This window comes from Acidithrix sp. C25 (assembly GCF_904848545.2).
This window is the reverse complement of the sequence record NZ_CAJHCI020000001.1, coordinates 461372-652500: the sequence shown is the minus strand read 5'-3', so window position 1 is coordinate 652500 and position 191129 is coordinate 461372. Positions and strand designations below refer to the sequence as shown.

Annotated in this window: 162 protein-coding genes, 1 tRNA gene and 8 pseudogenes (1 of these 171 cut by a window edge); 78 read left to right on the top strand and 93 right to left on the bottom strand. The window is 47.2% G+C overall.

Annotated elements, in window-relative coordinates; genetic code table 11:
- Positions 1-1194: 1194 nt before the first annotated feature.
- From ACIDITHRIX25_RS89395 to ACIDITHRIX25_RS89375, 5 genes are all read right to left on the bottom strand, one after another.
- Positions 1195-2826, bottom strand: a complete 1632-nt coding sequence (locus ACIDITHRIX25_RS89395; RefSeq protein ID WP_201732495.1) for a class I adenylate-forming enzyme family protein — start codon at positions 2824-2826, stop codon at positions 1195-1197.
- A gap of 221 nt (positions 2827-3047) precedes the next feature.
- Complete coding sequence (locus ACIDITHRIX25_RS89390) at positions 3048-3650, bottom strand: NUDIX hydrolase (RefSeq protein WP_201732494.1); 603 nt, start codon at positions 3648-3650, stop codon at positions 3048-3050.
- 30 nt (positions 3651-3680) lie between these two features.
- Complete coding sequence (gene pyrG / locus ACIDITHRIX25_RS89385) at positions 3681-5282, bottom strand: CTP synthase (RefSeq protein ID WP_201732493.1); 1602 nt, start codon at positions 5280-5282, stop codon at positions 3681-3683.
- Positions 5283-5407: 125 nt separating this feature from the next.
- Positions 5408-6997 carry a DNA repair protein RecN gene (locus ACIDITHRIX25_RS89380; RefSeq protein WP_201732492.1) on the bottom strand — a complete coding sequence of 530 codons (1590 nt, stop codon included), beginning with the start codon at positions 6995-6997 and terminating at the stop codon, positions 5408-5410.
- A 93-nt stretch (positions 6998-7090) separates the two neighbouring features.
- The gene (locus tag ACIDITHRIX25_RS89375; protein ID WP_249685690.1) at positions 7091-7966 is read right to left on the bottom strand and encodes an NAD(+)/NADH kinase; all 876 of its coding nucleotides are present in this window, start codon (positions 7964-7966) and stop codon (positions 7091-7093) included.
- Positions 7967-8555: 589 nt separating this feature from the next.
- Between ACIDITHRIX25_RS89375 and ACIDITHRIX25_RS89370 the strand changes: the two genes are divergently transcribed.
- Together ACIDITHRIX25_RS89370 and ACIDITHRIX25_RS89365 are read left to right on the top strand one after the other, a co-directional pair.
- Entirely contained in the window at positions 8556-8858 is a 303-nt protein-coding gene (locus tag ACIDITHRIX25_RS89370) for a rhodanese-like domain-containing protein (protein WP_052605866.1), read from the top strand.
- A 1314-nt stretch (positions 8859-10172) separates the two neighbouring features.
- Positions 10173-11834, top strand: coding sequence for an FAD-dependent oxidoreductase (locus ACIDITHRIX25_RS89365; RefSeq protein ID WP_201732490.1), 1662 nt, complete (start codon positions 10173-10175; stop codon positions 11832-11834).
- Between the two features lie 418 nt (positions 11835-12252).
- Here ACIDITHRIX25_RS89365 and ACIDITHRIX25_RS89360 read toward each other — a convergent pair whose 3' ends face one another.
- The 3 genes from ACIDITHRIX25_RS89360 to ACIDITHRIX25_RS89350 form a co-directional block, all read right to left on the bottom strand.
- Positions 12253-13092, bottom strand: coding sequence for a TlyA family RNA methyltransferase (locus tag ACIDITHRIX25_RS89360; protein ID WP_201732489.1), 840 nt, complete (start codon positions 13090-13092; stop codon positions 12253-12255).
- A gap of 119 nt (positions 13093-13211) precedes the next feature.
- On the bottom strand, positions 13212-13778 hold the full coding sequence (locus ACIDITHRIX25_RS89355) for a hypothetical protein (RefSeq protein WP_201732488.1): 567 nt from the start codon (positions 13776-13778) through the stop codon (positions 13212-13214).
- Positions 13779-13897: 119 nt separating this feature from the next.
- Positions 13898-14674, bottom strand: coding sequence for an enoyl-CoA hydratase-related protein (locus tag ACIDITHRIX25_RS89350; protein ID WP_349632146.1), 777 nt, complete (start codon positions 14672-14674; stop codon positions 13898-13900).
- A 605-nt stretch (positions 14675-15279) separates the two neighbouring features.
- On the opposite strand from ACIDITHRIX25_RS89350, the gene ACIDITHRIX25_RS89345 reads away from it, so the two are divergent.
- Entirely contained in the window at positions 15280-16356 is a 1077-nt protein-coding gene (locus tag ACIDITHRIX25_RS89345; RefSeq protein WP_201732948.1) for an HD domain-containing protein, read from the top strand.
- Between the two features lie 343 nt (positions 16357-16699).
- On the opposite strand, the gene ACIDITHRIX25_RS89340 is transcribed toward ACIDITHRIX25_RS89345, so the two are convergent.
- The 3 genes from ACIDITHRIX25_RS89340 to ACIDITHRIX25_RS89330 all read right to left on the bottom strand — a co-directional run bounded on the left by ACIDITHRIX25_RS89340 (position 16700) and on the right by ACIDITHRIX25_RS89330 (position 18723).
- A complete protein-coding gene (locus ACIDITHRIX25_RS89340; protein WP_201732486.1) occupies positions 16700-17029 on the bottom strand; it encodes a thioredoxin domain-containing protein in 330 nt (109 codons plus the stop codon).
- 99 nt (positions 17030-17128) lie between these two features.
- Positions 17129-18130 (bottom strand): MDR family oxidoreductase, encoded by a 1002-nt coding sequence (locus ACIDITHRIX25_RS89335; protein ID WP_052605871.1) that lies wholly within the window; start codon positions 18128-18130, stop codon positions 17129-17131.
- A 329-nt stretch (positions 18131-18459) separates the two neighbouring features.
- Entirely contained in the window at positions 18460-18723 is a 264-nt protein-coding gene (locus tag ACIDITHRIX25_RS89330) for a hypothetical protein (RefSeq protein WP_052605872.1), read from the bottom strand.
- Positions 18724-18824: 101 nt separating this feature from the next.
- Here ACIDITHRIX25_RS89330 and ACIDITHRIX25_RS89325 point away from each other — a divergent pair, with 101 nt between their 5' ends.
- Complete coding sequence (locus ACIDITHRIX25_RS89325; RefSeq protein WP_201732178.1) at positions 18825-19850, top strand: IS630 family transposase; 1026 nt, start codon at positions 18825-18827, stop codon at positions 19848-19850.
- A 229-nt stretch (positions 19851-20079) separates the two neighbouring features.
- Positions 20080-20358 (top strand): ArsB/NhaD family transporter, encoded by a 279-nt coding sequence (locus tag ACIDITHRIX25_RS89320; protein ID WP_502756209.1) that lies wholly within the window; start codon positions 20080-20082, stop codon positions 20356-20358.
- A gap of 446 nt (positions 20359-20804) precedes the next feature.
- On the opposite strand, the gene ACIDITHRIX25_RS89315 is transcribed toward ACIDITHRIX25_RS89320, so the two are convergent.
- Positions 20805-20942 (bottom strand): hypothetical protein, encoded by a 138-nt coding sequence (locus ACIDITHRIX25_RS89315; protein ID WP_201732484.1) that lies wholly within the window; start codon positions 20940-20942, stop codon positions 20805-20807.
- Positions 20943-21101: 159 nt separating this feature from the next.
- Between ACIDITHRIX25_RS89315 and ACIDITHRIX25_RS89310 the strand changes: the two genes are divergently transcribed.
- Positions 21102-21872, top strand: coding sequence for an SDR family NAD(P)-dependent oxidoreductase (locus ACIDITHRIX25_RS89310; protein WP_201732483.1), 771 nt, complete (start codon positions 21102-21104; stop codon positions 21870-21872).
- Between the two features lie 422 nt (positions 21873-22294).
- On the opposite strand, the pseudogene ACIDITHRIX25_RS89305 reads toward ACIDITHRIX25_RS89310, so the two are convergent.
- The 3 genes and pseudogenes from ACIDITHRIX25_RS89305 to ACIDITHRIX25_RS89295 all read right to left on the bottom strand — a co-directional run.
- A pseudogene (locus tag ACIDITHRIX25_RS89305) lies at positions 22295-22414 on the bottom strand (hypothetical protein); the annotation flags it as partial.
- Between the two features lie 5 nt (positions 22415-22419).
- The gene (locus ACIDITHRIX25_RS89300; protein ID WP_283770394.1) at positions 22420-22920 is read right to left on the bottom strand and encodes a transposase; all 501 of its coding nucleotides are present in this window, start codon (positions 22918-22920) and stop codon (positions 22420-22422) included.
- Between the two features lie 127 nt (positions 22921-23047).
- Positions 23048-23296, bottom strand: a complete 249-nt coding sequence (locus ACIDITHRIX25_RS89295) for a helix-turn-helix domain-containing protein (protein WP_052607167.1) — start codon at positions 23294-23296, stop codon at positions 23048-23050.
- 652 nt (positions 23297-23948) lie between these two features.
- Between ACIDITHRIX25_RS89295 and thiC the strand changes: the two genes are divergently transcribed.
- Together thiC and ACIDITHRIX25_RS89285 are read left to right on the top strand one after the other, a co-directional pair.
- On the top strand, positions 23949-25607 hold the full coding sequence (gene thiC, locus ACIDITHRIX25_RS89290) for a phosphomethylpyrimidine synthase ThiC (protein WP_201732480.1): 1659 nt from the start codon (positions 23949-23951) through the stop codon (positions 25605-25607).
- A gap of 609 nt (positions 25608-26216) precedes the next feature.
- Positions 26217-26789, top strand: a complete 573-nt coding sequence (locus tag ACIDITHRIX25_RS89285) for a GrpB family protein (protein ID WP_201732479.1) — start codon at positions 26217-26219, stop codon at positions 26787-26789.
- A gap of 413 nt (positions 26790-27202) precedes the next feature.
- On the opposite strand, the gene ACIDITHRIX25_RS89280 is transcribed toward ACIDITHRIX25_RS89285, so the two are convergent.
- The 4 genes from ACIDITHRIX25_RS89280 to ACIDITHRIX25_RS89265 form a co-directional block, all read right to left on the bottom strand.
- Positions 27203-27277, bottom strand: a tRNA-Gly gene (locus tag ACIDITHRIX25_RS89280).
- A gap of 137 nt (positions 27278-27414) precedes the next feature.
- Positions 27415-28815: a wax ester/triacylglycerol synthase family O-acyltransferase gene (locus ACIDITHRIX25_RS89275; protein WP_201732478.1), complete on the bottom strand. Its 1401-nt coding sequence runs from the start codon at positions 28813-28815 to the stop codon at positions 27415-27417.
- A gap of 369 nt (positions 28816-29184) precedes the next feature.
- Entirely contained in the window at positions 29185-29622 is a 438-nt protein-coding gene (dut, locus tag ACIDITHRIX25_RS89270; protein WP_201732477.1) for a dUTP diphosphatase, read from the bottom strand.
- A gap of 83 nt (positions 29623-29705) precedes the next feature.
- Complete coding sequence (locus ACIDITHRIX25_RS89265; RefSeq protein ID WP_201732476.1) at positions 29706-30524, bottom strand: polyprenol monophosphomannose synthase; 819 nt, start codon at positions 30522-30524, stop codon at positions 29706-29708.
- A gap of 51 nt (positions 30525-30575) precedes the next feature.
- Between ACIDITHRIX25_RS89265 and orn the strand changes: the two genes are divergently transcribed.
- Positions 30576-31115 carry an oligoribonuclease gene (gene orn / locus ACIDITHRIX25_RS89260; protein WP_052605881.1) on the top strand — a complete coding sequence of 180 codons (540 nt, stop codon included), beginning with the start codon at positions 30576-30578 and terminating at the stop codon, positions 31113-31115.
- Here orn and ACIDITHRIX25_RS89255 read toward each other — a convergent pair.
- Together ACIDITHRIX25_RS89255 and ACIDITHRIX25_RS89250 are read right to left on the bottom strand one after the other, a co-directional pair.
- Positions 31112-31606, bottom strand: coding sequence for a glycosyl-4,4'-diaponeurosporenoate acyltransferase CrtO family protein (locus ACIDITHRIX25_RS89255; protein WP_201732475.1), 495 nt, complete (start codon positions 31604-31606; stop codon positions 31112-31114). The genes orn and ACIDITHRIX25_RS89255 overlap by 4 nt on opposite strands.
- 79 nt (positions 31607-31685) lie before the next feature.
- Complete coding sequence (locus ACIDITHRIX25_RS89250; RefSeq protein WP_201732474.1) at positions 31686-32810, bottom strand: zinc ribbon domain-containing protein; 1125 nt, start codon at positions 32808-32810, stop codon at positions 31686-31688.
- Between the two features lie 295 nt (positions 32811-33105).
- On the opposite strand from ACIDITHRIX25_RS89250, the gene tnpA (ACIDITHRIX25_RS89245) reads away from it, so the two are divergent.
- Complete coding sequence (gene tnpA / locus ACIDITHRIX25_RS89245; protein WP_201732473.1) at positions 33106-33486, top strand: IS200/IS605 family transposase; 381 nt, start codon at positions 33106-33108, stop codon at positions 33484-33486.
- 192 nt (positions 33487-33678) lie between these two features.
- Here the strand turns inward: tnpA (ACIDITHRIX25_RS89245) and ACIDITHRIX25_RS89240 are convergent, their stop codons facing one another.
- Positions 33679-34809, bottom strand: a complete 1131-nt coding sequence (locus ACIDITHRIX25_RS89240; protein WP_201732472.1) for a glycosyltransferase family 2 protein — start codon at positions 34807-34809, stop codon at positions 33679-33681.
- A 641-nt stretch (positions 34810-35450) separates the two neighbouring features.
- On the opposite strand from ACIDITHRIX25_RS89240, the gene ACIDITHRIX25_RS89235 reads away from it, so the two are divergent.
- The 7 genes from ACIDITHRIX25_RS89235 (at position 35451) to ACIDITHRIX25_RS89205 (ending at position 43398) form a co-directional block, all read left to right on the top strand.
- Positions 35451-36593: an ABC transporter ATP-binding protein gene (locus ACIDITHRIX25_RS89235; RefSeq protein ID WP_201732471.1), complete on the top strand. Its 1143-nt coding sequence runs from the start codon at positions 35451-35453 to the stop codon at positions 36591-36593.
- 69 nt (positions 36594-36662) lie between these two features.
- On the top strand, positions 36663-37661 hold the full coding sequence (locus tag ACIDITHRIX25_RS89230; protein WP_052604466.1) for a carbohydrate ABC transporter permease: 999 nt from the start codon (positions 36663-36665) through the stop codon (positions 37659-37661).
- Positions 37662-37672: 11 nt separating this feature from the next.
- A complete protein-coding gene (locus ACIDITHRIX25_RS89225) occupies positions 37673-38491 on the top strand; it encodes a carbohydrate ABC transporter permease (protein ID WP_201732470.1) in 819 nt (272 codons plus the stop codon).
- 173 nt (positions 38492-38664) lie between these two features.
- Positions 38665-40047: an extracellular solute-binding protein gene (locus tag ACIDITHRIX25_RS89220; protein ID WP_201732469.1), complete on the top strand. Its 1383-nt coding sequence runs from the start codon at positions 38665-38667 to the stop codon at positions 40045-40047.
- Positions 40048-40067: 20 nt separating this feature from the next.
- On the top strand, positions 40068-40823 hold the full coding sequence (locus tag ACIDITHRIX25_RS89215) for a response regulator transcription factor (RefSeq protein WP_160291715.1): 756 nt from the start codon (positions 40068-40070) through the stop codon (positions 40821-40823).
- Positions 40804-42195 (top strand): HAMP domain-containing sensor histidine kinase, encoded by a 1392-nt coding sequence (locus tag ACIDITHRIX25_RS89210; protein ID WP_052604470.1) that lies wholly within the window; start codon positions 40804-40806, stop codon positions 42193-42195. The genes ACIDITHRIX25_RS89215 and ACIDITHRIX25_RS89210 overlap by 20 nt, the downstream gene beginning before the upstream one ends.
- Before the next feature lie 900 nt (positions 42196-43095).
- Complete coding sequence (locus ACIDITHRIX25_RS89205) at positions 43096-43398, top strand: hypothetical protein (protein WP_052604471.1); 303 nt, start codon at positions 43096-43098, stop codon at positions 43396-43398.
- A 235-nt stretch (positions 43399-43633) separates the two neighbouring features.
- On the opposite strand, the gene ACIDITHRIX25_RS89200 is transcribed toward ACIDITHRIX25_RS89205, so the two are convergent.
- Positions 43634-45409 carry a class I adenylate-forming enzyme family protein gene (locus tag ACIDITHRIX25_RS89200; protein ID WP_201732468.1) on the bottom strand — a complete coding sequence of 592 codons (1776 nt, stop codon included), beginning with the start codon at positions 45407-45409 and terminating at the stop codon, positions 43634-43636.
- 196 nt (positions 45410-45605) lie between these two features.
- Between ACIDITHRIX25_RS89200 and ACIDITHRIX25_RS89195 the strand changes: the two genes are divergently transcribed.
- The 9 genes and pseudogenes from ACIDITHRIX25_RS89195 (at position 45606) to panD (ending at position 51779) form a co-directional block, all read left to right on the top strand.
- Positions 45606-45839, top strand: a complete 234-nt coding sequence (locus tag ACIDITHRIX25_RS89195; protein WP_160291716.1) for a hypothetical protein — start codon at positions 45606-45608, stop codon at positions 45837-45839.
- A 103-nt stretch (positions 45840-45942) separates the two neighbouring features.
- The gene (locus tag ACIDITHRIX25_RS89190; RefSeq protein ID WP_283770392.1) at positions 45943-46071 is read left to right on the top strand and encodes a hypothetical protein; all 129 of its coding nucleotides are present in this window, start codon (positions 45943-45945) and stop codon (positions 46069-46071) included.
- Positions 46037-46207 (top strand): hypothetical protein, encoded by a 171-nt coding sequence (locus tag ACIDITHRIX25_RS89185; RefSeq protein WP_201732467.1) that lies wholly within the window; start codon positions 46037-46039, stop codon positions 46205-46207. Before ACIDITHRIX25_RS89190 ends, ACIDITHRIX25_RS89185 begins: the two co-directional genes overlap by 35 nt.
- On the top strand, positions 46197-47135 hold the full coding sequence (locus ACIDITHRIX25_RS89180; protein ID WP_283770391.1) for an IS3 family transposase: 939 nt from the start codon (positions 46197-46199) through the stop codon (positions 47133-47135). Before ACIDITHRIX25_RS89185 ends, ACIDITHRIX25_RS89180 begins: the two co-directional genes overlap by 11 nt.
- 3 nt (positions 47136-47138) lie before the next feature.
- Positions 47139-48377 (top strand): annotated as a pseudogene (tnpC, locus tag ACIDITHRIX25_RS89175) (IS66 family transposase).
- Positions 48378-48448: 71 nt separating this feature from the next.
- Positions 48449-49108, top strand: coding sequence for a Druantia anti-phage system protein DruA (locus ACIDITHRIX25_RS89170; protein ID WP_201732465.1), 660 nt, complete (start codon positions 48449-48451; stop codon positions 49106-49108).
- Positions 49109-49140: 32 nt separating this feature from the next.
- Positions 49141-49542, top strand: a complete 402-nt coding sequence (locus tag ACIDITHRIX25_RS89165; RefSeq protein WP_201732464.1) for a Druantia anti-phage system protein DruA — start codon at positions 49141-49143, stop codon at positions 49540-49542.
- A gap of 916 nt (positions 49543-50458) precedes the next feature.
- Positions 50459-51166, top strand: coding sequence for a hypothetical protein (locus tag ACIDITHRIX25_RS89160; RefSeq protein WP_152626129.1), 708 nt, complete (start codon positions 50459-50461; stop codon positions 51164-51166).
- Between the two features lie 259 nt (positions 51167-51425).
- Positions 51426-51779, top strand: a complete 354-nt coding sequence (panD, locus tag ACIDITHRIX25_RS89155; RefSeq protein ID WP_052606728.1) for an aspartate 1-decarboxylase — start codon at positions 51426-51428, stop codon at positions 51777-51779.
- 5 nt (positions 51780-51784) lie between these two features.
- Here panD and ACIDITHRIX25_RS89150 read toward each other — a convergent pair whose 3' ends face one another.
- The gene (locus ACIDITHRIX25_RS89150; RefSeq protein ID WP_052606712.1) at positions 51785-52030 is read right to left on the bottom strand and encodes a transposase; all 246 of its coding nucleotides are present in this window, start codon (positions 52028-52030) and stop codon (positions 51785-51787) included.
- 119 nt (positions 52031-52149) lie between these two features.
- Positions 52150-52797: an IS1634 family transposase N-terminal domain-related protein gene (locus tag ACIDITHRIX25_RS89145; protein ID WP_201732463.1), complete on the bottom strand. Its 648-nt coding sequence runs from the start codon at positions 52795-52797 to the stop codon at positions 52150-52152.
- A gap of 137 nt (positions 52798-52934) precedes the next feature.
- On the opposite strand from ACIDITHRIX25_RS89145, the gene istA reads away from it, so the two are divergent.
- The 6 genes from istA (at position 52935) to ACIDITHRIX25_RS89115 (ending at position 57790) form a co-directional block, all read left to right on the top strand.
- Positions 52935-54173, top strand: coding sequence for an IS21 family transposase (gene istA, locus ACIDITHRIX25_RS89140; protein ID WP_201731987.1), 1239 nt, complete (start codon positions 52935-52937; stop codon positions 54171-54173).
- The gene (gene istB, locus ACIDITHRIX25_RS89135) at positions 54160-54948 is read left to right on the top strand and encodes an IS21-like element helper ATPase IstB (protein ID WP_201731988.1); all 789 of its coding nucleotides are present in this window, start codon (positions 54160-54162) and stop codon (positions 54946-54948) included. The genes istA and istB overlap by 14 nt, the downstream gene beginning before the upstream one ends.
- Positions 54945-55481, top strand: coding sequence for a hypothetical protein (locus tag ACIDITHRIX25_RS89130; protein WP_201731989.1), 537 nt, complete (start codon positions 54945-54947; stop codon positions 55479-55481). The genes istB and ACIDITHRIX25_RS89130 overlap by 4 nt, the downstream gene beginning before the upstream one ends.
- Before the next feature lie 311 nt (positions 55482-55792).
- On the top strand, positions 55793-56362 hold the full coding sequence (locus ACIDITHRIX25_RS89125; RefSeq protein ID WP_201732462.1) for a hypothetical protein: 570 nt from the start codon (positions 55793-55795) through the stop codon (positions 56360-56362).
- Between the two features lie 44 nt (positions 56363-56406).
- Complete coding sequence (locus ACIDITHRIX25_RS89120) at positions 56407-56562, top strand: hypothetical protein (protein WP_213333395.1); 156 nt, start codon at positions 56407-56409, stop codon at positions 56560-56562.
- A 589-nt stretch (positions 56563-57151) separates the two neighbouring features.
- Positions 57152-57790: a TetR/AcrR family transcriptional regulator gene (locus ACIDITHRIX25_RS89115; protein ID WP_052606715.1), complete on the top strand. Its 639-nt coding sequence runs from the start codon at positions 57152-57154 to the stop codon at positions 57788-57790.
- A 718-nt stretch (positions 57791-58508) separates the two neighbouring features.
- Here ACIDITHRIX25_RS89115 and ACIDITHRIX25_RS89110 read toward each other — a convergent pair.
- Positions 58509-59465 (bottom strand): cation diffusion facilitator family transporter, encoded by a 957-nt coding sequence (locus ACIDITHRIX25_RS89110; RefSeq protein ID WP_283770410.1) that lies wholly within the window; start codon positions 59463-59465, stop codon positions 58509-58511.
- A 507-nt stretch (positions 59466-59972) separates the two neighbouring features.
- Between ACIDITHRIX25_RS89110 and ACIDITHRIX25_RS89105 the strand changes: the two genes are divergently transcribed.
- From ACIDITHRIX25_RS89105 to ACIDITHRIX25_RS89085, 5 genes are all read left to right on the top strand, one after another.
- Positions 59973-60608, top strand: a complete 636-nt coding sequence (locus ACIDITHRIX25_RS89105) for a peroxiredoxin (protein ID WP_201732460.1) — start codon at positions 59973-59975, stop codon at positions 60606-60608.
- 1838 nt (positions 60609-62446) lie between these two features.
- The gene (locus ACIDITHRIX25_RS89100) at positions 62447-64321 is read left to right on the top strand and encodes an ABC transporter substrate-binding protein (RefSeq protein WP_201732459.1); all 1875 of its coding nucleotides are present in this window, start codon (positions 62447-62449) and stop codon (positions 64319-64321) included.
- A 309-nt stretch (positions 64322-64630) separates the two neighbouring features.
- Positions 64631-65578, top strand: coding sequence for an ABC transporter permease (locus ACIDITHRIX25_RS89095; protein WP_052606729.1), 948 nt, complete (start codon positions 64631-64633; stop codon positions 65576-65578).
- Positions 65579-65671: 93 nt separating this feature from the next.
- Positions 65672-66625: an ABC transporter permease gene (locus ACIDITHRIX25_RS89090; RefSeq protein ID WP_082058801.1), complete on the top strand. Its 954-nt coding sequence runs from the start codon at positions 65672-65674 to the stop codon at positions 66623-66625.
- A gap of 104 nt (positions 66626-66729) precedes the next feature.
- Positions 66730-68775: an ABC transporter ATP-binding protein gene (locus ACIDITHRIX25_RS89085; protein ID WP_201732458.1), complete on the top strand. Its 2046-nt coding sequence runs from the start codon at positions 66730-66732 to the stop codon at positions 68773-68775.
- 247 nt (positions 68776-69022) lie between these two features.
- On the opposite strand, the gene ACIDITHRIX25_RS89080 is transcribed toward ACIDITHRIX25_RS89085, so the two are convergent.
- The 6 genes and pseudogenes from ACIDITHRIX25_RS89080 to ACIDITHRIX25_RS89055 form a co-directional block, all read right to left on the bottom strand.
- A complete protein-coding gene (locus ACIDITHRIX25_RS89080) occupies positions 69023-69778 on the bottom strand; it encodes a class I SAM-dependent methyltransferase (protein WP_201732457.1) in 756 nt (251 codons plus the stop codon).
- Between the two features lie 81 nt (positions 69779-69859).
- Complete coding sequence (locus tag ACIDITHRIX25_RS89075) at positions 69860-70306, bottom strand: hypothetical protein (protein ID WP_152626130.1); 447 nt, start codon at positions 70304-70306, stop codon at positions 69860-69862.
- Between the two features lie 518 nt (positions 70307-70824).
- Positions 70825-73587, bottom strand: coding sequence for a diguanylate cyclase (locus ACIDITHRIX25_RS89070; RefSeq protein ID WP_201732456.1), 2763 nt, complete (start codon positions 73585-73587; stop codon positions 70825-70827).
- Between the two features lie 1608 nt (positions 73588-75195).
- Positions 75196-76187 (bottom strand): annotated as a pseudogene (locus ACIDITHRIX25_RS89065) (IS1595 family transposase); the annotation flags it as partial.
- A 248-nt stretch (positions 76188-76435) separates the two neighbouring features.
- Positions 76436-77179 (bottom strand): group II intron maturase-specific domain-containing protein, encoded by a 744-nt coding sequence (locus ACIDITHRIX25_RS89060; RefSeq protein WP_349632145.1) that lies wholly within the window; start codon positions 77177-77179, stop codon positions 76436-76438.
- Between the two features lie 613 nt (positions 77180-77792).
- Positions 77793-78494: pseudogene (locus ACIDITHRIX25_RS89055) on the bottom strand (reverse transcriptase domain-containing protein); the annotation flags it as partial.
- Positions 78495-78718: 224 nt separating this feature from the next.
- Between ACIDITHRIX25_RS89055 and ACIDITHRIX25_RS89050 the strand changes: the two are divergent.
- Positions 78719-78856 (top strand): hypothetical protein, encoded by a 138-nt coding sequence (locus ACIDITHRIX25_RS89050; RefSeq protein ID WP_160291929.1) that lies wholly within the window; start codon positions 78719-78721, stop codon positions 78854-78856.
- A gap of 156 nt (positions 78857-79012) precedes the next feature.
- On the opposite strand, the gene ACIDITHRIX25_RS89045 is transcribed toward ACIDITHRIX25_RS89050, so the two are convergent.
- The 7 genes from ACIDITHRIX25_RS89045 to ACIDITHRIX25_RS89015 form a co-directional block, all read right to left on the bottom strand.
- Entirely contained in the window at positions 79013-79309 is a 297-nt protein-coding gene (locus ACIDITHRIX25_RS89045) for a hypothetical protein (protein WP_201732453.1), read from the bottom strand.
- A 208-nt stretch (positions 79310-79517) separates the two neighbouring features.
- The gene (locus ACIDITHRIX25_RS89040) at positions 79518-80447 is read right to left on the bottom strand and encodes an IS3 family transposase (protein ID WP_283770408.1); all 930 of its coding nucleotides are present in this window, start codon (positions 80445-80447) and stop codon (positions 79518-79520) included.
- Between the two features lie 32 nt (positions 80448-80479).
- Positions 80480-81004, bottom strand: coding sequence for a hypothetical protein (locus ACIDITHRIX25_RS89035; RefSeq protein WP_201732452.1), 525 nt, complete (start codon positions 81002-81004; stop codon positions 80480-80482).
- A 182-nt stretch (positions 81005-81186) separates the two neighbouring features.
- Positions 81187-81738 (bottom strand): hypothetical protein, encoded by a 552-nt coding sequence (locus tag ACIDITHRIX25_RS89030; RefSeq protein WP_052606742.1) that lies wholly within the window; start codon positions 81736-81738, stop codon positions 81187-81189.
- A gap of 821 nt (positions 81739-82559) precedes the next feature.
- Positions 82560-83882 carry a glycoside hydrolase family 3 N-terminal domain-containing protein gene (locus tag ACIDITHRIX25_RS89025; protein ID WP_052606744.1) on the bottom strand — a complete coding sequence of 441 codons (1323 nt, stop codon included), beginning with the start codon at positions 83880-83882 and terminating at the stop codon, positions 82560-82562.
- Positions 83883-84200: 318 nt separating this feature from the next.
- Positions 84201-84779: a TetR/AcrR family transcriptional regulator gene (locus ACIDITHRIX25_RS89020; protein ID WP_052606745.1), complete on the bottom strand. Its 579-nt coding sequence runs from the start codon at positions 84777-84779 to the stop codon at positions 84201-84203.
- Between the two features lie 48 nt (positions 84780-84827).
- Positions 84828-85844, bottom strand: coding sequence for a hypothetical protein (locus ACIDITHRIX25_RS89015; protein ID WP_201732451.1), 1017 nt, complete (start codon positions 85842-85844; stop codon positions 84828-84830).
- A 752-nt stretch (positions 85845-86596) separates the two neighbouring features.
- On the opposite strand from ACIDITHRIX25_RS89015, the gene ACIDITHRIX25_RS89010 reads away from it, so the two are divergent.
- The 3 genes from ACIDITHRIX25_RS89010 to ACIDITHRIX25_RS89000 all read left to right on the top strand — a co-directional run bounded on the left by ACIDITHRIX25_RS89010 (position 86597) and on the right by ACIDITHRIX25_RS89000 (position 89509).
- A complete protein-coding gene (locus tag ACIDITHRIX25_RS89010; protein ID WP_201732450.1) occupies positions 86597-87709 on the top strand; it encodes a Re/Si-specific NAD(P)(+) transhydrogenase subunit alpha in 1113 nt (370 codons plus the stop codon).
- 61 nt (positions 87710-87770) lie between these two features.
- Positions 87771-88073, top strand: a complete 303-nt coding sequence (locus ACIDITHRIX25_RS89005) for an NAD(P) transhydrogenase subunit alpha part 2 (protein WP_052606749.1) — start codon at positions 87771-87773, stop codon at positions 88071-88073.
- Between the two features lie 5 nt (positions 88074-88078).
- Positions 88079-89509, top strand: a complete 1431-nt coding sequence (locus ACIDITHRIX25_RS89000; protein ID WP_201732945.1) for an NAD(P)(+) transhydrogenase (Re/Si-specific) subunit beta — start codon at positions 88079-88081, stop codon at positions 89507-89509.
- Between the two features lie 627 nt (positions 89510-90136).
- On the opposite strand, the gene ACIDITHRIX25_RS88995 is transcribed toward ACIDITHRIX25_RS89000, so the two are convergent.
- From ACIDITHRIX25_RS88995 to ACIDITHRIX25_RS88975, 5 genes are all read right to left on the bottom strand, one after another.
- A complete protein-coding gene (locus ACIDITHRIX25_RS88995) occupies positions 90137-91240 on the bottom strand; it encodes an ABC transporter ATP-binding protein (RefSeq protein WP_201732449.1) in 1104 nt (367 codons plus the stop codon).
- Between the two features lie 38 nt (positions 91241-91278).
- Complete coding sequence (locus tag ACIDITHRIX25_RS88990) at positions 91279-93090, bottom strand: ABC transporter permease (RefSeq protein ID WP_201732448.1); 1812 nt, start codon at positions 93088-93090, stop codon at positions 91279-91281.
- Entirely contained in the window at positions 93083-94171 is a 1089-nt protein-coding gene (locus ACIDITHRIX25_RS88985) for an ABC transporter substrate-binding protein (protein ID WP_201732447.1), read from the bottom strand. The genes ACIDITHRIX25_RS88990 and ACIDITHRIX25_RS88985 overlap by 8 nt, the downstream gene beginning before the upstream one ends.
- Before the next feature lie 690 nt (positions 94172-94861).
- Complete coding sequence (locus ACIDITHRIX25_RS88980; protein ID WP_052606754.1) at positions 94862-95965, bottom strand: Gfo/Idh/MocA family protein; 1104 nt, start codon at positions 95963-95965, stop codon at positions 94862-94864.
- Between the two features lie 692 nt (positions 95966-96657).
- Entirely contained in the window at positions 96658-96882 is a 225-nt protein-coding gene (locus tag ACIDITHRIX25_RS88975; protein WP_052606755.1) for a hypothetical protein, read from the bottom strand.
- Between the two features lie 294 nt (positions 96883-97176).
- On the opposite strand from ACIDITHRIX25_RS88975, the gene ACIDITHRIX25_RS88970 reads away from it, so the two are divergent.
- Positions 97177-98724 (top strand): AMP-binding protein, encoded by a 1548-nt coding sequence (locus ACIDITHRIX25_RS88970; protein ID WP_201732446.1) that lies wholly within the window; start codon positions 97177-97179, stop codon positions 98722-98724.
- Between the two features lie 621 nt (positions 98725-99345).
- Here the strand turns inward: ACIDITHRIX25_RS88970 and ACIDITHRIX25_RS88965 are convergent.
- From ACIDITHRIX25_RS88965 to ACIDITHRIX25_RS88955, 3 genes are all read right to left on the bottom strand, one after another.
- A complete protein-coding gene (locus tag ACIDITHRIX25_RS88965) occupies positions 99346-100527 on the bottom strand; it encodes an NAD-dependent epimerase/dehydratase family protein (RefSeq protein ID WP_201732445.1) in 1182 nt (393 codons plus the stop codon).
- A gap of 404 nt (positions 100528-100931) precedes the next feature.
- Entirely contained in the window at positions 100932-101594 is a 663-nt protein-coding gene (gene trhA, locus ACIDITHRIX25_RS88960) for a PAQR family membrane homeostasis protein TrhA (RefSeq protein WP_502756208.1), read from the bottom strand.
- Between the two features lie 580 nt (positions 101595-102174).
- The gene (locus ACIDITHRIX25_RS88955; protein ID WP_201732443.1) at positions 102175-102807 is read right to left on the bottom strand and encodes a zinc ribbon domain-containing protein; all 633 of its coding nucleotides are present in this window, start codon (positions 102805-102807) and stop codon (positions 102175-102177) included.
- Positions 102808-103282: 475 nt separating this feature from the next.
- On the opposite strand from ACIDITHRIX25_RS88955, the gene tnpA (ACIDITHRIX25_RS88950) reads away from it, so the two are divergent.
- On the top strand, positions 103283-103606 hold the full coding sequence (tnpA, locus tag ACIDITHRIX25_RS88950; RefSeq protein WP_283770407.1) for an IS200/IS605 family transposase: 324 nt from the start codon (positions 103283-103285) through the stop codon (positions 103604-103606).
- Between the two features lie 143 nt (positions 103607-103749).
- On the opposite strand, the gene ACIDITHRIX25_RS88945 is transcribed toward tnpA (ACIDITHRIX25_RS88950), so the two are convergent.
- Positions 103750-104703, bottom strand: a complete 954-nt coding sequence (locus ACIDITHRIX25_RS88945; protein WP_052606760.1) for a 1-phosphofructokinase family hexose kinase — start codon at positions 104701-104703, stop codon at positions 103750-103752.
- Positions 104704-105774: 1071 nt separating this feature from the next.
- Here ACIDITHRIX25_RS88945 and ACIDITHRIX25_RS88940 point away from each other — a divergent pair.
- Together ACIDITHRIX25_RS88940 and ACIDITHRIX25_RS88935 are read left to right on the top strand one after the other, a co-directional pair.
- On the top strand, positions 105775-105987 hold the full coding sequence (locus tag ACIDITHRIX25_RS88940; RefSeq protein WP_052606762.1) for an SHOCT domain-containing protein: 213 nt from the start codon (positions 105775-105777) through the stop codon (positions 105985-105987).
- Positions 105984-106556 carry a sulfocyanin-like copper-binding protein gene (locus ACIDITHRIX25_RS88935; RefSeq protein WP_201732441.1) on the top strand — a complete coding sequence of 191 codons (573 nt, stop codon included), beginning with the start codon at positions 105984-105986 and terminating at the stop codon, positions 106554-106556. Before ACIDITHRIX25_RS88940 ends, ACIDITHRIX25_RS88935 begins: the two co-directional genes overlap by 4 nt.
- Positions 106557-107901: 1345 nt before the next feature.
- Here ACIDITHRIX25_RS88935 and ftsY read toward each other — a convergent pair.
- From ftsY to ACIDITHRIX25_RS88900, 7 genes and pseudogenes are all read right to left on the bottom strand, one after another.
- Entirely contained in the window at positions 107902-109173 is a 1272-nt protein-coding gene (ftsY, locus tag ACIDITHRIX25_RS88930; protein WP_200891304.1) for a signal recognition particle-docking protein FtsY, read from the bottom strand.
- A 196-nt stretch (positions 109174-109369) separates the two neighbouring features.
- Positions 109370-109825, bottom strand: a complete 456-nt coding sequence (locus ACIDITHRIX25_RS88925; RefSeq protein ID WP_201732440.1) for a zinc ribbon domain-containing protein — start codon at positions 109823-109825, stop codon at positions 109370-109372.
- Positions 109826-110191: 366 nt separating this feature from the next.
- Positions 110192-110536: pseudogene (locus ACIDITHRIX25_RS88920) on the bottom strand (IS1634 family transposase); the annotation flags it as partial.
- 39 nt (positions 110537-110575) lie between these two features.
- Positions 110576-110668 carry a hypothetical protein gene (locus tag ACIDITHRIX25_RS88915; RefSeq protein WP_502756207.1) on the bottom strand — a complete coding sequence of 31 codons (93 nt, stop codon included), beginning with the start codon at positions 110666-110668 and terminating at the stop codon, positions 110576-110578.
- Positions 110625-110828, bottom strand: coding sequence for a hypothetical protein (locus tag ACIDITHRIX25_RS88910; RefSeq protein ID WP_249685628.1), 204 nt, complete (start codon positions 110826-110828; stop codon positions 110625-110627). The genes ACIDITHRIX25_RS88915 and ACIDITHRIX25_RS88910 overlap by 44 nt, the downstream gene beginning before the upstream one ends.
- A gap of 25 nt (positions 110829-110853) precedes the next feature.
- Positions 110854-111408: an IS3 family transposase gene (locus ACIDITHRIX25_RS88905; RefSeq protein WP_249685626.1), complete on the bottom strand. Its 555-nt coding sequence runs from the start codon at positions 111406-111408 to the stop codon at positions 110854-110856.
- A gap of 44 nt (positions 111409-111452) precedes the next feature.
- Complete coding sequence (locus ACIDITHRIX25_RS88900; RefSeq protein WP_052606767.1) at positions 111453-111767, bottom strand: transposase; 315 nt, start codon at positions 111765-111767, stop codon at positions 111453-111455.
- A gap of 509 nt (positions 111768-112276) precedes the next feature.
- Here ACIDITHRIX25_RS88900 and ACIDITHRIX25_RS88895 point away from each other — a divergent pair.
- From ACIDITHRIX25_RS88895 to ACIDITHRIX25_RS88835, 13 genes and pseudogenes are all read left to right on the top strand, one after another.
- Positions 112277-112498 (top strand): ribbon-helix-helix protein, CopG family, encoded by a 222-nt coding sequence (locus ACIDITHRIX25_RS88895; protein WP_052606768.1) that lies wholly within the window; start codon positions 112277-112279, stop codon positions 112496-112498.
- Positions 112495-112887 (top strand): type II toxin-antitoxin system death-on-curing family toxin, encoded by a 393-nt coding sequence (locus tag ACIDITHRIX25_RS88890; RefSeq protein WP_052606769.1) that lies wholly within the window; start codon positions 112495-112497, stop codon positions 112885-112887. The genes ACIDITHRIX25_RS88895 and ACIDITHRIX25_RS88890 overlap by 4 nt, the downstream gene beginning before the upstream one ends.
- Before the next feature lie 331 nt (positions 112888-113218).
- Positions 113219-113497 carry a transposase family protein gene (locus tag ACIDITHRIX25_RS88885; RefSeq protein WP_201732439.1) on the top strand — a complete coding sequence of 93 codons (279 nt, stop codon included), beginning with the start codon at positions 113219-113221 and terminating at the stop codon, positions 113495-113497.
- A 252-nt stretch (positions 113498-113749) separates the two neighbouring features.
- Positions 113750-114325, top strand: a pseudogene (locus tag ACIDITHRIX25_RS88880) (ISL3 family transposase).
- Entirely contained in the window at positions 114322-114549 is a 228-nt protein-coding gene (locus ACIDITHRIX25_RS88875; RefSeq protein ID WP_201732437.1) for a transposase, read from the top strand. The pseudogene ACIDITHRIX25_RS88880 and the gene ACIDITHRIX25_RS88875 overlap by 4 nt, the downstream one beginning before the upstream one ends.
- A gap of 201 nt (positions 114550-114750) precedes the next feature.
- On the top strand, positions 114751-115503 hold the full coding sequence (locus tag ACIDITHRIX25_RS88870; RefSeq protein ID WP_201732436.1) for an IS1634 family transposase N-terminal domain-related protein: 753 nt from the start codon (positions 114751-114753) through the stop codon (positions 115501-115503).
- A gap of 61 nt (positions 115504-115564) precedes the next feature.
- A complete protein-coding gene (locus ACIDITHRIX25_RS88865; RefSeq protein WP_201732435.1) occupies positions 115565-116086 on the top strand; it encodes a hypothetical protein in 522 nt (173 codons plus the stop codon).
- The gene (locus ACIDITHRIX25_RS88860; protein WP_201732301.1) at positions 116083-117111 is read left to right on the top strand and encodes an IS3 family transposase; all 1029 of its coding nucleotides are present in this window, start codon (positions 116083-116085) and stop codon (positions 117109-117111) included. Before ACIDITHRIX25_RS88865 ends, ACIDITHRIX25_RS88860 begins: the two co-directional genes overlap by 4 nt.
- Positions 117112-117209: 98 nt before the next feature.
- Positions 117210-117572: a hypothetical protein gene (locus ACIDITHRIX25_RS88855; RefSeq protein WP_152625796.1), complete on the top strand. Its 363-nt coding sequence runs from the start codon at positions 117210-117212 to the stop codon at positions 117570-117572.
- Between the two features lie 80 nt (positions 117573-117652).
- Complete coding sequence (locus tag ACIDITHRIX25_RS88850) at positions 117653-118807, top strand: IS1634 family transposase (protein ID WP_201732943.1); 1155 nt, start codon at positions 117653-117655, stop codon at positions 118805-118807.
- A gap of 38 nt (positions 118808-118845) precedes the next feature.
- On the top strand, positions 118846-119544 hold the full coding sequence (locus ACIDITHRIX25_RS88845) for a hypothetical protein (RefSeq protein WP_052606873.1): 699 nt from the start codon (positions 118846-118848) through the stop codon (positions 119542-119544).
- A 443-nt stretch (positions 119545-119987) separates the two neighbouring features.
- A pseudogene (locus ACIDITHRIX25_RS88840) lies at positions 119988-120281 on the top strand (transposase); the annotation flags it as partial.
- Positions 120242-120340, top strand: coding sequence for a transposase (locus ACIDITHRIX25_RS88835; RefSeq protein WP_160291899.1), 99 nt, complete (start codon positions 120242-120244; stop codon positions 120338-120340). The pseudogene ACIDITHRIX25_RS88840 and the gene ACIDITHRIX25_RS88835, both read left to right, overlap by 40 nt.
- Before the next feature lie 109 nt (positions 120341-120449).
- Here ACIDITHRIX25_RS88835 and smc read toward each other — a convergent pair whose 3' ends face one another.
- From smc to ACIDITHRIX25_RS88780, 11 genes are all read right to left on the bottom strand, one after another.
- Positions 120450-123962, bottom strand: coding sequence for a chromosome segregation protein SMC (gene smc / locus ACIDITHRIX25_RS88830; protein ID WP_201732434.1), 3513 nt, complete (start codon positions 123960-123962; stop codon positions 120450-120452).
- 64 nt (positions 123963-124026) lie between these two features.
- Positions 124027-124881: a DNA-formamidopyrimidine glycosylase gene (mutM, locus tag ACIDITHRIX25_RS88825; RefSeq protein ID WP_201732433.1), complete on the bottom strand. Its 855-nt coding sequence runs from the start codon at positions 124879-124881 to the stop codon at positions 124027-124029.
- Between the two features lie 8 nt (positions 124882-124889).
- Positions 124890-125723, bottom strand: coding sequence for a ribonuclease III (gene rnc / locus ACIDITHRIX25_RS88820; protein WP_052606869.1), 834 nt, complete (start codon positions 125721-125723; stop codon positions 124890-124892).
- A gap of 10 nt (positions 125724-125733) precedes the next feature.
- Positions 125734-126039 carry an acyl carrier protein gene (locus ACIDITHRIX25_RS88815; protein ID WP_235347860.1) on the bottom strand — a complete coding sequence of 102 codons (306 nt, stop codon included), beginning with the start codon at positions 126037-126039 and terminating at the stop codon, positions 125734-125736.
- A 30-nt stretch (positions 126040-126069) separates the two neighbouring features.
- Positions 126070-127047, bottom strand: coding sequence for a phosphate acyltransferase PlsX (gene plsX / locus ACIDITHRIX25_RS88810; protein ID WP_052606868.1), 978 nt, complete (start codon positions 127045-127047; stop codon positions 126070-126072).
- 2 nt (positions 127048-127049) lie between these two features.
- On the bottom strand, positions 127050-127229 hold the full coding sequence (gene rpmF / locus ACIDITHRIX25_RS88805) for a 50S ribosomal protein L32 (RefSeq protein ID WP_082058827.1): 180 nt from the start codon (positions 127227-127229) through the stop codon (positions 127050-127052).
- A 126-nt stretch (positions 127230-127355) separates the two neighbouring features.
- The gene (locus tag ACIDITHRIX25_RS88800; protein WP_201732432.1) at positions 127356-127862 is read right to left on the bottom strand and encodes a YceD family protein; all 507 of its coding nucleotides are present in this window, start codon (positions 127860-127862) and stop codon (positions 127356-127358) included.
- 6 nt (positions 127863-127868) lie between these two features.
- Positions 127869-128429 carry an ATP synthase subunit B family protein gene (locus ACIDITHRIX25_RS88795; protein WP_052606866.1) on the bottom strand — a complete coding sequence of 187 codons (561 nt, stop codon included), beginning with the start codon at positions 128427-128429 and terminating at the stop codon, positions 127869-127871.
- Between the two features lie 22 nt (positions 128430-128451).
- Positions 128452-128931 (bottom strand): pantetheine-phosphate adenylyltransferase, encoded by a 480-nt coding sequence (gene coaD, locus ACIDITHRIX25_RS88790; protein ID WP_082058826.1) that lies wholly within the window; start codon positions 128929-128931, stop codon positions 128452-128454.
- A gap of 523 nt (positions 128932-129454) precedes the next feature.
- Positions 129455-131698 carry an ATP-dependent DNA helicase RecG gene (locus tag ACIDITHRIX25_RS88785; RefSeq protein ID WP_201732431.1) on the bottom strand — a complete coding sequence of 748 codons (2244 nt, stop codon included), beginning with the start codon at positions 131696-131698 and terminating at the stop codon, positions 129455-129457.
- Between the two features lie 183 nt (positions 131699-131881).
- Positions 131882-133582, bottom strand: coding sequence for a DAK2 domain-containing protein (locus tag ACIDITHRIX25_RS88780; protein WP_201732430.1), 1701 nt, complete (start codon positions 133580-133582; stop codon positions 131882-131884).
- 125 nt (positions 133583-133707) lie between these two features.
- On the opposite strand from ACIDITHRIX25_RS88780, the gene rpmB reads away from it, so the two are divergent.
- The 3 genes from rpmB to ACIDITHRIX25_RS88765 all read left to right on the top strand — a co-directional run bounded on the left by rpmB (position 133708) and on the right by ACIDITHRIX25_RS88765 (position 135799).
- Positions 133708-133899, top strand: coding sequence for a 50S ribosomal protein L28 (gene rpmB / locus ACIDITHRIX25_RS88775; protein ID WP_082058824.1), 192 nt, complete (start codon positions 133708-133710; stop codon positions 133897-133899).
- 14 nt (positions 133900-133913) lie between these two features.
- Entirely contained in the window at positions 133914-134963 is a 1050-nt protein-coding gene (hemH, locus tag ACIDITHRIX25_RS88770) for a ferrochelatase (RefSeq protein WP_201732429.1), read from the top strand.
- Positions 134964-135478: 515 nt separating this feature from the next.
- Positions 135479-135799 (top strand): YbjQ family protein, encoded by a 321-nt coding sequence (locus tag ACIDITHRIX25_RS88765; protein WP_052605857.1) that lies wholly within the window; start codon positions 135479-135481, stop codon positions 135797-135799.
- Between the two features lie 387 nt (positions 135800-136186).
- Here the strand turns inward: ACIDITHRIX25_RS88765 and ACIDITHRIX25_RS88760 are convergent, their stop codons facing one another.
- The 3 genes from ACIDITHRIX25_RS88760 to ACIDITHRIX25_RS88750 all read right to left on the bottom strand — a co-directional run bounded on the left by ACIDITHRIX25_RS88760 (position 136187) and on the right by ACIDITHRIX25_RS88750 (position 138470).
- Positions 136187-136873 carry a haloacid dehalogenase type II gene (locus tag ACIDITHRIX25_RS88760; protein WP_201732428.1) on the bottom strand — a complete coding sequence of 229 codons (687 nt, stop codon included), beginning with the start codon at positions 136871-136873 and terminating at the stop codon, positions 136187-136189.
- Between the two features lie 39 nt (positions 136874-136912).
- On the bottom strand, positions 136913-137632 hold the full coding sequence (locus ACIDITHRIX25_RS88755) for a mycothiol-dependent nitroreductase Rv2466c family protein (protein WP_201732427.1): 720 nt from the start codon (positions 137630-137632) through the stop codon (positions 136913-136915).
- Between the two features lie 187 nt (positions 137633-137819).
- Positions 137820-138470, bottom strand: a complete 651-nt coding sequence (locus ACIDITHRIX25_RS88750; protein WP_200891259.1) for a peroxiredoxin-like family protein — start codon at positions 138468-138470, stop codon at positions 137820-137822.
- 105 nt (positions 138471-138575) lie between these two features.
- On the opposite strand from ACIDITHRIX25_RS88750, the gene ACIDITHRIX25_RS88745 reads away from it, so the two are divergent.
- The 3 genes from ACIDITHRIX25_RS88745 to ACIDITHRIX25_RS88735 all read left to right on the top strand — a co-directional run bounded on the left by ACIDITHRIX25_RS88745 (position 138576) and on the right by ACIDITHRIX25_RS88735 (position 140680).
- A complete protein-coding gene (locus ACIDITHRIX25_RS88745; RefSeq protein ID WP_052605854.1) occupies positions 138576-139160 on the top strand; it encodes a TetR/AcrR family transcriptional regulator in 585 nt (194 codons plus the stop codon).
- 526 nt (positions 139161-139686) lie between these two features.
- On the top strand, positions 139687-139857 hold the full coding sequence (locus ACIDITHRIX25_RS88740) for a hypothetical protein (RefSeq protein ID WP_160291830.1): 171 nt from the start codon (positions 139687-139689) through the stop codon (positions 139855-139857).
- A 649-nt stretch (positions 139858-140506) separates the two neighbouring features.
- The gene (locus ACIDITHRIX25_RS88735) at positions 140507-140680 is read left to right on the top strand and encodes a CsbD family protein (protein ID WP_082058676.1); all 174 of its coding nucleotides are present in this window, start codon (positions 140507-140509) and stop codon (positions 140678-140680) included.
- A gap of 1141 nt (positions 140681-141821) precedes the next feature.
- Here the strand turns inward: ACIDITHRIX25_RS88735 and ACIDITHRIX25_RS88730 are convergent.
- Positions 141822-143615, bottom strand: coding sequence for a phosphoenolpyruvate carboxykinase (GTP) (locus tag ACIDITHRIX25_RS88730; RefSeq protein ID WP_052605852.1), 1794 nt, complete (start codon positions 143613-143615; stop codon positions 141822-141824).
- Between the two features lie 110 nt (positions 143616-143725).
- Between ACIDITHRIX25_RS88730 and thiL the strand changes: the two genes are divergently transcribed.
- The gene (gene thiL / locus ACIDITHRIX25_RS88725) at positions 143726-144688 is read left to right on the top strand and encodes a thiamine-phosphate kinase (RefSeq protein ID WP_052605851.1); all 963 of its coding nucleotides are present in this window, start codon (positions 143726-143728) and stop codon (positions 144686-144688) included.
- 610 nt (positions 144689-145298) lie between these two features.
- Here the strand turns inward: thiL and ACIDITHRIX25_RS88720 are convergent.
- A complete protein-coding gene (locus tag ACIDITHRIX25_RS88720) occupies positions 145299-145793 on the bottom strand; it encodes a DUF5522 domain-containing protein (RefSeq protein WP_052605850.1) in 495 nt (164 codons plus the stop codon).
- Entirely contained in the window at positions 145777-146673 is an 897-nt protein-coding gene (locus ACIDITHRIX25_RS88715) for an HTD2 family dehydratase (protein WP_052605849.1), read from the bottom strand. The genes ACIDITHRIX25_RS88720 and ACIDITHRIX25_RS88715 overlap by 17 nt, the downstream gene beginning before the upstream one ends.
- Before the next feature lie 789 nt (positions 146674-147462).
- Between ACIDITHRIX25_RS88715 and ACIDITHRIX25_RS88710 the strand changes: the two genes are divergently transcribed.
- Together ACIDITHRIX25_RS88710 and ACIDITHRIX25_RS88705 are read left to right on the top strand one after the other, a co-directional pair.
- On the top strand, positions 147463-147741 hold the full coding sequence (locus ACIDITHRIX25_RS88710) for an Lrp/AsnC family transcriptional regulator (protein ID WP_052605848.1): 279 nt from the start codon (positions 147463-147465) through the stop codon (positions 147739-147741).
- 594 nt (positions 147742-148335) lie between these two features.
- Positions 148336-149607, top strand: a complete 1272-nt coding sequence (locus ACIDITHRIX25_RS88705) for an anaerobic sulfatase maturase (protein ID WP_201732426.1) — start codon at positions 148336-148338, stop codon at positions 149605-149607.
- Positions 149608-149997: 390 nt separating this feature from the next.
- Here ACIDITHRIX25_RS88705 and ACIDITHRIX25_RS88700 read toward each other — a convergent pair whose 3' ends face one another.
- From ACIDITHRIX25_RS88700 to ACIDITHRIX25_RS88670, 7 genes are all read right to left on the bottom strand, one after another.
- Positions 149998-150567, bottom strand: coding sequence for a carboxymuconolactone decarboxylase family protein (locus ACIDITHRIX25_RS88700; protein WP_052605846.1), 570 nt, complete (start codon positions 150565-150567; stop codon positions 149998-150000).
- 532 nt (positions 150568-151099) lie between these two features.
- On the bottom strand, positions 151100-151732 hold the full coding sequence (locus tag ACIDITHRIX25_RS88695) for a trimeric intracellular cation channel family protein (RefSeq protein ID WP_052605845.1): 633 nt from the start codon (positions 151730-151732) through the stop codon (positions 151100-151102).
- 717 nt (positions 151733-152449) lie between these two features.
- A complete protein-coding gene (locus tag ACIDITHRIX25_RS88690; RefSeq protein ID WP_052605844.1) occupies positions 152450-152830 on the bottom strand; it encodes a hypothetical protein in 381 nt (126 codons plus the stop codon).
- A 555-nt stretch (positions 152831-153385) separates the two neighbouring features.
- Positions 153386-154762 carry a type IV secretory system conjugative DNA transfer family protein gene (locus tag ACIDITHRIX25_RS88685; RefSeq protein ID WP_052605843.1) on the bottom strand — a complete coding sequence of 459 codons (1377 nt, stop codon included), beginning with the start codon at positions 154760-154762 and terminating at the stop codon, positions 153386-153388.
- A gap of 865 nt (positions 154763-155627) precedes the next feature.
- On the bottom strand, positions 155628-157085 hold the full coding sequence (locus ACIDITHRIX25_RS88680) for a purine-cytosine permease family protein (RefSeq protein WP_052605842.1): 1458 nt from the start codon (positions 157083-157085) through the stop codon (positions 155628-155630).
- Between the two features lie 93 nt (positions 157086-157178).
- Positions 157179-158207, bottom strand: a complete 1029-nt coding sequence (locus tag ACIDITHRIX25_RS88675) for a Rieske 2Fe-2S domain-containing protein (protein WP_201732425.1) — start codon at positions 158205-158207, stop codon at positions 157179-157181.
- Between the two features lie 183 nt (positions 158208-158390).
- Complete coding sequence (locus ACIDITHRIX25_RS88670; protein ID WP_201732424.1) at positions 158391-159608, bottom strand: CaiB/BaiF CoA transferase family protein; 1218 nt, start codon at positions 159606-159608, stop codon at positions 158391-158393.
- 532 nt (positions 159609-160140) lie between these two features.
- Between ACIDITHRIX25_RS88670 and ACIDITHRIX25_RS88665 the strand changes: the two genes are divergently transcribed.
- A complete protein-coding gene (locus ACIDITHRIX25_RS88665; protein ID WP_152626033.1) occupies positions 160141-160944 on the top strand; it encodes a class I SAM-dependent methyltransferase in 804 nt (267 codons plus the stop codon).
- Here ACIDITHRIX25_RS88665 and ACIDITHRIX25_RS88660 read toward each other — a convergent pair.
- A complete protein-coding gene (locus ACIDITHRIX25_RS88660) occupies positions 160925-161599 on the bottom strand; it encodes a PH domain-containing protein (protein WP_201732423.1) in 675 nt (224 codons plus the stop codon). The genes ACIDITHRIX25_RS88665 and ACIDITHRIX25_RS88660 overlap by 20 nt on opposite strands.
- 357 nt (positions 161600-161956) lie before the next feature.
- Here ACIDITHRIX25_RS88660 and ACIDITHRIX25_RS88655 point away from each other — a divergent pair, with 357 nt between their 5' ends.
- The gene (locus tag ACIDITHRIX25_RS88655; protein ID WP_052605837.1) at positions 161957-163075 is read left to right on the top strand and encodes a D-alanine--D-alanine ligase; all 1119 of its coding nucleotides are present in this window, start codon (positions 161957-161959) and stop codon (positions 163073-163075) included.
- A gap of 849 nt (positions 163076-163924) precedes the next feature.
- Here ACIDITHRIX25_RS88655 and ACIDITHRIX25_RS88650 read toward each other — a convergent pair.
- From ACIDITHRIX25_RS88650 to ACIDITHRIX25_RS88640, 3 genes are all read right to left on the bottom strand, one after another.
- Positions 163925-165517, bottom strand: a complete 1593-nt coding sequence (locus ACIDITHRIX25_RS88650) for a Mur ligase family protein (protein WP_201732422.1) — start codon at positions 165515-165517, stop codon at positions 163925-163927.
- Between the two features lie 22 nt (positions 165518-165539).
- Positions 165540-166328 (bottom strand): alpha/beta fold hydrolase, encoded by a 789-nt coding sequence (locus ACIDITHRIX25_RS88645; RefSeq protein ID WP_201732421.1) that lies wholly within the window; start codon positions 166326-166328, stop codon positions 165540-165542.
- A gap of 254 nt (positions 166329-166582) precedes the next feature.
- Positions 166583-166876: a hypothetical protein gene (locus ACIDITHRIX25_RS88640; RefSeq protein ID WP_201732420.1), complete on the bottom strand. Its 294-nt coding sequence runs from the start codon at positions 166874-166876 to the stop codon at positions 166583-166585.
- 239 nt (positions 166877-167115) lie between these two features.
- Between ACIDITHRIX25_RS88640 and ACIDITHRIX25_RS88635 the strand changes: the two genes are divergently transcribed.
- Positions 167116-167337 carry a hypothetical protein gene (locus ACIDITHRIX25_RS88635; RefSeq protein WP_052605833.1) on the top strand — a complete coding sequence of 74 codons (222 nt, stop codon included), beginning with the start codon at positions 167116-167118 and terminating at the stop codon, positions 167335-167337.
- 90 nt (positions 167338-167427) lie between these two features.
- Here the strand turns inward: ACIDITHRIX25_RS88635 and ACIDITHRIX25_RS88630 are convergent, their stop codons facing one another.
- Positions 167428-168591 (bottom strand): ribonuclease D, encoded by a 1164-nt coding sequence (locus tag ACIDITHRIX25_RS88630; protein WP_201732419.1) that lies wholly within the window; start codon positions 168589-168591, stop codon positions 167428-167430.
- 68 nt (positions 168592-168659) lie between these two features.
- A complete protein-coding gene (locus tag ACIDITHRIX25_RS88625; RefSeq protein WP_201732418.1) occupies positions 168660-169205 on the bottom strand; it encodes a flavin reductase family protein in 546 nt (181 codons plus the stop codon).
- A gap of 102 nt (positions 169206-169307) precedes the next feature.
- Here ACIDITHRIX25_RS88625 and ACIDITHRIX25_RS88620 point away from each other — a divergent pair, with 102 nt between their 5' ends.
- On the top strand, positions 169308-169715 hold the full coding sequence (locus tag ACIDITHRIX25_RS88620; protein ID WP_201732417.1) for an HIT family protein: 408 nt from the start codon (positions 169308-169310) through the stop codon (positions 169713-169715).
- Between the two features lie 18 nt (positions 169716-169733).
- Here the strand turns inward: ACIDITHRIX25_RS88620 and tyrS are convergent, their stop codons facing one another.
- Complete coding sequence (gene tyrS, locus ACIDITHRIX25_RS88615; RefSeq protein WP_201732416.1) at positions 169734-171023, bottom strand: tyrosine--tRNA ligase; 1290 nt, start codon at positions 171021-171023, stop codon at positions 169734-169736.
- Positions 171024-171468: 445 nt separating this feature from the next.
- A complete protein-coding gene (gene menD, locus ACIDITHRIX25_RS88610) occupies positions 171469-173232 on the bottom strand; it encodes a 2-succinyl-5-enolpyruvyl-6-hydroxy-3-cyclohexene-1-carboxylic-acid synthase (RefSeq protein WP_201732415.1) in 1764 nt (587 codons plus the stop codon).
- A gap of 189 nt (positions 173233-173421) precedes the next feature.
- Between menD and ACIDITHRIX25_RS88605 the strand changes: the two genes are divergently transcribed.
- From ACIDITHRIX25_RS88605 to ACIDITHRIX25_RS88595, 3 genes are all read left to right on the top strand, one after another.
- Complete coding sequence (locus tag ACIDITHRIX25_RS88605; protein WP_201732414.1) at positions 173422-174225, top strand: alpha/beta fold hydrolase; 804 nt, start codon at positions 173422-173424, stop codon at positions 174223-174225.
- Between the two features lie 1539 nt (positions 174226-175764).
- A complete protein-coding gene (locus tag ACIDITHRIX25_RS88600; protein ID WP_152626030.1) occupies positions 175765-176547 on the top strand; it encodes a response regulator transcription factor in 783 nt (260 codons plus the stop codon).
- A 7-nt stretch (positions 176548-176554) separates the two neighbouring features.
- The gene (locus tag ACIDITHRIX25_RS88595; RefSeq protein WP_160291826.1) at positions 176555-177919 is read left to right on the top strand and encodes a sensor histidine kinase; all 1365 of its coding nucleotides are present in this window, start codon (positions 176555-176557) and stop codon (positions 177917-177919) included.
- Between the two features lie 573 nt (positions 177920-178492).
- Here ACIDITHRIX25_RS88595 and ACIDITHRIX25_RS88590 read toward each other — a convergent pair.
- From ACIDITHRIX25_RS88590 to ACIDITHRIX25_RS88575, 4 genes are all read right to left on the bottom strand, one after another.
- The gene (locus ACIDITHRIX25_RS88590) at positions 178493-179074 is read right to left on the bottom strand and encodes a TMEM165/GDT1 family protein (protein ID WP_052605825.1); all 582 of its coding nucleotides are present in this window, start codon (positions 179072-179074) and stop codon (positions 178493-178495) included.
- A 212-nt stretch (positions 179075-179286) separates the two neighbouring features.
- Entirely contained in the window at positions 179287-181146 is a 1860-nt protein-coding gene (locus ACIDITHRIX25_RS88585; protein ID WP_201732413.1) for an FAD-binding protein, read from the bottom strand.
- 819 nt (positions 181147-181965) lie between these two features.
- On the bottom strand, positions 181966-183018 hold the full coding sequence (locus tag ACIDITHRIX25_RS88580) for a zinc-dependent alcohol dehydrogenase family protein (protein ID WP_201732412.1): 1053 nt from the start codon (positions 183016-183018) through the stop codon (positions 181966-181968).
- A 1977-nt stretch (positions 183019-184995) separates the two neighbouring features.
- Complete coding sequence (locus ACIDITHRIX25_RS88575; RefSeq protein WP_152626029.1) at positions 184996-185259, bottom strand: hypothetical protein; 264 nt, start codon at positions 185257-185259, stop codon at positions 184996-184998.
- A gap of 1202 nt (positions 185260-186461) precedes the next feature.
- Here ACIDITHRIX25_RS88575 and ACIDITHRIX25_RS88570 point away from each other — a divergent pair.
- The 3 genes and pseudogenes from ACIDITHRIX25_RS88570 to tnpA (ACIDITHRIX25_RS88560) form a co-directional block, all read left to right on the top strand.
- Positions 186462-186617 carry a hypothetical protein gene (locus ACIDITHRIX25_RS88570; RefSeq protein WP_201732411.1) on the top strand — a complete coding sequence of 52 codons (156 nt, stop codon included), beginning with the start codon at positions 186462-186464 and terminating at the stop codon, positions 186615-186617.
- Positions 186618-186859: 242 nt separating this feature from the next.
- Positions 186860-187885: an IS630 family transposase gene (locus tag ACIDITHRIX25_RS88565; RefSeq protein ID WP_201732410.1), complete on the top strand. Its 1026-nt coding sequence runs from the start codon at positions 186860-186862 to the stop codon at positions 187883-187885.
- A gap of 250 nt (positions 187886-188135) precedes the next feature.
- Positions 188136-188432: pseudogene (gene tnpA / locus ACIDITHRIX25_RS88560) on the top strand (IS200/IS605 family transposase); the annotation flags it as partial.
- A gap of 455 nt (positions 188433-188887) precedes the next feature.
- Here tnpA (ACIDITHRIX25_RS88560) and ACIDITHRIX25_RS88555 read toward each other — a convergent pair.
- Both ACIDITHRIX25_RS88555 and menB read right to left on the bottom strand, forming a co-directional pair.
- The gene (locus ACIDITHRIX25_RS88555; protein WP_052605818.1) at positions 188888-189751 is read right to left on the bottom strand and encodes a 1,4-dihydroxy-2-naphthoate polyprenyltransferase; all 864 of its coding nucleotides are present in this window, start codon (positions 189749-189751) and stop codon (positions 188888-188890) included.
- Between the two features lie 123 nt (positions 189752-189874).
- Positions 189875-190717: a 1,4-dihydroxy-2-naphthoyl-CoA synthase gene (gene menB, locus ACIDITHRIX25_RS88550; RefSeq protein ID WP_052605817.1), complete on the bottom strand. Its 843-nt coding sequence runs from the start codon at positions 190715-190717 to the stop codon at positions 189875-189877.
- Positions 190718-190956: 239 nt separating this feature from the next.
- Between menB and ACIDITHRIX25_RS88545 the strand changes: the two genes are divergently transcribed.
- Positions 190957-191129 carry the start of an AMP-binding enzyme gene (locus ACIDITHRIX25_RS88545; protein WP_201732409.1) on the top strand. It continues 964 nt past the right edge of the window, so 173 of the gene's 1137 nt are visible here — the first part of the coding sequence; its start codon is at positions 190957-190959; its stop codon lies beyond the right edge, outside the window.

Genomic DNA, 191129 nt, shown 5'->3' with positions numbered 1-191129 from the left:
CGTCCGCGTTTCCCGAAGTGAAATATATAACTTAGCAGACAATTTCACTGGATAAGCCCTTTCGGATAAGAATTTTTTTTAAACCACGAACAGTTATCGATAGGTTCAACCTCAAGAACTTTGTGTCATCAAGACTCACACGAGCCTCTTTCGAAATATCCGCCCTGTTCAATGACCTGTTGGCTGATTGGCCATAACCAAGGAAGCTCTGTGTCTTCTTCTGGTGAGGGGATTCAAAAAAGAGTTCGAACCCCTAAGCAACGTAGTAGGGAGAAATCCGCAATTTGCGAACTAGTCATCGCCTAATAGAAAAATCATCAATCAAGTTCCCAACTCTAGGACACCGCCAAGTAATTAGCCGACCTAATTTGGGACGATCGAGGTGATTGATTAGCTAGGAGTGAGCCAAATGCAAAATATTTATTGCTAACTTGCACCTCAATTTCAATAAGTCAGCTGTTGGGCTTGCTAGCTTTCTTCTCAAGGCGATCTGCTGGCGGTCTCTCTCGCAACTATTGATGGATGCAATGCAATTTTGGTCACCCTTGTCGCCACCCATGGTCTAGGGACACTTCGGAGGGTAAATTAAAAATCACTCCGCGCTTAATGAGACTAGGAACGGAATTCTCTTAGGTGCAATTTCTATGAATCTTCAAAATCTTGCATCCAACGAGAGGCTCAACGAGTCCAAGATCTAGATTACCTATTCATCAAGGTCATCTTTCAAGCATCGAAGTGTGGTGATCGAGTTCGTTGTGTAACGTTTGAAAATAGCATTTAATTGCACCTAATCCGAGCCGTAAAACAACCTTGACGATTAGCCCAACTCGGTTTCGCTTTAGATTAAAGCTCACGGTAAGTAGCAGATTTAGAGGGACCTAAAACCAAACGAGATAATTCGTTCGGTTATAGAAAGAAACGGCACCGCTAATTCGACAATTGGAGACAAAAAGGAGAGACCTTGTCTGGACCACTACTCCAGAGCGCTAAAAAACTTAATCGAAATAACCCTTATCAATCTCATTTCAGATAATGATAGGACGATAGCGCTTTGACAGATGAGAACGAGTAAGCCAACTAAAGACAACGGCCATTGCAAGGTTTCCAACCGCCTAATTTTTCCCTCGAGTAACTTCAACCTTTATTCAGCCCCAAAAGCTACTCCTTCAAACAGGAAAGCTGACACAGCCAGCGCTATTTGGTTCTAATTACAGGTGCGGTAATAACGTCTTTGAGAATTGACTTTTGGATCTTGCCCACCGGTGTAAAAGGCAAAGACTCGGCAATGACATACTCAACTGGAAGTTTATAATTTGCTAGCCGCTCTTTGGCGAATTGGGCCAACCCAAAGAGATCTATATTGGATCCATGTTTTGGAACGATGTAGTAGCGTCCAACCTCACCAAGAATAGAATCCGCAACCCCAATGCCCGCTACTAGTGCCACGTCGGGGTACTTCGCTAGGACATTCTCGACCTCGACCGGATAGACATTAAAACCACCCTGAATGAACATCTCCTTCTTTCGCCCTCGCAAAACTACGTGTCCGTCGAAGGTAATCTGCACAATGTCCCCGGTGCGCAACCAACCCTCTGAATCTTTCATCGAAGCAGTATTTAGCGAATCCCTCCAGTATCCCAAGACCACGCAGTCGCCTGAAACACATAACTCACCATCGCTATCAATTCCAACGTCAAGACCCGCATCGTCGACGACTTTGAGTCGGAAGTCTCCAATTGCACTGGCTAGCGTGGTCGAGACTAAAGCCAAGGAGTCACCGAGTGGGGAAATTATGCACGCACCCGAAGTCTCTGAAAGGCCATAAAGGTTGTGAATTGTGGCCTTAGGAAATGCGGCTGCTATCTCGCTTGCAAGGGTTGGATCGACATTTGATCCACCTACAACGACATAGCGGACGCATGAAGTATCTATCGAAGCAAAAGAGGGATCCGCCAAGATAAGATTGAACATCGTAGGAACGCCAGAAAACGAAGTAAGGCGTTCAGTGCTGATCATCTCTATCGCGCCCTTGGGCGAAAATGTCTCCATAAGATGTATTCTCGATGCACCAATCATTGAGGTAATCAAAGTACAAGTCAATCCCCCGACATGATTAAATGGCATATGACCTGCCATGGAGTCGCCCGAACCAATCCCAAAATGCTCTGCTTGAGCCCAGGCCGAAGCAATTATAGATCTATGGGTAATGGTCGCTCCCTTGGGTCGGCCAGTGGTTCCAGATGTAAACAAAATCACGGCAGGATCTAGAGGCTTAACCCCCTCAATCCATTCGTCGATCGACTCATTGACAAAGGAATCTCTGAGGAGTGAAAAGCTATGGCCAACATCGACCTCATCATCGAAGAAGATCACGTCGTCAAGGAGCGGTAGTTCTTGTAGTAGCTCCCCATATAGCTCAGCTAGATTAAAGCCTTGGTTGGTCGCCGGAGTAATTGCGATCCGCGCTTGAGATGTCTCAAGCATATAGGAAAGCTCCTCACGCCTATATCTAACGTTCAATGTTACCAAGACCATACCCACCTGGGTAACACCGAGAAAGACAGCCACCCAATCAATAGAATTGACGCCTGCAATCGCAATAGAGTCGCCAGCCCTGTAACCGCGATCAATCAATGCGCTAGAGATCTGATCTGCTCGGTGCTTCAACTGAGAAAATGTACAAACCTCTTTACCGTTTCGGGTTGGGTGTAATTGATCTAGACAGGTAGCATCGCGAAAGTTGATAGCCCGATCACGGAGTAACCCCCCAAGGGTCAACGAACCAAGTTGACCACGAATACTCTCAAAAGAAACTGACTCTTGCATAAAAGAAGATTATCAGGCAACTCTAGAGGATGGGAGTCGGATAAGATTTTCTCAAACAACCAGTGACTATAGGCAAAAAAGACTGAGCAATTACGCTAAAAAACAAAGTTAACCACTCGTTTACCGTGGTTAAATACAACTTACGGGCTGATTCTTACACTACATGAGATCCGTTATCAACTACGGACCAAAAAGGCGCGAACTCGACCGATTTTGGCCAACTAAAGTGGGCGAAATCGATCGAGTTCAAAGTCGTCAACATTAACTTGCTCATCGACCGTAGTCTTGAGATACGAGGCCAAGGAGTAGAGGCCGACTATCGTCTTAGCGTCACAAATCGTCCCCTTTGTGATGTGGTCCTCAAAGTCATTTAGCGATATAGATCGAAAGACCGCAGCGGTCTCTTCGGCACCTTGTGGAGATATCTCACCTTGTCGCAATCCTCTTGCCAAAAACAGATAGGTTAACTCATCACAAAATCCAGGCGTATTGTAGAAAGTGGATAGGAGCACCATCGACTGCGCATCAAGGCCCAACTCTTCCATCAACTCCCTACGTGCGCAATCGAGGGGGTCTTCTCCCAAAACATCGCGTTTACCCGCCGGCAATTCTATAACATCTCGTCCAAGAGCGACCCGAAACTGCTCTATAAGAAGCACCTCATCTCGACTAGCGTCGTAAGGAATGATAACTACCGCTCCGGGATGTCGTACTATATCACGAAATAGGGTGGATCCATCAGAGCTACGGTAAGCCACCGTCTCTAGCTTAAGAAATGAGCCTTCGTAGCGCACTTCACTTAGGTCAGGGTCGATCTCGAACAACCTATCAGTTCCCTTTCAACTCAAAATATACTAACGTATTTGAACTGCAGCGTTTACAAACTCACGAAAGAGGGGGTGAGGCCGATCTGGCCTGCTCTTAAATTCTGGGTGAGCTTGAGTACCAATCCAAAAAGGATGATTTGGAAGTTCTATAAACTCAACCAAAGACCCATCGGGCGACTCGCCGGAACAGACTAATCCGGCCTCTTCGAGCCGCTTCCGATACCGTGAATTGAATTCAAATCGATGGCGATGACGCTCAGAGACGATCGTCTCGCCGTAAGCGCTCGCAACCTTCGTGCCCGGAGTTAGTCGCGCAACATAAGCTCCAAGGCGCATCGTACCACCCAAATTTGTGATGCCACGTTGCTCTTCCATCAAGTCGATAACAGGATGAGGCGTATCGGACTTAAACTCTCTTGAATGTGCCCTATCCAATCCCGCTACGTTCCTGGCATAGTCAATAACCATAGTTTGAAGACCAAGACACAAGCCAAGACATGGAATGTTCGCTTCACGGGCAAAGCCGGCTGCAGCGATTTTACCCTCGACCCCACGTTCACCAAATCCACCTGGAATTACAATCCCAGAGAGATGGCCAAGCATGGACTCTGCGAGCATTGGAGTCACCTCTTCGGCATGTATCCACTCTAGATCAATTGCAACGCCGTGAAAGATTCCTCCGTGTCGCAATGCTTCAACGACCGATAGGTATGCATCGGTGAGATTTATATATTTACCTATGATGCCAATCTTAACGCTTGATGAAAGGTGCGACGACTTGGCGACTAGGTCCAGCCATGATCCTAGATTGACTTCAAAGCCAACATTTTCGATTCTAAGGAGGTTGATAATATAGTTATCGAGCCCCTCCTTGTGAAGAGAGATGGGCAGTTCATAGATGTTTGGGACGTCGGCAGCTGAAATGACCGCATCTTTTGGAACGTCACAAAGCATTGAAATCTTTGACTTGAGAGCATCCGAGAGGTCGTCTGTGGTTCGACATACGATAACATCTGGCTGAATACCTCGTGAGCGAAGTTCAGTGACTGAATGTTGGGTCGGCTTTGTCTTCTGCTCACCATTAGGTCCAATAGAAGGAACCAATGTTAGATGAACATAGCAGACATTATCACGGCCAACTTCCTTACGGAATTGACGAATAGCCTCCAAAAATGGAAGAATTTCGATGTCACCCACTGTTCCACCGACCTCTGTGATGACAATATCTACATCATCTGTAGCCAAAGTCAAAATGCGTGACTTAATCTCATCGGTTACGTGAGGAATTACCTGGACCGTCTTGCCAAGATAATCTCCACGTCGCTCTCGAGCAATTACGGAAGAATAGATAGATCCTGTAGTGATAGAGGAATTCTTCTTGAGGTTTACATCGATAAATCTTTCGTAATGGCCTAAATCGAGATCTGTCTCGGAACCGTCCTCGGTAACAAAGACTTCACCATGTTCGAAGGGATTCATCGTACCTGGATCTACATTGATGTAGGGATCCAATTTTTGCATAACTACCCGCAGTCCTCTTGCCTTTAGCAACCTTCCAAGCGAGGAAGCCGTAAGACCTTTACCTAAAGAGGACGCAACACCACCAGTTACGAAAATGTGTTTCGCCAAAAACCCTTCGCCAACCTTTCAAAACAAACTTTTCTCCAAAAACAGCCTACCCGCTGACAACCATAGATAATTCCAATTCAATCTGCCAAAATACGAATCTAAATTCGCGGATTTTATGTTCATAATCACTTCGAAGAATATCGCGAGATCAGTTCTCTAGCATGTTCTTTCGCCAATTGAGAGTCCGAAGAGCCAGATAACATGCGAGCGATCTCGATCTCTCTCGAAGCACCCTCCACCTTTTCAATTCGGGTTCGACTTTTGAAATCATTTGTGTCCTTTGTGATCACGAAATGGCTACCCGCAAAGGCTGCAACTTGAGGCAAGTGGGTCACTACAATGACCTGTCTCTTAGTCGAGAGCTCAACCAAGGAACTAGCAACTTCAATTGCCGATTTTCCTCCTACGCCCGCATCAACCTCATCGAATAGTTGAGTGTCGCACTCTGCTCCAGCCAGTAGGGTTATTGCCAGCATAAAGCGTGAGAGTTCGCCGCCCGATGCGAATTTTGCAATATCGATCTTGGCCTGTCCTGGGTTAGGCGTAAATAGAAAATGAATTGGTGATCCATCTATCGACTCTGAAAGGGCGACTTCACAAGTTGCACGACCAAGGGCTAGCTTAGGAAATAGCGCATTCAATCCGCTCTCAAGAAGTCGCGCTGATGCTGTTCTGGCATCTTTGATCGACTTACAGACGGCAAGGAACTCCGACTCTAGAGTCGCAATTTCAGACTCTAGCTCTTCTGGTGATGGGAGTTGTCCTTGTAGATGATCTCTACTTTGAATTAGGGATTCATACAAGCTAAAGACCTCAGGCAAGCTGGGGCCATACTTACGTTTTATATCACGCAAAACAACCAGACGACTACGGATCTCTCCCACTCGATCCGCATTGGCTTCGAGGCCATCCATGCGGCCTTTAATCTCTTCCGTGAGATCCCTTACCTCGAGCTCTAGCGCCTCAAGACGAGCAGAGATTGCTTCTAGCCCTCGCAGCTTACCTCCACGTCGAGCAAGTGACGAATATGAATTATGCCTTGCGGAATCACCTTCGGAAGGCTCCAAAAGTTCAATCATCGAACCAAATAGTTCTCTATATTCTTCAACTTGTTCCAGCGAATCAAGCTCTTCTTCAAGGAGCAAATCTTCGTCATCGGTCGCCAATTTGATCTTTTCGATCTCACGAATCTGAAACTCTACTATTGCTAATTCCCGATTACGTGAGACACTATTTGCCTCTAGTTCGGCCAAAGATCTCTTGGCAGTACCAAGTTGAACCTCGAGGGATCGCTTTAGAACGGTATCAATCCCGCCGAATCGATCCAAGATCTCCCCTTGAGCACCGAGTGAGACCAGCTTCATTGAGTCATGTTGTCCATGAATATCCAACAGTGATGATCCCAGGGTTGAAAGTTCGCCTATTGAGGCCATCTTTCCATTGATGTAAGAGCGAGACCTGCCAGATGCCAAGATTGTTCGCGAAAGGATAAATTCGCCCTCTGGAGTGCTAAAACGAGCAGAAACGCTCGCCTCTTGGGCTCCAACTCTTACCCAACGAGCATCAGCCTTGGCCCCAGTTGCAATCGAAATTGCACCCACAACCATTGTTTTGCCGGCGCCTGTCTCCCCTGAAATAACATTCATTCCGGGCTCAAGAAGAAGACGCCCCTCTTCAATCACCCCGAGATTCTCTACAATTACCTCTTCAAGCATCTTATTGCCAATCCCCTAACGGTGGTGGTGACTCGAGAAAAATCCAATTGCTCATTGAATACCTGCTTGATCAATACCCTTCCAAAATTACTTCTAATCTAAAATCGATCCCATCGACTTTTCAGTCAGTCCAAACTTTGATTTTAGGATCACACGAAAGTCACGCTTGCCCAGTTTGATGACCAGTGCATTCAAGAGAGAAGAACGAACCTTTACAGATTCGTTCGGAGCTAGTACATGCCTATTGATACCATCGACCATTATTGTCGCATGGGGCCCTTGCAAAACTCGAATTTCGACGGCTTCGTTGGAGTCTAAAACCAAAGCCCGATCAAATAACATATGAGGAGATATTGGTGTCATGATCATCGCTCGAAGGGTAGGCGAAACTACAGGTCCTCTAGCTGAAAATGAGTAAGCAGTCGAGCCCGTCGGAGTAGCTATTATCAGGCCATCGGCTTCGTAATCTAGAAAATGAGTATCGGCTATCGATACATTGAGTTTTACAACATTTCCCGAATGCGACTTTTCAACCACCAATTCGTTCAAGGCCACGAAACGCTCGACCTCGTGAACTGATTCCGAAGTCCCTCTGGGTTGTCTTGAAATTTCAATATCAAGGGTCATTCGTTCTTCGAGTTCGTACTCACCGGCGAAAAAGTTCTCTAGCGCCTTGCCAAGCTCTGGAGGCTCGATCTCGGTCAGATAACCAAGATGACCGAAGTTCACTCCCAAGACTGGTACCTGATAGACCAAGCAAAGATCAATTGCGCGAAGCATCGTTCCGTCTCCACCTAGCGACAAAACGAGTGAGAGACCCTGACACTGAGAGGCCTTAGTCACCCTCAAAACTTCATATCCGGCATTCTCGCACCAAGCCTCGACAAATTCGCTGGCCTCAATGGCACCCTTGCGTTCGGGGTGTACGACCATTCCAATACGCTTTTGAGGAACGTTTCTAACATTCATATTTGTCAAGATCAAACCTTACTTGTTATCAACGGAAATCAACGAGACGATCCGCTTAAACTAACTTCGCTCGCTTATGTATATTTAAATGCGATGATCCTAGTTAAACATAGGGTCCAGCCCCAAAAGAAGATGGCACTTACTCCTATTACACTAATTACCGTTACGAACTAGGGCGCATAACTAAGTTGAATATTGACAAAGCGCTTTTGCTCTTTGGCTAGACGCCAAGATATTCGCCTTGGTTGATTCAACCGATTCACAAAACGCATCTTCCAAAGTGCTCTAGCGCCACGACCTCACCACATGGCCATGCCAATAGAACACGAGACTACGGGCGATTCTGCAATAGCAACCTTGAGATACAAGCTGGAATTATCCTCCGATTGAGATTGACCGACTCAATACTCTTCAAAGTTACCGGTTTGATATGCCTGCTCTAAGCCGGAAGGTTAATTTTGCCAACTAAAAACCGAAAACGAGACGGTCACTTTGTCTGTGGGAATCGAGCAATTAGATCGCCTGCAGGAAATATTTTCAAAGGATATAGTATACCCCCTAGGGTATAATTTGAATTGAAGGAGCGCAAGTGCAACTAGCCCATATCTCCCATCTTCGACAGGGACTTTCCCAGGGTGACCTATTGATCGATGTACGCGAACCCTATGAGTTCGACTCCGGACACGTACGGGGAGCAATAAACATTCCATTGAGTCAACTAGCAAACAAGTTACCGACCATACCTTTATCAAAGCGCATTTTTGTGATCTGTGCAAGCGGAAGCCGGTCAATGGAGGCAGCCAAATTCCTTTCATTGCGCGGATACGAAGCATTATCGGTAGCAAATGGTACTTCAGGATGGGCTGCGGCCGGAATGCCGCTGACGGCCTAGTCGGTACTTTGGCTCACCTTTCTAGAGGTTGACCAAATTGACTCCGCGTCAACTGGGGGACTAGATCGTCCTAGTCCCCCAGTTATTCCGAACTTAATCTCAAGGCAATTTCCTCAGACCGTTAGCAATAACCTATACCTGCAAACTTGCAAACCAAGGTTGCCAATTCAAGCATTATTTCCTTTAGGACTCTATCAACGCGAACTCGCACATAACTACTATCCAGTGAGCAAATTCGACTCAGATTACAAAGAACTTGTTTGCCTCTGGCGGCTAGGTTTTAACTAACATTCGAAAGTAGAGAGACCTATGGGTCACCCCTGGGTCATCTTCAAATCGAAACCGCACAAATCCTCAAATTTGCTAACTTTAACTCAACTTAGCACCAGCACAAAATCACAAAAACGATCTTCCTAATAGTCTTTGGGCCATTTTAAAATGACACGATACTAAATCTCAACGTGAGCTATCGAAACATTTATCTACAAGCAACGCGATCCCCCAAACCACCGATTTTTTTTAACTGCCTATATCATGTAGTCACAGTCACCAATGGATACCTAAGGTTTAAGATTCATCTGGATCCGGACAACGTGCCAGCGCAAACAAACGAAAGCGTCAAAAAGTGTCGACTTCAAGACACCGCCGTTGTGGCCATAACAGCCTTGCTGTTGCTTAAGGTGCCTTGATCTAGTGCCTCATGACAGAAAAGAATCGTTTCAATCTTTGTCGCCATAGCATCTCTCCGCCTCTCCGTCGAATGCCAACTCTAGAGCGATTTATACCTCGGAGCATTGCCAGCAAAACAACCTCACCGCACCGCCATCGCTGGGTAAACAGTGACCTTTTGAGATCGCGGCGAATCCAAAGAGGAAAGAGCCAATGAGTTTCTAAAGGAATACCAGTGGTGTAATGGCATCTCCCTGAGATAAAACAAGGCTAATGGCCTATCTTATATACCCCTTGGGGTATAGTGATTATAAAAGAAAATAGGTAGTGCAACAATTGAAAACCAAAAAACCAACTTGCAAAGGGAGAAGGCAGAACCAGACGACCTAGATCAAGTCGCATGCATAGCAATGCACCAAATTTAAGAGTCATTATCTCTGCTTTGAGCTGTCTCTTCGAAAGTGATACTCAAGGTTTAGCCATGTTGCTCTTTCGTTACTAAAACGGAAGCCACGAATGTGACTTTTATCTATCGTCAATCAATCCGGATCCAACTCATCAAAAATTATCGACCAAATCTAACTAAACAGATAAGGAGTCGTTGCTAAAGTGCTCCAAACAGACAAGCTTTAGCAACAAAGAAAAATGAACAATACCGAAGCTCAAAAGACGACGGCTAGCCCAAAATCCTACGTAATTGTTGGGGGCGTAGCTGGAGGCATGTCTTGTGCCACTCGCCTAAGAAGACTGGATCCAAATGCGAGGATAACAGTCATCGAGCGCTCTAATTACGTATCATACGCAAACTGCGGTCTACCTTATTACGTAGGGGGTGTAATTCAAGACGAAGCGGATCTGCTGCTGCAGACCCCAGCATCCCTCAAGGCAAGATTTGACATAGACGTTTTGGTAGGGCACGAAGCCACAAATATCGACCGAGACGCACATAAAATCGAGGTACAAGGCACCGAAAAAGGCATTGGCACCTCTTTGGACTACGACTACCTAGTTCTAAGTCCAGGCGCAAAGGCCATAGCGCTGCCAATCCCTGGGATCGAGAGCGCCTTCCAGTTGCGCACTGTTGAAGATGTACAAGCTATAACCAAACGCCTGGGAGGCAAGACCAAAAGTGCACTAATCATTGGAGGTGGCTTCATTGGCTTAGAGGTGGCGGAAAATCTTTCCAATCGAGGGTTACAGGTAACTATTATCGAAGCTTCCAGCCAACTCCTTCCACCCTTAGATCCCGAGATGGCCGCACTTTTGACCGAGAAGATTCAAGGCCATGGAGTTCGCATTGCCACTTCAACGACGATCGAGAAAATCGAAGACAACGTAGCAACATTGTCAGACGGCTCAACCATCGCAAGTGACCTCTTTATCGCGGCAGCTGGCGTACGCCCCGACATTGCCATCGCACAAAGCTGTGGTCTTGAGATCGGAACCCGAGGTGGAATAGTTGTTGACGACGACCTTCGAACCAATGATCCCGCAATCTTCGCCGTCGGAGACGCCGTGGAAAAACGAGAGTTCTTTGACTCTGGTGCCAACCTCGTTCCCTTGGCAAATGTCGCAAATCGTCAAGGTCGACGGGCTGCAGATGCCATTATGGGAAGGCTAGGTGCAGACCCCTATACTCAGGGAACCGCAATCGTCACGATCTTCGGGCTCAACATTGCCCTCACTGGGGTAAACGAAAAGCGACTATCGCACTCTGACATTGAGATTGAGAGTATCCACAGCCACCCCAACTCTCATGCAACCTACTTTCCTGGCGCTGAGGAGATGCACATTAAGGTAATCGCATCCCGCTCGGATGGCCGAATCCTTGGTGCTCAAATTATTGGTGGCGCCGGTGTCGACAAACGGATCGACGTTATAGCAACTGCCATCAAAACCAAGATGAAGGTCTGGGAATTGGCCGACCTTGAACTAGCCTATGCTCCACAATTTGGATCCGCGAAGGACCCAATAAACATGATTGGATACATCGCGGAGAACCGACTCGAGGGAAACTTTAGAGCAACTCAATGGCATGAGATCGAAGAGGCAATCGAAACTGGCGTGGAACTGATAGACGTCCGAGAGGAAGCTGAATTTGCCCAAGGTACAATCCCCGGGGCTAAAAACATTCCATTGAATTCGCTAAGAGAGCGATATCGCGAGATTGCCACACCAAATCCGATCGTCTTTTGTCGAGTAGGTCAACGCGGACATAGCGCCCAAGCACTTTTGGTCAGATACGGAATCAACGCCAAAAACCTAGACGGAGGAATCATAACTTGGCAGGCCACCAAGGGAATCTAATCGAACCAGGCTCATTCATAGAAAAATAAGCATTATCCGCATTCGAGTCGATCGTGTCTTTAGAAAACCAAGGGAGATCCCTTCAATTCAAGACACATTAAATCCACTCGAATGCCGGGTGGCTCTTTGAGATGAGTTCGACCAAAAGGCAAGTTCTCAGTAAGCCAGAGGGAACATTTTGCCTCTATGAATCACACTGGCGCCAGCGACGCCATACTCCGGTAGCCATCTGGCACCTGACATCCAACTACCAGATGTAAAGATTAATTGTAACGCCTAATAAAGATCAAACTAGACCAAGGCGCTAAGGGTATATCAATTTAATGTTGACTTTTAGCCGACCATATCTGGTATTGATTCGATGAAATCTGTAATCAATTAGTCGTTAAAAAATCACGTTGGAGGTCAAAGCCAAAGACTACTCCTCACTGGGTACCTCTTCACTTTCACCCATTGTCTCTGCGATCAGAGAATCAACACATGAATTGGCCAGCATGGCCAATTGAGACTTCCCTAATTCATCATCACCGAAACTACCGTAGATGAAAAACTCTCGATTTCCTTGAGCACCGGAGATATGCGAAGCCACGACTGCTAAGATTCGAGCTTGTCGCTCCTCTAGCCCTTGGCCAACTTTAATTATGGCGGCCTTCCAAAGTTGAGGGTCTCTTATGACGCCTTTCCCTCTTGAAACAGACCTGCGATCTAACTCAAATTGAGGCTTTACCAAGAGCAGAAATCTTCCGTAATTCTCTAGAAAGACTGATTTTACCACGTCAGCGATCGTTAGCAGAGATATAAAACTCAGATCACCAACGACCATGTCAAAGTGGGGAAGATCGAAGTCGTCCCTGTTGACATTTCTAACGTTGACACCCTCCAAAAGGACCACTTTGGGATGTCTGGATACAATTTGATCCATTTGACCAACGCCAACATCGACAGCCACAACCGCGATTGCCCCACGCTCGATTGCCACCTGGGTAAATCCACCTGTCGAAGAACCGAGATCACTTAGAGTTAACCCATTCAGATCAATCGAAAGATCATCGAGTGCGCCCAGAAGTTTGTAGGCCCCTCGACCCACATATTTAGACTTGGGCCCTAAAATATGCACCGAGTCACTCGGCCGTATCTGCCGTGTAGCTTTTAGGGCTATCGATCCATTGACTCGGACGCGATTGGCTACTATCAATTCCATAGCTTGGTCTCGACTTCTAGCCAAACCTTCCACTACCATTGCTTTGTCAAGTCGCATTGATGCGCTACGTTTAGTCATCTAGGAACATGATAGGAGTGCATAAGGGTGGCGCGTGCCGTTGGTTCATCGCTGGCCCAACGGCACTTAACTAAAAGCCACAATCGTATACGAAAGCGCTACTGATCTAGATTCGATAGGTCTCCGCTTGACTCGCCTTCCGGTACGGCTTCAGTCGGGACGGCTTTAGATGCCCGACTTCTTCTCGGTGTCTTACTTGTTACTTTCGTGGCCTCGTCTGGGGTGATTGGAAGATCTTCAACCACAACAACATCACTAGCAGAATCAACGTGTGACTCCCTTTTTGTAAGAAGTTTGGCCACCGCTTCGCTAAGTGCTACAACATCACCACGCAACTCCTCACGAAGTGCAGAAAGCGACACTACGTCATCTTTTATCTGATTCATTGCCTCAGTTACTTCAACTAAATCTTCTTTAGTAGGAAGTTTCAGAGTATTAACCTGCTTTTCCACTTCGTGACGGATGGTGTCAGCGAAGAACTCAGTACTTCGTTTAGAGCGCTGAATCACATCTTCAATAAGCTCTAAGGCTTGATTCCGCTGAACCTCAGAGAGATGCATTAGATCACGCGCGATCTCTTCAACCCTATCGGTTGACATTCGAGAGACGGTCTTTCCTGCATCGAGTAACTTCTTATAACGGTCTTTTGGAGATTTTGATGCCATAGCGAAATCATAGCCACTTGTAATCCAAGGTTCAACTCCAAGATCACGATGACCAAAATCTTAACGTTCACACCAAAAAGACTAAACCCCTATTCAACGCTAAGAATCCGAACAAAAAGCTAGCAATTCGCCCAATTCGGCTTGCGCTTTTCGAGAAATGAAGCCATACCTTCTTTGGCATCGGCGCTTTGGGACATCGATGCCATCGTCTCCACCGCCAACGCATACGCATCTTTAAGACTCATTTCCATGGTCTTATGCAACGTAGCTTTTCCAACACCCTTGGAAAACGCAGATCCTCTGGTCGCGCGTCGCATCAATTCCACGGCAGCCTCGTCCAAACTCTCAGGTTCTACGACTTTATTTACCAAGCCCCACTCTGCTGCTGTTTTAGCATCTATGACATCCCCGCACAAAGACATCTCCATAGCGCGCTTTTGGCCAATCGATCTTGAAATTGCAACCATGGGAGTGTGACAAAACCAACCTCCACGACCGCCAGGAGCAGCAAAGCCGGCCTGGGTTGACGCAACAACCAAGTCACAACTGGCGACAAGTTGGGCTCCCGCCGCTGTAGCCAATGCATGGACTTTGGCCATCGTCACTTGAGGGATCTCACCGAGGCTTAACATAACCTTGGTGCAGGTCCACAATAGATGGCGCATCTCTGGAAGATTCGCATCTACCATATCGGAAAAGTCATGACCAGCGGAAAACACCGGGCCCGCACCGCTTATGATGACTCCGAGGGCATCGCTCTCACCAATAATATCTAGGGCCGTTTGAAGTTCCTTGAGGTGATCTAGGGAGAGAGCATTTCTCCTCTGCGGTCGATTCATGGTCAGGTAAAACAGATCGTCACCCCGCTCAAGCACGATATTGCGAAATTTACCCAGGATTTCCATTTTATCACCATTCTATTAAAAGTTACGTGATCCATTATTCCACGATTTTCTTCGGTGGAGGCGATATTAGCCCACCAGTCATCACCCTTTGTAAACCCCATTTAGATCATTAGGAAAGATGCCAGACAGCCACAAATTACCCCTCTTTGGTCTTATGAAGTCACTCCGAACCTCAATTGTCCAGAGAAAATTGACCAGCCAGTCCGAAATGATCTAAGGGGTTCAACTTTTTTACCAAAGCAACTCGAACACCATGACGTTCAGTCACTTCACATGAATCACCATTTGAATGTACCCAAGTAGTGCTATTAGCCCTAGCCAAGTCGTCTACCTGCATGTGCAAAGATGCAAAGACGATACGAAAGCGATAACTATCATATTAATTTAGGCCATCGGCGAAGCTCGATAAACCTTTGTGACCATGTCACAGTTGTATGAGAAAATCAAATATAAACGACGAATTCGATTCGAAAAATGCATAAGCACCAAGAAACATCACTTAGGTCGGCACTACTCGATACTCTATCTTCAACAGCCAGGGGGAGAAATTGCCTAAAGCGACAAATAGCGAGAGATCTCAAGTTTGGGAAAAGACCATGCAAGGCTGGAATGAAAACCCAGAGATCGTACATGCCCACGCTCACTCCAAGATAAAGATTCAGGTAGGCCATGAAGTTCGTAGCCAAGAATTTGAATGGACGCCAAACCCCGATGCAACAAGGGGATATTCGGGAGGAAACCGCCGTATCGTCGAACCCCAAGATCAATATCGAAGTTGTTTTGAAAAAGATCGCGACCGTATTCTACATTCGAGCTCCTTTCGGCGACTCGCTGGCAAGACTCAGGTATTTGTCTTTCCTGCTGACCACCAAAGAACAAGGCTGACCCATGCCCTCGAGGTTGCCCAGGTTTCCAGAGCAATCTCAAAGCGGTTGGGACTGAATGTCGACCTCTCAGAGGCTATTGCTCTGGGCCACGATTGTGGCCATGGTCCTGGGGGCCACGCTAGTGAAGATGCTCTCTCTTTGTTCCTACCCGACGGCTATGATCACGCAGTCTTTGGAGCAGACTCAACTCTAACGCATTTGAACCTTTGCGAGGAGACTCTAGATGGAATTAGAAATCATTCCTGGTCAAGGCCAGAGCCCGCCACACCCGAAGGACTAGTTGTCTCATGGGCTGACAGAATCGCCTATTGCGCTCATGATTTAGAAGATGCTATTAATGCTCATATCCTCGGACAGTGCGATGTCCCTCATAAAATTACTCGCGTGGTCGGAACAACTCGTTCTGAGCAACTTAACTACTTTATAAATTCCATCGTGTTCACTGCAGTCAAGACTGGATATATAGCCATGGATGAGGAAGGTGCAACTGCCCTAGGAGCAATGAGACAATTCAACTATGAGTCCATCTATCTGCGTCCCGAATCAATTCGCCAATCAGAACAGGTAATCGAGGTTTTGCGCGCCCTGGTCACAAAGCTCATCTCCGATAGGCAACTCTTTAGCAATCTGATCAAAGATAGAGGGGTAATCAGCTTCGATAGTCCTGACTACGATCACAAGGTGGTTGGTTACGTCGCAGGGATGACTGACCGATATGCATTTTCAATGGCGTCATCATTGACAGAGATTACAGCGGAACAGGTTCCGCGAGGTATCGACTTTTAACGTTGATGATTCAAATCTCGCGATCTACGCCTTGACTATTTTTACCCTGCATTGAGCTGCCAACCACATTTGATGTAGAGCATTGTCAACGTCTAATCTACATATATCAAGGCGGCTTTTAGCTGCAATTAGTGATCCCGTCGGTAAACATCAATTTCTTTACTAAAAGGAACTTTTAAGATCATCTTTCTTGTCCGTTTGATTAGGGTAACAATAGGTTGGCTAAACCCTACATTACTTTCTCGCTTGTGGCACTTCCCACCATAGTAGATCGATGAGAGCTAGTATTTTCGTCGCACAACTCAAATCTAAAGGTAGCCAATTAGGCGGGAAGCTGTCAAATCTATAGACGCAGTTGGGCTGCAAGAGATCTAATTGGCAGACTTCTCAACGAGACTGCCGCTACCTGTCCCTCCCTCATCCGAATAACCATTGGCACCGAATCAACAGAAAATCTTTTGCGTGCCCAATCGTTGTGATCAACATCAACAATCAAGATCACAATCTCATCGGGAGAGGTTCTTACAAGTTCTTCCAAAGTAGAAAGAACGACCTTAGACGAACTGCTCCACTGTGTAACAAGCCCAATCAAAAGCGTCTGCTTTAGGTAACCCTCAATCATCTCATTGAGGGTTACCTCATCATTGATTTGAATAGGGTCGTACAAAACCAATTATTAATCTCCAGCGCTAACTTACGAACCGCTCACACAACCCAAGTTGGATCCAGATCGATCCTAAAGACCAACCTGGACCGTCGACGATATATTTACTTAGTGCCCTTGCTCTTTTACGTCGACAACTACACGACCTCGAATTTTACCGCTAAGAATATCACTAGCAAGGCCAGATAGGTCGTCTAATGTCTGAATCGTTGTAAGTGACTCCAGCTGAGATCTTGGAATCAACTCCCCAAGTCGTCTCCAAGCAATCTCGCGCCTTGAATTTGCACAAGCGGTCGAATCTATACCGAGAATGTTCACTCCTCTGAGCAAAAATGGCATTACCGTTGATGAAAAGCCAGCACCTCCGGCTAAACCAACTGATGCTATCGATGATCCACTGACCATTTGACCAAGGATGCGCCCTATGGTCGATCCACCAACGTTATCAATTGCCCCGGCCCAACGCTCTGTCTCTAGAGGTCGCTTGGTCTCTTCGGCCAGTTCCTGTCTGGGGACTATCTCATCTGCCCCGAGGCCCTTTAGGTATTCGGTCTCACTCATGCGTCCGGTTGAGGCCGCTACTTTATATCCGAGTTGATGAAGAGCGATGATTGCTATCGAGCCCACGCCTCCTGCTGCACCTGTAACCAAGACTGGCTTATCACTTGAATCTGGAGAAAGGCCGAGACTCTCTAATGCCATGATTGCCAACATAGCCGAAAGGCCTGCCGTACCAAGGGCCATTGAATGGAAAGGAGAGAGGTTTGAAGGCAAAGGAATTGCAAAGTCTGGATTTATCTTGGCAAGGGTCGAGTATCCTCCCCAGTAGCTCTCTCCAATTCGCCACCCGGTTGCAATGACTTCATCACCAATATTAAACCGTGGGTCGCTGCTGGCTTTGACGCGTCCTACCAGATCAACGCCGGGAACATGGGGATAATTTCGAACGAGCCTACCAATACCATTGATCACCATGCCGTCTTTGTAATTAAGTGTGGAATACAAGACCTCGATCTCTAGTCCCTCATGTGGGAGCGCGTCTTCAGAGATCTCACGGACAGAACCCGTTACCTTAGAGTCAACTTCGTCAATTAAAAATGCTCTTATCATTCCTACACTTTATTCCAACAATGTCGAAAGCGGGGCGCAAGTAAAGCCAACAAATCATTGCCAAAGCGCGCGGATCTAGGCTGGTTATGGCCGATCATCATAATCGAGAGCATTGAGATTGCAAATCAAAGACACGGTCTCTGATCACTACAAAATAACTGCCACACCAAATCAAAGAAAGACAACTGGCCTTTCATTCGAAGGACCACAGCCAACAGCACCATTATCGCGCTCAAAAGAGGTCATCTAGAGTAGAGATCAATTGGGCGCATCCACGAGGAGGGTCCACAGACTCATCCCAAGTACCTCTTCATATAGCAAGGATATGGCTAGGCATCGAGACTGGTGATGTCTATGAAGACGCGATCGGCCATGAGAGCAAAGGCAAAGAACTCCCCGGAAGTCCGAGATGCTTTGTGGGGGAAGCACTTTTGGTCACCCTCATAGTCGGTAGTGTCTTGTGGTGGGGCCCCATTAGAGACGGTAAAGAAGTACGGTGAGAAAGCACATAGAAAACCAGAAACTCCCAAGAGGTAAATCAGGGAGACCAAGAAAGAATTGAGGTCGCTTGACCCCTCCCTTACGGAAAGCAATTACGCTCCCGTTGGTTCAAAATGCACTATTCGCATAACACTCTGAAATGCTCCAATGAGCCCTTTTAATTTCTTGTGGGGTGTGTTAATCTTCTCATGACATGCTTACACCCGAGGAACTCGCCACTATTGAAGCATTCATGGCGAAGACTGAAAACATCGACGAATATAAGCGGGCGCTGGCAGTTCTCACCCTTGAAGATGGGAGTCCCCTCAACAGGACAGGCCTCTCTGTCAAGCATGTACAGCGAATTCGACGGTCATTCCGCAGCGTTGGCACTGAGGCATTCAAGGACAAGCGCCATAACAACGCTCCGGTACTTCTCTCAAAGTCTCAAAGAGATGAAGTGGCAATCATGCTCACGACTACAACTCCCAATGACCACGGCTATAGCAGTTCCCCGTTTTGGTCAACACGGATCCTGGCTACAGTACTCAAGCGCAGATACGGTGTTCTCTATGCCTCTAGGACTAGCTATTACGTTCTGTTTCGGGAAAGTAAGTTCAGCTTCCATCTGCCGGGCAAACAGTACGAGAAGGCTGATCCACAAGCGGTAGCTGAATGGAAAGACGAGCAGCAAGAACGTCTGAAAGAGGCATTCTCTGATCCAGATACGGTGATTCTCTGTGAAGACGAGATGGTTCTCACTCAGGCGACAACTACTCAGAAAGTGTGGATACCGAAAGGAACCACACCAGCTGTAATTGAGACCAATGGAACCAGAATGAACCGGAGCATCTATGGGTTTTTGAACCTCAAGACAGGCAAGGAGCATGCATTTGCAACAGAGCGCCAGACTATGCATGAAACAGCGGCCATACTGCTGGCGATCCGCAAGATCTACCCAAGAGAGAAGATTCTGCTTATATGGGATGGGGCAGGATGGCACAGAGGGAGCGTCGCTCAAGAGGCAATTAGGGAGCATCACATCGAAGCAGTCCATTTCCCTCCGTATTCTCCGCAACTCAATCCCCAGGAACACGTTTGGAAGCAAGGGCGCTCTGCTGTAACCCACAATCGCTTCATTCCCAAGATTGAACCAGTCACAAAGGAATTAGTCGACTATCTCAACACGACGACATTCCCATACTCTTTGCTTGATTTCAAGGAGCAAGTCAGAGTGTGAGCTCTATAGATCAAACCTCAACAACGTTTCTATTATTATCGGGCTTACTTTAGATTGGCGTTGTCGCCGCGGCCGATGGTCCATTTGAGGCAATCGGCGGCTTCACAGTCAAAATAAGAGGAAGCGGATTCGTACTTCTCATAGCAATGATGGCCCTGGTGGTTGTCGTAACCGTTATTCTCAACCCTGATAACTCTGTGGTCTTTCTAACCCCTACCTTGATTCATTCATCAAGGACACAAAAGAGCCAAAGGAAGCTTTTGCTTGTGGATCGATCTTCATAGCCAATTCAGCCTCATTGCAGCTGCCAGGTTTCAATCTGACCAATGTCCTGGTGCTTTCTACAGATCACATCAGCGGAGCTAGTTTTGCCGCGCGTATCCTTTTGCCATGGGTGATCGCAATAGTGGCCACCATGATAGTCATCATGATCTGGCGCAGATTGGATCTAAGCCATGCACCCCAAAGTAATTTGGACCACTACCATTTCGGTTGGGACCGGGAATAGCTGGGGTTTCCTTAGCAACCATTGCAGTGCTAACCAAAGCCAGCCCAGTACCATTACTCGCTTTTATTGGATTAGATGCAGCTGCCATTGATCTGTCTTTGGGCGGTTCCCTTTCTAAAAATGCTACTTTAGATGAATCCCATTGCGATCTTCGGCCTCTTTATATTTTCGACATTGCTTGGGGCAATTGGTAGGCATTAGACGCTTCCATCAGATCTGATTTGCCATCTTGGACCATTTCTGACTGCGTGGGTAGCGCCAATCACCACTTTGGCTGCCAACAAATTGTCAGCAGCCACTCTGCTTTCATCGCATCTACCAAAGCATCTCATCAACCTTCTAATTGGATTGGATCTTGGGCCCAATCTCGGAGTATCAGAACCACTATCGGCGATACTGAGACTTAGAATCGCTAAATCAAATAAAGCAACACCATCGATTGCCGCCTATTCGAAGATTGAATGAACCACTGCCATGGTTTCAATCACTCCGGCAGTTCTCGCATTGTTGGCAATTAGCACCAATAAGCGCTGACCCCCATCGCCAATGTACTTCAGAGGAGATTGATGGGCGATTAGTCCCATGATGATTTACCTCTCACTCATGTACCTCTCACTGAACCAGGAAACGTGCTAGGTTAGCGATCTGTGCGCGCTAGCTCGGAGACACTGAGGATCAATCTTTGATCAGCCTCGGTTTCAAAATGCCATGGCTCAAAATAATCAGAATACTTGGGTAGGGAAATGTTTTCACTAAAAGGTGACGTAGCGATCATAACCGGTGCTGGCAGCGAAGGTGGGATCGGCTTTGCCTGTGCCAGCCAACTGGGTCATAGGGGCGCAAAAGTCGTAATCACATCGACTACCACACGGATCTTCATGCGAGTTAAAGAGCTTCAAGACCAAGGAATCCAAGCCCATGGCATCGTTGCAGACCTAACCTTAGAACAAAACGCCAAGCAGATAGTTCAAGCAGCCCTTGAGCTCTTTGGGGGCCTCTCGATCTTGGTAAACAATGCCGGCATGGGGACTATTACGGCGCCTGAAACTTTTATACCTCTTTTCGAACTTCCATTGGCGAAGTGGAAGGAATCAATTGATCGCAATCTTACAACTGCCTTTTTGATGACCAAACATGTATTGCCAACGATGGTTGATCGCCAATATGGACGAATCGTCAACATCGCTTCAACGACCGGGCCAATCGGTGCAGTGGTAAACGAAGGACCATATGCGAGTGCTAAAGCAGCGATGGTGGCACTCACAAAGGCTACAGCAGTCGAACACGCCAAGGCTTTGATTACCGCGAATGCAATTGCTCCGGGATGGATAGCAACACCAGCTCAGACCGAGACAGAGAGTCACCACGGTCTAGCATCTCCGATGGGACGCTCAGGACTACCGAAGGAGGTTGCCAGCGCCGTAACTTTTCTGGCTAGCCATGAAGCTAGCTACATCAACGGACACCTCTTGGTGGTAGATGGCGGAAACCACCTTATCGAAGGGCTCGGATAAGGAGGCCGAAATAGTCATGGCATCGCATTCGATAAAACTCAATTACAAAGAAATACACACAAACCTAAAATTTATAATTGCAGTAGATTACGCGTCAGATTGCAATTAAACATAACGCGTCTATTAAGATCTAAAGTATCTTCACCTTTAGCCCCACTCCTATGCTATTTGGACTTATCTTGGATCAAATCCATCTGTTAACGCACTTGATTAGGTGAAATAATGGCGCCATTTTCTATAGTTCTAACTGTCAATAGAGGCGCTCAATAGCCACTTACTATAAGACAAACCAGGATTCATAGGTTGAGCTATCGATTCATTAGAGCGAAATCGGTTTAAACCCATAGACGACTAAGAGCATGTCTTAGTCGTCTATGCATCATTTCTATAACCTTTTATGGCTCTCCTAACATAGATGTGGATCAAGCAACCCTTTCGTAGGGGAGCTTTAGATCAATCGGACCGCATGAAAGCATCACCAAGCCAAGTGTTGATTTTGCAGAGTGAAGACCATAGCATCTAGCAATGATGGATCTAATTTTATTATTTAGACCCTCAAGCCTTCCATTAGAGACACCCTTTTCAAGCTAGGGGGCTCAATAGCAGCCATAATTCCAGCTTTATGGATTCGAATTGTCTTTGACAATCTGACAAAGCTAGGTATCTGTGATCGTGAAGCACGAGCACACCAGGAATCCAAGAACTCAGCTACTTCGTCATTGGATAATCCACTACCGAATATCCCTCTTAGGGATTCTTTCATCTCTAAGGGCTTTAGGAGTATTGCAGCGGTTGACTTTATTTGACGTAGAGTCTCATTTTGGCGTTGAGTCAAATCACCAGGATTCTTTAGTAATGCCCATCTTGCACTCACAAACTTACGGGCGTAATCTGGAGTAGGAAGTTTTCTCAGTTGGCGCCATAGGTCGCATCTTACCTCCTCCAGGGCCTCAGTGCCCAATTTAACGACATGAAAAGGATCGAGTGCGATTTGAGTATCTGGTGCATGATAAGCGAAAGCTTTAGCAAAAGCTGGTCCCATGTCCATTGTTGCTACTTGTGTGAGAGCTTGGAACGTTGCGAACCAAGCTCACATAAGAACCCATCTAGACTCTTAGCGCTTTTTCCTTCTGCTCCATAGACGATCTTTCCAGTTTCATGATCTGTTACGGGCTCTAAATAACTTGGGTTATGTACTTATGGTGTTTACGATAGGCAATCTCATCTACCTCTATTATTGAGAGCTTCTCTAGTCGCTTTGGATCGATCTCTTTGGCTACTACTCTCTCACAGATCGTACCAACTGTTTTCTGAGCAATCCGGGTGAGCTTCGTAACTGTTGTTTTATCCATCTTTGCGGTTGAGCCGGCAACTAGATGTTCAAAGTCTCTCGTGAAGCGAGATTTACGATACCGGTCACCCAAATGGCACTGACTCAGTGATTACTTCATGATTGGGGCATTTCGGTCTCCGTAGGGCACAAGAGATCCAAGTACGACGTATTCCCATGTCAAGATGTCTCCAGCGAGAGTTGATAAGTTCTGATGTCGTAGCGGTATTTTGTTTTGAATTTACGGCTTATTCAACAACACTTTGGACATGCGAGCTTGGATCGTGCAAGTTTGACATCTACAACAATTTCATCTTTTGAGATAAAAATATCGTTGACAATGACACCTTTAACGTCAAGCAACTGCTTGACTAGAGAGTTAGCGTGCACGGTTAGATCTCCTAAATCTGTGTGTTAGTAACTTCAAATTTAGAGGTCACAAACCGTGCACGTTTCATTCATTGCTTTTAACGACCCAAAAGTTCTTATCGTACAGGCGTTACTTATCGGTTATGGGGTCTTGGTGACCCACATGAGGGTTAGGAGAGCCCCTTTTATCTACATTTTATCGATCCAAATCTCCAGCTAAAAAAGGCAAATACTAAATCTAGGCGTGGAAGTTCGCCACGGGCGACTAGCGTTTGATTCGAAAACACGGGAGCCATATTGCTGAGAGGGATCCGCTAATTGCGGTTAACCGACCGTCTGACCTGATCCGGATAACGCCGGCGGAGGGAGTACCTTACATGAGTGAACAACCATCTAAAGTCTACGTTAATGGTTCCTTATTTGACATAAAAGTACCATTTCGACGAGTGGTGCTCGACGAACTCGATGAAAACTCAAATAACGTAAAGCTAGATCTTTATGATACAACTGGCGAAGATTCCCCTGGGAATAGTGGAATTACGCCGCTGCGACAGAGGTGGATTTCCAACCGAGATGACACCCATGCTATAGATTCAGATAAAACCGATACTGGGGGTTCAGTGCCACCTAGGGTTGCCAACAAAGGCAAACGCCCTACCCAGTATGGCTATGCAAAGTCAGGAATAATCACCCCAGAAATGGAATTTGTCGCAATCCGAGAAGGGGTCGACGTTGGCATTATCCTAGAAGAACTGTCCAAGGGTCGCGCCATTATTCCACTAAACATCAACCACCCTGAAGCCGAGCCAATGATCATCGGTTCACGCTTTTTGGTAAAGGTAAATGCCAATATAGGCAACTCCTCAGTCTCTGCCAACATTGGCGACGAGGTAACCAAGCTCCATACCGCGATCCAATGGGGTGCCGATACGGTCATGGATCTTTCCACCGGAGCAGATATTGCTCTAACCCGAGATGCAATTCTTAGAAACTCCCCAGTCCCGATTGGCACAGTGCCAATCTACGAAACGCTCGCACGGGTTGGTGGAAACCCCGTAAATCTCAGTTTCGAAGCATTCAAAGAGACGATGATTGCACAAGCAATGGGCGGGGTCGACTATATGACAATTCATGCGGGTCTTCGCCTGAGCCACATTCCTCTGACGATTCCACGGGTTACCGGAATTGTCAGTCGTGGAGGTTCGATAATGGCAACTTGGGCACTTGCTCACCATGAAGAAAACTTCCTTTATTCGAATTTTGCTGAGATATGTGAAATTGCTTCAACCTTTGATGTCACCATCTCCCTTGGTGATGGACTGCGGCCGGGATCTATCGCAGACGCTAACGACCAAGCTCAATTTGCCGAATTGGCTACCCTTGGTGAATTAGTAAAGATCTGTCGAGCCCACGACGTTCAGGTAATGGTAGAAGGCCCTGGTCATGTACCAATAAATCGTATCGCTGAGAATGTGCAAAAAGAGGTCGAACTCTGTGACGAAGCGCCCTTTTACACGTTGGGACCACTAACTACAGATATCGCACCCGGATACGATCACATCACATCGGCGATTGGTGCTGCACTAATTGCAAGCCATGGAACCGCAATGTTATGTTATGTTACGCCCAAAGAGCACTTGGGACTCCCAAATGCAGACGACGTAAAAGAAGGTATGATTGCCTACAAGATCGCGGCACACGCTGGTGACTTATCTAAAGGCCACCTGGGGGCAGCACAAAGAGACCTAGCACTATCTCGAGCTCGATTTGACTTTAGGTGGGAGGACCAATTCAACCTTTCACTTGACCCACAAAAAGCTCGAGCCTTTCACGATGAAGAACTCCCCGCTCCCGCAGCCAAAAAAGCCCACTTTTGCTCAATGTGCGGACCCAAGTTCTGCTCAATGGCCCTTTCTCAACGACTCAAAACCTCCGATGGTGAACTTTTGAAACACTCCATGGCAGACAAATCGGCGCAATTCGTCGACGGAGGTGCCGAAATCTACCTATCCATGCCAAGCAAGGTTCGCCCTTGAACCTCCTAGCCACTCGATGATCCGCTAAAACAACAGTTGCTAATTCCAGATCATCGGCCATTTGGCATTCATGGGCAAAAGTCTCCGATGCCATAGCTCGCTTTTGAGCTATGGCACTCAAGAGCCCAACATGAAATCGTTGGCCATATCTATCTGAAACCCAAAAAGGCCCGTTTTTGGAAGCCTTGATCCGACCTCTAAACATTAGAGACTATTGAGACCTTGGCGGTGCTTGTGATCGAAAAGACGCCGAGAAAACCCTTTCAGGCCCGTGGTACCTATGATAACGATTGCATTGCAAACTCAATCCCAAATAGAATCCTCTTTCCTGCTACACCTTTGACGCTTCTCAGGGTAGCAACCGCCAATATAGGGTCATGGATATAACACTTACTTGGAATGTTCCGTCCCAAAGCGAATCTGTAGGCCAATATATAGGACTTTTGCGTTTCTAGCGGGTCCGTTTCTATGGGGGAGGGCCGACATTTCGATGCACTCAGAGTCTTGATCATTTTGCTACAAATCGTCCATAGAAGTTCACGAGATTTCGGGGAGCTCTAATCAGCTAGATAAACTATTCATGAATAATCACAACGATAGGCTGATCAAGTGTACTTAGTCAAACCGTTAGTAGTCAATTACCGCCCCTCATGGCCGGTCGAAGCCGAAGGATTGATTGCTGACCTTCTGAGTGAGCTTGGTAATCTTGCAGATCGAATTGATCATATTGGAAGCACTGCTATCGAGGCAATGGCGTCAAAGAATGTTCTAGACATCCAGTTGAGTGTTTACGATCTCGATGCCTTAAAACGTTTCCGAAGCGGTCTTTTTGAGTCACTCGGATTTGAGTTGTCACAGATTAAATTAGACCATATTCCCGCGGGCCGACTTGATAATTCCAATTTGTGGTCAAAGCGCCTTTGGTTGCGTCGCATAGACGGTGCAATTGATGTAAATCTACACGTAAGGCTTGCTGGATCGCCGAACGAGCGGTTAGCGCTTCTATTTCGTGATTGGTTTAGAGCACACCCTGAAGCGGTAGTAGCCTATGGTCAATTCAAGCTCGCCCTTAGTCAACTCTGTGACGACACCGCCACTTATTCAGATACCAAGGATCCGATAGTCGACGTTATAGCGGTCGCCGCCGAAGAATGGGCTGCTGCAATTGGGTGGAACCCCTGATTTAAAGAGCGTTCTCTCTCCTCAATTAATCTCTTTCGGGGGATATTTTCGTTGAAAGCTATCACCCACTTATTCAGAAGAGTTCATGTGAGTTTCATCCATCTTGATTTTGCCAATATTGGTTCCTTGACGATGGGTGTCTCCTGTATTCTTTTTATAAGAAGTTCGCAAAAACGACAGCATTTCGCAAAAACGATGTTTGACTAATGGCGGCCTCGTCATTGAAGTAAATGGTGCAGGCGCCACTCACTCAAACGTAATGGTTCGTTCAGTTTTTAGCGGTGTCCAGGTATATCTCTAACCCGTAACCTAACGAGTAAAGTAACGCACTTCATTTTGAAAAAAAGACGAAGACGGCGCTCTTAGCGTATGTCTTTGATTATGAACAAACTTTAGGGGATTACTATTCAATTTGGAGCGGACGACGGGATTCGAACCCGCGACCCTCACCTTGGCAAGGTGATGCTCTACCACTGAGCCACGTCCGCAACTGCTCTAACCAGTATAACCGCACGATCGTCAAGGTCATTCACTTAAAGAAAATCCGATTACAAAGTTGTAACTTATGGATCCAAGCCAAAAGCCTTGGCAACAATTCAACAAAACTGATCTTGCATTAATGCTTTCAAGCCGCTGAAAATATCGATTCAAGCAGCTCCACTGCATCGGAGATGGCATCCCCAAACTTCACTACATCGCCAGCCAATTTAGAGTCGCCTACCAGCCCTAGAACCATTTGCCCACTGTAGCTTACAGCGGTAACACTCAAACCAGTTGAATCCGCTAGAGGACCAAAGGGAATAACTTCCTCCAGTTTTGTTCCTGCGAAAAAGAGTGGTTGATCTGGACCCTTAACACTGGAGATAAGAATATTAAAAGCGGGGCCTATGTAATCAAATGCCTTTAGCTGATGTGCCACCCGAGAAAGTGCCCAGGTGAAAAGCGGTGGCACATAGTGCGTCAATCGAACTAGTTCAGCAAGATCGGCTTTGCGATGAAATCTTTTCGCAGCCGAGGTAGCTCTGGCTATCTCGATAACTCGATCCTTTGGATCTGTGATCGAATTTCCTAAAGATACAAAGAGAGCACTGATCTGATTTGAACCACCTTGATCATCCCGGCGATGATTGGCCATAGGCATCATTGAGACGAGATCAACTCCACCTTGCCAATCCTTACCTTTGAGGTAGTCATCTAGTGCGAAGGAAACTATTGACATCAATAGATCATTCACTGTGACATGTGCGGCTTTGGCTAAAAGTTTGAGCCTCGTTAGAGGAAACGTGATTGAATGAGCCACTCTTTCACTTGTAAGCGCTCCGTTAATAGGAGTCTTCGGTGCGGCAAATAGGGGTTTTAGAAGCCTAGAGTTGTCGGAATCTGAGGTAAAACTTAACCACTGAGAAAGGGCCGAAATCGTTTTACGGGCGTCCTCAGGGACCGATTGAAACTTATCGATTAACGAGTTCGCAAAGATACCGACCAGATTCGCCATTCCTACCTCCTCTGCTTCGACCGCGACTGCCTTGGGTCCCCAAAATTCCCTCGGATTAGCCTCAAAGTCAAAGAGGTTGGCTAATACCTCTATACCCATAATTCCGTCGATCATAGTGTGATGAAGTTTGGCAACCAAGGCAAAGCGCGACTTATCTAAGTGCGGGAGGACCATAATCTCCCACAGTGGCCTAGCCTTATCGAGTGGAATGGAGATAAACTCACCCGCAAGTTCAACCAGACGGTCCCTATCGATTGAATCTAGAACCCCAGCCTTGACGTGGTTGTCAATATTGAAGTTGGCATCATTCGTCCAATATGGCTCTCCGAGTCCAAAGGGAATCTCAGCGATCTTTTGACTAAAGTGGTCCATCGCGTGAATGCGATCGAGAATCTGTGCCTTAGTCGCAGCGAGGCGTTCCTCAATAGGAATCGAGGTACCGTCGAAGATCAACACAACGCCAATGTGCAAATGCATTCCGGGTGAATCCAGATAATAGAATCCCGTATCGAGTCCACTTAGCTTTTGCACACTACCCCACTACCTAAAACGCAATCTTCATGAGATCAGCCCATGAAAACCCCTAATAATTCCCGATAAAAATAGATTCTATTATCCCAAGCTACCTATTTCAAAAGAAACGGACCATAGACCAAGGAGGAGAGATTGATTTATCGTTCCATAACCCATTAGATTTGAACTCCTTATGATTTACCCATTGATCATCTTGTGATATTTTGATAAGTTCCAGCGCCCATCAGCCCATATGATCCCTTGATCGGAAGCCAATGTAAGGTGCCAAGAGGGGTTTATCAATTTCAAAAGCTAAAATCCCGCATGAATCCAAGAGAGATGTTCTCACCAAAGCTCTCGGCGGCTACCAATAGAACTGGCTCAAATTCAACCTAACCCGGAGGATCCAAAACCGCCTCGATCTCTGTCTGTACCTTCAAGTTCTTCAACTTCCTCAAAGATAAATTGTGAAACTTCAACGATAACCAGTTGAGCAATTCTCATTCCTTCTTCTATGGCGAAGGAGTTCTTGGGGTCTAAGTTAATTAGCGCAACCATAAGTTCCCCGCGATAACCCGAATCAATAAGTCCCGGAGAATTAGAGAGTGTTACGCCAAATTTGCTCGCCAAACCCGAACGAGGCAAAATCAAGCCCCCAAAACCCATTGGGATCTCTAGGACTATGCCGGTTCTGATAGTTGCCCTTTGAAGCGGTTCAAGAAGATAACTCTGAATCGAATAGAGATCGCTACCACCATCGCCGTCGTGGGCGTATCTTGGCACCTTGCCTCTAGGGTCAACCCGACGATACCTTATTACTGACATAGGCAACCACATGAGAATTCAGTGACTATCACGAAGAAAGGGCCTTTGCTTGGACTTCCAACTTAAAAACTACTTTTGAGTTATTATCCCTTAATTGAAGAGACAAGGGTTCGCACCACGCTCTTATTGCCCTTGTGATAAGGAACAAAATCGGTGTCATTGCCTCGTAATTGACGAAAACGTCTCTGGAGTCCCCATACGCTACAAAGGGAGATCGCCTCGATTACTATCATCCTTGACATCTTGGAGACGCCTTCGGTGCGTTGATTGAAGATAATCGGCCGTTCTGCGATCTTGGCACCAAGAAGAGTTGCCCTAAAGACCATTTCGATTTGAAATCCATATCCATCAGCGCTCACCGTATCAAGATCGATCGAATCCAAAAGCGACGGACGATAAGCTCGAAAACCTGAAGTCGCATCCTTGACTGGGATTCCTAACGCGATGCGAGCATATATGTTCCCACCCATGCTAAGTGCAAGACGGCTAGGCGATAGCCCAGGTGATTCGCCGCCGGGAATGTACCTAGAGCCAATGGCCATATCTGCGCCATCATCTAAAGCATTCAAAAGCTCAGGAAGCGCCTCGGGCTCGTGTGAGAGATCAGCATCCATCTCAATCACTGCAGTCGCACCCGATTCGCGTGCCAGTTTGAAGCCAAATCGATATGCAGAACCAAGACCAGACTTTGCAGGACGAACCCGAATATCGATGTACTCGTCATCAACCACAAGAGCCTTCACCAGATCCGCTGTACCATCAGGCGACGAATCGTCAACTACAATCACACGGGCATTTGGAACCGCCAGGCGAATTCTATTTAGGGCGCCTACGATATTTCCAGCCTCATTGTAGGTTGGAATCACAATAAAAGGTTTTTGACTAGGTCTGATATCGGTCACGATTCTCCTTTACCCTTACATCATACCCCCAAGATAGCTAGACTTCGTAGGGTGCTAGTTTGGATAGATCTTGAAATGACCGGCCTCGACCCTAAGAGGCATGTAATAGTTGAAATTGCGACAATCATAACCAACGATGAATTAGAAGTTATAGAAGTGGGCCCTGACCTGGTTATCAACGCTTCGGAGGAACAGCTTTTAGAGATGGATAGCTACGTTAAATCCATGCATTCCACTAGTGGCCTTTTGGAGGAGATTCGAAGTTCGACAGAAACCATCCAGAGCGCAGAGACAAAGACGCTTGACTTCATAAAGTCCCATATTAAAAGCCCAAGAAGTAGCCCTCTTTGTGGAAATACAATCGGTACCGATCGGCGATTTCTAGCTGAACATGCTAGCTCAATTGATGATTATCTTCACTATCGATCGATAGACGTCTCTTCGATCAAGGAACTTGCCCGGCGATGGGCTCCTAAAATTTCAGCTGAAACGCCCACTAAAAAACGAGGACATAGGGCGTTGGACGATATCATGGAGTCGATTGAAGAGCTTCGCTACTACCGCGAAAGCTTCTTCAAAAAGGACTCCTAAGAACCTTTCGACTCAATCTTACGCAATAAAAGTTCGAATCTGTAGGTCGAAAATTTAATCGATAACAAACATGGAACGTTAGCGAAAAAGACGTAAATACCCATAGTCACACCCATCCAATACGGATTGAAGAAAAATGGAAAAATCCAAAGGATGATCAGGATCTGATGGACGAATGATGCACGGACAAATTCCTTTTGCATAGCCTTCATCCCATCGAGGTCACGACTTCCGAGGTGAGACTTAGAAACCCCACCGCCAAAGAAACCACCGGCTTCGGGCAGGTACGACTTCCATCTATCGACCCTCGTTCTCATCCGCAAGAAAGAGATTCTATCCGACAGCGAGCGCCCACTTAGGCGCTCTAGTCGTGGAGATAGCCACCTAAGGGGTATTTTGGAGGCGATAAATCCAACCAAAAAACTCATCGATAGCCAATAGATACTATCGATGACCACTAAGGCCCATAAACCGTGAAAGGGTAGCTTCATTGAGAGGTGAACCTCCCCGCCCTTACGGACGGGGCTTCTGGCTCCGCCGTTTGGTTGGGGTTACCAAGCATCGCTCCCGTCACGCCACCACGACCAACTGGTCTGGTACCGATGAATCGGTACTGGTGGATGAGTTTGCTAGCTTCGGCTTGCTAATCTGAGTTGCCTCAGACAAGGCCCGGTTCTGGGCACTACTTCGGGCTCTGGCCTTGCGGCACTGCACCTTGGGGTGTGCTTCACGTTGATCAAGTGACCAACGTTCGACAGCCCGGAGATACGTGACTCGGACTTTTATGTCCGGTCCAATTGGAGTGTATTCCCCGCATAACGCCTTCTGGAGGATATTGATCGCTCCTACAGCGTCTCGATGACAAGTAAAACCACAAATAGGGTTCTTGCATCGGTAGGGCCGACCTGATGGTCGATTGCGTGTCAAGCACGCTGGACAGGTCTTGGTTGAACCTGATTCGTTCAGGAAATCTAGGTCTAATCCGGTCTTGTCTTTGAGGTAGCGTTCCTGTCGACCCCTTGACCACTGGGAGAATTGTTGACGACCGTGGCGGCCCATGCGCCGCTTGGACTTGGTCTCCTTCTCAATACCCCTCACGTCACCAACTATAACTCTGGCGGTGTTGTGGCTAATGACGTGATTGGCCGCCTTGTTGGAAACCTGATGATCAAAGTCACGAAGCGATAGCTTTGCTTTGGAGTTGATCTTCTTCTTCGCAGTTACCAGCCTTTTATGCTTCTTAGATCCATTCTTGCACTTGCTGATCTTGTGCTGTAGTTGACCGACGGCCTTGTTTCTTTGTCGTTTGATAGCTCGGGCTTCGCGTCCATTGATAATCGTTACGTCTATGGTCTTGTCATCTACCCAAGTAGCTAGCGCCATAGAGTTGATGATTCCTTCGTCGATAGCGGTGACGGCGTCTCCATGGGAACTTACGCGCACCGTCTCATAAGGGATATGCAGACTGAATCGTCTTTTATCTCTATCCCAGCACAGTTGAATCTCACCCCATAGCCCAGGGTCAACTTCTTCGCCAGTTGCAGAATCTAAAACGGTGGGAATAGAAAGATCTATACGTGGACGGCCCCTACCTAGTGACAGGTGGAGCTGACTTTTGGAGATACGCCAGCCAGAGTTCTTCGAGAACGATAGAGGCCGGTAGTTCTTCTTACGCCAAGGAGATCGGATCTTCATACCTTTCTTATTGTTTGTTCTAGCTGTGGTTATGGCCTCTGAGAGATCGTGAGCGATTGTCTAAAGTGGTATGGGCGTGTAATGGACGGTCTTGGCGAGGTATTGAGTTGAGGAAGGCTTGAATGTCGTACTTATTAGGAGAGCGCTTGGCTTTCCATTCGCCATGGACCCAATTGACCGCTTGGTTCCATAACAGTGCTGCTCTATGGCACGAGTCATGGGCTAGACGATAAGAGGCCCCTGTCAGAGTGACGGGCACGATAGCTGTTGTATACTCTGTGCTTCTACTAGCCATTTGATAACTAATATAGCATTATCTACTAAGGACTATATTTCACTACATGACGATGATTGGCGCAATGGAAGGCATGTGGTATATCAATTACATGCACACATCGTCTTGGTACCTAAATATCGACGTAATGTCATGACCGAGAGAGTTAGTGACGAGATCAGATCTGCCCTCATTGAGGTGTGTACTCGTTTCGATTCCACCCTTGATGCTTTTGAGACAGACGGCGATCATGCCCACCTACTGATCACCAACGCAGCTAAAGTTGCCCTGTCGAGACTGGTGATGTCTATGAAGACACTTATCGCCATGAGAGTAAGGGCAAAGAACTGGCCCGAAGTCCGAGATGTTTTGTGGGGGGAGCACTTTTGGTCGCCCTCCTAGTCGATAGTGTCTTGTGGTGGAGCCCCATTAGAGGAAGTGAAACAGTACATAGAAAACCAGAAACTCCCAAGAGGTAAATCAGGTAGACCGAGAAAGAATTAGGTCGCTTGACCCCTCCCTCACGGAAACCGATTGCGCTCTCGTTGGTTCAGACTTCTCCGTTAGGTCGGGCACAACTTCTAAATCGGTAGCCTATCTTTGAAGCGACCTCCCCTTCCATGAAACCTCTCCCCCAAAGATCACCTTGAAACCCGAGCGCACCAATACCCAGAGAAAGACGAAAAGAGCAATCGGATAAAGGAAAAAGAGCACCGATGAGTACCTACCTATTTCACGACTTGCAATCCAAACCGTTACGGCCCCAAAGAGGTATCCCCCGATTGCGATAAAAAAGCCCTGGCGACCAGAGGAGAAAAACAATTGTGGAATCGGATAGAGCCACATCGTAATAACCACAAAAGTTGCTAAAAATGATAGTCCGGCGACACTCGTTGCTCCTTTGGCGAAGTTCTTTGTGAACCCCGCCACCATAGAGCTAAAACCATCTGGATACATCCTAAACCAAGCCACTTTTCTAGAGGATGTAACCCCAATGGCCAAACCAGCCTCTTGATAAAGTTGCGCTAGGGCTACATCTTCAACTATTTGGTCATGGACCTCGGCATGTCCACCACTTTTGCTATAGCTCTCTCGAGTGGTAATAAGTACTGGACCAAAGATCGCCTTGGGCCGCTTTGATTTGAAAAATGAGATCGCCCCGGAGGATAAGAGGGCGACCAAATTGAAAAAGAGAGCAAAGGATTCACCCAAGGTGAAACAGAAATGAAACGGTTGGACCGAATAAAGGTCGACCTTCGCCTCAACAACATCGCTAATTAACCTAAGGACTCCCCTTTCAATCCTAACATCGGCATCTAAAAATACCATTATCGGATTGCTCGTCGCCTCAGAGCCGAGGTGGCAAGCGAAGTTTTTACCGATCCAACTCGGTGGAAGTTCTGTTGATGAAATTACCTTCGCCCCCTTTGCGCTTGCGATAGTCGCCGTACCATCCGACGAATCATCATCGACCACCAAGACCTCAAAGGATGAAAAATGTCTTGCAAGATCAGCGCTGCGAATCGCATCAAGACAGTCGCCAATACTTTTTTCTTCATTACGAGCAGGAATGATTATAGAGATACCCAACTCACCTAGGGCAAAAAGTGATCCGGAATCCAAATCATCACTCTGGCCCTTTCCAGCGAATAGAGACCTACCCCCTAAGAAAAAAAGCGCCAATAGGCCCAGAGGGTAAATTAGAGACAGGTGAAAGGCCACCATCAAAACCTTAGCTACTATTCAGTTCAAGTAGCCATCCGCAATTGAAAAGCACGGTTGAGAACACAATTGAAGAGATCCATCTAAAACTTCTACCGAAACCACGTCGAATGGCGAACCGCCAAAATGGAGACTTTAACCTCAAGGAGACAAGGCTTCGAAAGCAAAATACTTCCTGAGCAGATTGTAAGGAAGACGTGGCTCGAAAATTTAGATCGAGAGCTCAAAGTTAAAAAATTCAGAACTATCATATCTACACCTTCAAGGTGATCACATAAAACCTTAGGGAAATCTAAGAATCTAGCCCAGTAGGGTTGCAACCAAGGCCAAAGAAATCTCATCCAAGCCATAGATGTGAAAGCTACAAATCACCTACCGAATTCACTGACCCAAGGGATCGATCCTTTGATGGGCCAAAATCTTTCGAATGGCCCCCATCAAGGTCTTACTTACCATATGAAGCCAAAATGCCAAAGGTTAACAATTTAGCAAAGGACTAATTCACGAAATATTCAGCCCTGGGTACCTTTGGATATAACCCCAATTAATTCACACCAAATAGAAAATAGGTACAGAAGAGGAATCGGCAATTATGTCGTCTACCTAGAGAAGTAGTTTTACAGAAATCGAAAGGTGATCATACCTTGACATCCATAATGCTGGAATCACTGACTAAATCCTACGGAAAGGCCGGAACGGCTGTCGTAGATGGGATCAACCTTGAAATTGAAAACGGTGAATTCGTCGTCCTCCTAGGGCCATCTGGCTGTGGCAAAACCACAACTCTCCGAATGATCGCAGGTCTCGAGAAGGTAACCTCAGGGAGCATCAAATTTGGCGACAAAGTGATGAACGATATCCCTGGTGATCGACGCAACGTTGGCATGGTCTTTCAGAACTACGCCCTCTATCCACATATGTCGGTCTTTGAGAACCTCGCATTTGGCCTAAGATCTCGAGGAACCACAAAGGTCGAGGCTGCAATTCGCGTGGATGAAGTTCTTGAGATGCTCGAACTAAGCGCGATGAAACGACGCAAGCCCAGGGAGCTATCGGGTGGTCAACGCCAACGGGTCGCTCTTGGTAGGGCCCTGGTGGGTAGACCTTCGGTCTTTTTGATGGACGAACCTCTCTCTAATTTAGATGCGAATCTCAGAGAGCAGATGCGAATCGAGATAGGCAAACTCCATCACTCACTTGGCATCACAACAATATATGTAACCCATGATCAAGGCGAAGCCCTGACCCTGGCTGACCGCATCGTCGTCATGCACAATGGAACCATAAAGCAAGTTGCAAAACCAAGAGAGATCTACAACTCCCCGGCCGACTCGTTCGTGGCAAAATTTATTGGCTCCCCAGGAATGAACTTGACTGAGGTTGAACTGCGTACCGATGGCGATCGCATTAGGGGCGGAGAGGCTATATCGCTTCCCAGAGAGGCAGCCCGAGTAGTAGGCTCACACCTAAATAAAAAGGTCCTACTCGGGATACGACCAGAACTACTCTCTCTAGTCGGCGACGAAAACGACGCAAAAATCGTAGGCGAAATCCAATTGGTAGAACAAATGGGAAGCCAACTGCAAACCTATTTCAAAATAGAGGGTCCCAGCAGTAGCCAAAACTTTATTGCTAAGCTTCCCCCAGATTCCACCCCACGAATCGGTGAAAAGATAGCCCTCTTCGCGCGCCCTAGCGACCTACGCTTCTTCGACGCCCTTAGTGGAAACGCTTTAGATCGATTGCTTGATATAGATGAAGTCAAGGCAGAGTCACTAGTTGGATAGAACAATGACCACAAAAAGTGCAAATCCAATCGAGATGAAATCAATTCCAGAAAGCGTGTCTAAATCGAAATGGCTCTAAAGATCTCCAACAGACCAACTACCCTTCCAGGGGTAGACCTAAAGCTAGAAGCTACTAAACCTCGTAGATTCGAACGTCAGCGAGATATGGCACTGATGGTTAAGGAGAAGCTCGTTGGCTATGGCTTGATCCTTCCTGCTGGTGCAGTCTTTCTGGTCTTTTTCTATATACCTGCAGCCTATCTGTTGGTCATAAGCTTCTTCCACTGGGGCATACTTTCACCTACGGCAAATTTCGTCGGCCTCAAAAACTTTAGAATCCTATTTCACCAGCCGTTATTTTGGCGATCTCTTGTCAATTCTGCCTATTACACACTGGTAATGATTCCTGCCACGACCCTATTGTCACTAGCGGTCGCAATGTTGCTTAGAGATGGTATGCAATCCAAGCGAGGTGGCATCTGGCGAGCTGCCGTCTTTCTGCCTCACGTTACCCCTGTAGTAGCCACTTCGATCATATGGGTTTGGGTCTTTAATCCACACTTTGGCCTGGCAAACTACGTACTAAGCCTACTTCATCTTCCGGCACTCGGATGGCTCGAAAGTACCACTTGGGCACTACCAGCCGTCATGATAGATTCCCTGTGGCACTCTCTTGGACTATACGTAATCATCTTTCTGGCTGGGCTATCTAGGGTTCCCCGTGAACTTATAGAGGTCGCAACTCTAGACGGAGCGAAGAAATATAGGATCTTTCGGCGAGTCATATGGCCACTGATCTCACCTACTACCTTCTTTGTGGTCATTCTTTCAACTGTAAATACTTGGCAAGCATTCTCCCAGATCTACACGATGACCGGCGGTGCACACGGAGGAGCTGGTGGTCCAGCATTCTCAACTACGACTGATGCAGTATTGATCTTTCAAACGGCCTTTACCTATCTCCACTTCAGTCTGGCGGCGGCGATGAGCTTCATCTTGTTCTTCATAATCCTCACACTTACAATGGTCCAGAAGTGGATCTCAGATCGAATCGTCTTCTACCGATGAAAGCTACCGCTATGACCCCTGGACGCATTGTCAATCGAATCTTCGTGGTTCTTGTAAGTTGTATATTTGCATTTCCACTTTATTGGATGGTGGTAACAGCATTCAATACCCATGGGGGAGTATTTTCGATACCACCTCGGCTAACGCCAGCGATGCACACCGGCGCATTTAGCTACGTCGTCACCCATACGAATTGGCTTCACTACATTGCCAATACCGTCTTAATCGCCGGATCGACCGTCCTGTTAGTCCTGATCACCTCGGCAATGGCTGGTTACGCACTCTCTGAAATCAAATTTCGAGGATCATCGGTCTTTTTCATAATGATCGTAGGCGTAATGATGCTCCCAACCCAAGCCCTTTTGATTCCACAATATTCAATAGCGCTCCATCTACACCTCCTCAACACCTACATAATTCAGATCATACCATTTGCGGCATCCACCTTTGGAGTCTTTCTGTTTAGGCAATTTTTCAAGAGCCTTCCCAGGGAGTATTGGGAAGCAGCCCGATTGGAAGGCGTTGGACATCTAAGGTACATTATCAAGGTGGCAGTGCCCTTGGCCAAACCAGCGGTACTAACCGTGGCCCTTCTAACCTTCATCTCCTCATGGAACCAATTTCAATGGCCCCTAATTATGACCACTTCACATTCTGTTCAACCTATCGAAGTGGCATTGAGCCATTACATGCAAACGTTCGAGGCAAACTGGAGAAAATTGACCTCAGCGGCGATCTTGGCACTTACGCCGATCGTAATCCTCTTCTTCCTTCTGCAACGCCACATCGTGGCGGGGGTTGCTGGAAGAGATAGCGGGGTCAATATCTGACCCCTATTCGAATACACCTCTAGCTCCGACCATACCCCTTGTGTAATCAAGAGATCCAACGAGCTGGCGGCAGTGCGAATTTACCACCTAAAAAAAGATGGCCATCGACTCCGAACGTCGACGACCATCTACACAACAACTACTAACACATAGTCGAAAGGTTAATTCTAACAATGCAAGCTTCGCAAAGAGCCAAAAAATCTAAAGTTGATCCAAATTCCATCCAATCTTCCATGGCTAACTGGAATTTCGCGAAGTCCAAGACAAGGAGGAATCTACTCGGCTCTGCAGCTGCGGCAGCAATAATCCTTAGCGCATGTGGAAACTCAAGCGCATCCGCGTCAACAGCTACTACCAAGGCCGCAACCACGGCAGCACCCGTTTCATTTTCTCTCTGGGAATCACATAATGGCGGCCCAGTTGGCGCTGCAGTCACGGCTCTCGTCGACAAGTTCAATGCGAGCCATCCAAATATCACGGTCAAGGTAGTTGTGACGAAGGCGTCATCAAAACTTCCAGCTGCAATTGCCGCTGGAAATCCGCCAACGCTAGCTGAAATTAGCCACTACGATGGGACACTCGTAAAGGGAGGTGCCTTAGTTTCATGGAACTCCTACCTAAAGGGATCCAGTGAGCTAACCCAATCCAATGTCTTCCCATCGGTTTGGACTAATGGTTTAGTCCAAGGACAGCACTATCGAATCTTGGCTAGCGCGAAGGTCTCAGAGGTCTTCTACAATGAAACTCTCTTCCAAGCCGCCGGCATCACGACAGCGCCAACCACGTGGGCTCAACTTGCAACCGACGCTGCCAAACTAAAGAGTTCAACTGTTATTCCAATCGGTTGGAAGGACTCCTCGGCCCATATACTTCCAGCGATTCTAAGCAACGGTGGAAGTATGCTCGCCGGCGGAAACGCCGTTGGAACGTCGGTAAATTTCAATAACGCCGCCACAACCTCAACATTTACTTACTTCAAAAATCTATACTCCTCAGGGGATCTAGTCTTTGACCATGGTACAACGCTGCGACAAGATCTGGCATCGGGCCATATGGCAATGATCGATGGCACATCAGCTGGTGAGCAAAAGCTGCTAGATGCGGTCGGTGGAAAGTTCAAGGTAGGAGCATTCGTTGAACCCGCTGGCTCAACTGGTCATGCGGCCAATCTGGTCCAAGGGCTCGGCTTTGTACTCCCAAAGGGACACAGTCCAGCACAAGACCAAGCAGCATGGACCTTTGTATCGTGGTGGCTTCAACCAGCACAGCAAGTATATTGGGATGAAAATACTGGCTTTGCTCCCGAAACCCAAACCGGCGCTAGTGCCCTTCCGGCCTCGTTTCTCTCGACCCACTCTGGACTAGCTGCATCGGTTAAAGCGATGCAGTCGCCATATACCTATGGACGCCCAGTAAGCGACCGTTACGCACAGGTCCAGGCAGAACTTGACTCAGCGTTTCAACAAGCTGTAACTGGTGGTATGACTATAAGTACTGCGATTTCTCAACTTCAAAGTCAAGGCAACTCCTATATGAGTGGAGCAAGCGCAATTTAGCCATGGAGTCTTTGGATCATATGCAAAAGGCAGTTAGTTCACCAAAGGGCGACGAGTGGATTGGTAGAGTCCTCCTGGTTGAGGACGACCTTGAACTCGCCAGTGCGCTTGCGCGTCGAATGGAACAGGAATACTATCGCGTCACGATCTCAAATAGTGGCGAGTTAGCGATACAAGAACTAAGCAAAAATTACTTTGACATCTTGATCCTAGACATACTCCTACCAGGAATGTCAGGGCTGGAGGTCTGCAAGATTGCAGTTCAGGGCTGGCCCGAACTAGCGATCTTGATGATCACCTCCCTCGGCGGCGTCGAAGACGTAGTCAACGGGTTAGAACTCGGCGCCGATGATTATCTGGTAAAGCCATTTGGTTTCGCGGAACTCAAAGCAAGATTGCATGCGATCCTTCGAAGGGGCGATCGCGCTAACGAAAACAAATCGTTGGCGCGATCGTCTGGCGGAAACGAAGTCGACAAATTCGGCGACCTTGCTCTAAGTCCCATCGACCGAAGCGTTACTTATCGCGATAATACCATAATCCTACGACCACGAGAGTTCGAGATACTAGACCTATTTCTAAGGCGGCCTGGGGTCGTCCTTACACGTAGATCCGTGGAGCTGATACTACAAAACAAGGGAACTACGCTCTCCAACGCCACACTGGACTGGCACATTCACCAGCTTCGAAGAAAACTTCAGGCCGAAACCGGTAGGCCGTTCATAAAAACGATCTACTGTGTTGGCTGGTGTCTAGATGAAAATTGGAACGACTGAATTGTCGATGAGAATGCGGATAGTCTTATCCGTGGCCGCGCTCACCTTATTTATCACTGTCGTAGCGAGCATTGGATTTGACGCATATGTCGGCTCCGCTACTAGAGCTACCCTGGAGCGCTCTCTGAGGGGGCGGATGGATCGCCTTCAGATTGCCACACAACGCCACTTAATCCAACTAAACACCAGCGGCAAAAAGATAATTCTGGTTCCGGATCAATCGGTATCTCAGGTATTGTCAAAGAATCTAAGGATCTTATATACAACCAAGGTAGCAGGCGCTAAAGCACTGTTGACCTGGAGCCAAATGAATGGACACCTTGGCAAACCGTACTACATTACCCTCCCCCACCAAGGTTCATCGAGCCCCTATATTCTTCTAATTGAGAAGATCCCATCGACTCACGGTGAGCTAGCTATCGTTGGGAGCTCTACTGACAAAGTTGACGATTCGCTCAATATCGCTGAGGAACTCCTGGCTATCGGAGGCATCAGCGCAATAATATTTGCAAGCCTTGGTGCAGGATTACTCGCCTCGATCGTGCTAAAACCTGTAGAACGAATGCGAAAGCAGGCACAGGATCTCTCAAAGGGCCACTCGATGGATCGACTCAGCAACCCCGGAACCGGCGATGAGCTGGCTGCTTTGGCCGACACCCTAAATGAATTTTTAACTAAAATCCACGACTCCACCCAACTGCAGCGTCGATTTATCGCTTCCGCTAGCCACGAATTGCGAACGCCCTTAGCTGGGATGAAAGCGGAACTCGACTCCCGATGGTCTAGCTCGTTCGGGAGCGACCCGGCGATTTTGATGGATCGAATTGAAAAAAGAGTCGACAATCTCATCTATCTGACCGATGGCCTCCTCAAGGTGGCACAAGGCCAAAGCAAAACCATTCCCCTTAAATTGACCGATAGTGATTTGGAATCAGTCATCTCCGCAACTCTCACAAATCTCTCACCACAGGCAAGTGCCGCCCAGGTCCGACTCGTTCTAGATGTCACCCAAGATGTCCATGCCTACGTTGACCCAGTGAGAATCTGCGAAATATGGGAGAATCTGACGTTAAATGCGATTCGACATAGCAGACCTGGAGGTATCGTTGAGATAACTATCGATCAAAGTTCCACACAGGCCATAATTGCCATTCGTGATCATGGTGACGGCTTCGATCGGGAGATTCTCGACCACGTCTTCGAGCCTTTTGTCAGCACTAGTCCTGGCTCAAATAACTTTGGCCTAGGTTTAAGTTTGGTTAAACATCTGGTGGTGGCTCACGGAGGCGAAGTGGAGGCAAGAAACCACGATCAAGGCGGAGCCGTAGTAACTGTGCGACTTCCAAAAGCGAACCCCGTGGCGGGGTCGTAAAAATCCAAATCCAATCTCTGCTTGGACTTAGTTCAATACCGCTCAGTTGAACACCGGCACACAGATCTGAGGCGGATGCTCAAGTTTAGGCCAACTGTGGTGATAAAAGCGTTTGATCGCCCACTTCAGGACCTTGCGCTTGACTAATCGAGGGTTGGAACGCAATCGAAGCGGCGGGTTGAGACGCATTAAGAGGGTATCCATGGCAAAGACCAAGATAAGTTCTGCTTCGGTTGTTCCTACTGGGGAACCCGATACCCTCAACTTAAGGTTGAGACATTACACTCAGAGGTAGCATCACCAGTGTTAGGGATCCTCTTGGGATAGGTCGTTTAGTTGGGTCAGCGGGCCGGCTCGAATAACGAAGAGTCCGCTTGGCGTGGCGAGGATTTGACCCGCCATGACATTGCCTATTTTTGACCGAAGCGATAACTCTAAGTGTGGCGCCTATGCATTGGTCAATCGTTTGTGAGAGAAGGGGGGGGGAAGCGGCCGGGTCTCCAACCGGGCCGCGCACTGCATCAAGACCAGTGATAAATGAGATTAGTAGCGGGTCTTGCTTTGTCATCTCGCCAGCTGCGACGATTAGCTCACGGATCGCAGGTTAGGCGCACAATAGCGCCCAAAGTTCTTGTTGTGCTCCGTCTGGGGTCTTGGTGAGTATTCCAAAACTCTTTACCAATCATTCCAGTAACTCTTTACCAGTGCTTTTAACCTACCATAGGGGCCATTGTGAAATGACCGTTTTGGCGTATTCGACAGCAACGCATTTACTCAAAATGGTTGCTTAGAATTCAAGAGCTCCCCTTGAGCGTTTCTTTGGATCCAAAGAAATAAGCAGTCCCGTAATTGGATCTGAAAGTTGTGTTCTTAGCTCCATTGAATTCGAACTAAAGAGGTTTGATTCCAATACGTAGTATTGGAATCGGTTACCCTTCTTTTTATTATCTGTTTATCGGTAGTAGCGATGATGGGACGACTCATCATCGCAAGAGAGCGCATAAGACCAGTAGCAATACTGGCCATGCTCAAAGAGACGAGAACAACTCTCGGACAAGTGAGAATGAAGTTCGAGACGAGAACCTTGAAAAAGGTGAAATCGCAATGAGTGAGCTCACTACTTATCACTCAGTTTCAACGGTAGCCATCTTGGTGCTTTCAGCAATCCCTCGATTACCCGATCTCTTTTCGTTGTTTGATTAGGGGTTTCAACATTAAAATTTCAATTATCGTCTTTGATCCAAGCCTTTAATCTTCTTGGTTTATTAGCTCCTGTTGTCAAATTGTGGCCCCTTATGCAATTGACGTGATCTCTCGTCGTTAGAACTCCCGGGCCGAGAGCCCTAACTCCAAGTTGACCTTTAGCCGAACAGTTAATAGAAATGGAGAAAGGGGAGAACTGGGAGATAGTTGCATATCCCTCTTCCAAAGTGATGTTTTAGCCGAGTGAAGAAGGTTGATCTAGGATCGTTCGGCTAACTTCTTCCCGAAGTTGCCTCTTTAGGATCTTGCCAGTCGGGTTACGCGGGAGCAGCTGGTCGTAAAAGAAGATGTATTTGGGAACCTTAAAAGCGGCTAGATGTTGGGCTACGTAGGATCTTAAGTCCTGTTCGCTGATTGAGATCCCCGGATTGCAAGTTACGATGGCTGCGACCTCCTCCCCCATAACTAAGTCCGGTATTCCAATGATGGCTGCGTCGACCACTCCGGGAAAGTCATACAATACGGACTCAACTTCGATGGAATAGATGTTCTCGCCTCCTCTGATAACCATGTCCTTTGCTCGATCGACAATATAGACAAAGTCTTCTTCATCCACGTAGGCTAAGTCGCCGCTATAGAACCATCCATCCCTGAATGAGTCTTTTGTTGCTTGAGGTTTATTCCAATAGCCGTCAACGATATTGGGACCCTTGATAATGAGTTCACCTACTTGATTAGGGCCTAGCTGGTCGCCGCTATCGTTCACAACTGCTAACTCTACGACGGGCAATGGCAAACCAACAGAATCTGGTTTTTCTAAATAGTCATCGCCGGAGTTCATGGTTGCAACCGAGGAGGTTTCGGTCAGACCGTATCCATTCGAAGGACTACCCATGGGAAAGTTTTCTTTTATCTTTCGCACTAACTCAGGTGGGCAAGGCGATCCTCCATAGGTAATCAGTTTGACGCTTGAGGTATCTCTCATAGGAAAGTCGCGCGAATTTAGGACCTGCCAAACCATCGTCGGCACACCCCCAAATGCGGTGACTTTTTCTCGTTCGATCAATTCCAGTGCTCGCTCTGGGTTCCAGCGATACATCATGATTATCTTCGATCCAGCAAAGGTATTTGGTATCAATACACCGTGGCAGCCTGTGGCATGAAAGAGTGGAACCGATAAGAGGTATGCATTTTGTTGTTTGTCTCCATTTGAATCAAGGGCAGTCCTTTGGCTTGACGGATATGCCATTTGGTTTCGAGCCGATATGTAAAGAACGCTTATTAGGTTGGTGCAAATGTTGCGGTGAGTTCCAAGGGCTCCTTTCGGAGCGCCTGTGGTGCCAGATGTATAGAAGATCGTTACGGGGTCGTCGGGAAGGATTTCAACTTGAGGAAGGAGGTCGCAATAACCATCAATCACCTTGCCAAAGTCCAAGATTTTAAGGGAACTGTCTGAATCGCCAAGATCGGGAATCTCTAGATCGGCAAAGGTTGCCTCGTTGCACCTAACGACCAAAATAGTTATCTCTTGGAGTGTTTCAACAAGTCCTTTTATCGAGGGCACAATCCGGCTATAACGTTGGGCGTCGACAATTACCACTTTGGCCATTGAATCGGCGATGCCATATTCCAGCTCTTGCTGTGTCCACCAGGCGTTTAGCGGAACAGCGATGGCACCAATTGACGATATCGCCCAAAACGAAATGATCCATTCCGGGTAATTTCTCATAGAAATCACAACCCGATCGCCTTTTTTGACGCCGAGAGCTATCAGCCCGTGGGCGGTCTTAGCTACAAGAGCTAGATGTTCCTGGTAGGTTATTCGTTCGTCTTCATAGACCAGGTAGGTCGCGCTTGCGTGCTTTGTCGATCGTTCCAAAATATCTCTGAGAGAATTTGGGGTTTGACTCCAAGTCCGATAGGTCGTCCCTCGAATGTGCGTATCGGTAATTTCAAATCTTTGCCCTGGCGCCGTCAATATCTGGCGAATTTCGTCAAGTTTAGCTAACATATTAAAACCATAGCTAGATTAGCGTTTTCAGGCGACCCAAAATGATTTAATCGAATCAGATAGCTGGAGAAGGCTTTCCTAAACGCTACAACCAACGAAAAGAAAGGTAAACGTTCGGTGAACCCGTACCACCCCTGACGAAAACAGGGACTGAACACGAAGCGCTAGATAGTGTTAACTGGTAGTCATGGACAGTTTGAATACAACTGAGACAGCGTACTTGCGGGCAGAGATAGAACGTCTGGCTGATGACAACGCGCACTTGGCCCACGATAATGCCCGTCTTCAAGCGGAGAACGCCGAGCTTCGAGCACGGGTTAGTGAACTCGAAGGCCAGATTGGTGCACTCTCGGAGAAGGTGGTAACGCTTACCAAGCTCGTCTTTGTAAACTGCGACGTTTTTTTACCCACCATCAGCGATAAAAATTGACCCAGCCAATTGAGTTCAATAGTAGTTGTTGGTGTCTGAGGTTCCCCAGATTTAGTGGACACCTGTTAAGCCAACATAGATTGTTGGTAGAAAGGATGTCATCATGGGAGCAACAAGGCGTAAATTCACCCTTGAGTTCAAGACTGAAGCTGCTCATCGAGTTATAGATTCCGCCACGTTCGTTCCAGAGGTAGCTAGTGAGCTATCTATTTCGAAAAGAGGCTCTATATAGGTGGGTAAAAGATGAACGAATACGTCTAGAGGCAGCTTCTAGTGTCAATGAAGGACCACTGAGCGCTGATGAAAGAAGAGAACTCATAAAGCTTCGTCGTGAGATGGCAGAGCTCAAAAAAGATAATGAGTTCTGAGGGAAAGCCAATCGCGTACTTTTACAGCCAAGCAAGCAAACAAGAAAGATTTGCCCTGATGGAAGCGGAGTGCGCTAACTTTGAGATAGCACGAATGGCGCGACTACTTGAAGTGTCTCGATCTGGCTACTATGCCTGGCTACATCGGTTAGAGAACCCAGCCGATGCCAAGGTGGCTAGAAATGACCTTGAGGCAAAGATACTCTCCATTCACAGGGAATCTAATGGAACTTATGGCGCTCCAAGAATCACCGCTGAGCTTCACGATCGCGGGGAGGTAATCAGTAAAAACAGCGTTGCAACTCGGATGAGAGATCTTGGAATAGAGGGTATATCCCCCAGATCATTCAAAGTCAAAACCACTACCGCTGATCCAAAGGCTTGTTATCCCAGTGACCTCGTCGAACGTGACTTCGACAAGGGATATCTAAATGCCGTTCTTACCTCGGATATCACTTACTTGCGAGTTGGAGAGGGATTTGCCTACCTTTGTGCTATTCGTGATGAGCACTCCGGCAGGGTGCTTGGATATTCTGTCGATCGCCACATGAGGACAAGCCTTGTCATTGAAGCACTCCAGCAGGCAATCTCCCTCAGGGGAGACGATATCCAAGGCGCAATTTTCCATACCGATCGCGGGAGCCAATTCACCGATCGTCGCGTCGTGGAACTCTGTGAACAGAATGGCATTATCCGGTCAATGGGTAAAACTGGATCTTGCTACGACCATGCAACAGCTGAATCGTTCTGGTCGATCTTCAAACACGAGTACTTCTACCGGCACGTATTTGAAGGTATGTCCGAATTAAGGGCTGGGATTAGGAGTTACATGGACTTTTATAACCATAAAAGGCGGTACTCGAAGATCGGTAACGTCTCACCAGTTGGTTATGAACTAACATTATTGGAGTCCGCCAAGGCGGCGTAGTCAATGTGTCCATTATTTATGGGCAACCTCAACCTCTATCAGATCGACTGGCAAGTACACATCGTGCGACACCGACATCGCCGCCCTACTTACCGGCGCACCTGCAAGTGTCAGACTCGGGGCATGCTCGTCGCACCGGTCCCGGCCAAGCCAATCCCCAAGGGAATGTTCACTTCAGGGTTCCTGGGCCGCTTGGTAGTGGAGAAGTACGTGATCGGGCGTCCCTTGGAACGCATCGTCGCAGCTCTCTCAAATGACGGGTTCGAGGTTTCAAAAGGCACCTTGACAGGAGCGCTCAAGGCGCTTTCGGACCTACTTGAGCAACTTGACGCAGCGATTAGGGAGAGGAACGCAAAGTCGGCGCATCTGCACATCGACGAGACATCCTGGAAGGTGTTCGAGGCGGTAGCTGACAAAGCGGGCAACCGCTGGTGGCTGTGGACCTTCCTCGGTCCCGACACCGTGGTGTTCTTGATCGATCCCAAATGCTCGACGAGAGTGGTAGCCGAGCATTTGGGTATCGATATAGATGCGGGTTCGCTCGAACCTGGCCGACAGCTCCTGATAAGCTCAGACTTTTACAGTGTCTACCAGTCCCTTGGTGCACTTGAGGGAGTAGACCCGTTGTGGTGTTGAGCACACATCAGGTGCTACTTCATCCGCGCTAGCGATGCGCATCAAGAGCTGCGGAGTTGGACTACTTCATGGCTCGCTCGCATCGGGTCGCTTTATGTAGCACATCATGCACGCCAAGCACTTGAGACGGGAACTACCGGGCGCTTACGCGCTGAGGAGGACTTTACCAGGATCATCAGAGCAATGGATACTGCCAGAAAGGCTGAGGCTTGCGATCCGACGCTTCACCCTGGGGCCATAAAGGTGCTCGCAACACTGGATCGTGAATGGGAAGGCCTTTGCCGTCATGAAGAGTTCCCCGAGTTGCCACTCGATAACAACCCAGCAGAGGCTGTACTTCGCAACCCGGCAGTAATACGCAAGAACTGCTATGGATCCGGTTCAATATGGGCAGCCACCCTGGCCGCGCGGATCTGGACCATTACCGCCACCGCCCAGCGTGCTGGGTGCAACCCACTCGCCTATCTCATCGCCTACCTACAAGAATGTGCCGCCGCTGGGGGAAGGGCCCCGAATCCCGCCGCGCTGGAGCGGTTCTTCCCCTGGGTTGCGAGCGAGACTGATCTTGTTGAGTGGCGCATGTCGCCACCTGGTCCAATGCCATGAGTGAAACACTGCGCTACTGTGGGCGGGACTTCTCCCAAGCAGACCTTGAGGTCATCTCCGACCTGATCGCTGTGTACCCGACAAGACAGGCAATTGCTGACGCAGTCTGCGAGGCGCTTGGCTGGTATCGTCTCGACGGGCGCAAGAAGGACATGTCGGCGCGCGTTGCATTGTTGCGTATGGACAGAGACGGACTCATCACCTTGCCCAAGCCACTGCATGGCAACGGCAACGGACTCATCACCCGCTACGCAAAGCCAATCGCTGAGCTACCCTTAGCCTATCCTGAATCGCTCGACGATCTCTGTCCAATCAAGTTCGCCATAGCAGATACCAAAGCCCAAAAGCAGCGCTGGCGAAACCTCATTGCAAGCTACCACTACCTCGGCTACACCACCTTTGCCGGTGCTAAGGGGCGCTATCTCATCGAGAGCTCCTCTGGAACTATCGGTGCGATCGGCTTCGCTGCCTCGCCATGGAGCTGCGCACCACGCGATAACTATATCGGCTGGGACAAAGCGACCCGCGAGACACGGCTGCACCTTGTGGTTGGCAACGCGAGGTTTCTCATTCTTCCTCAGGTACGTGTTGTGAACCTCGCCTCATACATCCTCTCCCGTGTCGCTCGCCGCCTCCCCCTGGCGACTGGCTACTCGCCTACGGGTACCAACCAGGGCCATTGCAAAGTCCAGCTGAATGTCGCTTTACCTGGCCTGACACAACAGGATTGACGTTTTGTTTCAGTAGCTGTTAGAAATAGAGGATGCAAGAACCGCCAATCGATGTGGGCCGGATAAGCGTTCGTCCTATCCTTCTGAGCGAGCAGGCCCGTTTCGATGCTGGTCTCGATGAGCATCACTGGCTCGGTCACCGTCTCGTAGGTGAAACGATGCGCTATGTAGCGCTATCTCCAGACGGGGAATGGTTGGCGCTGGTTGGCTTCGGAGCTGCTGCGCTTGCATGTCGTCCACGAGATAGCTTTGTTGGCTGGAGTGATGGTGAGCGTTTGGGTGTTAAGGTAATCGTTATCGACGTTAGCGAGAACTCTACCGCCAAAGAAGATCTAGAAGATGATGTCATTGAGATCGTGACCGTATTCTCGGCCAGGCTATATGGATCACACAACCAAAAAACAAACGGGTTATCGAGGGGCTTCAAGATGTAGCCAAAGAGGCAAAGCCATTACTGCATGTCGCAGCCTCATCCTGTGGCTAGTGTTATGAAAGGCGCGATACGCCTAGTTATATTACCGCTCAACGAGGAAAAGTAGACGAGGTGTGCTCGGCAGTTGGGCACTATAGCGGCCCAAAGGAGTATTGGCAGCTTAGCTTGGCCAGGTTAGCCCATGGAGATTAATAGGTAGAAGCAGGAGCTTCCATGACTCCGTCACGGCACAAAGTTTATACCCCGCTTACACCTCGAGCGCATCAATGTCCATCTGATGGACCCAGCCGCTTTTGATGCCGCAGACACCTGCATTCGTCATTTCGATTCCCCTCTTGCCAGAGGTAATGTCAAGGCAAAGAGGCGTAGACTCTTCAGCGACGAGGATGATAGGCATTATACCTGGGCTTGTATAACACAATACGTCACAATTGGCCAGATCATGGCTGGAGGTTTGCCAGAGAATTTCACTGTGACTATCTCTACAAAAAGAGTGAAGGATAGCCTCGTACCCACACCGTGTCATTCGAGAATATACTTGACAATAGTTGGCCGAAAGTTATCGAGTCTCGCTCCATCTCTCTGGACTCCAGCTTGTGTTCAGAGCTTGTATTTAGTGGTCGAAAATGACACCCATAAAGGCAAAACCAGACGCTATTTCAAGGTTGTTGGCATTAACACTCGCAATAAAAACGAATCCCACTACTTCCGTCTGTCATCTCTTTAGCATCAGGCAACATCAAGGTTGTACTCGATGAAGACCACAAGCGAGCCTTCATACACGTAAGCTACGACGTTGCGCACCTAACCAAGACTCTACCGGGCCCGTACTAGGGCCTTGACTGGGAAACCAGGGAGGCCGCTACTAAAAGGTCGGAGTTCGTCATAGTAGCGAATATGCCCCAGTGCTAAGTCCTATGACAAAAGGCTCGAATGAGACCGGCAATGAAAAGAACAGACTTCATGCTCGATCAAAGAGAAATGCTGTTCCAGACATGGACGACGCATTGCCAGAAGTAACCTGGATGCGAGGAGACACCAAGGTCGCTTCAGGCGCGCAAAGGCATAACTATGGACCATCTCGGGCGCTACAATCAAAGAAGTGGTCCATGGAGCCGAAAACAGAACATGCGAGTCTCGCAGGGTTCCACAACTTCCAGGCTCGAGACCTCGATACGTCATTATCGAAGACATATCTCAAGCAAGCGCTAAGGCTAGGTCAAAACAAATATCTCGACTCTCTGATCCTCATGGGCTCCTGGTGGGCTCCTCATGGGCGAGGAAAGGGAATCCAGAACACATTGCGGTACACGGCCATGGTGGAGGTTCCGGCATCAATACGGTCAACCGTGAGCATTCCAAAATCTTTACCAGTACTTTTAACCCAGCACAGGGGCTATTGCGAAATGAGCATGTTGGCGTATTCGATAGCAACGCATTTACACGAAATGGTTGCTTCAAATTCAAGAACTCTCCTCGGACATTTCTTTGGATCCAAAGAAATAAAAAGTCCGGTAATTGGATCTAAGAGTTTTATTTTTAGCTTTATTAGATTCGAACTAAAGGGTTGTGATTCGCATACGCTGTTTTGGAATCAGCTGCCCTTTAGTCCTACCCCCGGCTGAGAGTTGTTCATAATCCTCAAAGAGACAACGATGACTTTCTAATCCAATAACGGGAGGTTTTTGTACAAATAAATCTCAAAAAACGAGGCATCTAGTACCGAAGTTCAGGTACATTAATGTTGGTCGCAAGTTGTGCCACAGCCACGAATCCAGAGGAAGATCATTTCGAAATTCCCGGGACTTTAGTAAGTGCCCAGCTCTAGACCATAGGGTGGTCGCAGAATTGACCCCAAATAACTACATCGAAAGGACTGGAGCGATGCGACGGAGAATGCTAAAGGCTAAAATCCACCGTGCCACGGTTACCGACGCTAACCTACACTATGTCGGTTCGGTCAGCATCGGTCCGGAGTTGCTCGCCGCAGCGGACATTCTCGAAAACGAACAGGTGATGGTGGTTGACATCGATAATGGCGCCCGGTTAGAGACCTATGCCTTAGTTGGAAAGCCAGGTGAGGTATGCTTAAACGGTGCCGCTGCTAGGCTAGTACACGTGGGAGATAAAGTCATCATACTCACCTACGCTGACTTTGAAGAAAGCGAAGTGAAAGGCCATTCTCCGGTGGTCATTCACGTAGACGCTACAAATAAAATTACCTATTCACCCAGATAAGTAACTTATACTCCTATGGGACTTTCTATGCCAAGCGGCACTCGGCGAAGACGCTCAATCGATGCACCTCCTATGAATTCGAACCCCCGAGAATGGCCCTCCATGAGGTTGGCGATATCTTGTGACCTCTGGGCCTCGACATAGACGTATCCCGAATAACCAAGAGTCATAACAAATATTGACGCTTCGAAACTTACCTCGCCACTTGTGCAATCATAAATTGGTATTTTCTGCCCGGCGTAGTCAACCATTGCAACGTCACCTTAGAGCGTGATGAAGGACCATCGATATCTCTTTGGATTCATCAAAACGGGCAAGTTTCTCACAGAAACTTGAGTATCCATAGGCATGATCTTCGCCTACCTCGTATTCATATTCGCACCAAAGCAGGTATCTGGTAAGGTTTTGTCGCTTGCCAGCCTCCAATTCCTTTAGCACTATCGCGAAGTCGGGTTCCACCTTGTTGGCTACCCTCAGTAAGATGACGTCGAGATAGTTGGGTCTCAATAGCCCCTTGACGCTGTAATATCCAATCCATTGCTCCATATAGATCATCAGTAGAAGCGTCACCAACACCAAAGTCACAAGCGATAGTAGTGTCTTGCCACCACCGGGTGGTGGCAAGCTTAGAAGAAGGACTTGTCACTCTTGCTATTACAAGTGCGAGGATAATGTCTCGCTCTTTGGATTCTGGACCCAATAGAGATGCAAGCTTCAACTTATTGGCCATTGCAGCTATTGCTGCTACATGGCCATGAAATAGAGATCTCTCTATCTCAAATTCCCCTCCTGCTACTACATGGCTTTTACCAGCTAATGATTCACGAATAACTTCAATTGTTACAGAAGGAAGATGAGAGAGATTGGCTAAGGTCTCATTCTTGACCTTACCGTCTTCGCGATAAGACCTTCGAAGGAGATGGCTCTCATAGACCTTGTCCTTGTAGTTACGACGAGTGGTATGTACATGAACCCCACTACCGCGACGAGCTATACCAGATAGCCTAGCAGATGCCACTAGATCTGTCCAGTAATTTAGTGCCTACATTGTCTGTAAACAGCGGAATTAAATTGACCCACCATCAGCGATAAAAATTGACCCACCCAACAGACAATACTCTTGAGTGAATATCCACTTTCACGAAGGAGTTTTACATGCTGAAGGGTAGGCCACTTATGAACATATTTGATTTGAAGCAACAAGGTCTCAGTTACCGAGAAATTGCCCGAGAAACTGGACATTCAAGAAACACCGTACGTAAATATCTAAGAGACGGAGCAAGTTCTAAACCAATCGAGACAAAGCCACAACGAAACTCAAAACTCGATCCCTATAAGTCTGAGATCGATCGACTTGTATCTGAAGGACTTCTGAGCGTTCCGGCAATCATGTCAAGAATTGTTCCACTGGGTTATACCGGTAAAGAAAGTATCTTGAGAACATATGTCAGTAGTATCAGACCACCGGCAAAGCCAAAACAGGTAGCTATCAGGCGATATGAAACCCAACCAGGTAAACAGTGTCAGTTCGATTGGGGAATATTTAGCTATGTCGATTCGAGAGGAACAAAAAGACATATTCCCGGACTATATGTAACACTTGGACGAAGTCGCAGGAGTTATCTGGAATTTGCACTGAGTGGCGATATATACGGTCTTATAACTTGTCTGATCAATGCCTTTTTCTACTTTGGTGGACTAACCGATGTGTTTCTCACTGATCATATGAAGACCGTGGTAATCGGTGGAAACGGAAAAGACGGATATCAGTTCAACTCGCAAATGGCAGATCTGGCTAATTTCTTGGGAATATCAATCAAACTATGCAGAGTGAGACGGCCAGAAACCAAAGGCAAGGTAGAACGAGGGATTAGATATGCCAAGGAGAACTTCTGGCCTGCTAGAACCTTTAGCGATCTAGCTGATCTAAATCAACAAGCCCTTATCTGGTGTAGCGAAGCAGATAACCGGATTCATCAAAGTCTCGGTATTACCCCAAATGAAGCCTTCATAGTAGAACAGCCACACTTAGGACCACTTCCAACCCGGGAGACATTGTACGGTTTTGAAAAGAGAATCAGAAAGGTAACAGCTGATTCGTTTGTCTCATTTGCTGGAGTCAAATACGGAGTACCTTGGAAATACTCACTTTCACAGGTAGAGGTACTTCCAAAAGAGCGAACCGTTGAGATTTATTCAAACGGAGAGTTGATAGCTTCTCATCAACTTACCTACCAAAAGCGCTCGTTGGTTTACCTTCCTCATCAATACAGCGGGATCACTGCTGAAGCTGGCAGACTGGCTCCTCCGGTACTTGTAAGACAAATCATTGACACTTCAGTTGAGATCCGTTCGCTTGATGAATATGTGGAGGCTGCAAATGTTAGATCTTGAATTAGCTCAAAACCAGCTAGTAGAACTGGGTCTTGGCCATATGGCTGAACTATTAGATGCCAAGGTATCTTCTGCAACTGAAAAAGACCTTTCCTATTTGGCATTTCTATCTGAACTATTGGGAGTTGAAATTGAATCAAAAAGAAAAAGGACCTATGAGATAAGACTGCAGACCGCGGGACTGCCGTTTAGGAAGTCATTTTCAGATTTCGACTTCAACTTCTGTCCAAGTATTGATAAGGCATTTATCTCTGAACTACGTTCTCTGGCCTTTATCTCTAGTGCCACCAACCTGGTCCTTTTGGGTCCGCCCGGGATCGGCAAGACTCATATTTCTGTAGCACTTGGTCTTGAGGCAATCGCTGGTGGATTCTCTTGTTATTTTACTACATTGTCAAAAATTGCAAACGACCTTTCCAGTTCCTACAGTCCAACCAAGATGCGAAAGTACACCTCTCCTAAGGTACTGATAATCGATGAAATGGGATATAGGCCACTTGATCGAATGGCAGCGAATTATTTCTTTGACATTATCTCCGCCAGATACGAAACCGGAACCGTAATCCTTAGTTCCAATAAGGGCTTTTCCGAGTGGGGCGATCTCTTCTCAGATCAAGTACTAAGTACTGCAATTTTAGACAGACTGTTACACCACTGCCATGTAATCAACATCAAGGGCAACAGCTACCGGCTCAAGGATCGAATCAAACAAGGAATCTATACCAACCCACAAACTGGTGACAACGCCAAGAAAGGTGAAGAGGTGGAAAAATGAAAACTTCCTATCATCACTTCCGCTACCTAAGCGAACCTAATCCGGTCTCAAATGATTTCCAATCAGTGGAAGAGATACAAGTACCGAAGAGCCAATACCTATTTCATAACGTTACGGAACTATCTCAGCTGGGATCACTAGAGCGAACCCGAGAACCATTTCATAACGTTACGGAACTATCTCAGCTGGGATCACTAGAGCGAACCCGAGAACCATTTCATAACGTTACGGAACTACCTATCTCAAAGATCTGCGAGAGACAGGGGTGTGATCAAATACTTCCGGAACATTGCATAGGAAGACCACAAAGGTATTGCTCAGCAGCTTGTCGTATGGCAGCTCATAGACAGAGGAAAAGAGGCCCGATTAGAGCAGAGGTACATTTTGGTTCTGCAACTACTCGGAGTAGACCAGAGGAGCGATCCTGGATGGTCAAGTTACTTCGAGATAATGAAGAAGTGATAGTCACCTTCGGTCAAACTAGAGATAATGCAGAACGTCTTACTGCTCGGCTAAACGAATTTCTCTACTGAGATTTTCAGATACACGGTGACTTAGAAATGAGACACTTTTACTGACACCAACAACTACTATTGAACTCAATTGGGTGGGTCAATTTTAAACCGCTGATGTGGGTCAAAAAAACGTCGCTGTTTACATTGTCAGCCCAAAAACAAGAACTTGCCCAGGTAGAGGTGAGAATTTAGGCCAAAATCAGTCGTAAGTTCGGCCTAGGTCAAGAACTAGCCCCCGCAAAATTAATAAAAGTTCCCCAAACGAAAGCTAACCCCACTGACCATGAAACCTAAATTGCTAAACTACTTTTCGACTTGAAAGGCGAAAGTTGAGCGAAACTAGAACTAATGTAACGATAGGAACAAGCTTTTCTGCAAAGTTATCGGCATATAAGAACGCCAAAAGGTTCGGCCTCCTTTGCGCGAGCCTTTGGCTGTATTCGCTTCTCCTCTTAGCAGTCTCGTTGACCTTCACCCTGGGCGCTGCCGCTGCGATCGCTATCTCAGTTGTTATTGGCGTACTCTTATTCCTCTATGGATTCATCAATTGGAGAAATGAAAAGATGAGATGGGCATCTCCCAGTGAGTGTGACTCCTCTGGCGGATGTGGAAAACCTGAATGCGACAGTCCCGGCGCCAGCTGCTCAACAAAATTTAGCAATGAGATCGATCGAAGAATCTTTGAGATGGAGATCTCTAAGCTAAGCTCGCTCTTGCGATCGCGAATTGGCTTTGATTCGATCTTCTTCGCCCTTTGGTGCCTAATTGGAATCGCAATTGCGATACAAGACCACAGCAATTCAACGCTATTTGGCGGCGCATTGGTGTCGGTCACGTCTCTAATGGTAATTCTCGGAAGATTCGAACTGTCCAGGATAGCTTTTTCTGATAAAAAATAACGAAAGTTATCGACCCCATCTTCAAAAGTAAGCGAGCTCGTCTCGTGGCTCAATTTGAAATTATCCATAACTGCGACTCAGGCACAATGACCAATACGCCACAGGGCGTGCCTGGTCAGAATGATCACATCTCCAAATCATATGGAAAAGACACTATCTCCAAGTACGACCTACCATTGGCAATAGCGCAACGGCAATAGCGCAACATTAAGTGCCGCCTCCAAAAGCTTCTCAAGCCAGGGAATTCCAAACCAGAATCAGAAATATCTCACGCGTAAAGACTCGAATCGCCCAAAAGACGAGTTGGATCTTCCGAAGGCTCCATATCGATTCTTGATATCGATCTCTGGTAATGAAGAGCTAATAAACGTAGGACAAAGGAAATAGCCAAGGGAACTCTGATCTTCACCTGGGTCATCGATAGAATATATGCGATACTGAGTCAACATTAGATGACTAATTCCCCAGTAAGGTCATATCTCAAAAAACCCCGCCACTAAACCATCCGCCATGCCGGCCTCTAATTCAGGCAAGCGATCTGGGATTAATTCAAAAGTTCACCGCCTTATCCCGCCCAGGCCCCGGACCCAAAAGTGTGAGAATAGGATCGCCGTTCTCGAGTTCCGGTCCCATGTGAACGATTAAGTTTCGGTAAAGAAATCGATAGATTCATACCTAAATGCTACTTTTCAAGTATCCTAGTAAACAGATAAGAAAGTGCCGAAAATAAATATGACCAAGCCAATTGATTTAAAGCACAAGAAAAACAATAACGATAGCGATATTTAAATGATAGACAATCTTGAAGCAAATCTAGAAAAAGCAGCTCAATTAGCAGGCGGAGGACGCAAGCGAGGCCGACCACGAAGCAAAGAGGCGCACGAAAGAATCATCAACGCGACATTGGAGCTCCTTAGTGAAAAAGGTTTCTCAAGCGTCACGATTGAAGCGGTAGCCAGAAACGCCAAGGTCGGCAAGTCCACCATCTATCGCCATTGGAAGACAAAGGCAGAACTGGTAGAAGAAGCTCTCGGTCAAGAATTCGACAAGATTGCCATCGTCGGATTCAGCGGTAACTTTGAGAACGACCTAAAGGGTGTCGTGATAAAAATTGTCCAACTCTTTGAGGGACGCAATGGAACCGCTATTTCACGCTTGATTGGAGAAGCACAAACAATTGAAAGTCTCTCGCTATTGGTCGATCGACGCTGGCGAGCCTTCAAGGACAGGCTTTTGACAAAGTCAATCACCCATGGCATCGAACAAGGATATCTCCAGCACGGCCTTGACCCTGAAATCGTAACCGAGATGGCCTTTGGGATGGTCTTAGCGCGAAAGATGCTCTCAAAGCAGTCTCTTTCGCCAGCAGACGTCGACCAGGTCGTGACTACTCTGCTTCGAGGAATAATAGTTACTTCGCTCGGATAGTCCTGCGCATATATATTTGACAGGCGTAGTCCTTGGGGTCCGATTCTCCAAGAACTACGCCTAGTCGTAGAGATAAAATCGTTTAAAGATGGAATCGTTTTCCCTATTCAAATTTTGTCCTTAATCTTGCATTAGAAAAAAACATGAATGAATAGATAAAGTCAAGAATCGATTCCATAATTACTCTTGCTGCAACAAAGCTAGAAAAGCATTCCATTCAGAGAGCTCTTTATACCACTCTCTAATCTCGAAACTAAAAGCGCAAAGATCCGTTCCACTATGCCAATTTCGATTGCAAAGCTAATCAGACCATAGCTAACCAAGCCCGGTCTCTATAAACCCTTCAAATATGGTCATATTGGTGCTCATGCTTTCGTTATATAACGTTCGCTTCGGCCGAAGTTGAATCTAACCGTCAAATCACGATCACACAAGAAGGTGCCCCGCTCATAAAATCAACAATTCCCTCGAAACCTGCTCTTTTCAATCTATCAAATCGTGACACAAAGTATTCTTTTAAATCTCGCCCTGGAGTCCATTCGATGCCATAACCCCGATCCAAACCTTATAGATCATCAGCCATCTCTAAAAAAGCAAAACAGACCAAAGAACTATAGATGAAGCAACGCTGTTGGAAAACACACACAATCGGTGAATCGTTTCGTACTGTCACAACCATGGTCTCTCAAGTAAAGACGCTCGCTACCACTCCATTCAATCAATGATGATGTTCGCCATTCGTGCTGTGAAGAGGCTGATCACATAGATGGCATTCCACTTCGATGGTCGAGTGGTCAATCCCAAAGGTCGCCCTTAAATACTCTTTGATAGAAATAGCCAACTCCTGAGCGACGTGAAGCGACGGCTCCCCTGATATCACTACATGAACAGATAGGGCAGTTTGAGCAGAATTTAACGACCAAATATGGAGATGGTGTATCTCCTCTACCTGAGTAAAATGCTGGACAATTCCGTCACGAATTGCAATTGGATCCACCTCATTTGGAGCAGAGTCCAAAAGAATCTTTGTGACATTTGTAAGTATCTGAATCGCAGCGCCAATAATCAGAATCGATATTATTATGCTTGCAATAGCGTCAATCGGTTTAAAATTTATCAAAAGTGCAACAATTCCAGCTAAAATTGCTACCATCCATCCAAGCGCGTCAAAGATAAAATGAACTATGTTGGAGCGGCGCAATGTTGCTTCACCTGCCGCCCTCACTACAATCATTACAGATATCAAATTGACAATAACACCAATAAATCCGAACCACGTTAGGTCCGAAGACGATGGGGACGGGATCGATCCGTAATTTGTAAAAAAGAGTCTCGAGCCCGCATTATAAAGGATGATAAATGAGGTTACAATCAAGAGTACCGAAGTTGCTAGTGCTGCTAAAACTTCTATTCTAACTAATCCAAAGCTATTACGAAGAGAGGCTGGCTTTCTGGCTAGAACTGAAGCAAAAAGCGATACTGCCAGCGCAACTACATCGCCAATCAAATGAAATGCATTTGAAATTAGTGTCAATGAGTGGCTTTTGAAACCCTCTATAAGCACCCCAAAAAAGAAAACTAAATTTAAAGCTAAAACCCAAAAATAATAGGAGGAGGCACCGAGATTCTCGACACCATGGCTGTGACCACTATCAAATTCACCTTTACCCTTCAAATCCAAGTTGAGACTCCGTCCATTCCAATTATCGACATGCAACAGCAACCTTAGGTAACGCGGGTAGGGTCTCGAATTCCAGGCAAAATCACAAGGTCACCACCACAATGGGAACTAGGTTTTAATCGACAAGATCTTTATCACAAGATTGATTCTACTAGCCTGTTTTGTCTACATCCAACATGGTAACCCTTGTGATCATCTCATAGATCCCTCTAAAGTCGCCCCGTGATTAAAAAGCAATATAGGTCATTTAATTTAGATAAATGGCCTTGAGGATTCCTGGTGAATTGAGATGCAGTCGACCAGAACCAACCTCAACACAAGTCAAACTTTATTCCATAAACTCACTACGACCTAGTATCTAAATAGAGGCGGCTTTAGATAATTATGGGTCAAGATCTAAGTAATCCCCATATTCTCGACCAAATTGGTCGGGAATCGCTTTACTTATGTTATAACTTTACTCTAGAAACAACGATTAATGACCTATTCAAAGGAGATCATATGGCGCTACAGCTTGGGGATATCGTCCCAGATTTCGAGGCAGCCACCACCCAGGGGACTATAAATTTCCACGACTGGATCGGGGAAGGTTGGGCCATTCTATTTTCACATCCAAAAGACTTCACACCCGTATGTACGACTGAACTTGGTGAAGTTGCGCGACTAAGAGGCGACTTTGCTACTCGAAACACCAAGGTAATCGGACTGAGCGTGGATTCGGTAGATAATCATGTTGAATGGGAAAAAGATATCGCAGAGACCCAGGGCCAGGTCGTGAATTTTCCGATGATCGGCGACCCCGATGCTACTATCGCAAATCTATTTGGGATGATACACCCAAACGCTTCGACTACGGCGACTGTCAGAAGTGTCTTTGTAATAGACCATCAACGGAGACTTCGTCTAACCTTGACCTATCCAGCATCGACGGGTCGTAACTTTAAAGAGATACTAAGAGTTCTCGATTCCTTACAGCTGACCGACAAATACATGGTATCAACTCCTGTCAACTGGAAAGATGGCGACGATGTTGTGATCTCACCGGCTCTCAGCGACGAAGAGGCCACCGCGAAGTTTCCCCAGGGCTACGCCAAGCTAAAGCCGTATCTCCGCGTGACCCCACAACCAAATAAATAGCAACCATGTGAATAAGACAACCTACAACATGCGATCTCTAGGCCTATCGAGCGATAGGCCTAACCCCGATGCCGCTAACCATCGATCAATGGCCTTTAGACAGCGCTCTGTCGCTCGAATTGAATCGCGATAGACTTTAGATTCGTCACTTTAGTTACAAGGCAATACCCCATCTGTAATGGCGTATTAATGCCCCAAGAGACACTCCATTGCGAGGGTCGGCACCAAATCACTCCGGTTTTTCCACTCCTTGTGCTCTTAGAACTTCAGGGCATGCCAATACCTCAACGCATGCCGAGAGGTGAACTTCTAAGAGCACGACTTGCGAGGTCCAAAGCATCACTAGCGACGACCAAACGCACCGATAGAGAGAGGTGACTGACCTAAAATCAGTAATTGGTCTAGCACAAACAAAAGAACTCCTCAATTGCAATCTGAGGGATCTGAGTACCTTGAACAAAAACCAAGGAGGGCAGCTTTTCTTTCATCTTTGGACCAAGTCGCAAAAATCATCGGACCAGGTGATTCCTCAAATCTTTAGTCTTGATAGCGTCTATATAGACAAAGTAAAAATTCGTAATTATCTTAGAATTCACAAAAAGCTAAAGCAAATCAGAACCTGGCTAAGGCCAAAGATATCCTTTAAGTATCAATACACGGCAGAAACATTTATATAAGAAACGGCCCATGCTGTAGCGATCAACTCGGAACGACCAAAACTGCGACCATCGCACAAACGATGATTGGGGCATAAAAACTTCCAAAACGCATTCAAGGCGAAATAATTTAGAGGGCCACCCTGAGGTTCAACTACCTGAGGTTCTACTACCTGAAGTCCAACTAGTAGAAACCGAAAAAGTCACCTATCTGGACGACCTATTTAGATCACCGGTTTGAGGCACTTATTTTTACAACCTATGTTATGAACTGCTCTAGGGAGATCTCTAAAAAAACAAGTTCCAGTTACCGTTTGGAAAAGTTATAGCTTGAAAAGTCGGACTAAAGGTAACTTATCTCGGAATCACCCGCGATAGCACTTCAGCATCAAAGTTACCCAATTAGCAGCTAAATTTAGCAGCTCCGCTAGAAGATCTAAGCAGCTAAAACCCAATCGGATACCCGACCTTAGCGGATCGAGGCAAAATAGCAACCACCTAAAGCGCATAGAAAATTATTAAGACCCTAACACTACTACTATCAGTCACCTTAGAACCATTGGGACTATCACTCAACTCCGCCAACAAATGCGCGATAGGTTAGCAGCGATTGGCCAGCATTCGAAAACTGGAAACCGTCAACGCCCCTTTTGCTTTTAGAAACGCCAAACTGATCAAAACGCCTCAACTAAGAGAGAACAATCTTTAATATAAACGAATTGCCTTACCATAAAACGTACTTAAACCTTGCACACATAGATGAGCAATAAGCAAGCATATATCAATTTACAGATATGAGATTTCACGATACGGGGCAACTCCTAATAGTTGTTTGAAAATAATTTCAAGGTCTTATACGGATTCCATACCTACTTAAATACGACTACAATAGCTATATATCCTCAAATTATCCCTAAATTAGCTCACCAAGCCACGGAAACCGTTGCTAAAAATAATTCTAAAGGTCGTTAGAGGCAATTAGAGCAAGTTACAAGTGAAAGAAAGGGCCCTCAATCAGGAAACTTTTAATTAAATATGCATGCATGCATAAAACTCACTTTCCGTGCTACTTTGTTTCGGTAACGATAAATGTGAACAAATTACAAACAGCGACTTACCAATCAGTAATTTTGCGACTATCTTTGCTTTAGTCATCGTTGTTTCTCAGGAGGTTCTAAGAAAATGTTGTCGAAGAAAACGCGTCGCATCGCGACAGCACTAGCTTCGACCGCAGCAACGGCTACTTTGTTAGCCGCGTGTGGGTCGTCGACGTCATCGAGTACTAGTGGTACATCTAGCAGTAGTAGTAGCGGTGCAACCACGAAGGTCGCAGGAGGCACCGCAACATTTGCGGAAGGTCCTAACGCGACCCCTAACTATATATTCCCTCTTGCGAGCGGCGCATACTTCTCAGTTGCCAACCTCTCGCAATTCCAAGAGTTGATGTACCGTCCCCTTTATTTCTTTGGAAATGGTAGTGACGTTCTTATCAACAACAGCCTCAGTTTGGCTAATCCGCCTGTCTTTTCAAACAATGATCAGACTGTAACGATTACCCTCAAGAACTACAAGTGGTCCAATGGTGAAACCGTCAACGCCCGTGACGTTCTCTTTTGGATGAATATGGTCAAGGCAAACAAGGCCAATTGGGCAGCCTATGTACCTGGCGCATTCCCCGACAACATCGTCTCAATGAGCTCTCCTAACAGCTCCACCGTTGTCTTCAACTTGAACAAGAGCTATAACCCCACTTGGTTCACCTACAATGAACTGTCGCAGATTACCCCAATGCCAATGGCCTGGGATATCACAGCAGCGGGTCAAACCCCTCCATCGCCAACCGCAACGAATGCTCCAGACCAAACGACCGCAGGCGCAGTCGCAGTCTATAACTATCTCAATAGTCTCTCAAAGAACACCACAACCTTTGCGGCTCCAAACTCTATTTGGTCAGTTGTAGATGGCCCATGGAAACTTTCGGGCTTCACCAATGCCGGCAAAGCGACCTTCGTGCCAAACCCAGCGTATTCGGGTACTCAAAAGGCAAGCCTCTCTAAGTTTATTGAGCTGCCTTTTACCTCTGACACTGCTGAATACAACGTTCTTAGAACCGGCACAGGCATCGACTACGGATATATCCCAGTAACGGACGTAGCTCAAAAGGGCCTTATGGCGTCGCAGGGCTACACCTTTAGTCCATGGATCTTGTTCTCCTTCAACTATTGGGTACTCAACTTCAACAACCCAACAGTTGGACCGATCTACCAGCAACCATACGTACGTCAAGCGCTCCAGCACCTGATCGACCAACCGCAGTGGATTTCATCCTTCTATAAGGGTTATGCAGTTCCTACCTATGGTCCAGTTCCGACTGTACCGTCGGCTGCCTTTGCTGATTCGCAATCCAAGACCAATCCATTTCCATACTCGGTTTCGACGGCGGTAAGCCTTCTCAAGTCGCATGGATGGACTGTAACGCCAAATGGAACTGATACCTGTACCTCACCTGGAACAGGGGCAACTCAGTGCGGTGCCGGAATTGCCCAAGGTGCCCAGATGAACTTCAATTTGCAATATGCATCTGGTACTCAAGCAGTACAGCAAGCTATGGCTGCCTTCAAGTCGGCTGCTGCTCAAGCTGGTATTACAATAAGTGTCTCCTCGTCAACCTTCAACCAAGTTATCTCCAATGCCACACCATGTACTGCAACCCAGGCTGCATGTAAGTGGAATATGGAAAACTGGGCAGGTGGCTGGACGTATGCACCTGACTACTACCCTACCGGTGGTGGACTATTCGCAACTGGCGCTGGATCAAACTTCGGTAGCTATTCCAGCCCAACTGCGGACAAATTGATTGCTGCAACCCACACTGCGCCAGCCTCACAGTCCCAGTCAGCCTTAAATGCCTACCAAGACTACATAGCGACCAACTTGCCAGTTCTATTTCAGCCAAACCCTGACTACGAACTAGGTGAGATCCGCTCTACTCTTCATGGTATTCAACACAATGCATTTGGCGTCTTGCTACCAGAATTCTGGTACTACACCAAGTAGGCCAAAGCAAAGCTAAAAGGTTCGACCTCCAAGTAAGACCCATCGAGGATTATGCGAGAGGTCGGACCAATCCAATAAGACGATTTACGCCGATCAAGCGATATATGAAAATGATATCGTCTAGGATCGGCGTAAATCATGTGTTACCAGCCCCACATTACCCAAAACCACTCCTAGGACCTAAGGCAGCAGGACAATCATCTTCCTTAGCGTCAACAATTCAACATCAATCGACGGGAACTGCTAGAATCCTTTTGGTCCCGAAAGATGTTCCCAAAAACCAACCATATCTGATGAATGGAGTCAAGCTTGATTGCTTTTTTAGTTCGACGAATAGGTCAATCGATCGTCGTGCTTATCGGTGTATCAATAATTGCATTTATTCTTGAACATCTCCTGCCAGGCGGTCCTGCCAAAGCGATCATTGGTCCTAGGGCTACCCCGATTCAGATAGCGGCTTTCAACCATCAAAATGGACTAGATAAGCCAGTGGTAGTCCAATATTTTGTCTACATGTGGCACCTGCTTCAAGGCAACCTTGGACGATCCTACAAATTGAATCAAACTGTGAATTCGATTCTCATTAGAACGGTGCCTGAATCTATCCTGCTGGTTGGATCGGCGCTAGTCTTTTCGTTGATAATCGCAATTCCGATAGGTATCTACCAAGCAGTCAAGCGCAATGGAATCTTTGATTACACTGCTACTTCAATCTCTTTCTTACTCTATTCGATGCCGTCTTTCTGGCTCGGAATAATCCTCATCCTTTTTCTCGCCGTCAACGTCCACTTCCTTCCGGCAGAGGCACCTCAAGGCGCAAACCTTGGAGCTATCTTGGCTCATCCTTCAGGATTAGTACTTCCCATTCTGACACTAACACTCGTCAGCTACGCATCGTTCTCGCGCTATATGCGCTCTTCTGCGATCGAAGCACTAGCACAGGATTGGATTCGAACAGCAAAGGCAAAGGGCTTGAGTCAAAGAACAATTCTCTTCAAGCACATGCTTCGCAACGCGCTAATTCCGATTGCAACCCTGGTTGGCCTGTCTCTACCAAGTCTCATCACAGCAGGTGTTATAACTGAATCGGTTTTCAACTTCCCCGGAACCGGCTTCGTCTTTATAAATGCTGCCAATACAGAGGACTATTCGCTCCTCCTTGGAATCATCATTTTCGTTGGCGTTCTAACTGTAGTGGGAAACCTTATAGCCGATATAGCCTATGCAGTTCTCGACCCAAGAGTGCGGTACCGATGAGATTACCACCAAAGCTTTGCACCAAAATTGCTAACCATTTGACGAGAATAAAGTTGCTAAATCCAACAACAACTTTAAGAAATGAGGTGAAAAATGTCCAAAACTGAAGATCTAGACGCATATGGCTCTCCTGTAAACGATCCAAATTCGAAGATTGGGACCAACACTCCATCATCCCCAGAGGGAGGTGAAGCCTATGCCAGCGGATCCCAATTTAAGTTAATCCTTCAGACCTTTTTTGAGAACAAGTTAGCGATCGTAGGAGTCGGCTTGGTCGTTATAGCAGCCATATTCTGCTTTATTGGTCCTCTTTTCTACCACACTAATCAGGTAGCCACGACCTATAACATTACAGCTGCACCTGGTGGCCATCATCCATTGGGCACAGATCAAAATGGCTATGACGTCCTTGGTAGACTGATGATCGGTGGACAATCATCTCTTGAAATCGGCTTTAGCGTCGCAATAATCGCTACCTTTATCGGAGTTCTATGGGGCGCCATAGCTGGCTTCGTCGGCGGCATTGTCGATACAATCATGATGCGTATCGTCGATACTCTTTTGTCAATCCCAACTCTATTGCTCTTGATCTTCCTAGCATCGGTCTTCAAGCCAACGCTAAAACTCCTAATCATAGTGATCTCAGCCGTCTCGTGGCTTTCACCGGCACGACTAGTCCGCGGTGAAGCATTGACCCTAAGAGTCAGGGACTATGTGAAGGCAGTCCGTGTTATGGGCGGAGGATCCCGTCGAATAGTCGTTAGGCACATCATTCCTAATGCCATTGGGACCATTGTCGTCAATGCCACATTTCAGATCGCTGATGCGATTTTGATCATGGCAACCCTCTCCTATCTGGGACTTGGCCTTCCACCTCCCGCGGCAAACTGGGGTAGCATGCTCTCAGACGGCGTCAACTACGTCTATGACGGCTATTGGTGGCTCATCTACCCTGCTGGTTTTGCGATCATTCTCACAGTCGTAGCATTCAACTTAATTGGCGATGCAATAAGAGACTCACTTGAGGTGCGACTCCAAAAGAGGTAACGAACCTCAGAGGCGCTATCTACCTACTTAGGTAGATAGCGCAATAAGAATTCCAACCTTGCAACCGATCACAGATTCCAAATTACGGGGTCTTAATTCTGGAGATGAACTTGTCTTTATTAGAGATAAAAGACCTTAAGACAAATATTCGCCTTCGAAAGGGCGAAGTCAAAGCGGTAGGTGGTATTTCACTATCGATAAATGCTGGAGAGACTGTAGGTCTGGTCGGAGAGAGCGGTTGCGGTAAGACCATGACCGGAATGTCAATCATGCGATTGCTTCCCTCTTCTGGCTACATCGCTGGTGGCTCAATCACTTTAGATGGCGAAGATCTCGTAAAACTCACAGAGCCCCAAATGCGAAAAGTCCGAGGCAACGACATAGGAATGATCTTTCAAGATCCCATGACTTCTTTGAATCCATGTCTGACAATCGGCACACAGATAGCTGAATCTGTCGTCTTGCACAAGGGCGTATCCAAAGCCGATGGCCTCAAGCGCGCAATGGAGGTCCTTGATCTAGTAGGAATGCCTAAACCATCTGAACGAATCGGCGACTTTCCACACCAGCTATCTGGTGGCCTTCGTCAACGTGTCATGATCGCTATGGCTCTGGCTTGCGAGCCAAAGCTCCTCATTGCTGACGAACCAACAACTGCCCTCGACGTGACCATTCAAGCCCAGATTCTCGAGCTTCTCGATACGCTAAAGAATCAGCTTCGAATGGCCATGCTGCTCATCACGCACGACATGGGTGTGATCGCTGGGCGTGCAGACCGAGTTACAGTTATGTATGCTGGCAAGGTTGTTGAATCAGCACCAACCGATAAGATATTTTCGGCAACGAACCATCCATACACCGAGGCTCTTTTAGCGTCAATTCCCAAGATCGACGGGACTACAAAGAGGCTCTATTCGATACCAGGCATACCTCCCGACCTCTCAAATCCACCAGAGGGATGCCGCTTCGCAGCAAGATGTCGCTTAGCCGATGACCATTGCGTAACTACCTCACCTGAGCTCAATAGCTATGACGGCCACAGTTATGCATGCTTTCACCCAATCGGCATCGAGACTGAACACGTTAAGGTTGAGACGCGTACTCTAGAGGAAGCAGAGGCTCCTTATGTACCAACGGGTCGCCCCATCATGGTAATAGACCACGTTTCCAAGGAATTCACCATAACAAAAGGCGCAATCCTTCAGCGAAAGGCTGGAACGTTAAAGGCGGTCTCGGATCTATCTTTGACGATCTACGAAGGCGAAACTTTGGGGATCGTAGGTGAATCTGGCTGCGGAAAATCAACTACTGGTTCCATGATGGTAGCTCTCGAAAAGCCTACCTCTGGCACCATCGAGTTCAATGGGGAAAACCTATTTGGCCTCAAAGAGAGCGAGCTCCGTACTCGACGTAGTAACTTGCAATTGATGTTTCAGGACCCCTATGCCAGTCTTGATCCAAGGATGCGAGTGGGCTCGATCATTCGAGAACCACTTGAAATCAACAAGATTGGAACACGTTCCGAACGAGATGCCAAAGTTGTTTCGCTACTTGGAGAAGTAGGACTGAGTCCAAAAGCGGTAGAACGATACCCCCATGAATTCTCAGGAGGTCAGCGACAAAGAATCGGTTTGGCACGAGCACTTGCGCTCAATCCGAAGCTCATTGTGGCTGACGAACCGGTTTCAGCATTAGACGTATCTATTCGTTCCCAAGTCTTGAACCTAATGAAGGACCTTCAATCCACGCACGGACTCACATACGTCGTCATCTCTCACGACTTATCTGTGGTTAGATTCTTGGCAGATCGAATCGGGGTTATGTACCTAGGAAAGCTTGTGGAGATCGGTAACGGTTACGATATATACGAAAATCCAGCCCATCCTTACACTGCAGCCCTTTTGTCGGCAGTGCCGGTCCCAGAGCCAGAACTTGAAAGAACTAAGAACAGAAGGGTGATAAAGGGTGAACTCCCTTCGGCCATCAACCCCCCTTCTGGTTGTCGATTTCGTACTCGGTGTGATCGGGTGCAGCCGATCTGCTCTGACGAGGAACCGCCGATGTCAAACTTCGGCGGCATTCACGAAGCTGCTTGCCATTTCCCCTTAGTGACACCAGTAACAATTGGGCAAGCTCCACTTTTGGTATAGATAGACCCCCTGACTTTGTCTTAGATAGCTCGCAATTTGGCGCCCTAGCTCTTTCGACACTGAGCTAGGGCTCTTTTTTTAGCCACCAAGCGGAGATCTATGAAGCCGCCAGATCACATCAATATCAATCCATTGATGTGATCGAGCCACGACCAAGGGACCTATAGTCAAATCACCCTCTATTGAATCCGCCAAACCCTCTAGCAACCACGATGGAACTAATTCAATTGAGCTCCCACTTGAGAGACTAAAGTACCTTGCGAAATCCGACCAACCGAAGAGGAATAGTCACCTTAGCCTTGGCATAGACCTTATCAATAAGAGGCTCCAACTGCTTGTTGGGACTTTGGATATAAAGTGACTTGACAAACAACAATGCATCGCTCTTCTTTTCGAAAGAGAAGGTAAAGACCTTTCTTTGATTCAAAGTCATAATAAAACCTCTTTGGGTGAAAAGGCTTACAATCTTTTTAGACATCCGGCCATTTGGATAAGTCTGTCGTGACGCGTCATGGTAGGAGAGAATCATCCTATAAGTATTTAAATCTGAGAGCGAAAGCGGAAATCCTCCCGGAAGCAAAGCTGTAACATAGCCTTTAGTTTCAAGCACCCTATGGATCTCATCAAGAGCTCCAAGAAGCGGCTCGACCAACATCAGCGCCATTGAAATTGAGATCCCAGTGAAGATGTCGCTACGAAATGGCAACTTAGTAGCGTCTGCGGCAACTAATCCAGATCTACCATGGTCCTTGGCCACTTCGAGCTCACCAAGTGAACGATCAATCCTCACAACACTTTGAGCCACAGTCGGCGACGACAGTATCGGCGCAGAACCACAACAAAGATCTAGGATCCGCCCCGATGCCGGTAGGGCACTCTCTAGCCATCGATAGGGGTACAGATCTTGGTTTGCCGAGCGTGATAGTATATCTTCAGTTATTCCGGCTCGCTCTTGGTGAAAGCTGGTAAGAAATTCGCTCCAATTCTCAATGCCTCGTTGCAAATATCGTCTCCTTTTCGCCATTTTTCATTCCAACCCAGAAATAGTTACCTGGCAATTATCGCCCAATCCAAACTATAACTATCATAAGGGGCTCGAACTTCCTCCATAGAGCGCCCTCGTGATAACCAGTAAAGAAGAATCCACCATAGACGATCTAATGGTGGGTACCAATGTAAGTCCAACTCCCATGAGCACCCATAGCCCACCACCAAACACAACATAGCTAAAGGACGCCGCTGGAAATGGAGAGAAGGTCTTATAGATAATGAAGGCCAAAATGGCTACCCCAAGGGCCAAGATCAGAAGTGGAAGGATAGATTTAGTTGTCTTTAGAACAAAGACAAAAGCTCCCACTACCGTCATTAGGTATGCAATTAGGATAAGGTAGGCTCCGAATTGGATCACCAGAGCGGCCATTTGGTTGGCCGTCGGCTCCAAGATGAAGGCCCCCAAAATTAAAAAAGCGACAATGGAGACGACCCCCAAAGCACCCAGGGGATTCTTCGTCTTTTTTGTGGTATAGGTCAAAAAACGAACCCATCGAAAACTTCCATAAAGGCAATTATGAAGGTCACTATTGAGGGCTCCCAATAGACTAATTCACTTCTAACTTCGAATTTTTCAGCCACTTATTTGATTCGCCATTTGGGGTGAAAGCCAATTGGGTCATTGTCTGTCATGGCTAAGCTACCAATTTCACTAGCACCATTGGCAATCAAATATTATCTTGGAGAAGATACTACTTTGAAAAACTCGATCAGAAAAAATCAAGCTCGATTGGTATCAAGATAATTCGACCCTTAGTCTTGGTTGGCAACATCCTTTAAGAGATGGTAATCTCCATGAATCTCTCATCCTACGGCCGAAAAAATCAAACCAACCATGCGGAAGACTATAGATACCTCTAACTTGACGATGAAACTAGATAGTTTTTTTGGGGGGGGCAGACTTCAAAAAACTCATAAATAAAAATTACCAATATGACGGATAGCCCTACTGAGTTTCTCAAAGAAATCCCATCCTGGTAAATCAAAAACCAAAACAAATCACCCTTGGCCAAGAAGTCCTGTAATTCGGTTCTTATACCTCTCCAAGTTCCTTGGAAGCGACAAGGCTGAAGAGGAGCGGCCAAGATGATTACCGGCACAATATCTGGTATAACGCCGCGCAAAGTTAAAGTCACTCTGTGAATCAACATTGTCAATCATCACGTCGCCATGGCGAGAACGAGCCAAACGAGAGATGGAATCCAAAAATCCCTCATTATCAGCCCAAGGAACAGAACGCTTGGGCTTGGATACCTTGTAGATCGAAATCGGAAGATCAATCACCTTCAACGGGGCACAATATAGACCGAAATCGCCCAATGCTAAAGTCAGTCCCAAATCGCCCATCTTTTGAATAACACGGGCCACCTCGTCGGTCAGTGGTCCGTTCAATGCAGCTTCATCTATCTCTAAAACTACGTTATTGGCCCGGACTCCTCCAGAAAAGATATTTCGCTCTACTGCCGACGAAAGCTCTTCGTCTAATATCAATTTATCAGGAATCGTAAGTGATAGATTCAAGTCGTAGAGCACACCGTCATGGAGAGCTAGATCATTCCATTCGTCAAAGGCAGTAGTCAGATACCACCAAAATATCCTCCAGGAGTGCCTTGTCACTGATGCCGCAGACTCCAATCTAGCTTGACTAATGTATCCAACTTTTGGATGCTGCCATTCAATTGAAGCCAAAAGGGCTACAACGGAACCCTCAAAGACATCAAAGACTGGTCGATAGTGAAGACCCAGCCCACACCCAACCGGATCCGCAATCGCCAATTCAAGGAGTTCACCAAGCTCGTGATCGGCCAGAGCCATATCGAGTGGTCGATTCGTTCGAGTACGTTCACCCGAAATCCCCTTCGAAGTCGCTTTAGAGCGATACATCATCGTATCTGCAACCTTAACTAGCTGCTCAGCAGTAGAATCTGCAGCAGTTCCCACCGCGACGCCCATTGATGCTGCAAAGCGAATCGTTCTCTCTCCAATTGCTACAGGATCGTCGAAGAGATTGGCAGCAATGCGCTTAGCGATACGTGATGCTTGGACGAGACCGCCAACGCCGGGCAATAGGACGAGAAATTCATCCCCGCCAATTCTGCCCGCCATATCGTCCAGTCGTAATGCGCCATTCAGCCTTATCGACACGACACGCAAAAGCTCATCTCCAGCGTCATGACCAAAAGTATCGTTAATCGACTTAAAATGGTCTAAGTCTATGAAGATTACACCGACCTTCTTGGGATTGCCGCGCCCATCAACCTCACCCAAGACCCTAGTTAGTTCGTTCATCAGATGGCGCCTGTTGAAAAGACCCGTAAGGGGATCCCTATCTGCCTGTTGCTTGAGCAGTTCGATCGTCTTTGCTTGTTCGCTAGCGTCTAGAACCGTAGCCATCCGCCCGACGACCATCCCATGACGATCCCTGATCGATCCTAAAAGGACTGTGGCTTGGAACTTTGAACCATCCTTTCGTCGGCGCAGAACATCGGTGACGATCCGTTCCTCGTTGTCGACTCTATCGAGGAGATACGACAAGACATCATCAGGAGTGGATTCGTCGTAAAAATCTCGAGAGTGTAAACCCGATATTTCACTACGCTTATAACCATGTAGTTCTAAAAAGGATTGATTAGCGTAGGTAATTCCTAGATCCATATCGTAAATACAGATCCCCTCAACCGCCTGATCTAATGCTAAGGCAAGATAACGATTCCTCTCAAGCTCTACGACTAGATCTGATTGTGCATGCCTAAGTTCAAGACCGATCCGACAAAGTGCGACTAACTCTTCTAGGATAAGAATCTCACCCAAATCAAAGCGTAAGTGACGAGCTGATGAGATACGAATAAAAAACTCCCTGTTGATACGCTCTAGGCCAAAGCGGATCTCGATACTTGAATAATTTATCCCTTTTCTGCTGGTGAGACAGTCACTTGGTCTTCTGGTCTCGATTCCAGAATCAATGGAATTAAAGATATTTAAAGATTCCCAGTCGGCCTCGCCCGTCGCGGCAATGCGCTCACCCATTACAAATTTAACAGAAGAACCAAAGCGATCTTTGGTGGGATCCGCCTCCCCAACGATGCTTCTAGAGTAGAAATTGACATTGCTGACCCGAAGCAACGAAGAAATACCACTAATGAGCGTTTTCAACCAAGAACTATCGTCCAACAACTCATCACCCATGAAATGGGCCAGATCACGGACAACCACATTCTTTCGTTCCGCGACGGTCAACCTGGACTGGGTTTGATAACCTCTCAATGCAAGCTTGAGAGCAAGACTAAAGTGTGTTAGGGGATCAAGGATCTCGCAAGATTCACAGAGTGCGGTCCCCTGACAACTTCCCACAAACAAACCTAAAAAATCGCCTTCCTCGTTGCCGAGGTGGATGGAAACTGCCATTACGGCAGGAGCACCACCATCAAAGAGCCCTTTTATATCCCTAGGATCAATTGAAACTATCTCGCCACTGGCTTTACCATCATAATATTCATCTATCAGGTGGCTAAAGTTGACTAAGTCGTCGAATTCAATCTCTCTACGCTGATACTTAAAATCCTCCAGCGCATCAATTGAAGTAAGGACAGGTCTTAAAATCTTCGAGAGCTGATGGCGCCTAAAGAGAATAATCCGACAACCAAAGAAGGCAGCAGCCTCCTCAAGCAGAGTTTTAACCACCATTCCTGGAGTCGATGGAAATGCCAGCGCTCGAGTTACCTTAGCCAGAAATACCCGCTGTGTGGAGTCGACCCCATCCATTTATTTCGACACTCCCCTAAAGCCCGCCCCGAATCGCTGCGCGAGAATAAAATTACTGCGATAGGTATATCTATCGACCATCTCAGCTCCTAGTTGACTAAATTGATCTCTTTGAAAAAAACACCGAGCAAAAGCAACCAAGGGAATTCAACGAAATATCTGTAGTCTTACCACCAAAGTAGTTTGTAACAATATACTACAAGAACTGACGCTAGCTTGCTTAACTATAAAAATTACAATCGTAATCCTTATTTCAAACCAAGAGGAAATAAAAAGCTCAAATAATTAGACAATTAACATGAATACTTTTATGCTCATGCGTTAATAAATCAATATTCAATGCATCACTCAATAGCGAACTTTACTCTAGAGTTACGGTGACTGCCAAGATAGTTGGCACATTTGCTTAGTTTGAGATTAATGGTTTTCTGGCACCTTCGTGCCGCCAAAATCTAGTTAATTTAGGTTCCTCATTGATCGACTTATCCGTGGCGAAATTTTGATCTAGTTGCCGACGACAAGTCGGCAACTAGATCAAATGACTACACTTGGGTCTGCCAATTTGGCTAACTAATTGACAATCCTAAATATCTTTGGGCTCATGAGATCGAAGCTGGATAACAAAATCGTCGCACTATCGTCACGCAACAGACCATTGGAGCTCGCAAATAGGAAACCTCCTGGCTGTGTTGATCGATGACGGACTTGTGGTGTGATTTATACCCACCTTCCCTCTGAGATCTCAGGCCTCTAGCTCTTTAGGAAGCTAACTGGGGTTATTGAGTTGTGGACGATCGCTAGTGGTAATGAGCAATGTTCCGTTCGTGTCGAATAGGTTTTTAAACATACTTTGAAAATTGCTATTCCGCATGGTTTGTGATTAATTTTCTCGGTGGCGTGTCCCCATTTAATGATCCAAAATTAATGTGATTTTTGGATAGGGTTGTTTTTAGGGGTAAGCGGCTCTAAGGGAAATTAATAGAGCCTTTTTTGTTGATTAGTAGTAGCTGGTTGTTGAGCCTGTGGGCGAAGATCGTTGGATTGTGCGTAAACACGAAGCGTTTTCCACATTTCAGTGATCGCTTGCTTGGCAATCGTCCACAACTCAATAACCCCTCATGGATTACCTGAATAGCTAGAAGTTTACCCAACCCAGCAGGAGGTCTCGTAGGGTCTACCTCCATCATTTATGTTTACATTGCAGTGTGAGCGTTACCAGCTTCTACATGGTTTAGAACTTCTTTCCTTCATGACGCATCTCCATCATCGGTCTTCTTTTGTATCTGTGTCAGGCTTACCATGGGTACCATGGGTACAACGGGTATATCTTTGGGAGAGCCTAAATTTCCACCATCTACGTTAAGGATGCATAACTTACCTTAGAAGGAGATCAATTGATTGGGTGGTTTCTACTTTGCTGAGTTGTGTAGCTGAGTTGTGTAGCTGAGTTGTGCAGCTGAGTTGTGTAGCTGAGTTGTGTAGCTGAGTTGTGCAGCTGAGTTGTGCAGCATAGTTTGACCAGTCACCTCCGGCCTCGTGAATCAAACGAACGGCAGTAGTCACATGAATACCAAGTAGATCCCCAAGAACAGCAGCGGATAGTTGACCAGCAAGAGCCATTTTGGAGTCAGATTCGCGGAGTAGCGGATGTGGAGACGCAAACACACATGTATTGAGAAGTCGCTCTACCAATGACATTTCAAAGTGCCTTCGGTTGAATCGGTATGCGAATTCCTCGAGGTAAAGTTGCTTATGTTCTTCATCTCCGTGGTGGGTTCCGTCGATAAATTTCTTGCAGTTCCCTATCAGGATGTTGAGCCATTTGAATGTTACATGTGCTTGTTCGTCTTTGGATAGAGTGATCGAATGCGCTAGTCCAAGGTCTTTCAGCACATACCCCGTAACTTGGGTTACCATCACTTATCAGCTTGGTATTAGAATCTAAACGTCTCACAAAAACATCTTTGGGTGATTTAGCAGTGGTATCTTTGATTACTTCCATGAAGCAATGAGTAGGAGCACCATTGCTAATCGATACTCCAATTAGAACATTGGTTTGTTTTGTTCCCTTTCCTCGTTAGCCTTCGCCATGGCTCTCACCACCTAAAAAGAACTCATCTACTCAGGCGTTTTCTCCAAGTTTGTATAAACCATCTCGGTCAGCCGGTACGCTCAGCCATTGCGCTCAGCCATTACGCTCAGCCATTGCCTTAGGTAGCTTATTTAGCATCAACCAGCCAGTCGAATAAGATACTTCAACGAATTTAGCAAGGGCTCTGATGGCTAGGGTGTAGTAGCCGAAAGACCACGCTTGTCGTTGGACAATAGATAGATAGATAGCAGAAAACCACTTGGATAAAGAGATATGGCTTCGATGGAAGATGGTTCCGGAGGTAACGCTAGTTTGACGGTGAAAAGATTTACATTGAAAAAGTGGAGCTCGAGATGCTGCATTTCTTCGATGGTTTGGCCTGATTAAGGTAAATTGGTCAGAGTCACACTTTGGGCATCTAAATCCCTCATAGCAATAGCAATTTGATCAAATGATCTTCACATGCTTCCTCTGAAGCGAAGCGTACCATAAAGCCTGAGATATCCACCTAGACAGCTTTATCGAACATCTGTTCTACTAAAGATTAGCTCCAATCTGGTCTCGGTGGAGGCGAAACTTACGAAACTTGATAAGTATGTTACAAAATATAGATAGTAAAAAACTCCACGTACCGGTCCACGCAGCCAGGAGTAGGGTCGGACCAGAGCGCCCTGCCAGCCTTTCAACTGGTGGGTTTCTCTGGTCCGCCCTCCGAACCGGACTTGCGACTCTCACCGCATCCGGCTCTCCACAAAGTCATGCCAACGATACAGCTGGTGAACCGAACTTACTTGTCCATGGTGTGGGGATTTTAGAACCTCGATAACGATATCGAATAATCGATACCTTTTGAGGCCGGAACATCTCTACCTTTCCATCTGTTATCTCCCAAGCAGGGAGATAACGTCGATGTAAGGTTCCCCAGTTCAAACCAAGGTGTCTCTTCCTCAACCATCGCACTACCCGCCACCAACTGAAGTGGTCCAAGTAATTGAAGGTGTTAGAAGAAACTCCATGGTAAAAATAGTTACACCATCCTCTAAGAACCGGATTCAGAGTTCTTAGAAGATCGGCAAGTGTCCGATGCTTTTCACGTCTGGTGATTGATCTGACCTTAGCCATTACAGAAAGTAAGGCTTTCTTTGAAGGATAGGTATAGACCGCCATCTTTCCGTCTCGGCCTCTTTGTCTTCGGCGCTGAATATGCCATCCGAGGAAATCAAAACCTTCTTCGATATGACAGATTTTGGTCTTGGACTCCGATAGGTGTAGACCTACTTGCGACAGGACAGTACTGACCTCGTCTTTTAGTAGTTCCACATCCTTACGGGCACCATATCCCATGATTACAAAATCGTCGGCATATCGAATCAGTCGAAAAACGGCTCTACCATTACGTTTGTGCTTATCACGTGTCCATTGCGAACCTAGTGCTTCCCATTTTGTTGAGAAGTATTCGTCTAGGACCGAAAGAGCAATATTTGCAAGCAGTGGAGACAGGACGCCTCCTTATGTGAAGTAAACGATTATGCGAAGTTGAAAGACATACCCGCATTTCACGGTGGTATTTGGGTCTGATTTACTTCGCATAACGCCATGGTGTTCCAAAATGGAGTGGCAGATCTTTATGATTCCATAGTCCATTGAGGAGGCACTAAATTGATTCCTGAATCATTTTCACAATTGACAACTGACTTGGAAGCCGAGCTATATCGGCTGCACTATACCCAGGCGACTACCAACTACTATCGCCGCATGTGGAACCATGTGGGCGGCAACGTTTCTTGAAAGTAAAGAGCCGAGCAGTTCACTGAGGAATTAGGTCTTCGATTCTTGGGGCATGTAGATATTTCCACTACCGAGATTTATGCCCGAGCCGATACCGAGTTGAAACGCTAAGCTCTCGAAAAGGCGTATCCCAACATGATCTCGCCAGATTTGCTCGAATGGAAGGACGATGCTGACCTCCTTGCCTCCTTGACAGGTCTTTGAGGAATTGATACCCGATTATGCGAAGCTAGTGCACCGGTAGATACCCTGTGAAATGCGGGTATGTTTTTCAACTTCGCATAATCGTTTACTTCACGCAAGGAGGCTTATGCGAAGCTTCGCATAACCCGCCTTGCGGAGTGCCGGTAATGGTTCTTCTGTTAATTCCCTCTTCCGAGAGAATACCAGCAGATAGAAATGCCTTGATGAGCGTTAGTATGCGCTTATCTGAAATACGACGTCTAATCCGTGCCATGAGGGCTCCGTGGTCGATCTCGTCAAAGCAAGCTTCGATATCTCCTTCAAATACCCACTCATAACTTCTAGGGGAATTAGCGAAGAAGTGAATCTCAGCAATTGCATCCTGTGCTCGTCTCTTGGGACGAAAGCCATACGAACATGGCAGGAAATCCGCCTCAAAGATTGGTTCCAAAACAAGCTTCAGCGCTGCTTGTACCACCCGATCGGAAGTATTCGGAATCCCTAATCTTCTCATTTTGCCTGAAGCTTTGGGAATCTTACGTTCTCTAACTCGGGTGGGTGTGAACTGGCGTTGTTTCAGACTCCTTCGAAGCTCATCTAGGAACTCATTAGGATCAGAGATGGAAATTGGTGATATTCCATCAACGCCAGGCGTTCTTGCTCCTCTGTTGCCTCTGACTCTGGCCCATGCCACCTGGAGGAAGGCTGGGTCATAGACGAGGTTATACAAATCGCTAAAGACACGCTCCTTATCATTAGTTGACCATTGGTACAGCTTCGTCTGCATTTGATGTACTCTGGTTTCGGCCTCCGAGAGGTCAAAGCCAGATGCGCCCGTATTCACAGGTGTCCTCCATTTATGTAGATTCTTCTATAACTTTGCTGGGGTCCTTCGCCATGTGGACGGCTTTCCCGTCCTCGGACTACTACGACCCCTCCGTCCCATTCGAATAGCATCAGTCGACAACGAACCTTCCCTTCTGCCAGCTGGATGCTGGCCGGAGAGGGAGCCACTCGAATGGTTCCCACGTTCACCTTTAGACCGTTTGACCGATTAGGTGCCCAGCTTTGCCCCTGCAGCATCGCCACGGTTACGCCGCAGGCTTTCTCCGTGGCCTCTTAGTTGGCGACATCGACCAACTAAAGAGTTCTCGATACAAAAGCATCGATGCGCGCTGCTACCCAGCCCATATCTACCAGATTTGAGCTGGTGGGATTTACTTGAGAAGCTTTACTGCGCTGGTTCCTCACGTACACCTTTCGGTCTTGTTTGCCGGACCCATATCATCTGGTAGTGCTGACCTGTTCCGGCTTTATCAGGGCTGCTTGCCATCTTTGCCTGCGTTTGAAGGATTAGACTGCCTATAACTTCATTGGCCCTGCTGCGACAGGTCCAAGGTGGAGTCCTTTCATCTCCACACGGTCTAATGGCGCCTCGTGGCGCTCTATATCTGTGACCCAAATTTCAAGGGGAGCATTTGCCAAATGACTAGGAATATCACGTTTAACTGCTGTTTTGGCTCTACCTCTATGGTTGTTTTGCTTGTGGTCACGAAGAATTCGATAAAAGGTAGATTCCGATCCGAGATAGATTCCCTTATCGGCCAAGGCTGGAACTACTTGACTTGGAGGAAGTGACGAGAACTCCTCCTTATGCATGGTATCTAAGATCTCTTGACGTTCAGATTCATCTAGAGCAAAGCTGGGTTTAGCCCTAGTGGCAAAGGGGCGTTTGTCGTGCGGAGCCTGCCAAGGAAGTTGTCACTTTCGCACAATCTAAGCTACCTCCCTTTGCCTCCCTTTTGATTCATCTCCCACCGATTTATTCGTAGGAATAATAGGTACCTCTGATACTGGATCCCAGTCTCTACATTTGCCCGAGATCCACCGTCCTGGTGTAGATTTGCGAGCTCCCACCTACAGCTTCGCGCCTTCTATTTAGTAGCTCGATATGCTCTCCGCTGTGTGCCTGTTGCGGGGTTACGAATTTGATGCCAGAGTGCTGGTGGTCGTTGTTGTAGTGATCAACGAATTCACTCATCCACTTACGCGATTCTTCAATTGTCGCAAATCCTCCATAGGGATAGCTTGGAAAGTACTTCACCGTCTTAAAGAGCGACTCAATATGAGCATTGTCGTTAGATACCCGAGGCCGTGACCTTGATATATTTACATCTAGCTCATATAAGTACTCAACTAGTGACCACCCCTTCATGGGTGAACCATTGTCACTATGGATCACTTTCGGGGCCATATTCTCTCTAGCCATTGCTCGCTTTACAACTCTCTTTAGCTGCTCAGAGCTTTCAGATTCGTATACTTCCCATCCGACTATCTTCCTCGAATAAAGGTCGATGATCACATAGGCGTAGTAGTAGATACCCCTAGCTGGTCCATTTAGCCAAGTAATATCTAGGGTCCAGATGTCACCTGGTTTCCTCGCTGTGTGCACTGGCCTAGACCTCTTCTTCGGCGGCTTCGTCCTGCTCCTGCGCTTGTTTAGATTGTTATCGGCTAGAACTCGATAAAAGGTCCTCTCAGAGGCGATATATCTTCCCTGATCAGCGAGCTTTGGAACTATTTGGGCAGGGGTAAGAGACGAGTACGTACTCGAAGTACACACTTCGATGATCTTTTCTCTTTCTTCCTCCGATAAAGCATTAAAGCGACGTCTATGAGAAGCTCCTCGCCGGCGATCCGTTACACCAGATTCCCATCGCCTAAACGTACGAGTCGATATCTTGAGCACTTCACAGGCTTTGTAGCATCTGGCACCTGCGTCTATTGCTTCATTGATGAGAACTACAGCTTGAGCTCGAACGTTGTGATCTAGATACAGAGGGGAGAGACTAGACGTCCCCTTCTTCCCCCGTGGATCATAACAAGCTCTGTCTCTTGTACTTTTTTTTGAAGAACCAATAGAGCAGCAGCTTCTGCTAGCGCCTTTTCTTTCCGTCGAAGTTCAGCTTCAATTCGTAATCTTGCTTTACGCTCTTTATCAAGCTCTACCTGGTGAGCCCTATTAGCAGCACGCTTATTGTCAAAGGCTGACTCTAAGGTATTTCGCCACTCCTCTAAATCTTCTGCTAGAACACCATTAGCTCTCAACCAAGAACCAAGTTCGTGTTCATTCATTGCGGCTGTGTCAACAACAGCTTTGATCTTGTTGATTGATTCGCTTGAGTTGATGACTCTGGCTTTACGTTCCGAGTTCCACTGGTAGACCACGTTTGCATTGATACCGTGATCTTTTGCGATCTTTGCAATAGCGCCAGCCTTCGCTGGCTCTGAGTTATCGAGCTCATATAGAGCCGCTACTACTTTATTCTTTAGTTCCGCAGGATACCTTTTCATGTCAATTCCATCTTCGCCCTCTTAGAAACAAAAATCAAGCTAGGTGACAACAATCTTGGCAGAGAGGGCGTGGGTGTTGTCACCTTCAGCTTTCCATCTCTGAAAGCTACGTAGTGACAGTCCAAGTTCCTTGACCGCTAGTCTAAGCCTAGCTCCGCCGTTATGAGCTTCCTCAATAAGTTCTACTTACAAGTAGGCGATCTGAAGGGGAGGTCATTCGACCTCTTTGTCCCCGACAGGTCGCCTGGGCTTTTCCTTAGCAACTCCAGCAATGTGTAAGTTTCTGCGAGTGCCTTTTCTTTTCTATTTAGCTCTGACTCGAACTTCTTTGATCTGACCTTCTCACTTGCTAGTGCAGATCTGTATTTGGATACCGCTTCACCAGTCTTATCGTTCGCCTTTGAACAGGTAATACGCCAGTCATTTAGCTCTTCTTTCAAGATTCCCTTTGTGCGAAGGTATTCTCCAAGTTGCAACTCAGACATTGTTGCAGTTGCAAGCACGGCTTGGAACTTAGCCTCTGAACTCCATAAACTGGCTGGGGTTCGCTTAGTTGGATCTTGGCGATCTATCTGGTCCTTTAATTCACGATTCCAGATGTAGATAGTTGTCTTTGGTATCTGGACTTGTTTAGCCAAATCGGCGATTGCACCTCTGGGTGCATTGGGATCTGACAACAGCTCCCTCAGCCTCTTGACAACAGCTTCTTTTTGATCCTTGGGATAAGGCTTCATCGTGTTCGATCAAACTTCTCGCCCTGCATGGTTGGTATTCTATTCGAATAGATGCCAACTCCCTTGACACCCAGGGGTTACGATTACAAAATATGAACCGTACGACCATGCAACAAAGGCTTTATTGAAATAGATATTCGTCAACTCGCACTCCCCTAGAAGACTTTACCTCAATGTCACGTCAAGATATAGAGTCACCCCAGCTTCTTGGGCTAGATCTCGAGCAATCTTTGGTTTAGTGCGCTCGCTTCGCAGGCCAAGTAAATTCCATATTTGCACGTGGTCCACCATTTAATGGCAGATAAAACCTGACATATTCGACCACTTGGTCAAGATAAAAGTCGGGGTCTTAGGCAAAATCAGCATCAATACCCAAAGATCTTGAACCAATGGACAACTTGGATCTAAAGCCATCTTGAAATGGGGTTTCGGGTTCTCGGTGCCAGATAGGACAGCATTTAGCGATCCCGGCTTATGTGAACTCTCTTCATTTGCTGATTTCAAACAACCAAAACCTATATATCATGAACATTGAAACTAAATTTTAGACCTTAGCAATAGATCAGAAGACTTATTTAGGTAACAAATCACAACGTATTACAAGCTAAACGCAGGCAATGAAATGAAAAATATGTGATGAAAAATATGTGATGAAAATTGCAAGATTAATAATCATACTCTTAGATATAATGATACCATTTTGAAGCTTATTTTTAGTTTATATGGTACAAATCATAAAAATTGAAGGATCTCTCAAGGGCTTAAAGACGGTATTTGAGGGAAGCCGGGTGTATTATGATCTAATATAGTTTACTTTTTAGCTAATAGACTATCTCGCTCCTAGGGACGCCACGAGCCACCAAAATTCTACCTACCGAAGTCTCTATTTGACTTCTTGTGATTTGGCCCGCTGTGATTGCATAGACTATGGCAGCTCGAACTTCTGAGAATATCTGAGGTTGAGCACCCCCACCTCCGGCTACCATAACCATGTCAGCACCAGCCACAAGGGAGGCCACGGCGGCTTTGGCGATATCGGGTTGATAGGAATAGATGGCGCCAGCTTCCAAAGAGTCCGTCATGACAACCCCCTTAAAACCTAACTTTCCACGCAATAGATACTGCATAACCTTGGGACTCAAAGTGGATGGAACTCTAGCACTGAGCCCTGGGACACTTGCGTTGGTCACCATTACCCATTTCGCTCCGCTTGCAATGGCCGCTTCAAATGGCAATAATCCTCCAGCCTTCAACGATGCATAAGAACGAGTAGTGGCCGGAGCTAGATCGGTGTTCGCGTTAGCACCACCCAATCCAGGAAAATGTTTGATCACCCCATAGACTCCGCCGTCGGAGAGGCCCCTAAGAAATGCAAGACCATATGCCGATGCAATTTGTGGGTTAATAGAAAACGAACGGCTACCATCAGGATTTGTCGCCGATGGCCCAACTCTATTATCTAAATCTAGAACTGGAGCTAAGTCCATTCCGATACCAAGACTTGCCAGCGATATACCAACCTCCGAAGCTAGCCCTTCCACTTGCAAGAGTGTAAGCGACGATGCCATCTGCCTTGGAGAGACGACGTTTGTAACAAGATTGGTTAACCTCTGAACCGCTCCACCTTCGGAGTCGCTCATAAAGAGTGGAGGTAAAATACCTCCACCTAGCTTCGAAAGCGCTGCGATCTGCGCAGCTAAATTATTTGGTCCAACTCCTCCGAAGAGAACGATACCGCCCACGCCATCGACCACCGCACCTAAAGCACTCGTTAGATCGGTGGCTGATGCAGAAGAGATTAAAACCGTCGAGGCCAACTCGCCAAGGGGCACCTGATCGAGGTTGTAACTCACCGACGGACCAACCCTGTCTAATATGTCCAATTTGACTCTAGCTCGGTCACCAACAGGAATTGGTTTTACCCATGAGGCGACGGGGCTACCTTGGTGAGAGCCACCTTGCTTGTGCTCTACCTTCTGAGAGTTAGCCTTGGAAGGCGGCAGATTCGAGGATGCAATCCCACCAGAACAAGCGCTGACCATAATCGACAATAAGAATAGAAAGACGAAGCTAGGCTTTAAAAACAACGCTCGCGCTGGATTTCGCCGAGCAACGGCGATAATTCCATGGCTATTTTTTCTCATTGACTTACCCAGAGTCCACCCACTAGGGCAATTCTAGAGTGTCATTTCACATTGTCATCACTTGGGAGACGCCTAGCCCTGCGAAGTAGGTAATAGCCCAAAAAGGTAGCGCTTAGCTTCAGGTAAACACGTCAAAAAAAATAAGAAACTGGCGAAACTTTTTCATAACGCTGTCTCAAGTAACGCTGCTCAAATAACAAGGCATAGATCAAGTCCCAATTGACACTTGGGCTCACGCATATAGACCTTGGCTTCCGGGGAAGCAGCCTTGAGATCCAACTCGCAACTAAAACCACGCCTCGTGCTTGATAGTTATTCCTAGTTGGAGAAAGTTCCAGTCATCCTCTCAATGGCTCCACAGAGCGCGACTATTGTCTCGTCGATCGATCCGATCTCCTCCCCCTGTGGTCTGGCTGCCTCTAAACCCGAAAGGCTGATTGTACTAAAGACGATTATTGGATCTAGACCAAGTGTCCAGGGGTCAAATACCTCCATAACCTTAGAGCGCAATTTCGAAGCTATCTCTTTGGTTACCTTGGCCCACGGTCGATCATTGCGCCAAAGCTCGGCAAATAACAGTGCAGTAAAGGATGGGAAGTCATAGGAGGATCTAAAGATGACCTCCACAAATGATCTAACGTCACTAGAGGCTGAAATCGAATCGATATGACCAAGCAGGGTGGAGATACCTTCCAGAAGAAGGCTCTCCATCAGTTTTTCTTTTGATTTATAGCGGTAAAAGAGAGTTCCTTTTGCTATTCCGGCACGAAGCGCAATCTCCTCCATGGTGGTTCCCGAGTAGTCCTTAGCTCCAAAGAGCTCCACTGCTGCCTCGAAGATAGCCAAGGTCTTAGCGTCAAGTACACTCTTTGAAAGTGCCGCAACTTCTTGTCCCACGATCACGCCTCCCGGCTCTAAATGTCATAGCAAATATTAGTCTTGGCGCTATTCAGACTCAATTGAGTCGTCATTCTCCGTATCAAGTGCAACAAGAGGCTTACCCCTAACAACCATGGCTGCAAAGATTATTAGCCCAGCTAAAAGGTAGGAAGATAGGACGATAAGATCTTTGAGACTCCCAGAACCGCCAAAGTAAACTACACGGCGTATTAGATCGAGACCAGCGCCATTTGGCAGGTATGGCCCGAAGGTTCGCCATGGATTACCCAACATAACATTTGGCCATGGTCCTCCAGCGCTAGGATTCCCAAGGACCACAAAGAGTACAATAATAACTCCAGTGCCAATTATTCCCCCTGCAGCCTGAAGACTTGCAGTGAAAACTCCTACGCCAAAAACTACCAAAGAACCGACCAGCGCAACCTCTAAATAGTTACCGCTTAGATAGCCCATAAGATTTTCAACTAAAAATGCCCCTATAAAACCAGATGCGAGAGAGTAGATCAAAAGCAGAAGCAAGCGATAAAGGCCCTTGGAAGCTGTATTGGGCGTCATACCGCCAAAGAGGCCCAATACAACTGCAAACAGATAGGCGCCGACGATCTGACCGATCACTAGGTAGAATTCAACTAACCCATTGGAATTAGTGGATTGGAGTGGTGCTACGTCGCTGACCGTCAACTTCAAATGCAAAGATGTGACAACAGCTCCAAAAGCCGTCGTCAACACTGGCACCACGCTAGGGCCTGCACCTGAAGCAACTAAGAGTTCACCTGCCGATGGACTGATAATAAGTGCGCCACTTGTTTTATCACTCTTTAAACGATCCGTAGCTATGTTCACATTTGATGCAACCTGCAATGACAACAGATTATTGGCAGCAAAATCATGCACAATTGCCTTAGCCACCGCCGGTGGAGCCACAAGGTCTACTTTAATATTTCTCGGGCTAGGTGAGTGCAATGCCCCTGCGTATGACGCTATAAAGCCAATCTGAACTAACAGAACTACGAGACCTAGCAGCCATAGAAGAATCTTTGGGGGTCTTTTTCCTTGAGCCATTCTCTGACCTTTCTTTTATAGTACTGACCAGTCAGTCTAATTCACAGAGGCGTTCCACCCACCAAACTTGGGGGTGAACTTTGTCACCTCATCGCATTGTCTAGGCGTTCAACTTAGGTTGCTAAAAGACGAATGGCTATCTGGCGACAATCTGCAATGGGACTAGGACATTTAGAGATCGCGGGATTGCCCAGTTTGCCAATCGCAAAGGCCCAATCGCAAAGGCCTGTTGCGCACACAATAGCACCAAGTGGTACCCCAAGACGATTCCAAGACAATCACTATAGGTTGTGGTCTTTGTTTCTACCGAGACCAACCATCCAAATCCCGAAAGATCAAACTAACTATCACCAAACCCGAAGGACTAACAATTATAAATAGCCGAGACCTCAGAAGATCTAAAGAGGTACGACTCGATCACAAATTGAATTACCGAAATTTAGTTCGTACCTAAACGATCCATCCTGGCGTGCACTTATCTCATTTTTACATTCGAATGTATTGGTGTTAGAGTCACGAACTGGCGGCAAGAACACAGAATTTAGACGGTGACATAACGGCATCGGCCAAAAAGCACGGGAAGGGATCTGTCGTATCGAATGAAATTACGGGTTGGCGTTTCATTCGCTAGAAAAAATAAGAGATTAAGTACTATATCGGCGATAACTACCACAAAATCTAGGAGAACCAAATTCTGACTCTAACTTTTGTGAAGCTATAGATGTTACCAAAAACAAAGCGAGGTTAGGTTCGTGAAAGTAGCCATTCCCAACGAACAGAGTCCAAATGAGACCCGAGTGGCAGCGGTCCCCGATTCGGTTGTAAAGATGAAGGGCAAGCAACTCGATGTCGTAATTGAATCCAACGCAGGCCAAGGCGCCTTCATAAGCGATATTGCCTACCTAGATGCTGGAGCTAAGGTAGTCTCTACCTCACAAGAGCTCTATGAAGATTCGGATTTGATATTGCGAGTAGGGTCCCCTCAAGAGAGCGAAATTGAGATGATGCCCAAAGGGTCAATCTTACTTGGCCTCCTACAACCTGCGCATAACGGCCAGATAATAGCCAAATTAGCCTCAGTGGGAGTTAGCGCATTTTCGCTTGAGCTACTACCGAGAATAAGCAGAGCTCAATCAATGGATGCACTGAGTTCTCAAGCAGCCCTAGCTGGATATCAATCGGTGATAACGGGAGCTAGTCGCCTTCCAAAGATTATGCCGATGCTCATGACAGCTGCTGGCACTTTAGTCCCAGCCCGTGTATTTGTTTTAGGTGCGGGTGTCGCCGGTCTCGGTGCCATCGCCACTGCCCGACGCCTAGGTGCAATTGTGGAGGCTTTTGACGTGCGACGAGCAGCCCGTGAAGAGGTCGAAAGTTTGGGTGCAAAATTCGTTGAACTTCCTCTTGAAGCAGCCGAAGGTGCAGGCGGATATGCAAGCGCCCAAAGCGAAGAGTACCTCGCAAAACAACGAGAACTCCTAACGACAAAGATTGCCAATGCCGATCTGGTTATAACAACTGCAGCCATTCCACTAGGTAGGGCCCCGATCCTCCTAACCAAATCGATGATCGACGAGATGCGAGCGGGATCGGTGATCGTGGACCTAGCAGCACAAAGCGGGGGCAATACCGAGCTAACCAAGGAAGGTGAAGATGTAACCTACCGAGGGATAACAATCATCGGAGAGTCCAATTTGGCTACCAAAGTACCAAGTCATGCCAGTCAAACTTACTCTCGCAACCTATTTAATGTCCTTTCATTACTGATAAGTGGCGATTCGGTCTCAGTAAATCTCGAGGACGAGATCCTAAGCGCAATGTGCCTTTGTCACGATGGGCAACTCCTATGGAAGCCAAAAGCATGAAGGTAGTAAAGTCTCTCCCACAAATCAATAAACCGCCAAACTTGCAAATGGAGTTCGAACTATGACAACCGCAACCCTTAACTTCTTGACCGTCTTTGTCTTAGCGGCATTCGTAGGAATCGAGGTCATCTCAAAGGTTCCAACAATTTTACATACGCCACTTATGTCAGGGAGTAACGCGATCCATGGAATCATCCTCGTTGGCGCAATTACCGTTACCGCTTCAACCACCGGCCTTCTCGGTGAAACTCTCGGCCTGGTAGCGGTTATTTTGGCAACCATAAATGTAGTAGGTGGATTCGTGGTAACTGATCGCATGCTCGAGATGTTTAAGACTCGCCGTCAGACCGAGGTCAAAAAGTGAGCGATATGAATCTCTTAGGGAGCGTAGATTTAATTTCGTCAAATACTTTGGCGCTCATCTACCTAATATCGGCCAGCCTCTTCATCTTGGGACTAAAGGGGCTCAGTTCGCCCAAAAGTGCCCGCCGTGGAAACTTCATCGCTGCATTTGGAATGATACTAGCAATTGCGGCAAGTCTTACCAAGATCCACCCAAATGGCAACCAGACAACCTTAATCGTCATAGGCGTCATTATTGGCAGCGTCATTGGAGGCTTCTCGGCACGCAAAGTAAAGATGACAGCAATGCCACAGATGGTGGCAGCATTCAATGGCGTTGGAGGAGGCGCGGCAGCTACTGTAGCGGTAATCGAATATCTAAGACTTAGCGTAGCCAATCGCAGCGTAGTCATAACCGCACTCTCAAGTATCCTCTCGGTTGCTATAGGCGGGATAAGCTTTTCGGGTTCAATCATCGCCTTCGCAAAGTTGCAAGAGATCCTGACCGGGGTACCAATCACCTATAAGGGAGAGCGCTTCATAAATGCAGCGGTCTTCCTGGCTATAGTTGTAATCGGTATCTACCTTATAGCCTTCGGAACCGGCTTGGCGATCCTTGGCGTGCTACTTCTACTTGCAATAATCCTTGGTGTTGCATTCGTACTTCCCATCGGTGGCGCCGACATGCCGGTAGTTATCTCCCTCTTGAACGCCTTTACGGGCCTTGCCGTCGCTGCTAGTGGATTTGTCCTAGGCAACACTGTTTTGATCGTTGGCGGCACCTTGGTCGGTGCTTCAGGCACCCTCTTGACAAAGATGATGTCGGATTCAATGGGGCGGTCAATTCGAAACGTATTGTTCGCCAGCGTCGGCAAAGTGATAGACCAGCCATCTGGCGCCTCGAATTCAACCACGGGCGGCACCTCCAGCGTCCGCACCGGAAATGCAGAGGATATTGGGGTTCTCTTGGCTTATTCCAAGAAGGTAATAGTCGTTCCCGGATACGGCTTAGCCGTCGCCCAAGCACAACATACGGTACGAGATCTTGCTCGGGCACTTGAGGCAAAGGGGGCTGAAGTTACCTATGCCATCCATCCAGTCGCAGGAAGAATGCCCGGCCATATGAACGTCCTACTTGCAGAGGCCGACGTCCCCTATGAGCAACTTCGCGAGATGGACGAGATCAACGACGAATTCAAAGACGCTGACGTGGTCCTTGTCGTTGGAGCTAACGACGTCGTAAATCCTGCTGCTCGGAACGAACCAAGTAGCCCGATCTATGGGATGCCGATACTCAATGCAGACGCTGCTAAGAACGTCGTCTTTTTGAAGAGATCGATGCGACCGGGTTTTGCTGGTGTTGACAACCCACTTCTATATGCCCCTAATACTATCATGCTCTTTGGAGATGCAAAAGACTCCTTGCTCGCCCTGCTCGCAAGCGTCAAGGCCTCATAGGGTAAAATTCCACCTTCCAAGTCCGCCGTTGGAAGCGCCTGCGGACTTGGAAATCAAAGGCCAACGAACTAAAACTAGCAAAGCCACTTAGCCCAAAACCACAAGTTGGTCTATTTTCTGACCACCCCTTCTCAATTCAGCGGATCTCGTCAAAGCCACCACGTCCAAGAACTTGCAATCCTTCTTTGGTGCCACGCATCTTCCGAGCCCAGACTGAATCCGCCCAACACCACAAATCGGATCTGAGTATTTTTCAACTTTCGACCAGGTGAATATTGAGACTTGCGACCAGGTGAATTTCTTAGCTAAGAATCCGTTTTCGAACTATCAATAACGATGGACCTCCACTAGGGGATGAGACCGCGCAAGGGTGCGTACCATCTTCGACTAACGCTCATAGTCCCCCACAACAAAGAAGGTCTTGACAAATAAATCATTTATCGAAATTGACTCAGCGAATAAAAGCAAGTCACGTCAATCGCTAGCCGATTAGAGTTTGACACAAAAGGAGCAAAAAGATAAAGATCCCCATGGCTTGGAAGCGAGAGCTACAAGCCATGGGATCTAGAGTCAAAATCTAAGTCGATCTCTCTCTTTAGTTATGGATTGGCGTTGAGGTCGAAGTGGCTAATTCAACGGGAAGGCTATGCAAGCCTCCGGCGGAATCCGAACACCAACTATCTCATTTCGCTCCCAGCGATCCTCAGAGAAGACACCGAGAAGGCGACGACCATGGCCAAGGTCAATCACATGGTCATATCCTCGGCCCCTAAAGGCCACATCCACTACCCTTCCTGGAAGCTCCCCGGCTCCAGAGGCGTTCGCCATAAGACGAATCGGAGCACTTCGAACTAGAAGTGTCACGTTTTGGCACTCCAGGCGATCAGATCCGCCACCGCGTGCATCTAGAATTCCAGCTGCCGTTTCGATCCGATAAATTCCGTTCTCAAACTCCTGAGTAACCCGTCCAGATAGCTCTCCCGCCACACCCGTAAATTGAGCGATAAATGGCGATGCCGGTGCTCGATAGATCTCCTCGGGCTTTCCAACTTGGACGAGCTCACCCTTATTCAAAACACCAACCACGTCAGCCAATGCAAATGCCTCACTTTGATCGTGTGTAATGTAAAGTGCACTAGCTCCCGCCTCGCGAGTAAGGTCGGCGATCTCAACTCGAAGTCGCTCGCGAAGATCTGCATCTAAGCTTGAGAGTGGCTCATCAAAGAGAATAACGTCAGGGGCTCCAACAAGCGCACGCGCCAAAGAGACTCGCTGCTGCTCTCCACCAGAGAGCGTAGAGGGAAAGCGGCTGGAATAGTGAGCAAGGCCAACTCTCTCCAGAAGATCCATCACTCGCTTTTGAGCCTCACTCTTATCCATGGAGGTTCTGCCTAGAGAAAATGCTACGTTGTCAAAGACGGTCATATGAGGCCATAGGGCAAAATCCTGAAAGACCATGGATAGATTACGACGATCTGGCGCCTTGTGGACCTTGGAGGAGCTTACAATCTCATCACCAAAACGAATCACCCCGGAATCGATATGCTCCAAACCACCAAGACATCGAAGCATGGTGGACTTTCCACTTCCCGATGGTCCAAGCAGAACTGTAAATTGACCTGGTTGGATCGTCATATTGATGTCACAAAGGGCTTTTTGTTCTCCGTAAAACTTCTCGACCGAGTCGAAGATAATCACAGGTGCCTTTGCTTTGATAAATCTATCAACCATTTAAAATCCAATCTCATAAGAACTAGGGGCTTGCAAGTTCAACGTCGCACCATTCCAATAGTTCTCCATCCAATCGGTGCAAGGAATCTAAAGAGACCCTGGACCAAAGCGATAACGCCTAAAACAATCAACATCTGAACCACCGAAAAGGCGGTAGCTGCAGCCAAGTGCGAGGCTTGAAAAGACGCCAAAATAGCAGTGGCCATAGTGCGAACCCCAGTTGGAGCGAGCATCTGAGAGGTTGGGAGCTCACCGAAGGTGGAAGCAAAGGTCAACAACCACGCCCACACCATGCTCTTAGCCAAGAGAGGAAGCACGCATTTGCGAAAGGCCCGAAAGGTACTTGCACCATGCATTCGCCCAGCTTCCATCAAAGAGCCATCCAATTGCGCCACAGGGCCCATCAAAAGACGGGAATTAGATGGCAGCGCTATCGCCAAGTAGCCAATACCTAAAAGGATCAAGGTTCCAAAGATATTAATGCCGAGGCTGATAGTAAGTGGTAGGTTGAAGACAAAGATAAAGCCGGCCGAAAGAACCAGAGCAGGCAGCGCCACAGAACCTACCAAGACTACGTCGGTCAACCGTCCAGTAAAACCAGGCTTGGGCGAGGTGAGAACCTTGGCAATAGCTAGACCGATGATCAAGGTCAGGCTTGCATTGATGGTAGCCATCTTCAGCGAGACCAAAATTGGCCCACCTAGAGATTGTCCCGAGAAGAGGGTCGTATATGCACTCAAAGTTAGATTAGACCAACTAAATGCGCTATATGGACGCAAAAGGGTCGAAATAACAGCCCCAAGCGCAGGTACCGCCAGAGTAAGTGAGAAGAATGCAACCATAAATGCGTTCAAACCAAAGCGGCGGACTCCGCTTGGATGGGCCCTCGTTCCAAAGGTTGACCTACCAGAGAGAACAGCAAAGTTACGCTTTCGAAGGACCCGGTTCTGAACGCTAAGAACAATACCAAGCACCAAAACTAAAAACCAACTTACCGCAGCGGCTTCTGGGAAGTTAGTAGGAAACGTTGCTATTGCTGCCATGATATTCGTAGTTGCAACAGGAATATTAGCATTAGCGGCGATGGTCGACGCAACACCAAAATCTCCTAGAGCTTCCGCAAAGACGATTATCAATGCACTAAATAGTGCGGGCAATATAATAGGTGCAACTGTTCTAAAGGTCTTTGACACTCCGGCTCCATGGATTCGCGCAGCCTCTTCGTACCTCCGTCCGAGTCCAGCAATAGCAGGAGCCATGGCAAAGTAGGCAAAAGGAACGCCGGAAAATCCGAGGATAAGGACAATTCCAAGTGGCCCCAAGAAGAGGTTTCGAAGGGCAGGAGAGACCAAACCTATCTGAGAAAATAGATTCCCAGACGCAAGAATCTCTTCCCAACCAACGGCAACTACATAGGTAGGAACTAACAGAACACCCCAGAGACCAGAGGGAATCCAACGGCCAATCCGAAGATCGGTACGCTGAGTTATCAACGCTAAGGCCCCCGAAAGAACCGTTGCAATCAAAGAGGCACCGATTCCAATAAGGATACTATTTCGCATTCCAGCCAATTCGTTGCCCGAGAGCGACTGACGGAAGGAGACAATTCCAAACCACGAGGCTCCTTGATCAAAGAGGCGAGGTGAGAACGCCAAGATCAAAAAGCTAACGGTTGGGATTATAGAGACAACTGCGAGGATGACCCAAAGCAGTGGCCGCGCAGAGTTCAGTGCGACCTTCTCAAAAGAGAGGCCGCTCAATAAACCCTTTGGGCGCGACGAGGGCGCATCATCGTTTGCCGATGCACCCCCGCCAGATGTTGATACGGTAGGAACGCTCTCTTTAAGCAACGTTAGTAGTGAACCAGGTATTGATCGAGGCCTCTAGAGGACCCCATTTGTATGGATTTGGGAAGCTAAATGGAATCGAAGAGGCCGCTGGCACATTAGAACGAGCTACGCTGCCTTGGATGATCGGGAAGAATTGCGAATCTCCCTGCGGATCTCCAGAGAGCATAACCTTTTGGCCTGCTGGGCTATAGACAAAATTCGCAAAAGCCTTCGCATCAGCGATCTCACCAGCCGATGCCTTGCCATCAATTGCCATTGTGCTCGGAAGCGCTGCCGAAGGATTTGGATAGTAAACCTTTATGTTAGGGTTCTTGAAAGCGCGTCCCAGTCCAGAAGTATTTTGACCGATTGCGATCTCTACTTTTCCAGCCAAAAGATCATCCGCGATACTATTGGACGAGACGTAAAAGCCATTGGCCTTCAACTTGGTCATAAATGCCTCGCCTTGACTTACGCCACCGAGGCTTTTGAAGAGACTTGCCAAGATTGGATAACTTGGACCATCCACTGCTGGATTGTTCATTCCAACTTTGCCCTTCCACTGCGGCGAAAGTAGATCTTGCCAGGTTTGAGGAGGTGTCTTTACAATTGCAGAGTTGTAGATAAATGCTCCTGCGGTAGTAAGACCCGTAGGGATGTAGCTCTTATCTGTCGGTACAAGTTTCTGACCAAGAGAGGTAAGGGTCCCAGTGGTTGGCTCAAAGTTTTTGAGAAGCATTCCCTGGAGATCGAGTGCAGCATATGGTGCATTCCCATCGGTCCAAGCCACGCCCCAGTGAGGATTATTCTTGGTTGCTTGAATCTCAGCCAATGTAGGTCCCGTGCTATTATCTGAGAGCTTGCAGACGATTCCAGTCGCCTTCTGAAATGCGGAACATTCTGCAGAGTCATAGCCTTCTGAGGAAAGCAGATAAAGCGGCGTCTTGGCTGCGGTGGAAGTTCCAGAGGTTGTGGCCGATGCTGATGATCCACAGGCGGCCAATGTCGTTCCAAAAAACATTGCAACTGTTATTGAACGTCTTAGTCTTGTTTGTCCTATTATTTTGGAAGCAAACTTTGGTGCTTGGTTCTTGTTTGTCATGACAGCCAAGCTATTTGGGCGCTTTAACGGATAGAGTAAACCGTCAACAAATCTACGACAAGCTTTAGCTAACAGTTAGTAAACAAATTCTTTGGATAAATTCAGGAAACTCTAAGTTTAAAAATACGAAAAATTATGAATCTATCGATACACAGACCAGATCTCTATGGGTTGGCCAACCTACCTAAAAGCTTTGTAAGACCGAAGGTCAAAGACTCGGTACAGGGCTCCTCCCAATCAATCGATCCACTATTGCTAGGGTGAATTTAGAGCCAAGGATTTAGATGTAAGAAACTATTGTGGCGCTCAAAAAACGATCGCACCTACCTAAAGGCGCATCGATACTGACTATTGCGATGCCATGGCCTGATTTTCCCTGACCAACTGGACCCATAGCGATGCATTTACTTTAGGTCGGTATGAATCTCATCCAAGTCGGGACTTGCAGGGCCATAGCAAAGTAGTCACGCCCTCATATGAATGCTCGGTCTCAAGGCTGGATCAAGCGAAAAGCTCCGGATTCGGCGATAGTTCCAACAATGGATATTTCACCGCTGTCACAGACAGTAGAACGCCAATCTCAACGGTGAAATAAGGCATAATTTTTAAGAACAAGGTCCCACTGGTACGCCTTTAAATATTTTGGATTACACATTTGACACTCTCGAGTACTCATGCTCTAAAGACGCCCTAGATCGCTAGCTTTTGAATATCCTCCGAAGTCTTAGCGACCAAAACCCCATCGTCAAAGCTCGAAATCATAGTCGGGTTCGTAGTAACTTTAGAGCCAGCAAAGTGCCCTATGAATTCAATCCATTCGTGAACAAAGGTATGCTCCCAACCAATTATGTGACCCGGCGCCCACCAATTTTCCATATAAGGATGGTGGGGCTCCGTTACAAGTATGTCCACAAAGCCGCCAAAGCCCTTATCCGTCAAAGCATCATAAAAGTAGAGCCTATTTAGATCTTCCAGATTCCATCGAATCGATCCAAGCGAGCCCGTGACTTCCAGGAAGAGAAAGTTTTTATAGCCGGTTGCAATTCGAGACGCCTCTAACGAAACGCTGGACCCAGGTCCCATTCCCAAGCAGACGAAGGCATCTTCGGAAGCTGTCTGGCTCTTAATCCTTGCGGTGCTACCGCTCTCAGCATTGTACGACAACAGGCCTGATGACAGAACTTCAAAGCCAGGAACAAATAGATGTGCTAAATCTATAACATGCGAGTAGTCGCCAACAGCCGATCCACCCAGCACATCGTCAAATCGCCACCCTTTTCGAGCTTCTTTGGAGATTGCCCAGCCTTGATTGTATATCCCGCGAAAAGAGCGTACCTCACCGAGTCGACCGGATCTATAAAGCTCGACTCCGAGGGTTATGGCCGGTACAAAACGATAGTTGTATCCCAGCGCCGAGAGACAACCTGATCTATTAGCTCTCTGCGCCAGCTGCTCGCACTCTCGGAGGCTCGGGGCGAGAGGCTTTTCGCACAAGACCGCTTTACCTGCCTCCAAAGCAGCTAAAACCATCTCGAAATGGTTTGAGGTGGGGCCAAGTATCGCAACTATATCAACTGCAGGATCGAAAACAACTTCCTCCCAGTGCCGCATTGGACGCTCAAATCCCAGTCGAGAAGCAACCCGAATTGTACTCTCATAGCGAAGACCGGCAATAGCATCACACTTCAACACAAAAGGCAAACACCCCAACTCTCCAATCGTCCTGATCGCATGAGCGTGAGCGCGCGCCATCCACCCCGAACCAACAAAACCAATACGGAGCGTCTTGTCCACTATTTCCACCTTAAATAGACTTCTATTCGCCCCGCCAATAGATCATTGATTGATTGACACAGGAGAGATATCCTGGGCTGCAATTCTAGCGACCTTGCTATCGAATGCCCAGTTCAATGGATCAGTTCAATGGATAAAAGGGAAAGATTGGAAGGTTTGAGCCACATGAAAGATTTAGGGCAAAGTTATCTAATAACCATGGGGGTAAGATCGAAGAATCAACCACCCTCTGAATCTCGCCGAAAGGGCTTTCGAAAACATCGATTGATCAACCTTTTAGCGATTAAATTGGATGTGGACGTATGAAGATATAGCTCTTCTAACGAACTTCTCGACAAAGGTCAACCTTAGCCAAAGATAACCTAAAAGGCCGCGATACCAAGTCAATTTATAGATTGTCAAAATAAATAGCGCACGCAGTTGGTATTAATCAGAATTACGATGAATGACTAACTTTTGCATATCCCACTGGGGCAGTATCGAGAACGCGCTTGTTACACAACGCGAACTTTGAGGTGAGTAGGTTCTTGCCTTTTCTTATTTTGACAGGAATGAGGCGGCGGCTGCCTCAATCCAAATGCTTTAATAATTGGAATTTACAATCAAATTAATTCGGCTCTTGCCCAACGAATCAGCTCTGATTTGCCGTGAAACTCAATTGTTGACAAAGGAATTCCATAAGCTCAAAAGAGTTACCCGTACAGGGCGCTACCCTGGGCCAACATAGCCTTGGCATTTTGGCCGTTATAGACATTAGAGGGCGTTGATGTTGGCGCTGCGGCCTGTGTGCTCGGTGGACCCGCCTTGGCCAGGTGTGTTCCACCTGCAATAAGTTCAGACATCACCTTTTGCTGTAGATTCATAACTGCTTTCGCAAGACCACCCGCTGCGTTTCCGCCTGCCATAATAGAGTTCAATCTTCCTCCTCTCGTAGCTTAACGCTCTCTAGCGTTATCGACAGAATTCAAAAATTACTAAAGGCCTTAATCCCAACGACCCTCACCGCCGTTCCGGGGCAGATTCGATGGACAAAATCGTCACCTTCATAAGTTACAAATTAAATGACACAGATTTAAAAAAGTGTGACCCTTCATATTTAAGCGTGATAAGTTTTTTTGGGTAACCGACCCCAAAGGTCAACTCTACGAGATTCCAGAACTTGGCCGCCCAAAAAATTAGGTACGCACCGCTACCAGCAATTGGAGAAAACTATGACAGGTCAAATTACAGTGGCACCGATACCACCTGACAAGCCCGCCATAATCAGTGCAGTCGACGGTTCAATCGTCACCTACGCCGAACTCGAGGCAAGCTCAATTGCTCTTGCCAACTACCTAAACCTTCTAGGGGTAGGAGTTGGAGACTCGATAGCCATAATGATGGAGAACCAACCAGAGCTTCTTGAAATTGCCTGGGGAGCCCAAAGAAGCGGGATCTATTATACCGCACTAAACACCCACCTCTTAGTCGATGAAGTCGCCTATATCATAAAAGACTGTGGAGCAAAAGTCGTATTCGCCTCACCCTCAAAGGTAGAGCTAATCGATGCAGCGTTAGAGGGCAACAACAATGTTCTACGAAGAGTTGTTCTAGGCGAAGAACAAGACGGATGGAGAGCCTTTAGGGATTACTCGACCAGGGACCTAACCGCCGCTACACCAACTCCTGTTGAAGGCAACGATATGCTTTATAGCTCAGGAACAACCGGACGACCTAAAGGAATTAAGTGGCCACTATCGAATGATCCCTTCGGCGGCGCGCTACCTAGGCTAACTCAACTAATGGCGTTTTTGTATGGCTTCGATGAGAGTACCATCTACCTCTCCCCCGCACCTCTATATCACGCAGCACCTTTGAGATTCTGCATGTCCACTCATCGCTTAGGTGGGACCGTGGTAATCATGGATCACTTTGATCCCGAGAGATACCTCGAATATGTGGAGAAGTACAAGATCTCCCACAGCCAGGTGGTGCCAACGATGTTCGTTCGAATCCTAAAGCTCGACCCAGAGACTAAGTCCAAGTACCTCTTGACATCCCTTAGGTCCATCATTCATGCCGCGGCACCTTGTCCAATCCAAATCAAGAGAGAGATGATGGATTGGTGGGGACCAATAATTCATGAATACTATGCAGGAACAGAGGGCAATGGCTATGTGGCCTGTTCGCCAACTGATTGGCTCGCTCATCCTGGGTCCGTTGGACGAGCCCTTTTAGGCGAGATACACATTCTAAACGACGAAGGAGTTGATGCCCCAATAGGTAGTGAGGGCGTCATCTACTTCGCCAATGGTGGACAATTTGAGTACCATAATGATCCAGCCAAGACGGAAAGTGCCCACAATGACAGGGGCTGGAGCACTCTGGGAGATGTTGGCCATCTTGATTCAGATGGCTTCCTATACCTCACCGACCGAAGCAGCTACATGATCATCTCTGGCGGCGTGAATATCTACCCACAAGAGGCTGAAAACATTCTCATTACTCACCCTTTAGTAGCCGATGCAGCCGTAATTGGAGTTCCAAATGAAGAGTTCGGCGAAGAGGTCAAAGCCGTGGTGGAACTGCTCGACCCATCGATCGCATCGCCACAACTAGCAAGTGAACTAATCGACTATTGCCGCTCATTGATCGCTCCGATAAAATGCCCCCGGAGTATAGATTTTCGGCTCGAGCTTCCCCGCGCCCCAACTGGAAAACTATACAAGCGTCTATTGCGCGACGAATATTGGCGTGATAGGGACTCTAAGATAATCTAGCCCATGGCCCTTATATCGTCTATGCCCAGTTGAGGTCGGCGATATGATATCTACCCTGGCCATCAGTTTGCAGATGCTACTTTTGATTATGGGATGATTCATCACTTATAGCGAGCTAATACCACTTGGAATATCGGCCGAGTAGAAAGAGGCGTATGTGACTCTCGTATTCGTGAGAATCAGCACCGGAGAAAGAACCTTGTATTGGAGAAAGAACCTTGTATTGGATGCATCATAATGAGTGAACTCATTAGGTATCTCCGAGAAGCAACGATTCCTTTTCGCCAGAGAATAGAGATAGGAAAAATCTAACGATTCAAAGGTCGCCTATTTTAAGTAGATCTTTTGAGTGACATATTGTTGGTTATCGGTGAAGATGCGACCCACAACAGCTCTAATTCCAAAATCATTGAAAAATTAATTATTAAATCGTCTCCTAGGTCTCAATAGTTGGATTCATCGCTCACGGTACCTTGGATCTTTAAAAACTTGCACCTAGTGATCAAACCAATTTGATCACTAGGTGCAACTAACAGATGAATAGCTGCTTGCCTATCACTAATTCGTCAGAGATCCCTCAGCCTCTCTTTTTTCGAGGAGAATTCCAGCAGCTAAGCGCAGTTATTGAGAGATCATTCCCTTGCGCCACAAAGACTTAGCTAGAATCTTGGATCGATCAACTCTAAAGGAATATTTCTGCGCGATGTCTCGAACCTCTGTCAAAAGACCCTCAGATAGGGTTGTAGGGGTTAAGCCCAAGTCTAAGAACTTATTGTTCTCGACGTTTAGAGTGTTCTCATTTGCCTCAAGCCGAGGATTCGGCAAAAACTGAACCTCAGTACCCGTCATCTTAGAGACCATCTCCGCCAGGTCACGAACCCGATGACTCTCTGTCACCTGATTTAGGATCATTGGTCGCTCACCACGTTCAGGTGGATTGGAGATCGCCAATTCTATACATCGAACGGTATCGTTGATGTGGATGAACGCTCGCGTCTGGCCCCCTGTGCCGTGCACTGTCAGAGGAAATCCAATAGCAGCCTGCATCAAAAAGCGGTTAAGGACGGTCCCATAGTCACCGTCATAGTCAAAACGGTTAATCAATCGCTCATCGAGTGCCGTCTGTGCGGTCTGTGTACCCCATACGATACCTTGATGCAAGTCGGTCACCTGGATGCGATCGTTTTTAGCATAAAAGGCAAAGAGAAGTTGATCAAGAGTCTTGGTCATGTGATAGACCGAGCCAGGGTCGGCAGGATGCAAAATCTCTTTGCGCTTGGGACCCGAAGAGGTGTCTAGAGTAACCTCTAAGTAACCTTCAGGAATCGACGAGTCTCCCGCCCATCCATAGCCATAGACGCCCATAGTGCCGAGGTGTACTAGGTGGATATCGGCCCCCACCTCAACAATTGCTGACAAGACATTATGCGTAGCCCGAACGTTATTATCTACCGTATAGCGCTTATTATCAGTGGACTTCATTGAATAGGGCGCAGAGCGTTGTTCAGCAAAATGAACTATTGCATCGGGTTGAAATTCGCGCAAAATAGTGACAAATCGATCGAAATCAGAAGCTAGGTTTAAATTTCTAAACTCTATCGTCTTGCCGGAGACCTCATGCCAGGTAGAGATCCGCTCACCTAAATTCGAAATTGGTGTCAACGAAGAGGTCTCAAGATCGATGTCGATCTTACGCCTTGACATGTTATCGACGATCATTACTTCTTGACCGAGCGAGCTCAGGTGAAGGGATGTAGGCCATCCGCAAAAACCATCACCACCAAGAACAATAATCTTCTTCATCAAACTCTCTACTCCTACCAACTTGCAAAAACATGTCACTCACGCGGGTAATACATTAGCTATCGCCTAGTATTCGCCAAACATTATAGTTAACTATAATCGCTTCATGGATTAGCCACTATCTGTCACATTTTCATATGCGCGGGCGATCAAAATCCGGTCTGAATTCCACACTCTGTAGCACCAAATCAGAGAACCCTAATCCGCCATCAAATGACCCAGATAACAATCCAAAGAATCACAAAGGAACGCTAACCGCGAATTTAAGAACTCCCTTGAATCTTGCCAGGGGAATGTTATGCAAAGATTAAATCAAGCGAAACCTATGCATTTAACTAAAGAGACATCTAAAGCAACTCCTAGGAATTTAAATTCCAAAGATATACCGTCGATCAAACGTGTGCCTACTTGTTCACCAGAACTAAGACGAGCCCAAAGTGACAAAGGGCAGCAGCAATAACTAAGGCATGGAAGATCTCATGATAGCCAAAGATCGTGGGAGATGGATCAGGTCGCTTGAATGCATAGACCACGGCACCTATCGTATATAGGATGCCTCCAGTTACCAAGAGGCTAAAAGCCAATCCACCACCATTATGAAGAAGTTGTGGAAGGATTCCAACTGCGGCCCAGCCCAGGGCTACATAGATGACGGCAGTTAACCACTTTGCGGCATCAATCCAAAGAAGTTTCATGACGATGCCCCCGATGGCGCCGCCCCATACCAGTGCCAAAATCAGATTGCGGGAAAAGGGTGACAACGCTAGAAATGCAACGGGTGTATATGTTCCAGCGACAGCTAAAAAGATCATCGAGTGGTCGGCACGTCGCATTAGACGCCGTGCCTTTGGCGACCAGGTATGACGATGAAAGAGCGCACTAACTCCGAACATTCCAGTAACACATATCGAATAAACGAGAGTTATAAGGTGATTGGATAGACCATTTACATCAAACTGTAAATAAATCCCCAATGCTATGAAGACAAAAAACGCCCCTTGATGCGAAACGCCTCGGTATTTTGGTTTTATTGGCGATCCCGTGGTATCAGGTGAGAGCGAAGACACCCTTACTATCTTAGCACGAACTGGGCCTCCGCAAGATAAGCGACAGAGTTTACCAAGAGTGAAATACGTCATTACCGTTGATTTCGCACTCAAATTGTTTATCGCCGAAGGTAGCCTTTCTAGGGAGATCCACTTTAGACGATCCAAGAAGAGGTAAGACTCCTCGATATGGCTCAATTCTTTGTTCCAAAGCAGCACTTGGGTACAATTGCAAAAAGCTTGCCGCGCCCACTACCCTTTAGATCGCCCTTTAGGGCACCCTTCAGATCTTACCGAAAGTCAACAAACTGAATAACTCTCACAAGATCAGAGAGAAATATCTTATTGCTGTAATCAAAACGAGAAGTAGTGAGACAAAAAATGGCAGTTTGTCCAAGCACTATTTTAGGCGCTCGATAGCCTCAGGGTCTCAGAGCTAATGAATTAGTCAATGCTCGAAAGGGCCCCAACCCTTCATAGAAACCAATGTGTCAATACGCCTTTAATAACTCTCCGATCAAATGTCATTTCCGTAGGTGAACCTCCCCGCCCTCACGGACGGGGCTTCTGGCTCCGTCTGTTTGGTTGGGGTTACCTGACATCACTTCCATCGCGCCACCGGGACCGACTGGTCTGGTGCTAATGAATTAGCACTGGTAGATGAGTTTGCTAGTTTCGGCTTGCTTGTCTGAGATATCTCAGACAAGGCCCGGTTCTGGGCACTACTTCGGGCTCTGGCCTTAGGGCACTGCACCTTTTGGTGTGTCTTGTGTTGATTGAGTGACCAATGTTTTTCAGCTCGAAGATACGTGACTAAGATTGTTGTATCTAGTCCAATTGGAGAGTACTCTGCGTATATCGCCTTCTGGAGAATGTTTATTGCTCCTAGGGCGTCTCGATGACAGCTGAACCCACAGTTAGGGTTCTTGCATCGGTAGTGCCGACCTGACGGTCGGTTGCGCCTTGAACACGCTGGGCAAGTTTGGCTGGAGTAAGACTCGTTTAGGTGTTCTATCTCTAGCTTGGTCTTTTCTTGCAGATATCGCTCCTGTACTCCTCTTGACCACTGGGATAGTTGTTGGCGGCCATGGCGACTTATGCGCCGTTTTACTTTGGTATCTTTCTCGATACCCCTCACATCACCAACTATAAGCCTGGCGGTGTTGTGGTTGATGACGTCGCGATATAGGTGACATTCTCCAGTCACAGTTCCAAAGTCGCATCGACGCTTCACCGTCTATGTATTTAGCGGTTGCGGTGAACGATCCCTCGGGGAACAACGCTGCTTAGAGTGTAATACCTTTATGGCTCGAGTAGGAATAGGGGCATATTGTCCCTCCTGTGACGAACCAATCTCCATTACCGATCTACTTGGGGAGGAGTTGACACAAGCGAGAAAATAAATCGGGGATAGTTGACTTATTGCTACCCCGGTCGAGTGGATAGCAATAAAGGAAAACAGTCACCTTCAGCAAATACACTGACGGTTACGGCCATGAACCCAATCGACGCGTTGGTTCCATAACAGTGCCGCCCTATGGCATGAGTCGTGAGCTAGGCGATAGGATACGCCTGTCAAGAAGATAGGCACGATAGCCGTTGTGTACTGTGGGCTTTTACTAACCATTTCTACATCTGAAATAGCATTATTTGCTAGATGCTATATTCCATTATACGATCGATGATTGGCACCATAAAAGGCATTTGCTATACATGCACAGATCGTATTGATATCTAAATATCGCCGTTATGTAATGACGAACAGAGTAAGTGACGAGATCAAATCCGCTCTCATTGAAGTGTGTACTCGTTTTGATTCCATCTCCGATGCTTTTGAGACAGACGGTGATCATGCTCACCTGTTGATTAGCTATCCACCCAAAGTTGCTTTATCAAGGATGGTGATGTCTATGAAGACGCTATCGGCCATGAGAGCAAGCCAAAGAACTGGCCGGAAGCCCAAGATGCTTTGTGGGGGAACCACTTCTGGTCACCCTCATAGTCGAGAGTGTCTTGTGGTGGAGCACCATTAGAGAAAGTGAGAAAGTACGGTGAGAAAGTACGGTGAGAAAGTACATAGGGTACCAGAAACTCCCAAGAGGGAAATCAGGTAGACCGAGAAAGAACGAGGTAGCTTGACCCCTCCCTTACGGAAACCGATTGCGCTTCCGCTGGTTCAAACCAAGATTGATTCGACCCTGACCATATCAATCAGATGATCTATGTCGCTAGGAATGAAGAGTTCGGTGCCTACTCGTAGCGACGTACCACTACCACAGGCTACACCAAGCGCCAACATCTCCTTGGAACCCATTCCCCTTATGAGCGCTGTAACCATTCCACCGACCATGGAATCACCGGCTCCCACACTGGACTTACATTCTACCCGTGGAGCGTAGCCAAAGAATGTTCCCTCTGAACATGCTAAGAGCGCACCATCTCGACCCATTGAGACGCAAACATAGGCTACTCCTGATTCATGGATCTTCTTAGCTTCTATAGCAATATCCTCAAGGCCATGGAGCCGCCGACCACAAAATTGCTCGATCTCATGTTGATTGGGCTTTATGAAAAATGGACAGTGCTCAATCGCTAAGCGCAAATGGGAGCCATTGGTATCCAAAATCGACCGAGCGCCAACCTTGTCTAGGTCGTCGAGCATCCTCGAATAAAAATCATATGGAATTCCAGGAGGCATAGAACCCGTAAGGATCCCATAGCCACCATAACAATGATCTAAAAATTGACTTCTAAGGGATTCGGCTGCATCAGGAGGAATGTACGGACCAACCCCTGTTATCTCAAACTGAGCCGGCGGACTTGCCTGTATGAATGTGGCATTGAGCCGGGTCTCACCTTCTACTTCTATCCAGCGACCATCGGCCAATTGCTCGTGAAGAAGCTCTTTTAACAACAAGCCAATCTTCCCTGCGGAAAAGCCAAAATGGCGAGGCGAAAGGCCCAAGCGCTCTAAAGCTCTAGCAACATTTACGCCATTGCCACCAGGATCATTCCTGGTAACCCTTGCATAGTTCTTTTGGTCTGCATGGAGCTCTTCAATTTCATAGGATATATCTACCGCAGGATTCAACGTCAGCACCGAGATCGGTGGCATCTCGTTTTCGGTCATGACAACCCAATCCCCTTGATGTGGATATCAAAAACAACCATTACCAAAATCGTCTGCTTGAAAAAAAACAAGAGCCACAACCTAACCTAGGCAACAAAGAGCAGCCAGAATATAGCCACCGAGTACTCAGATCATGGGTAAATTCCAAATAAACCTAAACTGGTCCATAGACAACTCCCTCAAAGGGAATCTATAGATCACTGCCAAAAAAGCCACAACGAAAATCCATCCACTGCTACTTTTTTCAATCAGATTTGCCAATTGAAAAAAGTTAAGGTAACGTTATTAGCTAATCTAATTAATCATGCTGAAATAGTGTAATTTTTTCAAAAAGTCTTTTCGACTATAACCCCGATAGATTAGAATAAGAGACCATTCTTTAGTAACGGCACTTGATTCCCATTTATTCTATGGATCTGCTTGGTGCGAATTAGTTTTCAAACAAAACACAAGCGCCCCAACAACAAGCGCCCTATAGGATCGCATCAAGTGCAGGCCAAAACAAGCTTGAAACCTACAGATCGAGGATTGTCTTAGGCGGTGCGCATGCAATCCAAACTAGTTCAAAGAAGAGGTTCTGCAATAAGCCCTCGCAACGTCAGCCTAAATTGCACCGTGACAACGCAAAATGAACGGGTTGGCTACCCCGCTTTCAACCAGTCGACCCAGCCAAAAGATAGTAGTGGTCAATATTCGCCAACCGGAAATTATCCGAGAGCTAAGCCATCAGTGGTTCTCCTTTGGTGCTTGGGTTGGTCGAGTGACCATCCAATTTCCTAGTTACCCACGCAATACGAGATGGCTATGTCCCTAAAGGCGTTTCAAGGAAAATGGACCCTAAGAAGGATGACTCCAATTAATTCAAAGGATAATTTCTAGCTAGACACAAATCCCTAGTCATTCCAATGAACTCTTGTTATTCGTGTCGTTCGGGGAACAAACGATGACCTATGCCTCTAGTAGGTGAGTCGCTCGAATCGTAGCATCAATGAATTAAGGACCACTGGAGGAATTTAGATGATGTACATGTGGGGAAACGGTGGATGAGGAAGCGGCGGATGGGGAAGCGGAATGTGGATCCTAATGGCCGTTGCCATGATTTTGCTATGGGCGGTAGTGGCATTAGGCGTTGTAATCGCGCTAAGACATTTCAAAAATACTAACAAAAAAGCCGAACAAGGCATAGCAGATGTCGAGGGCATCCTTCGAAATCGTCTTGCCCACGGAGAGATCAACCCTGACGAATATCAAAGAACGCTCGAAACACTCCGAGGAAAAAGGTGAATCTAAAACTCAGAACCACAGGATTTATAGCCACTGGGGTCATTATTCTTGCTGGTACATCCACAGTTATCGTCCATGGTGTCGCTTCGTCGACCCATCAAAGTACAATACACTCTCTCACAGCGAGCGGGAGCTGTCAGCCTCAAAACCCAGCAGCACAAGTTGTTCAGGTTGGCTTATACGACCATGGAGGCTCAGAGATGGCACATGGGTCAATGATGGGACATGGGATAATGATGCTGGCTCTGAATCCGAGCCCATCGATAGTTCATGCTGGTCAAATCACATTTGTGGTTAGCAACTATGGATCACTGAACCACGAATTTCTAGTGTTGCCAATGCCAGCAGCAGGCATTGGGACCAGAACTGTCGCTGAAAACGGAAAGATAAACGAATCTCAAAGCCTTGGCGAAGCATCCACCTCATGCGGGGCTGGAGCTGGTAGCGGAATTGTGGCAGGTTCTAGGAGCTGGATAACGCTTAAACTAGCAACTGGAAAGTACGAACTTCTTTGCGATGTTCCCTGGCACTATACGAATGGGATGTATTCAAGCTTTACAGTTACGTAGCCATTAATAAAAAAGCTATCAAATATCAAAACTTCAACCTCATAGCCAGGATCAGCTACTGTTACCCAATATCTGCGCTAACAGTATTACAAGAAGGATGCGAAGGCTAGGGACAAGCGGTCGGCGAATTGATTGTCATGAATAAATATCCCTGTAAGAACTCGTGTCTAAAGGCAATCCTCAAAGAAACCAAGGAAAGACCAACTCCGCTAGTCGCTCATGAACTAAAACCCCTATGGCAACGCTTTTCCTTATGCCAAAAACCTCTACCAAAGTGCGGGCGCCTCACTAGGGCCCTTTCCCAGGGGTAGCTCCGCAGGAGGTCGATCCATCAATACTCTTTCTAGCGTTGCTATTATTTCGCCTTCGAATCAGCGGTTGAGGTCTACCCTAGTCACACCCATTGCCTCGGCTGATTCCACCACTTAGCGACAAGTTCGTATGTATACTTTTAGTTTTGGGGAGTTGGCTCCCAGACCATCAAGTTGAATCAGATTTTAATCTGGGCCGAAAACCCATTTTACCTTATTATTGGCCTCTTGAGCATGGAGGCAGTCTATCAAGGCAGCGCAATCCTATGGGCCAAGGTACTTCCTGGAGGTGAAAACTTCATCCCTACCGTCACCTTGGCAGTGGTAGGAGTTTTTCAATTTCCGGCGCCGCCAAAGAGCCATGGCCTACCAAGATCATAATCAAAGCACACAGCAGGACTAAGTGGCTGATCCAGTTGTCGATCCAAGCGTCGATCTAGGTATTAGTTAAACTAGCTAATACCTCCATCATAAACTAGCGAAAGGAGAAACTTGCGAAATTTAAAAGAGGAAAGCAACCCGTAACCTCTAATAAAAATATTAGGCGGCTCCCTTGTGATCGGCACCCAACAATGCAGAACTGTCTTTAGCGGTGAGTTGTATTGATCGAAAAATAAAATTCAGGATCAATTGAGTCACAAAGTTCCAGGAGACAAATCACAGATCCAAATACGGCAATTCTTTTGACTACACCTGGTATTTGCACCTGGTGCCAGCGACTTTTGCCAATGATTGTTTATGGAAAGATACGATCCAAATCTAAAATCTCCAAGGATGCTCCCTTTTGCTCTGCATCCATGCAAACGAATCAACAAAAGGATCCAAATCTGAAATCTCCAAAGGCGCAGTCCCATTTCAGAGACGAAGTGATAGTCAATATCAGGTATCGACCGCAACGAAAAAGCTAATCACCAAGGTGTAATCTTCAATTAACCACACTATCCTGCGCTAGAACGCCGTCAATAGTCGCTTTTCATGGCAACCTGGGGAGAATTCAATCAACAATAGAGAGAATTCGTCCGTCCGGTACTCAATTAAGACCGCTCGATGAGAGAGGCGACGTATGCCTCTGGGTCAAATGGAATCAAATCCGAAATGGATTCGCCGACACCAACCAGCTTTACTGGAATCTGAAAGATATCCTCGATCGCAAAGGCAATTCCCCCCTTAGCTGATCCATCCAACTTAGTTAGGACCACGCCAGTCACTCCAACGGCTTCACTGAAGACCTTGGCTTGTGAGAGACCATTTTGACCTGTCGTTGCATCTAATACCAAGAGAACTTCACCCAGGTTGCCCTGAGCCTTTTCTACAGTTCGATATATCTTCTTGAGCTCTTCAATGAGGTTGGTCTTGTTCTGTAGGCGTCCAGCGGTATCACCGAGCACAATGTCGAAGTCACGGGCCTTGGCGCTAGCGATCGCGTCAAACAGGACGCTCGAGGGATCTGCACCAGGTGCACCAGAAATCACCTGCACATTGGCACGCTCGCCCCACAAGCTCAGTTGATCTGCCGCAGCTGCTCGAAAGGTATCAGCGGCGGCCAATAAGAGCTTTCTATCTCCTAACATCGCTGCAACTTTGCCGATCGTAGTGGTCTTGCCGACACCATTTACGCCAACAAAGAGCCAGACAATAGGCTTGTCGCCATCTACTTTTAGAGCTCTATCGGCCTTAGATAATATCTCAAGCATCGATGATCGCACAATCTCAACCGCTTCGGTTGGAGACTTAGCCTTGGAGACTTTAGCCTTAGCCTGTGCACCCTCAAGGATCTTGGTGGTAGTTTCAAAACCAACGTCCGATAGGATCAGCGCATCTTGGAGATCATCCCAAAAGGAGTCATCCAAAGAACCGCGGCGAAATAACCCAGCAATTCTTCCGCCGAATGTCTCCCTAGATCTACCAAGTGCATCGCCAAGGCTAGGAGTTGCATGCGGCTTTGGTGGAGTGTCCTTAGAGGGAGCTTCTGGCCTCTCGGTCCTGGATCCTTTTAGATCGGTGGTGGCAAGATCTGGATTTACACGGACCTCAGTCGCCTTGGCTGGGGGTTTTGGTGAACTCTTTGAAGGAGTACTTGGCGGAGTTTTAGATGCGGGTTTAGACGGTGTCTTGGATGATGTCTTAACGTCCTGACGATTCTTTGTCGTCGATGGCCCCTTTGGAGCTGTGGCTCCTTTTTTAAGTTGCGGATTAGAAGCACCCTTGGATATAGTACCGCCTCTTCTAGCCTTCATTGGTCCCAGATAAAGGAGTATGCCCACGATCACAACCGCGACAATCATAAGTGTAATTACAGTCTGCACGCCGATTGAGTCTATTGCCTAAATTGCCTCCCTAGGAATGATTTGAATATCCTCACGAAGCTATAGCCAACCCTAAGAACTAAAGTCGTGAGGTGATCTCACCAAATGCGGACCTGCTACCGGTGAACCTCCCCGTCCTCACGGACGGGGCTTCTGGCTCCGTCTGTTTGGTTGGGGTTACCTGACATCGCTCCCATCACGCCACCGGGACCGACTGGTCTGGTGCTAATGAATTGGTACTGGTAGATGAGTTCGCTAGTTTCGGCTTGCCTGTCTGAGATATCTCAGACAAGGCCCGGTTCTGGGCACTACTTCGGGCTCTGGCCTTAGGGCACTGCACCTTTTGGTGTGTCTTGCGTTGATTGAGTGACCAATGTTTTTCAGCTCGAAGATACGTGACTAAGATTGTTGTATCTAGTCCAATTGAAGAGCACTCTGCGTATATCGCCTTCTGGAGAATGTTTATTGCTCCTAGGGCGTCTCGATGACAGCTGAACCCACAGATAGGGCTCTTGCATCGGTAGTGCCGACCTGATGGTCGCTTGCGTCTTAAGCACGCGGGGCAAGTTTGGCTAGAGTATGACTCGTTTAGGGGTTGTATCTCTAAGTTAGTTTTCTCATTGAGGTATTGCTCTGAGGGCCTCTTGACCACTGGGATAGTTGCTGGCGACCGTGGCGACCCATGGATCGTTTGGCTTTACTATGTTTTTCTATCCCTCTTACGTCACCAACTATGAGTGTGGCGGTGTTGTGGTTAATGACGTGATTGGCCGGCTTGTTGGACACCTGATGGTCAAAGTCACAAAGTGATGATTTTGTCTTCCCTAGGTGTCAAGGGAGTTGACTTTCCTCTTCGCAGTTACCAGTCTTATATACTTCTTTGATCCAGGGCAGGTTTGCACCGGCTGATCTTGTGTTGGCTGATCTTGCGCTGGAGCTTGCCTATGACCTTAGCCCATCTTTCCGAAAATCAAACCATTCTCCCAGCTAGTTGAGTATGTGGTCTTACGTTGGGACACTACAAATGCGTCGCAATGGTCTTTATCCGTTTAAGGGGATCACTAACTCCTAAGAGACGGTAGATCTCTTTGTGAACCGGCTCAGGAACACCACTAGTGCGGATGTGATAGACGACGCCTTTATCTGATGTAAGAACTATGGTGGCTCGGCGGTGACTGTTGAGTTGCTCTTGGATGGTTGACCATCTTCTCTTATCGTTATTTTGCCTCAAGGTCAGCTCAATAGCACTAAGGGGGTGATAGGCAAGTACTGAGATGAAGAGGTGAGCAGCAGTTCGGCTAGCTAGTTGATGATAGACCGGTCGAAGTCCAAGATCACTCTTGAGGGATCTAAAGGCATCTTCTGGAATTACTCACCAAACGCGACACGGAACTCCGCTTATCTATGCAGCTTTCACCATAGCTGACTTTTCAAAATCAATTGGCGAAATGTCACCAATACTTGAATGTCTCCTCTTCCGGTTGTACCATTGGATCCAGTCGAAGATCTCTATTCTTGCCTCCTCTCTGGTGTCGAAGACTTATTCGATATACGAGCTCCTTCTTCAATGACGCCCATAGCGCCTCAGCCATAGCGTTATCGTAGGAATCCCCAACGCTCCCCATCGACTGGGAGAACTGAGAGAGTCGTAGCATCTCCCTGAACTCATTACTTGTGTACCTAAGATCCATGGTCGATGCGAAAAATGGTATCTGACATCAATACCTTTCCCCTGGTAGATCGTGCTTTATCGAGGCAATCGATGAACATCTGGGTGTCCATTGAATCACTCATCGAATACCCAAGGATCCTTACTTGAATCGCGTCCATGATGCACACCAGATACAACCAGCCTTCTCTTGTGCCGATGTAGGTCAGGTCACTCACCCGTAGCTTGTCTGTTTCATCGACGGAGAAGTTTCTCTCAACTAGATCAGAACTCTTCCTGGCGTGTCTATCTGGCCTGGTCGTGATCGTCTTAGCTCTTCCACAAGCGCCAGTGATGGATAACTCTGCCATCAGGCGACTTACGGTCACTCTTGAGACGTTAATACCGCTATCTCTGAGCTCATGAGTCAATCTCGGTGCTCCGTAGATCCTACGGTTAGCTACAAATGCCTCAAGGAGCCTCTCTTTGAGATTCTCACGAGTGTTATGTAGCTCTTCGAGGTACTTCCTCCTCACCGACCAGCGGTAATAGGCAGAACGCGACACAGCTAAGACCCTACAGAGCACATTGATTGGAAAATCGGCCTTCTGGATATCTATGAACTGGTAAATCAGTTCCCGTCTGTGTCCTTTATCCAGAAGGCCGAAAATCGTTTTAAGATTTCCTTCTCCATTCTGAGCTGCTCGTTCTCCTTGCGGAGACGGTCGATCTCGTCGGCCACAACCGATCCTTCACCGGCATTAGCCTTCTTTGCTCTCCGAGCGTTGTAGACCCAATTATTAAGAGTTGCCTCCGAGATACCCAACTCATTAGCCACCTGCTTAATGGATCGATTTCCAATCTCTACAAGTTTGACTGCGTCACTTTTGAAATCCGAGTCAAACTTTCTACGAGGCGTTGCCTCTTTTGGATGCAATTCTCCCATGACTACCATTCTCCTTTGATTTAGGGAGAGTCGTGTCGCGTATCGTGAGAAGGTTCACTGTCTTCGCCCTCTTATAAACAAAAATCAAGCTAGGGTGACAACAATCTTGGCAGAGAGGGAGCTAGAGCGCGCAACAAGTTGCTTATATTCTCCCCAACAAGAAATGTCCATAGAAGGACCGAATGAAATATCTACTAAGAACAGAAAAAGACATATCCAGTAAACGCGAGCTGTGGTAAATTATGCAAAAGTGATGGCCGCTCGCGTGCATTTTTCGTGGCCGCTAACTTGCAGTTCCCAATGGCAATTAACAAGATTCTCTGGATACCTTCTCAACTCAATTCCAACTTCGCCCTCTTAGAAACATAAATCAATCTAGGTGGCAACTTTCCCTGCAGACAGGGGAAAGCTTAATGAGCCGTGGTGAAGCTTCGGTGATGTATCGTTCACCGGGAAGCTAAAGCATATTGCAGTCGACTCAGAATACAAAGGAGTGCTATAATGATGTCATGAATACGGTTAAGAGAACGACGACAGTTAGAATGCAGGCCTCTACGGCGGAGGCCCTTGAATTGGTCGCTCGAACCGACAACTTGTCAGTCTCGGAGGCTGTCCGCGTTGCCGTAAATGAATATATCGATTCCCGCCGGGCAGATCCAGAATTTCAAAAACGGCTTACTAATTTATTTGAAGCTGAACGGGATGTTTTCGAGAAGCTTGCTCAAATGTGACTCGATATATCGATCTCGCAGATTTTCTTATAATCGCAGAGGCCGTTCTCGGAATTGATGCAAAAGTCCTAGCTAGGTCTGTACGAATTGATCTTGCCGAGTCTGCTCTTTATTCTCCATCTTCATCGTTCGATGGCATCGAGTTTTATCAGGGATTTGCCCTCAAAGCTGCGGTTCTTGTGATGCACCTCGTCAAAAACCATCCACTACCAGATGGAAACAAGAGATCTAGTTACGTGTGCCTTAGAGAGTTCGTGCACCGAAACAACTATACCTGGAAAACTGGGGCGAACGACGAAATCGTTTCGACCATGATAAAAGTTGCTTCAGATGACATAACGCTGGAAGAATTAACAAAGTGGATATCGAGTCGAATACTTCCTGCATGACGATGCCAGATTATCTGGACCACCGTGCCGGAGTCTCTGGACCACCTTTGTTGGTCCTCGAACCTATTTCTAAATTAGCTTATTCACGATATAGGTTGAAGACCAATTAGGCGATTCAGGCTCAGATTTGTAGATTTATTTACAGATATCATTCTTTGTTTGAATGATATTTTCGCGCAACCCCTCTCAGCTATCGTTCCTGACGGTTATCTGGCACTTCGGATTTAACGGTGGCTAGAGGTTAAAGTTCCATTTTTATGAAGTCGCTTTGGAAGTGGTACAGGGGTTCTGCCAGAATGGGATTTGACAAAACTCACAATGGAGAGCCCCTGTGGAAAAAGATCATAAAGCAATTTCTAAAATCTTGGTTGGTTTAGTTGATATTAATTTGATAGGCGTTGAAGATAATCTTAGTGAACCGCTCCATGTTCACATTGAGTGTTCTGATTCACAAAAGCAATGTCCAACCGCTGAAGGCAAAGTTCACCATAATGGCCTCAGAGTTGTTGAGGTTGTAGACCTACCGTCTTTTGGTCGCAAGGTTATTCTTTTTTGGTCTAAGCACAGATGGCGATGTGCAAACAAACACTGCCCCCAACTTCTCTTTTAGTGATGATGATCCAAAAATAGCTCAATTTCAAATACCCACAAGGTCGTCTTCGCCTAAGTGATCGGGCGGCTAGATGGGCAACTTATGCTGTTGGAGCCCAGCGTCGTAGCGTTTCTTGTGTGGCTAAGGAACTTGGCTGTGATTGGCATACGATAAATGACGCAGTCGTTGCCTATGGAGCTGCATTGGTGGATGATCCTTCACGTTTTGGTGCTGTGGATGCTCTGGGACTAGACGAGGTCTTGTTCTACCGTGAAGGTAAGTATCACAAACAGAATTGGGCTACAACTATTTCTAGATGTGAGACGTGGTGTAGCTTTAGATGTTGTAGCGGGTCGAGGCGGAGCCAATCCAAAGGCTTGGATTGAAAGTCAAGAACAAAGCTGGCGTGATGGAGTTAAATGGGGAACCCTCGATCTACCTGGTGGTTACAAAGCCGTATTTAGAAAGGCTCTGCCAAAGACAACCCTTGTAGCCGATCCATTTCACCTGATCAAGCTGGCCAACCAACGAATCGATTAAACTAGGCGTCGAGTTCAGAACGAGCTCTGTGGGTCACGCGCAAGAGCAGGTGATCCTTTGTATAGAATACGACGATTACTAACTATGGCAGATGAACGATTGACTAGTTATGCCAAAGATAAGCTCGTTGGACTACTCAAAGCCGGTGATCCAGGCAATGAGGTTGCTACTGCTTGGCAGGCCAAAGAGGCCCTAAGGGAGCTATATACCATTTCTGACCCGAGCCTTGCACGTAGATATGCAGACAGCCTATTTCTAGAACTTACAGGAGCTGACAATCCCAACCCTAGGTGTCAGGGGAGGTGACACTCCTTGGGAGAACTCTTACATCTTGGAAAGAGGAGATCCTAGCCTGGCACTCTTGTCATGTCACCAATGGACCTACTGAAGCTATGAACAACTTGGTCAAGGTGACAAAGCGTGTCGCCTTTGGCATGACTAACTTCTACAACTTCCGCATTCGAACACTCCTTAGCGGTGGCAAGGTCAATTGGGACCTTCTAGCAACCGTAACACCGACATTTCGTTAACCCATCTTTCGCAGATTTCCCGAAAAATCGCCCTAATTGGTCCCTTTTGAGGGGATTTTGGGCGATTTTCGACTTGGGCGATTTATAGATGCCCTGGTAGATGGGTATTAGGTCTTTTTGGGTCGCGAATGTAGTGTCCTAATTTTTGAGTAGTTTTGATTATGACTTGCATTAGCTCTGACATGGTGCTATTGTCTTGTTGTGTTTATCCGTGAAACTCCAACAGTTAATAAAAAGACCGGCGTTAGCTACAGTAAGTACCAACTCGTTGAGTCCTACCGCTGTGAAAAAGGTCCCCGTCAACGTATAGTAATGACCTTGACCGAACTGGACCTGGATAAGTCATTGTGGCCAGCTCTGGCCAATGCAATTGCCCAGAGACTCTCTGGAGTAACCTCACTCTTTGAATCAGATCCTATTATTGCCAGATACGTCGATCTAGCAATCACTAAGTATGCAATTCGTTCCGAAGTTGCAGCCGCTAAAGAAACAAGAGCTACTGAGGCTGACCTTGAGATGGTGGATCTCTCTAGTGCTAAGACTATCAATAGTAGAAGTATCGGTCCAGAACTCATAGGAAACTCGTTCTATGAAGCTCTTAGCTTCGATAAGATCCTAGAGAGTGCAGGTCTATCGGGTGAATCTCTTGGCATTGCCAAGGCAACGATAATAGCTCGTCTTATTCATCCTGGATCTGATCGAAAGACGTATTCGTATATCAACTCCAACTCTTCACTACCTGAGATATGTGGTATCGATCTCTCTAAGTTTCACAAGGATAAGGTCTATGCAATTGCAGATAAGCTCTATGACGCTAAAGGCGTCATAGAGCCAGCACTCTATAGAGCTAGCTCTGATCTCTTTAGGACGAATACCAGGCTCTTTCTCTTTGATCTAACTAACACCTACTTCGAAGGTTCTACTAAGGGGAACTCCCTAGCTAAACATCCCTAGCCCTCAGAGTCTTTGCCGGAAAATCTACTACAGTCATATATAGGGCGAGGATAGAGGAGTCATGAAAAAGGTATACCCAAGAGAACAAAAGGAACGAGTGCTGAGGAAGCTCTTAGAGCTAGGCGATGGTGGAAATGCTCCAGAGGGTGCTATTACCGAGCTTTCTAATGCTGAAGGAATTCCACTCAATACGCTCTACACCCAGAACGCGTCACTGAAACGAACTGGTGCCGTTGGCAAGTTCTCAGCATCTGGGAATCCGTCGCTTACGCTCTCGTCGAAGGCAAAGTACGAGATTGTTGTTAGAACTGAATCCATGACCGAACTCGAACTTGGTACCTACCTGCGAGAACATGGGATTCTTGCGGAGGATCTCGATAGCTGGAAGTCGGCCTGTCAAGAAGCCAATGACCGCTCTAGTATCGCTGCCAAGGAGTACCGTGCGAACTTAGCCAATGAACGAGCAAAGGTGACACTCTTAGAACGAGAACTTGCTCGTAAGGAGAAGGCACTAGCAGAAACTGCGGCTCTGCTGGTGTTGCGGGGAAAAGCCCAGGCGTTCTGGGGGGACAGGGAAGATTGATCCCTCTCTCAGAGCGCCAACGAGCCGTAACTCTCATTGCTGAGGCCAATAGCGCTGGTGTCAACCTCTCTTGCGCAGTAAGGGAGGTGGGAATCTGCGAGAGCACCTATGAGCGTTGGAGGAAGGCAGGTGGAGTGGATGCCACCAAAGCATCACCTAAGGAGATCTCAGATGCGATCCTCGAGGATAAACGACTCACCAGGGTCTATCCAACCCCACCTAATGCCCTGAGTGATCAAGAGAGGGCCGAGATCCTAAAGGTGTGCGCCAGTCCTGAGTACCGCTCACTGCCACCGGCTCAGATTGTCCCAGCTCTAGCGGATCAAGGAGTCTATTTAGCATCAGAGTCCACCTTCTATCGGGTCTTAGGAGACGCGGGACTCAATAAGCGACGAGGACGGGTAGCGCTGCCTCGTAGGCGTTCTGAGCCCAATCATGTAGCTAAGGGACCACGTGAGGTTTGGGTCACCGACATTTCCTACCTGCCAGGGCCTATCAAAGGTCTCTTCTACTACCTGCACTTCATTATGGACCTGTACTCCAGGAAGATCGTCGGCTATGAGATCTACGAGAATGAATCATCTGAAAATCTAGCAACTGTCCTAAAGAGGGCCACTTTGAATGAGGGTTCACTCGCTCCTTCTGTACTACATTCAGACAACGGTTCACCTATGAAGGGGACAACCCTAGTGGCACTGTGTTACCTACTTGGTATAGCTGCCTCCTACTCACGTCCCAGGACGTCGAATGACAATGCTCACATGGAATCGATGTTTCGCACAGTCAAGTACTGTGCGAGCTATCCCCACGATGGCTTTGCCTCCCTCATGGCGGCAAGGGTCTGGATCGAGGGATTCGTCCAGTTCTACAACGAGGAGCACCATCACTCTGGCTTGAACTTTGTGACCCCAAACCAAAAACACAACGGCGAAGATGTCATGATCCTCGCCAAGCGAGTCAAGGTCTACGAGGAGGCCAAAGCCAAGAATCCAAAACGATGGATCAATGCCAACACCCGGAACTGAAAGCCAGTTGTCTCTACGTCACTTGTTCCAACAAACCAGACAACGACAGCATCAAAGTCCACCACTGCAGCGTCTGATTTGAACCTAACGAGTCTGCCATGAGTGCCAGACCTCCGTTGCGTCACGATAGCGTCACGATAGCGTGCCCTGTCTGTGGAGGCAACTTCCCCTTGTCAGGGAGGAGAACCTATTGCTCCGATGCTTGTCGGGCTCTTGCTTATCGACGACGTCACGATATAGGTAGCATTCTTCCAGTCACAGTTCCAGGGTCAAAGTCACATCGAGGCTTCACCGTCTATGAGTGTAGGTGTTGTGGTGAACGATCCCTCGGAGAACAACGCTGCTTAGAGTGTAATACCTTTATGGCTCGAGTAGGAATAGGGGGATATTGTCCCTCCTGTGACGAACCAATCTCCATTACCGATCTACTTGGGGAGGAGTTGACACAAGCGAGAAAATAAATCGGGGATAGTTGACTTATTGCTACCCCGGTCGAGTGGATAGCAACTAAAATATATAACAGTCACTTCCAGCAAATACACTGACGGTTACCGATCTCTCTAAGTTTCACAAGGATAAGGTCTATGCAATTGCAGATAAGCTCTATGACGCTAAAGCCGTCATAGAGCCAGCACTCTATAGAGCTAGCTCTGATCTCTTTAGGACGAATACCAGGCTCTTTCTCTTTGATCTAACAAATACCTACTTCGAAGGTTCTACTAAGGGGAACTCCCTAGCTAAACATGGACATTCCAAAGAGAAGCGTTTTGATTGCACATTAGTTTCTCTGGCACTACTTGTTGATCACCGGGGACTACCCATCTACTCAGAGATACATGAGGGCAATACCTCTGAGCCTAGAACTCTCATTAGCGTACTTGATGCCTTGGAGTCTCTATCGGATGGATCTCTCTTTGGGGATGTTGTTCCTACCATTGTGATGGATAGGGGAATTGCTACCAAGGCAAACCTAGAACTTCTCATTAAGCGCAATCTCAACTACGTAGTAATTGAGAGAGCTAACAAAAAGAGTCTCTATCGAAGCCATTTCATGGAGATGGAAGGCTTCACCGAGATCTACGATGCCCAAGGATCCCCAGTACTGGTGAAAAAGCTACAAGTGGAACCACAAAAGCCACACGGGCGAGTGAGAACACAAGTACAAGGACAAGTGAAAACACAAGTACAAGGACAAGTGCAAACGCTAGAAGAAGACACCGGCACTGACGACAATAACAGTAATGGTGCCACCAGCAAGAATACCGGCGACAGCAGCAACGGCGACAGCAGCAGCAAGGGCGACAGCAGCACCGACACCAAAATCATCAAGAGCGACAGCAGCACCGACACTGACGACTATATCCGTAATGGTGCCACCGGCAAGAATACCGACACCGATGACACCAAAATCACCAGGAGCGACAGCACCGACACTGATACTAACGCCACCTCCACCTCCTCCTCCTCCATCTCCACCTCTTCCACCAACAACAACACCACAACCGTGGTGTTGTGTCGTTCTTTGGGGAGATCCAAGAAGGAATCAGCGATCTCTAGTCAAGCTAATGAGAGATTCTTAGTAGATATCACTTCGTTGAGTACCTCAATCACAAAGGGTTCTATATCTAAGACCACAGTTGTCTCAGAGCGTATCGGACGCATCAAGACCCTCTCTGCCAAGATTGTTGTCACCTAGCTTGATTTTGTTTCTAAGAGGGCGAAGATGGAATAGACATGAAAAGGTATCCTGCGGAACTAAAGAATAAAGTAGTAGCGGCTCTATATGAGCTCGATAACTCAGAGCCCGCGAAGGCTGGCGCTATTGCAAAGATCGCAAAAGATCACGGTATCAATGCAAACGTTGTCTACCAGTGGAACTCAGAGCGCAAGATCAGTGCAAATGCAGTTAGCGATAAGATCAACAAGATCAAAGCTGTTGTTGACACAGCTGCTATGAATGAGCACGAACTCGGTTCATGGTTGAGAGCTAATGGTGTTCTAGCAGAAGATTTAGAGGAGTGGCGAAATACCTTAGAGTCAGCCTTTGACAATAAGAGTGCTGCTAATAGGGCTCACCAGGTAGAGCTTGATAAAGAGCGTAAAGCAAGAGTACGAATTGAAGCTGAACTTCGACGGAAAGAAAAGGCGCTAGCAGAAGCTGCTGCTCACCTCTTCATCTCGGTACTTGCCTATCACCTCCTTAGTGCTATTGAGCTGACCTTGAGGCAAAATAACGATAAGAGAAGATGGTCAACCATCAAAGAGCAACTCAACAGTCACCGCCGAGCCACCATAGTTCTTACATCAGATAAAGGTGTCGTCTATCACATCCGCACTAGTGGTGTTTCTGAGCCGGTTCACAAAGAGATCTACCGTCTCTTAGGAGTTAGTGATCCCCTTAAACGGATCAAGACCATTGCGACGCATTTGTAGTGTCCCAACGTAAGACCACATACTCAACTAGCTGGGAGAATGGTTTGATTTTCGGAAAGATGGGTTTGGCGGTCTAGCGAGTTGAGAAACCTTTGGATGTCGTACTTGTTCGCAGAGCGCTTGGCTTTTCACTCTCCTTGACGCCTAGGGCCATGAACCCAATCGACGCCGTGGTTCCATGACAGTGCTGCGCTATGTCTTGATTATGGCATGACTGTGGCATGAGTCGTGAACTAGGCGATACGATACGCCTGTCAAGGTGACCGAGATGACAGCGGCCCTATAGGATGCACCTTCATTATCCGGCGTAGACTTGAACACCATATATCACTACTGTAGCAGTAATTAATGCAGTAATTAATGCAGCAATTAATGCAAGATATAGCGCACTATATGACCGATGATTGGCGTAACCCAAGGCATGTGGTCTATATCAATTTCATGCACACATTGTAGTGGTTCCTAAATATCGCCGTTATGTGATGACGAACAGAGTAAGTAACGAGATCAAATCCGCTCTCATTGAAGTATGTACTCGTTTTGATTCCATCTCCGATGCTTTTGAGACAGACGGTGATCATGCTCACCTGTCGATAACCAACGCAGCTAAAGTTGCTTTATCAAGGCTGGTGATGTTGATGAATACGCTCGCAGCCATGAGAGCAAGCCAAAGAACTGGCCGGAAGTCCGAGATGCTTTGTGGGGGAACCACTTCTGGTCACCCTCATGGTCGATAGTGTCTTGTGGTGGAGCACCATTAGAGACTGTGAAGAAGTACGGTGAGAAAGTACGGTGAGAAAGTACATAGAAAACCAGAAACTCCCTAGACGTAAAGAAGGAGGACCAAGAAGGGATGGGGTCGCTTGACCCCCTCCCTTACGGAAGGGGATTGCGCTTCCGTTGGTTCAATCTTGGCTCGACAAGGTCAGTTGTCGCGCTTTTAGATTCTCAATCACAACCTTAGAAGAGCCGCTCTCGGCCATCGACACTCCAATAAGTCGGTTAGCTATCTCCATCGTTCTCTTTTGGTGAGAGATCACAATAAGTTGTGCATGACTACCAAAACTCTCCAAAAGTACCAATAGTCGGGACAGATTGAGATCATCTAACGCCGCCTCCACCTCGTCTAAGACGTAAAAGGGAGAGGGCCTCGATCTAAAGACCGCAAATAAAAAGCCAAGAGCCACCAAAGACCGCTCTCCACCTGATAGAAGCGGTAGTCGCCTAAGTGTCTTGCCGGGGATAGAGATATCGAATTCAAGGCCAGCTTCGAGAGGATTATCCTGATCGGTCAAGACCAAAGAACCTCTTCCTCCTGGGAATAGCAGCTCAAATGTCTCCCTGAAGTTATTATCGATATCTCGATAGGCACTCAAAAAGACCTCTTTCATCTCCTTGTCTATCTGACGGGAGATGCTCCTTAGTTCAGAACGAGACGAATTTATATCAGCCAACTGGTCTGTAATAAATTTATGACGCTCATAGAGTTCTTCAAGTTCAACCTTAGCCAACTGGTTGATTGGTCCCAAACTAACAAGTTCATCTTGTCTTGCTTGAAGAGTTGAAGCTGCTTGAGTCGGCTCGATCCCTGCCAAAATAGGAATCTGCATCGCTATCTCAGGGGCAATTTCAAGCTCCCGCCAAATTCGTTCGGAGACTACGGCGCTACGAATTGAGGCTTCACGGATCGAATCGTGCAAAGCCACTAATTCTTCGGATGCAGTAGAACGCTCGAAAGAGAGTCTTTCGATCTCGCTTCGCAACATCGAGATCTCCTTGGATAGTTGGGCCTTGGAGATATTGACCTCATCGAGTTCTCTAGAAGTGTCAGTTGAGATCGTCTTCACCAACGATTCAATCCGCAAGACCTCTGTAATTACGCCCTGGTAGCCGATCTCATAACGATTCAAACGTTTGACTTCGATCTCATCGCTGGCGTACTTCTCCTGCATCTGTATGATTTCGATTTCATTTCGGGCTAGCTCCGCATCTACACCGGCCAACCTCTCTCCCAAACGAGCCAATTTGACCTCCAATTGGGATCGCAATTGGCGAAGCGCTGCTCGCGAACGAGATAGATTGGCAAGCTCAACGCGATGGTCATCTAAGTCACCTCGAACCATCCCAAACTCCTCCTCCACCGCCTTTAATTCCTCGGCGATGGGAACTAGGGCAAGATTTAGCTCATCTATACGAATCAAAGCTCGAGCTAAGGAGTGGCGCGAGGCCTCTTGATCTTGGTCAAAACGTCCTTTAGCATCATTTATTCGATTGCGCTCTCCCCTAAGTCGCTCAATCTCCATCGACGACCGACGAACGACCGCCTGGTTTGAAGAGACCTCCTCTGAGATACCACGCCTCTTCGTCTTTAGAAGGCTGACTTCGCCGGTAAGAGTCGATACCTCACTGCGCAGCTGATCCTTTCGGTCGCGCGCCTCATTGATCGCGCGCCGAGAGACGACGGCTGCATTCTCAGGAGCCTCAAAACCAAAGGAGGTAACTCGATCCCTATTGGATGTAACCAATGTTATCTCTGGATGCGCCTTCACAATCTCTTCGGCCTCATCCATTGAACCCTCAAAGAGGTAAATATCGCCAATCCATCTTGCAACAATAGCTGCAATTGCTGGATGAACATCAAGTATCAGCGAACCGATTGAGACCAATCGAGGTAGCTCACGGAACGAAAGACTTTGCCATTGCGCGCCCTCAAAGCCAGCAACGATCAACGCTCTATCGGAGTACTCCTTAATCTTTTGAAAGCCAAGAACTCCCTTTTGACGATTGGAGGCGACCACTCCCAAGCCATAAGAGCCTAAAGCTGCCTCTACGACCTCGCCGTAGCCCTCTTTTACCTCAATTAGCTCTGTAACCACGCCTATAGGTGTATCCACAGTTGAAGCAGTCTCTAGCTGCGACTTAGAGTGAAGCTTGGACAGTGCAGATTCAAGGGTGCTCCAAATTGCATTCGCTTCGGCCCCAGCCTCCCGCAAAAGTGAAAGGGAGCCTTCACGAGCATCGATCTCTTGGTCCAATGCACTCAGCACAGGGACGATCTCTTCAAGACGCAGGTTTGCGCGCTCAAGAAGTTCGCTACTTGCCAAGATTGCGCTATCTAGTTCACCAAGGCGAGAGGTCGTCTTGGTGCCCTGGGAGTCCATTGTCTCTATAGCGCGCGAAGCACTATCGAACTCCCTCTTGGTGGCGTTTAGCTCACTTGTCAGCTCACTCTTTTTAGCGAAAAGGCTGCGTTGAGCTGACGAGATCTCTCGCTCTTTGGATTCTAAGGTTGCAACTGACTCCATATTAACGAGTGAGGACCGCTTCTTTAGCTCCGCCTCTTTTTCTTCGAGGTCGTCCAATTCGGGACCCATTCGAAGAATCGATGCATGCAACTCCTCTTTAGTCAGAGTGAGCGCTTTACTCTTTTCCTCCAGGGCAATAATGCCCGATCGATTAGAAAGCAGCGCTATCCTGGCTAAATTTTGCTTCTCACGCTCTCGCCCAAGCGCTAGTGTAAGTGATCCTCGGGCCAAAAGTGCATCTAGTCGCCTCATCTCATCAATCAGTTTGGAATCATCGATCAAGAGAGCCTTAGCCTCTAGCTCTTGGAGGCGTTGGCGATAGGTAAACACTAAAGCACCTAGCGAATCGATCTTCTCTTTGAGTACCGCCTCGGCTTCATCGCCACCTTGTGAGAGCGATAGATGCTCACGATATTGTGACCCTAGGATATATGCCTTCAATTGAGCGATCTCATCACCCAAATCGATGTGACGCTTGGCCGCCTTTGCTTGACGCTCTAGCGGCTTTATCCTCCGGTTGATATCTCGCAAAAGTTCCTGTGCGCGGGCTGACTCCTCTTCGACGACCCCGAGGCGCCGCGCCGTGCGGTCTTGGCGCCTTCGATATTTAGCGATACCGCTGGCGTCTTCTATGGTCAAGCGACGATCGCTAGCCTTAGCATCTAATATTACATCTAGGTTTCCCTGAGAGATGATGGTGTGTTGGCCACGTCCGATTGAGGCATCTAGTAGTAGTTCACTCAGATCGATCAAACGACAGTCCCTACCGTTTAATTCATACCCTGACTCGCCCGAACGCGATAGATGACGTGTTATTGCCACCTCGGCCAATTCTAAAGAAAGGCGTCGCTCCGCATTATCTAGGACTATTGTAACTTTCGAAGACTTAGCCGCTCCCCGGCTTTGGCCACCCGCAAAGATGACATCTTCCATCTTGGCACTACGAAGCGCCTTTGGTGTCTGTGTGCCAAGAACCCAGGAGATGGCATCTACGATATTGGACTTGCCCGATCCATTTGGCCCAACCACAACGTTGATCCCTGGGGCAAACTCAATGGTAGAGCTGTCTGCAAAAGACTTAAAGCCGCGTAGCGAGAGAGACTTCAGATACATCTATTTATCTAACTTCCAGAGCAAAGATACATTTACACCAAACACAAAAGCAGCTCCTGATCGATCAGATCTGACAGATCCGACAAAAAAAAGAGGAGCGGCCCTTGGATACGACTCTTACGATTTGATCACCGCATCGTAGGCACGGCTCGCCTTCTCTAGCGTATGCCATATGGAACTTCTGTGCCGCACCAATCTCTCCGGCGATATCACGATAGGTCCGATCGAATAAGCTCGACCCGCGCAGCTCTATAGCTCTGGTGAGAATCTTTCTTATCGAAGTGATCAAAGTGATAAATTCTTCCTCTGAAAAGGTAGAGGGCGTCCTAAAGGGCGCAATCGCGGCATCAAACAAGATCTCATCGCCATACATGTTGCCAATTCCACCAATTAGAGCCTGATCCAAAAGCTGCCATTTAATCCCAATCGAACTCGAAGTGGCACGAGCTTTAATTAGCGCCAAGGGGTCAGAAGATAAAATTGCATCGGGTCCCAACCTCCGCAAACTAATAGGCATTGGATCACCGTCATAGCTGTCAAATGCAATCCAACCAAAGGTTCGTGGATCTATAAAGGCCACAATCGTGCCATCATCTAGGTGAACTCTAAAGTTGGAGTGACGAACATAGACTGACTCCTCTCCCGTAAGGCCAGATGAGCGCAGTTGACCACTCATTCCCATGTGAAGAATCAAATGACCGATGAATTCATGATTGCGAGCTAAATCGACAATCAGATGTTTAGCATATCGCCTTAGCGCCACTACTTGCGTTGAGACAACCGAAGCCTCAAAGTCTTCGAATGAGGCGATCTTGCGCACCGTTCGATCACGAAGTGCCTCTACACGTTCAATTCTACGGCCCAAAACTAAAGGGGATAGTCCTTGGAGTAAGGTCTCAACCTCAGGTAACTCTGGCATTGCACTGTCTAACCTAAGATCTCTAAATCCACTAGCGCCCTTCGAGCCGCTCTTTGTTCTGCTTCCTTCTTGGAGGTACCTTCACCTCTTAGACGGCGTCCATCGGCCAAGATCACATCTGTGACAAATAATGGAGCGTGATCAGGTCCGGTCTTAGTGGACTCATAGACCGGCATGGCTAGGCTAGCCTTGGCAAAGTAGATCTGCAACTGACTCTTTGGATCTAAGAGCGTCTCACTTAGAGATATATTCTCAACATCTATCAAAACGGTACGATCGATCAACTCCCAAGCACAAGCAGCACCTAGATCCAGATAGATAGCACCAACAACTGCTTCAAAGAGGCCAGCCAAAATTGTACGCTTCCCTGTGCCACCAGTTGCTCGTTCTCCAAGACCCAAAATTACAAAGTCATCCAATCCCAACATGATAGCGATCGAAGCCAAAGCATCAGTATTGACCAAAGAAGAGCGTGCTAGCGTTAAAAACCCTTCATCACGATCTAAGTAATGAAGGTATAGCGACCATGAGACCCGAGCCTCGATGATTGCGTCACCTAAGAACTCAAGTCTCTCATTGTCTAATAAGGATGGATCTTCCAAAGAGGCTGATCGATGAGTAAGCGCAACTTCTAGGAGAGGAACGATTTCACGAAGGATCAGAGCCACCTCACCACTATCAATTAACGCAAGGTCGCTACTTCCAAGGTCTATGAATAAAGAACTACCTTTTATCTCTGGCGGTCCCACAGCAGAGATAAGGTTCAAAAGAGTGGGCAAAAAAGCCTTAATCGGAGAAAAACGCTCTGAAGATGACTCTAGATTATCTCTACCTTTACCCAACTTTTAGGGCCTACTTTAGGATTTCAAGCTTTGCTGCAACATACTCAACGGCGTCGAAGACAGTCTTGAGGTCCTCAAGGTCTTCGTCTTCGATTCTAAAAGTATGATCACCGCCGGAAAATTCCTCTTCCATCGCCTCAACAAGTTCAATTAGCGCGAGTGAGTCAGCGCTGAGATCCTCAGTAAATGACTGATTGATTAAAATACCAGAAGGGTCTATCTCCAGAATATCTGCAAGATTATTCTTGATCGATTCAAAGATCTCATCTTTTGTGGAGTAGGTTGCTTTTCCAGTCACATTGACCTCCGGGGTCACTAGGGTGTCTTGATCTTTTACAGTTCAAATCTAAAGAAGTACGGATTTGGCCAACTTAGCAGCCAAATCATGCTCTGCTAATCGCATTGAGGTAACAATCGCGTTATAAATCGCCTTAGGAGACGATGAGCCGTGTGAGATAATACAAATTCCATTTACACCGAGCAACATAGCGCCACCATGGGTATCAGGGTCCAATTGATCTAAAATTGGGAAAAGTTTAGGAAGGGCTAGGTCGAGGATCTTGGATCCATCTTCACCACTACCAAGTGCCCCAAATATCGCCTTGGCCAAGGTCTTCATGGAGCCTTCGAGGGTCTTTAGAACAACATTGCCCACAAAACCATCGCAAACTATAACGTCGACGTTCTCGCTCATCACGTCGCGACCTTCAACATTTCCAATAAAGTTGATTGAATTCGCGACCTCTAGGAGGGGGAAGGCTTCTTTGACGAGCTGATTTCCCTTGCCCCGTTCTTCGCCAATTGACAGGATTCCAACGCGGGGCTTTTCGATACCTAAAAGCTCACGCGAATAGACGGTACCCATTTGAGCAAATTGCACCAACCAAGGTGCCATTACCTCTGAATTTGCTCCCGAGTCAATCACTACAGTCGGGGTCGAACCTGGCACCGGTATCACAGTCGCTATTGCCGGACGAGCGACCTTAGGAAGGCGTCCGATCTTCAAAAGGGCAGAGGCCATCGCGGCCCCGGTGTTCCCGGCTGATATCATTCCAGAAGCCATACCGGTCTTTACAAGCTCGGCACATCGCACCAGAGATGAATCTCGCTTGTTTCGAACGGACGAAGCCGGATCGTCGTGCATCTCAATAACCTCGGATGCAACAACGACCTCAAATCCCTCTTTCGCAAGCGGACCAACTACCTCTTGAGTACCGACCAAAATCAGCGGTGCATGAAGTTCATCGATGGCCCTCTTAGCGCCTTCGATAACTGCCGAGGGGGCATTATCCCCACCCATCATGTCAATAGCAACTGGAAGCAATACTATCGAACCTCAACAGCCTGACGGCCATGGTACCAGCCACAGTTAGCGCAAATGATATGAGGCCTCTTGGCAAAGTTACATTGAGGACAAGTGCTCTTAGAAGGAGCCTTTAGGACCCATGCACTCGCCTTTCGGCTTCTGCCTTTTTGCTTGGATACCTTACGCTTTGGAACTGCCATCTTAACATCTCTTTCGAATCACTAGCAAACAAGTAAGGCTGCTAGAAAATATCACCAAAGCTCATTACTTGAACTTTGCCCAAAAGATTCTAACACCCTTACAATGGTGCTCCGACACATCCGGCCTTAACGAAGCTGATCAAGGATAGAAAATCGAGGATCTCGCCCCTGATTATCATGGCCACAGCTAACTAAATTCTTGTCGACCCCACAGGTAACACAAAGGCCCGCGCACTCCTCCTTACATAGAGGTGCCGGTGGAAGGGCCAAAACTACGGCATCTCTGACCATCTCTTCAAGATCGACAAATTCACCGTGGATTGGATAGGTGTCCCCCTCGTCCTCTTTATAGTCAGATTCAAAGAGCTCTCGAATCTCTACGACGAGGTCCGCTTTGCTATGACAAAGACATCGACGACATTCCGTTACGATATTCACCTTTGCCACGCCGCTAAACATCACTCCCGAATGCACTGCTTCCAATGAACCCGATAAATGCGTAGTAGAACCCTCCTCGACCCACGCAGAGGATACGAACTGATCCCCTATTAGGCCTGCAAGTTCTACCTCTAGAGGTTCTCCTGGATGGCTCAGCAGCTTGGTAACCGAAACCTTAAAATCTCTATTGCCCATAACGTATCAACTCAAATCTTGATCAAAGGGTATCTCTCCCTCTCCAAATCCAACCTCGACCTCAAGAGGTAGCGGATCAACCGGCGCCATAGTGTGGGCTAGCTTTTCACGTCCAGCCTTTATAGCCTTCATGACCCTAGAGAGTGCAATCTCAAACTCAGCTAGCTTCTGGTCGGCATAGTCCTCGGCATCAAATCGCAGTCGAGCGGCATCTTCTCTGGCCATCATCACTATTCGGTTAGCGCTTGCTTGGGCTTGGCGAACGACCTCTTGCTTTGAGACCATCGCCTCTGCGCGATTTCTAGCTTGATCCATTATCTCTTGGGCTTCGAGGGAAACCCGATCGAGATATTCCGCCTTCTCCTTGATAATCCATTGCGCCTCGCGCATCTCAGCAGGAAAGCGGTCCTTGGCGAGAGAAATCAGATACAGCATCTCGTCGCGCGACACCAAAACAGAAGCCGATAAGGGCATAGCCTTGGCGCTGGAGACAATCTCTTCCATGCGGTCCAAGATGCCACTTAGAGCAACATCTTGTCTTTCGGGATCTTGGTCAAAACGCGTCATAATCCCCGGTCTCCTATTGAACTCACTCTCTAAATTTAGCAAGTATCGCGTTAGCTATAGGCTCTGGTACCATCTTTGATACATTACCCCCATAGGATGCCACCTCTCGGAGCAGTCGCGACGCTAAAAATGAATATTCAGATGACGTTGGAATAAAGATTGTATCTATCCCGGAGAGTTGTCGGTTCATCTGAGCCATTTGAAGTTCATTTTCAAAGTCAGAGACTGCCCTGAGTCCTCGAATGATAACGTTAGCTCCAATTTCTTCGGCAAGATTTACAACCAATGTAGAGAGCGCGACGATCTCTACATTGTCAAGGTGAGAGACTGATGCCTCTATGAGTTCCTGTCGCTCTGAAAGGTTAAATAGAGCAGATGCCTTTTGAGGGTTTCTCATAGCCGCAACTACCACTTTGTCAAAGAGACGAGATCCTCGCTCGACGACTTCCATATGGCCGTTGTGAAAGGGATCAAATGATCCAGGAAATAGTGCAACTCTCAACTTTTGCTATCCCACCCAACTGATAAATCTTTGTTCATGCCGATATTGCTAAAGAGATAGCTCTTATCTCGATCAATCGTATCTAGCTTTGCGCTAACGTGCGAAACGAGACATAGGTATCACCATACACCTTTAGCGTAACCTCGTTATAGTTGGGGTGTTGTGCAATTTGACGATTTGATTCAACTACAAGGAACCGCCCAGGGCGGAGTGAAAATAGAGTGAAAATAGAGTGATAATAGATCGTCCCACTCGCTAAGGAGGCAAATAGTAAGGAAGAATCGAATAAGGCCAAGTACAGGGGGGGCATCCAAGGTGCCCAACTTCTTTTATCCCTCCGCCAGCGCCACCTAAAAGACCCCAGATCAGCCACAGCTCTAGGCCTTTAGTGAAGATTTATAGTTCCTAATTTCACCATCTAAGATAGGCCCATCAAAGAACACGTCATCAAAGAAGTGGTCAAGGATGAAGTTGTAGCTATGAAACCAGGTGCATAATCTAGTGTCATTTGAGCAAGAATAATTCAATTACGCGTAATAAAGTCGCCTTGATCATTACCAACAAAGAGTTCTATTTCAGCGCTTAGCGCTGGGTAGTTTGAGAGGGTTGGATCATTTCCAACGATCGTCCTTGAGACCGACCTCGCCTGGTTTAAAAGGTCCCGGTCGCGAAAGAGAGAGGCGATCCGCAGGTCACTACGTCCCTTTTGTCTAGCGTTGAGTAGCGTTCCCTCGCCACGTAATTCCAAGTCAGCCTCGGCTAGGACAAAACCATCACTAGAATCTACACAAGCCGAAAGGCGAGAGATCGTAGTCTCTTCCACTTCACCCAATTGAACTAAATAGCAATAAGACTGATGGGCGCCTCGTCCGACACGGCCTCGGAGTTGATGGATCTGTGCGATGCCAAAACGTCCTGCATCCATGATGACCATCACCGTAGCATTGGCAACGTCCACACCAACTTCGATCACCGTGGTTGCCACCAGGACATCGATCTCATGGTTTCGAAAGCGCTCCATGACGAGAGCTTTATCGTTAGTAGCCATCTGACCATGGAGAAGACCCAGACGTAGACCCGAGAGCTCACCGACAGAGAGTTCCTCGTAGATCGCAGTCGCCGACTTTGCCATAATCTTCTCTGAATCTTCCACCAGCGGACAAACTACATAGCACTGCCTACCTTGGGCTACCTCTCTACGAACCCGAACCCAAGTCCCATGGAGCTGTTCCTCATTCTTTGCCCACTTGGTAATGATCGGACTTCGACCTGGTGGAAGCTCATCGAGGACCGAATAGTCAAGATCACCAAAAATGGTCATGGCTGCGGTACGTGGAATTGGTGTCGCCGTCATAATCAAAGTATCGGGCTCGAAGCTTCCGGAAGAGATCGATCGTTCCTTTAAGATCGCACGCTGTTCTACACCAAAGCGATGCTGTTCGTCTACGACGATCAAACCCAGATTTAAAAATCTAACACCCTCGCTCAATAGCGCATGGGTACCAATCAAGATGTCGCACTCCCCTTTTGAGAGCTCGTCTAAGAGTCGACGCCGATTCGAAGCGGTGACCTTGTTGGTCAAAAGACCAACGCTTAGTGGTCTTTCCTTATCTCCAAAGAGCCCGCCGTCGCCAGAATTTGGAACATCAAGGCCACTTAGCAGTCTTGAGATCCCTATGTAGTGCTGATCCGCCAAGACCTCGGTCGGAGCCATAATAGTAACCTGGTACCCCGATTGCACAGCTATCAAAGCAGCCACCACCGCTACAAATGTCTTACCGGCTCCGACATCGCCTTGTAATAGTCGATGCATTGGAACCCGCGATGCCATATCGTTACTAATCTCAAAGATCACTCTTATCTGAGCCTGAGTTGGCGCAAACGGGAGCGAAGAGAGAAATCTCACCAAAAGGTTATCAGAGCTATAGTCCCCTAGGGTCGGTTGGTAGCTTCCCTGCGAGCGCGCACTAAAAGATGCTTTCGGAGCGATCCTCATCGAAGTTAGATACTGCACACCATTTGAATTATGGGAGATTCCCCCGGCCGCCAACTCCAACGAAACCTTCTTGGCGACCAAATGGGTTTGAAGTCGCAAAAATTCATCGAAAGCCAAGCGGTTCCGAGCATCCTTATGGTCGATAGGGTCCTGAGGTTGATGGATCGCCCTAAGCGCTTTGGATCGCGAGATCAAACCGAGCCCCTGAAGCATATTCCGGGGAAGTGGATCGATCAAACCAGCTGTGTAATTTAACACTTTTCCAATGAACTTGGGCATCTCATCAGAGCGGAAGCCAAACTTTTCAGAGTGAGGATAGATAGGTACTATCCGCCCCGTTCGATCTCCTATGAGATCAACGATAGGGTTTACCATCTGTAAAAAACGGCCAAACTTCTCTACTTTTCCATAGAGAGCAACCTCTATATTGGCTTTGAGCTGGTGCTTTCTCCAAGACTGATTGAAGAATACAACTTTGATAGTTCCTGTTTCATCAGCTGCAATTGCCTCAATTATCTCACGGCCTTTACCTTGAAACTTAGCTCTCACTTCACTAATTTTCACGAGCAATAGAACATCTTGGCCAAGAGAAGCAGTAGATATCCCGCTTCTATAGCGTCGATCTACATAACGTCGAGGGAAATAGGTGGCCAAATCGTAGGCCGTTAGGAATCCCCCCTCGGCCAAAGCTTTCGCCTTAGCTGGGGTAATTCCATCAACCGAGGAGATCGGAAGGTTGACCAGATCCAAATAATTCGAACACGTGTTCATGTTATCTTAACCTACCAGGAAAGACCCACGGGGATTCGCTGCCAATGCTTGAATCGACCCGGCTACGGGTACAGCCACCAAGTAACCAAGGAGCCTTTTGAACTCGATTTAAAAAGTCGACTACATAACAACTATGTCAAAGTCACGGTCGCATTTGACCATCTCAAACAACTATGGATACGCCTATTCTATCCCTATAAGATATGGATAGAGCGGCTGAGCACCGTGGTGCAATTCAACTTCTATTTCGGGAAAGTTTATATTCAACCATTGCGTAATCTCCCGGGTTATCGCCGAAGTTGACCCTTCGCCTTCAATTATGGTTACGATCTCTGAGTCATCTTCAAGCAACTTCCCAATAGTATCCACAACTGTATCTTCAAGCGACTTAGAAACTGCAACCAATCCTTGGCGCGATAGGCCGATAAAATCACCAGCGTGGACTAACCCGGATTCGTCGGAATAATCCCGAACGGCTTGAGTGATCTCTGCAACAGTTACCCTCTTGGCACATTCACTCATGGACTCAAAGTTTTCGTCAATGGAAACCATCGGGTCGAACTCGACAAGTGCAGAGAGGCCTTCTACCACGCCTCTGGTAGGAATGACTCTGACACACTTCTTTGAGATTTCAGCGGCTATCTGGGCAACAGGAGTGACGTTGGTATTATTTGGCAATACAATGACATTGTCACCGGGAACTTCCTCTATAGCCAAGAGAATCTCCTCCGTTGACGGATTCATCGATTGGCCGCCTTGTACGATCCGATGAACCCCCATTGAGCGAAAGATGCGCCTTATACCGTCCCCATTGGCAATCACCACGACTGCTGTATTTGGTATGACGTCGGTCTCGGCGCTAAAAGGGTCTGGAGCTCCAGCTCCGTGGGCTTCAACAACCCAACGCTCTTCGGCGATCTCTTCAAAGAGGTCAGTGACTCGAATTCGCGATAGTAAGCCACCAGCAATGCCTGCCTCGATCGATCCACCAATGTCGTCAGTATGGATATGGCAGTTATAAGTTCCATCTTGGCCAACGACCACGATCGAATCTCCAAGTCCTGCCCAAACCTCACGAAAGTTCACCATGACGTTCTCATCGTGGGACTCAAGGATGAACATGACTTCGTACCGCGGACCCAGCTCATGGCTCTCGCTAGGGGCTACAAAGTCATCTTCTTTCGATCTAGTTGGACCTGGAACTCGACTCTCAAAGAGAAAAGGACGATCGGTGCCCCAATCAAAGTCGCCATTGGAGAGAATTCGACAAAGCCCAGCAACAAATAGAACAAATCCGGCGCCGCCTGAATCGACCACATTCGCACGAGCAAGAGGAGCCAAAAGAGAAGGAGTCCGCTCAAGGGATGCCTGTGCTTCGTCAAAGAGGCCCCGGACGAAGTCGCCCAGATCGAGGTTTTCGCCCAACGATTTAGCCCTTTTGGCAACGTCAGAGATAACCGTCAGAATAGTTCCCTCTACGGGGCGCAATACTGCGCCTCGAGAACGAGTGTTGGCCTCTTCCAACGCACTCTCAACGTCTTTGGCTGTGACCGGTTGATCCGAATGAGCCCCAAAGACACTACAAAAGGCGGCTACGACCTGGGACATGATGACCCCGGAGTTGCCTCGAGCTCCTAGGAGTGCTCCTTTTGAGATCTCTTTAAACCTTCCGGCGCTCCCGGCGCTCCCCGACTGACTTTGCTCGGAGGCGCTTTGCGCGTCGATCACATCCACAGCCGAGCGAATCGTGAAAAACATATTTGTTCCAGTATCCCCATCGGGAACTGGAAATACATTCAATCGGTCTATTCGATCCCGATATGCTTCAAGAATCCGTGCATAAGTGCTCAACAACTTCAAGAGCACGTGCCCTTTGTCTTCCATATTCAAACAACTCCCTGAGCCAATGCTATAAGAGAATAGGGAACTTAGGGGCTAATTCGCCCAGTTATCTACTATGCTGATACAGCTGTTTTGATTTAAAATAAAAAGCGCGAGGAGATAGTGCGTTGGCATCAGTTTGCGAATTATGTGGCAAGAGTCCTCACTTTGGAATGTCTCTAAGCCACTCCCATAGAAGAAATAAGAAGCGTTGGAATCCAAATATACAAAGAGTCCGCGCAGTCGTCAATGGAACCAACAAGCGAATCAATGTATGTACCTCTTGCATTCGTTCTGACAAAGTTACCAAAGCCGTCTAGCTATTATTGGTTAGGTGACTAACCAAGCGATCTTATTTTTATCCTTCGGCGGGCCCAATGGACCCGATGACGTACTTCCATTTATGGAGAACGTTACGAGAAATCGACCGATACCCCGCGAGCGCCTTGTAGAAGTCTCAAAGCACTATTACATGTTTGCGGGGAAAAGTCCTATTAATGAGATCAATCTCAACCTCATCGAGCGCCTCGAGGGATCGCTCGCGCTTAGGGGGATTGATCTGCCCGTCTACTTTGGCAATCGCAACTGGGAACCATACCTAGAACAAGCAATCCAACAGATGATAGACGATGGGATTAAAGAGGCACTCTACTTCGTCACGTCGGCCTATAGCTCTTTTTCTGGATGTCGACAATATAAAACGGAAGTAGCCGACGTCCTAGAGAAGCTAAATGCTCCAATCAAGTTGACCAAACTTCGTCAATTCTGGGATCACCCAACCTTTGTGAATCCCTTTATCAATGACACCATCCTAAAAATAGACAAGCTGTCCAAGATGCATCCCCTAGATGAGATCGCTCTCCTGTTTAGTGCCCATTCGATCCCACTGTCGATGGCATCAACCTCAGACTATGTCCAACAGCTTGACGTAGTCCAAAATCATATTCTCAGTCGTGTAAACCATCACTTTAACTTTAAATTTGAAGCAAGACGTGTCTATCAATCACGCTCAGGCCCACCCAGTCAGCCCTGGCTCGAGCCAGATATCTCTAACGAAATCGCCAACCTCTACCAGATAGATCAAAAGAGGGCTTTCGTGACAATTCCTATCGGTTTTATCTCCGACCACATGGAAGTCATCTACGATTTAGACACCTTGGCCAATAGCAGTGCCAAAGAACTCGGAGCATCTTTTGAGAGAGTAGTGACGCCCTCAGACGATCCTGCGTTCAGCGACTTAATCGTCGACCTAATCGAGGAGGTAACCTCCCAAAGACCAGCGCCCCATATCGAGGGCTTTGATCGCCCAGCCCTGCAATGTCGGACGAACTGCTGCCAAATACCCCCAACGTCGCCAAACGATTATGGTCAAAGACACAGCTAACACGACGACCTCACCAGACAAGACAAAAGTACCAGCCAAATATGACTTGGGACAGGGTCTTATTTGACTGACATTTGAATAATTGAGTGACTCCATAAAGGGCTCTTTGTGCCCTTTATTGGCCATTAATCTGACAATTGAGAGCCATATCTGTGGGTTCAGGAAGGCTTGTCACCTTCGATTTCTAATAAATAGTGACACCGTTTTTTCGTAGCTAACCTCTAGGGGTAAGGAATGAGTTGCATCCAAAAAAGCAAAAGGACCAGGGCAAGCTCCCCGCAACAAATCTTACAACTTACGCTTGAAGCTATTGCCATCGGAGCGACTTAGCCAGTCCATAGGATGCATATAAAATCTATTAGAAACTCATGAATTCAAACGAAAGAAGCCAACACTGAATCCCCCACTACGGCAACTTAGACAACTATTAAATTGCCAATCTTCAGTGCGCAGTGAGAATTTTTAGGACTAAATTATAAGATAAGTGGACTAAGACACAACTTAAGAAGGTAAAGATGCTTGTAACCACCATGAATGATCTGCCTGGATACGAGATCGATGAGGTACTGGGAGAGGTATTTGGTCTGACAGTCCGTTCGCGAAATATTGGTTCACAATTTGGAGCTGGTCTCAAATCAATCGTGGGTGGAGAATTGAAGGGACTCACCAAAAATCTTACCGAAAGCAGAAACGAAGCCATGTCGCGTATGATTGAGGAAGCCGAGGCCAAAGGCGGCAACGCAGTAATTGCATTCCGCTTTGACACCTGTGAAATGGCAAACATGGGAACTGAAATCTGTGCATATGGAACGTCGGTACGAGTTCGCGCCATTTGAAACTTTTAATTTAGAAATAGTCTTTTGCGGAGAGATGGCAAACGGAGCCACCTAGCTCGGCATAAAGCAATTATCAATAAAAATAAGCACTAAAGTCAAGCCATTGCCCAATGGCACACCACGAGGCACGATATTTACGAGCATTGCTACCCAATCGACAATTGGCGATCATTGGAGTGCGCAAAAAGCTTCACTTTTCGGCACACTCCAATGATCTTGGACCACGGGCGCTTTCAAGCAACTGGTACTAATTGACAAAACAGCCCTTTGGATTTTGCTTAGAATTGTTGATATAAAAGCAACCCGATCCAAAAATCACATTAATTTTGGACCAGTCAATCGAGACCCACGACAGTAGGCTTAAGACCGCTTCATCAACCGCTACGCCTATGGCAAAGCCAATAGTTGGTCTATAACACCATCAAGCGTTGAAGTCTCAACATGAGGCTGAGTAAAGGCCCTGGGCCACGGTCTTTCTGTTCTATTCACCCAACCGGTAACAAGACCAGCCCGCGAAGCGCCATTGAGATCCCAAGGATGTGCCGCAACCATGGCGAGTCGCCCCGCTTCAACTCCTACCTCCCTGCTAGCAAAGTGGTATGCCTCTGGCCGTGGCTTCCAGTAACCTACCGAGTCGACCGAGAGCACGTGGGTGACGAGATGGGAGAGGCTCGCCCGCTCGATCAGGCCAGCCGTAACCGAAGCGCTTCCGTTCGTAAGAGCAACTACGGGGATATTGGCTTGGACCAATCGTCTAAAGGCTGGCCCTACGTCAGCGTGAGCCGGTAACTCCCTAAAGGCGTCGAGCAGGCCGGCAGCCACATCCGTGGGAGGATTGCGACCAAGTGAGGCGAAGACCTCATCTAAGGCAATCTCAACCAGAGATACGAAGGCTGACGCGTCCCCAGCAGCAGCGAGTGCGAAACCATCACGCAACACGACCGCGAACCACCAATCAAGAGCATAAGAAGGTAGACCCATCGCCTCAAAATTAGGACGGAGCGCGGACAGGTCGAACAGGGTTTCGTTGACATCGAAGACTACGACCGATGGTCGTTGTGCAGGCGCGCTCACGATATACCGAATCGACTGAGGAGAGTCCTATTCATAGCCTCAGCTTCCCGCAGTGTCGCGACGATGTCCTTGGTGCCAATCCTCTTGGGCGCCAACCACTCCCTCTTCGATCCCGAATGCGCGTAGCTGTGGCGTCTCGCGCAGTGACCGCTTCAGCTCTGCAAAACCACCAAAACGTGCAAGTGCAACAACGTGGTCCCATAGCTCCGCGGCTTCATTAGGGTTCATAAGTCGGCTAATAACCGGGCCAAAAAATGCAGGACCCTCAGGAGGCTCAAAATGCAGAATCGGAGTGCCTACATCCCGACCGGTCAAGGCTAGCGCTCGATCGGTCTCTTCTTGGATCTCAGGGTCAAAGGTGGTGTCAAACACCGCACTCGCCAGCCCAACGCGAAGTCCGAGTCCTTCGAGGATCGGCGCCGCAAAACCCTCCGGGTCTCGATGCAGGTCAGCCTGACGACCGGGGGGCGAATCGAAGATCTCCGCCCCATAGGCCGCGTACAGTGATCCAATCGCTTCACTCCCATATTCCTTGCGAACTGCTGCGGCGACTCGTAACAACTCTAGACCAGCTGCGTGGCCTCGCTCATAGCCAGCTGGAAAATGGCTCGCGTAGTCGATCTTGGCATTCACGAGACGCAACGAGATGAACTTCCACTCAACGCTATAATCGCGTTGCCCCGAAACCTCGCGAACCCATTTGCTCGTCATCCACGCGAATGGACAAACAGGGTCAAAATAAAAGTCAAGTTCTGCCATTATGCTTCTCCTCTAAGTAAGTGGCCCTCTTCAACTAAGAACTGGGCGGCCCCGACCAAATCTTCAACATAAGGTCGGAAATAGAACATTGAATTGATCAAAGACAAATGGATGATATCATCCCCTCGAATCAAGAACACGCCGGCCTAGCCGACGAGTTCTTGATTCGAGATCCTTATTGCTGGGCTCATAGTGCTTTCAGAGCAGCGATAACTTCATCGGGCTCGGCGCGCTTGGTATAGTCAGCGTCCGCGTAGCGCCATGCAATGGTCCCGTCAGTACGGAGAACATAGGTTGCCGGCAGAGGCAGCTGGAAAGTATCGTCACCGTTGGCTTTAGGAAGATCAAGGCCGAAACCGGCATAGACCTCTCGCAAATCCTCGGAGAGTGTGAAGACAAGCCCGTAGGAATCGGCGACACGGTTGCCCTCATCGGAGAGGACCGGAAAAGCGAGCTCAAGTTTTTCCGCCGTCGACAACGAATTGTCCGGGGTCTGAGGCGATATCGCCACTAAAGTACCGTTTGCTGCAGTAATCTCAGGTAGCTTGGCCTGCAACGCTCTCAACTCAGTTGAGCAATATGGACACCAACCACCCCGATAGAAGGCAAGCACCACCGGACCCTTCGCAAGAAGGGAAGATAGCTCTACTTTAGATCCATTAGCATCCGCCAGGCTAAAGTCAGGAGCTATAGCACCCACCCCAAGGCTTGATCCCACGATTCCCGAGGCGGCCACATCTGCCGTTGCCCGGTCCATCACTGCTAGTTTCTCGGTGGGAATCCTTGCCCTGCCTGCTTGGTTCTGCGCCTTAAGCTGCTCCGCAAGACTTATAGTCATATTGTCTCCCCTGTTGTTGATCTGTGTTCACACACGTCGATCCATCGTACAGACGAAAAAACAGACCGATCTGTCTATTTATTTCCTCAAGATAAGATTAAAAAGATGGTTGTAAAAATATTAAGCGCTCACGATCGGCTTCTCGATGTTGCTAGCCGCCTTTTCTACGCCGAAGGCATTCATGCAATCGGAGTCGACCGGGTCATCGCCGAAGCCGGCGTCGCCAAAGCCACCCTGTACGCCCACTTCGCAAGCAAGGACGAACTCGTCGCTGCCTACCTCGCCCGCCGAAGCCTCGCTTGGACCACTGCAGTGAGCGAGCGAGTAGATCGATTCCGAATGAAGCCATCTTCCTCCTCCACCCCGATGGTGATCGCGGCCTTCGATCTCCTCGCCGATCGAGCCGCAAGCCCTGGTTACCGCGGATGCCCATTCATCAACGCAGCTGCAGAGTTCCCTCATCAAGGTCCAGTCGCCGAGCAGGTCGCTGCCCATCGTCAACGTGTCAGAGAGACCTTCTCCGAACTCATTGGTGAAACCAACCGGGACCCCGGTCTCCTTGCCATGATCGTTTCCTTATACGACGGCGCTATGGCTGCCGCATACCTTGACCACGACGCCACCGTCGTGGGTCATGCCCGCCGGGGTGCCCTCGAACTCCTACATCGCCATGGTGGCTCCCAACCTTAATCGACCACCGCAACTCTAGGCTGAGACCCAATTGTAGACATGCGAATAAAGACATGCAAAGCTTCAAGCTACTAGAAAACCGCCAGCCAAAGACATTGGCGATCTATCCTTCATGGCCTAAATGTAATGATGAGATTCATCATCCCTGGACTACGAACGCTATTAGATTTTCACTGTCCGGTGTTACAATTTCCCATAGGGCCGAGAAGGCTGAGGCGGCTTGCCCTCCCCTAGCGGAAAGAGACTGCGATCGCGTTGGTTGCATTCTCCACGTAAGAGCATTGTTTAATTTATACGGTAATTTTTATCGTTGGAGGTGGGTCACTTTAGTTCCATTGTTTACGATTCTCAATTTCCAGCAGCCCGACACAGCAAATCTCACGCAGAAATCCTGCGCCTTCACAGAGCTCTCGCACTGTACCGTCCAATAGCGGGCCTTAGAGGTTACGCCAAACGCGTTTCGTTTCTGGCCCACGGTTAACCGCCATGGACCAAACCAGCCCACTTGGAGAGGAAGTGCGAGAAGGTGACTACCTCCCGAGAGGCAAAGTTAACCCAGACGCTAGTAGAACTAGCAGATACACTAATGGTAGGATTCGACTTCGTCGAGCTGTTGACTGTCTTGGCACATCGTTGTGTCGATGTTATCGAAGTCGCAGCTGCTGGGCTAATGCAAATGGTCCCGACCGTACCCTAAGGATGATGGCGTCCTAATCGGAATCCATTCACTGTTGGAGCTGCAGTCAGAGGAAGGTACCCGCCTAGACTGCCTTTGAACTGCTTTACCGGTCGTAAACCAGGACTGGCACTCACCGGCAAGCGGTGGCCCCAATTCTCGAACCAAGCTCTTAATGCCGGTTGCCTCCGTGCACGCGTTGCCAATGCGACTCAGAGGCACCGTCATCGGCGTTCTGACCCTTTTAAATGCGGAACCTGCGAGTTTAAGGAGAGCCAAGGTTTGTATCCGCAGCACATGACCTGGCAGGCGTTGGAAGGCAAGTACTACTCACTAACAGCACTCTTTAGAGAATCATTGCCAATCTCCCACTTTCTATGCTAAAATAAATATGGAAGGTGGCCCAGACCCTGCTTCCTTCGACCCAGCCAACGGCTAGGCACGTCGAAGTGGAGGCAAAATGGATTCAGCATCAAAGTCTTTCCCAAGAGCGTAAGTGAGGGTGCCAATGCGACCCCTCCCAAAAGGCTAACTTTTCCAAGCAATGGTCTCAGATCTTGTGCGGCCAGTATCATCCTTCACCGCCGACCTACCTGACCCACAATAGATCGACACGCTCGGTCTCAAAACTCAACGTCAATCCCTCAAACCCATATCTAAGGAGCACGCTTTGAGCACCAAAAACAAAATCAAAAACAAGGTTCAGCAGTTGATCGGCAAAGTAAAGGCAAAGATCGGTAAAATCACCGGTAACAGAAGCCTACAGGCGCATGGAAAGTCCCAACAGGCGCGAGCCAACCTCAAACGAATAGCCGAAAAGGCAAAAGATGTCTTCAAGACCTGACCAAGTTGATGATTGCACCCTAAGGTCAAATCCTTTCATTCAAAGAAGAAAGGAGGACGAGTCGTGATCCGCAGACTAATTGGCATTGCAATTTTAATTATCCTGATCTTATTCATCGTTTCGTTAGTTCATTAACGTTTTGAATGACCTTTCCCCAGCCACGACAAAAGACCACACATCCCATTTGGCGTAATCTACCCCTCTTTAAATGCCACAATTGCCAATCCAGCCGTCATAACAAATTATCCCTGTCAAATTTCTCAAGCAGGAGCCATTTGAACTCTGATTCTCGAAGTCGAAGTAACGGATGCAAAAAAGCAAAGACACATCTATTGAGAAGTAGCTGGCCAATGAATTTTTAGAGTGCATTCGGTTAAATCGGTATAGAAATTCTGCCAAGCATGAGTTGGGTACGCTCCTCTGTGTCCGTGATAGATCACTTTGATAGATTTCTAGCAATTTCACATTGAGGATCTTGATCCATTTAAATGTTGTATTTTACGTATCGTCCTTTGATAGGGTAATCGAATCCTCTAATCCAAGTTCTTTGGGCACATGCTCCATAACCTGGATTACCGTCTCTCGTAAGCTTCGCATCAGGATATAAGCACTCAACAAAACAATTTGAGTGATTGGGCAAGTTCTCTTTGACTACGGTGAGGATCAGGATGGTTGAGGAAATTGCGCAACTCCGAACGATTCCGAACATTTTTATGGCAGACCTTTTAAGCTGATTCAATCGCCGATGTATCTGGGTTACCAAAAACTTGTGGTTCTCGTGGACAATTAGCTAGAGACGATTGGCTAGAACGGGATCATTGAATTGCCTCTAAACGCTTCGCGTTCATAAGCAATTCAATGATCTTCAACCACAATCGCTACAGGTGCACTAGAGCCCTTGTATTAGAACCCTTGCGCCAGAGGCTCCCTACTATAAACCCTTATTCATAGCGTCTTCATAATTAGGCCCAGCGAGCTCGACACAGTGCTAGCTCGACACAGTGCTAGCTCGACACAGTGCTAGCTCGACACAGTGCTAGCTCGACACAGTGCTAGCTCGACACAGTGCTACTCCACCTAATACTGCTCCACACAGCACTATGGGCAACTTTGATGGCAAACTATGGCCTCTATTTAGCCCCTAGTTACCGTTGGATCCCATCAGCGCATTTAGTTGATCGATAAGTTGAGCAGGCAACTTATCGCCAAAGGTTGCAAAGTGTGCCGAAATCGCCTCTATTTCACTAGCCAACTCTGTCGAATCAACCTGGTTCAAGAGCTCTAGGCGGGCTTTATCTATAGATAAGCCATCAAAGTTTGGGTCGTCGCTAACTGGAACGTATCCAAATGGAGTTTCACTCGCTTGAGCTCGTCCCTCAAGGCGGTCGACAATCCACGCTAGCACTCTTGAGTTCTCACCGTAACCCGGCCAAAGGAACTTATTGTCAGCGTCCTTTCGGAACCAATTGACAAGGTATATCTTAGGAAGTTTTAGCTCTTTGTTATCCCCAAAACTTAACCAATGTGCAAAGTAGTCACCCATGTGATATCCGCAGAATGGCAACATGGCAAAAGGATCACGACGCAAGTTTCCAACGGCACCAACCGCAGCAGCAGTCGTCTCTGACGCCATAGTGGAACCTAGAAAGACGCCGTGCTCCCAAGACTTCGACTCTGAAACCAGCGGAACTAATGATCGTCGCCTACCGCCAAATAAGATCGCTGAAATCGGAACACCTCTAGGGTCGTTCCACTCTGGCGCAATGTGCGGAGACTGTGCTGCGCCTACGGTAAAACGAGCATTGGGATGAGAGGCCGGCTTAGAGCTAGCAGGATCGTAGCGGTTCCCTTGCCAATCGGTCAGGCTCGAAGGCATCTCACCGTCGATGCCCTCCCACCAGACATCACCATCGGCGGTGAGAGCAGTATTGGTAAAGATCGTATCGCGAACCATAGTGTCCATGGCGTTAGGATTAGTTGCATAGCTTGTTCCAGGAGCGACACCAAAAAACCCAGCTTCAGGATTAAGTCCCCAAAGCCGACCATCTTCTCCGACTCGAATCCAACAAATATCGTCGCCCAATGTCTCAACCGACCAACCCGCAAGTGTTGGCACTAACATCGCTAGATTAGTTTTGCCGCAAGCCGATGGAAAGGCCCCAGTCATGTAATGAACCTCTCCGGCAGGCGAAGTTAACTTCAACAATAACATGTGCTCCGCGAGCCACCCCTCGTCCCGAGCCGCAACTGAGGCGATCCGAAGAGCGAGACATTTCTTGCCCAAAAGAGCGTTTCCGCCATAGCCTGATCCAAATGACCAGATCTCTCTCGTCTCTGGAAAGTGTGAGATATAGATATTTTGCGGATTACATGGCCATGCAACATCCTGCTCGCCTGAAGCTAGAGGTTTTCCAACTGAGTGTAAGCAGTGAATAAAATCACCATCTGCGCCTAGCTCCTCCAAGACCGCGGTGCCCATGGTGGCCATGATCCTCATGTTGGTCACGACATAGGGTGAATCCGTTATCTCTATACCGATCTTTGAAAAAGGCGATCCTAATGGCCCCATAGAGAATGGGATCACATATAGAGTCCGACCCACCATCGAACCGCGATAGAGCTCTGTCATCGTCGATTTCATCGAAAATGGATCCATCCAATTATTGGTAGGACCCGCGTCATCTGCAACGTTAGAGCAGATAAAGGTACGGTTCTCCACCCTAGCCACGTCACTTGCGTCCGAGTGGGCCCAATAGCTATTAGGCCGACGCACATCCGAGAGCTTCTTGAAGGTACCTTTGTTGACTAGTTCGCCTGCAAGGCTATCAAACTCCTCCTTTGAGCCGTCACAAAAATGAATTGCGTCAGGCTCGCATAAATCCGCTATCTCATTCACCCAATCGATAAGCTTCTTGTTCGAAGTAGGATAGTTCACCGGGTATTCCTCTCTCTCGAATCGATTTAGACGATTCGTAATGGTCGAAAACTGATATCTGTTTACCACAATGTTATGAATAATTATTATTACAGAAAATAGGGCACTAGGTGAAATCTGAGGGGATAAGAAAAAATAATAGTTCAAAAGTCAAACTCAGTGAATTCGAGATTCTAAATTCCTTCAACAGGGCACGCCAAGAGACAAATGATGAAATTATCGTTCCGGGCGGCGATGATGCAGCTGTTATCTCATTACCCAATCGGCTTGTAGTATGCGCGGACATAGTAGTCGAGGGGGTGCACTTTAGCCGTGAATATTTCAGCCTTAGTCAGATCGCCAATAAGGCGGTTGTGGTCAACATCTCGGATTTAGCCGCAATGGGTTCAACTCCTAAGTATCTACTCGCCGTAATAACCTCTCCAGGCGACGTAGATCTAAATCAACTCCTTACGGAGCTCGACCTAGCTGCAAAGGGATTCGGTGCTCGGCTAATTGGCGGAGATATCTCCTCTGGTAAAGATTTTTCAATTTCCATCACCGCAATTGGAGAGATCGACTCCAAGCGTCGCGTCATGGTTCGTTCTGGAGCCATAGCTGGAGAGTCAATATTTGTCACAGGACCACTCGGGGGTGCGTCCATGGGCCTTAAACTTCTTCAAAACCAAGCGCTTCCTCAAAGTTCAGATGAAAAAGATGCCATAAGAGCCCATCTTGAGCCAAACACCGCTCTGAAAGCGGGACTTTTGATCTCCGCCTTAGGTATTGGGTGCGCCATTGATATTTCGGATGGCCTCCTAGGCGATCTTGAGCATATAGCAGAGGGATCAAAAGTTGGCATCAACCTCACAGACGTACCGATTGCCAGGGGAGCAAGTTTATCTGACGCCCTCAATGGTGGCGAGGACTACGAGTTGATATTTACAGCCTCAATGCCAGAACAAATCTTAGAGGCCTTTAAAAAAGCGGGTCTTACGGCACCATATCTAATTGGAGAGTGCACGGCCATGCCAGACCAGCGTCACCTCTTTGGAAAAACCTACCAGCCAAAAGGATGGCAGCACTTCAACTAATCCTGCGACCACGGCAAAAGGTAAATTTCGCCCTGTAGCTGGCCAAACTTACCTGACTACCAAAGGATGTCCAAAAACAGCTCCAGAGAGTAAGTTCAAAAGCTTCGACAAAGGTTGTCTATAGCTTGCCGCCTAACTCTGTGTCGTCTGCTCTATGTCATGTGCCCCCTCAAAAGGAAAAACGATCCCTTGCCTCCGAGACCCTCTGTGAGACTTTGAGTATGAAAACCAGCGAATTGACTCGATCTCTTTTATCAAGCAACAAGGATGCTGGATTAAGAGATAAAACTTTTATCGCAAATGCTTTGTCGCAAACGCTAGGCCAACAACCCAAAAAGTCACTTCAAGAGCCCCTCGAATAACCTGCTGGCAAAGTTAAACCATCAGATATCAGGTTCGAGACTCCTTGTGAATCATGGATAAGGAGTCGAAATTCACCTGATCACCAATTTCCTAAAGGAGAATATAGGAAGAGTTCGATGCTGAAACAACTAGAAGTCAATCAGAACTATCCACCACGCTCTGCGTGCCCCATCAACAACTCGAAAATCCACTTAGTATAGAATCTACTTACAGAATCTAAGCACTTGTACGCGGAAATCTTTGCATCCTAGGACTTCATGGCTGCAGTCTTTGTCGAAGTCTTTACTCGGCTTTTTACTGGGGTCTTTGAGGCCAACACCACGCCCTGAAGTGCACATTCAATCAATCCCACTGTCTTGTCGTCATAGACGACCCGCGTCAAAAACGGACAATGCCGACAGACACTCTTACAGCAAAAGCCGCGATTCATATGAAACAATGGCGTCATCGTATGGTACTTAGAAAAAGGATCTCTATAGAGGCCAGATCCATTAGAGACCGCCTCGATAAATGCCCTTAGGACCACATATGCATCCTTGCGGCGATAGTTGAATCGCGACGGGTCGGGCAATATCCACCCATCCTTACCGTTCAAGAAGCTCTTTAGATCACTATTTTGAGCTATCTCAACACAGTCATCGGCCAGATGAGAGTCACCTGGAACGCTATAACCCATGCCTACCATTATCGACATCAGCGAAGTGACTGCATCTGGGATATTCTCATTAGAAGTATTGCCCATTAACCACCATCACCCCTAAATCACCTTTGAAAAGATGAACCTCAACATTGTCATCATTAACATTCTTTGCACAAAGCTCCACCGACTCGCCCTCAAAGACCGGAGCATGAGCTCGAAAGTCAAAGCTACGCAACTGCCGACTTGGATCCATCCGTGAAATTACCTCCAAAGCCGCCATCGCTAAGAGCGGACCGTGGACAACTAACCCCGGATAATGGTCAACCTCTTGACAATATTGACGATCTAAGTGTATTCTGTGCGAGTTGTAAGTAAGCGCCGAAAAGCGAAATAGAGCTGAAGCTGACGCTATCATATGTGCACGCAGATCTCCTTGTTCAGAGACCTCCCCATAGTCAATTAGAGCCCTAGGTAAATAGTGCGCACCGATATTTACAATTTCGGGATAAGTAGCATTGCTCGGACCTTCCAAGTAGACAAGACGTTGAGATTCCGTTCGACATAGCCTCTCAGATTGAAAGATCTCGTGTCTAATAGTCACAAAGACCATGGCCCCGGAACGTCCATTCTTATTGACGACTTCCTCAATCTTCGATACCATCCTGGTCTGGGTATTGAACTCTAGCTTTTCGAGCGATCTGATCTCACCACCGGCATACATACGACGAGGGTTAGCGAAGTTATATTCCCGAAGAAAATCGCCCACCACTTCATGTCCGTCATCACCAATTAGAGAGGTGGGAAAATCGTTCCAGAAATAGACCCAATGATCGAGAATGCAAAGGCCACCGTCGAGGTCGAAGTCATCGTCGCTTCGGTCAAAGAGACGATGGAGAGCGCGAACCCGACTCGGATCTAAGATCTCCAAATCACTTTGGTCTCGGGTCGGATATGATTGGCTAATTTCAAACGATATCGTCATCAACTGCTCCATCTTTGCGAATCTTGGGCCAAAGTGACCAACAGCCTTTGGTTAACCCAAATGATAACTGCTCTCCTCTTCAACTCAAGGACGCTAGTTCGTAGCTATTCGCTCAGATCTTGATTCGTTGAGTTCAAACCACAGAGCGGCTTCAAAACTAAGATATCAAATACCTTTGAATAATTGAGACTATTTTAGCCTTTAGAAATTACCACATCAAGAATATTTCAAAAATATCAAAGGTTATCCACCAACAAGTACTGATTCAAAGAAGCAAGATCCACGAAAGAAATTTAGCTAAGTTTTACCTTTCGACACCTAGGGTTATCAACTTTTGCAAAAAACGCAAAATCAACCAAAACAGGAAAATAATATCCTATTACTTCCAAAGTCGAATCCAATACGCTAATGGGAGGCCCAAGATAACGCTCTAAATATTACGCCATGAACTCACCCTCTAACGTCTTGGAGACAAAAGGCCAATTTGGAGTACCGATATCTCTGATACGATACCGAGCACAAATCAACCTTAACGGAGCAAAATTTCTAGTCCGCCGCCGACAATCGCTCTCCGAACAGCGATAACCCGAGAAATAATTCGCACAAACTAATCTGCCTCTGAGCTAGGCTCAAATTCGAACCCGCTTACTATGGGGTGTTGGCCTTACCTTTCACCAGGTTGTTAGGAATCTCTGAGAGTTAACTAAAGGCAGGCAGATGAGATCCATGCCTTAGATTACAATCTGGCCATTACATTAATGGATCAGCAAAAACTAGGAAGAAGCAACCTTGATAGCAGCATTTGTGTTGATACAGACAGAAATCGGACGGGTAGCCGAAGTAGGAAAAGCCCTTAGGGACGCACCTGGAGTAGAGTCAGCAGATGAAGTTACGGGACCCTATGACATCATTGCTAAAGTGCACGCTAGCGACCTGCTGACCTTAGGACGTTCAGTAACAGGAGCAATCCAAAAGATCCCAGGTGTGACGCGAACCCTCACGTGTCCGACTACACGTCATCTAAATCTTCCTGAAGACCCTTCACCCCACCGAGAAAATGATCTTTAGAACCCTGCAACCCTCGAAGAGACACTAGGGTTGTACGCCTAAAGCATTGTCATGCTGGGACCTTTATAAGACTCCATAAACCTTGAACGTCTCCTAGATCTAGGTTTTTATCAGACCTTGGTGACCTCAGACAGGTTCGATTCGAATTTCCACCAAATGACTTCGACCACTATAAAAAATAAAACCTAAAGAGCCAAGCCTTCGCCATTTAGATGGACAATGTTGCCTAGCGAGCCCCAAGACCCAACTCCCCTAGCCTTCATGGGAAACTTTCTGAACCTCGCGTCAACTAAGCCCATGGGTAACCAAACGGAACGAACCCCCTTGCAGCCAAGATTTCCCGCAAATACCAAAGTTAAAGGTAGAAACATCACAAACAACTCTAAAGCAAACCGTTGGTCTGCAAGTTCCCCAGGGCGAAGAAACCCTATCGCCATCGAGGAGGCGTTGATTAAACAAATTGCGGCACCAACTATATTAAACGAAATCACAATTGATCCTTCGGTCAAGAAACGGTCTAGGGTTCTATGGAAACCTAGGTAAGCCTTTAATCGAGGTCTAACCTACAAATTTATCCAGTACAGGAGCTAAACGATGGCCCTATCTTCACCATTTCTAGTGATGGCAAAGCCTGTTGGTCCGGTCTGTAACCTTTCGTGCGACTATTGCTACTATCTTGACAAACGCTCACTCTTTCCAAAACGAGAACCTTTTAGAATGTCCGACGAGGTTCTTTCGCATTACATAGAGTCAACTATCGCAGCAAGTAGCGGCCCCGTGGTACCCTTTGCCTTCCATGGAGGAGAACCTACCCTTGCCGGTAAAGGGTTCTTTGAGCGTGTCATCGAACTTCAAAAGCGCCATCTTCCGAAGGGGTGGTCAGCTTGGAACAATCTTCAAACGAACGGCACCCGCCTCGACGATGCTCTCTGTAAACTTCTAAAGAAGAATAAATTCAGTGTCGGCATTAGCATCGATGGACCCGAACATCTCCACGATATAAATCGGAAAGACCGCCTTGATAGACCAACCCACAAAAAGGTGCTCCAAGGGTTAAACCAGCTTCGCACCAATGGAATTGAACCTGACGTCCTATGCACCCTTAATTCCACTAATGTAAATCACCCTCAAGAGGTATATCACTTCTTCCTAGATCTGAAAGTGAGCTGGCTACAGTTCCTACCGGTAGTCGCTAGGGACGAAACCGGAACGCTCCTACCGTTATCAGTCGAACCAAGAAAGATGGGCGACTTTCTAAATGAGGTCTTTGATGAATGGGTTCGATACGACCTAAAACGAATCGGAATCCAAAACTTTCTCGAATGTCTCCTTGTCGTTGACGATAAGCCCGCAAATCTTTGCGTTATGGCCCCAAAGTGCGGAAATGTCTTAGCCATGGAACACGACGGCAGCATCTACAGTTGCGACCACTTCGTAAATAACGACAATTACTTAGGAAATATCCAAAGAGATAGTCTTGAACTACTCCTGACCTCGGACCGACAAGTCGAATTTGGAGCCACTAAATCAACGGGACTACCAGACCAATGTAAGAGTTGCCCAGTGCGAAAACTTTGCAACGGCGGATGCCCAAAGGATCGATTCGCAACCAGTAAAGATGGCCAAAGCGGCCTCAACTACCTCTGCGAAGGATATCTCTCCTCCTATAGCCATATCCTGCCTTACATTAGCGAAATGGTAGTACTAAAGAGAAGGTCGCAACCGATTCACCAAATAATGGATCAAATCGCACAGCGAGAAAAGGAGTTTCGCACAGCGATCAAACATGCTCAAAGAAACGACCAATGTCCATGCGGAAGTCGCAAGAAGCTCAAAAGTTGCTGCATCAATAAAAGAATAAATTGACAGATTACCTAAGGCATTAATGAAACAAAATACCCCACTTAAAGATCTAGCCTAGACGAAGATCTGACCAAGATACCAATCAGACGCAATCGTGATAGCCAAGAAGAAGGCTACTAAATTATTTTGCCAACCTTGCTTTATGTTGAATCACAACTGACTGAATCACAAAAAAGTCACATGTTAAATATGTGCACTTTAACAATTCACACCGAGTAATTGCGCTTATACCCTAGCCAAAGCGACCGCGATAAAAATACGCCAGAAACTCCGACTCACTGGTAACTATAGCGGCTATTCATCGCAATATCTCGTATTATTATGCAATCCCCAGAATGCGACTTGATATAGAGGTGGTGTCCAATTGCTTTAACCTGCTTACTTTGGAGTCGCCTAAATCCCAAAGATTCGCATTTGAAGAGCGAGAGTCGAGTAGTAACCAATCAAGGTTGTGAGTTCGAAGATCCCTTTCTCACCAAGATCTCTAACGCAGCGTTCAAAATCCAAATCGTCCAAATCTGCAGCTCCCAAAAGCAAACTTGCTGCCCAAAATGCTGTTGCCTCTGAAGGAGTCTTCGCCGATGGCAAGCCACCTTGAGAGATCGCCGAGAGGTCTTCGTCGGTGAGACCGACCTCTAGCGCCAAAGGTTCATGGGAGCTCCGTTCGAAGTCGCACTCCCACTTTTTGGCAACCATTAATATTACGGCCTCTCGAATTCGACCAGAGAGTTCACCAAAATAGCGAATTGTCGTGCCCAACTGAGAAAGAGCATGACCTAGCTTAGGCGCCAGTAACATTGCATTAAACGGTCCCCTTAGAGCTCCGTCGCTATCGACAAGGGACGATTGCTGGGATCCTTTTGACCTTGGGCCAAATACAATCTCATCGTAGAGCACCGCCTGATCTTGAGATAAATCGTCGGGTTTTAATTTTACGAGGCGACTGGCTCGCTCTTTCACCATATTATTTACTCTTTCTCGGAGGCTAGCTGCTATAAACTTAAAGATCCCTTAGTCCGGTCCCCTATCGTATCGCAAAACCACTCTGGGCCTGTGATCTGGGCCTGTGATCTGGGCCTGTGATCTTGTTATATCAATTTATCGAGTTACGAGCCCCTAAGCGCAAGGCACATTGCCTCCAGTAGCCCTAATGGAAGTCAAACTTGAGAGATATTCCCAAACTAGCTATTCCTAAATTTTGGGCTCGCCAGACATTAGGAGTCGTCAAAGTTCAACGTTGCCGTAGACAAGGCCCTTAATTCTTCTTTTTCTAACAATATGAGGCATTCTCTATCGGTCATTGCGCATGTATTTTACGTGGCACTATTCATGCTAAATGGCGATATTCATGCATTTTCTAATTGCCGTTGATACCTAGCGGTGCCAGCCTCTAATATCTAGATCAGATCCTTTGTTCTAGATGCGAATTTGCGGCACCTATCCACGCTAAAAGAGCTATTGGTATGTGCATAAACAAAAGCTCCGTCGCCACACATTATTGTATCTTGTCTCTAAAAGGCGGCTTGGGCGCATTCAAATTGAAATACATTCCAAGAATACGAATTATAAAACAACTCAAAGCAGCGATGACAATTGCCGAGGTTCCATAAATGCCAAGGCGAATCGAGGCGACAGTCAAGATCGAACCAACTATTGCGGGCACCGCATATAGACCTTTGGTGAGTACGGTAGGAACCTGACGGATGATCACATCTCTAATCATCCCCCCTCCAACCGCAGTGATCGCACCAAGAATAACCGACTGAGAGAGTCCAAGGCCAAAGGCCATAGCCTTGTCCGCACCGGCCACACAAAAGAGGCTCAATCCAATAGCATCAGCTACGTCAATGACGGAGATAAAGCGCTCCAAATGATGGCCCACGAGGAAGGCAATAAGGGCTCCCGCTGCAGCGACAGCCAAATATCTCCAGTCGGCGAAGGTCGCCGGTGGAAGTGAATTGATCAAGACGTCCCTAATGGTACCCCCGCCGAGGGCAGTCACCATTCCAACAACCACGACACCAATAAGGTCAAGGCTGGTCTGGCGCAACGCAATCAGTGAACCGTTGAGACCAAAGAAAAAAACTCCTGCTAGATTCAGAACAAGAAGCAACATTGATTCAGTCATAAATATCCATAGTCTCCGTCAAATCTTCTACTGTACCATGAGCAAACAAACTTCTGAATCAGCTCTAGCTGGCCAAAGAACCGCCTATCAGACCCCTTCAATGTAGTCTCCTCAAAAAGATGAAATTCATAGCTCCAAGAGACGCTATGACCAACCCACGCTATAGAGACATTGTCCTAGACACCTATCGAAAATAAATGAAAGGTTGAAGTTTTCGCCAGATCAATATTGCCATCCACATTTGCGATTAGAGTTTCGCCGAAACACTCCGCCAAGACTTTAACTAACTCTGCAGTCACAAATAGTTACGGCTTGACGTTAATCAAAATGAAATAGGATTGCTCTCCGCCATCATCTGATACTGGAGAGATCTCTTTGACCTCACCAGCCTAACATAGTAGTCATTCGACACGAGCGAAAGGAAAGTTGGATATGTAGAACCAAAAATAGTCAGCGCACAAAAGTTAGTTGATCGAGAACATTACGACCATAAAGTGCCAGTTGGAAAAACGTTCCTGTAATGCCACCTCAGAAAGAGAAAATCCATCAACGACAATTCAGGAAAAGATAATTCCTAGACGAAAAGAAATAAATGGGGCTCTTATTTGGTAAGTGTCAGCGATAAGCAGTTCAAAAACCCTGGCAATCGTTCGAACCAAGCGCAACGTCAAAGTCACCCGACCACTCAATAAAGCGGAAAATGAACTAGGCACCAAGCTAATGGAAACTTTGGGCAACGAGATATGCGCGTATCCCAAGACCTGAGACAAAGAGGCCGCCGATGCCATATAGCCAGTAGAGTCGATGGCGCATTGAATCGCGATATGCAAATAAAAAACCCGATGCAATTATCGCCACGAATCCATAAAAAGGATGAAAAGCAATCATCTTCTTGTGCTCCGAAGCCACCAAGTAGATCCCTGTAAGGACTTGAACATATATCGCGCCTTGGACAAAGATAGTAAACCACCACAACGCACGCGTTCGTAGCGCTGGGTAACGAATCGCCAAAAGCGTCCAAATCCCCGCCAATGCGTTTCCTATAATGACTATCCAAGCCCATGCCGCGTGAAAGCTAGTTACTGATCCAACTATCATGATTTACTCTTGCTACCTCCTAGCATCCACGCTAGCGATATTCATCGACGTAAGGGTCGTAAGAGCAAACCACCATATTGTCGACAGACCAAAGAGACCTCAAAGAATATAAGGAAAAATGAACTACCAAAAGGTTCGTCGATCTCTTAAAGCCACCAAAAACTCTGTTTTCTCATAGAGGCTACCACACCCCCGGAATGCAAGAAAATAGGCCTGGCCGCCAAAGGGCAATCGTCTCAGCAACACAAGCTAACACCGATCCTCACTAAGCCGACTCCAGAAATCTAAATAAGTTCCACAAAATCACTTCCAGTCGCGTCGATCCATGCTCAAAAGGCGACTTCGGCCAAGGTCGAGTGCCCCCATAAATTCGAGTGTTCTCCTAACTCCAAAATACCTCTCTAGCTTGCCTAACCAACCAAGCATCCACCACAGCGCTTAGCTTTATTATCTATTGGGTTCGCCAGTATCGCAAAAATTCAAGCGCTGAGGCTCTAGGATCCCTCGGCATCTTATTTACCAGGGTGGCCCTTTGGATATGTGAAATTGAAAAACTCAGATCGAAAGGCCGTCATCCCTCTTCTTGTCCTTGTAATTGCCCTGGGAGAGTCGACGAGAAAATGACGCTCGGATCTCTCTTTTTCTCGTCGTATCACCAAATCCCCTTTTTCGAAATGAGAAGCTCGGACTGTCACGGTTGTCAACTAGGACTCTCGAAAAGCCACTCCTCGTCACATAGAGTAGGAGTTCGCCCTTTATCCCAGTCGAGATCTCGTGAGGGGCCAAAAGGGGCTTGAAGGAAGATGTGAGCGATTCTTGGCGATATCCTCTGGTAGATTTAGACTTCGTAGGGAGCTCTACAATTCGCTCACCAGAGAGAATAGATAGATCCGAAAGGGTGCGAACATCGGCTATCCCAGGAAAGATTGCTGTGTTACCAAAGAGAGTAAGAAAGCCATCGCTCAAACCTGGCCATCTAGATCGGGCTTGACTGAGATCCTGCAAAATTCCCATCACCAAAATCCCCTGCGATGCGCCCTCAGAGAGAATAGAAGAAAGATCTCTAATCGGCGCAATATTGGCCATCTCATCTAAAAGCAGAGCTACTGAGGGTCGAGGTCGAGAAGACTTGGCCATTCGTTGGTCTAAAGCAGCCTGGCTATAGGCAGCCTCTCTGATCGATTGAAGAAGACCCAGTACAATCGGTGCCAAAATAGCCTGATGCGTTGAGGGTGCGACAATATATACGGTGTCTTTGGAGCTAACGAAGTCACTTGGAGAAAAGTTAGCCATCTTTGCCGATCGTAGAACCTTCGGCGTCCTATATCCCGACAATATCCCCGCTGCAGTTGAAGTAATTCCCGAGAGTTCCTTGGGTGCCGAAAGTGATATTGAGGCCAAGGTCCGAGCCGCCTCTGGATGCGAATTAGCCTCCAAAATCGATATAGCGGACTCTAATTCCTTATTTTCAATAGAATCCATCACCTCGACCATGGACCAACCTGCCACATTGGCAGCCAAGAGCAGCGGAGCAATTACCGCCTCGGCTCTCTCTTCCCAAAAAGATAGCGAGCCGCCCCTTGCACCAGTTACGCTCGCACCCAACATCGCACGTGCCATAAGTACTGCTCTCTCAAAGTCACAAGTAGAAGTAACGGGCGAAAAGTTGAGACGAATCGTCTGCGAGTCGTCCAGGGGCACACTTTCTAGTGGGTCAAAGATCCAAATCCGCCCAAGTTTCTGGCGTATGCGAAAGGTCTCGTTGAAGATATCCTCCTTGGTCGAGGTGACCACTACAGCACAATCGAGCTCATTCAAGTTAGGCATGACGATATTTCTAGTCTTTCCACAGCGAGGAGGACCCAAAACCAATAGATGGGATTCACTCGAGAGGCGAACTTCACCGCGCTTACCTTTACCTACGTAAAACAATTGCCGCACCAATCATCACAATTTAGTTTTATCTTATATAAAAATTAATGAAAATCAAAAGATCTGCTCAACAGAAGAGAATTAAGGCCTTCCACGCGACAATTAAATTTAGATTCATTCGATTAAAACCCTCTAAAAAATCAAAGTAGCCTTGGCCAATAAAGACTTTTAGGTCAATCTCGATCAACAACTTGAAACCTCACATAGATAAATCCAAACGATTCCCATCTCGATCGGCCTGGCTCCCGATTCGATACCGCCCAACTAACGCCGCTGCTAATGCACCCATAAAACCCCATTAACGAAATTGGAATAGCTCCAGCACCACTACATCGGTGAGGGGTGGAGCCACCCATTTATTCTAAAGCACCATTTATTGATAGCCATTGAAGATTAGTTCATGCAAAAGATATCCCACTACTACCTTGTATTGACGCTCTTTGTATTTCCGCAACCACCTGCAATTGATCAATCGACGCCATTGACTATTTCTTTCTATTAAAGAGCTCAAGCTCATCGAAGGTAAAAATATCAAAGAATGCTTTGACGCTGCTTTACTATTGCTGCATCGAAATTGCCAAGCCCCTTCAAGGTCAATTGCTGGAAACGAATTGCTCGAAACTAATCACTAGAGTCGCATTGCTAAAAATACAGGGGTGGGTATAGCTCTATCCAGATCTAACTCATTGGCATAACAGTCCAAATAATGTAGATCTACGCTATCTTCAAGCACCTATCGGCGGTCCCTGATAAAAAAATCCCTTTAGATCCTTTGAACATCAAAGGATCCAAAGGGATCATATCTTTAGATCATCAAGTCATATCGGGGCTATAAGCCCAACAGATTAATCTTAAATCTCTGGCACTAGTTTGGATTGATATTTGCAATAGCCAACTCGTCAATTTCTAGAGGTTGCTCTAGAGCTTCCTTGGTTACCTGATTTCGCGCCAACAGCCAGTAAGAGATACCGCCTACAAAAAATCCTACGAACACCGAGATATCCGCACCGTTGGTCGCGTTCGAAAAGATCGAGACGTAATGGGGGTAAACGTCAATTGTCAACATAGCTCCCGCCATACCCAATACCTGGGCGATGATACCCACCCAGTGAACACCACCATTACGGTAATAGATGCCTCCCTTTGATCGCTGCAGATCCAAAGCGGAATAACGGCGCTTTCGAAGCAGCCAATCAACCAGATAGACAGCAGTCCAAGGGGCAACCCAAACGATTATAAAGAGGATAAACTCCTGCAATAGGGTATTAAAGGAGGAAGAAAAGATAGCATAAGCCGTCAGCGAAGTACAGATTATAGTATCTAAGATAACAGCCTGCCAACGAGAGATCTTCAACCCCAACGCCTGCAAGGTAACTCCAGAGGAGTAAAGGTCCAAGCTATTGATCGCGAACAACTGAATGATGGAGACGATCAAATACGGCCATATAAACCAAGGAGTGAACTTCTCAGCAATACCGGTGATGCTCCCCGATGCGCTGCCAACATAAGTAGCGACGGCCGCGCCAAGAATCATAAGTGCAACCGATGGAATGTAAGTTCCAAGAAAGACCCAGCCGACTGTCTTTTTGTGCGAGCTCTCGCGAGGCAAATAACGAGAGAAATCGTTACCATTTTCAGTCCAACCCAAGCCAGATGCGGCAAGGATAAAGGCAAGTCCTTCGGTCATAGTCTGCCAGTTAGCGCCATGTGCCACCGAGTGAAGATTGACTTTGCCAAGTCCTAAGATCGCAAATACGATAAACAATAGGACAAAGGGCAAAAACAGCATCTTCATCGCCTTCAAAATGGCCTGGTGGCCAAAGAGCGGCAGAAGCAACTGAATCGCAGCAGCTACCAGCAAGATAGCAACTTTAACTCCAGTCGATGTATGAATTCCGGCCTTCGACAAGAGGGCAATGCCCGCTATTACGATCAGAGCCAGCCCTTCTGTCTCAAAGCCAACTTGCGTCAGCCAGTTGAAGAAGGCTATTAACTTAGAACCGTTTTGTCCAAAGCTTGCCCGATTGATCGTAAAGGTCGTCGTCCCGGCTTCGGGTCCTTGAAGAGAGGTAAGTCCCAAAAGAAAGTAAGAGAGGTTGCCAACCAGAATGATTATTACAGATTGAGCGAACGACAGGCCAAAGCTCATCAAGACAGCGCCATAGACCAATATCTCTACATTGAATATCGCGCCTCCCCACATCCAAAAGAGGTTTACCGGCTTAGCCCAGCGCTCACGGGCAGGTATATAGTCAATACCGCGCCGCTCAATACCAACGGGACCAGACTCCGCGATAGGTATTTCAAAAGCTTCTTTTACCAATTAATTTTCTCCTAAACAGACTAATTATGGGGTGCATTCCTATGAAATATGTGACTTACATTCAAAGCTAGTTGTAGCCATGAGGCCTAGAGGTTACATCGCATCCTCACTCAATCTGCGTCGAAGTTCATTCCTAAGAGCGACCGTAATACGATCGGCTTTGGTATGGACTTCAAAGCGTAAATCCAGCGGGAAACCATCTGTCTTATACTGCTCATGAAGTAGTAGATCTTCTTGAAGAACACGCTCCTCGAAGGCGACCGCTTCATCCATCTCGGCTTGCGAACCATTCATATCATTTCGCCAGAGAATGCAAAACAGGCGAGAGACACCATCTCTTACCGGCGATATGAAAAATCCGATCATATTGACGCCATCTGCTTCCAAAAATGATATACGCAAGCTCAAGCTAAAAGGCGCCACATAGGTGTAGATCAGTTCACGTCGCTGAATCAACTCTCGCTCCCCCAAAGCAACGCCTGGATCTTCACGATTGGCAAATTGATGTGCATAACGCGCAGTAAAACCACCCAACTTGGAGATAATCTCATAATTGTCAACCAGCCTCGTCGCCTCGTCGCCAAAAGTTTGAGTGTGAACGAAGGGGAAATGCGCCATATCAAGAAAGTTGTCAGCCAAATAACCACAGTGCTGGCGGACATTCTTTGGAACCAGATACCCTGCCATAAAGGCACTATCTGTCGCCTCAGAGATCTCAATTATCGGTGCGTTAGGCTCCTTGGGGGCGAGAAAGATTATTCCATACCGGCAGATAACTCCATATGCGACCTCTAGACGGGCTGTGGGTGGAATATGAGCTTGATCTTGTATGGCTGGGATCTCTATGCATCTGCCGCTATCATCAAAGCGCCACCCATGATAGCCACAACTGATTATGCCATCACAAACAGTGCCCGTAGACAATGGCGCGCTTCGATGAGGGCACCTATCTCGATATGCCACCAGGGAACCATCAAACGTCTTGACGATCAGCCAATCGACATCCAGAAGTGTTGCCTTCACCCATCCATCGGTGATTTCCGTCTCAAGAGCGACAGGGTGATAAAAATAGCCTAGCCGTGGATCATCGTTCTTCAAAACGTCGAGACTTTGCGACGTCACAGCATTCTCCCTGATGGTTCCATTAGCTTGACTATTCATCCATCACTATTTGGGTCTTTCACCCACAATTGAATACGATGAATCTAGTTGATACAAGAACTAGACCCGATCAGTTTTTCGATTACGGATATGTTACACAATTTTATCTCCTACGGCCCCGATACAACTTCTGTAGCGGTCACGCTACCTTTGAATTTGAAAGATCTCCATGATCTTTTCCCGATCACGTCCAGGATAAGGAGGCAACCCTGGCACACTAGGACGTGTCGCATTAAAGATTGGCCCTGGAGAGGGTTGAGACACTCCTCCAACTTCACTAAATGAGCCACGAAAACGGCTATGGGGGTGGTCAATCGCTTCACTAGGAGTGAAAACCCCAAAGGTGCAAGCATCTATGTCGCCCAAGAGCTCTTCAAAGTAGGACCGATTCTGACCAAGGAAGATCTCGCTAAAGGCACTTCGCATCGCCGGCCAAGTTGCCTTATCGTACTGCTTTGAGAAAAGTTCGTTCTCACTTTGTCCCAAACGATCAATCAAAGTCGCATAGAACTGAGGCTCCAAAGCTCCAACCCCCACATATCCTCCGTCCTTGCACCTATAGATTGAATAAAATGGCGCTCCGCCATCTAACAGGTTGCTATCGCGTTCATCGATCCAAGAGCCATTCGAGCGCATACCAAAGATCATCGATGCAAGCGTCGCCGCCCCTTCAAACATAGCGGTGTCAATCACCATGAATCGCTCCTCTAAAGCACGCCCAGCTAGAGCTGCAGCGATCGAAAACGCCATAAACATGCCACCGCCGCCAAAGTCACCAACGAGGTTTAGAGGGATCACAGGTTCGGCTTCAAACGGACCAATCATCGACAAGATACCGGCAAGGGAGATGTAGTTCATATCATGACCAGCACGTGCCGACAATGGTCCACTTTGGCCCCAACCAGTCATTCTGGCATATATCATCGTGGGATTTATCTTCTCGACATCCAATGGGCCAAGCTCTAGACGCTCCATCACTCCGGGTCTGTATCCCTCTAAGAGCACATCACTCTTGGCAATCAACTCCTCCAGGACTCCACGGGAGGCAGGGTCCTTTAGATTGAGGTCGATCGACAACTTAGAGCGGCCCATCACATCTGATAGGTATCGCTCTTGAAGTTCGCGGTCATCTTTTTTATCACCATCTATGGCTCGATCGACTCTAACGACTGTCGCCCCTAAGTCTGCTAAGAGCATCCCACAGAATGGACCAGGACCAATTCCGGCAAACTCCAGCACTCTAAAACCTAAAAGCGGCGCAGAGTTACTTATCATCGCCTGGCCACCGCTACCCGAGGCGATCAAAGCGTCATTAGGCACAGCGACATTAGATACATTCTGGCCGTCACCCTTTCCAACCATGGTATTTAGTCCTCTCTAATAAGCCTAATAAAATGTTACCGGGGTCAAAAGTCAATCTCTAGAGGCTCCTACCTTGGAGTAAATGGCTTGCCGGCGCCCCAGGGTTGATTCAACAGTATCAAAACGCTACCTCACGTTTGATTCAAAAGGTTACTAGTATCAAAGTTGCAATCGCCCTAATCTCAATTGTTCTAGACAATCTTGCCCTCGAAAGCGTTTCATCCTTTGGACTTTAGATCGAGGTCGTAGATGCAAAAGAAAAAGCGCGCACTCCCTTGGTGACGGCTAAAACTAACTACGACGAGAAGGCCACCCTAGGTCAAACCTAAATGGCGCCGTTTGAATTGCGGCTTTATCCTATGGTCCAAGTTTCACTCCCAATTGCGAGTGAAACGATTGGCCTATTACCTAAGGTGAAATTAGTCGATCGATGCAAGCAAAATATGATCTTGTTGTCGCCTTGGAGTGGCTCGGAATAGTTTTTAGGGCTATTGTCTTGATATAAAGATCCAATTGCTTGAACGAAAAGTCTATGAAGTCACGATTAGAGAAGCTAAATTCATTTTGGTCAACGTCCTTAGAGAGATGGGCGATTCCAGATTCCTTCACCAAGGCAAAGGGCCTTGAACCCTTCCGCTTGGATCCTTTGCTCTTCTATCCGGACTTCTCACGAGCACAAACACCAACAGTTCGCGAAGTCAGAGAGGCTCTCGAGCGACTTGACCCAAGCGACCGTAGCTTGCTTGACGTAGGGGCCGGAGCAGGTGGCATTTCACTCTTGCTGAACCAGACATTTTCCCATCTAACAGCTCTCGATGCGAGCCAAGAGATGCTTGCCCATCTGAAAATAGCCGCTGACACCCTTCAGATACCGCACCAAAAACTCACGACCTTGACGAGCAAGTGGCCGACTTCGCAACCAGTCAGTGCCGCTGTTGTGGTCTGTGCGAACGTCCTTTATAACATTGCATCGCCTGTAGAGTTCATATCAGCATTGGTCGACTCTTCTGCAGCTCAGGTGGTAATAGAAGTCACTGCTATGCATCCACACTTCAGCACGCGTGAAATCTGGACCAAATTTCATCACTATGAACGACCCATCGACCCCAACTACGAAATTATCGTCGAAATCGTTCGTGCATTGGGTTTCGAACCAAAGATCGACCGATGGGAGCGTCCTCGTGGAGACTTTCGCGATCCGACAGAGCTAAGTAGGATAGCTGCTCGAGCATGTATAACCAAGGATCACTACGAGGAGCTTTCTCACTTTCTGAGCCTAAACCCGCCAGCGCCTACTGCTGTGGTATCTATCAGCTTTAAGAGTCACCGCTCATAGGAGCACCATGGTCTCGTTCGAAGCGTGCAAACAATATCGCTTTATAGCGCTCGAACTCATTTCGAGTTATTAGACCTTTATCAAAAAGATCTCCCAACTTTGCTATCTCATCGAGTGCCGAAAAGAGAGCCGCTGGCGCTGCAGCACCTGTCCCTTTGGTGTTACGTGCCTCTCTGGCTCTATTAATAGCAGCCTTTAGCTTGGCCGGTTGTGGGATAAAGTGCAGGTTAATATCTGAATCCTCGCCAAGGGAGGCGACTCTCAGATTACCGACTCCGATCAATCTCTCAAAGAGAGGCGAATTGAGTGTTATCTCACCGATTCTCTCAAGTGGAACCTCCGAACTTCGGATCGTAAAAACTCCCGACGCCGTAATCAGCCTCCTTGGAGTAACTACGCACTCAATTCGCCTCCATTGAAGATATTTAAAGACAAAGTAGCAAACCGCTACAATCAAAAGACAGCCAAGCAAAAACTTAATCAGGATCGGCAGCCAAGGCAAGATAAATATCGAAGTGAAAAAGAGTACCGCCATGACAAAGGCCGACGCCACAGCGCGAAAGAGGTATAGAAAGTGCGGATTGGTCACATAAAGGACCTCTTCACCCGCATCGGTGAAGCGCTGTTCGGCTTTGTCTTCGAAATGATCTTGCACTGATAGGAAAGTGTAGCCTTTTGAGGGAACCCTTCGAGTTCGTTTTGATGCCAATATGATCAAAGTCAGATCATAAAATCACCAAAGATCGAATATTTGATGGTCAAATTGATAAATCCCCAGGATGGAACCGTGAAAGGCTTTGCTACCAATCGATGGTCCGAGTGAATTTTCCTACTTTCCTTCCAAATAATAAAGACCTTAAATTACTTAGGCGGCAAAAATTTCAGATGGGCTCTAAAGAGATCTTCGGGTAGGCTGGACATCTTGAAGTAGCGCAAATCTAAAAAATGCCCCAGCGGGTTCATTTGCGCACTAATTACAATTTATGACTAAATACGAAGTAGGAGAAAAGATATGGCAAACGTCGCTGTTCTCTTTGGAGGCATATCACCAGAGCACGACATCTCCATCCTGACAGGCCTCCAAGCGGAACGGGGTCTTTTGAACTCCATCCACAAGGTGTCTAGTATTTATTGGTCAAAAGGTGGGGACTTTTTTCTGCTTCCAAATGGCTGTGAGGCCTCCTCTTTCGCAAGCGGATTACCAGCAAAGGTAGAAAAACTTACAATTCACCTCGGGGATTCTCCTGGGTTCTATCAGGGCGGCAAGAGCTTCTCTAAGCCAAAAAAACTTGAGATTGACGTTGTTTTGAATGCCTTACATGGCGGACCCGGCGAAGATGGTAGCTTACAAGCCCTTCTAAATCTTGCGGGAATCAAATACAGCGGCCCGGGCGCCTTAGGTGCTAGTTTAGGAATGGACAAGCTCGCATTCGCTGGCCTATGCGCAAACTTGGGGATAGCCCACTTAGACCGGCACCTCCTGAGCCATACGACCCAACCACAAACAATCACCTTCGGTTCACCATTTATCCTAAAACCTAGGTACGGGGGCTCATCCATCGGAATTGACGTGGTTAGCGATCTCGAAACCGCTAAGGCTAGATTGCGAACTAATGTTCATCTAAAACTGGGTGCAGTAATCGAACCATTTAGAAGCGATCTTTTCGATCTACAAATTGCGGTAAAAACATTCCCTAAATTAGTTCTGTCGGCCATTGAACGACCGCTACGAGACAAGTCTGGCGGGGAATTTTTAACTTACAAGGACAAGTACGTAGGCGGCACAGGCATGGTGGAGGCTCCTCGTGAACTTCCAGCAAAACTATCGGATGTCATCAGGGAGTCAATCTACAACTACGCCAACCGCCTTGTAGATGCGGTGCCACTGAGAGGAATAACCCGAATTGACTTCCTCTCAAACGGAGTCGATGAACTCTATGTCAATGAGATAAATACCATACCTGGAAGTCTCTCTAAGTATCTATTCATAGAACCTATGATTCCATTTGAAAATCTACTCCTAGACCTAATTGCTGAAGCAACCGAAGTTAGCACCTTCGCACCTACCACCGCAGGAGCTGATGGATCGGCGCTCTCATCCGCTGGCACTATCGCATCTAAATTAGGATAGATTTCACTGCTGGTTGATTTGCCACGTTGCCTTTTGAAATAAGAGATGAACGATACGGCCCCCATCGTTTCAAAGTGGCCGTATCATTCATCTCAATAGATTTACTACCACGCTCACTTAGCGTCTTAGTAATATTGGACATGACAAAGTCGCCAAAATCCTTTAGTGACTTTGGCGCCTGTTCTAGGCACCAAAGGAGTTCTCCACAACCCTGCGGAAAGACGAAAGTGACTTTCTAATCCAATAAAGGGAGGTTTATCCATAATAAATCTCGAAAAACGAGACATCTAGTATCGAATTTCAGATACGTTGATGGTGGTAGCAAGCTCCACTTATGCGTGGTCGCAAGTTGTGGAATAGTCAGTTGTATAGATGACTTGTTGAACACCTCTGGCCGCGAGGTGGTCGAAGTCGAAGAAAGTCACGCTATCGAGATAGATAGCGACCGCCTCAACCCTAAAGCCACCCAGTGAGTGAACCGCAACACCCCACGGAGATTTACTGGTCAGCCGACAGTAAGAGAAACAATGGTCAAGCTCTCTTTCGTGATGGCACGGGGCACACTTGGCTCGTAAGCCAGATGGTGCACATCTCTCCTTGGGCGCCGAAGGAGCCCTCAGAAGGCAGGGCGGGCACGTTATGGAATAGAATTTGGGTCCAGTAAAATAGCCTGTACCATTGTTCGGGCGTTCTATTATAGGCACTCATAGATCTGTGAAGGGGCGGCCAAAGACGCCATAGGCTGCGCCCAAGAAATACCATTGTTTACCTATAGCCGATAGGCATTTCAAGGCCTGTTTTTATCTAACCAAAGAGGCATTTAGGCGTCTGGGTATTTAGGCATAGTGGTCAGGCATAGTGGTCAGGCAAGTCATTCTCATACAAAACAACATCACCGGAGGTTGAGTTAGCTTTGATCCATTTGACCGCTGCATCTCTGGTGGGTTGATATGTGATTCGCACCTTAGAACGTCCCGATTGGACTTCGCCAAGTGCTCCTCGATGTAGAGCTCGTTTATTGGTTAGTCCCACGATAACCAAATCGGTCGCGACTGAGGCGATCTCTTCGCCGAAAAGTCGATTCTCATCGTACTGACGATCTCCTAGCTCTACCATTCCTGGGGTAACCACGATCAGCTTAGAACCGGCAAATAACATCGTTGCCGCCTGCGAAAGAGCCATTCGCGCACCAGAAGGATTTGAGTTGTAGGTATCGTCAACTACCGATGCCCCACTCTCAAGTTTGGCTATGTTCATACGGTTCTTGGCAGGCTCTAGAGATGTAAGAGCGCTCCCAATTGCAGCTTCAGTGACTCCAAGCTCTAAAGCCATAGCCACCGCGACTGCCAAATTGGTCTTGGCAACGGGTGTCATAGTCGAACCTATGCGCCTTTGATCGTGGTAGACGACGTTACGACCGTCGTCATCTGTCAATACTGCGACACTGCGTGCAAGTTCCACGCCAGAAACACGCCAGATCTTCTTGCCTTGACGCTCAAGCTCGCTCGCCAAAACCATCAAGCGGGGGTCATCGACATTCAACACCACGACCTCTGCATACTTGGCTATCTCTGTCTTTGCCTTGAGTATGTTCTCCTCAGAGCCAAAACGCTCAAGATGAACAGGGCCAATGGCAGTAATCGCGACCACAGTTGGGCGCACCCATTCAACAAGAGCGGCAATCTCACCAGGCCCAAAAGTGCCCATTTCAGCTATAAAGAGGTCAGTACCTGGAAGGAGATTCTCATTAACTGTACGAGCCAATCCAGCTCGGTTGTTGTAGCTAGCAGGAGAAGCCAGAGTTGATATCGACTCCCGACACAATTGAGCCAAATAGACCTTGGTCGAAGTCTTTCCGAAGGAGCCAGTGATTGCAACCCTCTTGGGATTGATCGAATTAAGTTTCGAAGTTGCCGACGCTACAAAAGGGGCTATCGAACGCTCCTCTAGAGGGGCGGTAATCCAGGTACCTAACTCTACTACCAAAGATGCAATTGCCATCTCAACAGCACCAACTGAAGATGCCAAACCAAAAAAGTAAGAGGCAACCGATATGACGAAATTTATAGCGAGAGTCACGCCAAAGAGCAATCGCGCACGACGGGTCCACTTTAAAGGCGAAGTTCGACCTTTGATACCCAGTCCCAAAGGCAAAACCAATGTCAAGATGCCGACCGAAATGAAACAAAAGACCGACGAAGAGACAACTGCCGGTCTTGATGTGGTTGCAAAGAGCAAAAGTATCATGACAAACGAAAGAGAGAAATTCCAAGCGTTGTCGCGAGCAAAGTACCACCGAAGCATGAATCGAAAGACATATCCTGGCACATAGTGCTCGCGTTGAGCCACACGTATCCATCGAATTGCCGATACTCCAGAGATAGCAAATGCCACCACGAGGAAGATCGGCGAAGTTGCGACATTAATTTGCGACAGAATCATATTTGGCCCTCGCCGATTCCTTTCAAAGGGTTCCTAAGCGATTATTGCTTATTTCGTCAATCGTTTTCGAGAGGCTAGAGCGATCACTAAAGATGGCAAAATGGTCACCATCAGCTATCACATCCAACTTTCCACGCGGCAAGATCTCAAGCGCCCTCCGTGCCATATCTATTGGGGCAGCACTATCTAGGGCGCCCCAGATCAAAAATGTATCCACTTCGATCATACTTAGAGCATCGGAGTAGTCTTCATTGACCGACTTGACAAGGATATCTCGGATCACTCCTTGAGCATTTCGATAGTCCAACGAGCCGTGTTTTGACTTGATCTTATCCAGCCGAGGCGCTCCAATTATCCCCTTCGATGCTAGGAATTTGGCGATCGATAGAGAAAGAGGCACAGAGCGAGACGAGCCACCTCGAAAGAGAGGAACTCCAGATACAACCAGCGACCCAAGCCACTTCGGACGAGCGGCCCCGATTCGAATCGCGATCCGGCCACCAAAAGAATGGCCCACTAAGATAACCCTGGAATCCTCTCCAAAGGCGTCATCGCCACTAAGGAGTTCACAGATCGCGCGATCTATAGCACTCGCATAATATTGTGTTCCCACCGGCTCGTCCGGAGGGGCAGATTCGCCAAAACCTGGTAGATCAAAACGAACTAACCTGAAACGATTCATGTCCAAAGTTGACACCAACTTCAAAAAATCATTTGAAGTTCTTGACCAACCATGAAGCGCTACAACAAGTTGAAGGCCATGGCCATCAATCTTTGCGAATATCTTTCCATCATCAAAAGCTCGGAGCAATTCTACGCTTTCATAAACCAATCAAAATACAAATCTCAGCGACCATCATCCAATTGGGCAAGACTAATTGAAAGTGAGCCCATTTGAATCTAGTCCGAAAGAGGCAACAAAGATCACCTCAGGGCCGTCCATGGGAAGACCTATAAAAGCGACTAAGCACCCATATAAGCCAACCCATCAAGTCTGGCGCTCGATAAGATACTGCACTGTATAAGATACTGCACTGTATAAGATACTGCACTATCAAATCTCAACTAATGACGTCCGTCAATAATGCGATGAACACCCTTGACGTCTCTGTCATATTCATCATCATCATCGTCGTCGTCATCTTCTTCATCTTCGTCATCATCATCGTCGTCCAGGGCACCGCTGGAATACAGTTCCCCTTCTTCGAGCAATTGTTCTTCCTCTGAGGCGGCCATGCACCAATCTGCATGCCCGCGCACCGAGTCACCATTACATTCAACACAACGAACGACAGGTTTGACAAAGGCTCGCTTGGCCATCCGTGCCTCTTCGTAACGCCTATGTCGTCCTTTTTTCACCTATTACTCCCCTTAATACTTCGAGCGAAGGAGCCAAACTTCCAGTCGCGGAAGGCGATGCACATCGCCGATAACTCAAAACCGCAACAATCCCAAATCCGCTACCTTCGCCGTCACCGACGGGTACAAGCTTGTCGTGACCATCTGTCTATTCAAGATGCCAATTTTACCCAAAACAGCCTAGTAGCGCATCGTTAACGGTGCTTGCAATACTTTGCATTCAAGATAACTTATTAACTATGAGTAACACTGAGTTTAGTCCCGAAGAGATGATTAAAAGATTCCAAGCCCGCGCTCGCGCCGTTAAAGCTCGAGGAATTCCCCCAGTAGAGGGACCCGAAAGACAGAGATTTATCCAACAAGCCAAAGACGACTATATGGACTTTGCTATGCTCGGTGACGCTAACGCGTCATTAGAGGACGGAATCCTAGTCTTTCGCATCGACCTTAGACCTAACTAATCACCAACTATGTTCATTGTCGACCTCAAAATCGACACTCAATCTACCATGAAACCTCTGGAGAAGAAATTTATCTTCCGCTCTGAGAATTTAATGTATTACTTCTCCAGAGTTCTCTACCATTTCAATTTCACCGTTCGCCCCAAGGGCTAGCGCTATCTCACCCTTCATCAGTCGGTCAACGTAATCACCAACAACCAACTTTCTCCACCCCTTGGACAACCTACCTTGAGGAACACTACCAAATAGCTCAATGATGTCGCTGCGACTCCCCAAAAGATTGGCGTCGATCTTGAGCTGCTTAGCTCTGCTCGTCAACCAAGTGTTCAAAAATACCGCAGCGCCACCGGGAAGCTCAATCGGATCTGGCATAGACATCTCCTCATCGGACAGTCCTTGTGCCTCTAGCGCCTTTGCAACTACAGAGATTATCTCGATATCCGCCCCATTTAATAAACTTCGAGAATCCACTCCTCGAAGGGCTTTGAGCTCGGAGACCCTTTTGGGTAAGTTTTGAGCGATGGTAGCAATTGCTAGGTCAGCCAAGATAAACCTAGGCGGGCGGTCCTCTTCGATAGCTCTTGTCTCTCTCCAGGCCGCTACCGCTATAGCTACTTGTTTACTTCTACCCTTTAGGCCCCGTATCTCCCGAATTTTTTGCCAGGCACGATTTGGCTCCATCATCCCCGAAAAGTCCTGTGAAATGTAGTCACCCAACTCCTCGACTAACCAATCCAAACGATCCAAATTTACAACAGCGTCCACTATGGCATCGCGCAAATCAACTAAATAAAGTACGTCTTGAGCCGCATATTTGAGCTGATTCTCCTCGAGTGGCCGAACTAACCAGTCACTCAAACGATCAGATTTATCCAACTCAATTCCTAAGAATTGTTCCACCAGTGATCCAAGCGAAGGCGTTGAATAACCAAGAAAACCGGATGCAATTTGCGTGTCGAAAAACTTATTTGGAACAGTTCCAACCTTACGATTTAAAATCTCCAAATCTTGATTAGCGGCATGGAAAACCGCCTCGGCATCGGATTCAAACACCTCTGCCAGTGGAGCCAAGTCTACTCGCAACGGATCGATTAAAAATACCTCGTCGTCAGCTGCAATTTGTACAAGCGCCAATTTGGCAAAGTAGCTTCGTTCTCTGTGAAACTCCGTATCGATAGCGACCAATTCAGCGCGCGAAAGGAACCTAACAGCCTCCTCCAGTGTTCTAACGTGTTCAATATAGCGATGTGCCACCTAATTCAAACCTTCCTAAGAAACCTAGCTTCTCACTTAGCGCTAGCAAAGGAGTTGTCTTTCCTTTGCTAACCTCCATAATTCATCTTTGTATCGGCCATGGATAATACATCGCACTCACTGTCAAAGAGCGCCATATTAGTGACCTCGCCAAAAAACACGAAATGACTCTCGAAAGTTACCTTCGATTGAATCTGTCCCTCAATCACTCCAACGCCATCTGGAACAAATGGATCCAAATTAGAGGTTAGAGAAAAAGTATTCCCCTCAATCTCCAAAAGATCTTCTGTAAAATTAACGACTTGGTCGCCTTTTACGTATCGCCTAATCAATGAACGTTGAGCGGTCTTTAATATTGAAAGCGCAAATGTCTTTGTATGGTCCAGATTTCGGGCCGTCTTCGAAGAGGCCTCTACCGAAAACATCAAAATCTTTGGAGAAGTCGCCACCTGACTAACCCATGAGGTCGTCATCAAATGAGGTGCTTTGTCGTAATTGGTTCCCAAAAGATACAGCCCGGTGGGCAAGGACCACAGAAGGCGCCTTTGGTCACGCAAATATGTCAACTCCTCTTGATCTCTCGAGGTCTCTTTCGATGGCTCACTTTGTTCCATCGGTGACTCAAATTTCAATGCGTATCCAATACCTCTGGTGCAACCTTAACTAAGTCGCAAAACTTTCCCTATTTGTCGAGCCTAATTGATAGTATCAACAAAGTGACCTGCACATTTTGCGATATCATCGAGGAACACTCGATGGGATATATCATCTACCAAGATTTAGAGACTACCGCCTTTCTGGATCGATCACCGGTCGTAAAAGGTCACGTCCTAGTAGTCCCAAATGCTCACATCTTAGAGATAACCAAGTGCGACCCACAAACCCTTGGTTCGTTGATGGTGGTAGTAAAAAAAGTTGCCCAATGTCAACGTGCAGCTCTAAAAGCAAGCGGCAATCTGATATTCAACAACAACGTTATTGGCCAGAGCGTTGCACATCTACACTTTCACGTAGTGCCAAGAAGCAACCACGATGGCTATCGGGCGTCGTCTAGTCCCTCGTTGAAGTACGAGTCGCAGCAGCAGATGCAATACTATCGCGAGATTCTAGGAGCCTCAATCTAACCTCAACTGCTTGATTAACTATTTGGCATCCACCAGAAGATAGTCTCGCTTTCCCTTTCGAAGTAGAACCGCTCCAATTCCGAGCAAATCATCCAGAGTAACGACTCTCTGATCATCTTCAATTCGACGATTATTGAGATAGAGTCCGCCCTGTTGAATCAATTTCCTTGCCTCTGATTTGGATGTCACCAATCCAGCACCAAGGATAAATTCGACGATATTAGCCGTCTGAATCAAGAGATCTCGAGCAATTACACTTCGAGGCGCACCTGCCAAGGCCATCGATAACGCCCTGTCATCCACCGAGTAGAGGTCGTCGCTAAAGAGAGCCTCGGAGGCATTGACAGCCATCGCTAGACCATCGCTTCCGTGGACCAATTCGGTCATAGAGCTAGCCAATGCCCGCTGAGCTTCGCGTTCTTCTGGTCGTTGGATGGAACTATCGATTAGGTCTTGAGTCTCATCACGGCTAAAAAAGGTAAAGAACTTTAGGAGTTGGCTCATCTCTTGATCTGGAGAACGAAGAAAGAACTGATAGAACTCATATTCAGAAGTGCGTTCTGGGTCTAAGTAGACACCTCCGTTTACGCTCTTTCCAAACTTTGTCCCATCGGCCTTCAGCAACAAAGGCGAAGTTATTCCATAGACGCTACGTTGCCGGGTCTTTCGAATCAGTTCAATTCCAGTGACCACGTTTCCCCACTGATCAGAGGCGCCCATTTGGAGATTACATCCATAGGTATCACTCAAATGAGCAAAGTCGGCAGCCTGCAAGAGCATATAGCTAAATTCAGTAAAGGAAAGGCCGCTATCGCGTTCGTCTAGACGAACTCGTACTGAATCTTTCATCATCATCTGATTTACAGTAATATGCTTGCCAACATCCCTGAGAAAGTTCAAGATGCTGTAGTTTGATAGCCAATCAGCGTTATTTAGGAGATGTGCCTTAGCCGATTTGGATTCAAAGTCTAAAAATTTGCCGAGTTGCACTCTAATCTTGGCCACATTGGACTCCAAGACATCTTGATCAAGCAAATTGCGCTCTTGGGAGCGCCCCGATGGATCGCCGACCATACCTGTGGCCCCACCAGCTAACGCGATAACTGAATTACCAGCCAGTTGAAGACGACGCAGATTCAGCAGTTGGATCAAGTTGCCAACGTGCAAAGAGTCCCCAGATGGATCAAAACCTATATAAGCTACCGCTTCGCCGTTATCAATTAGATCTATAACTTGGTCGTGACTTACTTGATAGATAAGACCACGCCATCTAAGATCTTCCGAAACCCTGAAATTTGAAGCGCTCATAGCAATCATCCTAGTGGCACTAGCGATGTGAATTTGTTCCTTGGAGGACCATCACTCACCTTGGATTGCATGGATCATCTATTTTTTGTTTGACGTTTCCATCTAAATCTATCCCTGGTCAATATCGTTGATATCGTCAATATGTAAAGAGCAAATCGATCGGAACTAAAACCTCCCAAAACCGCAGATAGCCAGCACTGCAGATAGCCAGCACTACCCTAGAACCTCCCACCTGGGGATCTTTCCTCGCCGACTCTGCCTCTTTGACTCTTCGTCGCCCATGTAGCTACCCACTCAATGGCCCCATAATTGATGAACCCCAAACCAAGGTGACGACAGCCGCTACTAAAGCGTTCCAAACAAGCAGAGATCTCTCAAAGTCTTGGTCACTATTTGGTGGCGATTTCTAATGGGTTTTGGCTCATCTTTGGTGATGAATGATAAATCAATCGATGGAGAACTCTTTTGCGATCGCCTCATTTATCTTTTTATGAGCCGCCAGATTTTCGTCTCGGTCGCTTTTGATCACCAGGAGCGAGGTCTTTCTGCTTCCTCTGACCTCCTCAATTGCGCTTTGAATTCGTGATGCATCTTTTGATGTTTCTACATCAATCCCAAACCCTCTAGCAATGCGGTCTAGGTCACTATTATGTGGAGTTCCAAAGAGTGTTTCAAACGACTTCTCATCGACGATATCTTTTTGTGAAAGAAACGAGAAGATGCCTCCACCATTGTTGTCAAGAACGACGATTAGAGCTGCTAAATCAAGACGGGAGAACTCCCTTAAAAATGAGACGTCGTATAGAAACGAGAGGTCACCCAAGATCAAAACCGCTATCGTATCGGGACAGAGCGCACTTAAATGGCTAGCACTTCCAGAAAAAGTCGCGATAATCCCATCGATCCCATTGGTGCCTCGGTTCTCCAGGATCACCGGAAAGCTATTCTCATTTGAGGCAAAATTCTCAAGGTCGCGAATTGGCATCGATGCTGATACAAACAAGAGGTCACTTGGGAGCAAATGTCGAACTACCTCACGAATCGAACGAGTCTCTACGCCAAGGTCCAAAGAGCCCTCGATAACCTTTTCAATTCGGCCATCAGCGTCCAAAAAGGCGTTGGTAAAGGCTTCGATATGTTTAGAGGGCTCTTCGATTGCTTGGCCAGAAAGTTGCGCTACCAATCGTTCAAGGTTGCCAACTATGAACCCCGAAGCCGTGCCCTCTGGATCCCATGCTCTACGCCCAGATCGAAAGACCTTGGTCAGTGGGCCATTGTCATTCGACGAGACCCTCGCTATAAATTGCGAAAGCACCTTAGAGGCAGATGGCATTCCAAAATATAGTATGACCTCTGGAGTCAAGGCCTCCGTTAGGGTTCCTTGTCGTAAAATTGAATCAAAGTGGGTAATGGCAAAACGAGAACGCCTCACGATTCCAGCACGAGGATCGACTAGCGTCGGCCAACCAAGTAGTTCAGAGATCGCGAATATAGCTTCTAATTGACGATCTTCTCCAACCACTATGAGACCACGTCTGACCGAGCATAGAGTGCGCGCGAACTCGTAAGTCTTGTCGTGCGAGGCGAGATCTATCTTTTCGTACCAAGGCTCCTCGTTTCCCCTACCCTGAAACTGCCCGTTTGGTTCGTATTGGGGTGAAATCAACGGCTCCCTAAACGAGACGTTCAAATGAAACGGTCCCCCAGGTCCAAATAGACCCTTGGCCTCTAGGACAGCCCTTGAGATCGATGATCGAATACTGCTCCAAGCTCCTTTAGCGCCAGCATCAATCAAGATCCTCCCCACCACGAAACCAGAATACAGCTCAGTCTGATTTATCGTCTGTGAAGATCCCGTTCCATAGAGCTCAAGCGGCCTATCGCTACTAAGTACGATCAGAGGTAGACCCGAGTAGTAAGCCTCGGTTATGGCGGGGCTCAACTCCACAGATGCCGTACCTGAGGTAGTCAAAATAGCAACGGGAGCATTAGAAGCCTTCGCTAGCCCGAGCGCGAAAAAGGATGAACTGCGTTCATCTAAAATGACTCGAGCAGAGATACCATGGTGAGCAAGGAACGCCAAAGCTAGCGGAGTAGATCTCGATCCAGGAGAGATGGCGACATAGCGAACTCCATTTCGATAGAGCTCATCCACTATTGTCATAGCCACGAACTGATTACCAACTGCCTCGTCGATTTCGAAAGTCAACTTACACCCAATTTACAAAACATCTTCCAACCAAGAACGAAGAAAGAGAACTTAACCGCCACTTCTTAGTCGCCAAAACCTCAAATTAGATTCAACCTTCTAAGATAAGGAAAAAGTTCCCTAAATTTATCCTTACATATCTAGGCTATCATCAATCACCAAGAATGACTTTAACGAAGGTCCCGGGAAATGGCTAAGATACTCTTCCACACAATAGCGCCAAGCGCGATTCCAACAAAGTTACAAGACGAAAACAAAATCGTGCTAATCCACGGTTTTACCCAAAATGCAAAAACCCTTACTCCCTTTGCGCGCCTCCTCGCAAAGCTAACAAATCGACCCCTGCACTTAGTCGATTTACCAGGCCACAATAGCCAAAACCCTCCAAACCTAAATCTCAGAGAGATCGCGGAGATGCTAGGCGACACCTTCGGCTCCGCGGTTTTCATCGGATACTCCCTAGGAGGTAGAATCGCCTACCACATAGCGATCCATCGACCCGAAGCCGCAGCCGGCCTCATAGCGATAGGGGCAAATCCGGGCTTGATCGATTCAAGTGCTCTCCAAAGTCGCAGAGAAAGCGATGAGAAGCTAGCACTATCACTATCGCAAATCACTAACGAAGCAGAGCTCAGGAAGTTCTTGATGAAATGGCTCTCTGCGCCAATCTTTGGAGGAATTCATCCAGATCAAGCTCAAATTGGATCACGCCTTGTGAATGAACCCATAAAGCTGGCACAGTCTTTAAAATCAACGGGTTTAGCCGGACAAAGCTACCTTCTTGAAGAACTAGCATCGCTAAAGGTGCCCTTTGCTTATCTTTATGGCCAAAACGACGCAAAATTCGGCCAAATCGGCCACCTCATGAAAGAGCGCCTCAGAGACAACCTAGATCTCATTGAGGTCGCCTCTAGCGGGCACTATCTCTTGGGCGAACGCCCATACGAATGCGCCATAGCCATATCCCAGTTTCTCACCGCATCCAACATATAAAGACAACTACCGCTGCGAGCTCTTTTCGTCATAGTCGAAGTCGTAATGGGTATAACAGTTGAGATAGACAAAGTCATAGGAATCCTGCAGGAGGGTCGATTATTTTCGTGCGCACCAAGCAGCCCTAAAGAAGTAATACAAGCAACCTTAAATAAACAAGTAACAATCAGAGCGCTCTGATTCCATTTCTACCACCAAAATCCCCCTCGGGCATAATGACCATCCTCTAAGTTTGTATAGGTCGGCCTAGCTTGCCAAGAATCAAACTTTCGATCTTGATTCACCGCGCCATCTCTATTGACGCCCCAATCCGATTCATCTCAAAGGTGTCGAAATCGAACTTCGGGAGTTGCCAGCAAGAAAATAACGCCCAAAGTGGAAATACCTTCGCGACTTTGGAATCAAAGCCGGCGCATAGGTAAACTCCGCCTTAACAGTAATCTAATTCTTAACAACCTAAACGCTAATAATGAAGTAAAACACATTGATCAACTGTTAGAATATGCATTCAGCTTTACAGTTGTACCAATCAATATGACCTGTAATAAACCGAAACAAAAAGCTTTTATGCTTTATTATTATGATTCTAAATTACTATAGTTAGAAGATTTTAAATCACCAATAGACTACATCATGCATATTCCTACTACAATAAAATATTTCCTTAACCACTCATATTCAAAAATTATCGACGTATAAATAAGGTACACAAAGTGAGCAGTCAATATTCAATTCAATCAAATAGCCTCATTGTATAGCGACATATGAATCCTATCCGAACAAAATCATAATTTCGACATTGCCAACTATTATCACAAAAAACTCCCGCTATATCATCGTAAATAAGGAAAGGCCAGGACTCGGTAATATCGTCTGTCATAAACCTTGCTAGAGTCCGATCCTTATCACAACCCGCAAACGATAGAGATCGCCAAAGGACAATCCACGACTACAACGACGGCTTGCGCAAGCTGAGAGTGCATAAAGAATCCAGGTTTTGGGATTCACTAAATATCAGGACTACCCACTAGATGTGATAGATCTGCAGATTTCCACCTTTTTAGCCGTGGCTAATTAACAATAATGATCTGAGAGATTTATCTTCATCTGATCAATTATTTCTTAGAAGACCAAGTCAGGATATTTCAAATTATCCTCCCCTTAGTCATATCTAATTTGAAATTTATCTGTGACTGTGTGGCTCGTATAATAGGTCAAACTTCGAACATCTCAAGCCATCATCTTGATGAGCTACCACCAAATCAGCAATCGTTAGATTCGGTTCCAAATAGATGAACCATCGCGAAAGATATGTCATTTGTCGAATCTCATCGGAACTGCAATTGCCATATTCCAAGATGGATATCTAGGATAAGCATTGAAATATACGGAATGGTACTTTTAGATCTATCTCATCGGAGCTGCAATTTCACGCGAGCGCGCCCATCAACAAAACCGATATAAACTAGAAATTAGTTCATATCGGTTTTGGCATCGACAAAAATCGCTCGAAAGCACAATCAAAATGAGGCATCTGTCTTGAGTTCACAGGATATTTCATCACAAGACGATTCTGTCCCACTATTAGCATATGGTCCCCAAAAAAAAGGTAGTGCTGGACCTGAGGGTCCATCGAGAATCCTACTAATTGAAGACGACATCGAATTGGCATCTTCGGTAAGTCAATTTTTATCTGAGAATAACTTTATCGTCGAAGTAAAGACAACTCTAGTTCAGGCCAAAGAGTCGCTATCGCGCTTTAGCTACGATGCTGTCATTCTTGATCTGATGCTTCCCGATGGAAGCGGGATTGAAATATGCCAGTACGTCAGAGAACATTACGACTGGACACCGATAATTATGGTGACGGCTCTTTCCACCCTCAATGATCGAATTTTAGGGTTTGATGCGGGCACCGATGACTACCTGGTAAAACCTTACTCGCTAGTGGAACTCGCAGCTAGGCTCAAAGCTCTATGCCGTAGAGGCTTAACTCTTCGTCCCCCAATGGTATATTTTGGCTCATTGACGTTAGATCCGCTCTCTCGTAGTCTGCGTCGCAACGGAATTGAAATCGCACTAACCCCCCGCGAGCTTCAGCTACTTGAAACCCTTATCCAAAGGGCTGGTTTTGTGGTCTCAAGAAAGAGTTTAATAAATTCGATATGGCACGAATCGACAGAGGTTGCTCCAAATATTGTCGATCAATATATGCGACGACTAAGAAAAAAGATCTGCGGAGTAAACAGTGACATCGAGATCGAGACCTTGCACGGCTTAGGCTATCGTCTCAAACTCATCACCTCTAAAAATGTCAATTAGATTGAGAATGGCGATAGTCTTCGCCATCGCCACGCTTATTTTAACGACGCTTGGCGGTTGGTACCTATACGTCAGCAACGCCAATACCATCAAATCAACGATCAAGGCAAATCTAAATGCACGCATTGCAATCTTGGAGTCACAAACCAGCCAATTTATCTTCCCCCAGACGGCTACCGCTCTCAAGGCGAAATTGAATAGCGATCCCGAATTTCTCCAGATCTACAACGCCAAATTCCAATTGCTCTATTCAACCATCGAAGCCGGAAGTTCAAGTCAACTCTCAAAAAGTCAATTGTCCAAGGTTGATGCATCGCCGACATATCTACTTCTAGGCCAAAGAAGCGACGGCAAAAGGTACCTCGCCCAGGCAATCCAATACGAAAGAACCAAACAGATCTTCCTCATCGGACTTGGAACCGATCAGCTAACAGATTCAGAGGGAACTATCTTCTCTAGAATCATCTTTGGGATACCCCTGCTCGTCCTATTGGCTGCCTTTGGGGGATTTTGGCTAGCTACCAGAGCTCTAAAGCCAGTTGAGCGTCTTCGATTGGAGGCGGAACGACTACGAAATGAGGGATCCACAAAGTCGCTAGCCATCCCAGCGACCAAAGACGAACTGTCCTCTCTGGCGATCACACTCAATCACTTTCTATCCGACGTAGGAGAGTCTATAGAGCGGCAGAAAGTCTTTGTTGCCTCTGCTAGTCACGAACTTCGAACGCCTCTGTCGAGAATAATGGCCGATCTGGAATTGGCTTTAACTCCTAATCGAGACCCCAAAGAGGTTACGAGGTTGATCGCTCACACATCTAATTCAATCATGAACTTGAATCTGCTCTGTAATAGCCTGTTGATGTTAGCCAATGGCGAACGACACGAGATAGAACTTCAAAAGCGACTGCTTCCAATTGGAGATGTCATCATTGAGAGCATTACCCCATATCAAAGTGCTGCCCTAGAAAAAGAGGTGCTGCTCGTTTTGGATCTAGATGAGCAAATTAGGGTTGAAGTCGATCCGGCCCACTTTGGACGAGTCATCGAAAATATGATGGAAAATGCTCTGCGTTTCGCACCTCATGACTCAGTCATCACCATCTCAAGTGCAATCACAAACGATCAAATATCAATCTCAATCAGCGACATGGGGCCTGGATTTCCACCGGAATTCATCTCTGAAGCATTCAAGCCATTCTCCCGCGCCGTTAGCAAAGATTACAACACCAGAGGAGTCAACACTGCAGGTCTGGGCCTTTCCATCGCCGAGATGATCGTAAAGCTACATAACGGATCTATAGTTGCAAGCAACCAACTCTCAGGTGGGGCCGTGCTGACAATATATCTTCCGTATGGCAACAAGAAAATGTGAAGATTTATTTGAATCCACAGAGCAAACTATCCCAAAAAATAGATAGCATTCCGCCCGGAAACAATACAGAACTCTCCTAATCTAGGCATTGACTGCATTTTCCCGTTTCGATTTCCTGCTGTGATTTCACAAAGAGGGCGTTGTCTTGAATCTATGAATCAAGGCCAGCAAAGTTCTAATGATCTGCTTAGCCAAGATCATTCTGATTATGAGGAAAGTGACAAAGCAAGCCCTGTAGTCTCGAACTACAAACAACCTCATTTGGTTGTCTTTTACTAAAGATTACAAAACCTATCGCCAATAGATTATACACAAGTTAAGCAATAGCCGATTCAAGGCAATCACGCTTCCAAAAGATGGTCCATGTTGCGGCGAACTCTTCGCTTCTATGCAGTTGGACAGGTGGGCGCTGTGGCTAAATGATTAGTTTCGCGACGAAAAGTTAAAACAGATGTAATGCCAACTACAAAGCTACCTAAGTAGGTATTGGCAAGCTGGCGGGGACTGTGGTGGGGCCTTAACTAGCGGAGTCCGTCGAATAGGATAACCAATCAGATAGAAGCCGAAGCGCCACTATTGAAACAGACTTAAAATACCAGCCACCACCAATGCCCCACCCGCGAATATTTCAAGCCTTCTCTCTGGTATCCGATCCAATACAACCGAGGCCCCTAAGGCAACCGACAATGCAAGAAGCAGCCCACTAACTGCACCAAGGCCGACCATAAGTGTCGAATTGAATCGAGCTGTCAAACTTATGGTGGCAAGTTGAGTGATGTCGCCAAATTCAGCGATAAAAACAATCAAAAAGGCCGCTACTAGTTGCGATTGGCCTCGCACCTTTTCTCTAACCCATGCGGTTGAAGTTGCATCCTCTTCTTTATTTCTGATCGCGCGATACAATACGACTCCGCCAAGAATAAAAAAGCATGCAGTCGAGACGTCGACAACTAGTGTGCGAGCCAACGTTCCCACCAATCGGCCAGCAACGATCGAAATTATTGTTTGTGAGATAAAGGCTAGACCTGCGCCTATAAATAGCTTGGTGCGCGAAAAAGATCGAGCAAGAATAATCGTCGAGATCATCGTCTTATCTGGAAGTTCTCCAACGAAGATCACTACCAGACTTGTGAGATAGATACCCAGATAAGACACAAAAACAGCCTAACCCTACTATTGAAGAGTTGTGACAATCGACCAAAACTTCGTTTGGATGCGATAGTTAATAATACATTGCAGGACTTTATGGCTTTAGCCGGCAATTAGGCTACCAGGACACAAAAATCTCATCGAAGAGGTTAGGCAGACCAGCAAAGATACCGTTCTAAGCGCTCAATAAGTTGACGTCGATCGAATGGTCTACAACTTTATAACGGGCCTTCCATAAGCACTCTCGAGAACTCGCGATAAAGAGCTGGCATCATTACACGAAAGTCTGCGACCACTGAAAAATCGCAATGGTCAAAGATCGGCGCTGAAGGATTGGGATTAATTCCAACTATCGTATCAGCTCCGACAACCCCTATCATATGGTTCAATTTACCCGAAATACCAATTGCCATATATAGATCAGGGCTAACAAAAGATCCCGTTATTCCGATCTGGCGGGTTCTGGGCATCAGGCCCTTGTCAGTTACGCGTCTACTCGCACCAATTGATGCCCCCAATAGGTCAATTACTGGATCCAAGCTAAGGTAGTCTCCACCTTCAACACCGGCACCAACGCCAATGATAATGGGGGCATTTTCCAAAACCCCGTAGTCATCAAGATGGCTACGTACGCCAAACACAATCGACGATAGCCCTTTACTCTCCACAACATGTCGTTTGGCTATCCGTCTTGGAGCGGTCCCCAAGGCCCTTAGAGCCGGACGCAATGTTGCAAGAGTTGTGGGTGACAGCGCTTCAATCAATGCGATTGTGGATCCACCAAAGGCGGGCTTATGGCCAATTATTCGGCCGTTTGTTACTTCAAGATCTATACAGTCACCGATCATCCCATACGAGCCGATAACACCCACCCGGGCTAAAGTTTCGGTAGTAGCAGTGGTCGAAAGGGCCAAAAGTGCGCGCGTTGGATGTTGGCTCATCCATTGACTCAGATACTGTGCGCATTCCAAGGGAGCGAAGCCGCCTTTTAACAAAAAGACTTCATCTGCGTTTATCTGGCTGATCTCTCTAGGAGTCACATTACCCACGACAAAGGCGACCAATGAAGCACCAAAGGAAGTCGCAACCTCACCCGCACGCGCAGTGAGCGCACGTGATTGCTCGACAAAACCACCGGGGATCAATACCGCCACGTAATCCTGAGACTGCTGCGTATCCAAATTCATATCATCGAAGGCAAAAGAAACTTCGTCCCAATCATCTTCACAAGAATCATCCTGGGAAGATTCGCTAACAAGAGAATTCTTAACGAGATCCGGTGACCCCGAACGAGCAACGATAGAGCGAAATGCGCCTCTTTCGTATAGTTCACTTGCGAGTTCCATGGAAATTTCATCGACAGATCCGATCAAGCGCTTCCGCATGCGAATTGAACTATGAACCTTGGTCCCCACTACCGCTGTCATTGACGATGGAACTTCTTTCTCAAAAAAGCCAAGTTCCTCAGCGCCAAGCACAGTCACCTTGAAGTGGCTAGTTGGATCGAACAACTCTTTTGGAACCTTGGTGGGTTCGCATAATCTTTCTGCAGCACTTATAACTACCGGCAAATCAACCGAGACCTCGCTATATCCCTCGTCGTCCTCTAGGTATGCAAATACCTGGTTGCCTCGAAGGGTTAGCTCCTTGGCAGACATTAAAAAAGGAAGCTTCAGATCTTGGGCAATCTGAGGGGGCACCTGGGAGGTATCTGAATCGATCGAGTTTCTCCCAGTAAGAACGATATCGAATGGACCGAACTTCTCTAGGGCCCGGCCAATGATCTTCGATGTCGCCAATGTATCACTGCCCCTGAAGGAAGGATCGGTTATATGGTAGCCCCAATTTGCCCCGGCTGAAAGCGCCTCAAGAAGCACTTCGAGTGCACTTGTAGGTCCAAAGGTAAAGACTAAACAGGTGCCACCATATTCTTCAACCATGCTTAGCCCTTTGGAGAGGGCTCGGCGGCAATATGGGTTCATCTCTGAAGCGATACCATCACGAAGAATACGACCGTCCTCACCCATAGCCAGTTCAGAAATTGCTGGGACTTGCTTTATCAAAACGGCTATCTTCATCTCGCTAAAAGATCTCCCTGTAATATTGGGTACACATCTTTGCCTGCACTTTCTGCCCAATTCTCCAACCGTCACGATTACCCGAGACAACTAGCCAATCTCCCAATCCCAGTAAGATAGAAAGATCTAGATCGACCATCCATGAAGGCGAAACAGGTCACAAAAGCACAAGTGATACCATTAGCCAAGATGGTATAGATCGCAGTTGAATGTCGGTGGATCAATGAGACAACTTCATCCAGCGATCTGGTGAACAACTTCATAAATTTAAATTTATTAATAGTCATGAGGAACCTGACAATTGGTCTATCCCGATCGCTATCTTGATAACCGAGAGTTAATCCCCTCCAAAATACCTACGTATTTATAGGTACTCTTTGTCTCATCAGTCATCGCTCAATCGCAGCTTCAGTGCTTGAGCTCCTATCCATAGAGATGCAATCTAAATAGGTCGATGGTTGCCCATCGCCTCCATCCAACATGGGTTGGTCGTGCTTTGCTTGGAGTCCTCCCCGAAGCGCCACATCTTTGCCTTGCATTTAGGGTAGAAACCTCGCCTCAGGGATCTTTCTCACTTTCGCGTAGTGAGTGAATCTGGTGATCTAGGGATCATCAATTTGAAGTTCATGACGACCATGTGAGCTACACCGTCAAACATTCAAGTTTGTGTAAAAGCCACCTGGTGAGCGAGAGTTTCAAAACTTTTTCATTCGAGACCCTCGCCCACCGATTGGCGCTAGCCATCGGATGTTAGCCAAGCCCTGTTAGTCAAAGGGCAATAGAGCCAACTCGACAGCAGATCTCGGCCTTAAATGCAACCTATGAAATCATGACCTTCAACGCGTCGTGTTGCGAAGCGTTCGCAAAGACGTCATAGGCCTCTAACATCTGATCGAACGAGAATTCATGGGTAATGAACTTATCGATCGGCAAGATGTGCTGGCTTACGAGCTTTAACAACATACCAAGGGTGTTCGTATTCACAAGGCCCATCGAAATATCAATATTCTTGATCCACAAATCTTGAAGCGCAAGCTCGACCGCCTTGCCATGCACACCAATATTAGCAACACTACCACCAGGGCGAACGATCTCCGTGGCCATGGTAAATGTGCCAGGAAGCCCAACGGCTTCGATGGCGACATCGACTCCCGCTCCATCGGTCAACGCTAAGACTTGTTCCTTCCAATCAGCATCGGTTGAGTTCACCGTCTCAGTCGCGCCGAACTCCAATGCACGCTTTAGGCGAGATTCATCTAGATCAATAGCGATAATCTTTGAGGGGCCGTAAAGACGAGCGGTCATAACCCCAGCTAATCCGACAGGTCCAGATCCGATCACAGCAATTACATCGCCAGGGCTCACATGGCCGTACTGAACTCCAATCTCAAATCCCGTTGGCAAAATATCCGACAATAAGATGCCCTCAGCTACCGATACGCCCTCTGGAAGTTTATAGAGCGAATTCTCAGCAAAGGGAACTCGAACATACTCGGCTTGAGTCCCGTCGATCATATACCCAAAGATCCAGCCAATCCCCGCGAGTCCCTCTGTATCAAGACAGTGGCTATAAAGACCCTGTCGACAGTTGGAGCACTTGCCGCAAGAGCTTACGCACGACAAAATTACTCGATCCCCAACGCTAAATCGCTCAACGTCAGTTCCTACCTCAACGATGTCACCAACTCCCTCGTGTCCAAGAATCCGACCAAGTTTAACTTCAGGGACGTCGCCCTTTAGAATATGAAGATCCGTACCACAAACAGTGGTGGCGACCATCTTTACAATTACATCGGTCGGCTGCAGAATTACAGGGTTTGGAACCGTGTCCCAGCTAACTTTGCCAGGACCTCTATAGATAAGTGCTTTCATGACTGCCTTCCTTTGGAGTCGATGGGTGACACCATTTATCCAGCTCTAGTTGCGTCTTAGCAACAACCAAAAGCGAATCGGCACCGAACGCTCCCTACATAACCCAACCATAATTCCGATGCATTGATTAGGGGCTAGCTTTGGTTTCTCTTGTGACAAAGGCCCCTATTCGAGATCTTTGTGCCTCTCGCATCCGGTTAACTGATCAATCTCTCAACCCTCATAGGGGTCAATAGAGTAGATTCCTATCTAATCAGTCCCGACCAAAGAGCCTATGGCCAACAGTCAAAATAGACACCAGCTCCAAAAGTCCCTAGTACTAAAGATAAAAGGTCCCGTTTGATCATTTAGACCATCGCGACCTTTTGGTTTTTTGATGTGGATCGATCCTAGGATTATCGTCACCAATGAACCTCTATTTCCACTGCGTTTGTGAGCATCGACATCTGGGATAAGACAAAAAAGAACGACACTTTAACCCATAGTCGCCAGATTTATAATTCACTAACCCTTAGGCCACTATGGTGAACTTAGCCATGCTTGGTAAAGAACAGTATTTGCAAATTTAAAAGGCCGAGCCAGAGACGATTAAGCAGTCAACGTGAGGATGCAACCCTTGGTAGATCCTTTCTCCGAGACGAATCAAACTAATCTCAACTATGGCCAAGCGAGATCGAAGCCACAACTTTAAGTTCTCGCTCCAGAGAGAGAATCTCGAGCGCGAGTTGTGCCAAGTCCAATTCTGACTGGACCTCGATACCAAGCCAAAAGTGACTTCATTGGAGGAACTTTTGGCCCATAGCTACAGTTGAATCCGAGGTCACAGCAAAGTCAGGTCATAAAAATCTGCTCCGCCTATAGTGAAACTAGCTAAAAGCCATAGATGCCTACCTGGTAACGAAATGGACGGCAAAATGACCCACGTTCACCTTCATCCCTTGTTTTGCCTCGATCAATGTCGGCTAATCCGTACCATTGGCTGTACTTAGATTACGCTTGATGCACAGTTTAAACAACTGATCCACAGGAAGAAGAACGAAGGAGATAACGCCTGCCATCCCGAAAGCCAGTGCGAAACCAGCAGGGGTTCTTCTCGGCGATACCACAATGGCCACGAAAACCATGACCACCACAAGCTTCAGAAACTGCCCTGACCGTATTTTATATAACAACTTTTACCCAGCTAACCAAGTCTCCGAATCTAGGTACATTGGCTCACCCGACGTATTCCGAAGAGCTTCACGCACGTAAGGCGCTACTTTTGATGGCCGTGGCGCAAACGTATTAGCTTGCATCCACGATCGAAGCCGCGTGCTGAACAAGTACAAACAAAACGCAAAAAGCTCTATGAATTTTCCTTAGAGTCGCTAACATGTAAAAATAACCCGATCCAAAAATCACATTAATTTTGGACCATTAAATGGGGACCCGCCAGTATGATGAGCAATTGCGGGGTAACCGTTATTCGCTCGTAATTATTTACCACAATGCTCTCAATGTGTCGCTCTATCATAAGCTTCTTCTCCGTTCTCAAATTGGGATGACATTTGCTCGTTGCCTAAAGTCACTTTTGTGGTGAACTCCACAAGCCATTTGATATCTCTAGCCAGAACCGCCTAGCACCAACAGCGATGAAAGCTCAAAGCATTGTGCCCCCGAGCCCTAGCCCTCAGAGTGGGTCTGTGTTTATTCGTGTGCTTAGTTCTCTAATGGATATGTTCTCTAATGGATATATTTTGCAATGGATAGGGCCAAGTCATAAAAAAAGCTGCTAACGGTTATACAAAAGCTAGTGCACAACCATGTAGATCGACTTGATGATAAAAGATTAATGAGATGACCCACGTCTATCTCTCTGCTTATCTTTCACCATTAGTGATGGTTAGTCTCTAGAGATGGCACCTTGTTGTCCGTTCAAGATAAAGGGCTGCTGATCTACTGGTTCCGCTAATGTTTAGGTAGTCCGTTATTCGAGAATCAATTTAATATCTCCGAGTGATAGCGTGTTTTCTTGCGATAGACGACTACCGCCCCTATCATGGTGACTATTCCTATCGCCGCCAATGGAAATGCAACAACGTTTAGCCCCTCGTGGCGAAAAGTATAAGCCACCGAGATCTCTACTAATCCGACGCTCAACCACAGTAAGTGGATCTCGCCGCGTGGGGATCCCCAGTAGTAATTAGACAAAAAGACTGAAACGAATATCGGCGAGACAATCATTCCAAGCGGATGGTGCAACCGAATATCATCAACGACACAAGCTACCAACACTAAAAGTATGATAACGGGAATAAAATCACGTAATTTAATTTTCGTAAGTCCCCTTTACGATTACCAACCGCTCCTGAGATCACAAAAAGTAATTCCTCTAAGCTACGGTAAGAACGGCGTATCATTACCGACCAAAGCAAAGATATAGGCCTCGACTGTCAGGTTTTCGTTGGCTGTAATTCTCGAATAGATCCTCTTCCATCGAGTCGGGAGCCATATCCATATTCTCCTATTGTTAGAATCACTAGAGCACCTATGGAGCTAGCTTCACGAACCTAAGTCACACAATTCGTAATCACTCGTTATTGAACCTTGCTTTCCTCACGAATGTACCAGAAGTTTACTACCAGGCGCCTCTTTTTATGAGATTTGTTTAGCCATAATCATCCCATAATAGGATTAGAAAGTCATTGCGGTCTTTGATGAAGGTTATGGCCCATTCGAGCTGGAGGTAGGGCTATCGAGATGATCAGCCAAATAAAGTCCTTACCTCCGTCCTTGAAGCTTCGTACGTAAAAACCTCTGGTGGTCCGACTCAAAACATTGAGAGCTCAGAGATCTCACAAGACAATCCACTAGCGCACAGCTAAGATAAGTGCATCTCTTTTGGCAGCACTCACCCATTACAAGGTCAACGAGATGCTGGTAATGAATCCTTTCTATTGCCGTCTAGCCCAGCGAATTAGACCGAACTTGGTCGTGCGTCATGAACGAAAGAGGTTGTAAATCCCCTACAAGGCGATAGAAATCGCAGTGCAATTTTGATGATAAGCGACGGACCTTCGCCCTCTGGAATCGCCTTTAGGGAGGAAATTGCCGCCACTATATCGATTAAAATACGGAACACTAGCCAGAGAGCGTTGTCCAAAACGGTACTAAAAAGTTAGAGAAAAGACTCTTTCAAGTGAGAGTTGAAAGACGAGTGAGAACTAACCGTCTTCATTGACTACACCAAGTGTCTCGAAAGAGATTTTACTGATACCAAAACCGGAGAATCACCAACGCTCAGGACAACTTATCAGACTAAGAGCCGTCACGCACCGTCTTGTAAGGGAAATTTAGGTTGAACTATCTGTGATCTTGGTCCCAACACAGTTGTATCTCACCCCCATAGCTTGGGTTAACACTTCAGGGTCAACATTCTTGTTAGACATAAGAGTCCAAAACAGTTGGAATCGCTACGTCAATACGTGGACGGCCTCTTCCTAGTGATAGGTGGAGTTGGCCTTTGGAGATACGCCAACCGTACCCCCTTAAGTACGATAGAGCTGAGAACGATAGAGGGCGGTAGTTCTTCTTGTGCCAAGGAGATCGAACTTTCATAGCTGTTTTGCTATTTGTCCTAAAGGTGGTTATTGCTTCATGCAGATCATGTGCGATTATTTCAGTGGTATGGGCGTGTAGTGGACGATCTTGGCGGTCTAGCGAGTTGAGAAACCTTTGGATGTCGTACTTATTCGCAGAGCGCTTGGCTTTTCACTCTCCTTGACACCTATTCGCATAACACTCTGAAATGCTCCAATGAGCCCTTTTAATTTCTTGTGGGGTGTGTTAATCTTCTCATGACATGCTTACACCCGAGGAACTCGCCACTATTGAAGCATTCATGGCGAAGACTGAAAACATCGACGAATATAAGCGGGCGCTGGCAGTTCTCACCCTTGAAGATGGGAGTCCCCTCAACAGGACAGGCCTCTCTGTCAAGCATGTACAGCGAATTCGACGGTCATTCCGCGGCGTTGGCACTGAGGCATTCAAGGACAAGCGCCATAACAACGCTCCGGTACTTCTCTCAAAGTCTCAAAGAGATGAAGTGGCAATCATGCTCACGACTACAACTCCCAATGACCACGGCTATAGCAGTTCCCCGTTTTGGTCAACACGGATCCTGGCTACAGTACTCAAGCGCAGATACGGTGTTCTCTATGCCTCTAGGACTAGCTATTACGTTCTGTTTCGGGAAAGTAAGTTCAGCTTCCATCTGCCGGGCAAACAGTACGAGAAGGCTGATCCACAAGCGGTAGCTGAATGGAAAGACGAGCAGCAAGAACGTCTGAAAGAGGCATTCTCTGATCCAGATACGGTGATTCTCTGTGAAGACGAGATGGTTCTCACTCAGGCGACAACTACTCAGAAAGTGTGGATACCGAAAGGAACCACACCAGCTGTAATTGAGACCAATGGAACCAGAAAGAACCGGAGCATCTATGGGTTTTTGAACCTCAAGACAGGCAAGGAGCATGCATTTGCAACAGAGCGCCAGACTATGCATGAAACAGCGGCCATACTGCTGGCGATCCGCAAGATCTACCCAAGAGAGAAGATTCTGCTTATATGGGATGGGGCAGGATGGCACAGAGGGAGCGTCGCTCAAGAGGCAATTAGGGAGCATCACATCGAAGCAGTCCATTTCCCTCCGTATTCTCCGCAACTCAATCCCCAGGAACACGTTTGGAAGCAAGGGCGCTCTGCTGTAACCCACAATCGCTTCATTCCCAAGATTGAACCAGTCACAAAGGAATTAGTCGACTATCTCAACACGACGACATTCCCATACTCTTTGCTTGATTTCAAGGAGCAAGTCAGAGTGTGAGCTCTATAGGGCCATGAACCCAATCGACGCCTTGGTTCCATGACAGTGCTGCGCTATGTCTTGATTATGGCATGAGTCGTGAACTAGGCGATCGGATTCGACTATCAAGAAGATGGCCACGATTGCTGTTGTGTACTGTGGGCTTTTACTAACCATTTCTACATCTGAAATATCATTATTTACTAGGTGCTATATTCCATTATATGATCGATGATTGGCGTAACCCAAGGCATGTGGTCTATATCAATTTCGTGCCCACATTGTACTGGTTCCTAAATATCGCCGTTATGTGATGACGAACAGAGTAAGTGACGAGATCAAGTCTGCGATTCTTGAGGTGTGTACTCGTTTTGATTCCATCTCCGATGCTTTTGAGACAGACGGTGATCATGCTCACCTGTCGATAACCAACTCAGCTAAAGTTGCTCTATCGAGACTGGTGATGTCCATGAAGACGCTATCGGCCATGAGAGCAAGCCAAAGAACTGGCCGGAAGCCCAAGATGCTTTGTGGGGAAATCACTTCTGGTCACCCTCATAGTCGATAGTGTCTTGTGGTGGGGCCCCATTAGAGAAAGTGAAGAAGTACGGTGAGAAAGTACATAGAAAACCAGAAACTCCCAAGGAGACAATTGCAAAAGTGGATTTTTACCCGTTTTGGATTTTAAGCTCCGCACTTAATGTCGAATAAGGCATAGTACCTGCATTCTGAGTCAAAAAATACCACCTGAAAGAGTTGATTTACGAATTGCGCAATTGTCCCCGTGCTCACTGCCCATGAGAACCATAAATTCACCGAAGAACCCATAACGCCAAGAGCCCTTTGGAACATTTATTGAAAAGACCCCGTCAAAATAGACCATATAGATGGGTAAAGGCGTCAGGTCAAACCCTTACTCGACAACTCAGAGGTTGCAAAGAAATTCTCGCTATGGAAACTGGATCTTCGTTCAACAATTTGATCTCAACAGATAGCTATTTGAGAGTAGCTATTTGAGAGCAGCTATTTGAGAGCAAGAGCAAGAGTAGCCAAGAGACCAAAGAGAATTTGAAGCCGACCCGTCTTACCCAAAACTGCAATGAGATCTCTTCCTTTGGCTCCATTTAGTACCGAATTAATAGGATCCCAAAGGGGAATCAAAAGTATCAAAAGTATCAAAAGATAGGGAAAGGTCCCAACGAGCAAAAGAGGAAGCAGTACTGCCATTACCATCAACCCGACGTAGAACTTTCGTGTTCTGGTGTCGCCCATCCGCACGGCCAAGGTCGCCTTGCCAGAAGCTTTGTCTGTTGGGATGTCGCGCAAGTTATTTATCACCAGCAGAGCAACTGCCAAAAACCCCGAAGCGCATCCCAAGACCACTGAAGTCAAATCAACCTTGGATACCTGCACGTAGTAGGTGCCCAGAACAGCAACCAGCCCGAAAAAGACAAAGACAAAGACCTCGCCCAAGCCAAGGTAGCCATAAGGATGTTTGCCACCGGTGTAGTACCACCCAGCCAAAATCGCCAAAGCCCCCACGATCAAAAGCCACCAAGCAGCTATCAGCGCCAAGACGCCGCCCGCAACACCTGCTACGCCAAAAAATACCATCGCTGCCAATAGAACTTGCTTTGGAGTTGCCTTCTTGCTCGCGACAAGACGCATTGGGCCAACCCTAACGTCATCAGTGCCCCGCTTACCGTCGGAATAGTCGTTTGCGTAGTTCGTCGCAATTTGAATCGCCAAAGAAACCACAAGAGCCAAAGCTGCTCTATCCCAAACAAAATGACTGCCACTTGCACCACTTGCAATGGCAACTGGTACCAGAGCAGCGGGTAGAGTCCTGGGACGAGCTCCTGCAACCCATTCCTTAGTAGTAGCCACTTAGCTAACCAACCTGACTTGTGAGTAATCGAAACTAGAAAAAGACACCAATAGCACCATAGCCCGAAGAAAAATTCTCACATTTGATAAATGTACAAAAACCCTGCAATCCACGATGAAAAGTTATGGTCTCCTTGGGAATTGATCAAAGTCCGGCTTTCGCTTCTCTTTAAAGGCGTCCCGTCCCTCTTGGGCTTCTTCGGTCATATAAAAGAGCAAAGTGGCGTCGCCGGCCAACTGTTGAACCCCGGCTAAACCATCGTCAGCTGCGTTGAATGAAGCTTTGAGCATTCTTAGAGCCAAAGGCGAAAGATCCAGCATCTCTCGACACCACTTGACAGTCTCCGCCTCTAGGTTCTCTAGAGGTACAACCGCATTTACAAGGCCCCAATCAAAAGCTGTCTGTGCGTCGTATTGACGACAGAGGAACCAAATCTCCTTGGCACGCTTTAGCCCGATCGTTCGAGCCAGCAATGAAGCGCCATAGCCACCGTCAAAGCTACCGACTCTTGGCCCAGTCTGGCCAAACTTAGCATTCTCAGCTGCAATCGAGAGGTCACATACCAGATGAAGGACGTGGCCACCACCAATGGCATAGCCTGCAACCATGGCAACGACGGGTTTAGGAAGTCTTCGAATCTGAACTTGAAGATCCAAGACGTTTAGCCGTCCGATACCCGCTTTTCCAAGCTCATCACTCCCGATATATCCATCCTCGCCCCGGATCCTCTGATCACCACCTGAACAAAAGGCCAGATCCCCTTCGCCAGTTAGAATTATCGCGCCAACGCTCGGATCGTTTCTTGCATCTTCGAAGGCCTTTGCCAGCTCCACCAATGTCTGAGGTCTAAATGCATTCCGAACCTCAGGGCGATTTATGGTGATCTTAGCGATCCCATCCAAATGTTCATACTTGATGTCTACGAAGTCGCCTGCGCTAACCCAGCCAAACAAAGATGAACCCACGATAACTACCCTTCAAATTCAACAACTGCCAACCCGGCAGCTATCAATAACGCTTTAGGGGCAACTCAGCATTCCGAGCCAGCCCATTTTGGCAACAACATAGCTACTTTATGACTTTGACTCAGGCCTTCTAAGACAAATCTGTTTTGATCCAACTCTAATTGATCCATCTCTTATTTGGAGCAAAGAGGCTTTGAATCGGCCGTCAAAAGCAACTTCTACTTATAACCTTAGTTTTTGTGGCACGTCTTATCACCTTTATAGAGTCGCAATCAAATGCTCTAGTCGATGAAATTCATAGATGCTGGGACAAAGGAGATGCAGTCTGCGTTCTAGATCCGAGGGCACCTGCTCCATTTCTTGATGAATTGATCTCTAAAATCGACCCGGATCAGGTCGTGCGGGCTGATGG

What these genes read in the sequence shown, in the direction of transcription:
- ACIDITHRIX25_RS89395 (WP_201732495.1), bottom strand. Translation starts at nt 2,826, where the DNA reads ATGCAAGAGTCAGTTTCTTTTGAGAGTATTCGTGGTCAACTTGGTTCG.
- ACIDITHRIX25_RS89380 (WP_201732492.1), bottom strand. Translation starts at nt 6,997, where the DNA reads ATGCTTGAAGAGGTAATTGTAGAGAATCTCGGGGTGATTGAAGAGGGG.
- ACIDITHRIX25_RS89375 (WP_249685690.1), bottom strand. Translation starts at nt 7,966, where the DNA reads ATGAATGTTAGAAACGTTCCTCAAAAGCGTATTGGAATGGTCGTACAC.
- ACIDITHRIX25_RS89365 (WP_201732490.1), top strand. Translation starts at nt 10,173, where the DNA reads ATGAACAATACCGAAGCTCAAAAGACGACGGCTAGCCCAAAATCCTAC.
- ACIDITHRIX25_RS89360 (WP_201732489.1), bottom strand. Translation starts at nt 13,092, where the DNA reads ATGCGACTTGACAAAGCAATGGTAGTGGAAGGTTTGGCTAGAAGTCGA.
- ACIDITHRIX25_RS89355 (WP_201732488.1), bottom strand. Translation starts at nt 13,778, where the DNA reads ATGGCATCAAAATCTCCAAAAGACCGTTATAAGAAGTTACTCGATGCA.
- ACIDITHRIX25_RS89345 (WP_201732948.1), top strand. Translation starts at nt 15,280, where the DNA reads ATGCAAGGCTGGAATGAAAACCCAGAGATCGTACATGCCCACGCTCAC.
- ACIDITHRIX25_RS89335 (WP_052605871.1), bottom strand. Translation starts at nt 18,130, where the DNA reads ATGATAAGAGCATTTTTAATTGACGAAGTTGACTCTAAGGTAACGGGT.
- ACIDITHRIX25_RS89325 (WP_201732178.1), top strand. Translation starts at nt 18,825, where the DNA reads ATGCTTACACCCGAGGAACTCGCCACTATTGAAGCATTCATGGCGAAG.
- ACIDITHRIX25_RS89315 (WP_201732484.1), bottom strand. Translation starts at nt 20,942, where the DNA reads ATGGGACTAATCGCCCATCAATCTCCTCTGAAGTACATTGGCGATGGG.
- ACIDITHRIX25_RS89310 (WP_201732483.1), top strand. Translation starts at nt 21,102, where the DNA reads ATGTTTTCACTAAAAGGTGACGTAGCGATCATAACCGGTGCTGGCAGC.
- ACIDITHRIX25_RS89300 (WP_283770394.1), bottom strand. Translation starts at nt 22,920, where the DNA reads ATGGACATGGGACCAGCTTTTGCTAAAGCTTTCGCTTATCATGCACCA.
- thiC (WP_201732480.1), top strand. Translation starts at nt 23,949, where the DNA reads ATGAGTGAACAACCATCTAAAGTCTACGTTAATGGTTCCTTATTTGAC.
- dut (WP_201732477.1), bottom strand. Translation starts at nt 29,622, where the DNA reads ATGTCAGTAATAAGGTATCGTCGGGTTGACCCTAGAGGCAAGGTGCCA.
- ACIDITHRIX25_RS89255 (WP_201732475.1), bottom strand. Translation starts at nt 31,606, where the DNA reads ATGAAGCTACCCTTTCACGGTTTATGGGCCTTAGTGGTCATCGATAGT.
- ACIDITHRIX25_RS89250 (WP_201732474.1), bottom strand. Translation starts at nt 32,810, where the DNA reads ATGAAGATCCGATCTCCTTGGCGTAAGAAGAACTACCGGCCTCTATCG.
- ACIDITHRIX25_RS89240 (WP_201732472.1), bottom strand. Translation starts at nt 34,809, where the DNA reads ATGGTGGCCTTTCACCTGTCTCTAATTTACCCTCTGGGCCTATTGGCG.
- ACIDITHRIX25_RS89230 (WP_052604466.1), top strand. Translation starts at nt 36,663, where the DNA reads ATGGCTCTAAAGATCTCCAACAGACCAACTACCCTTCCAGGGGTAGAC.
- ACIDITHRIX25_RS89225 (WP_201732470.1), top strand. Translation starts at nt 37,673, where the DNA reads ATGACCCCTGGACGCATTGTCAATCGAATCTTCGTGGTTCTTGTAAGT.
- ACIDITHRIX25_RS89220 (WP_201732469.1), top strand. Translation starts at nt 38,665, where the DNA reads ATGCAAGCTTCGCAAAGAGCCAAAAAATCTAAAGTTGATCCAAATTCC.
- ACIDITHRIX25_RS89215 (WP_160291715.1), top strand. Translation starts at nt 40,068, where the DNA reads ATGCAAAAGGCAGTTAGTTCACCAAAGGGCGACGAGTGGATTGGTAGA.
- ACIDITHRIX25_RS89210 (WP_052604470.1), top strand. Translation starts at nt 40,804, where the DNA reads ATGAAAATTGGAACGACTGAATTGTCGATGAGAATGCGGATAGTCTTA.
- ACIDITHRIX25_RS89200 (WP_201732468.1), bottom strand. Translation starts at nt 45,409, where the DNA reads ATGTTAGCTAAACTTGACGAAATTCGCCAGATATTGACGGCGCCAGGG.
- ACIDITHRIX25_RS89190 (WP_283770392.1), top strand. Translation starts at nt 45,943, where the DNA reads ATGGGAGCAACAAGGCGTAAATTCACCCTTGAGTTCAAGACTGAAGCT.
- ACIDITHRIX25_RS89180 (WP_283770391.1), top strand. Translation starts at nt 46,197, where the DNA reads ATGAGTTCTGAGGGAAAGCCAATCGCGTACTTTTACAGCCAAGCAAGC.
- ACIDITHRIX25_RS89165 (WP_201732464.1), top strand. Translation starts at nt 49,141, where the DNA reads ATGCAAGAACCGCCAATCGATGTGGGCCGGATAAGCGTTCGTCCTATC.
- ACIDITHRIX25_RS89160 (WP_152626129.1), top strand. Translation starts at nt 50,459, where the DNA reads ATGACAAAAGGCTCGAATGAGACCGGCAATGAAAAGAACAGACTTCAT.
- panD (WP_052606728.1), top strand. Translation starts at nt 51,426, where the DNA reads ATGCGACGGAGAATGCTAAAGGCTAAAATCCACCGTGCCACGGTTACC.
- ACIDITHRIX25_RS89150 (WP_052606712.1), bottom strand. Translation starts at nt 52,030, where the DNA reads ATGGTTGACTACGCCGGGCAGAAAATACCAATTTATGATTGCACAAGT.
- istA (WP_201731987.1), top strand. Translation starts at nt 52,935, where the DNA reads ATGCTGAAGGGTAGGCCACTTATGAACATATTTGATTTGAAGCAACAA.
- istB (WP_201731988.1), top strand. Translation starts at nt 54,160, where the DNA reads ATGTTAGATCTTGAATTAGCTCAAAACCAGCTAGTAGAACTGGGTCTT.
- ACIDITHRIX25_RS89130 (WP_201731989.1), top strand. Translation starts at nt 54,945, where the DNA reads ATGAAAACTTCCTATCATCACTTCCGCTACCTAAGCGAACCTAATCCG.
- ACIDITHRIX25_RS89115 (WP_052606715.1), top strand. Translation starts at nt 57,152, where the DNA reads ATGATAGACAATCTTGAAGCAAATCTAGAAAAAGCAGCTCAATTAGCA.
- ACIDITHRIX25_RS89105 (WP_201732460.1), top strand. Translation starts at nt 59,973, where the DNA reads ATGGCGCTACAGCTTGGGGATATCGTCCCAGATTTCGAGGCAGCCACC.
- ACIDITHRIX25_RS89100 (WP_201732459.1), top strand. Translation starts at nt 62,447, where the DNA reads ATGTTGTCGAAGAAAACGCGTCGCATCGCGACAGCACTAGCTTCGACC.
- ACIDITHRIX25_RS89090 (WP_082058801.1), top strand. Translation starts at nt 65,672, where the DNA reads ATGTCCAAAACTGAAGATCTAGACGCATATGGCTCTCCTGTAAACGAT.
- ACIDITHRIX25_RS89085 (WP_201732458.1), top strand. Translation starts at nt 66,730, where the DNA reads ATGAACTTGTCTTTATTAGAGATAAAAGACCTTAAGACAAATATTCGC.
- ACIDITHRIX25_RS89070 (WP_201732456.1), bottom strand. Translation starts at nt 73,587, where the DNA reads ATGGATGGGGTCGACTCCACACAGCGGGTATTTCTGGCTAAGGTAACT.
- ACIDITHRIX25_RS89045 (WP_201732453.1), bottom strand. Translation starts at nt 79,309, where the DNA reads ATGCATAAGGAGGAGTTCTCGTCACTTCCTCCAAGTCAAGTAGTTCCA.
- ACIDITHRIX25_RS89035 (WP_201732452.1), bottom strand. Translation starts at nt 81,004, where the DNA reads ATGAAAAGGTATCCTGCGGAACTAAAGAATAAAGTAGTAGCGGCTCTA.
- ACIDITHRIX25_RS89030 (WP_052606742.1), bottom strand. Translation starts at nt 81,738, where the DNA reads ATGAAGCCTTATCCCAAGGATCAAAAAGAAGCTGTTGTCAAGAGGCTG.
- ACIDITHRIX25_RS89025 (WP_052606744.1), bottom strand. Translation starts at nt 83,882, where the DNA reads ATGAGAAAAAATAGCCATGGAATTATCGCCGTTGCTCGGCGAAATCCA.
- ACIDITHRIX25_RS89015 (WP_201732451.1), bottom strand. Translation starts at nt 85,844, where the DNA reads ATGGCTCAAGGAAAAAGACCCCCAAAGATTCTTCTATGGCTGCTAGGT.
- ACIDITHRIX25_RS89005 (WP_052606749.1), top strand. Translation starts at nt 87,771, where the DNA reads ATGACAACCGCAACCCTTAACTTCTTGACCGTCTTTGTCTTAGCGGCA.
- ACIDITHRIX25_RS89000 (WP_201732945.1), top strand. Translation starts at nt 88,079, where the DNA reads ATGAATCTCTTAGGGAGCGTAGATTTAATTTCGTCAAATACTTTGGCG.
- ACIDITHRIX25_RS88995 (WP_201732449.1), bottom strand. Translation starts at nt 91,240, where the DNA reads ATGGTTGATAGATTTATCAAAGCAAAGGCACCTGTGATTATCTTCGAC.
- ACIDITHRIX25_RS88985 (WP_201732447.1), bottom strand. Translation starts at nt 94,171, where the DNA reads ATGACAAACAAGAACCAAGCACCAAAGTTTGCTTCCAAAATAATAGGA.
- ACIDITHRIX25_RS88970 (WP_201732446.1), top strand. Translation starts at nt 97,177, where the DNA reads ATGACAGGTCAAATTACAGTGGCACCGATACCACCTGACAAGCCCGCC.
- ACIDITHRIX25_RS88965 (WP_201732445.1), bottom strand. Translation starts at nt 100,527, where the DNA reads ATGAAGAAGATTATTGTTCTTGGTGGTGATGGTTTTTGCGGATGGCCT.
- ACIDITHRIX25_RS88945 (WP_052606760.1), bottom strand. Translation starts at nt 104,703, where the DNA reads ATGACCGAAAACGAGATGCCACCGATCTCGGTGCTGACGTTGAATCCT.
- ACIDITHRIX25_RS88940 (WP_052606762.1), top strand. Translation starts at nt 105,775, where the DNA reads ATGTGGATCCTAATGGCCGTTGCCATGATTTTGCTATGGGCGGTAGTG.
- ACIDITHRIX25_RS88910 (WP_249685628.1), bottom strand. Translation starts at nt 110,828, where the DNA reads ATGCTACGACTCTCTCAGTTCTCCCAGTCGATGGGGAGCGTTGGGGAT.
- ACIDITHRIX25_RS88900 (WP_052606767.1), bottom strand. Translation starts at nt 111,767, where the DNA reads ATGGGAGAATTGCATCCAAAAGAGGCAACGCCTCGTAGAAAGTTTGAC.
- ACIDITHRIX25_RS88895 (WP_052606768.1), top strand. Translation starts at nt 112,277, where the DNA reads ATGAATACGGTTAAGAGAACGACGACAGTTAGAATGCAGGCCTCTACG.
- ACIDITHRIX25_RS88865 (WP_201732435.1), top strand. Translation starts at nt 115,565, where the DNA reads ATGAAAAAGGTATACCCAAGAGAACAAAAGGAACGAGTGCTGAGGAAG.
- ACIDITHRIX25_RS88855 (WP_152625796.1), top strand. Translation starts at nt 117,210, where the DNA reads ATGAGTGCCAGACCTCCGTTGCGTCACGATAGCGTCACGATAGCGTGC.
- ACIDITHRIX25_RS88845 (WP_052606873.1), top strand. Translation starts at nt 118,846, where the DNA reads ATGAAAAGGTATCCTGCGGAACTAAAGAATAAAGTAGTAGCGGCTCTA.
- smc (WP_201732434.1), bottom strand. Translation starts at nt 123,962, where the DNA reads ATGTATCTGAAGTCTCTCTCGCTACGCGGCTTTAAGTCTTTTGCAGAC.
- mutM (WP_201732433.1), bottom strand. Translation starts at nt 124,881, where the DNA reads ATGCCAGAGTTACCTGAGGTTGAGACCTTACTCCAAGGACTATCCCCT.
- rpmF (WP_082058827.1), bottom strand. Translation starts at nt 127,229, where the DNA reads ATGGCAGTTCCAAAGCGTAAGGTATCCAAGCAAAAAGGCAGAAGCCGA.
- ACIDITHRIX25_RS88800 (WP_201732432.1), bottom strand. Translation starts at nt 127,862, where the DNA reads ATGGGCAATAGAGATTTTAAGGTTTCGGTTACCAAGCTGCTGAGCCAT.
- ACIDITHRIX25_RS88795 (WP_052606866.1), bottom strand. Translation starts at nt 128,429, where the DNA reads ATGACGCGTTTTGACCAAGATCCCGAAAGACAAGATGTTGCTCTAAGT.
- ACIDITHRIX25_RS88785 (WP_201732431.1), bottom strand. Translation starts at nt 131,698, where the DNA reads ATGAACACGTGTTCGAATTATTTGGATCTGGTCAACCTTCCGATCTCC.
- ACIDITHRIX25_RS88780 (WP_201732430.1), bottom strand. Translation starts at nt 133,582, where the DNA reads ATGGAAGACAAAGGGCACGTGCTCTTGAAGTTGTTGAGCACTTATGCA.
- ACIDITHRIX25_RS88765 (WP_052605857.1), top strand. Translation starts at nt 135,479, where the DNA reads ATGCTTGTAACCACCATGAATGATCTGCCTGGATACGAGATCGATGAG.
- ACIDITHRIX25_RS88755 (WP_201732427.1), bottom strand. Translation starts at nt 137,632, where the DNA reads ATGGCAGAACTTGACTTTTATTTTGACCCTGTTTGTCCATTCGCGTGG.
- ACIDITHRIX25_RS88750 (WP_200891259.1), bottom strand. Translation starts at nt 138,470, where the DNA reads ATGACTATAAGTCTTGCGGAGCAGCTTAAGGCGCAGAACCAAGCAGGC.
- ACIDITHRIX25_RS88745 (WP_052605854.1), top strand. Translation starts at nt 138,576, where the DNA reads ATGGTTGTAAAAATATTAAGCGCTCACGATCGGCTTCTCGATGTTGCT.
- ACIDITHRIX25_RS88720 (WP_052605850.1), bottom strand. Translation starts at nt 145,793, where the DNA reads ATGGGCAATACTTCTAATGAGAATATCCCAGATGCAGTCACTTCGCTG.
- ACIDITHRIX25_RS88715 (WP_052605849.1), bottom strand. Translation starts at nt 146,673, where the DNA reads ATGACGATATCGTTTGAAATTAGCCAATCATATCCGACCCGAGACCAA.
- ACIDITHRIX25_RS88705 (WP_201732426.1), top strand. Translation starts at nt 148,336, where the DNA reads ATGGCCCTATCTTCACCATTTCTAGTGATGGCAAAGCCTGTTGGTCCG.
- ACIDITHRIX25_RS88700 (WP_052605846.1), bottom strand. Translation starts at nt 150,567, where the DNA reads ATGGTGAAAGAGCGAGCCAGTCGCCTCGTAAAATTAAAACCCGACGAT.
- ACIDITHRIX25_RS88695 (WP_052605845.1), bottom strand. Translation starts at nt 151,732, where the DNA reads ATGACTGAATCAATGTTGCTTCTTGTTCTGAATCTAGCAGGAGTTTTT.
- ACIDITHRIX25_RS88690 (WP_052605844.1), bottom strand. Translation starts at nt 152,830, where the DNA reads ATGATAGTTGGATCAGTAACTAGCTTTCACGCGGCATGGGCTTGGATA.
- ACIDITHRIX25_RS88670 (WP_201732424.1), bottom strand. Translation starts at nt 159,608, where the DNA reads ATGGTTGGAAAGGGTGACGGCCAGAATGTATCTAATGTCGCTGTGCCT.
- ACIDITHRIX25_RS88665 (WP_152626033.1), top strand. Translation starts at nt 160,141, where the DNA reads ATGAAGTCACGATTAGAGAAGCTAAATTCATTTTGGTCAACGTCCTTA.
- ACIDITHRIX25_RS88655 (WP_052605837.1), top strand. Translation starts at nt 161,957, where the DNA reads ATGGCAAACGTCGCTGTTCTCTTTGGAGGCATATCACCAGAGCACGAC.
- ACIDITHRIX25_RS88650 (WP_201732422.1), bottom strand. Translation starts at nt 165,517, where the DNA reads ATGATTCTGTCGCAAATTAATGTCGCAACTTCGCCGATCTTCCTCGTG.
- ACIDITHRIX25_RS88635 (WP_052605833.1), top strand. Translation starts at nt 167,116, where the DNA reads ATGAGTAACACTGAGTTTAGTCCCGAAGAGATGATTAAAAGATTCCAA.
- ACIDITHRIX25_RS88625 (WP_201732418.1), bottom strand. Translation starts at nt 169,205, where the DNA reads ATGGAACAAAGTGAGCCATCGAAAGAGACCTCGAGAGATCAAGAGGAG.
- tyrS (WP_201732416.1), bottom strand. Translation starts at nt 171,023, where the DNA reads ATGAGCGCTTCAAATTTCAGGGTTTCGGAAGATCTTAGATGGCGTGGT.
- ACIDITHRIX25_RS88605 (WP_201732414.1), top strand. Translation starts at nt 173,422, where the DNA reads ATGGCTAAGATACTCTTCCACACAATAGCGCCAAGCGCGATTCCAACA.
- ACIDITHRIX25_RS88595 (WP_160291826.1), top strand. Translation starts at nt 176,555, where the DNA reads ATGGCGATAGTCTTCGCCATCGCCACGCTTATTTTAACGACGCTTGGC.
- ACIDITHRIX25_RS88585 (WP_201732413.1), bottom strand. Translation starts at nt 181,146, where the DNA reads ATGAAGATAGCCGTTTTGATAAAGCAAGTCCCAGCAATTTCTGAACTG.
- ACIDITHRIX25_RS88580 (WP_201732412.1), bottom strand. Translation starts at nt 183,018, where the DNA reads ATGAAAGCACTTATCTATAGAGGTCCTGGCAAAGTTAGCTGGGACACG.
- ACIDITHRIX25_RS88565 (WP_201732410.1), top strand. Translation starts at nt 186,860, where the DNA reads ATGCTTACACCCGAGGAACTCGCCACTATTGAAGCATTCATGGCGAAG.